173 protein-coding genes, 2 tRNA genes and 2 pseudogenes (1 of these 177 only partly in view) are annotated in these 230686 nt (G+C 58.3%); 113 read left to right on the top strand and 64 right to left on the bottom strand.

The window, feature by feature from the left end; all coding sequences use genetic code 11:
• Positions 1–114: 114 nt before the first annotated feature.
• Both TBK1r_RS18300 and TBK1r_RS18305 read left to right on the top strand, forming a co-directional pair.
• Positions 115–1650 carry a hypothetical protein gene (locus TBK1r_RS18300; RefSeq protein WP_145213651.1) on the top strand — a complete coding sequence of 512 codons (1536 nt, stop codon included), beginning with the start codon at positions 115–117 and terminating at the stop codon, positions 1648–1650.
• Between the two features lie 158 nt (positions 1651–1808).
• Entirely contained in the window at positions 1809–3356 is a 1548-nt protein-coding gene (locus TBK1r_RS18305) for a Gfo/Idh/MocA family protein (protein ID WP_145213654.1), read from the top strand.
• Between the two features lie 95 nt (positions 3357–3451).
• Here the strand turns inward: TBK1r_RS18305 and TBK1r_RS18310 are convergent, their stop codons facing one another.
• The 3 genes from TBK1r_RS18310 to TBK1r_RS18320 all read right to left on the bottom strand — a co-directional run bounded on the left by TBK1r_RS18310 (position 3452) and on the right by TBK1r_RS18320 (position 9234).
• The gene (locus TBK1r_RS18310) at positions 3452–6571 is read right to left on the bottom strand and encodes an outer membrane protein assembly factor BamB family protein (protein WP_419581492.1); all 3120 of its coding nucleotides are present in this window, start codon (positions 6569–6571) and stop codon (positions 3452–3454) included.
• A 157-nt stretch (positions 6572–6728) separates the two neighbouring features.
• Entirely contained in the window at positions 6729–7154 is a 426-nt protein-coding gene (locus TBK1r_RS18315; RefSeq protein ID WP_145213660.1) for a PDZ domain-containing protein, read from the bottom strand.
• A gap of 370 nt (positions 7155–7524) precedes the next feature.
• Complete coding sequence (locus TBK1r_RS18320) at positions 7525–9234, bottom strand: IS1182 family transposase (protein WP_419581493.1); 1710 nt, start codon at positions 9232–9234, stop codon at positions 7525–7527.
• Positions 9235–9605: 371 nt separating this feature from the next.
• Between TBK1r_RS18320 and TBK1r_RS18325 the strand changes: the two genes are divergently transcribed.
• From TBK1r_RS18325 to TBK1r_RS18350, 7 genes are all read left to right on the top strand, one after another.
• A complete protein-coding gene (locus tag TBK1r_RS18325) occupies positions 9606–10172 on the top strand; it encodes an ECF-type sigma factor (RefSeq protein ID WP_145213667.1) in 567 nt (188 codons plus the stop codon).
• 93 nt (positions 10173–10265) lie between these two features.
• Positions 10266–12605 (top strand): protein kinase domain-containing protein, encoded by a 2340-nt coding sequence (locus TBK1r_RS18330; protein ID WP_145213670.1) that lies wholly within the window; start codon positions 10266–10268, stop codon positions 12603–12605.
• A 232-nt stretch (positions 12606–12837) separates the two neighbouring features.
• Positions 12838–14091, top strand: coding sequence for a DUF1559 domain-containing protein (locus TBK1r_RS18335; protein ID WP_145213673.1), 1254 nt, complete (start codon positions 12838–12840; stop codon positions 14089–14091).
• Positions 14092–14180: 89 nt separating this feature from the next.
• Positions 14181–14375: a hypothetical protein gene (locus TBK1r_RS18340; protein ID WP_145213676.1), complete on the top strand. Its 195-nt coding sequence runs from the start codon at positions 14181–14183 to the stop codon at positions 14373–14375.
• 388 nt (positions 14376–14763) lie between these two features.
• Positions 14764–15888 carry a hypothetical protein gene (locus TBK1r_RS18345; RefSeq protein WP_145213679.1) on the top strand — a complete coding sequence of 375 codons (1125 nt, stop codon included), beginning with the start codon at positions 14764–14766 and terminating at the stop codon, positions 15886–15888.
• Between the two features lie 386 nt (positions 15889–16274).
• Positions 16275–16442: a hypothetical protein gene (locus TBK1r_RS38660; protein WP_419581494.1), complete on the top strand. Its 168-nt coding sequence runs from the start codon at positions 16275–16277 to the stop codon at positions 16440–16442.
• The gene (locus tag TBK1r_RS18350) at positions 16439–16597 is read left to right on the top strand and encodes a hypothetical protein (RefSeq protein ID WP_145213682.1); all 159 of its coding nucleotides are present in this window, start codon (positions 16439–16441) and stop codon (positions 16595–16597) included. The genes TBK1r_RS38660 and TBK1r_RS18350 overlap by 4 nt, the downstream gene beginning before the upstream one ends.
• A 189-nt stretch (positions 16598–16786) precedes the next feature.
• On the opposite strand, the gene TBK1r_RS18355 is transcribed toward TBK1r_RS18350, so the two are convergent.
• Entirely contained in the window at positions 16787–17281 is a 495-nt protein-coding gene (locus tag TBK1r_RS18355; protein ID WP_145213684.1) for a hypothetical protein, read from the bottom strand.
• A 265-nt stretch (positions 17282–17546) separates the two neighbouring features.
• Between TBK1r_RS18355 and TBK1r_RS18360 the strand changes: the two genes are divergently transcribed.
• From TBK1r_RS18360 to TBK1r_RS18370, 3 genes are all read left to right on the top strand, one after another.
• Entirely contained in the window at positions 17547–18512 is a 966-nt protein-coding gene (locus TBK1r_RS18360) for a glycerophosphodiester phosphodiesterase family protein (RefSeq protein WP_145213686.1), read from the top strand.
• Positions 18513–18768: 256 nt separating this feature from the next.
• The gene (locus TBK1r_RS18365; RefSeq protein ID WP_145213689.1) at positions 18769–19833 is read left to right on the top strand and encodes a potassium channel family protein; all 1065 of its coding nucleotides are present in this window, start codon (positions 18769–18771) and stop codon (positions 19831–19833) included.
• Between the two features lie 75 nt (positions 19834–19908).
• Entirely contained in the window at positions 19909–21090 is a 1182-nt protein-coding gene (locus tag TBK1r_RS18370; RefSeq protein WP_145213692.1) for a Gfo/Idh/MocA family protein, read from the top strand.
• 75 nt (positions 21091–21165) lie between these two features.
• Here TBK1r_RS18370 and TBK1r_RS18375 read toward each other — a convergent pair whose 3' ends face one another.
• Positions 21166–22413, bottom strand: a complete 1248-nt coding sequence (locus tag TBK1r_RS18375; RefSeq protein WP_419581495.1) for an RNase H family protein — start codon at positions 22411–22413, stop codon at positions 21166–21168.
• Between the two features lie 146 nt (positions 22414–22559).
• On the opposite strand from TBK1r_RS18375, the gene TBK1r_RS18380 reads away from it, so the two are divergent.
• The 3 genes from TBK1r_RS18380 (at position 22560) to TBK1r_RS18390 (ending at position 25430) form a co-directional block, all read left to right on the top strand.
• A complete protein-coding gene (locus TBK1r_RS18380) occupies positions 22560–23237 on the top strand; it encodes a phosphatase PAP2 family protein (RefSeq protein WP_145213695.1) in 678 nt (225 codons plus the stop codon).
• Between the two features lie 91 nt (positions 23238–23328).
• Positions 23329–24561, top strand: coding sequence for a glycosyltransferase (locus TBK1r_RS18385; protein WP_145213698.1), 1233 nt, complete (start codon positions 23329–23331; stop codon positions 24559–24561).
• Positions 24558–25430 (top strand): SDR family oxidoreductase, encoded by an 873-nt coding sequence (locus TBK1r_RS18390; RefSeq protein ID WP_145213701.1) that lies wholly within the window; start codon positions 24558–24560, stop codon positions 25428–25430. The genes TBK1r_RS18385 and TBK1r_RS18390 overlap by 4 nt, the downstream gene beginning before the upstream one ends.
• 94 nt (positions 25431–25524) lie before the next feature.
• Here the strand turns inward: TBK1r_RS18390 and TBK1r_RS18395 are convergent, their stop codons facing one another.
• The 13 genes from TBK1r_RS18395 to TBK1r_RS18455 form a co-directional block, all read right to left on the bottom strand.
• Positions 25525–26229, bottom strand: coding sequence for a BON domain-containing protein (locus TBK1r_RS18395; RefSeq protein WP_145213704.1), 705 nt, complete (start codon positions 26227–26229; stop codon positions 25525–25527).
• Between the two features lie 125 nt (positions 26230–26354).
• Positions 26355–28802, bottom strand: coding sequence for a glycosyltransferase (locus TBK1r_RS18400; protein ID WP_145213707.1), 2448 nt, complete (start codon positions 28800–28802; stop codon positions 26355–26357).
• A gap of 76 nt (positions 28803–28878) precedes the next feature.
• Positions 28879–29871 carry a metallophosphoesterase gene (locus TBK1r_RS18405; protein WP_145213710.1) on the bottom strand — a complete coding sequence of 331 codons (993 nt, stop codon included), beginning with the start codon at positions 29869–29871 and terminating at the stop codon, positions 28879–28881.
• A 115-nt stretch (positions 29872–29986) separates the two neighbouring features.
• Positions 29987–31090: a M56 family metallopeptidase gene (locus TBK1r_RS18410; RefSeq protein ID WP_145213713.1), complete on the bottom strand. Its 1104-nt coding sequence runs from the start codon at positions 31088–31090 to the stop codon at positions 29987–29989.
• Positions 31087–31470 carry a BlaI/MecI/CopY family transcriptional regulator gene (locus tag TBK1r_RS18415; protein ID WP_145213716.1) on the bottom strand — a complete coding sequence of 128 codons (384 nt, stop codon included), beginning with the start codon at positions 31468–31470 and terminating at the stop codon, positions 31087–31089. Before TBK1r_RS18415 ends, TBK1r_RS18410 begins: the two co-directional genes overlap by 4 nt.
• Positions 31471–31514: 44 nt before the next feature.
• A complete protein-coding gene (locus tag TBK1r_RS18420; RefSeq protein ID WP_145213723.1) occupies positions 31515–32429 on the bottom strand; it encodes a DUF1559 domain-containing protein in 915 nt (304 codons plus the stop codon).
• A gap of 74 nt (positions 32430–32503) precedes the next feature.
• Positions 32504–35650 carry an efflux RND transporter permease subunit gene (locus TBK1r_RS18425; RefSeq protein ID WP_145213727.1) on the bottom strand — a complete coding sequence of 1049 codons (3147 nt, stop codon included), beginning with the start codon at positions 35648–35650 and terminating at the stop codon, positions 32504–32506.
• Positions 35651–35663: 13 nt separating this feature from the next.
• Complete coding sequence (locus tag TBK1r_RS18430) at positions 35664–36959, bottom strand: efflux RND transporter periplasmic adaptor subunit (RefSeq protein ID WP_145213729.1); 1296 nt, start codon at positions 36957–36959, stop codon at positions 35664–35666.
• Positions 36960–37048: 89 nt separating this feature from the next.
• A complete protein-coding gene (locus tag TBK1r_RS18435) occupies positions 37049–38584 on the bottom strand; it encodes a TolC family protein (protein WP_145213732.1) in 1536 nt (511 codons plus the stop codon).
• A gap of 171 nt (positions 38585–38755) precedes the next feature.
• Entirely contained in the window at positions 38756–39430 is a 675-nt protein-coding gene (locus tag TBK1r_RS18440) for a tRNA (adenine(22)-N(1))-methyltransferase (protein ID WP_145213735.1), read from the bottom strand.
• Between the two features lie 18 nt (positions 39431–39448).
• Positions 39449–40231 carry a creatininase family protein gene (locus TBK1r_RS18445; RefSeq protein ID WP_419581496.1) on the bottom strand — a complete coding sequence of 261 codons (783 nt, stop codon included), beginning with the start codon at positions 40229–40231 and terminating at the stop codon, positions 39449–39451.
• A 3-nt stretch (positions 40232–40234) separates the two neighbouring features.
• On the bottom strand, positions 40235–41293 hold the full coding sequence (locus tag TBK1r_RS18450; RefSeq protein WP_419581497.1) for an alpha/beta hydrolase family protein: 1059 nt from the start codon (positions 41291–41293) through the stop codon (positions 40235–40237).
• Between the two features lie 1109 nt (positions 41294–42402).
• On the bottom strand, positions 42403–42786 hold the full coding sequence (locus tag TBK1r_RS18455; protein WP_145213744.1) for a GxxExxY protein: 384 nt from the start codon (positions 42784–42786) through the stop codon (positions 42403–42405).
• 1023 nt (positions 42787–43809) lie between these two features.
• On the opposite strand from TBK1r_RS18455, the gene TBK1r_RS18460 reads away from it, so the two are divergent.
• On the top strand, positions 43810–45816 hold the full coding sequence (locus TBK1r_RS18460) for a sulfatase-like hydrolase/transferase (RefSeq protein ID WP_419581498.1): 2007 nt from the start codon (positions 43810–43812) through the stop codon (positions 45814–45816).
• Between the two features lie 33 nt (positions 45817–45849).
• On the opposite strand, the gene TBK1r_RS18465 is transcribed toward TBK1r_RS18460, so the two are convergent.
• The 4 genes from TBK1r_RS18465 to TBK1r_RS18480 are packed head-to-tail and all read right to left on the bottom strand — an operon-like array spanning position 45850 to position 51471.
• Positions 45850–47100 (bottom strand): Glu/Leu/Phe/Val family dehydrogenase, encoded by a 1251-nt coding sequence (locus TBK1r_RS18465; protein WP_145213749.1) that lies wholly within the window; start codon positions 47098–47100, stop codon positions 45850–45852.
• Positions 47100–49049: a glucosamine-6-phosphate deaminase gene (locus TBK1r_RS18470; protein ID WP_145213752.1), complete on the bottom strand. Its 1950-nt coding sequence runs from the start codon at positions 49047–49049 to the stop codon at positions 47100–47102. The genes TBK1r_RS18465 and TBK1r_RS18470 overlap by 1 nt, the downstream gene beginning before the upstream one ends.
• A 4-nt stretch (positions 49050–49053) precedes the next feature.
• The gene (locus TBK1r_RS18475; protein WP_145213755.1) at positions 49054–50082 is read right to left on the bottom strand and encodes an ROK family protein; all 1029 of its coding nucleotides are present in this window, start codon (positions 50080–50082) and stop codon (positions 49054–49056) included.
• Between the two features lie 60 nt (positions 50083–50142).
• Positions 50143–51471, bottom strand: a complete 1329-nt coding sequence (locus TBK1r_RS18480; RefSeq protein WP_145213758.1) for a PQQ-binding-like beta-propeller repeat protein — start codon at positions 51469–51471, stop codon at positions 50143–50145.
• Between the two features lie 327 nt (positions 51472–51798).
• On the opposite strand from TBK1r_RS18480, the gene TBK1r_RS18485 reads away from it, so the two are divergent.
• The 3 genes from TBK1r_RS18485 to TBK1r_RS18495 all read left to right on the top strand — a co-directional run bounded on the left by TBK1r_RS18485 (position 51799) and on the right by TBK1r_RS18495 (position 54641).
• Positions 51799–52296 carry a Crp/Fnr family transcriptional regulator gene (locus TBK1r_RS18485; protein WP_145213763.1) on the top strand — a complete coding sequence of 166 codons (498 nt, stop codon included), beginning with the start codon at positions 51799–51801 and terminating at the stop codon, positions 52294–52296.
• A 102-nt stretch (positions 52297–52398) separates the two neighbouring features.
• Positions 52399–53013 (top strand): Uma2 family endonuclease, encoded by a 615-nt coding sequence (locus TBK1r_RS18490; protein ID WP_145213766.1) that lies wholly within the window; start codon positions 52399–52401, stop codon positions 53011–53013.
• A 155-nt stretch (positions 53014–53168) separates the two neighbouring features.
• Positions 53169–54641, top strand: a complete 1473-nt coding sequence (locus TBK1r_RS18495) for a sulfatase family protein (protein ID WP_473772516.1) — start codon at positions 53169–53171, stop codon at positions 54639–54641.
• A gap of 45 nt (positions 54642–54686) precedes the next feature.
• Here the strand turns inward: TBK1r_RS18495 and TBK1r_RS18500 are convergent, their stop codons facing one another.
• The 3 genes from TBK1r_RS18500 to TBK1r_RS18510 all read right to left on the bottom strand — a co-directional run bounded on the left by TBK1r_RS18500 (position 54687) and on the right by TBK1r_RS18510 (position 61068).
• The gene (locus tag TBK1r_RS18500) at positions 54687–56153 is read right to left on the bottom strand and encodes a DUF1501 domain-containing protein (protein WP_473772517.1); all 1467 of its coding nucleotides are present in this window, start codon (positions 56151–56153) and stop codon (positions 54687–54689) included.
• Positions 56150–57748, bottom strand: a complete 1599-nt coding sequence (locus tag TBK1r_RS18505) for a sialate O-acetylesterase family protein (RefSeq protein ID WP_145213768.1) — start codon at positions 57746–57748, stop codon at positions 56150–56152. The genes TBK1r_RS18500 and TBK1r_RS18505 overlap by 4 nt, the downstream gene beginning before the upstream one ends.
• A gap of 149 nt (positions 57749–57897) precedes the next feature.
• Entirely contained in the window at positions 57898–61068 is a 3171-nt protein-coding gene (locus TBK1r_RS18510; RefSeq protein WP_419581499.1) for a DUF1553 domain-containing protein, read from the bottom strand.
• 178 nt (positions 61069–61246) lie between these two features.
• Between TBK1r_RS18510 and TBK1r_RS18515 the strand changes: the two genes are divergently transcribed.
• Together TBK1r_RS18515 and TBK1r_RS18520 are read left to right on the top strand one after the other, a co-directional pair.
• Positions 61247–62662, top strand: coding sequence for a DUF1501 domain-containing protein (locus tag TBK1r_RS18515; RefSeq protein ID WP_145213771.1), 1416 nt, complete (start codon positions 61247–61249; stop codon positions 62660–62662).
• Complete coding sequence (locus TBK1r_RS18520; protein ID WP_145213773.1) at positions 62659–64536, top strand: DUF1549 and DUF1553 domain-containing protein; 1878 nt, start codon at positions 62659–62661, stop codon at positions 64534–64536. Before TBK1r_RS18515 ends, TBK1r_RS18520 begins: the two co-directional genes overlap by 4 nt.
• A gap of 127 nt (positions 64537–64663) precedes the next feature.
• Here TBK1r_RS18520 and TBK1r_RS18525 read toward each other — a convergent pair whose 3' ends face one another.
• Positions 64664–65332, bottom strand: a complete 669-nt coding sequence (locus tag TBK1r_RS18525; RefSeq protein WP_419581500.1) for an MIP/aquaporin family protein — start codon at positions 65330–65332, stop codon at positions 64664–64666.
• A gap of 266 nt (positions 65333–65598) precedes the next feature.
• On the opposite strand from TBK1r_RS18525, the gene TBK1r_RS18530 reads away from it, so the two are divergent.
• From TBK1r_RS18530 to TBK1r_RS18545, 4 genes are all read left to right on the top strand, one after another.
• On the top strand, positions 65599–66018 hold the full coding sequence (locus tag TBK1r_RS18530; protein WP_372896027.1) for a TadE/TadG family type IV pilus assembly protein: 420 nt from the start codon (positions 65599–65601) through the stop codon (positions 66016–66018).
• Positions 66019–66021: 3 nt separating this feature from the next.
• A complete protein-coding gene (locus tag TBK1r_RS18535; protein WP_145213779.1) occupies positions 66022–67155 on the top strand; it encodes a VWA domain-containing protein in 1134 nt (377 codons plus the stop codon).
• Between the two features lie 12 nt (positions 67156–67167).
• Positions 67168–67653, top strand: a complete 486-nt coding sequence (locus tag TBK1r_RS18540; protein WP_145213782.1) for a TadE/TadG family type IV pilus assembly protein — start codon at positions 67168–67170, stop codon at positions 67651–67653.
• Between the two features lie 237 nt (positions 67654–67890).
• Entirely contained in the window at positions 67891–68754 is an 864-nt protein-coding gene (locus tag TBK1r_RS18545) for an alpha/beta hydrolase (RefSeq protein WP_145213785.1), read from the top strand.
• A 128-nt stretch (positions 68755–68882) separates the two neighbouring features.
• On the opposite strand, the gene TBK1r_RS18550 is transcribed toward TBK1r_RS18545, so the two are convergent.
• Complete coding sequence (locus tag TBK1r_RS18550; protein ID WP_145213789.1) at positions 68883–69677, bottom strand: GxxExxY protein; 795 nt, start codon at positions 69675–69677, stop codon at positions 68883–68885.
• Positions 69678–69976: 299 nt separating this feature from the next.
• Between TBK1r_RS18550 and TBK1r_RS18555 the strand changes: the two genes are divergently transcribed.
• The 6 genes from TBK1r_RS18555 (at position 69977) to TBK1r_RS18580 (ending at position 81398) form a co-directional block, all read left to right on the top strand.
• Positions 69977–70591, top strand: a complete 615-nt coding sequence (locus tag TBK1r_RS18555; RefSeq protein WP_419581574.1) for an HD domain-containing protein — start codon at positions 69977–69979, stop codon at positions 70589–70591.
• Positions 70592–70830: 239 nt separating this feature from the next.
• Positions 70831–72120 carry a class II aldolase/adducin family protein gene (locus tag TBK1r_RS18560; protein ID WP_145213795.1) on the top strand — a complete coding sequence of 430 codons (1290 nt, stop codon included), beginning with the start codon at positions 70831–70833 and terminating at the stop codon, positions 72118–72120.
• Between the two features lie 673 nt (positions 72121–72793).
• Positions 72794–74740, top strand: a complete 1947-nt coding sequence (locus tag TBK1r_RS18565) for a PrkA family serine protein kinase (protein ID WP_095736972.1) — start codon at positions 72794–72796, stop codon at positions 74738–74740.
• A gap of 13 nt (positions 74741–74753) precedes the next feature.
• Positions 74754–76028 carry a YeaH/YhbH family protein gene (locus TBK1r_RS18570; protein WP_145213798.1) on the top strand — a complete coding sequence of 425 codons (1275 nt, stop codon included), beginning with the start codon at positions 74754–74756 and terminating at the stop codon, positions 76026–76028.
• A 6-nt stretch (positions 76029–76034) separates the two neighbouring features.
• The gene (locus TBK1r_RS18575) at positions 76035–77567 is read left to right on the top strand and encodes a SpoVR family protein (RefSeq protein ID WP_145213801.1); all 1533 of its coding nucleotides are present in this window, start codon (positions 76035–76037) and stop codon (positions 77565–77567) included.
• Positions 77568–78089: 522 nt separating this feature from the next.
• Positions 78090–81398: a DUF6797 domain-containing protein gene (locus tag TBK1r_RS18580; protein ID WP_419581501.1), complete on the top strand. Its 3309-nt coding sequence runs from the start codon at positions 78090–78092 to the stop codon at positions 81396–81398.
• A 40-nt stretch (positions 81399–81438) separates the two neighbouring features.
• Here TBK1r_RS18580 and TBK1r_RS18585 read toward each other — a convergent pair whose 3' ends face one another.
• Positions 81439–82749 carry a PQQ-like beta-propeller repeat protein gene (locus TBK1r_RS18585; RefSeq protein WP_145213807.1) on the bottom strand — a complete coding sequence of 437 codons (1311 nt, stop codon included), beginning with the start codon at positions 82747–82749 and terminating at the stop codon, positions 81439–81441.
• A gap of 205 nt (positions 82750–82954) precedes the next feature.
• Between TBK1r_RS18585 and TBK1r_RS18590 the strand changes: the two genes are divergently transcribed.
• On the top strand, positions 82955–83797 hold the full coding sequence (locus TBK1r_RS18590; RefSeq protein ID WP_145213810.1) for a hypothetical protein: 843 nt from the start codon (positions 82955–82957) through the stop codon (positions 83795–83797).
• 23 nt (positions 83798–83820) lie between these two features.
• Here the strand turns inward: TBK1r_RS18590 and TBK1r_RS18595 are convergent, their stop codons facing one another.
• Complete coding sequence (locus tag TBK1r_RS18595; RefSeq protein WP_145213813.1) at positions 83821–84381, bottom strand: hypothetical protein; 561 nt, start codon at positions 84379–84381, stop codon at positions 83821–83823.
• Between the two features lie 218 nt (positions 84382–84599).
• Here TBK1r_RS18595 and TBK1r_RS18600 point away from each other — a divergent pair, with 218 nt between their 5' ends.
• From TBK1r_RS18600 to TBK1r_RS18620, 5 genes are all read left to right on the top strand, one after another.
• Positions 84600–85967, top strand: coding sequence for a right-handed parallel beta-helix repeat-containing protein (locus tag TBK1r_RS18600; RefSeq protein WP_145213816.1), 1368 nt, complete (start codon positions 84600–84602; stop codon positions 85965–85967).
• Positions 85968–86308: 341 nt separating this feature from the next.
• Positions 86309–88054, top strand: coding sequence for an efflux RND transporter periplasmic adaptor subunit (locus TBK1r_RS18605; RefSeq protein ID WP_419581502.1), 1746 nt, complete (start codon positions 86309–86311; stop codon positions 88052–88054).
• Between the two features lie 3 nt (positions 88055–88057).
• Positions 88058–91459, top strand: coding sequence for an efflux RND transporter permease subunit (locus TBK1r_RS18610; protein WP_145213819.1), 3402 nt, complete (start codon positions 88058–88060; stop codon positions 91457–91459).
• A 3-nt stretch (positions 91460–91462) separates the two neighbouring features.
• A complete protein-coding gene (locus TBK1r_RS18615; RefSeq protein WP_145213822.1) occupies positions 91463–92101 on the top strand; it encodes a TetR/AcrR family transcriptional regulator in 639 nt (212 codons plus the stop codon).
• A 344-nt stretch (positions 92102–92445) separates the two neighbouring features.
• The gene (locus tag TBK1r_RS18620) at positions 92446–96933 is read left to right on the top strand and encodes a PA14 domain-containing protein (protein ID WP_145213825.1); all 4488 of its coding nucleotides are present in this window, start codon (positions 92446–92448) and stop codon (positions 96931–96933) included.
• A 20-nt stretch (positions 96934–96953) separates the two neighbouring features.
• On the opposite strand, the gene TBK1r_RS18625 is transcribed toward TBK1r_RS18620, so the two are convergent.
• Positions 96954–97298, bottom strand: a complete 345-nt coding sequence (locus TBK1r_RS18625; protein ID WP_145213828.1) for a VOC family protein — start codon at positions 97296–97298, stop codon at positions 96954–96956.
• Positions 97299–97396: 98 nt separating this feature from the next.
• Between TBK1r_RS18625 and TBK1r_RS18630 the strand changes: the two genes are divergently transcribed.
• A complete protein-coding gene (locus TBK1r_RS18630) occupies positions 97397–97984 on the top strand; it encodes a hypothetical protein (protein WP_145213831.1) in 588 nt (195 codons plus the stop codon).
• A 7-nt stretch (positions 97985–97991) separates the two neighbouring features.
• Here TBK1r_RS18630 and TBK1r_RS18635 read toward each other — a convergent pair whose 3' ends face one another.
• Both TBK1r_RS18635 and TBK1r_RS18640 read right to left on the bottom strand, forming a co-directional pair.
• A complete protein-coding gene (locus tag TBK1r_RS18635) occupies positions 97992–99581 on the bottom strand; it encodes a sulfatase family protein (RefSeq protein WP_145213834.1) in 1590 nt (529 codons plus the stop codon).
• 513 nt (positions 99582–100094) lie between these two features.
• Entirely contained in the window at positions 100095–102044 is a 1950-nt protein-coding gene (locus tag TBK1r_RS18640; RefSeq protein ID WP_145213837.1) for a RecQ family ATP-dependent DNA helicase, read from the bottom strand.
• Between the two features lie 84 nt (positions 102045–102128).
• Here TBK1r_RS18640 and TBK1r_RS18645 point away from each other — a divergent pair, with 84 nt between their 5' ends.
• The 4 genes from TBK1r_RS18645 (at position 102129) to TBK1r_RS38665 (ending at position 106474) form a co-directional block, all read left to right on the top strand.
• Positions 102129–103625: a sulfatase family protein gene (locus TBK1r_RS18645; RefSeq protein WP_145213840.1), complete on the top strand. Its 1497-nt coding sequence runs from the start codon at positions 102129–102131 to the stop codon at positions 103623–103625.
• Between the two features lies 1 nt (position 103626).
• Complete coding sequence (locus TBK1r_RS18650; RefSeq protein WP_145213843.1) at positions 103627–104748, top strand: exo-alpha-sialidase; 1122 nt, start codon at positions 103627–103629, stop codon at positions 104746–104748.
• A 207-nt stretch (positions 104749–104955) separates the two neighbouring features.
• Positions 104956–106128: a hypothetical protein gene (locus TBK1r_RS18655; RefSeq protein WP_145213846.1), complete on the top strand. Its 1173-nt coding sequence runs from the start codon at positions 104956–104958 to the stop codon at positions 106126–106128.
• A gap of 184 nt (positions 106129–106312) precedes the next feature.
• Positions 106313–106474, top strand: coding sequence for a hypothetical protein (locus tag TBK1r_RS38665; protein ID WP_419581503.1), 162 nt, complete (start codon positions 106313–106315; stop codon positions 106472–106474).
• Positions 106475–106600: 126 nt separating this feature from the next.
• Here the strand turns inward: TBK1r_RS38665 and TBK1r_RS18660 are convergent, their stop codons facing one another.
• Positions 106601–107452, bottom strand: a complete 852-nt coding sequence (locus TBK1r_RS18660) for a PhzF family phenazine biosynthesis protein (protein WP_419581504.1) — start codon at positions 107450–107452, stop codon at positions 106601–106603.
• A gap of 490 nt (positions 107453–107942) precedes the next feature.
• Entirely contained in the window at positions 107943–108374 is a 432-nt protein-coding gene (locus tag TBK1r_RS18665) for an SRPBCC family protein (RefSeq protein WP_419581505.1), read from the bottom strand.
• Between the two features lie 135 nt (positions 108375–108509).
• Here TBK1r_RS18665 and TBK1r_RS18670 point away from each other — a divergent pair, with 135 nt between their 5' ends.
• The 4 genes from TBK1r_RS18670 (at position 108510) to TBK1r_RS18685 (ending at position 114700) form a co-directional block, all read left to right on the top strand.
• The gene (locus TBK1r_RS18670) at positions 108510–109802 is read left to right on the top strand and encodes a Gfo/Idh/MocA family protein (RefSeq protein ID WP_419581506.1); all 1293 of its coding nucleotides are present in this window, start codon (positions 108510–108512) and stop codon (positions 109800–109802) included.
• Between the two features lie 28 nt (positions 109803–109830).
• Positions 109831–110757: a DUF6807 domain-containing protein gene (locus tag TBK1r_RS18675; RefSeq protein WP_419581507.1), complete on the top strand. Its 927-nt coding sequence runs from the start codon at positions 109831–109833 to the stop codon at positions 110755–110757.
• Positions 110758–110762: 5 nt separating this feature from the next.
• Entirely contained in the window at positions 110763–112076 is a 1314-nt protein-coding gene (locus TBK1r_RS18680) for a sulfatase family protein (protein ID WP_419581508.1), read from the top strand.
• Positions 112077–112174: 98 nt separating this feature from the next.
• A complete protein-coding gene (locus TBK1r_RS18685; RefSeq protein WP_145213861.1) occupies positions 112175–114700 on the top strand; it encodes a CehA/McbA family metallohydrolase in 2526 nt (841 codons plus the stop codon).
• A gap of 21 nt (positions 114701–114721) precedes the next feature.
• On the opposite strand, the gene TBK1r_RS18690 is transcribed toward TBK1r_RS18685, so the two are convergent.
• Positions 114722–116737, bottom strand: a complete 2016-nt coding sequence (locus tag TBK1r_RS18690; protein ID WP_145213864.1) for a hypothetical protein — start codon at positions 116735–116737, stop codon at positions 114722–114724.
• A gap of 158 nt (positions 116738–116895) precedes the next feature.
• On the opposite strand from TBK1r_RS18690, the pseudogene TBK1r_RS39455 reads away from it, so the two are divergent.
• The 6 genes and pseudogenes from TBK1r_RS39455 to TBK1r_RS18715 form a co-directional block, all read left to right on the top strand.
• Positions 116896–117504: pseudogene (locus TBK1r_RS39455) on the top strand (3-keto-disaccharide hydrolase); the annotation flags it as partial.
• A gap of 204 nt (positions 117505–117708) precedes the next feature.
• The gene (locus TBK1r_RS39460; protein ID WP_473772522.1) at positions 117709–119127 is read left to right on the top strand and encodes a sulfatase family protein; all 1419 of its coding nucleotides are present in this window, start codon (positions 117709–117711) and stop codon (positions 119125–119127) included.
• Positions 119128–119241: 114 nt separating this feature from the next.
• Positions 119242–120465 (top strand): sialidase family protein, encoded by a 1224-nt coding sequence (locus tag TBK1r_RS18700; RefSeq protein ID WP_145213867.1) that lies wholly within the window; start codon positions 119242–119244, stop codon positions 120463–120465.
• On the top strand, positions 120462–121409 hold the full coding sequence (locus tag TBK1r_RS18705) for a sugar phosphate isomerase/epimerase family protein (protein ID WP_145213870.1): 948 nt from the start codon (positions 120462–120464) through the stop codon (positions 121407–121409). Before TBK1r_RS18700 ends, TBK1r_RS18705 begins: the two co-directional genes overlap by 4 nt.
• Positions 121346–124417 carry a PVC-type heme-binding CxxCH protein gene (locus TBK1r_RS18710; protein ID WP_145213873.1) on the top strand — a complete coding sequence of 1024 codons (3072 nt, stop codon included), beginning with the start codon at positions 121346–121348 and terminating at the stop codon, positions 124415–124417. The genes TBK1r_RS18705 and TBK1r_RS18710 overlap by 64 nt, the downstream gene beginning before the upstream one ends.
• 120 nt (positions 124418–124537) lie before the next feature.
• Positions 124538–125254 carry a hypothetical protein gene (locus TBK1r_RS18715; RefSeq protein ID WP_145213876.1) on the top strand — a complete coding sequence of 239 codons (717 nt, stop codon included), beginning with the start codon at positions 124538–124540 and terminating at the stop codon, positions 125252–125254.
• Between the two features lie 179 nt (positions 125255–125433).
• Here the strand turns inward: TBK1r_RS18715 and TBK1r_RS18720 are convergent, their stop codons facing one another.
• The 4 genes from TBK1r_RS18720 to TBK1r_RS18735 form a co-directional block, all read right to left on the bottom strand.
• Positions 125434–126783: a DUF1552 domain-containing protein gene (locus tag TBK1r_RS18720; protein WP_145213879.1), complete on the bottom strand. Its 1350-nt coding sequence runs from the start codon at positions 126781–126783 to the stop codon at positions 125434–125436.
• A gap of 4 nt (positions 126784–126787) precedes the next feature.
• The gene (locus TBK1r_RS18725; RefSeq protein ID WP_145213882.1) at positions 126788–129442 is read right to left on the bottom strand and encodes a DUF1592 domain-containing protein; all 2655 of its coding nucleotides are present in this window, start codon (positions 129440–129442) and stop codon (positions 126788–126790) included.
• A 16-nt stretch (positions 129443–129458) separates the two neighbouring features.
• Positions 129459–131873: an SUMF1/EgtB/PvdO family nonheme iron enzyme gene (locus TBK1r_RS18730; RefSeq protein ID WP_145213885.1), complete on the bottom strand. Its 2415-nt coding sequence runs from the start codon at positions 131871–131873 to the stop codon at positions 129459–129461.
• Between the two features lie 106 nt (positions 131874–131979).
• On the bottom strand, positions 131980–132960 hold the full coding sequence (locus tag TBK1r_RS18735) for a DUF4886 domain-containing protein (RefSeq protein ID WP_145213888.1): 981 nt from the start codon (positions 132958–132960) through the stop codon (positions 131980–131982).
• 546 nt (positions 132961–133506) lie between these two features.
• On the opposite strand from TBK1r_RS18735, the gene TBK1r_RS18740 reads away from it, so the two are divergent.
• Positions 133507–134205, top strand: a complete 699-nt coding sequence (locus tag TBK1r_RS18740; protein WP_145222819.1) for a LamG domain-containing protein — start codon at positions 133507–133509, stop codon at positions 134203–134205.
• A gap of 250 nt (positions 134206–134455) precedes the next feature.
• Positions 134456–137140 carry a mechanosensitive ion channel domain-containing protein gene (locus TBK1r_RS18745; RefSeq protein ID WP_419581510.1) on the top strand — a complete coding sequence of 895 codons (2685 nt, stop codon included), beginning with the start codon at positions 134456–134458 and terminating at the stop codon, positions 137138–137140.
• 311 nt (positions 137141–137451) lie between these two features.
• Here the strand turns inward: TBK1r_RS18745 and TBK1r_RS18750 are convergent, their stop codons facing one another.
• The 6 genes from TBK1r_RS18750 to TBK1r_RS18775 form a co-directional block, all read right to left on the bottom strand.
• Positions 137452–138912, bottom strand: a complete 1461-nt coding sequence (locus TBK1r_RS18750; RefSeq protein ID WP_419581511.1) for a serine/threonine protein kinase — start codon at positions 138910–138912, stop codon at positions 137452–137454.
• A gap of 768 nt (positions 138913–139680) precedes the next feature.
• Complete coding sequence (locus tag TBK1r_RS18755) at positions 139681–142041, bottom strand: beta-agarase (RefSeq protein WP_145213900.1); 2361 nt, start codon at positions 142039–142041, stop codon at positions 139681–139683.
• Between the two features lie 70 nt (positions 142042–142111).
• Entirely contained in the window at positions 142112–143569 is a 1458-nt protein-coding gene (locus TBK1r_RS18760) for a sulfatase-like hydrolase/transferase (protein WP_145213903.1), read from the bottom strand.
• Positions 143566–145197 carry a DUF5060 domain-containing protein gene (locus TBK1r_RS18765; protein ID WP_145213906.1) on the bottom strand — a complete coding sequence of 544 codons (1632 nt, stop codon included), beginning with the start codon at positions 145195–145197 and terminating at the stop codon, positions 143566–143568. The genes TBK1r_RS18760 and TBK1r_RS18765 overlap by 4 nt, the downstream gene beginning before the upstream one ends.
• A gap of 726 nt (positions 145198–145923) precedes the next feature.
• The gene (locus tag TBK1r_RS18770; protein ID WP_419580132.1) at positions 145924–146208 is read right to left on the bottom strand and encodes a hypothetical protein; all 285 of its coding nucleotides are present in this window, start codon (positions 146206–146208) and stop codon (positions 145924–145926) included.
• Between the two features lie 17 nt (positions 146209–146225).
• Positions 146226–147239, bottom strand: coding sequence for a hypothetical protein (locus TBK1r_RS18775; protein WP_145213910.1), 1014 nt, complete (start codon positions 147237–147239; stop codon positions 146226–146228).
• Positions 147240–148279: 1040 nt separating this feature from the next.
• Between TBK1r_RS18775 and TBK1r_RS18780 the strand changes: the two genes are divergently transcribed.
• Positions 148280–150637, top strand: a complete 2358-nt coding sequence (locus TBK1r_RS18780) for a hypothetical protein (protein WP_145213913.1) — start codon at positions 148280–148282, stop codon at positions 150635–150637.
• A gap of 620 nt (positions 150638–151257) precedes the next feature.
• On the opposite strand, the gene TBK1r_RS18785 is transcribed toward TBK1r_RS18780, so the two are convergent.
• Positions 151258–152967: an IS1182 family transposase gene (locus TBK1r_RS18785; RefSeq protein ID WP_419580133.1), complete on the bottom strand. Its 1710-nt coding sequence runs from the start codon at positions 152965–152967 to the stop codon at positions 151258–151260.
• Between the two features lie 227 nt (positions 152968–153194).
• On the opposite strand from TBK1r_RS18785, the gene TBK1r_RS18790 reads away from it, so the two are divergent.
• Complete coding sequence (locus tag TBK1r_RS18790; protein WP_419580134.1) at positions 153195–153596, top strand: hypothetical protein; 402 nt, start codon at positions 153195–153197, stop codon at positions 153594–153596.
• 442 nt (positions 153597–154038) lie between these two features.
• Here the strand turns inward: TBK1r_RS18790 and TBK1r_RS18795 are convergent, their stop codons facing one another.
• Positions 154039–154638, bottom strand: a complete 600-nt coding sequence (locus TBK1r_RS18795; protein WP_145213916.1) for a hypothetical protein — start codon at positions 154636–154638, stop codon at positions 154039–154041.
• 540 nt (positions 154639–155178) lie between these two features.
• On the opposite strand from TBK1r_RS18795, the gene TBK1r_RS18805 reads away from it, so the two are divergent.
• The 10 genes from TBK1r_RS18805 (at position 155179) to TBK1r_RS18845 (ending at position 162689) form a co-directional block, all read left to right on the top strand.
• A complete protein-coding gene (locus TBK1r_RS18805; protein ID WP_145213922.1) occupies positions 155179–155772 on the top strand; it encodes an RNA polymerase sigma factor in 594 nt (197 codons plus the stop codon).
• 13 nt (positions 155773–155785) lie between these two features.
• Positions 155786–158986, top strand: a complete 3201-nt coding sequence (locus tag TBK1r_RS18810) for a protein kinase domain-containing protein (protein ID WP_145213924.1) — start codon at positions 155786–155788, stop codon at positions 158984–158986.
• Between the two features lie 455 nt (positions 158987–159441).
• Complete coding sequence (locus TBK1r_RS18815; protein ID WP_145213927.1) at positions 159442–159687, top strand: hypothetical protein; 246 nt, start codon at positions 159442–159444, stop codon at positions 159685–159687.
• Positions 159684–159860 carry a hypothetical protein gene (locus TBK1r_RS38670; protein ID WP_419580135.1) on the top strand — a complete coding sequence of 59 codons (177 nt, stop codon included), beginning with the start codon at positions 159684–159686 and terminating at the stop codon, positions 159858–159860. The genes TBK1r_RS18815 and TBK1r_RS38670 overlap by 4 nt, the downstream gene beginning before the upstream one ends.
• The gene (locus TBK1r_RS18820; RefSeq protein WP_145213930.1) at positions 159860–160276 is read left to right on the top strand and encodes a hypothetical protein; all 417 of its coding nucleotides are present in this window, start codon (positions 159860–159862) and stop codon (positions 160274–160276) included. The genes TBK1r_RS38670 and TBK1r_RS18820 overlap by 1 nt, the downstream gene beginning before the upstream one ends.
• A complete protein-coding gene (locus TBK1r_RS18825) occupies positions 160263–160520 on the top strand; it encodes a hypothetical protein (RefSeq protein WP_145213933.1) in 258 nt (85 codons plus the stop codon). Before TBK1r_RS18820 ends, TBK1r_RS18825 begins: the two co-directional genes overlap by 14 nt.
• On the top strand, positions 160514–160867 hold the full coding sequence (locus tag TBK1r_RS18830) for a hypothetical protein (protein ID WP_145213936.1): 354 nt from the start codon (positions 160514–160516) through the stop codon (positions 160865–160867). Before TBK1r_RS18825 ends, TBK1r_RS18830 begins: the two co-directional genes overlap by 7 nt.
• Before the next feature lie 247 nt (positions 160868–161114).
• Positions 161115–162128 carry a helix-turn-helix domain-containing protein gene (locus TBK1r_RS18835; RefSeq protein ID WP_145213939.1) on the top strand — a complete coding sequence of 338 codons (1014 nt, stop codon included), beginning with the start codon at positions 161115–161117 and terminating at the stop codon, positions 162126–162128.
• Positions 162128–162451, top strand: a complete 324-nt coding sequence (locus tag TBK1r_RS18840; protein WP_145213942.1) for a WYL domain-containing protein — start codon at positions 162128–162130, stop codon at positions 162449–162451. The genes TBK1r_RS18835 and TBK1r_RS18840 overlap by 1 nt, the downstream gene beginning before the upstream one ends.
• Before the next feature lies 1 nt (position 162452).
• Positions 162453–162689, top strand: a complete 237-nt coding sequence (locus tag TBK1r_RS18845; protein ID WP_145213945.1) for a hypothetical protein — start codon at positions 162453–162455, stop codon at positions 162687–162689.
• 29 nt (positions 162690–162718) lie between these two features.
• On the opposite strand, the gene TBK1r_RS18850 is transcribed toward TBK1r_RS18845, so the two are convergent.
• Both TBK1r_RS18850 and TBK1r_RS18855 read right to left on the bottom strand, forming a co-directional pair.
• Positions 162719–163687: a hypothetical protein gene (locus TBK1r_RS18850; protein ID WP_145213948.1), complete on the bottom strand. Its 969-nt coding sequence runs from the start codon at positions 163685–163687 to the stop codon at positions 162719–162721.
• Between the two features lie 566 nt (positions 163688–164253).
• Entirely contained in the window at positions 164254–164706 is a 453-nt protein-coding gene (locus TBK1r_RS18855; RefSeq protein WP_145213951.1) for a hypothetical protein, read from the bottom strand.
• A gap of 713 nt (positions 164707–165419) precedes the next feature.
• On the opposite strand from TBK1r_RS18855, the gene TBK1r_RS18860 reads away from it, so the two are divergent.
• The 3 genes from TBK1r_RS18860 to TBK1r_RS18870 all read left to right on the top strand — a co-directional run bounded on the left by TBK1r_RS18860 (position 165420) and on the right by TBK1r_RS18870 (position 169567).
• A complete protein-coding gene (locus TBK1r_RS18860) occupies positions 165420–166865 on the top strand; it encodes a YifB family Mg chelatase-like AAA ATPase (RefSeq protein WP_419580136.1) in 1446 nt (481 codons plus the stop codon).
• Between the two features lie 17 nt (positions 166866–166882).
• The gene (locus TBK1r_RS18865; RefSeq protein WP_419580137.1) at positions 166883–168385 is read left to right on the top strand and encodes an HIRAN domain-containing protein; all 1503 of its coding nucleotides are present in this window, start codon (positions 166883–166885) and stop codon (positions 168383–168385) included.
• Between the two features lie 324 nt (positions 168386–168709).
• A complete protein-coding gene (locus tag TBK1r_RS18870) occupies positions 168710–169567 on the top strand; it encodes a tetratricopeptide repeat protein (RefSeq protein ID WP_145213960.1) in 858 nt (285 codons plus the stop codon).
• A 19-nt stretch (positions 169568–169586) separates the two neighbouring features.
• Here TBK1r_RS18870 and istB read toward each other — a convergent pair whose 3' ends face one another.
• Positions 169587–170480 carry an IS21-like element helper ATPase IstB gene (gene istB / locus TBK1r_RS18875; RefSeq protein WP_419580138.1) on the bottom strand — a complete coding sequence of 298 codons (894 nt, stop codon included), beginning with the start codon at positions 170478–170480 and terminating at the stop codon, positions 169587–169589.
• Positions 170481–170877: 397 nt separating this feature from the next.
• A pseudogene (istA, locus tag TBK1r_RS18880) lies at positions 170878–171972 on the bottom strand (IS21 family transposase); the annotation flags it as partial.
• 169 nt (positions 171973–172141) lie between these two features.
• On the opposite strand from istA, the gene TBK1r_RS18885 reads away from it, so the two are divergent.
• On the top strand, positions 172142–174979 hold the full coding sequence (locus TBK1r_RS18885; protein WP_145213963.1) for a PIN domain-containing protein: 2838 nt from the start codon (positions 172142–172144) through the stop codon (positions 174977–174979).
• Positions 174980–175213: 234 nt separating this feature from the next.
• Here TBK1r_RS18885 and TBK1r_RS18890 read toward each other — a convergent pair whose 3' ends face one another.
• A complete protein-coding gene (locus TBK1r_RS18890; protein ID WP_145207156.1) occupies positions 175214–176749 on the bottom strand; it encodes an IS1380 family transposase in 1536 nt (511 codons plus the stop codon).
• Positions 176750–177144: 395 nt separating this feature from the next.
• On the opposite strand from TBK1r_RS18890, the gene TBK1r_RS18895 reads away from it, so the two are divergent.
• From TBK1r_RS18895 to TBK1r_RS18935, 9 genes are all read left to right on the top strand, one after another.
• Positions 177145–177786 (top strand): hypothetical protein, encoded by a 642-nt coding sequence (locus tag TBK1r_RS18895; RefSeq protein WP_145213966.1) that lies wholly within the window; start codon positions 177145–177147, stop codon positions 177784–177786.
• 2 nt (positions 177787–177788) lie between these two features.
• Positions 177789–178694: a S1 family peptidase gene (locus TBK1r_RS18900; RefSeq protein WP_145213969.1), complete on the top strand. Its 906-nt coding sequence runs from the start codon at positions 177789–177791 to the stop codon at positions 178692–178694.
• 177 nt (positions 178695–178871) lie between these two features.
• The gene (locus tag TBK1r_RS18905; protein WP_145213972.1) at positions 178872–179144 is read left to right on the top strand and encodes a hypothetical protein; all 273 of its coding nucleotides are present in this window, start codon (positions 178872–178874) and stop codon (positions 179142–179144) included.
• Positions 179145–179148: 4 nt separating this feature from the next.
• On the top strand, positions 179149–179709 hold the full coding sequence (locus tag TBK1r_RS18910; RefSeq protein WP_145213975.1) for a hypothetical protein: 561 nt from the start codon (positions 179149–179151) through the stop codon (positions 179707–179709).
• The gene (locus tag TBK1r_RS18915) at positions 179699–180793 is read left to right on the top strand and encodes a hypothetical protein (RefSeq protein ID WP_145213978.1); all 1095 of its coding nucleotides are present in this window, start codon (positions 179699–179701) and stop codon (positions 180791–180793) included. The genes TBK1r_RS18910 and TBK1r_RS18915 overlap by 11 nt, the downstream gene beginning before the upstream one ends.
• Entirely contained in the window at positions 180790–182196 is a 1407-nt protein-coding gene (locus tag TBK1r_RS18920; RefSeq protein WP_145213981.1) for a hypothetical protein, read from the top strand. The genes TBK1r_RS18915 and TBK1r_RS18920 overlap by 4 nt, the downstream gene beginning before the upstream one ends.
• Positions 182197–182216: 20 nt before the next feature.
• Entirely contained in the window at positions 182217–182747 is a 531-nt protein-coding gene (locus tag TBK1r_RS18925) for a MerR family transcriptional regulator (protein WP_145213984.1), read from the top strand.
• On the top strand, positions 182737–184731 hold the full coding sequence (locus tag TBK1r_RS18930) for a terminase gpA endonuclease subunit (protein WP_419580139.1): 1995 nt from the start codon (positions 182737–182739) through the stop codon (positions 184729–184731). The genes TBK1r_RS18925 and TBK1r_RS18930 overlap by 11 nt, the downstream gene beginning before the upstream one ends.
• A complete protein-coding gene (locus TBK1r_RS18935) occupies positions 184728–184937 on the top strand; it encodes a hypothetical protein (RefSeq protein WP_145213990.1) in 210 nt (69 codons plus the stop codon). Before TBK1r_RS18930 ends, TBK1r_RS18935 begins: the two co-directional genes overlap by 4 nt.
• A 116-nt stretch (positions 184938–185053) precedes the next feature.
• Here TBK1r_RS18935 and TBK1r_RS18940 read toward each other — a convergent pair whose 3' ends face one another.
• Both TBK1r_RS18940 and TBK1r_RS18945 read right to left on the bottom strand, forming a co-directional pair.
• A complete protein-coding gene (locus TBK1r_RS18940; protein WP_145213992.1) occupies positions 185054–186073 on the bottom strand; it encodes a hypothetical protein in 1020 nt (339 codons plus the stop codon).
• An 827-nt stretch (positions 186074–186900) separates the two neighbouring features.
• Entirely contained in the window at positions 186901–188073 is a 1173-nt protein-coding gene (locus TBK1r_RS18945) for an ISAs1 family transposase (RefSeq protein ID WP_145213995.1), read from the bottom strand.
• A gap of 252 nt (positions 188074–188325) precedes the next feature.
• Here TBK1r_RS18945 and TBK1r_RS18950 point away from each other — a divergent pair, with 252 nt between their 5' ends.
• The 20 genes from TBK1r_RS18950 to TBK1r_RS19045 all read left to right on the top strand — a co-directional run bounded on the left by TBK1r_RS18950 (position 188326) and on the right by TBK1r_RS19045 (position 208603).
• The gene (locus TBK1r_RS18950; RefSeq protein WP_145213998.1) at positions 188326–188571 is read left to right on the top strand and encodes a hypothetical protein; all 246 of its coding nucleotides are present in this window, start codon (positions 188326–188328) and stop codon (positions 188569–188571) included.
• Positions 188568–190289, top strand: a complete 1722-nt coding sequence (locus TBK1r_RS18955; protein ID WP_145214001.1) for a phage portal protein — start codon at positions 188568–188570, stop codon at positions 190287–190289. Before TBK1r_RS18950 ends, TBK1r_RS18955 begins: the two co-directional genes overlap by 4 nt.
• A 319-nt stretch (positions 190290–190608) precedes the next feature.
• Complete coding sequence (locus TBK1r_RS18960; protein WP_145214004.1) at positions 190609–191256, top strand: IS110 family transposase; 648 nt, start codon at positions 190609–190611, stop codon at positions 191254–191256.
• Between the two features lie 9 nt (positions 191257–191265).
• Complete coding sequence (locus tag TBK1r_RS18965; protein ID WP_145214007.1) at positions 191266–192174, top strand: transposase; 909 nt, start codon at positions 191266–191268, stop codon at positions 192172–192174.
• A 546-nt stretch (positions 192175–192720) separates the two neighbouring features.
• Positions 192721–193935, top strand: coding sequence for a hypothetical protein (locus TBK1r_RS18970; RefSeq protein WP_145214010.1), 1215 nt, complete (start codon positions 192721–192723; stop codon positions 193933–193935).
• Between the two features lie 136 nt (positions 193936–194071).
• Positions 194072–194488, top strand: a complete 417-nt coding sequence (locus TBK1r_RS18975) for a hypothetical protein (RefSeq protein ID WP_145214013.1) — start codon at positions 194072–194074, stop codon at positions 194486–194488.
• Between the two features lie 52 nt (positions 194489–194540).
• Entirely contained in the window at positions 194541–195488 is a 948-nt protein-coding gene (locus tag TBK1r_RS18980; protein WP_145214016.1) for a Mu-like prophage major head subunit gpT family protein, read from the top strand.
• Positions 195489–195558: 70 nt separating this feature from the next.
• A complete protein-coding gene (locus tag TBK1r_RS18985; protein WP_145214019.1) occupies positions 195559–196389 on the top strand; it encodes a hypothetical protein in 831 nt (276 codons plus the stop codon).
• A 255-nt stretch (positions 196390–196644) separates the two neighbouring features.
• Complete coding sequence (locus tag TBK1r_RS18990; protein ID WP_145214022.1) at positions 196645–197082, top strand: hypothetical protein; 438 nt, start codon at positions 196645–196647, stop codon at positions 197080–197082.
• On the top strand, positions 197082–197627 hold the full coding sequence (locus TBK1r_RS18995; protein WP_145214025.1) for a hypothetical protein: 546 nt from the start codon (positions 197082–197084) through the stop codon (positions 197625–197627). Before TBK1r_RS18990 ends, TBK1r_RS18995 begins: the two co-directional genes overlap by 1 nt.
• Positions 197627–198112 (top strand): hypothetical protein, encoded by a 486-nt coding sequence (locus tag TBK1r_RS19000; RefSeq protein WP_145214028.1) that lies wholly within the window; start codon positions 197627–197629, stop codon positions 198110–198112. The genes TBK1r_RS18995 and TBK1r_RS19000 overlap by 1 nt, the downstream gene beginning before the upstream one ends.
• Complete coding sequence (locus tag TBK1r_RS19005; protein WP_145214031.1) at positions 198109–199077, top strand: hypothetical protein; 969 nt, start codon at positions 198109–198111, stop codon at positions 199075–199077. The genes TBK1r_RS19000 and TBK1r_RS19005 overlap by 4 nt, the downstream gene beginning before the upstream one ends.
• A gap of 21 nt (positions 199078–199098) precedes the next feature.
• Positions 199099–199347 (top strand): hypothetical protein, encoded by a 249-nt coding sequence (locus TBK1r_RS19010; protein WP_145214034.1) that lies wholly within the window; start codon positions 199099–199101, stop codon positions 199345–199347.
• Positions 199348–199361: 14 nt separating this feature from the next.
• Positions 199362–200153 (top strand): hypothetical protein, encoded by a 792-nt coding sequence (locus TBK1r_RS19015; protein WP_145214037.1) that lies wholly within the window; start codon positions 199362–199364, stop codon positions 200151–200153.
• An 18-nt stretch (positions 200154–200171) separates the two neighbouring features.
• Entirely contained in the window at positions 200172–203183 is a 3012-nt protein-coding gene (locus TBK1r_RS19020; protein ID WP_145214040.1) for a coiled-coil domain-containing protein, read from the top strand.
• The gene (locus TBK1r_RS19025; protein WP_145214043.1) at positions 203180–203608 is read left to right on the top strand and encodes a hypothetical protein; all 429 of its coding nucleotides are present in this window, start codon (positions 203180–203182) and stop codon (positions 203606–203608) included. The genes TBK1r_RS19020 and TBK1r_RS19025 overlap by 4 nt, the downstream gene beginning before the upstream one ends.
• The gene (locus tag TBK1r_RS19030; RefSeq protein WP_145214046.1) at positions 203608–205761 is read left to right on the top strand and encodes a hypothetical protein; all 2154 of its coding nucleotides are present in this window, start codon (positions 203608–203610) and stop codon (positions 205759–205761) included. The genes TBK1r_RS19025 and TBK1r_RS19030 overlap by 1 nt, the downstream gene beginning before the upstream one ends.
• Positions 205758–206057, top strand: a complete 300-nt coding sequence (locus tag TBK1r_RS19035) for a hypothetical protein (protein WP_145214049.1) — start codon at positions 205758–205760, stop codon at positions 206055–206057. Before TBK1r_RS19030 ends, TBK1r_RS19035 begins: the two co-directional genes overlap by 4 nt.
• A gap of 9 nt (positions 206058–206066) precedes the next feature.
• Positions 206067–207413, top strand: a complete 1347-nt coding sequence (locus TBK1r_RS19040) for a hypothetical protein (RefSeq protein ID WP_145214052.1) — start codon at positions 206067–206069, stop codon at positions 207411–207413.
• 239 nt (positions 207414–207652) lie between these two features.
• Positions 207653–208603: a hypothetical protein gene (locus TBK1r_RS19045; RefSeq protein WP_145214055.1), complete on the top strand. Its 951-nt coding sequence runs from the start codon at positions 207653–207655 to the stop codon at positions 208601–208603.
• 906 nt (positions 208604–209509) lie between these two features.
• On the opposite strand, the gene TBK1r_RS38675 is transcribed toward TBK1r_RS19045, so the two are convergent.
• Genes TBK1r_RS38675 through TBK1r_RS19055 form a run of 3 tightly spaced genes read right to left on the bottom strand, consistent with a single transcriptional unit; the run spans position 209510 to position 211193 of the window.
• Positions 209510–209668 carry a hypothetical protein gene (locus TBK1r_RS38675; RefSeq protein WP_419580140.1) on the bottom strand — a complete coding sequence of 53 codons (159 nt, stop codon included), beginning with the start codon at positions 209666–209668 and terminating at the stop codon, positions 209510–209512.
• Positions 209665–210405 carry a GP88 family protein gene (locus tag TBK1r_RS19050; RefSeq protein WP_145214058.1) on the bottom strand — a complete coding sequence of 247 codons (741 nt, stop codon included), beginning with the start codon at positions 210403–210405 and terminating at the stop codon, positions 209665–209667. The genes TBK1r_RS38675 and TBK1r_RS19050 overlap by 4 nt, the downstream gene beginning before the upstream one ends.
• Positions 210405–211193 (bottom strand): JAB domain-containing protein, encoded by a 789-nt coding sequence (locus tag TBK1r_RS19055; RefSeq protein ID WP_419580141.1) that lies wholly within the window; start codon positions 211191–211193, stop codon positions 210405–210407. The genes TBK1r_RS19050 and TBK1r_RS19055 overlap by 1 nt, the downstream gene beginning before the upstream one ends.
• Positions 211194–213060: 1867 nt before the next feature.
• Here TBK1r_RS19055 and TBK1r_RS19070 point away from each other — a divergent pair.
• The 3 genes from TBK1r_RS19070 to TBK1r_RS19080 all read left to right on the top strand — a co-directional run bounded on the left by TBK1r_RS19070 (position 213061) and on the right by TBK1r_RS19080 (position 215891).
• The gene (locus TBK1r_RS19070; RefSeq protein ID WP_145214070.1) at positions 213061–213456 is read left to right on the top strand and encodes a hypothetical protein; all 396 of its coding nucleotides are present in this window, start codon (positions 213061–213063) and stop codon (positions 213454–213456) included.
• Between the two features lie 188 nt (positions 213457–213644).
• Positions 213645–214175: a pentapeptide repeat-containing protein gene (locus tag TBK1r_RS19075; RefSeq protein ID WP_419580142.1), complete on the top strand. Its 531-nt coding sequence runs from the start codon at positions 213645–213647 to the stop codon at positions 214173–214175.
• 915 nt (positions 214176–215090) lie between these two features.
• On the top strand, positions 215091–215891 hold the full coding sequence (locus TBK1r_RS19080; protein ID WP_145214091.1) for a hypothetical protein: 801 nt from the start codon (positions 215091–215093) through the stop codon (positions 215889–215891).
• Between the two features lie 850 nt (positions 215892–216741).
• Here the strand turns inward: TBK1r_RS19080 and TBK1r_RS19085 are convergent.
• The gene (locus tag TBK1r_RS19085) at positions 216742–217029 is read right to left on the bottom strand and encodes a hypothetical protein (protein WP_145214094.1); all 288 of its coding nucleotides are present in this window, start codon (positions 217027–217029) and stop codon (positions 216742–216744) included.
• Between the two features lie 93 nt (positions 217030–217122).
• Between TBK1r_RS19085 and TBK1r_RS19090 the strand changes: the two genes are divergently transcribed.
• The 3 genes from TBK1r_RS19090 (at position 217123) to TBK1r_RS19100 (ending at position 219115) form a co-directional block, all read left to right on the top strand.
• Positions 217123–217329, top strand: a complete 207-nt coding sequence (locus TBK1r_RS19090; protein WP_145214097.1) for a hypothetical protein — start codon at positions 217123–217125, stop codon at positions 217327–217329.
• 353 nt (positions 217330–217682) lie between these two features.
• Complete coding sequence (locus tag TBK1r_RS19095) at positions 217683–217967, top strand: hypothetical protein (RefSeq protein ID WP_145214100.1); 285 nt, start codon at positions 217683–217685, stop codon at positions 217965–217967.
• Entirely contained in the window at positions 217964–219115 is a 1152-nt protein-coding gene (locus TBK1r_RS19100; protein ID WP_145214103.1) for a site-specific integrase, read from the top strand. Before TBK1r_RS19095 ends, TBK1r_RS19100 begins: the two co-directional genes overlap by 4 nt.
• A gap of 55 nt (positions 219116–219170) precedes the next feature.
• Here the strand turns inward: TBK1r_RS19100 and TBK1r_RS19105 are convergent.
• Positions 219171–219254: transfer RNA gene (locus TBK1r_RS19105), tRNA-Leu, on the bottom strand.
• Positions 219255–219447: 193 nt separating this feature from the next.
• On the opposite strand from TBK1r_RS19105, the gene TBK1r_RS19110 reads away from it, so the two are divergent.
• Positions 219448–220068: a Uma2 family endonuclease gene (locus TBK1r_RS19110; protein ID WP_145214106.1), complete on the top strand. Its 621-nt coding sequence runs from the start codon at positions 219448–219450 to the stop codon at positions 220066–220068.
• Positions 220069–220162: 94 nt separating this feature from the next.
• The gene (locus tag TBK1r_RS19115; protein WP_145214109.1) at positions 220163–220657 is read left to right on the top strand and encodes a magnetosome magnetite crystal formation protein family; all 495 of its coding nucleotides are present in this window, start codon (positions 220163–220165) and stop codon (positions 220655–220657) included.
• 91 nt (positions 220658–220748) lie between these two features.
• Here the strand turns inward: TBK1r_RS19115 and TBK1r_RS19120 are convergent, their stop codons facing one another.
• Both TBK1r_RS19120 and TBK1r_RS19125 read right to left on the bottom strand, forming a co-directional pair.
• On the bottom strand, positions 220749–221588 hold the full coding sequence (locus TBK1r_RS19120; protein WP_145214113.1) for an MBL fold metallo-hydrolase: 840 nt from the start codon (positions 221586–221588) through the stop codon (positions 220749–220751).
• Positions 221589–221661: 73 nt separating this feature from the next.
• Positions 221662–222822 (bottom strand): hypothetical protein, encoded by a 1161-nt coding sequence (locus TBK1r_RS19125; RefSeq protein ID WP_145214115.1) that lies wholly within the window; start codon positions 222820–222822, stop codon positions 221662–221664.
• A gap of 257 nt (positions 222823–223079) precedes the next feature.
• On the opposite strand from TBK1r_RS19125, the gene TBK1r_RS19130 reads away from it, so the two are divergent.
• Complete coding sequence (locus TBK1r_RS19130) at positions 223080–223748, top strand: HEAT repeat domain-containing protein (RefSeq protein ID WP_419580143.1); 669 nt, start codon at positions 223080–223082, stop codon at positions 223746–223748.
• A 61-nt stretch (positions 223749–223809) separates the two neighbouring features.
• A complete protein-coding gene (locus TBK1r_RS19135; protein ID WP_372896607.1) occupies positions 223810–224073 on the top strand; it encodes a hypothetical protein in 264 nt (87 codons plus the stop codon).
• Between the two features lie 85 nt (positions 224074–224158).
• Here TBK1r_RS19135 and TBK1r_RS19140 read toward each other — a convergent pair whose 3' ends face one another.
• Complete coding sequence (locus TBK1r_RS19140; RefSeq protein WP_145214118.1) at positions 224159–225382, bottom strand: thioredoxin family protein; 1224 nt, start codon at positions 225380–225382, stop codon at positions 224159–224161.
• 1013 nt (positions 225383–226395) lie between these two features.
• Positions 226396–226518: a hypothetical protein gene (locus TBK1r_RS38680; protein ID WP_419580144.1), complete on the bottom strand. Its 123-nt coding sequence runs from the start codon at positions 226516–226518 to the stop codon at positions 226396–226398.
• Between the two features lie 171 nt (positions 226519–226689).
• On the opposite strand from TBK1r_RS38680, the gene rho reads away from it, so the two are divergent.
• The 3 genes from rho (at position 226690) to TBK1r_RS19155 (ending at position 229057) form a co-directional block, all read left to right on the top strand.
• Complete coding sequence (rho, locus tag TBK1r_RS19145) at positions 226690–228009, top strand: transcription termination factor Rho (RefSeq protein ID WP_145214121.1); 1320 nt, start codon at positions 226690–226692, stop codon at positions 228007–228009.
• Positions 228010–228102: 93 nt separating this feature from the next.
• Positions 228103–228185: transfer RNA gene (locus TBK1r_RS19150), tRNA-Ser, on the top strand.
• Positions 228186–228775: 590 nt separating this feature from the next.
• Positions 228776–229057 carry a hypothetical protein gene (locus TBK1r_RS19155; RefSeq protein ID WP_145214124.1) on the top strand — a complete coding sequence of 94 codons (282 nt, stop codon included), beginning with the start codon at positions 228776–228778 and terminating at the stop codon, positions 229055–229057.
• Positions 229058–229103: 46 nt separating this feature from the next.
• Here TBK1r_RS19155 and TBK1r_RS19160 read toward each other — a convergent pair whose 3' ends face one another.
• Complete coding sequence (locus tag TBK1r_RS19160) at positions 229104–230336, bottom strand: hypothetical protein (RefSeq protein WP_145214127.1); 1233 nt, start codon at positions 230334–230336, stop codon at positions 229104–229106.
• Positions 230337–230458: 122 nt separating this feature from the next.
• Between TBK1r_RS19160 and TBK1r_RS19165 the strand changes: the two genes are divergently transcribed.
• A protein-coding gene (locus tag TBK1r_RS19165) for an acetyltransferase (RefSeq protein ID WP_145214130.1) crosses the window boundary here: on the top strand, positions 230459–230686 show its 5' end (the start). Its footprint extends 729 nt past the window's final position; the window shows 228 of its 957 coding nt (coding positions 1–228); the start codon lies at positions 230459–230461; its stop codon lies beyond the right edge, outside the window.

The raw sequence follows: 230686 nt of genomic DNA on the forward strand, positions 1-230686 counted from the left end.
CCCAACAATCGTGCGTCGGGCGGGTATCCTGCAGTCTAAACAGAGACGCCCTGGCCTCGGACTCTCAGGCCTCGGTCCTGCCCCCGATTCACCATCATTTCGAGATCCACCGACATGCGATCGGCCCGATGGACCTGCATTGTTTTCCCCTTGCTGTTGATCTGCATTCCTGTCGCGGGCGACATTCCGGCCGCGGCGCATGATTACTTTGTGATCAAAGTCGTCGATCAAGCGACCGGGCGCGGAGTGCCGATGGTTGAGCTGAAAACCGTCAACCATGTCCGTTATTACACGGATTCGGCGGGCATCGTGGCGTTCGATGAACCCGGATTGATGAACCAGTCCGTCTTCTTTCACGTTTGGAGCCACGGCTACGAGTTCCCCGCAGACGGTTTCGGCTATCGCGGCAAACGATTGAAGGTCCAGCCCGGCGGCATGGCGACGCTGATGATCAAGCGGGTGAACATCGCCCAACGCCTGTATCGCATCACCGGTGCGGGCATCTACCGCGACAGTGTTCTGGTCGGGCATCCCACACCGATCAAACATCCGGTGTTGAACGGTCGCGTGTTCGGATCGGACAGCGTCGTCAATGCCATTTACAAAGGCAAACTGTATTGGTTTTGGGGAGACACCCATCGACCTTCGTATCCGTTGGGCAATTTTGATGTGCCCGGTGCCGTGTCCCGGTTGCCGTCCGACGGGGGACTAGATCCCGAAGTCGGTGTCGACTTGGATTACTTTGCCGATGACAGCGGGTTTGCAAAACCGACGGCCAAGTTGCCTGGAAAAGGGCCGACCTGGATCAACGGCTTGGTCACGCTGGGCGGCAACACGGACCGTGAGCGAATGTTCGCGGCCTACGTCAAAATCAAGCCACCGCTGACGGTCTATGAACGCGGGTTGGCCGAGTTCAACGATCAAACCTATCAATTCGAAAAACGGAAGGCATTCGCAATCGATGCGCCGTTGTTTCCCGCTGGGCACCCCTTCACACATCAAGACGATGGGGTTCGGTACGTGTACTTCGCCGACCCGTTTCCTTTGGTCCGTGTCCCGGCGACCGCCGAGGCGCTGAGTGATTTGTCGCGGTACGAAGCATACACGTGCCTGAAACAGGGCAACCGTGCGGACTCCCTCGAGGTCGTGCGGCACAACGGTGCTCCGGTTTTCAGCTGGAAGCCGGACACGATCCCCTTCACGCCGGCACTTCAAAATCGACTGATCAGGGAAGGCCAACTCCAAGCGACCGACGGATTGTTTCGCCTGATCGACGAAGCGGGAAAATTGGTAACGATGCACCGCGGATCGGTGGCCTGGAACGAACACCGGGGACGCTGGGTGATGATTGGGGTTCAGTACGCGGGCACGTCGATGCTGGGCGAGGTCTGGTATGCCGATTCGAAGAAACTGACCGGCCCGTGGATCAACGCTCGAAAGATCGTCACCCACGAGAAATACAGTTTCTACAACCCGAAACAGCACCCGATGTTTGCCAAGGACGACGGGCGGGTGATCTTTTTTGAAGGCACGTACACGACGACGTTCTCCGGCAACGACGACCCGACACCCCGCTACGACTACAACCAGATGATGTACAAGCTGGATCTAGCGGATCTCGGTTTCGGAGAACGAAACGCAAGCGAATGAATCGATGCCCAGATCGCACGGTTTCCCCTCGTTTTAGGGCTCCGCCTCGCCGCCTTTTCGCCCACGTTCCCGCGAAAAATGGGTTATGATGGCTGACCCGAACTCGCGCCGCGAGTGCCTTCCCTCCTAAATCCCACATCCGCTTGGAGTCTATTCCGATGAAACCATTTAGTCGTCGCCAGTTTAACGTCGCATCGGCCGCCTCGCTCGCCGGGCTGGCGACCGCCGTCCACACCAGTTCGGCGGCCAAGGCGGCCGACGGCCCCAACGAAAAACTGGGCGTGGTGGTGGCCGGTGTAAACGGACGTGGGCAATCGCACATCGCCGGATTCGGCAGCGATCCGCGGGCCGAAGTCCGCGCCATCGTCGAAGTCGATTCCAAAGTCGCGGACCAGCGTGCCGGTTCGATCGAAAAACGAACGGGGCTCAAGCCGAAGGTCTACCGGGACATCCGCGAAGCGCTCGAATCCGATGACTACCAAATCGTAACCTGTGCGACACCGAACCATTGGCATGCATTGATCGGCGTCTGGGCGATGCAAGCCGGCAAAGACGTCTACCTTGAGAAACCGATCAGCCATAACGTCAACGAAGGACGGGCGCTCGTCGAGGCGGCAAAAAAGTATGGCCGAATGTTTCAAACCGGAACACAGTGCCGCAGCAGCAACGGCGTGATCGATCTGGTCGATTTCATCCAGAGCGGTGGGATCGGTGAAGTCAAATTGGCTCGCGGGCTGTGTTACAAACGCCGCAAGTCGATCGGCCCGATCGGCAACTATCCGATTCCCGATTCGGTCGATTTCAATCTCTGGAGCGGCCCGGCGACCTACACCGATCCAAAGGTGACGCGGCAACGCTTCCATTACGACTGGCACTGGCAACGCCATTACGGCAACGGCGATTCGGGAAACCAAGGCCCTCACCAAACTGATGTCTCACGCTGGGGATTGGGGCTGGAACGTCATCCCAACTCGATCCTGACCTACGCCGGACGTCTCGGTTATCAAGCCGAACGGAAAGACCCTAGCTATGTCGATGCCGGCGACACCGCCAACACCCAAGTCTCGATCTACGACTACGGCGACAAAACGATCGTTTTCGAAACACGTGGCTTAAGTGTCGACGAGAGCGCCGACGACGAAATCAACGCCTTGTTCGGCAGCAACCGAGGCAACAAGATCGGCGTCGTCTTTTATGGCAGCGAAGGTTACGCGATCCAGGGTCCGAATTACGAAAACGGACGCGTCTTTGACCTCGATAAAAAGCCCGTGCGTGATTTCAAGCACAACAGCAAAGAAGCTGGCCAGCTCAACGAGTTGCACATGAGCAACTTCATTGACGCGGTCGTCTCGCGTGACGGGTCCAAGCTGAATGCCGATGCGATGTGCGGACACCTGTCCGCTTCGATCGCGCACCTGGGTAACATCTCCTACTATGTCGGCCAGGAAAACCGCGTCAGCCCCGATGAGATTGCCGGCGCCGTGGAAGCGTTCGGTTCATCCGATGATGATTCCGCGACGCTGCAACGAACGCTGCGGCACCTCCGCGACAATGGTGTGAAACCCGAAGTCGAACAGTTGTCGCTCGGTCCGGTGCTGAAATTTGATCCGGTCAGCGAACGCTTTGCCGACAACGACGCCGCCAACGCGATGTTGACCCGCCAGTACCGCGACGGATTCGTCGTCCCGGATCCGAGCAACGTCTGATCGGCAGAGATTGATCAGTCATACTGAGCACTGATACTGAGCAGCGAACGGATAGAAATGGTTCGTTCGTTGCTCAGCGAATCGTTCTCAGCGAATCATTTGGCGGCAAGGCAGACGACCGATCCATCCTTCAAGCAGACGAAAAAGCTGTTGTGGGCGATCGCGATGCCGTCCCAAACCGGTGCCGCGTCAAATCGCAGTTCTTGTAACGGGCGACCGTCTTCGGCGTCCAACAACCAGGCGATGCCGCCGTTCCGGCCGGCGTAAGAGGCATTGGTCTGTTCCGCCGAGTAGTCTTTGAGCAGCGGAACGCCAGCGGCCATCACCGTGTTATCCGAAGCCGCAATCGCGTGGCCGGCAAAAGGCGTGGGTGTCGTCCAACGCTGCTGCCAGGTCCCCATCGCGGGGATGGCCGACGCGTCTTCTTTCTCGCCCATCCCGCCGTAGCTTCCCGAATAGACGCTGTACAGTTCCAATGGGTCCAGTCCCCGCCCGCGACCGGGCAGATTGCGACCGGGCGCGTAACCGCGAACCTCGTAAAACAGCTTGCCGTCAAAGGCGATCGTGTCGCCGGCCGGACCAGCGCCGAACTTACCCATCGCGCCGCCGTAGCGGAGATCCCGATCCACGGTCCAGTAGGTGCGGTGCTGGGGTGATTCGTTCAAAAAACCGGGAGACGCCATCAAGTGCAGGGTCTTCACTTTTTGCGTCGCGACGGGTTCCAGATCGGGATTGAAGGCCTGGTTTCGCATGAACAACTGGTCGGCCGCACAGGAGAAGATGTCGCCTTTGCAACCTTCCAACTGGAACTGTCCCCGCGCCTGGACGGGGAAACTGCGGGCGTCGTCCTGGTACGGGCCCTGCATGATTCTGCCGTGCTTCATCTCGCCGGAGACCGGATCGAGTCCAAACACGGCGATACCGCCATCGAGAAAGGTGCTGCGTCCGGCGGCAAAGTAAGCCGTGTCATCAAACATCATGATGCTGCCATGGACCGGCCAAGCCGATTCCAAACGCCCCGTGTCGCAGATCAATCGACGCTCGGGCATGCCGTTGAACGTCCACACCAATTGTCCGTCGGAGGCTCGCAGACAGTAGACCGATCCGCCGCGGCTGCCGACCAGGACCAAGCCGTTGTGATACGTGGGAGGGCTGTCGATGCGTCCGTCGGCGATGAAGGACCACCCGATGGCGCCGTCTTCGCGATTGAGCGAATACAACGTGTAGCCGTCTCGATCGGCGACATACACACTGTCGCCGGCGACCACCGGCGCGGTCGGGTGCGACCCGAGATCGACATTCCATTTGGCCACCAATTCGTCCGGAGTCCGCCCCGGCGTGATCCCGCTACGTGAATTCGAATAGCGGTACGTCGGCCAGTCGTCCGCCGAGGCCGCCGGTCCATTCACGGTTCCAAACGCAGGCCCCTTCACCAGACGCGGCTCGATCGAAACGTTGAAGCGGCGGTCGGTATTGCCCGAACCGTTGTAGAATCCGTTCACGCCGGTCGCCATCGTGCCGATCGCGCACTGACAGACATAGGGGCCGTTGTAGAGCATGCCGTTGGCGGGCATCACCGCCAGCCCACAGGTCGAACGCGCCCAGGGATTCGGCGTTTCCGCCGTCCCATCGAGCTTGACAAAGTCGGCGCCGCCGGACGCGCTGTTGAGGTAATAGCGATGCGTGATGCGATTGCGATAGCAGCGGTCATGCGACATCGGACCGGTCATCTCCTGGGCCAACGTGCGGACGACCTTGCCGGTTTTAGGATCGCGGCCGTTCAAGTCGCGGCTCCACACCAATCCGTCAGCGACGAAGATCTCGGTGCTCTTCATGTAATTCTGTCCGGCCGGTGCCGACCAAAGCGTCTTGCCATCGCGAAGACGTTTCGCCGTCATGGTGTCATGGATGGCGCAAAAAACCATCTCGTCGGTCAGCACCAACGTGGGATGGACGTTGGCAGAAAACAGCGACGAATCACTGGGTTTCTTGCCACGTCGAAGCGCCCGCCCGGCCTCCTTGGTCACCGGTGGCGCAGCCTTGATCGGAACCGGCTCGGTCCACAACACGTCCCCGCTGACAGTGTCCAAACAGGTCACGCCGCCGGTGCTGTGATAGACCAAGTGGGGACCATTGACCGCAAAGGTGCCTCCGGTGTACTCGTCCATCATGGCGCGAGTCCAACGTTCATCGCCGTCTTTCAGATCCACCGCACACAGCTCCACACGTCCATCGGTCGCCGCCGCTTTGGGCAGCTTGTAGGGCGTTCCCTTGATCACGTACAGCGTTTGGCCATCGATGGCAAACTCCGTCGCCCGCTTGGTGTGCGGGTAAACCTGCCTGACCGCGCCGGTGCGGATCGCGTACGCCGTGACGGGATCACCGAAACCGGAACAAACGTAAACGGACTTGCCGACCGCCGCCAGACACCGCTGCTGCTGAGTCGGAATCGACTTGATGCTTCCCGTCTGCCACTTGATCCATTGTTCCATCGGCCGCTTCCACAGCTCGATGCCGTTGAATCCGTCACGCGCGACCAATTGGTAATCGATCGGCGCGTTGATGTCTTCGGTCGTCGCGCGATCCTCGATGGTCAACAACACACCATCGGCAGAAACCATGTTGGTCAACGAAGGCGAGAGCGACTTGGAACGTCCGTATTCCGGCGTGTCGTGCCAACGGAGTCGTTGGGGAGGCCCCACGTCATCCAACGAGACGCCGTTGTTATCCGCACCGTGCAAGAACTGATTCCACTGATCCAGTCCATCGGGGACCGGCTTGGCCCGCTTCTTCCATCCATCGGCCCCTTGCACCACGAGACGACCACCCGGAACCAACACCCGCATCAATTCGGATTTGGGAACTTCGGACGAATCCTTGCACAGCACCAGATTCACCAAGCCATCGACGTAGGGCAGGTCGCGGCCGTTGTAGAGTTCGCATGAGACCTTCCCATAAAGCCCCGCCTGCTGAATCACCTGCCGCGCCGCCGCGACACGGTCCGGTTCACGCAGCAGCGCATGAATGACGAAGGGTCCATCGGTCACCAGATCCGCGATCGATTCTCCGTCTTCAAAATCAATCGCGACGACGATTCCGCCGCTGAACTTGAATTGTTCAACGAAGCGATCTTCCGCGTGCAGCCCGGACGGCAACAGTCCGATGAGGCAGAGGATTGCGGCGATCCGTCCGACGAGAGATCGATGGTGGTTCATTCGCATGGTGACTGAATCCAGTTCCAGGGTTTCGTTGTTTCGATTCTCCAGGCCGCGTTGTCTGCCATTGAGTATCGTCCAAGCAAATCACCCTCACAAGGATGTACCGCACCGATCTGCGTGCCAATCCCTCGCCATCCCCCCGTCAGGCATTACCTTAAAAATGAACCCGAGTACGAGTCAATCGCACGTTCACGCTGACCAACTGTCCCGTCCGCCAGTCTCGGACCCACAATTGCACCCAGCCGCTGTGTGTTGCCTGCAACGCCACGTTGAGTGGGTAATACATGCTGATGCGGCGACCATTGACGGCCAAGATTCGGTCTCCGACTTCCAGCCCGACATTCCAGGCGGCGGTCCCGGGATAGACCTGGGTCAACTGCAACCCGCTGGGCGTGTAGTTTCCGTAGACGCCCAAGTACCAACCACCGAAGTGGTGATGGGGATGCTTCGGCTCGACAAAGCCACCAAAACCATTCGCTTCCACCGCCGGTTGTGCTTGCAGTCTTTCTGAAACTCCGGCGACAAACGCGGCGAACACGAACACAGAGAACGCGCTGATCGCGAATCGACGCCTTAACATTGACCTTTTCTCCTTGTTTCTTGAAAGGAGCAAAATCGGCATCGGCCGGTTTGCTCGATGTTTTCGTTGGCTGTCCCATGGGTCGCGGATCGCTCCCGATATCGATTGGCCCGACCGCATCGAAACCGTCACGACCAGATTTTAAATTCCGTGGCGTTAGCGGAAGCCATAGAATGCTCGGCAGGGAAGGAGATAGCGGAACGGCGCAAGCGGTCTGTCGATTTAGTTCCTGGGGACGGTTGATTCGATTTTGGTTCCGGACGAGGCTTTTATGGTGCTATGCGGGGCATCCAGAGTCGTTGGTAAGCGTGTTGACGGGATCGTGGCGTTCGCTTGTGGCGGATTTCGTTCGAAATGCCCCCTATCTCCCCTAGTTTGCTGTTCCGAGCGATTGTGTCGCCGCGGCGGCGCGCAGCTTCGCCAAGTAACTCATGATTTTCTTCAGATTGAATCCGGTCGCCGCCCAGCGCCATTCTTGATTCACACCTGCGATACCTCGAAGCAGGAATCGCCGCATATCAAGCGTGCTCTTGATCACGGCGAAAGGCGTTTCACCGAAATGCTGACGACGAGAGTAAGCCTCTTTGGCTGCAGGCGTTTCCATTCGCGCACGCTGCCGACGTCGCGCTCCTTCATGCTCATCATGCATCGTCTCGCGACCACGTGGCGGGCCAGGCTTGCGACCACGTCGCTTGCCCGCTCGCTTGTCCGACGAGGTCGCTTCGCTGGACTCCTGGGACGATGCCTCGCTGCTGCTTGCCTCGTCTTTTGGCTTCACGTTCTTGCGACAACGCCCAGCCAGCGTGCAGCCCTCGCATTCAAAACAGGTGTAAACCTTTCGCTGCACCGGAGAGCCGTCGCCATGCGTCGTGTTCTCGGTCGTCCGATGTGAAAGCACTTTGCCTGCCGGGCAGTAATAGCAGTCGTTCGCTTCGTCGTACACAAACGCTGCTTTGTCAAATCGTTTGGTTTGTGGATTAACCGGCAACTGATCAATCTGATCGGCGGCACCGGGCTCAGTCAAATCCGAACGCTCGGCAGGGTTGTTCTCGCGATTGGTTTCGGCAAGCGGGCCAATCAGTTCGATCTGTTTTTCCTCAGCCGCAGTGAGGTTTTTGCCCGTCGTGTAAGCCGAGTCAGCCATGACTCGCTTAATGTCAATTCCAAAGTCGTTGGCCACACAGTCGACGATGGTGGCAAATTCGTGGTGTTCGACGTTGCCGATCAAGACGTCCGCCGCAACGATCAGGCCGCTCTGCGTTTCGGTCGTCGCCATCGGAGTAAAGTTGGCTGCGTAACCACCCTCCTTATTGGGAAGAATGCGACTGTCCGTGTCAGTCTTGGGTAACTGGGCGGGGCCCTTCGTCCCATTTTTCCTGCGGACTTCGTCCATCGCATTGACCGTCTCCAGATGAGCGGCCAGTTGTGAGCGGCGTGACTTCAAGTTGGCGACGGCGGCGGGGAGGCGGTCCGCCGAAACGTCCTGGCCGATGAGATCTTCGTCGCATGCGTCGTTGACTTCGAAGGTTTCCAGGGCCTCATCAATTTGCGCGTCAAGTTCTTCGAGTGCTTTGGCTAATCGTTTGGCCGTCCAAGTCTTGTATTTGTTGGCGTCAGCCAGGATGCGTGTGCCGTCGATGCACAGTTCCGAGAGATTGGCGATCCCCAGGTTGATCGCCAGCTTGACCATTTGTTTGAAGATGCCTTTGACTGCATCACTATTGTTTCGGCGGAAGTCGCTGATCGTGCTGTGATCGATGCGGCGACCGCTGCTAAGCCAGATAAAATCGATCGAATGCTTGAGTTCGTATTCAATGTTCCGGCTGGATCGGATTCGCCGAATCATGGCAAACAGCAGGATCTTTGCCATTACGCTGGGATGGATCGGCGGCTGACCGAATCCGCCGTTGTAGGCCGCCTCCCAATCAGTCCAGTCCATCTGATCGAGAATCTCGTCGACCAAGCGAACGGGATGATCCTGAGGGATGAGTTCCTCCAGGGCGGTGGGAATGAGGACCAGTTGCCCGCGTGGTGTAGGAGCTTCCTGCCAATAGCTGGTCTTGGGTTGTCTCTGGCTCACTGGGCAAGCCTCCCTGCGTGAGAAGTGAATCGCGACGACGATCCGCCAAGAATAGCAAACATCGTGACGATGCCTACTAAGCCACCTCCCCTCGTTTTGTGGATACACTAAACCGACAGGCCGCAAGCCGTCCGGTGTCAGCGTTGAAAACGCTTGGAACGACCGGAGGGCTCGCGCCCTACCGCAAAATAATGCTTCACAGCGTTACCGTTCGGGGTCCTGCCACCTGCTTCGGGCTTCGAAAACCCGTCATCCGACGTCGCGCCGCTTCCCGCCGGCCGGCCGAAACGTGACAATGATGATCAGACCGTTGGGGCCTGAACTGCTCGGCCAAATGAGATCGATCCGGCTTCACGGCGAGGTCTGACCTGATGACCGAAGTGACGAACATCCTGTCGAAGATTCGCGAAGGGGACGGCGCGGCCGCCGACCAGTTGCTGCCGCTGGTCTACGACGAACTCCGCAAGCTGGCCGCACTGAAAATGTCGCTGGAACATCCGGGCCAGACGATCGAGGCGACGGCCCTGGTCCACGAGGCGTACCTGCGGTTGGTCGACGGCAACGAGCACCGCAATTGGGACAGCCGGGGACATTTCTTTGCCGCGGCGGCGACCGCCATGCGACGAATCCTTGTTGACAATGCACGTCGAAAGAAAAGAGTCAAACACGGTGGTGACTTTCAGCGTCTGGCATCCGATAATGTGGAGTTGGCCGCGCCGGAAATTCGCGAGGACCTCGTCGCCCTCGACTTGGCCCTCGATCGCCTGAAGTCCATCGATCCCGCCGCGGTGGAACTCGTTCAGTTACGTTACTTCGCAGGGCTATCGATCGCCGAGGCGGCTGCCGTGCTCGGCGTTTCACCTCGTTCGGCAGACAGGCTCTGGGCCTACGGACGAGCATGGTTGCGAACCGAATTATCCGAGTCGGAGGACAGATAGCAGAAAACAAGAAAAAGCTTGGCGTGAATCCCGTCACCGCGACGCATTGAATTCAGAACGTCCCCGATCCTACTGGCAATCAAGGGCTGGCCGATGAATGAACGCGAACTCTTTCTCTCTGCGTTGGAGCTTTCCGACACGATCGCCCGGCAGTCCTATCTCCGTTCGGCCTGTGGCGACGATCTGGAATTGATGCGCCGCGTCGAAACGCTGTTGGCCGCCCACGAACAAACCGGCGAATTCCTCGACGCGCCGGTTGCAGAACAACTGGCCACCGCGCAAGCCGATTCCCAGACGACTGCCCAGGCGAGTGCCCCAGCATCCGCAACCGCAGCCGGGCTGGACAGCTCTCGTCCGAGACCGCGTTCGGCGAAGACGGAGGCGACAACCGGCGAATTCCCGAAGGCTGGCGATGCCGGTCGGGACGGCTCGGAGTTCTTCGCGGCCTGCCCACCCAATTGGCTGCAACCCTCCTCCCGCGCCGATTCCATCGGTCGACTGGGACAATACGAAATCCTGGAGGTCGTCGGGCAGGGTGGCTTCGGGACGGTGCTGAAGGCATTCGATACAAAACTGCAGCGGGTGGTGGCGATCAAGGTGCTCAATCCAGAACTCGCAGCGATGTCGCCGGCGCGGAAACGCTTTCTTCGTGAGGCTCGTGCGGCGGCGGCGATTCGGCATGAGAATGTCGTCAGCATTTATGCCGTCGAAGAGAGCCCGCTGCCGCACCTGGTGATGGAGTACGTTCCCGGTGAAACGCTGCAGCATCGGCTGGACAACCAAGGCCCGCTGTCGGTCGGTGACGTACTGCGGTTGGGAAAGCAGATCGCCGACGGGCTGGCCGCAGCTCATGCCGGCCAGCTCATTCATCGTGATGTGAAACCGGCCAACATCTTGCTGGAAACCGGTGTCGATGACCACGTGAAGATCACGGATTTCGGACTGGCCCGGACCGCCAATGATGCCAGCCTGACGCAGAGCGGTACGATTGCTGGCACACCGTCGTACATGGCCCCCGAACAGGCACTCGGTTTGAAGCTGGACCAACGGGCGGACCTGTTCAGCTTGGGCAGCGTTCTGTACCAGATGCTGACCGGACGGCCGCCATTTCGCGCCGCCAACGCGTTGGCCATCTTGAGACGGGTGACCGAAGACGTCCCACGACCGATGCAGGACATCATTCCGGACATCCCCGACTGGTTGTGTCAGATCGTGGGACGACTTCATGAAAAGAAACCAGAGAATCGGTTCGCCTCGGCGCGAGAAGTCAGCGAGCTGTTGGCCCGCTGCCAATCCGAATTGCAGGCCTCCGGAAACGTGGTGGCCATTGGACCGGTCGACACGCGAGTGCAGCCGTCCAAAAAAACTTCCGCTCGGCGTGGTTTCGGCGTCATTGCCAAGCTGGCCGTTGCCACAGCAGGCGTGCTTGTCCTTGCCGCAACGCTGTGGCTGATGCCGGTGCTGCGGCTGATCTGGCATGGACAAGCCAGTGTCGACTTCCTAAATCGATCCGGCGAGACAAGGGTTGAATTCTTCGCCGACGGGCAGCTCGTCGACACGCAGGTCGGGTACGGCGAAGTGGATCTGCCGGCGGGCAATTACGAACTGCGCGTGCACCATCCAGATCCCAAACTGCGGATCTACGATGTGGCCCTGATCCGCCTCGACTGGCTGCACCGACCGCATCAGGTGAACCTGAGTTCGCCACCGCAAAATCTGCGGCTGCGAGCCGGTGACCGCGTGCAATTGATGGTGGCGTATGTCGAAAAAGAGACGACCGAGCCGCTGCCTTCGATTGACACAGGCGTGGATGATCGTTCGCTATTGGCCGTGGCCGATCCGCTGTTGACGGACCAATGGGTCGAACTGTTCAACGGCGAAGACCTGTCAGGATGGGAAACGCATCCCGAGGAGACCGGCAGCTGGCACGTCGAGAACGGTCTGATGACCGCTGCAGGAAGTCCCGGCTACCTGTTCACGACGCGCGATGATTTCACCGACTTTCATCTCCGCTGCGACGTGCGAATCAACGCCGGAGGCGACTCAGGAATCATTGCCCGGGTGCCTTTTGAGCGACCCACCAAAAACGGATTGCCGGGCTACGAAGCGCAGCTGCAGGCCGGGACCGTGCTGGCGGCCGGCTGGCAAACCGGCGCCATCGCGGTCAGCCAGCGCGACCGTGGCTGGAGAATGTTGCAGCCTTCCAGTCTGGCGATCGAGCCCGACAACTGGGTCACGTTGGAATTCATCGCGATCGGCAACCGCATGGAGACCCGGCTGTCGGGACAACTGATTGCCACGCACGTCGATCCGCAGCAGCTGTTCGCCCGCGGTCGAATCGCACTGCAGCATTCCGCCAGCGGCACACGGGTGCAGTTTCGCCGCGTCGAAGTCCGACTCCCCGCGAAACCGCACAGCGGCGAGGGAGAATGAAGTTCGCCAGGTGCCCCGCAACGATGCTTCGCTTATGATTGAGAAGAGCATGAAGGGGCCAGGCCTACGGCGTCTCAAATCGCTTTACATCCTCCCCAGGGTGTCGCAATTCGACATACAGGCGACGCAAAAGATCATTGCAGATCGGCTGAATCGCGACTAGGTTCAATAGAAGCGTTACTTCTTCTAGGGGGGCTCCCCCACCGAACTCATTTTCTCGTCGGGTATTTTTATGAGACGCTTCAAGCACAATCGTGGTTTCACGTTAGTGGAACTTCTCGTCGTCATCGCCATCATTGGCATTTTGGTCGGCCTGCTATTGCCAGCGGTGCAAGCGGCGCGCGAGGCCGCACGCCGCATGAGCTGCAGCAACAATTTCAAGCAGATCGGAATCGGCATTCACAACTATCACGCCGCGTACAAACGCATCCCCACTCAGGGTATCGGCACAGTCGCCACTCCCAGCCAGCCCAGAGCGTGGTGGCAAGAAAGCGCCGCGAGTACTGGCACGCTGCTTGTCAACAACCGACGCTTGAGCACGTTGGTCGGGATCTTGCCGTTCATCGAACAGCAGGGTCTATGGGACCAGATTTCCAATCCCAACGCGACGCGAACCGACGGCGACCCGAATGCACCGATCGGAACCCGCGCCAACCCTTGGGCTGCCATGGGGCCGACGCCGGGCACGATCCAATACCTGCCGTGGACATTCGAGATCCCGACGTACCGCTGTCCGAGTGACCCGGGCGTGGGGTTGCCGGCGCTGGGGCGAACCAATTACGCCGCATGTATGGGTGACAGTCATTACTTCACGATGTGGGGACCATGGAACAATCGGCGTGACGCACGCCCGCAAGGCCGCGCCCGCCATGCCCAAGCAGCGCACCGCGGCTTCTACAAGCCGTTTGACGAAAACGGTCGCTTCCGAGACGTTCTGGACGGCTTGTCGAACACGATTGCGATGGGCGAAATTGCGACGGACTTGGGCGACAGCTTCATTTCAACCAGTCCTCCGAGAGACGGCCGGGGCCTGGGCGGCAACCTCGCTGTGATTCGGATGGTCCGCGACAATCCCGGAACCTGCGACCAGTTCATCGACCCCGATCGTCCGCGCCACTGGCTCAACGGTGGCGACAGGCTGACCCATGCCCGTGGTTTCAAATGGGCCGATGCCAATCAGATGTTTTCGGGCTGCTTCACGATCTTGCCTCCTAACGATGTGTACTGCGGGCGACACAATTCGAACCACTTGTCAGGAACCGCCCCGGTGTCCAGCCGACACACCGGCGGTGCTCATGTTTTGATGGCCGATGGAGCGGTGATCTTCATCACCGATTCGATTGAAGCCGGCAGCCGAAATCAAGGCGATGTCTGGCTCAGCGGCACAGGCGACCGCGCGCCTGGCAACGAAAGCCCCCATGGGCTCTGGGGAGCGCTCGGGACGCGTGCCAGCAGTGAAACGATCCAGGAACAACTGAATCAATAAACCCGTGTCGATTTCGGATGCCGCGTCTCGGCGCGGCATCCACCCCTCATTTTGTAACGATCCATCCCACCTGAAGCTGGTAAATCCACATGAAGACTTTTTCTCGGTGCCTTTTGATCCTTTGTTCGGCAACCGCCATGATTGCCTCGGTCGGCTGCGGCGATAATTCAAACCCCGGGTCGATGACCGAAGGCGTCGAGCTGAGTGAAATCGAAGCCTACGAAAAGGCCGTCCTTGAGATGGAAGCCGAAGACGCGGGAAGCATGGACGACGTGGACGAATAATCCCTCGACGCCCGGAACGCCAAACGCCGGTGGTCGCGCGAACGCACCACCGGCGATCCTCTTCATCATCTGCGTTCGATCTCTGACCCGTTTGATCGGCGATTGACCAAGTCAACCGCGACGGGCAATCGAAATCCCTTGGGTCCTCTTTGCCCTACCGCTCGCTCGCCTTCACCGAGCGAGATCGGGTAAATCGCCGTGCTGCGCGATTGGGACGTTCTTCCTAACGCCGAAAATGGTTCCGCTTGACTCCTGACGCAGGCAACTTCTGCTCGTCCGACCCTGATCGATTTGGACTCGCTGGCACAGCACTTGCTGACGATACGGGACCTACACAGCCGTCGCTGTGACAGCGTCAAGCGAATCCCAATCAATCAACGAGCACAACATGAAGAAGATCACCATTGCAGCACTATCGATGCTGACGGCGTTCTCCACGAACGCCATCGACACACTTCCCGCCGAGGCCCAGACGGTCCGGGCATTGGAGCGCCGCGCCAACCGCGCGGCTCGACAACTGCAGCGTCAGGTCAATCAAGCGGAATACTATTCCCAACAAACTTGGCAACAGCTCTCGCCATGGATCGAACAAAACCGCGTCGCCCCGCTGGCACGAACTGCCGATGCGGTCCGCGATACGGTCCGCGAGACCGCTGATGCCTTGACCGCTCGGCGTGACGGCCAGTTTGGCTATCGAGACCGAGACCCCGGCAATGCCTGGTTCTATGACTACTACACCTACACGCCGACGTATTACACCTACGATGCCGACGATCGATACTCGGCCGCAATCCGTTACTTCGACAACGACGGCGATGGTGTCTATGACTCGCGGGCAAACTTCACCGACAGCGATAACGACGGGCGATACGACGAATACCAGCGGTATGACTTCTACACCCAAACCGAGGCCGCTGTCGACGCAGACGTGAAGTCGGATCGCGAGGATTTCTTCGCCGGACCTGAAGATGCTCGGCGCTACACTGCAACCGGCGAGATCGTCTCGACCAAAAAGGCGACCGTCAACGGAAGCCAGAACCTGGTCGTCCAGATCAAGCAGAATGAATCCGAGTCGCTCGTGGCCGATCTCGGCCCCTTCGAGTCGCTTCGCGGCGAGAACATCGATGTCGGATCGACGTTGAGCGTGACCGGAGCGATGGAAAGGATCGGCGACAAGAACGTCCTGATCGCCGACAGCTTTCGCGTAAGCGGTGGTACAATGGTGGAAGTCGACCGAAACATCGGCACCCCACTGAGTGGCCAAATCGTCGATGTAAAAATCTCGACGGTCGACAACAGTGATCACTACTTTGCGATCGTCGAATCGCAAGGCGAACGGCACCTCGTCGACCTGGGACCGACCACGTCGTACAAGATGGAACTGGCCCCCGCAACGGAGATCACGGTTCGAGGCATTCCGGTCCGTGTTCAGCAGAACCACGTCATGATGGCGACCCGCGTTCGCGTTGGGGGTCAGACGATTCAGATCAATCAACAAACCTCGCTGCGGTAATTCGTGATCTGACAACAGAGGCAACGTCAGCCGGGGGATTGCAGTCTCCCGGCTGATTTTTTTGGCCGCTGCCGGAAACGAACCGTTCCTCCGGCGGATCAAGACGCCTCGCCGGTGCGCGTCTTCGCAACATCTGCTGCACACGTTCTGATGGATGCCAGCTTGTCGTGGCCGACGGACAACTTGGCGTCGATTCTCTACCGAGGGGCCGAGTCGAAGGCTCCACCCGTATTGGCACTCTCGTTGCTTTCTACGCTGGGCGCCCGCGGAAATGGGGTCAGGCACCAAACTGCGAAACGCGTTGAAGGCCATTTGGCGTTGGTGCTTTCCCCCTTTTCCGCTTGGTTAAAACGAAAGAGAGTCAAACGGTTTTGGAGGGTATTGAGATGAGTCCTTCGCGCAGAATCACATCGCCTTTCTTAGATCGTACGTTGAAGGTTTTGTTGATCGGAACACTGGTGGTCGTCGGGGTCTATCACTTCCCGGCGACGGTCACACGGCTTGCCTATGCCGTTGATCGAGGGCAGAGTTTGGCGCCAGCCGAGCCGGAATGATGCCGGGCGATGTGATCGTCTCACTCGGTGACCGCGAAATCGATTCGGCAGATGCGTTTCGACAAGCGGTCAGAGAGAGCGACCTGTCGGCAGGCCTACGCATGCAGGTCTATCGGGACGGGGTCCGCCGATTAGTGTTCATCAAGAAGAAGTAGTGCTTGACGACGTCCTCGGCGGGCGTCTCCTGATCATCGGATGTGATCCGTCGATTCGGCCGATGGAAACGGAGCCCTCACCAAGGACTGGAGGTTGTTCGCGGCAAAGCTCCGGTCGAGTGTTCGACCGGAGCTTTGTCGTTTTTCGTTGCAAGGCGACGCGCCTTTGACAAACCGTGACGCCTGTGGCTACCAAACGTTGCCGGCACCGGGAGTGTACGACTCTGCGTCGATGCTCTCTGTTTTGATGCTGCCAGCTTCCAAGTGGCCATGAATTTCCACTTGAGCATCAAATTCGACGATCGGTGCACTGACGGAGATTGCATCGGCACTGATTTCGATCGCGGCGAAATTGATGGTCAAGACACCGTCAGAGAAATCAAAGACCTGTTCAAAGGCGGTGACGCGATCGGAGATCGCTTCGCTTTCGCTGATCTGCAACTCGATCGCACTGCCTTGGTTGGTCAATTGTTGTTGCAGAGAATTGATCTGCGATTGTTGCTGTGCGACGAGCGTGGCCAAGGCGGCAACTTGTTCTTCCAGCGACGGCGCCGGGGGGAGGCTGGTTGTCGTGGTGCTGAACGTCTTCGTCGGCGTCTTGAGCGAAGTCGTCGGTTCGGCGGAGATCACTGGGGTGGTGACGAATGCCAACAGCAGGAACGCAAGGGCGCGATGACGTTTCATGGGATTTGATTGAGGGTGTCGCGGAAAAGGGGTCAGGCACCAAAAATGCGAAGCACCCTTCAGGCCATTTGGTTTTTGGTGCCTGACCCCTTTTCCGCTCGGAGACGATGGCGGAAACACGCTGGTGATCTGCCAAGCGAGGCTGCCAGGCGATTGTTACCAGGAAATCGGCTAAAATTTCGGCATCCGAAGTTAGAAGCCTGTCCCGCCTGAGAATGACAGTCCAGAAACCTCTTCCACCTATTTGCCGACCAGGTCTTGCTTGATGACGTTTCAGTTGCGCGTCTTGCTCGTGCTCGCACCGATCTTACTTCCGCTGCGAAGTAGCATTTCCCAGGAATCGGCGCCGACGACTACCCCTCTGCATCGAATCGTCCCCCAGACGCCTGCAGAGCTTCGCGAGCTTTTTCGTTACACCGCAACGCGTCTGCCGATTGTCAGCGCCCATCGCGGTGGCGCCGGGCCGGGCTATCCGGAAAACTGCATCGCCACGTTTGAGCACACGCTCGCGGAAACCTTTTCGATGCTGGAGATCGATCCCCGGATGACCAGAGACGGCCACGTCGTCCTGCACCACGATGCGACACTCGATCGAACGACCACCGGAACCGGGAAACTGGCCGACAAGACGCTGGCCGAACTGAAGCAATTGCGGCTCAAGGACAGCGAAGGAAACGTGACCGACTATCAAATCCCGACGCTCGACGAGGCGTTGCGTTGGGCGAAGGGCAAGACGATCTTGGTCTTGGATCAAAAAGACGTGCCGCTGGAAACTCGCGTCGGAAAAATCAGCCAGCACAAGGCGGAAGCTTACGCGATGATGATCGTCGGAAGTTTCAAGGATGTCGTCGCTTGCCACCGGTTGAACCGCGACATCATGATGGAGGTGATGATTCCCAGTCACGCCAAAGTGCAAGCGTTCGATGCCCTCGGTGTTCCTTGGCAAAACGTGATCGCGTTTCTCGGTCACGTCCCGCCGACAGACCCTTCGCTTTACGAAGCGGTCCACCAGAAAGGCGCGTCCACCATGATCGGGACCTCGCGTAACCTGGACCGCGTGTTTCACCGACGCGTCCGAGACGCCCCCGATTCGCTCCGCCGCGACTATCAAATGATCTTGGGCCGTGGTGCGGATGTCATCGAGACCGATCTGCCACGCGAGATCGGGCGTTTGCTGTATGCACCGCTGTCGAAGTCACCGCTGGGGCATCGCTTGTTGCGAGTCGAGTAAAGCCTAGGATGTTGCGGGGCGATGGCAGAAAAAGAGGGGGCAGAAAACTGGAGTCTGGGATGGGCGACAAGAAAATGCGAGATGCGGGGGAGGGAGGCGTGAGCCGGCCAGGAGCGGTCGGAGCGGCGATTTCCCCTGGGGCGGTTTAACGTGGACTGGGCAGGCATTGACCGAAGCAATCCTTGACGCGGACGGATGAGCCGACGACGCTCGGTAGCACCACTTCGTCCCTTGACGCGAACACGCACGGCGTTTCATGAATGGGTCCACTTCGATCAACAAGATGCGTCTGGGCATGGCCGTTCTGGCCGGCACGTGTCTGATTGCGGTCACGGGCTATGTGATCGCCGGTTGGTCGCTGCTCGACTCGGTCTACATGGTGGCGATCACGATCTTTGGTGTCGGCTATGGTGAAGTGCGCCCGGTCGTTGATCCCGGGCTAAAACTGTTTACCCTGGCGGTGGTCGTCACCGGGTGCAGCAGCGGCATTTACGTCCTCGGTGGATTTGTGCAAATGATTGCCGAGGGAGAGATCCAGCGTGCTTTGGGAGCCAGACGAATGAGCCGTGGTATCGAACAAACCGAGGGTCACGCCATCATCTGCGGATACGGACGCGTCGGTCGCAGCCTGGTCGCCGAGTTACGGCAGGCCGGCATCGATCTGGTGGTCGTCGACCGGGATTCAGACCGATTGGCGGAAGCCGAACGTGACGGAATCCTCGTGGTCTCCGGCGATGCGTCCGAAGAAGAGATCCTGCACCGAGCTGGGATCGATCGTGCCTCCGTGCTGGCATCGGTTCTGCCGGGAGATGCGGAAAACGTCTTCGTCACGCTGACGGCCCGCGAGTTGAACGAGACCATCCAAATCATCGCGCGAGGCGAGTCCGAAGCGACCGAGCGGAAACTGATCCGCAGCGGAGCGAATCGGGTCGTCCTGCCGACGATGATCGGGGCTTCCAAAATCGCCCAGCTGATCGCCTGCCCCACGGTCGAGACCCTGGTCACCGATGCCAAGGCGTTTTCGCGCATGAATCAGGATCTGGAAGCGTTCGGATTGGGAATGATGGAAATCCCGATCGGGGCTCAATCGGCGTTGGTCGGTTGCACGATCAAGGACATCGAGCTGACCGGTGACGGCGGAAACGTCGTGGTCGCCATCAATCGCGCCCAGGGTGAGGTCGTTCGCAATCCGAAAATGGAAGATGTCGTCGGCGCGGGCGACCGGCTGATCGTCCTGTCCCACAAGGAAGACCTGCCCGCCGTGACGCGCCGCGCCGCGCAGAAATCCGAGCAGATGTCCTATCGCGGAACGCGTTACTAAAAAGTGGGGTAAGCTTCCAGCTTGCCGAGACGCGTGGGCTACAATCTGGGCTGTTTTAATCCTTTGGAGACAGTTATGGATCGTCGTCAGTTTGCCGCAATCTCTGCCGGGCTCGTTGCCGGGGCGCATGCATGGGGCCAGTCAGAATCGAAATCGTTTCCGGTCGCCGTGATCGGGCACACCGGCCGTGGGGATTACGGGCATGGCCTGGACACCGTTTGGAACCGCATTCCGGGAGCGTCGATCGTCGCGATCGCCGATGCGAATCCGACGGGGCGACGAAAAGAACTTCAAAAGCTCGGACTCGGTGATGCCGCCGGCTACGCCGACTATCGCGAGATGCTTGCCAAGACGACGCCATGGATCGTTGCCGTCTGCCCGCGTCATGTCGACCAACACCGCGACATGATCTTGGCGGCGATCGAATCGGGTGCGAAAGGCATCTACGTCGAAAAACCGTTTGTTCGAACGCCCCGTGAAGCCGACCAGGTCTTGGCGGCCTGCGCCGAGCACGGCGTGAAAGTGGCTGTCGCGCATCGCAACCGATACCATCCGGTCATCAACGTGATCGCGGATTTGATCGAAGAGAATCGCATCGGGCGTGTGCTTGAAATCCGTGGCCGAGGCAAGGGCGACCGTCGTGGCGGAGGCGAAGATCTGTGGGTGCTCGGATCACACGTGCTGAACATGATCACCGTTCTGGCTGGCAAACCGCAATCATGCTCGGCCATGTTGATGCAGGACGGACGCCCGGCAACCCAACAGGATGTCCGCGAAGGTGCAGAGGGCTTGGGGCCGCTGGCCGGTAACGAACTGCACGCCAGGTTCCTGTTCGACCGAGGACTGACGGTCTATTTTGATTCGGTGGCCAACGACGGAACCGCGAACCACGGATTTGGTTTGCAGATCATCGGCAGCGAAGGAACGATCGCGATCCAAGCCGATCGCAATCCGCTGGCGTATTTGATCCCAGGCAACCCGTTCAAACGTCGCGATGCGGGATCACGCTGGCTGCCGATCACCAGCGGCGGCGTCGATGTCGCCGAGCCGAACCCTGAACTGATCCATCGGGTTCAACATCATGATGTCGCCGCGACGGATCTCGTTCAAGCGATCCGGGAAAACCGCGAACCGCTGTGCAGTGCCGCCGAAGCAGCCCTGACCGTCGAGATGATTTGCGGCGTCTTCGAGTCACATCGCCAAGGTGGCGCCGCGGTCCAATTCCCCCTTTCCCAGCGAGACCATCCGTTGGCCTGATCGTTGCCCCGTCACACGGGAACGGTACACGGGAACGGTCGACGACCCGCGAAGCCGCCTCCTTCGATCATTGACTCACGACGTCTTGTGGCTTTCGGCTACATCGACCTTCGCTTCTTCGACGTGGTAAAACCGTTTGCAATTAGTGCAAAACAGATACCAGGCGAAATGGTAGGCCGCGTTCGCCTTGTGCCTTTTGGGAATCCGTTTTTCCAACGCATGGCCACAGGCACGGCAGGGGTCGCCCGCTTTTTTCGGCTTGCCGGCAGACGGCACGCGGGTGACGGGCGTCGGCGACTCGACGGGCGTCGGCGACTCGACGGGTGCAGCCGGGGCGGGTGCAGCCGGGGCTGGAGCGGCCTGGGCTGGAGCGGCCTGGGCGGCGGGCTTCGCCTTTCGCTTGGCCCGTTTGCATTGATACCCTTCATCGACAGTCAGCGGAATCGCCTGCCTTGCTTCGCCGGCCAATTGATCGCAACGGTCGTTGTCTTCGATCCCCGAATGACCCTTGATCCAAATCACCTCGACGTCGTGCTTGAGGTATTGATCGAGAAACCGTTCCCAAAGATCCACCGATCGTGACTTCTTGCCTTTCCATTGCCTGGAAGCGTGGCGAAACAACAGCCCGGTGTTGATGGAATCGACAACGTAACGTGAATCGCTGTGAAGTCGAACACGACAACGCCGTTTCAGCGCCTCCAGCCCGACAACGGCCGCCATCAATTCCATCCGCTCCACGGTCGTTTGCTGAAACCCGCAACTGAGCTCTTTGTGGTGGTCGCCGAATCGCAAGACGACGCCATAGCCGCCCTTGCCACCTTCCTTTTCGGCACCACCGTCGGTGAAAATCGATACCCGCCCGACCGCGTCGCTGTCGCAAGTCTCCGACAAACAAATCAGTTCCAGCTCCGGTGACCGCGCGAACGAGTACAGCAATTGGCGACGAATCTCGATCTCGTCCAATCCGCGTCCAACGTGAAATGGCAACAAGGCCAAGGAGTGAAACCCACGCCGCAAGGTCTCCTCCAAGATCGACTTTGACAGCCGCTTGAAATCCTCGGGGCGGAGTTCGCCTCGGGGATGAATGCGCGACGGTGCCAAGAAAATGGTCGTAGACCGGTCAGACGTCGGGGGCAGGACCAGCAGCTCGCCCGGTCGAAGGTCCCCGGCACGGAAAGACCGCTCGTACGCGCCCGCCACATCGCTGAATGCCGCCGAACATCGACGCAGCGCCGCGGTCGGCTCGCCGCCGACGCAGTCGACATCGACGACCAATGCGTCCGTCGGCAATTGCGTCAATGCAGTGCTGGAAAATCGAAGCATCGGCAGAAGCGGTCTCGGGCGGCGCTGGGGCGTTTTAGAATAGGTTATTGTTCGTCGTCGGCGGAGCGATGTCTAGGCCGTCCGACGTCTGGGCCGTCTGAAGTCTGGGGCCGGTGTCGGGGGGAAAGCAAGCGAGAGGGAAAACGATGAGCCGAGAAGGCTGGGACGGCAAAGCGAGAGGGCGACAGAATGATCGAGAGCCGTTCTGGGTCTGGCCCGATGCACGGCAACGAAGGCGACTGGGACTCGCCTTGCTCGGACTCAGCTTGCTCTTTGCGATCGTCTACGGGGGCGCCGAATTCATCACGTCGTTGCGAACCACGCGATATCCCGTGCATTTCTCGTTTGAGTTGTCGCTTCCGTTTGTCCCCGAATTGAGTCTCGTCTATTCCTCGGTCTATTTCATGTTCGGTTTCATTGCGCTGACGTTGCCGACGAAAGACCGCCTGAATCAGTTTGTCGCGCAAATGGTTCTGATGACATTGATCGCCGGCGTGTGTTTTCTGATCTATCCGGCCGAGTTGGCTTTTGAGACACCCGAAGTGGTCGGATGGGCGGCATTGCCGTTTCGATGGGCCGATCGAATCAACTTGACCTACAACTGCGCGCCCTCGCTGCACGTGGCTTACGCAAGCTTGTGCGCCGCGACGATGTGGCATCGACGGCGCGTCTGGGGAATTGCGTTTTGCATTTGGGCGGTCGCCATCGCCGTCTCGGCTTGGCTGACGTACCAGCACCATCTGGTCGATTTGATAACCGGCGGTCTGCTGGGAGTGTGGACAGCCCGCCAAACGAGTCTGCACCGCATCCTCGCGCGTCGGTAGATTCGTCGCGGTTGGTCGCCAAGCGGACGGGATCGGGGTATGCTGTAGCCCCCGGCAACCGCGGCAAATGAATCCCCCGTCTTCCCGCACCATGCATGTTTTATTTGTCCACCAAAACTTCCCCGCCCAGTTCGGCCAAATCGCGAACCACTTGGTGCAAAATCATGGTTGGCAATGCACGTTTGCATCGCGGCACGAGGGTGAAATCGAGGGCATCGGCCGCGTGCGGTATGAACCATGCGGTGGCGCCCGGGCGGAGACAAATTTTTGCAGTCGCAGCTTCGAAAACCAGATCTGGCATTCCACCGCGCTGTTCGACGCCCTGAGATCGCGTCCCGACGTCCAACCCGATTTGATTGTCGGACACAGCGGAATGGTTTCGACGCTGTACTTGCGCGAGTTGTACGATGTGCCGATCCTCAACTATTTTGAGTTCTTCTATCGCACCCACGACAGCGACATCGACTTCCGTGTCGACCTTCCTCCCTGTGACACCGCCACACTGTTGCGAGCTCGAACCCGCAACGCGTTGCTGTTGCTGGACTTGGAAAACTGCGATGCCGGATATGCACCCACCGCATTTCAGCAGTCTCAATTGCCGGCGGAGTTCCGGCCCAAGATCCGCACGATCTTTGACGGGATCGACACGGATTTCTGGAAACCGATCGAACAGCCCAACCGTCGGGTCGCCGGGATCGACATCCCATCGGACCATCGCGTCTTGACCTACGTCAGCCGCGGCATGGAATCGATGCGTGGCTTCGACATCTTCATGCAAATCGCAGATCGAGTCTGTCGGCAACGTCAGGACGTGTCCGTGCTGGTGGTCGGCGAAGACCGGATCGCTTATGGAGGCGATGCCCGATTCACCGAAGGGAAAACGTTTAAAGAGTGGTTCCTCAACAAACATGCAATCGATCTCTCGCGGATCCACTTCGTCGGACGTGTCCGGCCCTCCGAGCTGGTCAATGTGTTTTCCCTATCGGATGTTCATCTCTACCTGACCGTCCCGTTCACGTTGAGTTGGTCGTTGTTCAACGCGATGAGCTGTGGCGCGCTGGCGATCGGCAGCGATACCGCTCCGGTGAGAGAGTTGATCGAAGACGGAACGAACGGATTGTTGGTGGACTTTTTCCAGATCGACCAGTGGGTGGAGCGTGTCCTGCAAGCGCTCGATGACCCGGCCGCGTTCGATTCTCTGCGAACGTCGGCGCGGCAGACGATCTTGGATTCGTACACGCTGCCGAAGTGCCTGGACAAGATGCTGACACTCTATCGCGAATTGGGAGTCGGCGTTGACGCGGATTCGAGTGCCGACTCATGATTCTACTCCTGGGCGGCAGCGGATATGTCGCAACGACGTTTGCCAAGCGGCTCTCTGATCGGGGCCTGTACTTTCGCTTGATTTCACGGCGGGACTGCGACTACACCCGTCGCGATCGATTGATCGAACTGATCGACCAAACCAAGCCGTCGTTCCTCATCAACGCCGCCGGGTACACGGGCAAACCCAACGTGGAAGCCTGCGAACACCACAAAGCCGATTGTTTGTTGGGCAATGCCGTTCTTCCGGGCATCGTCCGCGAGGCCTGCGAACGACGAGACGTTCCCTGGGGACACATCTCGTCGGGCTGCATTTACAGCGGCTCGCGTCAGGATGGATCGGGATTTCGCGAGACCGACCCGCCGAACTTCTGCTTTCGATCACCGCCCTGCAGTTTTTATTCGGGCAGTAAAGCGCTCGGCGAAGAGTGTCTTCAAGGGGCGGACAACGTCTTTGTGTGGCGGTTGCGGATTCCCTTCAGCAATCGAGATGGCGAACGCAATTACCTGTCAAAAATGATGCGTTACGAGCGTCTGTTGGACGTGACCAATTCGCTCGCCGACGTGAATGAATTCGTCGACGCCTGTCTTCACTGCTGGCAGCATCGGGTCCCGTTTGGCGTCTACAACATCGTCAACACCGGCGCGGTCTCCACCGCCGACGTCGTCCAGTTGCTTCAGACGCACCGCCACATCAATCGCCCTTTTCGGTACTTTCGTGATGAAGCCGAGTTCATGAGCGCGACCAGCGGAGTCCCACGCTCCAGCTGCGTGCTGGACAACTCGAAACTCATTCAGACGGGGTTTCCGATCCGAGATGTCCGCGACGCAATCGCCGACGCGCTGCGGACGTGGCAACCGGAGCGTTAACTCCCTGACAGACACGTCCCAACCACCACGTGGGCACCCTGACACTTTACCGTGCCGACTGCGCCGTTGATCATCGATTCCCCGCGTCTTGCTCTCAGTAGCCCCATTCCTCTGCGGGGCCCGTCCCCCAAGGCGTGATCGTGACGCAGTTGTCTACCTCTCGGACGCCACCGGTCGACCAAGCCGTCCGTTCGACTTCGGTGAGTTCGTTCAGGGAGTGGACATCACCGGTGATGGTCACTTTCGAATCTTCGACCTCCACCGCCAACGTTTTGGAATTCAACAGCGAGCTGCGTTTGAACGCCGATTCGATCGCACTCTTGATCGCACTGATCGTTTGGGGCGAAACCACGCCAATCTCATTATGAATTCCTTGAGCGCCACGGAGATGGCGAAGCGCACGGTCAACGGCGTCTTTTTGGTAGCGGTGCTCGACCGTTCCTTCTGCTTTGATCCAGCCATCTTCGACAGCGATTTGAATGTTCCGATCCGGCACTTCCGAGTCCCACTGCAGGGCATGGACAGCGGCAGCGGCAATCTCCTCGTCGTCCAACACGTTTGCATCCGACGGTCGAACCTCGATTTCATTGGCGACCGCACGCACACCATGCACACGTTTTGCCACTTCCTCGGCTTTGTGTTTTACCGAATACACCGGGACGTGACCGGCCAGAGTCACCACTCCGCCCTTTGCCGTCACACCAATCTGTGCGGCATCGACACTCGGCTCCCACTCCAATTCGTCTAAAACGTCACGCTGTAGGTGCGCGTCGGTTTTCATTTCGATGGTCTTTTTCATGATCCCTTTCACCTCGTTCGGCCATAGAACACGCCGTTTCCATTGACCTCACAGCTTTCTCTGGACTGGAATTCCGCACTGACTCTGGCCCAACGGTGCACTTCATCGACTGTTTTGGGCGATGGTCATTTGACAGGGTGCAAGTTGTGTGCCAGCCGAGGTGACGCCGCCGTAACCTGCACGAGCCGCGCGGGGCCTCGCTCATCGATCAGCTGAATCCGCGTGCCGCGGGGCAATTGATCCCTCAGTTGGCCGATCAGCACCTGTTTCTCCATGATGATCAATGCGTGATCGTTCTCGGCGATGAATTCGCTGAGCCCCGATGCGTGGCGGTCATCAAAGTGCCGAACGTCGCTGCGTTGAAGATAAAACGGGACCTCGGAAAACTCGTGGGAAAGGGTGGCAATGGCTGAGTTCGCTTCCAAAGGGATCTTCGCCCGCAACGGAGACGCGGGGGCGAAAATCGTTTGCCGGCGGCTGTACGCCGGAACGATCTGATGCATCACCATCACCGCCAACAAAAACGCTAGAGCCGAAGAGGAACCCCACGCATACTTGCCCTGATGTCGATCGGCAATCATCAGCAAACTTCCCACCAGCAGCGACGCCCAGATCAAAATCCAGACGTAATTCGCAACCGAAACGCTCGATCCGGTCAAAGCGATGAATGCCGAAAACCCGACGCCGGCAAAACAGGTCGCAGCCGTTGCGGTTCGTGCCGACCAAAAACGCGCGAACCACTCTCGCCGATGGGTCGCCGATCGCTTGGTGGCATAAACAAGATAGTGACCGATCATCAACGACAAGGCGGGTGCGGCCGGCAACAGGTAAGTCGGTAACTTGCACTTGGCAATCGAAAAAAACACGAAACACCATCCGCTCCACAACATCAGAAATCCCAGCACCGGGGGACGGTCCTGAGACGCTGACCGCGTTCGCGACGCCAGAAACCCGACATAGGGAATCGTCAAAAACGTCCACGGGTGGCCCGCCAGCAACAGCACCGGGATAAAAAACCAAATCGGTCGAGCATGAAACTCTCCGGCGAACCTCGCCACATTGTGGCGGTAAAAGAACTCGACCAGGAAGGACGGGTCCTGCATCGTGACGGCCACCAACCAGGGTGCGGCAATCCCAGCAACCACGGCCAGCAGCATCAGGTAATGCCGAAGGGTCGGCGCGAAATACGATTCGGTGAGCCAGCTGAAAGCGATCAACGGAGGAATCAAGAGGACCAGCACAAGCGGCCCCTTGGTCAGAAACGCCAAGCCACAAAACACCCCCGCCGCTAACCACCAGCCCAGATGCAACGCCCGCTTGGCGGCCGCAGGTTTGATTGCTTCATAGACGCTGAATAACGAGAGCGTCGTCAACAGAGTCAACACCCCGTCGATCAATAGATATCGGCTGGTGAAAACGAATCCAACGGACAACATCAAGACGCCGCCGGCAAACAGACCGATTCGACTGCCAACGTTGCGATTGCCAAACCACATGGTCGCCAGCAAGGTCCCGAAAGCCGCCAGCGCCGGAACCAATCGCGCCGACCATTCACTGATCCCGAACGCTCGATAGCTGATCGCGCACAGCCAATACAGCAGCGGCGGCTTGTCATAGTACGGCTGGAAATTGAGCTGTGGCAGTACCCAATTCCCGCTGACAAGCATCTCACGCGGGATTTCCGCGTACCGCGTTTCATCACGATCGATCAACGGATAGCCGAGATTCGTGAACAGGAAAAGTGCGGCGATCACTAGCAACAGAGCGTGAACGATTGAAAACGGATCTGAAACCACGCCCTTTGTCGCCGCACCAGGAAACTGAACGGTGTTCCACCAATAGCGAATCAACCCCGTCAGCACCGTCGGTATCTCAAACACCGAAACCGTGCTGCTGCCCGCCGCCCGCGGTCGATGGGACACACCCACTTCGACCACGGAGTGATTTTGTCGTTTCGCTTCGGTCAACAACTCTGAGTTGACCAGGAACCCGCTGGTGGAAATTGTTAGCCCCTGCACCACGTCACGGCGAAACAATTTGAGCGCACAATCCACATCACGCACTTCCGTGCCGAGCAAACATCGAACGATGACGTTGTAGACGCGAGAGTAGAAACATCGCAATCGACTATCTTTGCGATCAATCCGATAACCGCACACGATGCTGTACCGCCGGGACAAAAACAGCAGTCGGTCCAATTCGGTCAAATCGAATTGGCAGTCCGCATCGGTAAACGCCACCAGGTCACACGTTGCCGCTGCGAAGCCATCGCGCAGGGCGGCGCCGTAGCCCAAGTTGCCGTTGTGCCGGATCAGCCGAATCGCGGGGTTCCCATCCGCCGCCTGCTGGACCAGCGCCGCTGTTTCGTCGCTGCTGCCATCGTCGACGACAATGATTTCGTAGCGGTCGGTCAATCCACCCAGTGCCGATTCGGCCTCGGCAAGCGCTTGGCGAATCACCTCGGCTTCATTCCAGGCAGGTAAGACCAGCGAGAGACTGGGTGACCGCTGGGGAGTCGAAGGGATCGTCGGTACGTGGCGGGGTTGGACTGTCGGCTGGGAAAACTGATGCATCCTTGCACTCCTCTGTTACTAGTTCTTTAGTATTTAAAGTTATAAAGTCGCCGATCGCGTGACACAAGTTCAATCGCTAGAGCGTCCGTCCTTGCATGGTCGCCACGTCCTTGGCGGGACGTTTATCCAAGTGATATGTAAACAGCCGGTTTTCGCAGGAGTAAAACGTGACCCAGAGTTCGCCGTCACGGATCAAGAGCCAACAGAACCCGGGCGCGGCCTTGGCGAAGGCGGTCTGCTCGGTCCAAGACGTGCTACGCAGCTTGCTTCCGCTGCCGCTGACGATCTGGCACCATCCTTGACCACTCTCATTGAGTTGCAAGTCGTGATCATGCCCTGACAAATACAGATCGACGGCGTGGTCTCGCAGCAATCCCGGCAATGATTCAGCGATCGCGGGAGAGGCGCCGTGTTTCCCACCCGAAATCGCCGGGTGATGTCCGATGACGATTTTGAACCTTGCGTCGCTTTGACTGAGTTGTTGATCCAACCAGACCAATTCCTCGTTGGCTCGCCGGTCACGATTCGCGATCAAATAGGTGTCGATCACAAAGAGGTCGATCGCGTCATCACCAATCCGGTGACGCACCGCATAGTGATTGGCCGGCATCATCCAACGGTCGCTAATCTCCGTGTAACGAACCTGAGCACTAACATCGCCGCCGTAGTCGTGGTTTCCGAGACAGACGTAAAACGGAAAGGGAAACGAATGTTCGTCAAACAGGTTTTCGAAATCCGTTTGGAATCGTGGGTCGTCGACCGAGTCGACACCGCGTTCGTAGAAGTTGTCGCCCAACAGCACGGCGGCATCGGGGACAGTCTCGCTGGTATGACGCCGCATTGCGGCCACGACCTCGGCTCGCTGCGGAGAGTCGTAGCCGGTGTCCCCGACGACCAGCAGGCTAAACTCCGAGTCCGGATCGATCACTTCTGGTGACGCGCCGATCTCGAACGCTCGTTCACCGAGCGTGACAATGAGCCATTGATTGTGTGCGGCGACTCGATAGCCGCCGTAGACCAGCAGCGCCAGAGCGACGACGACGACGGTTCGTTTTGCGATCTTGTTCATGGAGGTCTCTCGACGCTGACGTGGATGGGTAGAAACACGGCGAACCCAATAACTATCTCCTTAGTATTTCGTCTCAAGCGGATGTCGATTGTCAAATGGCTTTAGGACGGCACGATCAGTCCTCGTGGTCGCTCAGCAGATCATTCAGGTCGTGCCGGGCGTCGAATCGTTCGTAGTCACGCACCGAAACGCCAAACTCATGGAGCAGGTTGGCGGTCCAGGTCGGCCAGGGTGAGACTGGTGTTCGCGAGGAGGCCAGCACATTGACCGGCAACCACAGTTGCGACACGACCAGCACGACAAGAACGAGGCATCCGATGGCCAGCGATGCTCGACCGCGAGCATGAGAGGAATCTGGGCCATGTACCGTTTCGACCTGCAAAACCAAACGTTCGGTACGTCGAACGATGGCGCTTTTGCGGCGACCAAACGCGAGCGTGCACGTGGGAGCGGTGGCACTCTGCTCGGCAACCTTGGCCAGTGTTTTCAAGTAGCTTGCGATCGTCTTCCCCGCGTTCGCGGCGACTTCATCGCAATGAAACTCGCGCGTCAACTCGGCGTTGCGGGCGGCCCACCAGATCGCCGGATGAAACCAGAGCAGCGCGTTGCAGGTCCCTTGCAAGAAATGCTGAAGCGGATGGTTGGTCCTCAAGTGTTCCAATTCGTGAAGCAGCACATGCCGCAACACCTCTTCCTCTTCCTCTTCCCGCAACAGACAACTTGGCAATACGATCGTCGGACGCTGCAACTGCCAACAAAACGGACCGTGTTTTTCAAACGAGACGAGCCAGCGCAGATGCTTGGGCAATTCGTCCTGTTCACCCAGCGGTAGCGTCGCGATCTCCTCGTCCGTCATCACGCGACATCGCTGGGAGAAGAATTGAGACAAGACGATCATGCGACCGAGACGCCGGATTAGGACCACAGTCAATCCAATGGCCCAAACGACAACCAAGGCTTTGATGATCCAAATTTGCAATACAAACATGGTTCGCGCCGCAGACTCGCTCAGTCGACTGACGTCGTTGAACAGGCGGAGATGGGGGAGCAAGAACGCGGCCGCGATCAGTCCCAGGATCGCAACAAATCCGATCGTCCATAGCCGACAATTCGTTGCCGCGTGGTCGACAAAACGACTGAGGACGACGATGCTGAGCACGACAACCAGGACCTGCAGGGGCAGGCTGGCGGCGGTTTCGAATAGCTGAGATGCATTCATCGGTCGCGTTCCGCTTTGGCGGCTGCCTTTTTGACCGCCGCGATGTCTTCCGGGGAAACCGAGTCACTATTGAGCAAGCTGAGCACCAAGGATTGAACGGATCCGCCGAACAAGCGATCGGTCAATTCGTGAATCATTCCATGCCGCACTTCTTCACGCGTCACGGCCGCAGAATAGGTGTAGGCGCGACCCACTTTTTCACCGCGACGGACAATCCCCTTTTCTTCCAGAATGCGCAAGGTCGTCATGACGGTCGTGTAGGCCAAGTCGCGATCGATGGCATCGACGACGTCGCTGACGGTCACGCGTTCGCGCTCCCAGACGACGTCCATGACCTCCGCCTCGCACTTGGTGATCTGCGTTCGGGACAATGAATTCATTCCTGATTCGAATGGATGGTGGGATGGGAAACTGGGGCAATCAATCATCGACGCAACTTTGCCGACTCGTGGTACAGACGCAGGTCGATCTGTTCGGTGACAAAGCTGACGTGCCCGTCACCCCACAAAAAATTCGCTCCGCCAGGATGACGACTTGAAAAATCACATTCATCGGCCAAGGGACTGTTGATCCCTTCGAGCGTTGAACCGACTAACCGCGCCGCCGCGTCTTCTCCCGCCAAGTCCACACCGAACCAAGTCGACGGCACTTGAGCCATGGTCCGTTCGCCGACCACAAGGGTGACGCTTAGCCCTCGCGTGAAGTCACGAAATCGGGTGTGCCGATTCTCCAAAAAGGTCCCATCGCCGACCGGCGCCGGTATTTCATCGTCCGGTTCCAATGTTCCGAATACACCGACGTAGTTGGCCGTCGGTAACTCGATCAATTCAGCGGGCACCACACCCGAGTCGCCATCGTCGCGCGAATGCAATCCTTCAGAATCCTCCTCCTCGGCAAACAACGTGAACACCGGTTCGGCAATATCGGACGGACAGAGCAGGACCTCCAGCGAGGTGTGACGAACAGCTCCATGACGTTCATTGGCGACCGAACGTTCGATTTCAATCCGGTCGGCAAGCGCCGGCTGGCCCAAAAACGGAAGAATCGGAACGGCCCAACCGTACGCCGATTCCGATTGTGGATCGAAGGTCCAACCGGCGGGGAGGCTGCGTTGGGAGTGGTGGTGACTGTGCAGCGCCAGCCCGGTTTCGCGCAGGTGGTCGACGCACTGAACGCGCCGCGCGGATTCTCGAACGCTACCCACCGCCGGCAGCACCAGTCCCGCGAGAATGCCAATCACCGCCAGCGTCACGAGCAATTCGAGTACGGTCAGTCCACGCGACCACCCGACGGGCCTAGAGAATCGCAGGCTCACATCCGCTGGACTGATTGGCTTCATCGGCGACATCCGTGACCGAGGTTGACTGATAAAAACGCATTCTACGAAGCCATTAGTTTTTAAGCAATGCCGACTTACTTGTCGTCTGTCCCTGGCTGTCGTGGCAACACAATCAATCCGTAAAGCACCGGCAAGACCAGCAAATTGACCGTCGTCGCGCCGACCAGCCCGGTCAAGATCACCAGGGCCATGGGGTATTCGATTTCTTGCCCCGGAAGCTCGCCGGCCAGAACCAATGGCACCAAGGCCAGTCCCGTCGTCAGTGCGGTCATCAGAATCGGTGCCAGCCGTTCTTCGGCCCCACGCAGCACCAACTGCCCTGGGCTTAGATCGGGAACTTCAGCGGCCAGGTGGCGGTAATGGCTGATCAGCATGATGGCGTTGCGGGCGGCAATCCCAAGCACCGTCACAAAGCCGACCAAGGAACCGAGGGAGATGATGCCGCCTCCGGCGAACACGCCCAACAACCCCGCTGCGATCGCAACCGGAAGCGAAAACAGGATCAGTGACACGGTGCGCCAGTTGCCAAAATCGATGTACAAGATGACGGTAATGGCAAAGATCGATCCCAAGGAAAGCAGCAGCAGGCGTTCGCGCGACGCCTTGGCTTCGGCATATTCGCCTAAAAACTCGGGATGATAGCCCGACTTGAACTCGACTTGATCGAGCACCGCCGACTCGATCGCCTTCGCGACCGATCCCAGGTCGCGGCCTTCCACGTTGCACGTGACATCGAGTCGACGTGACGCGTTTTCGCGATTGATCGCGTTGGGCGCCGGGACAATCGTCACCGTGGCAACACTTGCCAGCGGCACCTGGGCGCCCGAGGGAGTATCGATCATCAGCTCACCCAGGGTCGCCAAATCGGTCCGCAATGGCTTCGCACCGCGAACCATGACGGGAAAGATGGCCTGATCTCGATACATTTCACCGACCCGCATGCCATTGACCAGCGTGGTGACGCTTTGCATCAACCGCCCGGGCGTCAGGCCGAACTCCGCTGCGGCGTCGACGCGCAAGTCGATGGCGATTTGCGGTACAAGGACTTGCGGTTCGACTTTCAACGTCGTCACACCTTCGATCGGTTTGATGACCGATTCAATCTCCGCAGCGGTGTTGCGAAGTTGATCCATGTCGGGGCCATAGACACGGACGACGATCGAGGCACTCGTGCCGGTCAGCACTTCTTTGATGCGTTCGGTCAGGTACGTCAACAAATCGCGATACAGACCCGGGTATCCGTCGACGATCGTCTGCACCTCCGCGACGGTGCTGTCATAGTCTTGATCGTCGTCGATGCTGATCCAAAGCTCCGTGAAGTTCGGACCGACCACTTCGTCGGCAACCGTCGCTCGACCGATATGGGAACCGAAATTGCGAACCCCATCGACCGCCATCAGCTCCTCGCTGGCGCGTAACGTGATGCGATCCATCGCGTCGATCCCGATGCCCGGCTTTTCAACCCAGTGCATCAGAAAGTCCGTCTCGCGGAATTTGGGCATCAGCTGCTCACCCAAACGCGGAATCGTCGACAACAACGCCACGAAGGCCACGGTCGTCAACAGCAATGTCCCCCATTTAAATCGAATCGTTGTGCCGAGGATCGTTCGATACGCTCGCTTCAACGACCGAACCAGCGGCCCGTCGATCGATCGCTTCGTAGACGATTTGGGTAGCAAAACCAACGACATCGCCGGCGTGACGGTCAGTGCGACGAACAACGAAGCGAGAATCGCCAGGATGTAGGCGGCGGCCAAGGGACGAAAGAACGCTCCCGCCAATCCCGTCAGGAAAAAGACCGGTAGAAACGCCAAGATCACGATCACGGTTGCGTAGACCACCGCACTGCGAACCTCCAAAGAGGCCTCTAAAACGACTCGGAAGGCGCTGTGGGGCCGTTCGAGTTTGTTGTTCAGACGCAACCGCCGGATGATGTTCTCGACATCGATGATCGCATCGTCGACGACTTCACCGAGTGCGATCACCAGTCCGGCCAGCACCATCGTGTTGATCGTCCCGCCGCGATAGTACAGCACCAACACGGCGGCTAACAACGAAAGTGGAATCGCGGTGGCGCTGATCAAGGCGCACCGCCAATCGAACAAAAACAACAGCAACACGATCATGACCAACACACAACCCAGCAACATCGACTTGCCGAGATTGTTGATTGCCCGTTCGATGAAGGTCGCCGGACGAAAGACGGTCGTGTCATATTCGACCGCTCCCATTGCCGGCTTCAGCTCCTCCATCGCACGCTCGACGTTTCGGGTCACGTCCAATGTGTTTGCCCAGGGTTGTTTCTCGACGATCAACAACAACCCCGGTCGGCTGTTGATGATCGCGTCTCCGATCGGTGGCTCGTAATCATAGGTCACCTCGGCGACATCCCTGATTCGCAACGGAGCGGTCGAGCGGCGACTGATCGGCGTCCCGGTTGTCGCCGCCACCGGCAGGGGCGTGGCGGGCGACGTTCCCGTGTTGAGGACGATTTCGCCCAGCTGATCGGGCGTGTAGACCGCCGGCACATGTCTCAGCGCAAGCCGCTGGTTGGCTGTATCAAGAAATCCGCCCGCTCCAACGGCCGTCGCATCGCGAACGGTTTGAATCACGGTGTCCAGCGTGACGCCGCTGGCACGCAAACGATCGGGATCGACAACGACCTGCAGTTGCGGCTCTTTCTCGCCCCAGACGGCGATGTTGGCGACGCCGGCGATCGACATCAAACGCGGACGGATCGTCCACTTGGTCAACACCGTCATGTCCATTTGCGACTGCGTGTCCGACCACAAACCGATCTTTAAACACCGGCTGAGCGACGACAGCGGCGGCAAAATCACCGGCGGTCGGGCCGTCATCGGCAACTGATTGGAGACCAATGCCAGTCGCTCTTGGACCAATTGCCGCGCGGTCAACAGGTTGGTGCCCGGCTCGAAAATCAGCCGCACACTCGACAGACCCAGCACGGATTTTGAACGCACCGTTTGCACAAACGGAATCCCATTGACCGAGTTCTCGATCGGGACCGTAATCAGACTTTCCACATCTTCGGTGGAAATCCCCGGAGCTTCGGTTTGGATTTCAACCAACGGCGGTGCGAATTCGGGAAACACATCCAGCGGAACCGAGTCGGACGTGCGAACGCCGACGACGATCAGCGCCACGGCCAGCACCAAAACCAGCAAGCGGAATTGCAACGACGTTTGAATCAGCCAGTTCATGATCGATCCGGAATCACTTCCCGGCTCCGAACTCCGTGCCGAAGAGTTCTGCGGCGCCATCGACGACGACGGGCGTTCCGATCGCTGGCCCGGACCGCAGCACCGCGTCTTCGCCATCGACGAATCGGAGTGCGACCCGACGTCGCTCGTATTGTCGATCGCCGGTTCGAGCGTACACCCAGGTGTTGCCGTAGATGTCATACAGGATCGAACCCACCGGCACGATCAAGGATTGCTCGCTCGCAGACATCGGAACTTCCACGCCGATGCGTTGTCCGGGCCGCAAGCCCAGCTCGCGATTGTCGACCTGGTAATACAGATCGGCGGACGACGACGTCGCGTCGGCTGTGGGAGGCGCCGCGACCGGAATCGCCGGCACCGCCGACAGGTCATCTCCCGAAAGAGAAACCAGCCGCGCCGGTTCGCTGGTCTGAACCGCGGAAAGAAGATCAACAAACACGGGAACCCGAATCCAGAGCGTGTCGAAATTCACGACTTCAAACAGTGTCGCGCCGGCGGCCACCGTTTGCCCCACGCTGACGTTCATCTGGTTGACCAGTCCACCGATCGGTGTGGTGATCGAAAGCGGTGTCGGTTCCTCTTCGGACGACGGAACGTCCAGCATGCCGAGAAGTTTTGTGAGCTGAGCGTTCCTTTCTTTGGCCGCGTCCAGCGTCGATTGAGCGATGTTTAATGTGGCCTCCGCATCATCGACACCGCGCCGCGCGCCGGCTCGATCGGCAAACAACTGCTTGGCGCGATCCAATGCGATTTTGGCAGCTTCGACCTCGGCCATGCCGCGTTCAACGTCACCGGCGGCAACCGTTTGCGCGGCCATCAAGTTGGCGCGTGTCCCGGCCAATTGAACCTGTTCGGCCGGCGTCGGCACATCACGCTCGACCGACAGCAGGGGCATCAACGAGAGCAATGCCTGGCCGGCTTTCACGTCGGTCCCCGGCGTGGGAATCCCCGACGCATCGGTTTGGGCAACGACACCGGCGATCGGTGTCGAGACAAGGATCGATTTGCCGGCGGGGACGGTTGCTTGTCCGCCGAAGGTACGACGACGCGACACGGCTCGCTCGACGACAGAGGCCGTCGTGATTCCCAGGCGACGCTCGGCGTCTTCGGTCAACGTGATTCGTGACAAGTCCGTCTCGACGGGAAGTTTCTCTACCTTGGCCGGTTGGATCGATTCCGCTTTGGACTTTTCAGACGTCTTGGTGCATCCCAAACCCATCAACGAAACGATCATCACACCGCCGGCGGCAAATCGAACGGTGTCACCAAGGCGTCTCGGTTGGGTCATGTGGAATCGGCTTCCAGCCTGTCATGTAGGACTCGACGAGCCTGGAAGCTCATCACTGGAGATGTTTACGAAGCGCTGTGTCGGACATTCTAGTCGCGGTCGCGCCGCCGAGACGCTCCGTTGTCAGATTCCAACAGATTCTCGTCTCTCAACAGCGACGCAAACCCGAGTGGGCTGAGATCGCCGGCAGATTCCGGTCGGTTGATCGGTGGGACGGGGGAGATCGGTTCCTCCCCCAGTCCGTCGATCTGCGTGTTCGATGTCAGTCGGTCAACGTCGACGACACCGGCGGAAAGATGGCAGCCGACGCTTCGTTCCAGTTCTGCCAACGCGCGAGCGGAGGCTGCTTTCTGATCCAGAATCCTCGCTTTGGCGTCCAGGTACTGTGTGGTGGTCTGAAGCACCAGCAGATAGTCGGTGCCGCCGTCGGCGAATCCTTTTTGAGCGATCTCCAACGCATCGACCAAGGCCGGCTGAACCTCGTTTTCTAGAATCCGCAGGTTCTGCTGAGCCTGATTCCATTGCCGCCTCGCAATGCGGACGTCGGCGATAATCTGGTCTCGAATCGCGTCACGGGTGTGCAACGCGGCATGGACTTCCCAATCGGCTCGGATGATCCCGCCTTGATTTCGATTGAAGATCGGAAGGTCAGCCCTCAATCCAGCTCCGGTTCCCGTGTATCCCGGACCGTCTCGGACATCCAGTACACCGTCGAAACGGAGAAACAGCCAGCGCGAAAGACGGCTGCGCTGGCTAGCGGCAGCGACGGACCAGCGCGCGGCTTGGTAGTCGGGGCGACACGCCAAGGCCTGCCCGATCAGCTCCGCCTCGTCCACGGAGACGATCGAGGGGGCATCGAGCGGCAACGGAATCAACGGTGCCGGCGGATCATTCACACCGATCAAACGTGTGAGCGCGGCTTCGGCGATGGAGACGTTCTGCCGCTGGACCCCGGTCGATGCCTTGGCGTTGAGTCGGTCCACACGGGCGGCGATCGTTTCCAACTCACTGATCTCGCCGTTCTCAAGTCGCTTTTCGGTCAGCTGCTCAATACCCTGGCGAAGCTCCAACGCTTCGCCCGCCAGCTCAGCCTGCTGATGCGCCAGAGCAAAATCGACATAGGCGACGCGAACATCGCGTGCCAGATCCAAACCATTTTGAACCAGTTGGTCACCGATCCGTCGGTACTCGCGGTTGGCTACCTTCACTCGTGCCGGACGCAGCAGATACGATTCGATCGGCGCAAACAGCGTGTATTGGCCTTCCTTTGCCCCGGTCGGAAAGTAGATCAACAGTTGCGGGTTGGCGATTAAATTCGCCCCGACCGCATCGCCGTGGGCCATTCCCAACTGCGTGAGCGTTGCTTGAAAGGCAGAATTGTTCGTCAAAGCTGTCGCGACCGCTTCATCTTCACTGAGGCCGTCTTGCAGATCGACACTTTCGGGAATGTGCTCCTGTCCGGGCGGCAGCGTTTCAACTCCGGCACCCGCCCGCCACGACATCTCACGCGAAACCAAGGTTGGATCACAGCAAGGCAGGGGGGACTTGCAACCAGCCGACACCATCATCACGACCAGTAAATTCATCCATTGTGATGTCTTTGGCTGTCGTTGTGGTTGCGTCATCGGTTGCTCCAGTGCGGTGTCAACGATCAGCAGTCGATCGAGCCGTGATCAATGGATCGACCGTCTCGGGCGATAGATCGAGTATTGCAGCGCAAATCGATTCAATCGTTGCAACCGGCATGACTCGACCTTTGCCGGAAAATGGTCCACCCGGGGGCCACGCTGTCGCCATCAGGGAAGACCGTTGCGGTCCAGCAGCTTTGAGAGCGCGCTGAGTCGCTGCGCAGAATCGTCCGTCCGTTGATCCAAACGCATCAAGTATTGGTATTCCTCAACCAGAATGTCTCGAAATCGGGTTTCCCAGCGTTTGATCAGCAGCGGCCCGAACAGCAACGCCGCTTCGCGATCCACCGCGTCGTAGGCCGGATCGTTGGCCGACTCGGCGGTTGACCGATCCAGCCGGAACCGCATCACCACGTACCGCTGACGCCCAACGACAAGTTGCTCTTCGACCAGATGAAACCCGCTTTGTAAGGCCCAGCGTCGGACGGCATCGGGGCGCCGATGGGGTTGCAGCACCACGTCCGCGGGAACACGGCCGGGATGGGTCTCCAGAATTCGAGTCATCAATTCCCCGCCCATTCCGCAGATGCTCAAACTGTCCGCTTCGCCCGGCGACAGCCCTTCCAACCCATCGGCGAGCCTGACGTCGGCGGCCAGTCCACTCAGCGTCGACCGCGAGTTTTCGAAGGGGCGTTGATTCACTTCGATTGCGATCCCACGTTCGATCCGTCCCGACGTCAACAACGCTTTGAGTAGATGCCCGTGGTCGGAGCCGATGTCGGCATGCACGCGACTGCGAATCTGCACCGCGACCGCTTTCAGGCGTTCATCAAGTTTCGGCATGGTGAGAACAAGCAGTTGTCAAAAAGGAAATTGCTCGTCCACGTCACTCTCGGCAAGTTCAACGAGAAACGTCGACAATCGCTCCACAAGCACATCCATCAGCTGGCGTCCTTTTTCGGCCGTGGCGGGGTGTGGATTTCCGGATCCCGATTGGCGTGTCAGCAAGTGCCAGGGACGCGTGATGGAAACCCAGCCCTGATTGACGGCGTCAAATCGTGTTTTGTTTACCGCCCCATCGTCGGCAGTGATCTTGCCTTCCGCATCAACATCGACAAACTCCGAAAAATACGCCAGCCCGAGTGAGGTTTCCATTTCACCGGCGTGGTCTCCCGCATCTTCGAAAATCTCTCGCTGCACATCGGCCGAGATCCCTCGAAACCAATCGCACAAAAACAATCGGCACGGAGTCTGGTTGTGCATCTCCCGTAGCAGCGGCTTGAAGTCGTTTCCTCCATGGCTGTTCAGAATCAAGAGTTTCCGAATGCCACAATGGGTCAGCGACTCGGCGAGATCTCGGATGATGATGCCCAACGTGCTCGGGTTCAGATTCATCGACAGAGGAAACTTTACCTGATTCGTTTCGGTGCCGTATGGAATCGGCGGCAACATCACCACGCGAGCGCCGCGATCCCAGGCCGCTTCGCAGGCGCGACTGCCGATCGCTTCGGCTTGGAACGTATCGGTCCCGTAAGGCAAGTGAAGATTATGGGGCTCGGTCGCCCCGGTCGGTAGCACGGCGACTTGATAATCACAGTCTTTGACAAAGCCGTAGTTGATTTCCGAGAGGATCCAGGGGCGCATTATTTACTTTCCGCTTTGCTCGTCATCGGGTTGAACGGTGAACGGAATCAATCGATTCGGTTTCCAGTTCACCGGCCGCCCCTTCGCTTGGGCGGCCAGCCAGTTGAGTGCCGCTTCGTGAACGATTTCGTGACCACCGTCGAAAAGGGTCAGTCGGCTCGTCCCTACGGTTCGGCGAAAAATCGGGACATGGTTGCCATACAACGAATCCGGCCTCGCTGCGTTGATCTGCTGCAACTCCTCCGGCACCCTGCGCGTTTGGTACAGCTTGTCGATCGCATCGACGTTCAACGCCGTTGACGCCCCAACGGCGGCATTAAACGCCAGCATCGAGTGCGTGAACGGGACGCTGCCCGCCCGCCCGTCGTTGATGCCATGATTGAGATCCAACGGAGGAAGCCGATCCGCCTGGGCGATCCAGTTCAGCGGGGAACGATGCCAGGCGGCGTCGCGAAGTTCCGTCGAGGCATCCGGCGCGCCCCCCAGTACCGACTCGATCATGGTGGCATAGCGATCGAATGACGTTCCCTTGCACTGGTGATGCCATGCGGCAATGTCCGAGATGCCACACCAGGCCGACACCCCGGCCCACAATTCCGGCTCACGTGCCGCCATCAACATCGATGCGTGCCCGCCACCGGAAACACCGATGCAGTAGATTCGATTCCCGTCGATGGACGTTTCGGACTTGGCAAAGTCGACGGCGCTGCGGATATCGGCAACGACCAGATCCGACCCCATCGCTTCGGGCGTCTTGTTGATTCCGCGAAAATTGGGGTGAATGAAGGCCCAGCCTGCTTGCCGACACCACTCCGCGTACTGAACCTCACCGCCGGTTTGACGATAGTCGCTCGACCACGTGTGCAACGCCACGAGCAGCGGCACCGGTTCGTCCGATTTTGGAAACCAGATCAACGTCGGTTGCATCGAACCGTCACCGTCGGATCGATAGTGAACTTCACGGACACCCTCCGGATAACCCGGCACTTGCGCAGCCGCATGCAAACTGAAGAACATCATCGCGGCAATAAACAGTCCGACGGCATGATCCCGAATCAACAACAAAATAATATTCCTCGAAGCGGTTCGTGGCGTAAACTTCCAGCTTGCGATTCCATTGCCCCCATCAATGCGGGATATGCTACACCGTTCGGCCAAGTTGATGTCACTGGCAACCGAAGCCGGCCAGACGATTTTTAACCGCATGGAGCGCCGGACGCAACGATTCACCCCGCGTTCTATCCCCTCTCTTCGCCTTGCGCCTTTGCGTGAACACTCTCGACGGGAAACTGCAGGTCTCACGCAAAGACGCCAAGCCGCAAAGGGCAGCACCCGGACCAATCGTGGATGAAACTGGCAGCGTGTCGCCCCCACTCCTTCCGGTCCTATTTCTTCATTTTCTTCTTGGCGGCTTGGCGGCTTTGCGTGAGCACTCTGGACGGAGATGCTGCAGGTCTCACGCAAAGACGCCAAGCCGCAAAGGGCAGAACCCGGCGCCAATCGTGGAGGAAACTGTCAGCGTGCTGGGCCCCACGCCTTCCGGTCCTATTTCTTCGTCTTCTTCTTGGCGACTTTGCGGCTTTGCGTGAACACTCAGGACGGGAAAACTGCAGGTCTCACGCAAAGACGCCAAGCCGCAAAGGTCAGAACCCGGCGCCAATCGTCGAGGAAACTGTCAGCGCGCTGGGCCCCACGCCTTCCGGTCCTATTTCTTCATTTTCTTCTTGGCGGCTTGGCGGCTTTGCGTGAGCTCTCTGGACGGGAAAACTGCAGGTCTCACGCAAAGACGCCAAGCCGCAAAGGGCAGAACCGGGCGCCAATCGTCGAGGAAACTGCCAGCGCGCTGGGCCCCACGCCTTCCGGTCCTATTGCTTCATCTTCTTCTTGGCGACTTTGCGGCTTTGCGTGAACACTCAGGACGGGAAAACTGCAGGTCTCACGCAAAGACGCCAAGCCGCAAAGGGCAGAACCCGGTCCCATCGTCGAGGAAACTGTCAGCGCGCTGGGCCCCATGCCTTCCGGTCCTATTTCTTCATTTTCTTCTTGGCGGCTTGGCGGCTTTGCGTGAGCGCTCTGGACGGGAAAACTGCGTGCCTCACGCAAAGACGCCAAGCCGCAAAGGGCAGAACCGAGAGCTAATAGCGATCAAATCATAGAACGATTGCATCAATTCAATCGAGAAGTCCGTTGACCACCCGTGAGATGCCGTCCTTGATAAACTTCTCCCCGAAATTGATCAGCAGTCCCAGTCGTCGATCGGAAAGTCTGACGTAAGTGAGCACTTGTTTCTTGTGAACTGGATGGATCGTTTCCACCGATTTCAGTTCAACAACGACCATTCCGTTCACAATCAGATCGGCCTCAAAGCCCTTGTCAAATTCAAGATCGTCCCAGGCGATTGGCACCGGATGTTTGGGCTGAACACTCAATCCCCGTTTTCGCAATTCGTACACCATGATCTCCTGGTAGACCGACTCAAGAAGTCCCGGGCCAAGTTTGACGTGCATGTGATAGGCCACGTCTACAATCACTTTTGCAATTTGGTTTTCGTCCATCGAGATCTCCAATGTATAAAAGTACTTGGTACGCTTAACTCAGTGTCTCACTTGATACATGAAACGAAAAGCAGGCGAGAAATAGCTCTCCGAAAGACATGGGCAAAAGAGATTGGGCTTCTACGCAATCATTCGCATCATGCCCGCCCTACTTCTTGGCGGCTTTGCGGCTTTGCGTGAGCACTCTGGACGGGAAACTGCAGGTCTCACGCAAAGACGCCAAGACGCAAAGGTCAGAACCCGGCGCCAATCGTGGATGAAACTGGCAGCATGCTGGGCCCCACGCATTCCGGTCCTATTTCTTCGTCTTCTTCTTGGCGGCTTGGCGGCTTTGCGTGAGCACTCTGGACGGAGAAACTGCAGGTCTCACGCAAAGACGCCAAGACGCAAAGGTCAGAACCCGGCGCCAATCGTGGATGAAACTGGCAGCATGCCGCGTTCCACTCCTTCCAGTCCTATTTCTTCGTCTTCTTCTTGGCGGCTTCGCGGCTTTGCGTGAACACTCAGGACGGGAAACTGCAGGTCTCACGCAAAGGCGCCAAGCCGCAAAGGGCAGAACCCGGCGCCAATCGTGGATGAAACTGGCAGCGTGCTGCGTCGCACTCCTTCCGGTCCTATTTCTTCGTCTTCTTCTTGGCGGCTTTGCGGCTTTGCGTGAGCACTCTGGACGGAGAAGCTGCAGGTCTCACGCAAAGGCGCCAAGCCGCAAAGGACGGCACCCGGACCAATCGTGGATGAAACTGGCAGCGTGCCGCGTTCCACTCCTTCCGGTCCTATTTCTTCGTCTTCTTCTTGGCGGCTTGGCGGCTTTGCGTGAGCCTTTCCCCTGTGATTTCGTACCGACCGGCACTAATTTCCGTTTCTGATTGTGGACGACACCCCGGCATCCGCTGCGCCTAGAATGGTTCCAGCGAAACCTTTCGAACTTGCCACCTTCTCGTCAATAGCATGCGATTCAGCCCCAACCCATCGGTGACGCGCGTCCTTGTTCCTCTCGTCGTGCTTTGTTCGGTTTCATCTGCGATGACCACGGATGCATCGGCTGAGGAGGCACGTCCCAACGTCGTGATGATCATCGTCGACGATTTGAACGACTTGCCGCTGGCCCCAGATGGCAAGCCGAGGATCAAGACCCCGAACATCGATCGAATCGCTCGACGCGGCGTCACGTTCACCAACGCCCATTGCAACGATCCGATTTGCGCCCCGTCGCGGGCCAGCATGCTGTTCGGGCTCTATCCGCAAACCAGCGGGCTGTACTGGTTCGAGAAATGGAAAGAAAACGGCGTGCTGAATCAATCCGTCTCACTCAATCGGCACCTGCAAAACCACGGCTACTCCGTGTTCGGCACCGGCAAGATTTACCACAGCGGTCAGTCCGATGGAGCGTTTGATCTGCGCGGTCCCAAGCCCGACGTCGGGCCTTGGCCGTGGGATGGGAAATCCAATCAAAGTCATCTTCCTCATCCGGCGATGATGTATCTGTACGACACCGATGGTGACATGGACTACAAGTGGGAACACCACTTCGGCCCACTGTCGATGGTCCCAGATTGGAAACCGGATCCCGCGGCGGGAATCCCTGGTTACAAGGGATGGCGGTTGGGCGGCAAACCGTTTCGTTACAACGGCGATGATGATCGAGACAAGTTGAGTGACGAATTGTGTGCCGAGTGGTCAACCGAAGTGATCGCGAGGCAACATGACCGACCCTTCGCGATCTTCACGGGATTGGTCCGGACACACACGCCGCTTTACGCACCACAGGAATACTTTGATCGTTTCCCGCTCGATTCGATCGAACTGCCCGAGACGATCGAAGATGACTTGGCTGACTGCGCGACCGCGTTGGCAGACAGATCACTCTATGGGTTCCGGCGTTACGACATGCTCGTACGTCATCAAGACCGGCAGCTTTACAAGCAATGGCTGCAAGCCTATTTGGCCTGCGTTTCCTTTGTCGATGATCAAGTCGGAAAAATTCTGGACGCCGTTGACGCCAGTCCCCAACGTGACAACACCATCGTGGTGTTCACCAGCGATCACGGATTTCACATGGGCGAAAAAGAATTCCTCTACAAACAAAGTCTGTGGGACGGCGCGACGCGAATTCCACTGATCATCGCCGGTGTCGACGGCATGCCCCAAGGCGTGACCTGCGACCGTCCCGTCTCATGGATCGATCTGTACCCGACGTTGAACGAACTGTGCGGACTGCCCCGAGAACCCAATGCCGCATCGGGCGGTTTCAAACTGGAAGGGCACAGCCTGGTTCCCCTGGTGATGTCGCCCGAAGGAGACTGGGACGGTCCCGATGTGGCGATCACAGCATTGCCGGGCAAAGACCACAGCCAACACGAACGACACGGGGGCACTTGGTTCCCGCATTTTTCGGTCCGCAGCAAACAGTATCGCTACTCGCTTTGCTCCAGCGGCGAAGAAGAACTCTACGATTTTGACACCGATCCCCGCGAGTGGAAAAACCTCGCCGGCGACCCGGCTTACGCTGCCATCAAAGCTTCACTGAAAGACCAGCTGATCGCGTTGCGTGATGGCCCGAATTGGAAGTCTCTCGATGACCTGCATCATTGGACCTACGGGGCGCAGAAAGGCGGCGTCGCATCCGAAGATGGGACGTTGACGTTCAGCGGTCATGCGTCGTCGTACCTGGCGACGATCGCAAAGTACAAAAACTTTGAATGGGAATTCGACGCGAAGTCGCCCGACGCGGGGCAGATGCGGGTCAGCTATCACGCCCGTGTGAGAGACAATCGTGTCGTGGGAACGGTCGCCAATGTTCCGCCCGCGGCATCCAATCTGGAAGGCATCGCCGTTCCCTTTGATCCGGGACAATGGAATCGTTATCGCATCCGCGTGGTCGATGGCCGCTGCCAGGTTTGGATCAACGGCAGGTTGCACAGCGATGTGGTTGATGATTCGAACGCCGGTGCCGGAGTGGTCGGGCTCGATTTCCCGGGATTGGCCGAACCGACGCTCAGCTTGCGCGACGTTCGGATCAGAACTTTGTGATCGCTCGCAAGCAGGAAGCTTACGCCACTTGTTTTAACGTGGCAGGTCTTTGGCTTCGGCATAGGGTCGTCGCGAAAGGGCGGCCTCGCCGACACGCTGGATCGCCAGAATGAACGCGGCGGTGCGCAGATCGACGTCACGCTTCTTGGCGACATCGGCAACGCACGCATAGGCCTTTCGCATGTGGTCGGTCAGTTCGTGTCGGATGCGTCCGAGTTCCCAGCGGAATTGTTGGATGTTCTGCGCCCACTCAAAATAGCTAACCGTCACGCCGCCGGCGTTGGCCAAAATATCGGGCACGACCAGAATGCCACGTCGCCGAAAGATCTCGTCGGCTTCGGGGGTGGTCGGCGAATTGGCGGCTTCGACGATGATGCTCGCCCGAACGTCTTCGGCATTGTCTTTGGTCAGCACGTCGCCGAGTGCGGCGGGGACCAGGACGTCGGCGTTCCAGGTCAATACTTCGGAGCTTTCGAACGCGTCGCCACCGGGAAATCTGGCGACGCTTCCATGCCGGGCGGTCCAGGCAACCAACTCGTCGATGTTGAGCCCCTCGGGGTTTGAAACGCCGCCGGCATGATCGCCGACGGCGACGATCTTGGCGCCCAGTTCCGCCATCGTCCGAGCCGCAAAACTGCCCACGTTGCCGAAGCCTTGAAAGGCAACCGTGACGTCCGTGATGGATTTTTTCTGTGAGCGCAGCACTTCTTCCAGCACGATCGTGACGCCGCGACCGGTCGCTTCTTCACGGCCTTCGGATCCGAACAGGTGCAACGGCTTGCCCGTCACGACCCCGGGAGAGAATCCGGCGTACTTGGAATACTCGTCCATGATCCAGCCCATGATTTTGGCGTTCGTGTTGACGTCCGGGGCGGGGATGTCGATGGTGGGCCCGATGACATCCTTGATTTGGCCGACGAAGGTGCGAGTGATTTCGTTCAGTTCGCGCTCGCTCAAATCACTCGGGTCACAATTGATCCCACCCTTGGCGCCGCCATAGGGAACATCAACGACCGCGGTTTTCCACGTCATCAAATTGGCCAGTGCCGTCGCTTCGTCTTCGTCGACCGAGGGGTGGTAGCGCAATCCGCCCTTCATCGGTCCGCGGACTCGACTGTGCTGCACCCGGTATCCCGTATGCTGGATCAGTTTTCCTTCGTCGCTCTCGGTGATCAGACCGACCTTGACGATCCGCAACGGGGTCAGCAGGATGTCCCGCACCCGGTCAGAAAGTCCCAGAACATTGGCGGCATGGCGAAAATAGGCCCGGCTCTCTTCTAGCATCAATTCGTCCCTCTGGAGTGATTCGCCCTGGCATAATCAAACCCTTTCCAGCGGACGAAGCCTTCGATGGCTTGGTACTGGGCCAGCCCCAGTCGGTCGTAGATCTGTGCCGTCTGGGCGTTGCGTGCTTCGGCGCGTTGCCAGAACTCTCTGGCGTCGGATCCTGGGAACAGGGCGCGGTCTTTTTGCGATTCGTGCTTGAAGATCGCGTCGCGTTTGCGATCGACTTCTTGGGGGCTCAGCGGCACCGCCATCTCAATCTCGTGGGGCGCCCACTCTTGCCAGGCACCGCGGTAAAGCCAGACGGCGGTCGACGCGAACCAGTCGTCGTGTCGGCATTCCGCACAGGCGGCAAAAATGATGTCCAGGCAGGTGCGGTGGGTTCCATGGGGATCACTCAAGTCGCCGGCGGCGTAGATCTGGTGGGGCTGCACGTGACGCAACAGATCGACGGTGATTTGAACGTCTCGTTCGCCGATCGGATTTTTGCGGACCGCACCGGTTTCGTAGAACGGCAAGTTCAAATAATGCAATCGTTCGTCGCGGACGCCGCAGACTCGCGCCCCGGCAGTCGCTTCACCGCGTCGAATCAGCCCTTTTAATCGCTGGACTTCATTGATATCGACGCTTCCAGATGCCTTGTCGCGGATGGCGTGAATCATCATCTCGGTCAGACGTTGGATGTCATCGCTATAGACCTCGAACTCGCGACAGAAATCGGCGGCGAATTCGGCAAACCTTAACGCATCGCCATCAAAGACGGCAAGGTTGCCCGAGGTCTGGTAGGCGACGTGGATTTCATGACCCTGAGTCGCCAAGCGTGTCAGCGTGCCTCCCATCGAAATAACGTCGTCGTCGGGGTGCGGCGAAAACAGAATGATCCGTTTGGGAAACACCGTATCGGGGCGGTCCGGTTTGCCGGCGGGCCAACCGGTGATCGTATTTTGCAGATGGCGGAAGACGCTGAGATTGATCTCATAGGCGGTTCCGTATTCGGCGAGCAGACCCTGCATCCCGTTGGCGTTGTAATCGGCGTCGGTCAACATCAGAATCGGCTTTTGGACCGATTGCGAAAGTGCGATCACGGCCCGTCGGACCATTACGTCATCCCAGCGGACGTCACCGACCAACCAGGGCGATCGGATTTCGATCAGATTCGCTGCGGCAGCGGAATCAAGAAAGAACTCGACGTCATCGTGTTGTTGCAGAAACGTCGCGGGGACCGCCGGAGCGATTTCGCCTTCGATCGCGCGGGCGACGATCGATGATTTGCCTTCACCGAAGGCGAGCAAGATAATCCGTCGGGCGTCCAGGATCGTGCCGACCCCCATCGTGATCGCACGCCGCGGCACATTTTCGACACCGAAAAAATTGCTGGCCGCGTCGATCCGGGTCATCGCATCAAGCGTGATCGGCCGCGTCCGTGAATCCGTCCCCGAACCGGGTTCGTTGAAACCGATGTGTCCGGTCCGACCGATGCCCAGAATCAACATGTCGATGCCGCCCAACTCGGCGATCTCGTTTTCGAACATCAGGCAGTATTCTGCCAATTCATCCTGCGGCGTGGTCCCGTCGGGAATGTGGATCTGATCGCGCGGCAGGTCGATGTGGTCGAACAGGTGTTCGTTCATGAACCGGACGTGACTCTGCAGCGACTCCGGCTCCATCGGCAAAAATTCATCGAGCACAAAGACAGCCACGTTGGAAAACGAGAGGCCTTGTTCGCGATGCATCCGCACCATGGCGGAGTACACATTGACGACGGTGGAACCAGTCGCCAACCCGAGCACGCAGGTGCGTCCCTCCGCGGCACGACTGCGAACGAGCGTCGCGATTTCGAGCGCCGCCGCTTCGCTGGCATCGCTCGCTTCGGGGAAGACTCGATACGGAATCGACGACGGCGCTGTCGCGGGTTGAAAGGGTTTGAGTCTTCGTTTGTCTTTTTTCATGGTGTCATTCGTTGCTGCAAGATGGATCGGCTTGATGTGTCAGTTGTCGTGCGTGCTGTGCCGCACCGAGCATTCCGGCGTCGTTACCGAGCGTGGCAAAATCGATTTTCAGGGTTTCTCCGGTCTGGACCAACGACAAACGCACCATTTCACTTCGGATCGTCCGCAAGAACGCTCTGCCGGTGCGAGTCTGGTTGCCGCCGAAGTTCACGGCACCGCCGAGCAACACGACGGCGGGATCGGCGATATGAGCGAGCATCGCGATCGCTCGCCCCAGATGCACGCCGGTCCTGCGAACGGTCTCCATCGCGATCGCATCGCCGCATTCGGCGGCGGCGGAAATGATTTCCGGCGTCAGTTCGTCCACCGCGCCCAGCGACGAGGGTTGGTCGGTCGCTTCGAGTTGTTCGAGTGCGGTTTTGACGATGCCCGCGGCACCGGCGTAAGCTTCCAAATGTCCCGCACGGCCGCAACCACACTGCCGGGCATCGGGACCATGCTCGATGGTGACGTGGCCGATTTCACCCCCGCAACCGTGACTGCCATTGATCGCGCGGCCGGCCACAATGATCCCACCGCCGATGCCGGTCCCCAGCGTCAAGAAAGAAAGCGAGTCGGTGCGATGCTCTCCGAAGCTGGATTCACCCAGTGCCGCGGCATTGGCATCATTGATCACGGCGACAGGCTTTTGAAAGACGCGCGCCAATTCTTGATGAAAACCGATACCGTGCCAGGCGTGCAGGTTTGCCGTTTCCATCAACGTGGCCGTCGCTTCGTCGATCACCCCGGCCATGGCCAATCCGACCGATTCCAACGCATCAAACGTAGCGCCGTGCCGGTGCAACGCCGCGACCGAAAACTCGCGGGCCCGGCGAAACACATCGGAGGGTTCGTCGCAATGCGCCGTGGAGATCTGGTCGCGGGCGACAAGCTCCTCCCCACGCAACAGTCCTAATTTGACCGAAGTGCCACCCAGGTCGATGCCCATGACGAACGACGGCGATTCGCTGGTACAGTAGTTGGTTGGTTTCATGTTCGGATAAAAACGTCGTCGCAATCAGTCGTCACGTTCAAGCTCACCCTTTCGATTCATTCAGTCTGCAATGCAAAACAGATGGTTCTCTCCGCGGATGAACAACTCATCGCCGCACGGAACCGGGGTTGCATCAACCGTTTCACCGACCGAATTGGATGAGACGATTTGTAGCGTTGCCGAATCCTTGATCACGACTGTGGTGCCACTTCGTCCGGTCAAGTAGACGTGCCCGCCGGCGGCCATCGGCGACGCATAGGTATTGCTGATTCCGGGCAACCGGACGGCATCGTAGTAGGGTTTGCCGGTCTTGGCGTCCAGGCAACTCAGGTTGCCGGATTTGCCTTTGTGGAAATACAGCCGGCCGTCGCTGAGTAAAGGGGATGCGATGTCGGGAGTGTTTCGGTTAACCGTCCACACCACACGGTCGGTGCCTTCGATGTCGCCTTGTCCGTCAGGCCGAAACGCGCCGAGGAACGATCCTTGGAAGCCGCTACCGACAAACACCAATCCGTCGTCGGCCACCGCCGATGCGACCGGTCGAGCCGTTTGGCCGCCGCAGCGCCAGAGTTCTTGACCGGTTTCAAGGTCATAACTGCGGGCAGAGTTTTGACCGTTCATGATGATCTGTTTTTTTCCGGCGACGTCGATCACCAAGGGCGTAGCCCAGCAAGACGGTTCATCGCGATCCGTCTTCCAAATCGTTTCACCGGTCAATTTGTCCAGCGCGTAGATTGCCGAATCGCCCTCATGGTCCCACGGCACAATGATCATCTTGCCATGAAGTGTCGGTGAGCTGCCTTCACCAAATCCGTTGCGTGTGATCATCTTTCCAAAGTCATCGCGTTTCCATTTCAACTGGCCTTCCATCGTGTAGCAATACAGGCCACGCGAGCCGAAGTGCGCATACACATGTTTGCCATCGGTGCAGGGCGATGCCGACGCGAATCCGTTGGTCGAATGGGTTTCCTGGTGCGGGACGGCGGTGACCGCGGTTTGTTTCCAAAGTTGCTGACCGGATTGCCGGTCGAAACAGAGCACTTGAAAGTCCAGTTTCGGCAGCGCCGGAGCCCTGCCACGTTGAAACTGATTGCGATTCTGCGGGGTTCGTGGCGGTGGCGCCGTCCCTGGACCCACGTCGACGGCGGTGACCACAAACACGCGGTCTTCCCAAATCACCGGCGACCCGGAACCGCGGCCCGGAATCGGCACCTTCCATTTCACGTTCTCCGTTTCGGACCATCGGGTCGGCGGATTGCCGCTGGCGGCCGCACCGTTGCCGGTCGGACCGCGCCAATGAGCCCAATTGTCTGCGATAACGCTCTCCGCGGACGTAACCAACGTCATCGCGGTGACCAGGACGCTGATCCGGCAAAAACTGCGAAGCATGAGACGTGATTTCTGAAGGAGGAAATGTAATGGGAGGGGGGCCGCCTTTGAGCCGGACGATTCCGACTCGGCCACATTGTAACTCGTCGGCCCGGATCGAGTATGTCGGCATGGGGGTCCCGACGGCCGAGCGTTGGCAGGAAACGCAGTTTCCAAGGGCCAGATGACCGGGGCGTCCCGCTGCACTCGCCGAACACCCCTGAACTCGCCGAATACCGCCGACGCAAAATCTTTGACACTGCGTCACGGATGCGACATCTTGGGGGGTACCGGACGCGGCCCGAGAAAGATTTCTGTCCGTTGACTTCGGCAATAAAGGGTCTTGGCATGTTAATCGATCAAACGGAACTCATCCAACAAACTCCGGTGTGCGGGGGCCTGCGTCAGGAGACGCTGCGATTGATTTTGAGTCAATCCGAAGAGCAAGAGGTGCCCGCAGGTGAGTTCTTTTTCCGCGAAGGAGACGCGGGAGACTGCTTGTACGTGATCCGATCCGGAACGGCGATCGTCCAGCGGACCTGGCAGGGCAAAGCGATTGTCTTGGCGCGGGTTCAGCCCGGCGACTGTTTCGGCGAAATGTCGTTGATCGATTTACAACGCCGCTTCGCCGGCGTCAAAGCGGAAACCGATTGCAGCGTGATTCGAGTTCCCTACACGGCACTGATGAAACTGTGTCAGGTCGATATGGAACAGTACGCGATGGTGATGATGAATTTGGGTCGCGAGGTCAGTCGTCGACTGCGGATCGCCGGCGAGCGACTGTTTCGTTACCAGCAAGAACTCGGCCAGCAATGGTTTGACGAGGAATTGGTATTCGATGCTTGATCAAAAGCGTTTTCGTTACTCTCCCTCAGGTGACTCTGAAAACTGCACGACCCGCGATGACGGAGAGTACAATACGCGCAAATCAACTCAACGGATCAGAACATGAGTCGCACCACCACGCATGGCGAACAGCGTGTCCTGCTGCGATCGATCTCGTGGCAGACCTACGAAACGTTGGCCGATAACCCAGATCGAGCCGGCAGACTGATGACCTATGACCAAGGATTGCTCGAAATCATGTCGCCATCGATGGCTCACGAATCAGACAAATCGCTGCTGGGGCGTCTGGTTGAAATGTACAGTCTGGTCAGAGGAATCGATCTCGCATCGTCGGCGTCGACCGCCTTCAAACGCCCCGATCTGAAACGAGGCTTCGAGGCAGACGAATCATATTACATCCAAAACGAGAAACTCGTGCGTGGCAAACGAGAAATCGATTTGGCGTTCGACCCTCCGCCTGATCTGGTCATCGAGATCGAGATGACTCGCTCAGCAATTAACAAGCTGGCTCTGTTAGCGAGCATCGGAGTGCCCGAGGTATGGCGATACGACGGGGAAACACTTTGGCTCGGACGACTTACCGACGACGATTACCAGCCGATTGCCGCCAGTGAAGTCTTAGACGAATTTCCTGTCGGCGACGCGGTCGCGACACTCAAATCAGTGGGGTCGGCGAGCGAAACCGAATTGATTCGCCGGTTCGTTGAGAAGCTGTAGTCGAACCTCAACGGTTTGCTCCCAGTCGCCGGACAAGTCGTGTCGCTGCTGCTCGACTCCCAGACACTCATCTGCGCGAACCGGCTGATCGTCATCCCGTTGCGCATCCCCTTCAAATCCCCCTCCACCCCCAGCCGTTCCCACGGAGAGAACTCTTGACCCGCCGCAACGCCCTCCTGTTCGTCACCTTGGCCAGTCTATTCGTCTTCGTGCGACCGGGGATCAGCGCCGAGCTCCCCGAACGGCCGAACTTCATCGTCGTCTTCTGTGACAATCTGGGCTACGGCGACATTGAACCGTTCGGTTCAACGCTGCACCGGACGCCGCACTTGAATCGCATGGCGACACAGGGGCGAAAGTTCACGCACTTCTGTGTGACCGCCGGCGTCTGCACCCCCTCGCGCGCCAGCCTGATCACCGGCTGCTACTCCCAACGCGTCGGCATGCACCGCAATCCCCGCGACGGACATGTGCTTCGCCCGATCTCGCCGTATGGACTGAACCCCGACGAAATCACGATTGCCGAAACACTGAAAGAACAGGGGTATGCGACGGCGATCATCGGCAAATGGCACCTGGGCGACCAGCCCGAATTCTTGCCGACACGTCAGGGATTCGACTTCTTTTTCGGTGTCCCCTACAGCGATGACATGACGCAAACGGTCGGCCAGCGACTGGGCGATCGGCTGGACGGAAAACATTGGCCGCCACTGCCATTGATGGAAAACGAAGTCGTCGTCGAAGCCCCCTGTGACCGAAACGGACTGACCAAGCGGTACACCGAACGGGCGATGCAGTGGATCCAGGAGCACCGGGAGGAACCGTTCTTTCTGTATTTTCCCCAAGCGATGCCGGGCAGCACCAAGACGCCGTTTTCCAGTGAAGCCTTTCGGGGAAAAAGCAAGAACGGACCCTGGGGCGACTCCATCGAAGAACTCGACTGGTCGATCGGTCAAATGATGGACCAATTGATCGAGTTGGGACTGGCCAGCAAGACGCTTGTGATCTGGACGAGCGACAATGGTGCGCCGATCAATCGAGACTTAAACGATCTCTCACGCGGATCCAATCGCCCCCTGCACGGCCGTGGTTACACGACCAGCGAAGGCGCCTTTCGAGTCCCGACGTTGATGTGGCAACCGGGCCACGTGCAGGCGGGAACCGTCTGCGACGAACTCGTCTCGACGATGGATTTGTTGCCGACGTTCACCAAGCTGGCCGGCGGCGAACTGCCGCAAGATCGCACGATCGACGGCCACAACATCGCCCCCTTGATCTACAGCCAGCCGGACGCAACGTCTCCGTACGAAGCGTTTTACTATTATCATCAGGATCAATTGCAAGCAGTTCGTTCGGGACCCTGGAAACTATTCCTGCCGATCGATCCCTCCGCCGGTCATCCCCATCTCAGAAAAAATGCCCCGCCGCAAACCCTGCTGTTCCATCTGTACGACGACGTTTCGTGTCGACACAACGTTGCCGCCGAGCATCCCGATGTCGTTGGCCGACTGATGCGACTGGCCGAAGCGGCACGTGAAGACCTGGGTGACAAGGGCCGTCCGGGCAAAGGACAGCGAACGATCGGAAAAATCGATGGCGTGCCGGAGCCACAGACCATGACCCGCTAGATATTCGGTGGGATCGGATTCAGCAACCGTCACACACCAACACCTTTAGACCAAAATCTCCTTGATCACCTGGCCGTAATCTTGCTCCAGACGCTTGTGCCCGGGCACATTCAATCGGTGAGAATGCAAGCCCAACTGATGCAACAACGTCGCATGGACATCGGTCACATAGTGCGGATGCTCCACGGCATGGAAACCGATTTCATCGGTCGCGCCGTGCACGATGCCGCCCTTGAGTCCACCACCGGCCATCAAGACACTGAAACCGTACGGATGGTGATCGCGGCCGTCGGAGTTCTGTGACCCCGGTGTGCGTCCGAATTCCGTCGCGAACACGACCAGCGTCTCGTCCAGCATGCCCCGCTGCTTGAGATCCTGGATCAAGCCCGCGACCGGGCGATCGACCTGCATCGCCAATTTGGAATGATTGGCTTTCAGTTTCGAGTGCTGGTCCCAAGCCCCCGCGGCGCCATCGCCATGCATGATTTGGATGAATCGAACACCCTGTTCGGCGAAACGACGCGCCGCGAGTAATTGCTCGCCAAACGGACGCGTTTCTTTCTGATCGAACCCGTACAGTTTCTTGGTGGCTTCGGTCTCGGTGTCAAACCGAATCACTTCCGGGACGGCCGTTTGCATGCGGTAGGCCAATTCATAGGACTTGATCCTCGCTTCCAGCTCTGGGTCGTGCGGATACTGCTCGGCCGTCAAGTGATTCAAGCGACGCACCAAGTCAAATCCGAGACGCTGCTGGCCGGCCGAAACGTTTCCTTCGGGGCTCGCATAGTCGAGAGGATTGTTCGGGTCCACTTTCAATGCGACGCTGTCGTAAGCCGGCCCCAAATAGTGTCCGTCGCGTTTGTCAAAAAAACGCGGTCCCATGCCGATGAATTGGGGCAGATTTTCGTTGAGTGTCCCCAGCCCATAGTTGACCCAGGCGCCGATCGTCGGCACACGAGGATCGAGCATATGTCGCCCCGAGTGAAACTGCACTTGGGCACCATGGTTGTCATCGGTCGTCCACATCGATCGGATCACGGCCAGGTCATCGACACAGGCTCCCAGATGCGGGAACCAGTCGCTGATTTCGATTCCGCTTTGACCATACTTTTGATAGCCGACTTGCAACGGATAGATCTTATTGCGTTGCTGGCCGTTGGCATCATTGACGACGACGACCCGAACCCGTTTCAGTTTCTCCGGATCTTGAACATCGGCAAACGGAGTCTCGTTGATCGTTTTCCCGGCGTACTTGGTGAGCGCCGGTTTGGGATCGAAACTTTCCATGTGGCTGACACCGCCACGCATGAACAGCCAGATGACGCTTTTCGCTTTGGGGGCAAAGTGCGGCAAACCGTCTGGAGGCGACCACGCCGGGCCGGCTGACGAACTACCCGGCGAGCTACCCGGCGCGGCGGCGTAACCGTCGCGGCGGAGCATCGCGTTGAGTGCCAGGCTGCCAAAACCGAGGCCACCACAGAGCATCGATCGACGATTGATGGTGCTGTTCACTTGCTCGCCTTTTGCGCTGACTGTCGCCCTGCAGAGGTGACATCGTCCCAGTCATCGCTGCGGAACACCGACGCGGGCAAGCCTTCGCTGTTGACCAGGTTCGCACCTTCGGGATTGGACGCCCAGGCGTAGCGCACGGCGACCGGTGCGGGAACGTCGGCGCTGCTGACCAGCACGCTGTCTTTGCCAACGGTCTTGGCATCGGCCCAATGCCATTGCTGATCCTTGCCGGCGATTTCAAACCGTTTCAACGCTTCGCCGTCTCGCGATTTCAGCCCCTCGCCGGCTTGATCGAAAGTCACACGAATCGCGTTGCCTTCGATTTTGCTGTCGCGATACAGCGGCCCCGAGAAGACGATGTCACGGCCGTAGTCTTTGGCCAATGCCCAGCGGGCCAATCGCTCGCCCGGATCTTTCTTGTTCTTGGGATGGATGTCGTTGGCCGCGCCGACGTCATTGATGATTGCCATCCCTGTCTTGGGCGTGGTGTCCAAGATCAACCGCATTCGATCCTGGAGCAACGCCCAAGGATCCGGGGTTCCGGGCTCGGTCGAGGGGCCTCGGAAATTTGCCAGTTGGACAAAGTAAAACGAAAAGTCATCGTTCCAGCGTTGTCGCCAATCACGGATCATCAGCGGCAGCGTTTGATCGTAAGGGACCGCGCCCGGTTTCGCGTTGGCTTCGCCCTGATACCAGATCGCTCCACGCATCGCGTAGCCGACGAAGGGATGAATCATGGCGTTGAAGAGCACGCCGGGTTTTCCTTCGGTGTTCAAAGGACGCTTGGGCGGTATCGGTTTTCGCGGCGCGCGAGCACGCTGCTCGTTGGGTCGATTGCGGCGTTCCGCCGCGTCGGCTTGCCACCGGTCCAGTCGCGCCTGGTAGGCGACCTTGGCTTTCTCGGGATCATAGGCCTTGTCAGCCTCGATCGCCGCGTCGACCAACCGCTTCGTACCGGGCAACGTCTCGAGTGCCTCGCGACTGGTAAACGTCTCGACGGGTTTGCCACCCCACGCTGATTTGATCACCCCGACCGGCACGCCGAGTTCCTGGTGCAGCTTTCTGGCGAAGAAGAACGCGACCGCCGAGTAGCTCGCCAGGGTATCGGGCGAACAAACACTCCACTGTCCGGCAATGTCGTCTTGGGGCTCGACCGCAGTCGTCGTGGCGGCATTGAACATCCGGATCGCCGGCAGGTCGGATTCGGCCAGCGCGGTGTCGTAGCTTGCCGCCCCACGCATCGTGAATGCCATGTTCGATTGCCCCGACGCAAACCAGACCTCGCCGATCAACACGTCGTCGATCTTGATCGTCTCGCTGCCACTGCGAATGGTCAGTGTCGATCCCAAACCGTCCGCGTTGCCGGTCTGGATGCCGACCCGCCATTTTCCATCCGCACTCGCTTTAGTCGTCGCGGTCTTTCCCTTGAGTTCCAACACCACTTCGGCGTCTGGAGTGGCGGTGCCCCAAATCGGTGCCGATCGCTCACGCTGAAGCACCATGTGGTCACTGAAGAAGTGGGGAACCGAGAGCTCGGCAAACGCCACAGCCGGGCAGACCAGCCCGAGCGCAAGAAACAGAAGGAAACGTTGCATGATTCAGTGGAGTGTGGGCGGAATAAAGTGGCGTACGCTTCCAGCTTGCGATCTTCACCGTAACACAAGCTGGAAGCTTACCTGTCGTTGTAACGCAAGCTGGAAGCTTCCCTGCTGTTTTAACGCAAGCTGGAAGCTTACGCCACTTTTTAGCGGATGGTGACGAAGTCGTTGTGGTTGAGGATGGCTTGGGTCAATCGGGAGCGGATGACGGCGTCACGGTCGGCGGCGTCGGGGGATTGGAGTTCGGGAAGCGTTGTCATGGCATCCCAAAACGCGGCGCATTCGGATCGCTCGGCTTCAGTCGGTTCGCGGCAAAGCAGTTGAAAAAACAGTTCATCGATGAAGTCCGACGGTGCGTCGGTTTTCAGACCGGCGGCGATTCGCGATGCGATTTGAGACGCCATTTCGATCGCAAGCTTGCTGTTGGAAAGCGCGAGTGCCTGCTGTGGGACGATACTCTCGCTGCGTCGATAACACTGCAAGATGTCCGCGTCATCGAACATCGCCAGAAACTTGTCTTGCTGGTCGCGAGAATGTTTTAAGTACACGCTGCGACGCATGGCAGTCGGGGCGGGATCAATCGACGGACCTTCCATTTTCGGATCCAGTTTCCCGCCCAGCGACAACAAGCTGTCGCGGACGAGTTGCGATTCCATGCGTTTGGAGTTAGCCCGCCAGTAGTAGCGGTTCGTCGGATCACCTGTTCGCGTTTGCTCGTCGGCGGTGAGTGTCGAGGAGGACAAACGGTACGCTTCGGACGTCACGATCATTCGATGCAGATGCTTGAAACTCCAGCCCGACTCCATGAATTCAGCAGCCAGAAAATCCAAGAGTTCCGAGTGCAGCGGTTTCTCGGCACGCAATCCGAAATCGAACACGGACTCGACCAGCGGTGTCCCAAAGTGCCGCATCCAAACGTGGTTCACCGCAACGCGGGCGGTCAACGGGTTTTGTCGCGACGTGATCCATTTCGCCAGCACGAGACGCCGCCCGGTGCTGACCGATGCATAGACCGCGGGGTAATCGGGCTCCTTGTGTTCCGGGGTCTCGAGTGCTTTTTTGGATCCACGCAGCGACGCGTAGTCCGGCCGGGCGTCAGGCTGAGCCTTCTCCAATTCTTTCAGCTTCTTTTCGGCGGCCGACTTCTGGTCCTTCGCCGATTTTAATTTTTTCGCATCGGCGGCATCGGCAATCATCCGATAGTCCGCATCGGCAATTTTCGCCTGCAGCTGTTTTCTCGCGGCGTCCCGGGCCAGGCTGTCGGTTTCAGCTGGCGACGGCGACGCGACGTAACGAGCGTTGTCGGCGGCAATGGTCGCGTGCACCGAAGCCAAGGCCGCGTTGGCCGATGCCAATTTCAACTCCGCGACGATCACCGCGTTCTCCGGGTCGACCGATGCAGCGGTTTGGTTTCCCGCTGCGGTCAGTTCGCTATCCGGCGACAGCGTTTTGAGCGTGATCTCGTCAAAGGCAACGGTCGCATCAAAACCGCTCAAGCTAAAGAAACCGTCGCGACGATCGGGAAGTTGATAGGCGACGACCAATTGATCATCCAACCAAACGTTGACCAAGGTGTCTCGGACTGCGATCCGCAGGTGGTAACGCTGGCCGACCTTGATCGGCATCGCCTTGCGACCTTCGGCCGGATACGTGCTATTGCCACCGCGTGTGTACGCCACTTGGACCTTGGGTCCGGGGGCGTGGGCGCTGGTGTAGACGTAATTCGAATCCTTGCCGTCTTCGGACTGGTCGAATCGAAACGTCACCGACTTGTAAGTCGACCCACCAGTGGTGGTGTAAACGCAATCCACTTCGAAATCACGCGGCAGCGGCGGGACCAGCCGTATCATTTCCGACTCACGTGTCGATCTTGTTTGATGCAACGCACCGTCGCGGTACTGCCACCCGTCCCCGATCAGTCGCCACCGTTCCGGTGCGGGCTGATCGAAGGTGTCCGTGACGCTCCATGATGGGTCATCAACCGGAAGCGTGTTCGGCTCCGCCCCCGGCTGATCGGCCAGACGCTTCTTGGCCACCGCCAGTTCTCGCTCGGCAGCTTCAACCTCTGATTCGGCCTTCTGGATCGCCGCTTGCTGGACGTACGATCGGGTGCCCGGGGCAAACGCGGCCGGAGGCAACGTCACCGGTTCGACCGGGGCCGCAAAGTCGGCCAGGATCGCGGGCACGCCGGGGCTGACGGGATTCTCCTTGTCCGGGTTCATCGGGTCGCCGCGGAGGTGCACGAACGTGGGTCGGTCGACTGAATCGTCAAACACCCGCGGCAGTCCATCTTTCTCGAAATCCGTCACGCCCGGGATCGGATCCAAGCGGACCTGGTGCGGTTCAAACAGCGCCCGAAAACGGTAGTAATCCAGCTGCGAAATCGGATCGTACTTGTGATCGTGGCACTTGGCACAATTCAACGTCAGACCCAGAAACGCTTTGCCGGTGTGTTCGATAGTGCTATCCAACCAAGTCGTCCGGTTGAACAGGTAGTAGTTTCTTGCCAGGTAGCCCGTCCCGGCGATCGCATCGGGATCGGTGGGCGCCAATTCGTCCCCGGCCAACATCTCCGAGACCATCCGGTCATAGCCCTTGTCATCATTGAGCGAACGGACGATCCAATCGCGCCAACGCCAGATGTGTTTTTGGCTGTACCGAATCTGCTGGCCCAAGCCGTACCAATCGCTGTACCGCCAAACGTCCATCCAGTGTCGCGCCCAACGTTCACCATGTTCAGTGCGGGCCAACAGGTCGTCGACGATTTGTTCCCAGGGACGCTCGTCTCGCAGTTGCTCGGTCGTGGGCGGCAATCCGATCAGGTCCAAATACAGCCGCCGAATGATCATCGATCGATCGCCCGGGCCGACGGGACGAACGTTGCCGGCGACCCGCTTGACGGCCAACCATGCATCGACCGGGTGATCTGCCTGACCGGGCGACTCGGGCAGCGTCGGCCGTGTGATCGGTTGAAACGCCCAATGTTCGGTCGGCGCCGGAGGCGGCGTTTCCTCGGGCGCTCGGGCCCCTTGCTGGATCCAACGGCGAAGCAATTCGATCTGGTCGGGTTGCAAGGCGGCACCGTCTTCGGCCGGCGGCATCCGTTCGTCTTCGTCGGCGGTGATTCGCGCCAACAGTTCGCTGGCATCCGGATCGCCTGGATCAAGGGCACCGCCGTCGATCATCAGGGATCGCGTTTCCAGACGCAGGCCGGACTCTTGTTTCAACACGCCGTGACAGGAGTAACACTTCTCGCTGAGCAGCGGTTTGATCTGGGTCAGATAATCGACATCGTCGGTCGCGATCGCAGCCGACATCGACGGGGCCGCGAAAACGAGGAACGCGATGACTTGGGGGAGGGAGCTTGGACGCACGGGGAGACGCATCGGTTGGAGGTGGGAAGGATTAGTTTAACCGAACCGGCGGCGGATGTGTCGATCGTTGTTGCAGACAACAAATTAGCAGTCGCCCAAAACATCGGCTAAGATACGCCACATGAACCAACATCCGTCCCATCGATCACTTCGCCGTGACTTCTTGCGTTCTGCCGGTGGCGGAGCCGGGATGATCGCGCTGGCTTCACTGCTATCCGCTGACGGCCTTGCGGGAAACCACGACGGCTCGATTCGCCAGCCCCACTTTCGACCGCGGGCCAAGCGAATCATCTGGCTGTTCATGCATGGAGGCCCCAGCCAAGTCGATCTGTTTGACCCCAAGCCGGATCTAATCAAGTACGCCGGACAGCCGCTTCCGGACAGTTTTGGTTCCGTGATGACGCGTCGCAAAGTCGCCAACAATCCACTGCTCGGCCCGGTCCGTCCGTTCCGGCCGCGTGGCCAATCGGGATTGCCGATCTCTGACTTTCTGCCGCATCTGTCCACCGTCGCCGACGATCTGTGTGTGATCCGGTCGCTGCATGGAGACAGCGTCAATCATCCACAGTCGGTGTACCAAATGAACACCGGCAGCACCTTGATGGGGCATCCGAGTTTCGGCAGTTGGCTGGCTTACGGACTGGGCAGCGAGAACGAGGACATGCCGGCCTTTGTGGTGTTGCCCGACCCGGGCGGCGGACTCAAGGGAGGACCGTCGGCCTGGGGCAACGGCTATCTGCCGGCGACCTATCAAGGAACAACGATGCGTCCGGGTAAAACGCCGATCCTCAACCTAACACCGCCGAGCGGTGTTTCGGATCTCCGTCAACGTTCGACACTGGACTTCATTCAGCAGCTCAATCAAAACCATTTGGTCGGACGTGAACAGGACGACGACCTGGCCGCCAGAATCGATGCGTACGAACTGGCGTTTCGGATGCAATCGGCCGCACCCGAAGCCGTTGATTTTTCACAGGAGTCGGCCGCAACGCTTTCGATGTACGGGATCGACGACAAGACAACACGTGACTTTGGCGAGCGCTGCTTGCTGGCCCGACGCATGATCCAGCGCGGTGTCCGGATGGTCCAAGTCTATTCGGGCGACACCAACGGTTGGGATGCGCATCAAGATGTCGACAAGAACCATAGTGAGTACTGCGCCAAAACCGACAAACCGGTCGCCGCACTGCTCAAAGACCTGAAGCGATCGGGATTGCTCGATGACACCCTGGTCGTCTGGTGCGGCGAATTCGGGCGCATGCCGATGAGCGAACAGGGCAAGGGACGCGATCACAATCCGTGGGGTTACTGTGGATGGATCGCCGGGGCCGGCATCAGCGGCGGACGTGCTTACGGCGCGACCGACGAAGTCGGGCTGCGGGCGGCCGAAGATCGAGTGCACGTCAACGAGTTCCACGCCACGTTGCTTCATTTGATGGGACTCGATCACCGCGACCTGACCTACTTCCATAACGGACTGGACGAGCGTCTGACCGGACCCAGTGAAGTCGACATCGTCGAGGGACTGCTCTCATGATGCGAATGACCCTGCTGTTGGCGTTGCTTGCCATCTTCCCGCTGCTGCCGTGGCCCCCGACCGCCGGGGCGACCGACGCGGAAGACCAACCGGTTGATGACGCAGTCGCCGAAATCGAAGAAGACGAAATCTCGGACTTCGACCGCGACCACTGGGCCTATGATCGGATCGTGCGGCCCGCCGTGCCCGTGGTGGTGCAAACCGATTGGCCGCGGACGGGGATCGACCGGTTCATCCTGGCGCGACTGGAAAAGGACTCCCTCCAACCGGCGCCGCCTGCGGATCGGTCCAGCTTGATCCGCAGGCTGTGTTGGGACTTGACCGGTTTGCCGCCCACGGTCGATCAAGTCCAAGACTTTGTGAACGACCCGCGGCCCGATGCCTACTCGCGACTGGTCGATTCGTTGCTCGCCTCACCTGAGTTCGGGAAACGCTGGGGGCAATTCTGGTTAGACCTGGCACGCTATGCGGACACCGACGGATACGAACACGACAAAATCCGTGACCAGGCCTGGAAGTATCGCGATTGGGTGATCGATGCGATCAACCGCGACATGCCCTATGACACGTTCATCCGCTGGCAACTTGCCGGCGACCAGGTGGAATCCGGCGGGGAACAAGCGACGCTGGCAACGGCATTTTGTTTGTCAGGTCCCGACATGCCCGACATCAACTCGATGGACGAACGACGCCATGTCTTGCTTAATGAGATCACGTCGACTGTCGGGGCCGTGATGCTGGGACTGCAATTCGGCTGCGCCCAGTGCCATGACCACAAGTACGACGCGATCAGCCAAGCGGATTTTTATCGGCTGCGAGCGTTCTTCGATTCGGCGATCCGCCTGGAACAGAACAAGTCGGTCAGCGTCTTGGCGTCCCATCGTGATTACCCGCAAACCCATCTGATGCTCCGCGGCGATTGGCGTCGGCCGGGCGCCCCGCTGGAACCGGCGTTTCCCCGGGTCATCAATGATGCGGGGACGGCGCCGTCGCCTGACGCCTCGCCACGCACCGAGTTGGCTGATTGGATGACCGATCGATCCAACCCACTGACGGCCCGTGTGATCGTCAATCGAATTTGGCAACAGCACTTTGGCACCGGATTGACGGCGACACCGAGTGACTTCGGCGTGATGGGGGACAGTCCCACGCACCCCGAATTGCTCGACTACCTGTCCGATGAATTGATGCGGGAAAACTGGAGCACCAAACGAATCCATCGCATGATCGTGATGTCCAGCGTCTATCGAGTGTCCGGGACGCGGCCGAAACAGGGCTTCGATCGCGAGTCTTGGGATCGTGCGCTGGCGGCCGACCCCGACAACCAGTTGCTCAGCCGTTTCCCTCGCCGCCGCTTGGATGCCGAAGCGATCCGAGACGGATTGCTTGCCGTCAGTGACTCGCTGAATCATGAGATGGGCGGCCCCGGCGTGCGGCCCGCGCTGCCGGTGGAAATGGTCAAGACGCTAAAGTCGGGACAATGGAAGGAGACACCGTCGAAGGCTGACCATGAGCGTCGCAGCATCTACATTTTCGCCAGACGGAATTTGCGATTTCCCTTCTTCGCGACCTTCGATCGTCCCACCGCCGATCAACCGTGCGCGCGACGAAACCAGTCCACCACCGCCATCCAGTCGCTGGTGCTGCTCAATTCCGCGTTTGTGATGAAGACGTCGGAGCGATTGGCAAGTGTCGTGTCCGCCGGCCAACCGGACCTGCGATCACAGATCGATTCGCTCTACATGCGACTCTATTCGCGACACCCCGATGGCGAGGAAGTGACGGGCGCGACGGAGTTCTTGGCCAGCGGTGCTACGCTGAAAGATCTGTGCCGAGCGATGGTGAACTCGAATGAGTTCTTGTATGTGGATTGATTCTGCGATTGATTCTTCGACTGATTCTGCACCGCACACCTGTCACGCAGATCCCACTTTGAACGGCTGATCATCGATTGACATCAGCCGGTTCGCGCCAGTGTCTGGGCGTCACACGCGAATTCAGTTAGCCGGTTTTGTCGGTCGCCTCTGAATCACCGGAGCGCAGGTACGCGGAGATCGGCACGGCCAGGACGGCGCCGATGACCGGAGCGGTCAGATAGATCCACAGGGATTCCAATTGGTTTCCGACCAGCGCCGGTGCGATCGAACGAGCCGGATTCATCGAGGCCCCGCTGATCGGCCCTCCGCAGAGCACTTCAAAGGAGATCACACCGCCGATAGCCAGCCCCGCGGTGATCCCTTTTTCTTTCGCACCGGTGCTGACGTTGAGCACGACGAACAGCAAAATCAACGTCAAGATGATTTCGAAAATGAATGATTGCCACCACGTTCCTGCCGGCAGCGTCGGTCCCAAGCTGGCTTGATCTGGAAATAAAACCCGCAGCAACACGCTGGCCAGCAGCGCGCCGACGCATTGGCTGATGATGTACGGGACCACGTGTTTCCCTTCGAATCGTCGCCCCACCCAGAACGCAATCGTCACGGCGGGATTGATGTGGGCGCCAGAGATATCGCCGATCGAATGGATCATCGCCGAAACGACCAGCCCCCAGGCAAGGGCGATGCCGACCAGCGTCACGCCGCCGTCGGTCACGTTGTCGACCACGACCGAACCGGTTCCGACAAACACCAACACGAACGTGCCGATCATTTCGGCGACATACTTTTTCATCTTCACCAACGCTGCATGGCCAGGGGGAATCGTCTAAGCAACGGCAGATGATACCACCCCAGGCGGACGATGCGGCTCGTCTGTCGGTCAAGCCGTTGAAAGACGCAAAAACCGGCCAACCCCTGGATGCGGAATAACCGGGATCGCGGCGTGTGCCAGTTTTGTCATTCTGTTCATCGATCAGGCGTGTCCCCCCCCACACCTGACCTAGCCTTTCATCGAATTGAAACCTGCCCCCTCTTTTGACTTCGCCGCAGAACCCTGACGTGAAACGATTGTCTCGAATCCGCTCTGCTGTCCGACGCCGCCGCAAGGGGGCGGCGATGATCGAGTTTGCGGTTTGCCTGCCCGTGTTCCTGCTGATCGCGATGGGCACGATCGAAACCTGTCGGATGATTTATCTGCGGCAATCGCTCAAAGTGGCCGCATACGAGTGTGCCCGGCTCGCGATCGTTCCCGAAGTGACGGTGGCAGACTTACAGGATCAATGCGATGTCCTGCTGATGGGCCGCAACATCTCCAACTACACGCTCCATTGCACACCGGCGGATCCGTCCACTCTCAACTACGGAGAGATTTTCATCACGACGGTCGAAGCCCCTGCATCAGAGAACGCACTGGTCGGATCCTGGATCTACGGCAGTTCGACGGTCTCGGAATCTGTATCCATCATGATGGAGTATTAGTCCATGGTTCCAACAGTCAATCCTCCACGCGAACGCATTCAGGCCCGCCATCGCAGACACCTGCGGCGTGGAGCGACAATGGCCATGTTGGCGATCTTGATGCCCGTGATGATTGCCGTTGCCGCCTTCATGATCAACATCGTCTACATGGAACTGACTCGAACGGAACTGCAGATTTCATTGGACGTCGCCACCCGTGCCGCCGGACGGACGCTGGCTGTGACCGGAGACCAGCAGCAAGCAGTCATCGCCGCCGAGCAAATGCTCAACGCAAACACGTATGCCAACCAAACGCTGGCCTTGAGTGAAACCGAGATCGTCTTCGGAGTCTCGACTCGCCACTCCGAAATGGAACGCTACAACTTTGGTCCGGGCAATCATCCCAATGCGGTCAAGGTTGAAACGAACGGAACCCATCTCGTTCCGCTCCTGTTCCCATCGATGGGCGTGCCGATCCAGCCCCGCCCGATGAAGACAGCGATTGCCACCAAGGTCGAACTGGACATCGCTTTGGTGATCGATCGCTCCGGATCAATGGCCTACTCCGCCTCAGAACAAGCCGACGGGAGCGGCCCGGATGCCGCAGATGACGACTGGGCATTCGGCGATCCGGTTCCGCCTCATTCCCGCTGGCTGGACACGGTCACCGCCGTTGACACGTTCTTGAGTGTGATGGAACAGTCCCACCATGACGAAATGGTGACATTGACGACGTATGCCTCCAAAGCAACCGTCGACGTGGACCTCACCCATGACTACAACAGCATTCGTGCTGCCCTCGACCACCATAGCAACCACTTTAGTGGGGGCGGTACGAACACTGGTGAAGGGATCACCAAGGGCAGCGCCGCAGTTCGGAAAAAAAACCTGGCCAGACCATGGGCCGCCAAAGTCATGGTCGTGATGAGCGACGGACTGTCGACCACCGGAACCGAACCCGTGTCGGCCGCACGGATGGCAGCCGAAGCTCATGTCATGGTTTACACCGTGACGTTCTCTAACGAGGCCGATACAACGACCATGCAAGAAGTCGCCGATGCCGGCGCCGGCAAACACTACCATGCAAATGACAGTGCTCAGCTCAATCAAGTATTCGAAGACATCGCCCGTGGCCTCCCCACCTTGATCACGTTTTAACGCGGCAGCACCATGAGACCTACGCAGTCGTTCTCGTACAAACGAAAACCACGCGGCGCAACGACGATCGAATTTGCGTTGGTATTTCCGCTGATCCTGTTGTTCTTCGCGTTCATGTTCGAAGTCAGCCGCGTGTTGATGCTACAGCATACCGCCGACACCGCGGCATACGAAGCGGCTCGCGCGGCGATGGTGCCGGGAGCAACGGCAGCGGAGGCGGAACAGGTAGCACAGCAACTCGTCGACGACGCCGGATTCTCTCTTGTCGATATCCAAGTCACGCCCACTGACATTACCGACGAAACCGCGTTGATTACTGTTTCGGTCAGCATCCCTGTCAATAACAACTCATGGATCGCACCGACTCAATTCGCGAACTTTGTCGTCAACAGCGAAGTGACGTTGATGTGTGAACGACCACCGCTTATCAAACTGTCCGCCTTAACGGACTTGGGCGCCAAGAAAGAAAGGATGCAGAACAACACTGCCGGCCTCTAGTTGCGAAACGTGGTTCCGGCGCTCTTGACTGGCCTCCTTCTCTACCGCAACATGCTTGCGAGTCGGTTGATCGAATGGATGCTCCAAGATCAACGCGATCTGGTCAGCCGTAGACGCCTACGCGAAGGACGTCGCGTGGCCGCTTGGCTGATACCGACGGGCTTCAATGGACAGGCTCGTGCTCCTCCCGCTGCTGACGAGACAATGTCACCCCCGCCTCCGAGTGAATTCAACACCATGACGATCTTCTCTTCCGCCTGCTCACTCCGTGGGGCCCGATGCGTCGTCTCGCTGTGTATCCTGTCATTCTGCTTCGCCGCAACGGCGGTCTCGCAGGACCAGCTCGTCAAACAAACGAGCTACCAAACCGACCAGGACATCCCCTATCGCAGCGGCGAGAATTTGACCGACTACATGCGTGAGCGTTGCCGACTGGACGTCTACGCTCCCGAATCCAAAACCGGTTTCTCCACGGTCGTCTGGTTTCACGGCGGCGGACTAAAAGGCGGCAAAAAATCCGTGCCGACGGAACTCAAGGAACAAGGCATCGCCGTCGTTGCCGTCAACTACCGACTTCATCCCAAAGTCACTTCGCCCGCGTACCTCCAGGACGCTGCGGCGGCCGTCGCTTGGACATTCAAGAACATCGAAAACTATGGCGGCTCAAACAAAATGATCTTCATCAGCGGACACTCCGCCGGCGGCTACCTGACCAGCATGCTCGGCCTGGACAAACGCTGGTTGGCCGCGCACGACATCGACGCCGATGACATCGCAGGACTGATCCCCTACAGCGGCCATACCATCACCCACTTCACCGTCCGCGCCGAACGGGGCATCGACGGCAAACAACCGGTCGTGGACGAGATGGCACCGCTGTATCACGTCCGAGACGATTGCCCACCGCTCTTGTTGATCACCGGAGACCGTGAGCTGGAAATGCTCGGTCGCTACGAAGAAAACGCCTACCTGTGGCGGATGATGCAAGTCGTCGGGCACCCCGACACCGAACTCTATGAACTCGACGGCTACGACCACGGCCAAATGGCCGGCCCCGCCCATCCGCTGCTGCTCCGCTTCGTGAAAAAACACAGCCGGTGAAATGCATCGTCGACGGATACAGGGTGGGACATAAGCCCTCGGATGGCAGCGCGAACCCACGGATGAGAGCGCGACCGTACAGATGAGAGCGTGGTAGTTGTGAATGTCGATCGCGGATCGTATCGGTCCTACCGGCGTCTCAAACCGGCAATCTCCACGAGCGATTTCCCAAAATTGACTGCAATTCCCCACCGCGCGCCCAGAGCTTTCATGTACGACCGGCAGCGGTTCATATTGTAGGTGTTGTCTTCGAACAACGCTGTTTGACACAAAACAATTTCGTCTTCGATCAGCAAGCAATGTAACGCGGACTGCCGTAGTTTCGTATCAGCGTACCGTGATTCGGCAATTGGATTCTCGGCTACTTTCATTCCATTGTGCCGAAGCCCAAACAACAAAAGCTTTCCTAGCACCTCGTCGCCATACCCGGTTCCATGTTCTTGATAGATGTCGTTCACTACGTTGCGAACCGCTCGACCGGTGGTTCGCGTTTCCCCGGTAATACTCCCTTTCCAGTATTTCCAATTCTCAACAAATCGCGACGCTGCGGGAGTGTATACCACACGTTCGATCGCGACACGGTCAAGCCCCATATTGACCAACAGGCCTAACGAATCCCTTCGACATTTTAGATAGTCAAATAGCTGAACAAATTCTGTCGGAGCGAGTCGACGCGGAACCGCCTTAAGCTCGATGGTGATATTGCCCCAAACAACGAAATCGGGGATCAATCGATAGACTTGTTCTCCGTACAGCAAGAGTGGGTGAATCGGCTTGCTGACAAAGGGAACGCCGTTGTCTCGAAAACAGACCACCAATGCTTGGTGATAGTCTTCTTCGTCGCGTCCGACTCCCACGTCGTTCTGAACGTCAAAGAAACAACGCCGAATCGCGTGCGTACGGTCCTCGTAAAGAATCGCCATGAGCCCCCCCGGATGAGAACGGTGATATTAATACCCTCGGATGGCAGCGCGAACCCACGGATCGAGACGAAACAGAATTTCCTCGGTTCACGCTGCCATCCGTGGGTTCACTCTGCTTTCCGTGGGTTCACTCTGCCATCCGTGGGTTCACTCTGCTTTCCGTGGGTTCACTCTGCTTTCCGTGGGTTCACTCTGCTTTCCGTGGGTTCGCGCTGCCATCCGTGGGTTCGCGCTGCTATCCGTGGGTTTCTCAATCTCTCACGATCCGTCCCAAACTTGCTAGCAAACACCAAAGAGAACTGAACATGAGGAACGATCTGATCCCCCACGTCGAACGGATTGTCCGCCGGCGGATGGCCGACCAGCAGGCGGGTCATGGTTTTGATCATGTCGGCCGCGTGCTTCGTTCGGCGCGAAAGATTCAGGAGGAAGTCGGCGGGGATCGGACGATTGTGGAACTTGCCGCCTTGCTGCATGACGTCGGCGATGCGAAGTTCCACGACGGGGTCGAGAAGAGCGCCGAATTCACGCGACAGATCCTCGGCGAACTCGACGTCGATGTGGCAACGATCGACCACGTCGCAGAAATCGTCGACAACCTTTCGTTCCGCAAGGGCGACGACGCGAAACCGCTCTCACTCGAAGGCCAGATCGTTCAAGATGCGGATCGCTTGGACGCGTTGGGTGCGATCGGGATCGTGCGGACGATTGAATACGGCGCGGCGTTCGGCCAACCGTTTCATGTTTCGGGCAATGCGGATGGAACGCACAAGACCGGCCTGCGCCACTTCGACGACAAACTGTTCAAACTGCGCGGGCTGCTGAACACCGAACCGGCACGGCGAATGGCCCGACAGCGCGAAGCATTCATGAGAACATTCGTCGATCAATTTCTCGCGGAATGGCAAGAGTGATCCGAGAAAACGCCTGATCCGCTGCCCGGTCGTCAGTCGCTGCCCGATCGTCAACTGCTGCTCGCCTCGCTGTGCTGCATCACCGACACGTCGGATGCCCCCACCGATGCCCCCACCGATGGCGGAACGCCCCCACGGATGTCATAGTAAGGGTTACAACTTTCGTTTCACATCCGTGAGCCCGCTTTGCCATCGGTGGTTTTTGTTTTCGGCCGCGCATCCAACGCTCAAGCATTTTTATGACAACTTCGCGAAACTTGATCCACCCGCGTGACGAGATCATGCAGACGATGGATCGCATCTATCGTTACCGGATGACGACCACGTCCGGCGGCAACCTTTCGATCCGCGACGCAGCGGGCGACATTTGGATTTCGCCGGCGAGAGTGGACAAGGGGAACCTGTCACGCCGCGATATCATTTGCGTGCGCCGCGACGGCACCGTCGAAGGTCCGCATCCGCCGTCTTCGGAATTCCCCTTTCACAAGGCGATCTACGACGCACGTCCCGACGTGGTGTCCGTCGTCCACGCGCACCCGGTCGCCCTGGTGGCATTCAGCATCTGCCGCCAAACGCCCAACACGCGACTGTTCCACCAAGCCCATTCGGTCTGTGGCAAACTGGGATTCGCGCCGTACGCCTGCCCGGGCAGCAAGCAGTTGGGCGCGAACATCGCCGCGTCGTTCGCCGAGGGTGCCGACAGCGTGATCTTGGAGAACCACGGGGTCGTCGTCGCCGGAGACTCACTCTCCGACGCGTTCAAGCGATTCGAAGCATTTGAGTTCGCCGGCAAGACGCTGATCAAGGCGGCGGCGCTGGGCAACGTCAACCTATTGGACGACCACCAACTGGACCAGGCAGCCCGCCGCAGCGTCGACTTCGACAGTCTTGATCCAGCGCCCGCCAGTGCCATCGAATTAGAACTGCGACGCCAACTCTGTGACTTCGTTCGCCGCGGTTGTCGCCAACGACTGCTGATCAGCACCGAAGGCAGTTTTTCGGCGCGGGTCGGCGACGATGCATTCCTGATCACGCCCACGCAACAGGATCGCGAGTTGCTGGGCGTCGATGACTTTGTTTTGATCGAAGGCGATCGGCGTGAAGCGGGGAAACTGGCCAGCCGCGCGGCCAAGGCGCATCAGGCGATCTACCGTCGCCACCCCCACGTCAATGCCATCGTGTTTGCACACCCGGTCAACGCGACAGCGTTCAGCGTCACTGAAAGCGAATTCGATGTCCGCACGATTCCGGAAAGCTACGTCTTTCTGCGCGACGTCCAACGCGTCCCCTACGGCGTCCAATTCGGCGACGGCGATCAGATCGCCGACTATGTCAACGAAAAAACGCCGGCAGCGATTTTGGAAAACGACGGCGTGATCGTCACCGGACGCAGTGTCCTGGATGCCTTTGATCGCCTGGAAGTGCTGGAGTCCACCGCCGAAGCGGTGATCAACGCCCGATCGATCGGCAGCGTCCAAGCGATGTCCGACGACGTGATCGATGAACTGTGTCGCGAATTTGATCTGTGACCGCTCGACAGCAGTGCGCCACCCTCGGTGACGGCGGCGGACCGGCCTGTTGAGGGGCGCCTGCGCGTGACGATCCGTCACGCTTCCCGATGGCATCGAGAGGGAAAGTGCGGATTGCGAAACAGTCGGCGCATCAGAAACGGACGATCCGTTCGTTGCTAACGCGTTTGCGACTCAAAGAAACGCGCCGATTAACGAACATCCCATCAACTGACCATGACGCGGCGGGTTCCATGCTTCGAAGTGTTTTTCGAAGAAATCAACCGTCTTCTTAGCTGTCCACCCTCCTGCATGGTCGAATCAAAAAATCTGCATGCCGAGGCGTCTTGAGCCGCTGCATCCCGTAATTTGCGAGGGAATCATCCCAGAACGGCCTGGATCGGTCCCAATCCTTTATTTCCACGGTTGAACGGGCGTAACGCGTGCCCGATCAAGGCGTTGCATGCATTAGCTATGACGGGGGGGTGAGGGAAAATCGTTCTTCCCGGCGGCTTGTTCATGTAATAATGAACACACGCCCAATCCTCTCTTTTCTCAGTGTCACCCCGTCGCCGCGGGGACGCCCAGGCGGGACCGCCAGACCTGTAGAAAACCGATCGCATGCGACTCCGATCGATCCCAGAGGGTGCATCTTGTGCGTCTATTTCGTGGCAGAGTCGGCAGACCCATTGTAATGACGAACACGCCCAATTTATTGCAGCTTTATTCCGAGACTTACGAACGCGAAAAGCAGGTTCGTTACACGCTGAAAGAGTACCTGGAGGCGGCTCGTGATGATCCGTCGTTGTACAGCAGCGTCGCTGAACGAATGATTCAAGCGATCGGCCAACCGAAGCAGATTGATACGTCCAGCGATTCCCGTCTCGGCCGGATCTTCATGAACCGGACCATCAAGGTCTATCCCGCGTTTGATCAGTTCTACGGATTGGAAGAAACCATCGAACGGATCGTGGGTTACTTCCGTCATGCCGCCCAAGGACTCGAGGAACGGAAACAGATTCTGTATCTGCTCGGTCCGGTCGGCGGTGGCAAGAGTTCCCTGTCGGACGCGCTGAAGCGTTTGATCCAACGTCAACCGGTTTATGTGTTGTGCGCCGGCGACGAGATGAGCCCGATTTTCGAAAGCCCACTGGGGCTGTTCGACCCCAATTCGATGGGCTTCTTGCTGGAGGAGGAATATGGCATTCCACGTCGACGTCTGAGCGGTTACATGTCCCCATGGGCCGTCAAACGGTTGGACGAATTCGGCGGCGACATCTCCAAGTTCTCCGTCGTACGCGTGATGCCTTCGGAACAGCGACGATGCTGTGTGACCAAGACCGAACCGGGAGACGAAAACAACCAAGACATTTCGTCGTTGGTCGGTAAAGTCGACATCCGTAAGCTGGAACATTTTTCGCAAGACGACGCCGACGCGTATGCCTACACCGGCGGACTCAATCGCACGACCCAAGGTCTGCTCGAATTCGTCGAGATGTTCAAAGCGCCGCTGAAGATGTTGCACCCGCTGTTGACGGCGACACAAGACGGCACCTACGTGGGCACCGAGAACGTCGGCGCGATGCCTTACCAAGGCATCATCGTCGCTCACAGCAACGAATCAGAATGGGAATCGTTCAAGGCCAATCGCAACAACGAAGCCTTCCTCGATCGGATCTGCGTGGTCAAAGTCCCGTACTGCCTGCGCGTCACCGAAGAACGCAAAATCTATGACAAGCTGATCCAGAGTTCCAAACTGGGCGAAGCACCGTGCGCGCCCGACACGCTGGAGATGATGGCACGCTTCTCTGTCTTGACGCGTCTGAAGGAACACGAAAATTCCAACCTGTATTCGAAGATGCGGGTCTATGACGGCGAGTCGCTCAAAGACACCGACCCGAACGCGAAGACCGTCCAGGAATACCGGGACGCGGCCGGTGTGGCCGAAGGCATGGAAGGCGTGTCGACGCGGTTCGCCTACAAGATCCTGTCAGAAACCTACAACTTTGACACCGACGAAGTCGCCGCGGATCCCGTCCACCTGCTGTACGTGCTCGAAAAAGCGATTCTGCGCGAACAGCTGCCCGAAGAAACCGAGCAGCGTTACCTCGAGTTCGTCAAAGAAGACCTGGCGTCGCGATACGCCGAATTCATCGGCAACGAAATCCGTAAGGCCTACCTGGAATCCTATCACGCCTACGGCCAAAACCTGTTTGATCGTTACATCGCCTACGCCGATGCCTGGATCGACGACCAGGACTACAAAGACCCCGATACCGGACAATTGATGGATCGCGACGTCCTGGACGAGGAATTGGAAAAGATCGAACACCCCGCCGGGATCTCCAACGCGAAAGACTTTCGATACGAGATCGTCAAATTCGCGCTCCGTTCACGGGCTAAACATGACGGCCGCAACCCCGAATGGACCTCCTACGAAAAGATTCGCGAGGTCATCGAAAAGCGAATGTTTTCACAGATCGAAGAGCTGCTGCCGGTCATCAGTTTTGGCGCCAAAAAGGATAGCGAAGCCGAGCAAAAGCACAGCGAATTCGTCGAGCGAATGACCCAACGGGGTTACACACGACGGCAGGTCCGTCGGCTGGTCGATTGGTACATGCGTGTCAGCAAGTCAGGATAGGAACACGATCCCCATGCAAGTGATTGATCGCCGGCAGAACCCGAAATCGAAAAGTCTTGGAAACCGCCAACGCTTTCTTCGTCGCATCAAGTCCCAGATCCGCAAGACGGTCAAGGACGCGATCGAAAACCGTAGCGTTACCGATCTCGATAGCGGCGAAAAAGTGTCGGTCACCGCCAACGAGATCGGCGAGCCGACCTTCGGATTCGATGCCGCCGAAGGCAGTCGCAACTACGTCATCCCGGGAAATCACGATTACCGGCGGGGCGATCGAATTCGCAAGCCCGGCGGCGGATCCGGAAGCGGTTCCGGCGGAAGCCCCGACGGCGACGGCGAAGATGCATTCGTGTTCATGCTCAGCCGCGACGAATTCCTGAACCTGTTTTTCGAGGACCTCGAACTCCCCAACCTCGCCAAACGCAAGCTGAAATCCGTGGCCAGCGAAAAATGGAGTCGCGCCGGATACGCCAACGACGGATCGCCACAGCGGCTAAACAAATACCAAACGATGCGACGAAGCCTGGCGCGACGCATCGCACTCAAACGGCCCAGGCTCGACGAACTGAACCGGTTGGAAGCGGAACTCGAAGCAGCGGAGTCGAGAGCCGACGGCGATCACGGTGAAGAAGCCAAACGTCTTGCCCGGTTGATCGAAGAAACCCGCGATCGCATGCGGGCGGTCCCGTTTTTGGACCCCGTCGATCTTCGCTACAACCGGTTCGAGCAGACACCCAAACCCGCCACGCAAGCGGTCATGTTTTGCCTGATGGACGCCTCGGCATCGATGACCGAATCGCTCAAAGATCTCGCCAAGCGTTTCTTCATCCTGCTGCACCTGTTTTTGAACCGCCACTACCGCTCGGTCGAACTGGTCTTCATCCGGCACACCTACACGGCGGCCGAAGTCGACGAAGAGACCTTTTTCCATGGCCGCGAAACGGGCGGAACCGTGGTCTCCTCGGCGCTGGAAGTCATGCTGCGAATCATTCGAGAACGCTATCCGGTGCAAGACTGGAACATCTACGCCGCCCAGGCCTCCGACGGACACAATTTCGATCACGACATGCCGCGCACGATCGAGCTGCTGCAGCGTGAGATCTTAGACCTCTGTCAGTACTATGCCTACATCGAGGTCGGCGAAGAAGAATCGTCGTATGTCAGTGCACTTTGGAGCGGGTATGCTCAGCTGGAAGCACACCCCCACTTCGCACGCGCCACCGTCTTGGATCCGACCGAGATTTACCCCGTGTTTCACAATCTGTTCGCCAGCAATCGACAGGCGTCTTGAGCGACCATGGACAACCGGACGTTACTGTACGAAGGCTCGGAGTGGGACTTTAACCACCTGCGACGTGTCCATGATGCGATCGAAGAAATCGGCGTCGGCGAGATGGGCTTGGACGTCTATCGCAACCAGATCGAGGTGATCACCAGCGACCAGATGCTCGATGCCTACGCGTCGTTCGGCATGCCGCTGATGTATTCTCATTGGTCGTTCGGAAAACGGTATTCCCGGGAAGCGCTGCTGTATCGCAAAGGGGCACAGTCATTGGCCTATGAGTTGGTGATCAATTCAGACCCGTGTGTCGCCTACGTCATCGAAGAAAACAGCATGACGATGCAGACGCTCGTGATCGCCCACGCCTGCTTCGGGCACAACCATTTCTTCAAGAACAACTATCTGTTCCGCCAGTGGACCCATGCCGAACGTGTGCTCGATGACCTGGCCTATGCCAAACGATTCATTGCCGAATGCGAAGAACGGTACGGGATGCAGGCCGTTGAACGGACCCTCGATGCCGCCCACGCGTTGATGTCACAGGGCGTCAGCCGGTACGCCCCACAACGCCCGGTTCGATCCCAAGACGCGGTGCTCAAGGCCGAATCGCGAAAATCGCATCACGAAGCAACGTACAACGATCTGTGGAGAACCCTTCCGAAACCGAAGGAGGATGCCGACGCCGACGACAACGCCGAACGTGAGTATGACGCCGCCGCGCTGCGATTGCCCGAAGAAAACCTGCTCCGGTTCCTGTCGCTCCACGCGCCCAAGTTGAAGGATTGGCAGCGCGAGGTGTTGGACATCGTCCGCAAGACCGCGCAATACTTTTACCCCCAACAGCAGACGCAATTGATGAACGAAGGCTGTGCAACCTTTGTCCATTATCAAATCATGAATCGTCTGCACCAAACCGGTCAGGTCAATGAAGCGGCGATGCTTGAATTCCTGCACATGCACACGGCGGTCGTCACGCAACCTGATTTTGACGACAAGCGATTCCGGGGATTGAATCCCTATGCATTAGGCTTCGCGATGATGAAAGACATCGAACGCATTTGCCAGAGCCCCGAACCGGAAGACGAGGAGTGGTTCCCCGAAATCGCCGGGCAGGGAGACTTCATGGGCGTCTTGCGAGATGCGTGGGCGGATTTCCGAGACGAGAGCTTTGTGCTGCAGTTTCTCAGCCCGCATCTGATTCGGAAAATGCGTTTGTTCGCCGTTCGCGATGCGTCCGACGCTCCGCACTTGTCGGTCGAAGCGATCCACGACGAATCGGGGTATCGTGAAATTCGACACCGTCTGGCCCAGCAATACGATCTCTCCAAACGCGACCCGGAGATCGAAGTGACCGAAGCTGACTTGAAGGGCAATCGACGCTTGGTGCTCACCCACCGCGTTCGCGACGGCAAAACGCTCAGCTCAAGCAATTGCAATCGAGTCCTGCGGCACGTCGCTAATCTGTGGGGCTATCGCGTGCGATTGATCGAAATCGATGCCGACAGCGGGCAGACGCTCAACGATTACGACGCGGTGGCGCTGCCGTAGTTGTGGTGTCTTTTTAAGGTGTTGAAACGTCACACTTCCCTTGGGCATTAGTATCGACACCGCTTTTGCATGTCAGATCTGTTCTGATTGGATGGCTTCGGCCAACGGCCGTTTACATCCCTAGCCTTGGGCGTCGCCCAAGGACCGCAAACGAGTACGAGAGGGATTGGCCAACGGCCATTCACAAATGCCTCGTCAAACGCGAAGGTTATGCATGGCCGTTGGCCAAGTTGAACCTCGTTGCGATGGTGTTCCTGGGGCGGCGCAACCCTCGCAAATGCTCGATTTGCTTATTCCAGGCTAGGGATATGCATGCCCTTTGGGCAAAAAGCGACTTGTGTCGATAACAATGCCTGCCAGCAGAGTGACGCTCAAAATCGACGCGACCTTCGTAAGGAGCGAGAGAGAAGCGACCGGGCTGCAGACCATCAACGCTCGTCGATGGGGCCGCATCGCCCGCGATTTCGAGTAAATTGGTGCAGCATTCGATGCCCGCCTACTTTCGCACCCGAGCCCAGTCTCTTGAGTACTCCGCCGACTTCCCCCGCCCGTATCGGGGCCATCCTGGTCCGGTTCACGTGTCTTCTCTTCGCCGTTGCCTGCCTGTCAGATGTCGTGTCGGCACAAGAGACGTTGGAGGCGGAATTGAAGCGGCGCGACGCGGATGAACTGGCCCGCCACGCCCACATCTTTGGCGATGCGTCACGCGGGGCGATTCGGTTCTACCAAACCGGACTGAGCTGCGTTCAGTGCCACGTGGCTGACGAAGGCACGAATCGGCTCGGACCGGATCTATCGCAAATGAACGAACGAGCCACGTATTTGCACGTGATCGAGTCGCTGTTGGATCCGTCCAAAGTCGTCCAGCCCGGTTTCCGCGCCGAACGTCTGTTGCTCGACGACGGTCGCGTGGTCAGCGGAATGATCGCGGCGGAAACCGATACGGCACTCACCGTGGTGGTCCCGGGCGAAGAAAAACCGCTGACGGTTGCTTTGGATAGCGTCGAAGCGCGGGCGCCTTCGGGATCCATCATGCCCAGCGGGTTGATCAACCAGCTCGATGACGAAAACGATTTTTACGACTTGGTCTGCTACCTGGTGGAACTGGGACAAGCAAGTCCCGAGAGGGCGGCACGCATGAAACCCGATGCGTCGCTGATCCAGCCGCCTCCGCTGCCGGACTATGAAAACGATCTCGATCACCGCGGCATGATCACCAGTTGGAATGAAAAATCATTTCAACGCGGCAAAGCGATCTATCAAGGACTGTGCATCAATTGTCATGGCACGCAAGACCAACCCGGTTCGCTCCCCAATGCGTTGCGTTTCGCCACCGGAAAATTTAAAAGCGGCGGCGATCCGCTGACGATGTACAAGACCCTGACACACGGCTACAAGATGATGTTGCCGCAACGTCAATTGGTGCCGCGTGAAAAGTACGATGTGATTCACTACATCCGCGAAGCCTACTTAAAACCCTTCAACGCGTCGCAGTACACCAAGGTCGACAAAGCTTATCTGGACTCGCTGCCTCCAGGCCGACTTCGTGGACCTGCACCGGTCCGCCATCGCCCCTGGAGCGAGATGGACTATGGACCGTTCCTGACGCGGACCTATGAAATCGCGAGTGAATTTTCCAAGCCGCGACCGGAAGTCACCGACGAAGACCGTCAGCGGGGTCGGCGCGAGATTCGCCCCGCCGAACGGACGTGGCCGCCGGAGACCAATTTTGCTTACAAGGGCATCGCGATACAGCTTGATGCAACACCGGGCGGCGTCGCCCGCGGTTCACACTTCCTGGCGTTTGAACATGACACGATGCGGGTCGCGGGTGCCTGGATGGGAACCGGGTTCATCGATTGGGAAGGCATCCTGCTGGACGGAAAACATTGGCGATCACCTCGCACGGTCGGTGAGTTGCATTTCCAAAACCTGCCAGGCCCGGGTTGGGCCGATCCGTTAACCGGTTCGCTTGACGACACACGCCGGCGAGCACGCGACGGGCAAGCGTACGGCCCGTTTCCGAAATCGTGGATGGATTACAAGGGCTTGTACAAGCACGGCAACCGCGTCGTGTTGTCCTACACCGTCGGTGACGCAGCGGTGCTGGAGTCGCACCGCGTTGCGGAAGAACAGGGACCGGGACCGTTCGACATTCCCGTCACTTGGGTACGCGTCTTGAACATCGAAAAGTCGTCGCGCGACCTGGCGATCCGAATCGCTCCCCAAGACACCGTCGCCGTCGCCATCCATGGTCACAAGGCGTTGAAAACGGACGACGTCGACGGGCTGACCATCCTGAAAATCCCTGCGGAAAGTACGCCGGTTGATTTGGAACTGCACGTTGCGCATCGTGGAATGAAGCCGTCCTTCAAGTTTTCGGGCGCGCCGGAAGACTTGCGGCCACTGACCCGTGGCGGCCCGGCCCAGTGGCCGCAGACGCTGACGACGGAGCCCGAGACCGGCGCGGACGCCGGTCCCTTCGCCGTCGACCAACTGACACGCCCGACGAAAAACCCCTGGAAGAGCCGACTGCGGATGTCGGGACTCGATTTCTTTCCCGATGGCAATTCAATGGTCGCCTGTTGCTGCGACGGCGATGTCTGGATCATCAACGGCATCGGCCGGCCCGGCGGATCGCTGCAGTGGCGCCGAATCGCATCGGGGCTGTTTCACCCGCTGGGCATCAAGATCGTCGACGGCAGAATTCTTGTCGGCTGCCGTGATCAAATCGTTGTCCTCCATGACCTCAACGGCGACGGGGAAACCGATTTCTATGAATGTTTCAACCAGGACCATCAAGTCACCGAGCACTTTCATGAGTTCGCGATGGGGCTGCAAGCCGACGACGAGGGCAACTTGTACTATGCCAAGAGCGCCCGCCACGCGCAAGACTCGCTGATCCCACAACACGGGACGCTGTTGAAAGTCAGCGCCGACGGGGATCAAACGACGATTCTGGCCAACGGGTTTCGAGCCGCCAACGGTGTCTGCCTCAACCCCGACGGATCGTTCTTTGTCACCGACCAAGAAGGCCACTGGACGCCGATGAACCGAATCAATCGTGTCGTCGAAGGCGGATTCTACGGCAACATGTACAGCTACGGTGCACCCGATGACACGCGGGATTCGGCGATGCAGCAACCGCTCTGTTGGCCCAACAAGTCCTTCGATCGCTCACCCGCGGAACTGCTCTGGGTCGAAAGTCAGAAATGGGGTGAACTCGATGGCCGGCTGTTGAGCCTGTCCTACGGCTACGGCAAAGTCTTCGTCGTGCCGCATGAACAGATCAACGGCCAGTGGCAGGGCGGAATGTGTCGGTTGCCGCTTCCCGAGTTTGAAACCGGCGTGATGCGCGGCCGCTTCCATCGTGACGGGCACCTGTATGTCTGCGGCATGACGGCCTGGGGCAGCAGCCAAACGGCCAGCCCCGGCGGGCTGTACCGGATTCGGGCGACCGGCAAACCGATGCACCTGCCGACCCAAATCCACGCCAACCCAAACCGTCTCACGCTGACCTTCTCCGATCCCGTCGATCGCAATACCGCCACCGATCCGAAAAACTATCTCGTCGAAACATGGGACCTGAAGCGGACGGCCAACTATGGGTCCGACCGCTTCAATGAGCAAACGCTAGACGTCACCTCGGTCGATGTCAGTGACGACGGCAAGACGGTCCAGTTGGTCATTCCCTCCATCGAGCCCACGTGGACGATCCAAATCGCGTACAAATTGCGTGGCGAATCGGGACGATCGTTCGGACGGGTGATCCAAGGCACGATTCATGAACTGACTGAATCGCGTTTGACGACGGAGAAAAAGGTAGAATGATGAGCGGCAGCGGTTCTCCGCTGCATCTTTTTGCTCCGAATCATTCTGCCATCGCGACCCGTACGAGTTGTTCCTTGCGTCCACCGCCGTCGCCGATTCCGACACGAAAGTAGAGTGATCCGTCGGCGATGGCCGGACTGGCGTAGCAATCGTCGCCGAGTCGGTTCTTGGCGATCTGCACGAACTTTTCGCCCGACGCTTCGAACACGTAACAGTTGCCCGATAGATCGGCGACGTAAACGTTTCCGTTGCACAGCACGGGTGAACCGCTGAAATTTCCGCCCAAACGTTTCTTCCACCGGATCGCTCCGTCCTCGACCGACCAGCACCGCGCGATCCCATCGTCGTCGACGGAAAAGACATGCTGTCCGTCGGTGATCAATGATGGCTCATAGACTCTCGTGCGGTCCGACCAGATTCGCTCGCCTTTGCCGGACAGGCAAACGGTTTCGTTCTCGGGGAATCCGCCGGAAGCAATGATTCGATCCTGCGTCGTCACCACGGTTCCGCACGTCGCTTCGGCGATGCACTCGGTTTCCCACAACGTCTCGCCCGTTGCCGGATCGTAGCTGGCCAATCGATCGCCGCCGGTGATCAGCACTTGGTCCACTCCGCCAACGGTCGCGACGCGGGGACTGGAATAGGAGCTTGCGTTGCCGCGTTTTTTTCGCCACGCGATTTCACCGGTCTGCACGTCCATGGCCACCAAATAGCCGCCACCAAAATTATCCGCCGCGACGATGACCAACGACTTGTATAGGACGGGCGACGGGGCGTAGCCGAACTTGGATGCGAACGCGCCGATGTCTCGCTGCCAAACCTGATTGCCTTCCAGATCCAATGCCGTGACAAAAACACGTTCGCTGTTCAGGTGCGCGGTCACCAACAAGTTGCCGTCGGTCGCAAGCGTGCCGTTGGCGTTGGTTGCCTTTTGGTGGACCTCCCCGCGGCCAGGGAACCCGCCCTTGTGGACCGTCGTTTGCCAGCGTTGGTCGCCGGTGTCGCGATCAAAGGCGACCACGACTTGTTCCGATTGGGAATCGATCGCGGAACCGACAACCACCAGGTCACCGATGACAATCGGGCTGCTGTGACCGCGCCCCGGAACCTCGCTTTTCCAGGCCACGTTCGTCGAATCGTCCCAGGTCGTCGGCAACGGTTGGTCGTCCGCCACGCCGTCCCCGCCGGGCCCACGCCACTGGGGCCACTGGCCGGCAAGGCTTGTCAGGTCACGGTCGGTGACCACGACGCCGCTTTCGCTGAGCGAAACTTCGTCGACCGCGGTCTGTTTCCGGCAGCCGACCAACGCGACCAGACAAAGAGCAAGAATTGTGGCGAGCGTTTGGTTCATGGATCTGCAACGTGGGACGAGGCGGAGTAGTTGTGGCGACCGGGCAAGCGGCACTGATCTCAGCATACCGAGTTGAACCGAGTCGAGCAGCTGGTTCTTTCAGGTTTGCCTAGCCGGTCCAACGGAGGATGGACTCGATGCACGTCGATGTTCTGATTAGGCTATTGATTCCGACTGCCGCCCGCCTCCACGGACCATCACCTCGATGAACGTTTTTCGAATCGCACTGATACTGGCCCTGCATCTCGCTTCGGGCGTAATCGCCCAGGCCGACGTAACGGACTTTGGCACTTGGTCGCTCGTGGAGGACCCCGCGCATCCCGGATTCAGCGCGACGGCCCTGGGCACCTCCGCCACGCTTTCGGCCGGCGACGTCGCGATTCCCGCCGGAACCGACATCGGCTATCAAAGTGTCAACGGATCGACACCGCAAACTTCGACGAGCGGGTTTTACTTCAGTCCCGACGCCGACTTCTCACTGGCGATCGATTACGCCTGGACCTTCTCCAACAGTCCCTCGGGATTCCTCGGCCTCGGTTTCGGGATCGGAGAAGACGGCGACGGGATGAATTCGGCGGGCGTCACGATGGGAACCGCCGATGGCGCGCCGTTTCTCTCCTTCGTCGGTGCGGCACGGGTCAACGACGTCGACCAAGCCGCCGTGGCACTCGGCGGAAATCCGCTTCTGAACCCCTCGTCTGCATCGGGCACGCTGTTCGTCGCCTATCAAGCGTCCAGCGGCGACGTGATCGTCGGAGCCGCGACAGGCCTCGGCGCGACCGCTCCAACGCTGTCCCACACCTACGCCGGAATTCAAAACCAGTGGTCCGGCGACGGCTTGATGCCAAGCTTCTTCATCCGTAGCGACGACCCGCCGACGTTGAACGCCTGGGGTGGTGGGAATGCGGATGCCATGTTCAGCAACTTTCGCGTGTTAAATGGCAACCCGATCGCGATCCCCGAACCTTCCGCCGCGGTCGCGACCCTGATGCTGACGCCCTTGTTAATCAGCCGGCGGACACGCAGGGACGCTTGCCGTCGTCGGTAAAGCATCAAGTTTGCCGTCCGGATTCAATGCTCCGGTTCCTCGTCCGTCGATCCCACAAACGGATTGGTATGCGAAACGTTTCGTCGGCGATGCTCGGGATGTTCCTCGTTCTCGAATGTAAAGGAACTGTATTCGCCCGGATGCTCCGCCAACGATCGCAACTCCGCCGCGACCGTTTCCGCTTGATAACCAAGCGACGACAGTCCGATCCAGAACACCAGCATGCAAAACGCCGTGGAAGCCAGACAGATCGCGGAGTGACAAAGGGTAATGATCGCCGCGAAGAAGCGATCACAATGGGCCGCATTGGAAATCATCAGCAGCACGACCACGAACGAAGCCGGAGCGGCGAGAAAGCCGAGCGGCCCCAGAAACGCGTAGCAGACCAATACGGTTGCGGCAACTGCGGCGACTATCTTCAACTTCACGCCGACACAGCCCCAATAGCTCGGGATCTCCTCGCCAAAGTAGGCCATGCACAACTGCAACGAAAACACCCAACAGGCAAACACGGCGCACAGAAACGACAGTCCTGTCGCGATCAACAGCCAACCGGTCGCACCAATCTGAATCACATCAATCATTTGAGTTCCGATTTCTCACCGCGTCAAAGTCACTCTTGCGCCACGTCGCGACCGCTCGGGTTTACAATCGCCGTCCGTTTCCATGCCGACCATTCGGCTCAAAAAGATAGGACGGGATTTCCTGTCGCCCAAATGCTGCCCCCCCAGGCTCTTCGCGTCGACGTTCGGATGGCCACGTCAACCTTCATAATCGCCCCAAGTGTTCCCCGGATCCTTTGATGCCCCCAACCACGACCCTGTTCGGCTCGTTCATCCTGACCCTCACGCTAACGGGTTTCGCCCTCCATGCAGCGACCCCGGCGGGTCTGGTAGGCGATGGCATTGCCGATGACACCGCGGCGATCCAAGCCGCCGTGGATGCGAAAACCGGTTCGATCGAGTTCGGGCGTGGAGTCTATCGGCTCACCAAAACGATCACGATTGATTTGGACCGCGTCGGCTGGACCAGCTTGTCCGGAGAGGGCGTCGCACAGTTCAAAATGGAAGCGGCTGGCCCCGCATTTCGGTTCGTCGGAACCCATGGCGGAACCGCCAGCCCGCCGACGGTCAAGCCGAACGTGTGGGATCGACAGCGAACGCCGATGGTCGACGGCATCGAGATCCTGGGCGGTCATCCAGACGCCTGTGGAATCGAAGCCGACGGAACCATGCAATTGACACTCACTCGTGTCGTCGTCCGTCAAGCCAAGCATGCGATCCACCTGACCGGACGCAATCGCAACGTCACGCTGTCCGAGTGCCACCTGTACGAGAACGCCGGCATCGGAGTGTTCTTGGATCGGTTGAATCTGCACCAAATCAACATCGCCAATTGCCACATCAGCTACAACGCCGGGGGTGGTGTCGTTTCCACAGGAAGCGAGATCCGAAACTTGCAAATTGGAACCTGTGACATCGAAGGCAACATGGGCGATGCGTCGTCCACGCCCACCGCAAACGTCTTGCTGGATTCCACCGACACCTCCGTCGGCGAAGTCGCCATCGTCGGCTGCACCATCCAGCACACACATGACGCCCCCGATTCGGCAAACATCCGTATCAACGGCTGGTCCAACGAGCGCCCCTTCACCGACGAACGCCGCACCGGAAACATTACCATCGCCGACAACGTGCTCTCGGATGTCCAGACGAACCTGGACATCACCGGTGTGCGAGGCATCACGATCACCGGCAACACGATGTGGAAAGGTTACACCGCCAATGTCATCGCAAAAAATTGCCGACAGGTCGTCATGACCGGAAACCTGTACGATCGTAACCCCCGCTATCACTATGGCGACGGAGGCAAGGCCAAGCTCGGCGTGATCCTGGAAGACTGCCGGGACGTAACCCTCAACGGCGAGCACTACGGTGGTGAAGTCCTTGAGCATCCCGCCGCCCTACAGCTGCGCCGCTGTGACGGAGTGAACATCCATGGTTGCAGCTTTGCACGTCTGTCCCGCGCCGGCATCCTCGTCGATTCCGTCCCGTTCGGCCAAATCTCCGGCTGCTTGTTCACCGGATTCACGGACAAGGCCATCCCAGTCGAACAACAAGGGACCAACGACGTGGACGCCCAAACCAATCGCTTCCGCAGACTGCAGTAAAGCTGCGCACCGAGTGGGGTAAGCTTCCAGCTTGCCAAAAGCATTGCCGGCCGACGGGTGGGAAGCTCGCCACACATTCCAATCCGATTGCACGCAGGTGTCCACCGCATCGCCTAGAGGTCGTGCAGGATTCTAGTCGATGATCAGAAAGGGTTTTCGCCACTCTCCCCCTGGGCATTGGCATCGGCACAAGTCGCTTTTTGCCCAAAGGGCATGCAGATCCATAGCTTCGCCGCGCCTTTTTAATGGACCGCCGGTCGACTAAATGGAACGGGGTCGCTAGGATTCCCAGCGTGCCAGCAGGCGACAGCGTGCCCCATCAACCGACTCAGGAGACGAGAGTGTTCAAGTGGCTTGCCGTGACGAGCGTTGAAAAACAGGGCGTCCGTGCTCGGACCTGGGCGTGGGGGCTGGCGTTCGCCTGGTTTGCCCTGTCGACCACCGGTTGCGGCGAACCGACGATCGCGTCTCGGGAAAAAGCTCCGTTGCCGGTGACGGTGATGACGCTTTCCAAATCGATCCCCCAATCCTCCTACTCCGCTTCGGGGAGTGTGAAATCGTGGAAGACCGAAGACCTCGGGTTCGAGGTGTCCGGTCGCGTCCAGTGGGTGCTTGAACCGGGGGAAGACATCGACGGTCGCCTGGTTGATCCCAAGGACAAAACCAAAGTCATCATGGAAGGCACGAAGCTGGCGCAGATCGAGCCGGCCCGCTATGAAATCGCGTTGCAGACCGCGGAAGCGAACTTGGACGTCGCGTTGCTGGGGAAAGAGGAGATCGAGATTCGGCTGGACGAATCGCTGCCCGCCCAGATCGAGTCGGCGGAAGCGGATTTAGAGTTGGCGAAAGCGGAATTCGATCGCATTGAAAAACTAGCCGATCGCAACGCCGCGTCGCAAAGCGAATTTGAGCAAGCCAAGAACCTGGTCGCCACACGATCCGCCGCAGTGCTTTCCTTGTCGGCCAGCAAGAAACAAGCCCAGGCGCAACTGAAGTCTGCCGACGCCCAAATCAAGCGGGCCAAACAGGCGCTACGAGACGCCCAGCGTGATCTGGACAACACCGTCTTGTACGGATCCTATCAGGGTCAGATTTCGAAGGTATCGGTCGTGCCCGGCAGCGTGGTCTCGGCCGGTTCTCCCGTGTTGACCCTGCAGATGACCAACCCGATCAAGGTCGAAGTCGAGTTGTCCGCATCGCAGTCTCGCAAGATGCGAAAGCGTCGCAGTTTGCCGGCGTCGTTCGCCCTACCGGACGGTTCGCCCCGTGAAGCAACGGCGTTCGTCTACAACATCGACCCGAGTGCGGACCCGACCACGCGAACATTCACCATGACACTGCTGATGCTCAATGAGAAGTTTGCCGACAAGGTGGACGGTCAAATCGACGCGCGGCGCGTCGCGCGTTCGGAAGACCTTTGGCCGATCCGACTGAACCAGATGATGGGGACGGAACAAGAGGTGATTCTGGTCGAAGAAAAATCGATCCGGAACGACGACGCGGGCGACTACGTTTACCTGGTGACCAACGCAAAGCATGATGAAGTCCTGCCGCCGATCCTCAAGGTGCGGCGTCAGGGCATCGTCAAGAACGATTTGCTGATTCCGTTCTTGGGCAACTGGTCGTTTCAATCAATCACGTTCGTCGATTCGCAGGGCCAGCCCGAGAGCGTCGACCCGGACTCGCTGTACGTCGGATTGCTCGAAGACGGACGACCGCCCGGACAGGAATGGGATGGAGAATCGGTCGTCCTGGACGGCGGTTCACAGTGGATGCTTCGTCCCGGTGACCTGGTCGACATCGACCTGTCCGAAGAAGGCACGGAACTCGGGTTTCACGTCCCGGTCGAAGCGATCTTTAAGACATCGGACAAGTCGTCGCTGTTTGTCGTCCGCAGCGGCCGCGTCGAGGAGATTCCCGTCACGCTGGTCCCCGGTGACAACTTGGACGAAGGGTCCATGATGCAGGTGCAATCACCCAAGCTGAGTGAAGGCATGCTGGTGGTTCGCGACGGCGTGCATTTGTTACGAGACGGCCAAACGGTCAATGTCGTCGGCCAGTCGCCTGTTGCGATGGAGTCGAACTAGGCCATGTCTGATTCATCGCCACCGTTGCCATCATGGTCACTTGCATCGCTTGCGGTCCGCTATCGCCCGATCGTCTTCTCGCTCGTCCTGCTCGGTCTGGCAATCGGTGCCGCCACGTTCGTGACGATACCGCGCCGCGAAGACCCCGAATTCACGATTCGCGTCTGTGTCGTCTCGACCGCCTGGCCCGGTGCCCCGGCCGTCACGGTGGAAGAACTGATCACCGACAAAATCGAACAAGACCTGGCCAGTATCGAGGAAGTCAAGCTGACGCGATCGACCACGGTGACGGGCCGGTCGACGATCTTCGTCGAACTGGAAGACAACATCGCACCGGACAAGATTCAAAACGTCTGGGACAAAGTCCGCGCCCGCGTCGACTTGGTTCCGATGCCTGGATCCGACGTGCGTCCGATCGTCAACGATGAATTCGGCGATACCGCGGTGTTGGTGCTGGCCGTTCACCAAACCCCTTCGGGCGGTCGAGAGACCATCCGCCCCCAGGATCGATACTCGCCACGCGAACTCGAACGATTTGCCGAAGACGTGCAGGACGCGTTGCGGTTGTTGCCCGGCGTTGCCAAAGTCGACATGTTTGGTGAACGCGAGGAAGCGATCTACATCGAGACCGAGATGGCGAATTGGGCACAGATCGGACTGACCACCGCCCAACTCGAAACGTTGGCCAAGGAACGAAACATCATCCAGGCCGGTGGCGAACTCGACACCCGAGCAGGTCACTATTCCGTCAAGACAGGCGGAGAGTTCAATGCGGTAGAAGAAATCGCGCAAATCGCCAGCACCGTCCGCACCGATGACGGGGACAACAGCGTTCCGCTGACGGAATTCGGGCTGACGATCCAGCGCGGGTACGAGGACCCGGCCAGTTACATCTGTCGCGTCGGCGATTCGTCGGGGTCCACCGGCGCCGTGATGCTGGGAATCACGATGAAATCGGGAGCAAACATCATCGACGTGTGCCGCGATTCCAAGCAACGCGTCCACGAATTGATCGAACTGCAACAGCGATTGCCGCCGGATGTTGCCGTGACGGCCATTTCCGATCAATCGGAAAGCGTGACGAAAAAGATCCGCGATGTCATCATCAATGTGGTCGAAGCGGTATTGATCGTGATCGCCATCGTCTATCTCGTGGTCGGTTTTCGAACCGCTTTTGTGATGGCCGCCAACATCCCGATCGTCGTGATCCTCTCGATCGGCTTGGTCGCGGTCTTGGGCGTCCAACTGGAACAGATCTCGCTTGCCGCCCTGGTCATTTCGCTGGGATTGCTCGTCGACAATGCCGTCCAGGTCTGTGACCAGGCCCGGACCAATCAGATCGCCGGCATGGCACCGTTTCCAGCGGCCATCGACGGCGCCAACACGCTGGCCATCCCGATGCTGGTCGGCACGCTGACGACGATGGCGGCGTTCATCCCGATGCTGTTTTCGCTCGAAGGAGGCGGTAAAGAATATGTATACAGCTTGCCGGTGACCGTCTCGACCACCCTGGCGCTCAGCTGGTTGCTGGCGATGACCTTTTGCGTGATCCTGGCCGGGCTGTTGATCCGTGCGCCTCAGCAAGATCAAACCGGATCGCCGGTCGTGTCGTGGTTGCGGCGACTTTCGATAGGGCTCCCACGTTTCCGGCGCCGGTACGCGGTCGCTGCCGGAGAACAGCAGGGTGAACCAGAACGAGGCGGCAATCACGCCTTCAACCTATACACGCTCGTCGGTCGCCGGGCCGTTGACGCCAAATGGCTGACCGCTGTGGCCACTGCGGCATTGGTCGTCGCGATCTTGATGTTGCCCGTCAGTTCCGAGTTTTTTCCCGAAGCCGCCGGAACCCAGTTTGCGGTCAAAGTCATCCTGCCGGAAACCGCGACGATCGAACAAACCGATGCGGCGGCTCGCCGAGTCGAATCGATCCTGCAAAAACTCAGCCGCGCCCCCGGCGAGAACTCCGAGCGTCTGAGAGCCTACCGGACCCTGGTCGGTGGCGGAGGCTCACGATGGCACCTGGGTTGGGATCCCGAACCCCAATCACGGTCGTTCGCCGAAATCTTGGTCCGCACCACCGACGACTCGGTGACGAAAGCGTATGCCCAGCGTGTCCGCGAGGTGGCCGAGCGCGGCGATGCAACTCTCGGAATCGCCCCCATCGTCGGCGCCAGAGTCGTCCCGGTTCAATTGGCACTCGGACCGCCGGCCGATCCGCTCGTCCTGCGCATCTCCGGAAACGGTTTTGCCGATCCCACCATCCTCCGCAACACCGCCGATCGCCTCAAGCGACTCGTCGCCGAGCAACCCGAAACCTGGGACGTGAATGATTCCTGGGGCGTCGACGGCTACCAAATCCGGGTCAACGTCCATCAGGACCAAGCCGTGCTCGCGGGCGTCACGAATTCGCAAATCGCCAAAACCCTGACGTCCTATTATTCAGGGCTCCAATTGACCACGTTTCGCGAAGGTGACCATCAAGTTCCCGTCTACTTTCATCTCCGCGCCGGCCAGCGTGAATCGATCGCCGGGCTTCAAGAGTCCTACGTCGAGGGAGACCGCGGCAAGGTTCCGTTGGCATCGATCGCCAGTTTGGAACCCACGTTTGAACTGGCCCGAATCGAACGCCGCAAGATGAATCGCACGATCGAGGTCAGTTCCAGGATGGAGCCCGGAGTGACGGGAAACGACGTCGTGTCACGCATCTTGAAGTCCGAAGAGTTGCAGCTGATTCGCAACAGTCTGCCGGCCGGTTACACCATCGAACCCGGCGGAGCCTATGAGGAAAGCGCCGAAGCCGGTGGGCAAATGATGCTGTCCTTTTTGATCTCGTTCTTGTTGATCGTTTTGTGTTTGATCTTCCAGTACAACGGTTGGTCGAAACCGTTGATCATTCTCTCCACGCTGCCGTTGGCGTTGGTGGGTGCCTGGCTGGGCTTGTTCTTGTCCGACAAGTCATTGGGGTTCATGCCCCAATTGGGAATCCTCGCGCTGTTCGGAATTGTGCTCAACACGGCCATCATCTTTGTCGAGTTCGCGGACATCTTGATCACGCAAAGGGCGACCGAGAAACAGCACGCCGGCACCGCCGACGGCCCCATCCTGGGCCTATCGGTCGATGAGTTCCGCGACTGTCTGATCGAAGCCGGCAGACAACGCATGTTGCCGATCTTCCTCACCACGGCAACGACCGTCGGCGGGTTGATCCCCCTGGCGCTCAGCGGAGGTCCACTTTGGGAAGGCCTGGCGTGGTGCATGATCGTCGGCTTGCTGCTGACGACCGTCCTGACGCTGTTTGTCGTTCCCGCCTTCTATGCGATCCTGGTGGAAACATTCGGGGTCAGCCCGGTGGTGTTGCCGGCCGCGGAAACCGGAACCCCACCATCCAACCCGGCGAGCCCTTGACGCATGAACTGGCAACGGGCCAGACGCCCTGAACAAAAAGCCGAACGGATCGCAGCGATCCTCGATGCGGCAGCCGAACTGTTTGACGACAACGAGTTCGATGCGATCTCCATGCGCGACGTGGCCGATCACGCGGGCCTCGGAAAAGCCAGCTTGTATCACTACTTTAAAACCAAAGAAGAAGTCTTTCTCACCTTGTACCGTGAAGAGCTCGGGCGGTGGCTGGAAAGTGTGACGATGGGTCTGGGACGACTGCGGAAACCGACTCCCAAACGAGTCGCCGAGGTGCTCACGTCGGCGCTAATGCGGCACGAGCGGTTCTGTCGGTTGGAGGTCCTGTTCGCATCGGTCCTGGAACGGAATCTGTCGCAGGAGTTTTTGATCGAATACAAACGTTCGCTGGTGGGTCCTGTCGAAGCATTCGCCGCTACGATCCAGTCAGTCACGCCACACTTTTCCAGCGAAGACGCGAAAGCGTTTGCGTTTCAGCATCATGCCTTGGTGGCCGGGCTTTGGCCGATCGCCCACCCGTCACCCCAGGTCGAATCGGTCCTGCAGGCGTTCGAATTCCAAGGCTTCCGCACCGAGTTTGCTCCCCTACTGATTCGAACCTTCGTGAACCTGCTCTCGCCGATCGATTGATCCGCTGGCCTTCGTCGGCTTTCGCCGACCACACCTCGTCCTGCCCCCATCGTCTTGCCCCCATCGTCTTGCCCCCATCATTCTGCCTTCCCCTCCCCTCAACCCACCGACCCACAACCCAGTCCCTGGCACCTTCCCCCAAACCGATCCACCACCCCACACGGTGCCCCCCAACTCTCCACATCGGGTGATACGGGCACCACATTCGCGACTTGCCGCTTCTGTCCCAGGCGAATTTAGGCGCCTGCGGGAATCGGATCGGATAACCTAGGGCTCGCCGTCAAGCCTTGGCGGCCCTCCTCAGCTCTTCTGTCTTCTCCTGCTTCGCTCATCGATTCGCCTCCATGATGCCCCTTCTGCACCAAGCCTCGGCGTCTCGAAATCGCCGCCGCAACGATCGTACGATTCGACGTCAACGTCTTTCATCACGGATCGAGCAACTGGAACGACGAGACTTGCTGGCCTTCGACATCAGCCTGTTCGCGGACATCAACCAACAGGGTGTTTCGTCCGCCATCGACAACGTGGTGGAATTCAAAGGCGAGGCATTCTTCGTCGCCGATGACGGACGCAGCGGAAGTGAACTCTGGACCAGTGACGGAACGATCGACGGCACCCGCCAGGTCGCTGATTTGTTGCCCGGTGTGGATGGATCCCTGCCGGACGACTTGACCGTGCTGGGGTCAGAACTGTTTTTCACCGCGCTCGACGAACTCGGCGAAACCGATCTTTGGAAAACCGACGGCACGACCGCCGGGACAAGCATGGTGTTCGATGCCGACGCCAATGGAGCCTTTTACCTTCGCGACTTGACGGCATCGGGCGGCAAACTGTTCTTCACCGCCTATCAATACGAATCGGGATACGAGTTATGGGTCCACGACCAGACCCTTGGCGGGACGATCTTGGTCAAAGACATCAATCCGGATCAAAGCATCATTGACCGGCCGAGAGAGTTAACGGACGTCGGCGGCACGCTGTTCTTCACCGCCTACGAAAACGGTTACTACAATCGCGAATTGTGGAAGAGCGACGGGAGCGAGGCGGGGACCATGATGGTCAAGGACCTGGCGATCGACACGAGTGATCCGTTGAACCCGGATCCCTCGCTCAGTTCCTACCCGACCTACTTGACCAACGTCGACGGCGTGTTGTTCTTCGTCGCGGAAGACCCCGACGACGGCGTGGAACTGTACCGCAGCGACGGCACGACCGCAGGCACCCTGCAGGTTGCCGATCTCCATCCGAACGGTTCTTCGTATCCCGATGACCTGACGGCATTCGACGGCCATGTTTTCTTCTCCGCCGATGACGGGGTGACGGGCCGACAATTGTTCAAGAGCCAGATCGCGACGGGGACGACGACGATGGTCGCCAACACGGCCGGCGATAACAATCCCTCCAACCCGACCGATCTGGAAGTCGTCGGGCAAGAACTGTTCTTTGCCGCCGAGGGAGTCGTGCCGGCGACCACCGTCAGCGCCGATGCCCCGACGCTGTTGGCCAACAATTCCATCCTCAATGGAGCAGCCTGGGCCGGCATCGTGACAGGCCTGACCACCGGCCCCGATCGCGGTAACCTGGCCAGGTTCGGAGGCAACGGTGTCTTCACCGCCAAGCCCCAGACCAGCACCAACGACGGCCCGGGCTGGGTGGCCAACGGTGCAAAAATCGGCGACGCGGGCGTGGGTCTTGAAACTCTCGCGATCAACGATTTCTATCTCGCCGACATCGACTCGGGTGACTTGGCCAACGACTCCTGGGAATGGACAGTTTCGGACGCCGCGGGCCTGACCAATCTCGCGTTCACCGGCTTTGCCTCGGGGAATCAATTCGATCAATCGCACGAAGGCTTGGTCTTTGAACTGTTCCTCAATGACTCGACGACCCGGACGTCGCTGTTGGAGGTAGCCGGCGACGACTTGGACAACTGGTTTGCCGGACGATCTGCCAACAACATTGCGCTCTCCCATCCAGGCGGCCCCACCATCACCAAGGCCACCATTCGCATGACCATCGGACGCGACGGTGCCCCGGCGTTTGCCGACGGCGGATCCGAAGCGATTGTCGTCAACGCAAAACTGACCGCCGACCTGTCGCCGATGACGACGGCGCGGGTACCGGTCGGCCGCGAATTGCACAAGACCGACGGCACCACTGCCGGCACGGAACTGATCGACGATTTCGTCACCGACGGCAGTGCCAACCCGAGCGAGTTGACCGAGTCGGGAGGCTTGCTGTACTTTTCCGCCGATGAACCGGTGGGATCCGGTCGAGAGTTATGGGTCAGCAACGGCACGCAAAGCGGCACGATGCGATTGATCGACTCGCAGCCCGGCAGTGACGAGTACGGGGCACCGCTGGATGGTGATCCGCAAAACCTCACCGACATCGGCGGAACGTTGTTCTTCACAACACTCGACGGGACGGTGGACCGCGAACTTTGGACCAGCAACGGCACCACGCTGACCACTCGCCCGATCGCCAACATCAATCCGGGCACACAGTCCGCCGATGTCCAGCAATTCACTCCGGTCGGCGACCTCGTGTACTTCGTCGCCAACGATGGGATCAACGGCGAAGCGGTTTGGAAGGCTGACCCGACCGGCCAAACGATCACCATGGTCGCCGACGTAACGCCGTCGTCTATCGACTCGGTTTCCGGGCTCGCCAAATTCGGCAGCGGTGTTGTGTTCTATAACTCCATTGCCGGCTCCGGCGGCGGGATGTATTACCACGACGGTTCCCAAACCACTCAGTTCATGGCCGGAGTTCCCGTTGCGGTCTCGTTGGATGGCACGATGTTCGTCGAAAACCAAGCGGACAATCGGGTTTACTTTGTCACCAATGATGCGACCAGCGGCGAAGAACTCTGGAGCAGTAACGGGACCATGGCGGGAACCGCGATCGTCCAGGATTTGAACAGCGGAAACACCGGCAGCGAGCCGACCGAATTGACGTCGTTCAATAGCCAGATCTACTTCGCTGCCGATGACGGTAACTTCGGACGAGAGCTCTTTGCGGCGAGCATTTTCGGTGGAATCCAATTGGTCCGAGACCTCAACCCGGGCACCACCGGCTCCGACCCGCGGGAGTTGACGGTCAGTGGCGGCACGCTCTTCTTCACCGCCGATAACGGCAGCAACGGACGCGAGCTGCACACGTCGACCGGGACCCAGCTGGACATCCACCCGACCGGATCGTCCAACCCCAACGCGCTGACCGACATCGGCGGTACGCTGTACTTTGCCGCGGACAACGGCGTCGATGGGACTGAACCCTTTCTGTCCGACGGCACGGTCGCCACACAAATCGCCAATGTCGGTCCGCTCAGCAGCAGTTCTAACCCCAGCGGGTTCACCGAGGCCGGTGGTCAAGTCTACTTTGCCGCCGAGCAGTCCAACCGCGGCGCACTGCTGGAAGTCTTCTCCGGCATCACCGGAACGCAACTGGCCAATTTGACCGCCGCGCCGAATTACCCCGATGCCCCGGACACGATTGCACTACTGGACGCCTTCGAGATCCCGACCAATGTCGCCGACAACTACGGGGTTCGCGTCCGCGCGTACTTGACCGTTCCCACGACAGGCGACTACACGTTTTGGATTGCTTCGGACGACCAAGGTTCGTTGCTGCTGAGCACGGACGACAACCCGGCCAACGCAGCTCAGATCGCTTCGGTCCCCGTCTGGACCAGCTCTCGACAATACGACAAGTACCCCACCGACCAGCAGTCGGCGCCGATCTCCTTGGTCGCCGGGCAGGTGTATTACATCGAAGCGTTGATGAAGGAAGGCGCCGGCGGCGACAATTTATCGATCGCCTGGTCCGGCCCGGGAATTCTCGGACCGACCGTGATCGGCCAGCAGTACCTCACCCGCTTCGGGGTCGCTCCCACGGACCTGGGCACCGGACGTGAACTCTGGATCACCGACGGAACGCCTGTCGGCACGGAACTGGTTGCCGACATCCAACCGGGCCTGTCAAGCAGCAACCCCGAACCCAAAGCCTCGACGGGATTGAGATTGTTGCTGAGCGTGACCGACGACGGACCCGTTGGGCGCGAGCCCTACAGCAGCGGAGGCGCCGCGGCGAACACCTCGCTGATCGAAGACTTGAACCAGGACCTGCGATTCGGCAGCCAGCCCGAAGGGTTCCATCCCTTTGGCGACGAATTCCTGTTCGTCGCCGATGACGGCCTGATCGGAAACGAACTCTTTCGATTAGCCGCCGACGCACCGGTTGCTCCCGAGGTGGAAGTCGCCGCGCCGCCGGGCGTCTATCCGCCGGTCGGCCAGCAACAGCGCTCGATCGTTGACTCGATCAGCTTGGTCTTCGACGAAGAAGTCCTGGTCTCTGAGACGCAGATCGAATTGACCAACCGGGACACGAACACGAAAGTCACGTCGCTGATCGTCAACTCCACCTTTCAAAACGGCCAGACGATCGTGGAACTCACGTTCGGTCCCGGTCCATCGGTGGTCTCCCGTGACCCGTCCGGCACAACCGGTTTGCTCCATTCGTTGGCCGACGGGAACTACCAGCTGACGGTGCCGGCGACCGCAATTGAATCGGTGCAGACGGGATTGGGTTTGGCCGGCGATTGGGTGCACGGTGAAAACGCCGCCGACCAGTTTTTCCGACTCTATGGTGACAGCGATGCCGATCGGGATGTCGACGGCCAAGACTACGGACGCTTCGGACTGACGTTCCTTCAATCAGCGCCGGGCACCTACAATTCGGATTTTGATTTCGATGGCGATGGAGACGTCGACGGACAAGACTACGGCCGATTCGGACTTCAATTCCTGCGCCGCCTCGACCACTCCTGACTGCTGCGGCGACCCCGCACTCACACCTGCCAGAGTCCGTGCTGGATGCCACCTTGGAAGAAGATCGCGCACTTCCCGTGACCGGGGAGTTCCATCGGTGCAAGCGCGACCTCGCCCCCAGCCTTTTCGGCGGATGCGACCGCAGCATCAATGTCGTCGACCAGCATGTACGGCCGAACGATGGGCGACTCGGATTCGTGCATCGGAGCACGCACACCGATCTTTCCTCCGCTAGCTAACTCAGCCGTGCGTGCATTTCCAAGCATCGGATCACCCGGGTCGAACGTCACGCCGTGGAGTTGGGAAAGCGTCTCGCACACGGCGTCGACGTCCGGCGTGACGAACTCTAGATAGTGGACTTGCATCGTTTTTCTCGCTCCATTGAAATTGGTTTGAACCTGTCGAGCATGACTCGACACCGTCCCGCCGCCACCGCTTCATCTAGGATCGCAACGAGAACAGCATGAAGGATTCTGCAACGAACGCGCTGGCGGATGTCCATCGATTCTACAACGAACTGCCGAACCGTTTCGTTGCCTGGGCCGCGGTCGGTTCGATCGGCCTGTTCGGATTGACGCTGCTCGTGACCGGGCTTTCGCGCGAGGTGCGCAACGGCCTCGCGGGGCGACAAGCCGATGTCATGTTTCTCATCGTCATCGGCGCCGTGATGGCCGGCGGGGCCGGATTGTTGGCCCGGCATCTGTTCATCGCCCGTGTAACGTTGACGCCAACGCAACTGGTGGTCAGCCGCTGGGTCGGATCGTGGCGTTTTTCGCTGAATGAAATCACGGGATTGGCTCGGTATCGAAAGACGATCAAAACCAAATCGCCTACGGGACCTGCACGGCCTGCCGCCGGCCTGCCCACGTACACGGTTGAAGTGATGATCCTCAGGCTACCGAATCGATGCGCGGCCCAATTCACGCTTCCCCAGTTTTACGGCAACGCCGAACTGCTGGAACTGCTTCGGCAACGCACCGGACTCCAATTGAACGAGTTCGGCGATGCAGAAGCCAAGGCCCAGGCATGGCGGAAGGGCGTCGACGGTTGACCCGGCGTCACCGCGAGGTTTTATCGCGATACTGCGGCGGTGCGTAGGCTTCGTAGCTCGGGGCGTCGTACATGGAGCGCAGTTGGTCGTATGTTTGGTGAAGCTGTTTCCGGACCTCGGCGTATCCCTCATCGGAGTAAACATTTCGCATCTCGGCGGGATCTTTGACCAAATCAAACAGCTGCCATTCATCGGTCCACGGCAGGTAGAACAGCTTGTGCGTGTGCGTCCGAACGCCGAAGTGTTGCGGCACGGCGTGCTCGCCGAGTTCATAGTAGGCGTAATAGACCGAATCGCGAATCTGTTGATCGCTGTCCTTGAGCACCGGCATGATCGACGTCCCTTGAACTTCGTCAGGAGTTTCCATGCCGGCCATGTCCAGGAACGTGGGGGCATAATCGATGTTTTGAATCAATGCCGTCGGTTTCGAGCCCGGCTGAACCACGCCCGGCCAGCGGATCACAAAGGGCATGGTGAACGATTCTTCGAACATCCACCGTTTGTCGAACCAACCGTGTTCGCCGAGATAAAACCCTTGGTCGGACGAATAGATCACGACGGTGTTGTCCGCCAATTGATGATCGTCCAGGTATCTCAACAATCGCCCCACGCTCTCATCGACTGCCTTGACCGTTTCCAAGTAGTTCTGCATGTAACGTTGGTACTTCCAACGCACCAGTTCTCGATGATCGATCTTTCCGGCTTTGTAGTCATCGATAAAGGCTTTGTTTTTCGGCGCGAAATGCGCGTCCCACGTTGCCTGCTGTTCCTCCGTCATGCGGTTGTATTCCGGGGTGCCGTAAGACCGAAACTCCGGCAAGGTGACGCCCTGCATCTCTTCCTTGCGCAGCTTCAAATCGTAGGCCCACGTCATGTGACGATCGATTTCCATTTCATTGTTCGGCAACGTTCGGCTGCGCGTGGCATAGTCATCGAACAAGTTGTCCGGCTCGGGAATGGTGACTCCGTCGAGCGTTCCGAGGTGGCGAAGGGCGGGGGCAAACGTTCGGTGCGGTGCCTTGTGCTGGCACATCAAAAAGAAGGGCTTGTCGGCTTCGCGATCGTCGAGCCACCGGATCGCTTTGTCGGTCGTGATGTCGGTGGCGTATCCTTCAAACCGTTGCTGCTTGCCGTCCATCGAGATGAAAACCGGATTGTAATAGCTGCCTTGCCCGGGCAAGATGTCCCAGTAGTCGAAGGCGACGGGATCCGTTTTCAAGTGCCATTTCCCGATCACCGCGGTCTGGTAGCCACCGCCGTGCAACGACTTGGCGACGGTCCATTGAGACTGGTCGAACCCCGCACCGGTGTTGCGCAAGAAACCGTTCTTGTGGCTGTGTTTGCCGGTCAGGATGCAAGCGCGTGACGGGCCACAGATGGAATTGGCGCAAAAGGAGTTCCGAAACAGGGCACCTTCGTTGGCGATGCGATCGATACTGGGCGTCGGCGCGACCTCCGCAAGTCGACCACCATAGGCCGAGATCGCGTTCAAGGCATGGTCGTCGGAAAAGATGAACAAGATGTTCGGTCGTTCGGCGGCGAAGGCGGGCGTGAGAGATGCCAGGGCCAGGATCGACAGAGAAAGGATTCGTCTCATGAAACAGCGTACTTGTCGTCGGAGGTGGTGAAGTGGCGTGAACGGATGGCAGCGGCGAACCGGCAAGGCTAGCCGCATCGATCTGTCCATTTTCGCTGCAACCAGTCTAGCAACCGGCACTCAATCGCGGTCGCAGATCCGTCGTCGAGGGATCGATGTCACCCAAGACGGCCGCGATCCTGACACGAACGAAGCGCAAGGGAGTAGATTTTCAACCACCCATTGCCCCCCGAGTGACCCTACCAGGTGACGATGTTGGGCAGGTCCGTTACTTTCCGATCCACCGGCCCACCTTTTTTGATCTTTCTTGCCCTGGTAACGTTGCGTCGATCGGCGGCCGAACCAAACTCGGCCGCATCCTGTCAGCCAAGCGGTGGCTGGAGCGATCCCCCTGTAATGAAAGAGGAAAAGAGAAAGAATGGACGCTGATAAATTCGATGGAATTGCCCGTACCGTTGTGATTTCCGGGATCGGGTTGGTCGCCTTGGTGTTGGCCGCCCAAAAATTCCTGTTTTAAAGCTCAGGCGAGATCTGTTCGACCTGGCGAAGCACATCCGCAAAGGGGATTTGTTCACAGACCCCAAAACTGGCATGCCGGGACAGCCGCGAGCGAATCATCTGCGGTGAAGACAGTCCACACAAAAACCGCGTCCTTTGACGCGCGGTCGCGAAATGGTCCGGATACTGCCGACAGACCTCGGCCAGCGCGCGTCGCACGCCGTCACCGATCTCGCGATGGCTGATCGGGGGAATCGTGTGGGGACCTTCGCCGAGGCAATGACTGCAAACACCGCACGCTTCATCCATCGCTTCGCCAAAATGTTCGGCCAGCCGACGTGACTGGCAATTCGATGCGCTCGCGATCGCGAACACGTCTTCCAGCCTCGACACCTCCGACTGCTCACGACTAACCACTTTTTCGAAATACTGATCAGCGATGACCTTGGGATGTTCCAGCCGCCGTTTCCAGCGGTACCCGTGAACCAAATCGCTGACGTTGACTTCGATCCAGTTTTGTGCCGCCATGAAGTCGATGGCTTTGACGATCCGCTGGCGATCTTGCCCAAGGGCCTTGGCCGCCGTCACGGTATTGAGCGAGAACCACTTCCGCGCCTTGGTCAGTTGACCGAGCAATCCGGCCAGAAACTCTCGTCGCTCGCCGTCAAAGTTATTCAAGATCGCGCGCGAGGTCACCAAGGGATGAATCTTATAGGAATCGTAGCGCGGCGATGTCGCTTGCAAGTAACCGTCTAATTCCAAGTACGTCAGCAACGTGCGGACGACAAGAATTCGGATGTCGGTTTCGAACGACAACTTGTAGTGGGAGACAAAAAATTCGTCGGGTTGGCCATGACAAAAATCAATCATCCGTCCCACGCTGTGACGACTCGGGGTATCGCCATAGGTGAAATTCTCCAGCACCACACGGTCTTCGGGCAGCAACAACAATTCGCAAACCGACTGCCCACCGTCACGTCCGGCGCGTCCGATCTCTTGGGCGTAGGCCTCCAACGACTTGGGCGGACTGTAGTGATAGACGTAGCGGATGTTTGCTTTGTCGATCCCCATCCCGAAGGCGATCGTCGCGACGATGATGCCGTCGTCCGATGCCAGAAAATCCTGTTGGATCGTGGCCCGCGTCTCGGCGTCCATCCCGGCGTGGTAAGCAGTCGCGGTAATGCCGTCGTCGCTGAGTTGCTCGGCGATCATCTCGGCCGTTTTCTGTTTGGAAACATACACCAACGTGGCCCCCCGCGGCCGCGACTCGATGCGATGGCGGAGTGTTTCGTAATGGTCGGCCGCGGTGACGACGGTGCTTTTCAAATGCAGATTGGAACGATGAAACGGGGTGCGGATCGCATCGTCGCGTTCGATGGCAAAGGCCTTGCGAATGTCCTCCAACACCGCCGGCGTCGCCGTCGCGGTCAGCGCCAGAATGCGATCGGCGTTGAGCGTGCCGGCCAATTCAGCGAGCTTCAAGTAATCCGGACGAAAATTGTGCCCCCACTGACTGATGCAATGCGCCTCGTCGATCGCAAACAGCGAGACGTCCAACGAGCCCACCGAGGCGAGAAATCGTTCGTTGAAAAACCGCTCCGGGGCGACGTACAGCAGGCGGATCGAACCGTCGCGGATGCCCCGCATCGCGTCACGAAATTCTTGCTCGGTCAAGGAACTGTCCAGACGGGCGGCGCGGATCCCACGTGCGGCCAAGGCGTCACACTGGTCCTTCATCAACGCGATCAGCGGCGAAACGACGACCGTCGTGCCGCTGAGCATCTGGCTGGGCAATTGGTAACACAGACTCTTCCCGCCCCCGGTCGGAAACACCGCCGCGACATTCTTTCCCGCCAACAGACGCTCGATCACCGCCGCCTGACCGCTGCGGAACTCCTCCAGTCCGAATCGGTCTCGCAAAATCTGACGTGCTTCCGCGGCCAACTCCGATTCAGCCAATGTCATGGTCGTTCCTTGTATACTATGCCTTCGGCTCAATCATCAACGCAGCATGCTTCCCATCCGACGCTAAGGTTTACCAACCCCGCCATGAAATCAATCCCGCTACGTTCATTTTTCTGCTCGCTGGCCGTGATGGTGCTGGCCTGTTGCTGGCACGTAGAAACCTCAGGCCAAGAGACACCGCCCAACGTCGTGATCATCTTCATCGACGACATGGGCTATGCCGACATCGGCCCGTTCGGCGACACGGGCTATCCGACGCCGAATCTGGACCGCATGGCGGCCGAAGGTCGCAAGTTCACCGATTTCTGCGTCTCATCGGCCGTTTGCAGCGCATCACGCTCGGCCCTGATGACGGGGTGCTACCACAAACGCATCGGTATTTCCGGGGCACTGGGTCCGAAGTCAAATATCGGGCTCAACTCCAACGAAACCACGATCGCGGAATTGTGCCGCAGCAAAGGGTATCGCACCGCGATTTATGGAAAGTGGCATCTGGGACACCACCCCAAGTTCCTGCCCACCAACCACGGCTTCGACGAGTATTACGGGATTCCGTACAGCAATGATATGTGGCCATTGCATCCGGCCACCGTCGCCAAACGACGCATCGATCCCGACGCACCGAGCAATTGGGCCGAATTGCCGATGATCAAGGACACCCAAATCGTCATCGACAGCATCCAACCGGCCGACCAAGAGCAGATGACGAAGCAGTTTACCGAGCGGGCCGTCGAATTTATCCGGCGCGATTCCGAAAAACCGTTTTTTCTCTATCTGCCACACCCGATGGTGCACGTCCCGTTGTTTGTCTCCGACGACTTCCGCGGCAAGAGTGGTCGCGGTTTGTTCGGCGACGTGGTCATGGAAGTGGATTGGTCGGTGGGCCAGATCTTGAACGCGATCGAAGACATCGGTGTCGAACGCAACACCCTGGTCGTGTTCACCAGCGACAACGGCCCCTGGCTTTCATACGGGACACACGCCGGAAAAGCGACGCCGCTGCGCGAGGGCAAGGGCACGATGTTTGAAGGCGGCTATCGCGAGCCGACGTTGATGTGGTGGAAGGGAAAGATCCCGGCGGGAACCACTTGCGACACCTTCGCCAGCACGATCGATTTGCTGCCCACCATCGCCGCACTGGCCGACGCCGAATTGCCCGATCACAAGATCGACGGCCACGACATCCGCCCCCTGATGTTCGGCCACAGCGATGCAAAGACGCCCCACGATTCGTTCGCATGTTTCTACAAGGGCGAATTGGAAGCGGTGCGAAATGAACGCTTCAAGTTGGTATTTCCACACAAGTACCGCACTCTCAACGGACACCCCGGTGGCACCGGCGGACTACCGATCGCCTATCAAAACAAGATGGCCAAGCGGGCGCTGTACGATCTGGACAACGACATCGGCGAAACGACCGATGTGTCGGCCGAGTTCCCCGACGTCGTCGCCGAACTGGAAGCCGCAGCGGCCAAGTATCGCAACGAGATGGGGGACAAGTTGACCCAAACCAAAGGGACCGAGATCCGGCCGGCCGGAAAGCTGGAACCGGGTGACGAGACTCTGCCGTTGGTTTGGTGACATGCTGGACCATCGACTTCAATCCAAACTCGTCGATCTCTGCCAGCTGTTAATCGACCAAGGTCGCGCCAGCGTCATTGTTCCGCCGTATGACGCGAGTTCGGGCTACTGGTTCGGCGGCGGTAACATGGCCGTCGGTCCCGATGGTGATCTCTACCTGGTCGGCCGATACCGCAATCACGGCGATTCACGAACCGGGTTGGCTGCGGGCAGCCGCGGGCTGGAATTGGCGATCTTTCGATCAAGCGATCAAGGGCGATCGTTTGAGAAAGTTGTCAGTCTGAGCAAACAGGATCTATCGCGCGACGAAACACCAGTGCTGTCAATCGAAGGCAGTGCGATCCGCTTTGGTGACGGTACTGTCGAGCTGTATGTTTCAACCGAAAAAGACCGCGTCGGTTATCCACCAGAATTTCAACGGTTTCTGAAACCCGGCACCGGGGTTTGGTCGATCGATCGGATTCAAGCCGACACGATGGCAGGCTTGAAGGACGCGGAGATTGTTCCGTGGCTGGTGTCGAAGGAACCGGAGACGATTCACGTCAAAGACCCGTTTCTGTACGAATCACCGACGGGCCCGTTGCTGCTGTTTTGCTCGCACCCGTTCAGCTGGACCTGCTCCAACACGGGGTTCGTACCAGCGGGAGAGGGCGAGACGACCGGCACAGATGCCACGACGCGCTGCGGATCGGCGACGTTTGATTTTTTCCCTCGCGGCAATGTCTGGGATGTCGCGATGTCACGCGGTACGGCGGTCATCGATGTGCCTGCAGTCGGTGCGTTTCGCGGGCAGAACGTGCAATTGATGTTTTACGACGGCGGTGAATGCGTGCGTGATCACACGCAACACGCCGAGTCCGTTGATCGGCCGCGCGGCCATTCGTGCGAGGAACTCGGTGGAGCCGCGTACATGGTCGACCGGCGGTGGCAGCAGCCGCAGCGACTGTCGCGGTATGAGCCCTTGTTTGTCAGCCCGTTCGGCACGGGGTGCAGTCGCTATGTCGACGTCTTGGCTCGGCCCGACGGGATGTACGCCAGCTGGCAGCAATCACAACCAGACGGCTCCCAACCGCTGGTATTGCACTTCGTGCCCCGCAGCGAAATCGAGTCCGTGTTGGCGTAAACGGCCGGGCCGAATGCAATGCCCGAGGCCTTCCACCGGGCTAACGATCGAGAATGATACCCACGGAGTCCCAGCGAGAGCATGAAGCTGGTCAAACCTTGCCGATCGTGACGATTGGCTTCAACGGGACAAATTCCTGACGGGCATCCGTCGATAAATCCACGACGCTTCCATCCGCTCGCCCTCTCAACAGTCACGGGATCGTCCATGCCATTCCTTCGCGGTAGCCTCGCGTTTCAAAGATTCAGTGTCACCGGTTTCGAAGCGGAACGCTTCGGCGACGAGCACATCGAGATCCTCTCCAAGCACGCTGCCGGCAAGTTCCAAACCGCCTCGGAAGAAAACGTCTCGGTCGGTTTTTTGGGCGGCGAGCATCTATTCGACCAGGACTTTGATCACAGCAAAAACTTGATCAACGAAGCCATCCACTTCTCCGCCCGATTTGACACCAACCAGATCCCCTCTGCCTACCGAGCCGCCTGGCTGCAAATGGAACTGGCGGGCATCGCCAAGGACAGCGAAACGGGCGTGATCACCAAAGCCCAACGCAAAGAGGCCAAGGAGGCGGTGGAACAACGCTGTGAAACTGAAGCGGCGACCGGCAAGTATCGCAAGATGCAATCCTTTCCGATGCTTTGGGATTACGCCAACGAACTACTGTACTTCGGCGGTTCGGTGGGCACGGCCGGCCGACACTGTTTGGATCTGGTCGAGCGGGCCTTCGGCGTGGAACTTCGGCACTGGAGCGCGGGATCGCTAGCCGAACAATGGGGAATCGACAACGAGCTATACGGCGAAGTCGACGATCTGCAGCCGGTCAGCTTCGTCAGCGGACAAACGATGGGCAGCCACAAATGGTCCAACGAGCATTCACAGTCGCCGGATTTCCTGGGCAATGAGTTCTTGATGTGGCTGTGGTGGACACTGGAAAACCAATCCGACACGATCACGCTGTCCGACGATTCGAAAGTCACCGTGATGCTGGCCAAGACGCTCAGTCTGGAATGCCCGCTCGGTGAATCGGGCAAAGAGAGCATCTCGGCGGAGAGTCCGGTCAAGCTGCCCGAGGCCATGCAAGCGATCCGCAGCGGCAAGTTGCCTCGTAAAGCCGGCATGACGATTGTTCGCGACGATCGCCAATTTGACCTCACGCTCCAAGCAGAATCGTTCGGAATCAGCGGCGCGAAGATTCATCTCGAAGAGGACGAAGAATTTGATGACGATGACCGCATCGATGCCATCCGTCAATTGAGCGAAACGATGGACTTGATGTTCGAAACCTTCCTGGGACGCCGCACGGGCAAGGACTGGAAAAAGGACCTCAAAGCGATCAGCGGCTGGCTGGGCGACACCAAGCAAGGGCAAAGAAAAGCGGCGTAGTAGGGCCCCGCTGGTATTTCCCGATCATCCGTTTCGACCGGAGCTGGGCGCACGCGCAGGCGGGAAATGCGGTCATTCTGGTGGGTTCGGGCTTCGATGACGCCAACGGCCACTGGGTGAGGTACGGTTCAGCGTCCACCCTGCAACTGTTGCCCCCGCGCCGCCCGAACCACGGTCCCCCTCCATGGATGCATTCATTCAAGATAACCCGCTTTTTGTCTGCGTGGTACTGATTCTCGTCGTCGGTGTATTCTTCGCCTGCTACCTGCTCGGCGGTTTCGATGGCAGAAACGACGGTTGGGACAGCGGCGACAGTTGGGACAGTGATTGCGGCGACATGGACTAGTACTCCTTGTCACCATGCGTTTCGCGTAGGCGGTAGTGGACGAGGCGACGAGTCCTCTGCCAATATTCCGACTGCAGAGGACTCGTCGCCTCGTCCACTACCCGAAAATTCAGCTGAGACGGACGACTAGTGCTTGGTCACCGGCAAGGAATCGATCAGGAATCGCGATTCCATCACTGTCACCGCTTGCCCAGACAGCTGCACTCGGTCACCGACAACTTGGGTGTGCACGAAACCGCCGCGTGGTGAAGCTTGATAGCCGGTCAGCGATGTTCGGCCCAGACGTTCGGACCAATAGGGTGCCAGGCAACAGTGGGCCGACCCGGTCACGGGGTCTTCGTTGATTCCGCACCGCGGAGCAAAGAAACGGGACACGAAGTCGACTCCCGGGGCGGACGAGGTTGCGGTGAGGATGACGCCGCGGGTTTCGATCTCTGCGAGTCTGCTGTAATCCGGGGACACCCTGCGCAGCGTCTGCTCTGAATCGACGACGGCAAACACGTCCTCTTTCGATTTCGCGACGGCATCGACGGCAATTCCCAACGCGGCTTCAAGGTTGGCAACCGTCGCTGGATCAACCGATCCGGAGGGTGGCGTTGCGGGGAAATCCATTCTGATCGACGCCCCGTCATGCTGACAACTCAGACAACCACTTCGCGTTTGGAATAGAATCGGACGCGAGGGATCCACTCGTTTTTGCTCGATCAGCGTGTGCGCCGCACCGAGTGTCGCGTGCCCACACAAATCAACCTCGACCGCCGGCGTGAACCAGCGCAAGCGGAATTCATTGGGCGGACCGGCGGGGACAACAAATGCCGTTTCGGAAAGATTCATTTCGGCCGCGACCTGCTGCATCCACTCCGCGTCGCGGGGGGATTCCAACAAACAGATCGCCGCCGGGTTCCCGGAGAACGGACGGGCCGCAAAGGCGTCGACTTGCCAAATGGGAATGCCATTGGGGTTCATGAGACGATGCATCCTCACACGGAGTCGTGAAACATCAGGAACGAGAACGTCAAGAAAGATTCAGTGCCGTTGTTGTAAATCATCTCAAAAGGAGGCCAAGATGGGTGATCCGAGATCGAATGGGACAACCAAGACTGCTGCGGAATGTGTTCGCGTCGCTACAGCAAGAGACATCCGGGGGGCGTAAGGGTGATCCAATCTTTGCGTGTCAGACTACTTTTTCCTTTGATTTTTTTCCAAGAGCGTGAGAGCGATGTCACTGATCCAGACACAACATCCGATCGGGCCGCGGGCGCGACATGCCATGGTAGCCAGTCTGCTTCTGGCAGGCCTATCTGCGCGACGATGCGGAAGCCAAACAATGGCTCCAAAGCGACACCGCCCATTCCGACGGCACGCTCGCGGCGGAGGACGTCTGGCAATGGAAGTAAGGTGAAACGGGTTTCCTGGTTCGACAGACCAAGACACTTGACAGGCTGACAGCCTATCAAGCGTTCCAACTTCACGCCCTGGCAAAGTGATCCCGCAGGGCTTCGAGTAGCGCCGCGTAGATCGGGTTGCAGAAATCGGCGACCATCTGCGGTTCGTCGGATTCGTATTGCGACGTCCATTCGGCAAAGGTGCTGCCATCGGCGGTGACCGGCAACAAACGAATCCTGCCGCGATAGCCCGAGACCGTTTCTTGCGACACCGGCTCGGGCCCATCGTCGATCGAGTACACGACCTGGTAGTGGTCGTCATCCAACTCCAGCAGCGTTTCTTCGAAGGATCCGTTGAGCACTCGCTTGGCTCCCACTTGATCACCGGGTATTTCGCCGACCGCTGTCACATTGGTGATGAAGGGTCGTCCCCAATCCAGACGGTGAAAGTTTCGAATCTCCTTCCAAACTTCATCGATCGCCGCGGGAACGATCACGGAATTGTAGCAGGACATCGTTGATCCTTGTTGGATGACATGTTTCTCGCGTTTGCGCGACATGAAGACCGTTTCAATCATATAGAATCCACGGCAGCCGATGTGCCTGGCCGCCAACCGACTTCGTGACAAACGGTATTCTCTATGCACTCGATGACGCGTCGCCAATCGATCGCCAGTGGAGCCGCGATCAGTTTATCCGCCCTGTCCTACACCAATCTCGCGCGGGCGGCCTCGGGGGCGGCCCGACCCAGAATTGGATTCATCGGATGCGGCGGACGCTCGAAAGGCCTGCTGAAAGGATTTGCCGAGAACGCTTCGGTGACTTGGGCTTGCGATCCGGATCAGCAGCACGCCGCGGCATTTCAAAAACAATCCGGTGCAACGCGCGTCACTCATGACCTTCGACGCGTTCTCGATGACCGCTCCATCGATGCGGTCGTCGTCGCCACCCCGGATCACTGGCACGCCCCGGCTGCGATCATGGCTTGCGATGCCGGAAAACACGTGTACGTCGAAAAACCCTGCAGCCATAACTTCCGGGAAGGCCAGTTGCTGGTTCAAGCCGCACGGCGAAACAACGTGATCGTTCAACACGGAACACAAAGCCGTACGAATCCGTTGGTGATCAACGCAATCAACCTGCTTCACGACGGGGTGATCGGTGAGGTGCTGGTTTGCAAGGCATGGAATATCCAGCGGCGAAGAAACATCGGACACGCCAAACCCTCCGCGCCGCCCAATCACGTCGACTACGACACCTGGGTTGGCCCCGCGGAATATGTCCCGTTTCAATCCAATCGATTTCATTACGACTGGCATTGGTGGCACAACTTTGGAACCGGTGACATCGGAAACGATGGCACCCACGAAATCGATATCGCAAGATGGGGCTTGGGCGTCCAAGGGTTGCCTACCACTGCATCAGCGATCGGCGGAAAATTTTACTTTGACGATGACCAACAATTTCCCGACACCGCCACTTGCGTGTTCCAGTGGTCTGGCGATGGAAAGCCGAACGCCAACAAGCAACTGATTTTCGAGATGCGGATCTGGTCCAAGAACCTGCCCCACAACTGCGACACGGGGGTCGAGTTCTATGGAACCAAGGGAATGCTCTTCGTCAGCAAACGGGGCAAGCTCGCGATCTGGGATGAATCGAATCAGCCGGTCGCGGTCCCCACACCGAAAGAAAGTTCGACGCAACCGAAGAATCATCAACTCGATTTTCTTCAGGCCATCACCGAGAACCGCGAGCCGGCTGCCGACATCGCGATCGGCCATGATTCTTGCAGCTTGGTTCATCTGGCCAACATCAGCGTCACCACCGGACGCTCGCTACGGATCGCCCCGAGCGGCCAAAGTATCCAAGACGACTCCGAGGCCGATGCGATGCTGACACGTAAATATCGTTCAGGCGGTCACTGGGCCGTCCCGAATGCCTGATGCATTTTTCCCTTTCTGCAATAGTCCCATGAATTCACTTCTCAAGCTCACAATCGCAGCCTTGCTTTGCCTCTCTGGATCAGCCGAGGCGCAGCGACCGGAACTGACGTTCGACGAAGACGACGGCCGTGTCATCATTCAAGTAGACGGCGAAGCGATCGCACATTATGTCTATCGCGATGATTTCCTTCCGCGCCCCTACTTTGCCCACGTCAAAGCTCCCGGTGGAATTCAGGTCACGCGTCAACATCCGCCCCAAGCCGGCGATCGCGACGACCACCCCACGATGCACCCTGGGATCTGGTTGGCATTCGGCGATCTCGGCGGCGAGGATTTCTGGCGCAACAAGGCGTCGGTTCGACACGGGGACTTCATCCAGAAACCCGCCTCCGAACGCAATGTGGGTTCCTTCATCGAACAGAAACAATACATCGGTTCCGACGGCAGAATCGTCTGCGAAGAAGAGTTCCGCTTTGCCGTACTCGCAAAACCAGACGCATCGCTGTTTGTGTTTGAATCCATTTTCAGTGGCACCAAGCCGTTCTCGTTCGGTGACCAGGAGGAGATGGGGCTGGGCGTTCGCGTCGCGACGCCGATCAGTGAACTTGCCGGAGGGACATTGACGGACGCCGAAGACCGTTCCGGTGCGAATGCGATTTGGGGCAATCCCGCCGCCTGGTGTGATTACAGTAATGTCATTGATGGCCAGCGCGTGGGGATCACGGTCATGAGCCATCCGACGAACTTTCGCCCGAGCTGGTGGCACGCCCGAGATTACGGATTGATCACCGCCAACCCCTTTGGCCGCGCGGCGATGAAACAAGGAGCGGCCAGCCGGATCGTGGTTCAGCCTGGGGAAACGCTTCGGCTGCGGTTCGCCGTCTACCTCCACTCCGGGGCGGGGGACGACGCGATCGGCAAAGCTTATGATGACTACGCAAAACTGGGACAATGATCACGATGAAATCACTGCTTGCGACCGTTTTGGTGCTGCTCATACCGTTGATGTCGCCCTCCAACGCGACGGCATCGAAACCAAACATTCTGTTGATCATGGCCGACGACGTCGGCTGCGACGCGATCGGTTGCTATGGCGGCCAAAGCCATCCGACACCGCACATCGATGCGCTGGCTCGCGGTGGGATGCAGTTCAGCCACGCCTACTCGATGCCGGTCTGCCACCCCTCGCGGGTCTGCCTGATGACCGGACGTTACCCGTTTCGCTTCGGAGCCGAAGGGATGAAGTGGGGTGATTTCCCCGAAGCCGCCGAAGGGATCTCGATCGGTGACCGCATGAAACAGGCCGGCTACGCGACCGCCGTTGCCGGCAAGTGGCAGCTGTGCATGATGAAAAACGATCTGCAACATCCGCGGCGTGTCGGTTTCGATTCCTGGTGTCTGTTCGGCTGGCACGAAGGCGGTCGCTATCACGATCCGCTGATCTATCAGAACGGTCAACGCCGCGAGGACACGCTCAGCAAATATGGACCCGATCTGTATGTCGAGTTCCTGATCGACTTCATGCGACAGAGCCGACGAGATGGCAAACCGTTTTTCGCCTACTATCCGATGGCGCTGTGCCACGATGTCACCGATGACTTAAAAGGTCGGCACGTCGCGCCGTACAAAGATGGCCGCTGGATGACGTACGCGGAAATGATTTCGTCGATGGATGACATGGTCGGACGGTTGGTCGCGGCGCTGGAACAGATGGAAATTCGCGACGAAACGCTGATCCTGTTCACCACCGACAACGGGACGCCTGCGGCAAGTTATCTGTCGGTCGACGCCGACGGCAAAATGGCCCGCCCCAAAGTGTTTTCGATTCGAAACGGTGAGGTGGTTCCCGGAGGCAAGGGAAAACATGACGACACGGGAACACGAGTTCCGTTGATCGCCAACTGGCCGGGCCACGTCCGTGCCGGCACCCAAACGGACCAGATGGTCGACCTGACCGACTACCTGCCCACGGTCGCCGACGTGGCAGGTTTGGAAGACGAGGACGTGTTTCGCGACGGAATCAGCTTCGCGCCGCCGCTGTTCGGTGACGCCAGGAAACGCCAGCGCGACTGGATTTACAGCGAACACCGCGGAAAACGCTCCATCCGGTCGCCGCAGTTCCGCCTCCACGACGACGGACGCTTCTTCGACCTAATCACGGACCCCAATGAACGGCAGCCACTTTCAATCGACGATCTGCCCCACGAAGCCAACCAAGCACACGCCCGATTGCAGCGTCGATTGAACGAACTGAAAACTCCTGCTGATCGTTAGACGTTTCAATTTTCAATTTTCAATTTTCAGATTTCAGATTTCAGATTTCAGATCCTTCCCCCCTCCTCCCCACGCTCCTCCCTCCCTCCCAACCCGCCATGCAATCTCTACGCTTGCGTCGATTCATCCCTTGTGTCTGTGCGTTCCTCTGGCTTTCCGCCGCGTTTGCCACCTCCGCCGAAATCCGGGTCATCTACCCGGAGTTCGAACCGGACATCGATGGCAAAGAGGTGGACTGGATCTATGGCGACTATCTGATGAAAAACGATCAGATCTCCGTCACGATCGCTGCCCCGATCGCGACGCGGGACGCCAACTTGACGATTCGCGGGATCGGCGCTTCGATTCTCGACCTGACCCTGAATCACCCTTCCAACGATCAGTTCAGCGCCTTCATCCCCACGGCAGCCAGGTATCAATTCCATGATCCGAGCCAAGTGCAAATCGGTCGCGACGGCGACGCGGTATTCTGGCAATGCCGTTCGTCGAAATCGCTCGCCGGTGATGGCACCACCGCAACCGTTCGTTATCGTCTGGTCGACGGCAACGCGTTCGTCGAGACAACGGTATGGATCGAAGGCGATGCGGCAGAAACGGTCCAAGCGTTTGACGGGGTCCGCGCCGATCGCAGTTTTGCGATGGAGCAATCCGGCAGCGCCGCATACTGCAGTGACGCTTTCTTTCGACAAACGATCGGATTCAAAAGCCCGATCGGCACCGAACCGCCCCAGTGGAAAAACGGCCGTCCGGCGGAGTTGCACTACAGCGACCAGCATGTGCAGCGTGGCGACGGGATGACGACCTGGACCGTCCTGCTGTATCCCGCGACCAGCCCGATCGACTTGCTGGCCGTCGCGGAAGGGTCACATCGCTCACCGGCAATGCACACCTTTGAAGTCCCATTGCAGATCCCCGGGGGCGACCACCATGCCGCCGTCAGGCGTGCCAAAATCTCGTTACTTTCAAAGACGGATTCCGAAAATGCAGATTCAACGCGGTTTACGCTGCAAACCGACGACCAGGGAATCGCCCACGCCAGGTTGGTTCCCGGTGAATACGTCGTCAGCCACACGGCGATCGGAAACACGCCTTTCGTTTTGATCGTGAAATCAAGTGACCAGCCCCAAACGATTCGGCTGGGAACGTCCTCACCGAGCGGATTCACTGCAACCGTCACCGACGGCGACGGAAATCCCATTCCGGCCAAAGCGACTGTCTACGCGGCCGACGGAGACCATCCGGACTTCGGACCAGACAGCGCCCGAACCTTCGTCAAGAATTGCGTCTACGCCGTGCATGGGCAACTGCATTGCCCGCTCGATCCAGGCACCTACGAAATCCATTTTAGCCGCGGGCCGGAATACAACAGCGTGACTCGTCAAATCCAGGTCGGCAAAGAAACGATGACCGAGCTTTCGGTCCAACTCGATCGCGTCGTCGACACCCGCGGTTGGGTCAGCACGGAGCTGCACAGTCACAGCAGCCCTTCGGGTGACAACACCTCCGATCAATACGGACGCGTCGAAAACCTGCTCTGCGAACAACTGGAATTCGCCCCGTGCACCGAACACAATCGCATCAGCAGCTACGCGCCGCATCTGCAACAGATGCAGCTGTCGCACTTGATGGCGACGTGCACGGGAATGGAACTGACCGGTAATCCGTTGCCGGCGAACCATCAAAACGCGTTCCCGCTGCACCACCATCCACACACCCAAAACGGAGGCGGCCCGCGCGTCGATCCGAACCCGGTCGTCCAAATCGAACGGTTGGCGATGTGGGACGGCGGATCGGACAAGCTGGTCCAGATGAACCATCCCAATCTGCATCAAATCTATGGAGACTTGGATGTCGACGGAACGCCCGACAAGGGTTTCCGGGGAATGATCAAGTGGATGGATGTGATCGAAGTCCATCCGCTGGAAACGATTTTCCAAGACATCGCCAGCAAGCCACCGAACGTCCGTGAAATGCGCATCCCGCTGTTCCAATGGATGCAACTGCTCAATCAAGGCTATCGCATTCCGGGTGTCGTCAACACCGACGCGCACTACAACCACCATGGCAGCGGTTGGCTGCGAAATTGGTTCGCCAGCAGCACCGATGATCCGGCAGCGATCTCCACCGACGAAATGATTCGTCAAGCCGAAGCGGGGCACATCGTCATGTCGACCGGACCGTTCCTGTCGGTGGTCGGCACGTCGAAGACCGGCGAGACACAGGCGATTCCCGGTGATGACCTTGCGACCGACGATGGCCAGGTGAACGTCCAGGTGACTGTCCAATGCCCGAACTGGTTGGACGTCAATCGTGTCGCCCTTTTCATCAACGGACGCCGTAGCGAAGAACACGACTACACGCGAAAGAACTCACCCGAGTTGTTCGCCGATTCCGACAGCGTTGTCAAGTTCGATGCGACAATTACGGTCCAACTGGACGCAGACGCGCACTTGATCGTGGCAACGATCGGCGAAGGGATGACGATGGAAAAGGTCATGGGCGAGCAATATGGCAAGCGTCCACCGATCGCCGTCAGCAATCCGATCTTCGTCGACGTCGACGGAAACGGCTTCCAGACGAACGGAGACGAACTCGGCTTGCCGCTGCCGAAGTCACCGCACTGAATCGAGCGGAAGCCTGTTCCGCTAATTCATTCCGCCGAACCCGACGCCCCCACTCGGTTTCGTCGGTCGGATCAGCGTGTCGAGATCAAAGTCATAGCCGTCTTGATAGAGTGCGGTGATGTCGCCAAACGCGCCGCCATCATCCGTCCGATTCGGGCCGGTGCTGTAGACGACATAACCGCTGTCCGTCTGCCGATAGATCAGCGAGTTCCCGCTGAACGGATCGAGCGGAACGGCGGGCAAGAATTCGGGCACAAGTTCCTCAATGCTGGTGGGCAACCGCCGCTGTTTTGCGTCAAACAATCGGGCGGCAAATTCCACCATCAGCAGTCGCAATCCTGCATCGCGTCGACGGATCGCATCCCCAGTCGACTCAATCGCCGGCGAAACTAACGTCATCGTGTCGGCCTGACTTTGTGCCGACAGGTGTGCCGGCGCGTGCATCGCCAGTCGGTATTGCCATGTCATTTCCCGATCCATCACCAAATCGCTCCGCCGGTGCAGCGATTCGAGTGATTCTCGCTGGCCATCGATCATGATCAACGCGGGCAACAGTTCGGCGAGTTTTTCCGCCGGCAGATCGTTGCGTATCCGCACCAAGCCTTCCTGACCGACGCCTTCGGTTGCAATGCCGGCCAGCGCGTAGGAAACATGACTTCCGCGTCCGAGACCGTGTCCGACATGGATGCAATCGCGCCATGCTTCACTGGCCTCGGAGAATTCGCCGGCCTTGACCTTGACCATCGCTTCTTTGTCCATGCACCGTGCCCAAGACCGAAAAACGTTCAGCTTCTGTCCGAGCCCCGTGAAATCGGCATCGACGGCCAGCGGATCGGGGGCGCGAAACACGTGACGCGTTGAACGCCGAATCGATGCGTATGCCTCGGCGACCTTGTTTGCGTTTGTAAACCGTCCGGCTTTGGCGAGTGCTTCGACCGTCTGCTCTTTTGGGTTTAACGTCATCAATTCAACCATCTTCGTCTCCAACCGCCCATAGTCCGTTGCGTCACCGGCGATCGGAACGGGCTGAGCCAGTGGCCGAGCCATTTGGACCGCGATCGGAATCAGACAGACGGCGTACAACGTCAACAAAGTCCACGATGCGATGGTCGCCAGTCGCCGTGTCGAGCACTCCGCCGGCGAGTCAAGCGGTCGATATCGCAACCAGCCGGCCGTCGCCACGCACAACGTCGTCATCAGAAGTGTGGCCGAGTAGCTCCAGATCATGAAATGATAGGGCGACCCCGGCAAAAAACTCAGGGCGCTGGCTTGCATCAACCACTTTCCGCCGACCGCTCCGAACTGAAATGCGAGCCCCAGAACGATCGAAAAGACAACAATCGCAACAAATCGCCAGCGTAAGCGATTGGCCAAAAACAAAGATGCAATCGACGCGGTGGCCAGGGTCATTATGCCGGCGGCAGAAAGCATCGATGACCACTGTGAAACGGGATCGCGTTGCTGAGCCAGCATGTTGATCATGAACAGAATGGCGAGCAAGACAATCGCAGACATCGCGTCAGAAAGGCAAAACGATTGACCGACAGAATCGCGCCGGGTCACGACGATTGCTCCCAGCCGGAACGAATCGCCAAACAACATCGCTACAATTTGAATCGTGAAGTAGACCGGCAAAAAGACCAGCAAGGTCTCCATCCAGCCCATGTTCCAAGAGACGCGGACCGCCCATCCGACGCAGGCCGAAGCGACAGCCAATCCGGCCAGCGCCCCGGACCAAAATGTGAGCCGCCGCCAAGTCGGAGGCGCGGTGCGTGATCGTCGTCGCACTTGATCCCGCCGGGAAAAGAAACGAAGCAGACTCAACAAGACAACGGAACTGACTCCGGAGAGACTAAAGAACACGATCGGCTGGTAGGCGTGCAAAGGCAGCAATAGCCCCAACGCAGCGACACCGATGGCGGACCGAATCCACCAGCGACCACGCCCCAACGCAATCCACATCGCCAGCAGGCTGAACAGAATCCCCACCAGCCCCATCGCCTCTGCCGGACAGCGGAAATCGGGAAACGTGTGCATGGACCGGCGGAGTCTTGATGAGCGGGGATGTCAGCAGAACAGTTCTGTCAGGATAACAAATGCGAGATTTCAATAGGCGAGCATCCCGCCTCACCAAGAAACGATTAGAATCTTACCTCCCCATGTCCCCCACCGCGCCCGGTTTTCGGAGCCTCGCTATGACGCGACATTTCCACGTGCTGTTTTCTCTCGTTCTCTTGCCGCTGCTGGGCGTCACCACACCCGCGGTGGCCCAGGAAAAATCCTTCCAAACACTGTTCGACGGCAGCAACCTGGACGGCTGGAAGCACAGCGGGAACTGGGTGGTCGTAGACGGTGTGATCACCCGTTCGGGCAAAGGCGGATCGCTGGTCTACAACGCCGCCAAAGTTCCCGACGATTTTGAACTGCGATTCGAATGGAAAGTGGCCGCGGGCAGCAACAGCGGCGTCTACTACCGCCCCGGTCAGTACGAATACCAGATTCTCGACAATTCAAAACACAAAGACGGCCAGAACCCTCGCACCAGCGCCGCCTCGCTGTACTTCTGCATGCAACCGTCGGCCGACGAGACACGCCCGGTCGGTCAGTGGAACGAAGCCCGCATCGTCTGCAAGGGTTCCGTCATCCAGCACTGGCTCAACGGCAACAAGGTCATTGACTTTGATTACCAGGATCCCAAGTGGGCCTTCAACGTCGACATGCTGAAACAGCGCGGCGGTGACCTGTCTCAACGCGGCGGGTACCTGAGTCTGCAAGACCACGGCGACCCGGTTTGGTATCGCAACATCCGTATCCGCAGCATTGCCGCGGACGAAGACATCGATCATCACACCGTCACGCCCGCCACGATCGCGCCGGAAGTGCTCAAAGCCGAAGCGGAAAAGTTGGCCGGCATCGTCGCGCGGCGAACCGCAGCGCAGCAGAAAGCAGCACAGCAGAAAGCAGCCCCAAAGAAAGCGGCCCAGAAGAACAGCAAGAAACGCCCCAACATTCTGTTCATCTTGGCCGACGATCAATCGCCCTTTGATTTACAGCTCTACAACACGGGATCCAAACTCGAAACACCCCACTTGGATCGACTGGCCGCCGAAGGCATCGTGTTGGATGCGGCGCACCACATGGGGTCCTGGTCCGGTGCGGTGTGCACGCCGTCGCGTCACATGATCATGAGCGGACGCAGCGTCTGGCATCTGCCCAATCGCGGACGAAACAAACAGAATCCGAACGCCGACAATCCGTCGCTGGTGCCGAAGGATCTGCCCAACCAGACGATGGCCGCCGTGTTCAATCGCGCCGGTTACGACACGATGCGAACCTGCAAGAGAGGGAACAGCTACGACGCGGCCAACCAACTGTTTACGATCGTTCACGAAGCGACCAAACGCGGCGGCACTCATGAAACCGGCAGCGCCTGGCACGCCGATCGCGTCCTGGATTACCTGGGCCAACGCGAAGCGTCCAAGGACTCCGATCCGTTCTTGATCTACTTCGGTTTTTCACACCCCCACGACACGCGTGACGGAACCTCGGAACTGAACACGAAATACGGCGCGGTGAACCACACCGACAAGAATTCATTGCCGCCGGCCAACCCCAAACAACCACAACTGCCGGTCAATTACTTGCCCGAGCACCCGTTCCATCACGGTCATCCCGGCTTGCGTGACGAAGAGAAAGTCAGCGGCGTCTGGACACGGCGCGACGAACGAACGATTCGAAACGAGCTGGGACGCGAATTCGCCTGCAGCGAGAACATCGATGATCAGATCGGTCGCGTACTCGACAAACTCGAAAAACTCGGCGAGCTCGACAACACCTATATCTTTTATACGGCTGATCACGGCATGGCGATCGGTCGCCACGGATTGCAGGGCAAGCAAAATCTTTACGAACACACCTGGCGTGTCCCGTTCATTGCCAAGGGACCGGGGATTCCGAAGGGCGTTCGAGCACCCGGGAACATCTACTTGATGGATGTCCTGGCCACGATTTGCGACCTGACCGGCATCGATGCCCCCGAAACCAACGAAGGGATCAGTTTTGCTCCCGTCTTGTTCGGCAAACAACAAGTCGTCCGCGACACGCTGTTCGGCGTCTATTGTGGCGGGACGAAACCGGGCATGCGATGCGTCAAACAGGGCGATTGGAAGCTGATCAAGTATGACGTCTTGGACGGAAAAGTCCGCCAGACACAACTGTTCAATCTGGCCGAGAATCCGCATGAATTCCTGACGCAACACCACGACCCATCGCTCAATACCCTGGTCGGCCAGACGCCCACGCCCGGCCAAGTCAACTTGGCCGACGACCCGAAGCACAAGGACCAGCTGATCAAGATGGAAAAGCTATTGCTCGACGAGATGCGTCGCCTGGACGATCCCTACCGTCTTTGGGATCAGCCCGAATAGGCTGCACGGCCGCAAGATCCACGCGCGCCTTCCCACGATGGAGGTCGTGTAGTTTTGAAGTCGTTGATGACAAATGGATTCCATCGCTCGCCCACTGGGCATAGAACCTCAAACATGAACAACCGCATCGATCCCCAACCCTACTTCATCCCCCTGCTTCTGATTGCAGGCAGTTTCCTCGCGAAACCCTCGGCCGCCGAGCAGCCTGCGTTGACCGACACCGGTTTTCCCGTCGCCAGTGTGTTTGTCAGCGGTCAAGACGGATACCGGATCTTCCGCATCCCGGCAATCATTCGCGCCGCCAACGAGGACTTGCTGGCGTTTTGCGAAGCGCGGCAGGGCGGCGACGCCAGCGAGATCGATCTGGTCATGAAACGTTCGACCGATGGCGGCAAGACATGGGGCGCGCTGCAGGTGGTACAGAAAAACAGTGACTTTCGCGATGTGGTCGCCGACGGCGTGACCGACATCACGATCGGCAATCCCGCTCCCGTCGTCGACCTGCTCGATCCCAACCATCCGGGACGAATCTGGATGCCGTTTACACTTGAAAACGATCGCGTGTTCGTGATTTTCAGTGATGACCACGGCGCAAGTTGGTCGCCGCGGCGCGAGATCACCCCAGACGTCAAGAAAGAAGCCTGGGGCTGGTACGCGACCGGTCCGGTCCATTCAATTCAAATCCAGCGTGGCCATCATCGCGGACGATTGGTGATTCCGACGGACCATCGGCTCGGGGAAGACGGCAGGGACGGCGGCGACCTGGGCGCCCACGTGGTGCTCAGCGACGACCACGGGCAAACGTGGCGTCTGGGCGCGGTCGACGAAACCTACAAAGACGGGATCGGTGCCAACGAAACCACCGTGGTCGAACTGGCCGACGGGACGCTCTACTTCAACACCCGCAACCAACTCGGCGGCGCAGCGGGCACCCGTGGCGAAGCCTGGAGCAGCGACGGTGGCGAATCGTTCGACTCCCGTGACCGGCAATGGAACGCGTTTCGCCCCGCGCCCGCGGTGCTCGATCCGCCCGTCGTGCAGTGTTCGCTGCTGGCCGTCGCGGAGGATCTGATCGTGTTTTCCGGGCCCGATCAAAACGGCCCCAGTGGCCCAGGGCGCAGCGACTTGCGATTGCGGGTCTCCACCGATCAAACCAAGTCCTGGCAGGACGGCCCGCTGATTCATACTGGACCGGCCGCCTACAGCGATCTGGTGTTGATCAACGACGACTTGGTGGGGGTCTTGTTTGAAAACGGTGATGCCTCGGGAAAGAATTCCAGCGAGCGGATCAGTTTCGCACGCGTCAGCGTTTCGGAACTCAAGGCGATCGCTGAATGATTCCTCTCAACCGACGATGCTTTCTGACCGCCGCGGCGATCCAGCTCACCGCCGCCACCGATAGCTCGCGTGCTAACGATGCCGACACGCCCGCCACGATCGGATTCGGTTTCGGCACCTACGGGATGAAATCTTTGAAGACGGCCGACGCGATCAAGGTCTGCGCCGAGATCGGGTACGACGGCATCGAATTTGCGATGCTCAGCGGATGGCCCACCGAACCGACGGCGCTAGGTCGACGAGACCGTGCGGAGATTCGGAGGCAGCTCCGTGATCTGAATTTGGCGGTCCCGTCGCTGCTGGACAGTCTGCCTTGTCTGCGTTCGGATCAGCAGCATGCCGCAAACCTCCAGCGGTTGAAGCGGGCGACCGAGTTGGCGCATGACCTCGCCCCGGAAACCCCGCCGGTCGTTCAGTCGATCGTCGCCGGCAAGACGGATCAGTGGGACGAAACGAAGAGTCGACTGGTGGATCAGTTATCCGACTGGGCAGAAGTCGGACGCGAAAGCCAAACCGTCATCTGTTTCAAACCCCATGCCGCACACGCAGTCCACACACCCGAGCGGGCACTGTGGGTCCACCGACAAATCAACAGCCCGTGGCTGAAGGTCGTGTACGACTACAGCCATTTTCACCTGGAAGGACTCTCGCTAGCTGCAAGCTTGAAACAACTGCTGCCGATCACCGCCTACGTCCAAGTCAAAGACAGTCGAGGCACACCTGAAAGGCACGAGTACCTGCTGCCCGGCGATGGCGAGACCGACTACAGGGAGTTATTGAAGGTACTGAAAGACGCCGGCTACTGCGGTTTCGTCAACGTCGAAGTCAGCTCGCACGTCCATCGAAAGCCGGACTACCAACCGACCCCGACGGCACGCCAATGCTACCAACGCCTCGCACCACTCTTCGAGTCCCTCGCAATACGCCGCCCCAACGAAGCGTAAGCTTTCAGCTTGCGTTTGCGTCTGGATTCACTTGCCGGATTTTCAGGCTGGAAGTCTACACCGCTTGGCTACTCCTGTGCTTGGCCTGTGTCCAGGTCGACGCTCAGGAATTCACACCTCGCAACACACAGGCGGCCGGCCAGCATCCGCTTCCTCCCGCCGAAGCGGTTGCGCGGCTGCGCGTGCCCGCTGGTTTCCAGATCACCTTGGCGGCGGCCGAACCCAAAGTCCGTCAACCCATCGCCATCACCTTTGATGATCGCGGGCGACTCTGGGTCGCCGAAAGTTATTCCTACGACGGCAGCACCTTCACCGACCAAACGCAAGACCGGATCCTGATCTTCGAAGACACCAACGGCGATGGCGTGTTGGACCGGCGCAAGGTGTTTTGTGAAGGGTTGAGCCATTTGACCGGACTGGAAATCGGGTTCGGTGGTGTTTGGATCACCGCGCCGCCACACTTAGCGTTTCTGCCCGACGCGGACCACGACGACGTGCCTGATGGTGAAGCGGTCGTGCATCTCGACGGCTGGTCACTCAAAGCGGAACACAATAGCGTCAACGGACTGACCTGGGGGCCGGATGGCTGGCTGTACGGCCGTCACGGGATCAAACAACCTTCACGCGTCGGTCGCCCCGGTCAGACGCCAGCGGATCGCGTCGAATTGAGTTGCTCGATCTGGCGATATCATCCCACCGGTCACCAGTTCGAAGTCGTCGCCGACGGAACAATCAACCCGTGGGGGCTAGATTTTGATGACCACGGTCAAGGTTTCTTGACGACCAGTGTCGTGGAACACCTTTGGCATCTTGTCCCGGGAGCCCACTATCAACGCTGGAAAGATCGCGGCGTCCATTCCAATCCCCACGTCTATGAACCAATGTCGGCGACAAGTGATCATCTTCACTGGGCATCCGGGAAACCCGCCGACCACGCCGCATCCCCGACCTTGGATTTCGGCGGCGGGCATTCACACTGCGATGCGATGATCTATCTGGGCGACCGTTGGCCGCGATCCTACCGCGGTTCATTGTTGACCAGCAACATTCATGGCAGGCGAATCAACCGCGACCGACTCGACCGACTCGACGGATCCTATCGCGGGGTACACGCCGATGATTTCCTGGTCGCCGAGGACCCGTGGTTTCGAGCCGTGTCGATGGAGTATGGCCCCGACGGAGACGTTTACGTGACCGACTGGTCGGACAACGGCGAATGCCATGATCGAGACGGCGTCCACCGTACCAGTGGTCGGATCTACAAAGTCACTTGGGGAAATCCCCGTCGCGTCGATGTCGACCTTGGACAAGCCACCGACATGCAGCTTGTCGATTTCCAATTGCATGCCAACGACTGGTTCGTCCGTCACGCACGTCGCCTCTTGCAAGAGCGCGCTGCCGACGGAAACGACTTGTCCGAAGCACATGCCGGACTGCGAGAGAGTTTCGACAGTCATCCCGACATCCCCCGCAAACTCCGCGTTCTCTGGGCGTTACACTGCAGCGGTGGTGCGAGTGATCACTGGTTGTCTGAATTGCTTTCGCACGAAAACGAACACGTCCGTGGCTGGGCGGTACGGTTGCTGGTCGATGACGCGACGTCATCACGTGCAGCGTTCTTACCACGGTTTGCGGCCATGGCGGAAACCGAAACGTCGTGGATCGTCCGCATGGCGTTGGCATCGGCGCTGCAGCGGATCGATGTGGGACAACGCTGGACGACCGCCGTTGCCCTGGCGATCAAGAACGGCAACTCACTGGACCCGAACTTGGAACGCATGATTTGGTACGCGATCGAACCCGAGGTCGCCGCGAACCCCGCACGTACCCTTCAGGCCATCGATGCGTTGTCGCCAAAACTGCGTCGCTGGACGGCGCGGCGGATTTGCAGCGATGCAACTCCCTCCGCCACGTTGCTTTTGGATCATCTGACTCACACCACGCGAGCGGACGTCATCGCCGATCTCCTCGAAGGATTCAACGACAGTGTCTCGATGCAAACACGAATCCAATTATCTGACAGCACCGCAGGCGTGATAGAAACCTTGATCGAACACGACGATCGGCGAGTACGTGTAGCGGCAGTGCGCGCGGCGGCGGTCACAGCAGAAGAATCGGGTTTGCAACGCGTTCGGCAACGACTGCATGCAGTCGAAACCGATCATGCGACACGCCGTGCCGCCCTCGACGGGTTGGCCCAACGCAATCCAGCCGGGTTTGCCCGTGACCTCGAACGACTGATTCAATCCTCGCGGTTGACCACCGAGGCACTCCGAGCCGCGACCAGAACGGATGATCAGAAACTGGCTGAGACCGTTCTCAAACGCTTTGGCGAACTGGATCAGGAGGAACGGGTTGCCGCGATGGACTATCTCGTCGCGCGACGCCGGAGCGCCTCGCTGCTGCTCCGCGCGATCGAAAGCAAGGCGATCGCGGCGGCGGAACTATCAGCCGGTCAATCCCGGCAAATCGATGCATTGGGCGATCAAGCGTTGCAACTGCGACTGCACCGCGTTTGGGGTACGCTGCGGCGTTCACCGGCCGAACGGGTGCGTCAAATCAAAGACCTGGAGAAACGCTTGGATCCGTCGCGCATTGCGACGGCCAATCTGTCCCGCGGCCGCGAGGTTTACCAGAGAAACTGTGCATCGTGCCACAAGCTGTTCGGCGAAGGCAAATCGGTCGGCCCCGAATTGACCGGTTCAAACCGACGTGACCTGCACTATCTGGTCTCCAACATCATCGACCCCAGCGCCGCCGTCCCGGCCGATTTCCGTTTGTCCAACCTGTTGACCACCGACGGACGCGTGATCAGCGGAACCATCACGCGTCAAACCGAATCATCCGTCACCATCCAAACTGCGACCGAGACAGTCGAAGTCCTCTCGGAAGACATCGAGACCATCAAGTTGACCGCCAACTCGCTCATGCCAGACGGACTGCTGGACCACCTGAGCCAACAACAAACCCAAGACCTCTTTGCCTGGCTGATGAGCAACGGACCCTAACTCTCAGCTTGCAAGAACTGGCAAGCGATGAACAATACTTTCCTCAAATAGCGGCAAGCATGATGCCTACCACACTTTTCGGTATCGGACGCGGAACGAATTTCGGTTGGAGGGGGCAGCATGCCAGAGATGGTTTTTCGTCGGCGTCGTCTACCGCATCAAGACGTCGAAGGGCATCCGGTCTTCATCACGTCCTGTCTCGAAGGGAGTCTCTCCGCCAGCGGCCTTTCGCAAATTGACGCGTATCGGCGTGAACTTGACCATCGCCGCAAACCTCACGCGATGAGTCTGGCAGACTGGGAACAACTGAAGCGGAGATTACTCTTCGGATTTGTCGACAATTTGCTCGACGGGCACTCTCCTGTTGCGTCTCTCCAAGACGATGCCCAGGCAAAGATCGTCCGCGACGCATTCTTGAATTTTGCAGACGAGCGGTACACGTTGCTTGCGTTCGTGGTGATGCCCAGTCACCATCACTGGCTGTTCCTACCCAACGTGACGTGGTCGGCATTGGCGGTGAAACGCGAAACGGGACAGTCCGGCAGACGCCGAACGCCACGCGAAATCATCTCAAACAGCATTCAAAGTTACACGGCGACGATGTGTAACCGCGTGCGGGGGTCGAAGGGTGTGTATTGGCAGCATGAAACATTCGATCATTGGGCGCGTGATGAAGCGGAATCGATGCGAATCATCCGTTACATCGAAATGAATCCGGTCAAAGCCGGCTTGGCTCGATCCCCCGAGACGTACGCTTGGTCGTCAGCGAGCATCCGAGCCCAACTTCGCCTGCAACCCGGACAAGCCATCCCCAAAGTGGCCTATCATTCCAGCTAGCAAAGTGGCGTAAGCTTCCAGCTTGCAAAGTGGCGTAAGCTTCCAGCTTGCGTCCCGGCAAGCGACAGCTTGCCCCCCTTGCACACGCCGAGCTAAAGCTCGCGAAGCGGCAAGCTGGAAGCTTACCCCACCCCACACGGCAAGCTGGAAGCTTACCCCACTTTTTGCAAGACCGTTGCTTACCCCGCTTTCACCAACTCTTCGATCACTCCGGTGGAGTCTTGGAAGGAATCGCCGGGGTCGACGCCGGCCCGGTCCAGCATGGTGTGCCAGACACGTGACAGCGGAGTCTGTTCAGGTAGCCGAAGGTGGCCTTGGTGTGCAACGCCGGCGGCCTTGCCGCCGAACAGGCAGGTCGGCAAGCGGTCTTTGGAATGCCCGATCCCCATCCCGCTGGAAAATCCCAACAGCGTGTGATCCAACAAGTTCGAACCGTCGGGTTGCCCGAACGACTTCAGCCGATCGATGAAGTAATTCCAATGCGAAAGGTAGATCCGATCCACCTTCGCCAACTCCGCCAGGTTTTTGGGATCGTTACCATGGTGCGTCAATTCGTGGAACCCTTTCGACACACCGAATTCGGGAAACGTCCCGCCCGAACTTTCTTGACGGACGACGTAACTGATCACGCGTGAAGAATCGGTCTCGTAGGCCAGCGCGATCAAGTCGTACATCATCCGCGCGTACTTTTCGTACACAAACTGGCCGGCGGGCATGTTGACGGTAAAGCTTTCCGAAAAATCGCTCAGACTGCTGGTGTCGACGTTCGGTTTGGGTTTCACGTTCCAATCGATGTCACGTTCGAGTTGTTTTTCCACTTCACGGACGCTGCTGAAGTATTCGTCCAGCTTGACGCGATCGCGTTTGCCGACGGTGCGTTCGATCTGTTTCGCATCTTCCATGACCAGGTCCAGGATGCTACGCCGTTGACGGAATCCTTTTTTCCGCAGCTCGGTTTCTTCGGGACCGTCGACCTTGAACAGTCGATTGAACAACACGTGAGGGTCATTTTCTGACGCCAGCGGGACGCCGTCACGGTTCCAGGAAAGCGTGCGCAGGTTGCCGCCGAATCCGGTGCCGCGTTGGACACAAAGCTGCAGCGAGGGGAACCGGGTCTGGCGTCCGAGTTGCTCCGCCGCGATTTGATCCATCGAGACGGAATTGTTGATCGAGCTTCCGTCTTTGGCTTTCACCCCGGTCGAAAACGTGTAATCACCTTGGTGACCGCCGCCGTGTTCCAAATAGGTTCCCGAGAGGACGGTGAAGTCGTCTTTGTGTTTAGCCAGCACCTTCAGCGTCGGCGACAACGTGTAGTCGCGTCCTTCATCCATCGGCTCCAACTGGCGCATGTTCATGCCCGTGCCGAAGTAAAAAATACCGATCCGTTTGGGCAAAGCAGGTTCGAGGCTTTCGCCGCCGGCGGTCGCCCGTCTGGGCAGCATCGCCTCCAACAGCGGCAACGCCATCGCGCCGCCGGTGCCCCGCAGTAACGTGCGTCGACCGAGTTGGGGTGCGTGGATTTTGCTCATGGTTCTACTTCTTCAAAAAGGCATCCGAAAGGACGATTCCTTCGACCAAACTCTGCAAACTGTGTCCGTTGGATTTCATGCGATCGACCAAGCCATCGATTGTAACGTGATCGCTCGGTTCGATGATGCGGCCGAGTGCGTAGGTCAACATCTTCTCAGCAAACCCGCGCAAAAACCGATCGCTTTGGCGGCGCAGCGCCGTCCGGTACTCATGAATCGTCGTAAACCGAGTTCCATCGGGCAGCGTACCGCTGGCATCGATCACCGCGTGGTCAGGCCACCAGGGACGTTCGCCATCTTGCTTGGTCCGCCACGCGCCGGTGACACTGAAGTTTTCAAGTCCCAAGCCGTAGGGGTCGATCGTGCGATGGCAATGGGCACAGGCGGCGATCGTGCGGTGTTTGTCCAATCGCTGTCGCACCGTTAACAGTTCACCACTGACGTTCGGTTCGACTTCTCCGACGTTGGGCGGCGGCGGCTTGGGCGGATCGTTGAACAAGACATCCAAAATGTACTTGCCGCGTTCGACGGGTTTCGTCCGATTGCCATCGCTGCCCCATTTATGTAGCGCGGCCATGGTGGAAAGCCCGCCGCGAACCGACGGCTGCGGGAACACGACGCGAACCATGGCGTTGCCCGTCACACCGGGAATCCCGTAGTAGCGGGCCAGCGTCTCGTTGGCCATCGTCCAATCGCTGTCCAGGAAATCGAGCAAACTGCCGCCGCTGCGCATGACTTCGCGAAAGAATTCGATCGGTTCCGCGTTGATCGCTTCGTTCAAACCCGCGTTCTCGGCGCGGTAGAAATCACGGTACAGGTTTTGGTCGATCACGAAACGGTCAAACTCATCCGCCTTCAGCCATTGCCGCGCAAACCCCTTGACCAGCGCGTCAGCTTTTTCGTGTGCCAACATCCGGCGCACCTGTCGTACCAGCTCGTCTGTGTCGGTCAAACGCCGCGACGCCGCGGCCTGACGGAGCGTTTCGTCCGGAATCGTACTCCATAAAAATCGGCTCAAACGAAACGCAAGCTCATCGTCGTTGAGTGCGTCGCCACCGGCAGGTCCGTCGTTACTCGCAGGGTCACTGTTACTCGTAAGGCCACTGCTGCTCGCTGGGCCACTGCTGCTCGCTGGGCCACTGCTGCTCGCTGGGCCACTGCTGCTCGCCGCGGCGTCGCCCGCGATCGCCCCCTCCGCTTCGCGGATCAACAGAAACGAAGGGCTACACAGCATCGCGACGATTCCGGATTCAATTGCATCGGGGAATGATTCCCCATACTCCAATTCACTGCGGACCACGCCAACGATTCGATCGATTTCCGCCGCGCTGACACTGCTCCGAAACGCCCGTGGCAGCAGTCGGGCAAAGATCTCGCGGGCGTAGGATTCGCCGAACTCCGACGCGTCCAAACCGCGATGAAAGATCAGCTCCGTGCTTTGGGGTGGCCACTGTTCATACAGCGGACCTTCCAGCTCGATCCAGTCAAACAGGATCCGGGGCAAATGGTCGGTCGTTCGGGTGTCCGGTTCGATCCGTCCCTGATTGGGAAACCCCTGTGCGCCCAGCTGTGCCTGCAACCGCCCCGCCAGGGTCGCGTTTCCGTTCTTGGTCGCTTCTTCCGCTGATCGCCGCAGGTCCGAGAAGTGATAATTGACGCGTCCAAAACTCGGCGCGTCGACAAATTCGATGCCGATTTCATTTCCGCCCGGGACGTCGAAGGCACGCTCGATTTCGATCACTTCGGGACGGTCCAGCGTTCCGGACACCTTGCCGAAATACAAATCACCATCCCCACTGCGTTTGATCCGAATGTAAAGTGCCTCGCGATCGCGCGGGTCGGCTCCCACGCGGACCCGCAAGCGGTATCTGCCGCGGATCGGAATCAATTGATCGTTCCAAGGGTGCCGCAAGGCTTCGTCGCTGCGCATCCCCTGATTCATCGTGATGATGCCGTCTTCGGTGAGGATCGTCTCGCGTGAATGCTTGATGTACTCGATGCCGCCGGTGCTGTCCTCGTATTGCATCCGATTGCGACGTGTCGGAACCGGCGGCGGCCCGGTGATCACCGCCTTGTTTGCGACCATGGCAGCGACGTCAAAATACTTTTCCATCAGCGACGGGTCCAACAACAATGCCTTGCTGACCGTGTCAAACCCGTTCATCGTTCCGTCGGGCGGCAACAAGTCTTGCGGTCCTTCGCCGGGCAGGAATTCGACCGCCAGCAAGTCGCCGACAATGTTGGCGTACTCCCTGCGATTGAGTCGTCGCATCAACTCACGGCCGCCGGTGCTTTTGGAAAGCGTCGCCGCGTGCTTCAATTCGTTTCCGATCCAGTCGACGACTCGTGCAACCAACGCGCCGGGCGGTTGGCGTTCGTCCTGCGGAGGCATTTCTCCCAGGTTCAGGTTGTCCATCACCTCGATCCATTTCGCCGCCGTCTGCGAATCGGTGAAGTCCGGCGTCAGCGTGTCCAGCCGCAACTCGCCCTCTTGAGTGTCTGGGCCGTGGCAATCCACACAGAATGACTGCACCAGCTTCGTCACGGCATCGTCGTCCGTCGCCACGTCAAGTGGTTCGGCAGCCTTCGCGACGCTGCACGAAAGCAGGACAAGGCTGCAAAGCAGGATGGCAAATCGACGGGGCCGAGGTTGGTTCATGGACACTTACGCCACTTTAGTCTAGCGAGACGGTGAAGGGGATGACGTTGGTTTTGGGCATCAGCTCGTCAAGCTCGTTGATCGTCTGTTCGGTGAGTCCGGTGTCATTGCGAGGCAACCACAGTTCTTTCAGCCATGTGGCGGCCTGCATCTTCATCATGCCGTCGTTGGTCAACGCCGACGGAGGCCGAACGCCACGATGGGCAAGGCGTAACTTTTCAACGCTTTTTGCACTCGCCAGGTACTCAAACGCCACGTCCTCCAGCCCCGGAGTCCGAAGCGAAAGATCGCGCAAGTCGGGCAATTGGGACAACGGCCCCAACCCCGATCCGGTGACTTGATCCGACGTGATCGTCAATCGCGTCAATCGATTGATGCGTCCGAGAGACTTGAGCCCTTGATCGGTCAACGCGTTTGACGTCAGGTCCAATTCCCGGATCGAAAACGCTTTGGACAACTCGGCGACTCCGGCGTCGGTCAGCCCATCGCGTTCGCCAGAATCCTCGTTGCCCAGACGCACGGATTCCAGACGCGGAATCGTCCCCAGGGCTTTGGCGGCGACATCACCGGCCGGGCTGCCCGTCATGTTGACCTCACGCAGTTGCTGCAGTTTCGCCAGCGGCAACATTTTGGAGTCGGTGATGCCGGGGCAACGTTGCAGACTCAACTGCCGAAGCTCGTCCAGGACTGCGATCCGCTCGATCGACGCGCCGCTAAGCTGTGACTGGCCATCGAGCGTGAGCGAGCGAAGGTGTGGAAACCCTGTCAAGTTGGCGGCGTGCTCATCCGTCATCGCGCCGGCACTGCGAAACGGTGCGGTACTGGCCAGCGTCGTCAGCGGACAGCCCTGAAAATGTATCAAGTACGCCCCGGTCGCTTCGTTCTCCCAGGCCAGCAAGGTTTCCAAATTGCGGTTCCGACCCAGCCGGCTGAGCCCCTCGTCGGTCAACCCACCGGCGGTGCCAAAGCATTGAAACTCCCGAAGCGATGTGAAGCCGGCGAGCGCCGCCAGGTGCTGATCGTTCAATGACGCGTCGCGGGGAAAACGCAGCACCTGCAACGCCTTCATCCGCGTCAACACGGACAGATCAAGGGTTTCGATTCCCAGACCGCTTTTGAACTCCAGAACCTGCAAGTGTTTTAAATTCGCGATCGCATCGAGTCCATCCTGAGAGAGTTTGGCGTCGCGGTCCCGCCATCCGATGCGAAGCCGCTGCAGATCGGGCAGCTTCGCCAAGCTGTGAAATACGGATTCGTCAACGTTTGTCCCTTCAAGCCGAACTTCGATATCCAGCCCCCGCGACGCAAAACGTTTTCCACCGGCCGCTTCGATCGCAGCGATCGCCGCCTGTTCCGCCTCGTAGGCTTCCCGGGCCGCCGTCGACTGCTGCGGGCCGGCATCACGGACGATGCGAAATCCCACGTAACAAGCCGCGTCGTCGGCATCCCAAGGAATTCGCGCGGACGATCGACACGACAGATCACCGTTGTACCAGCAGCCTCCGCGCAGGACGTGGAAATCATTGGTGGTCGTTTGCGGTCGATCTCGATTGACGGGGTCCACCGCAACGCCATTGGGCTGATCAAATTTCGGGCGATCGTAATCTTTGTAAATCGTGTCAAGCCAAAGGTCTTCACACCACTCCCAGACGTTGCCGTGCATGTCGGCAATGCCCCAGGGATTGCGAGCGTAGCTGCCCACCGGCGCCGTAAAGACATAGCCGTCCGTCGGATCCTTGTCCCAGTCGAGCAACCATTGTCGCTCCGCGGCGTGCTTGCGGTGTTGTTCCAATTCGACGTGACCGAGATTGGCGTGCCGGTGCGAGACCCCTTGGGCGGAATCCCCGAACGAGAACCAAGTCGATGTGCCGGCGCGGCAGGCGAATTCCCATTCCGCTTCGGTCGGCAATCGATAGCGAACGCCGTCCCGTTGACTGAGCCACTGACAATACGCCTTGGCGTCGGTCAGACTGACCCCGACGACCGGATGCTCATCAGTCTGCTCGAATCCCGGATCCTCCCAGCTGAACTTTGCGTCTCGCACAAAATCATGGGACTGATACAGCGGCTTGTCTTCCGGCGTCGGTTGCCATCCGACCATTTCGGCCAGCCCGCGTTGGGCCGTGGTCTGATAGCCGGTGGCCTCGACGAATCGCCGGAATTGCCCGACCGTGACCTCCGTCTCGGCGATCCAATAGGGCTTGGTCACCCACGTCACATGTGCAGGGCTTTCGGCGTTTCCGTAGCCTTGCCCGGTCGTCGACAGCGGGAACGCCTGCTGCAACGTGCGTTCGCCACCATCCATGCCTTGAACGAAACGCCCGCCGTCGATCAAGCGAAACGTCATGCCGTCCGCGCCGGCGGGTTCCTGGCCGACAACCCACGGCGACACAAACCAACAGCAACAAAGCCAAACCAGCAAGACCCGCATGGATCGAACTCAAGGTGGGGAAGTGAAACAATAAACAGCCAGATCCATCGTCAAGCGTGAAACCACCGTCGTCGGTACGCATCGGCGCCCCGACGTCGCAGCGGTTTCATCGAGACGCCTTCTCTGCAGCGTTCTCTGCAGCGTTCTCTGCAGTGCGACCGACGACCGCTTGGTGAGCCACACGACGCAGGAACACGGCGTCGTCTTCCGACACACCCTTCGGCCGATACGACGTTTCGGACGCATCGTTTCCGGTCAGCACCTCGTACCAAACCAAACCGGCCAAGAAACACCCCTTGGTATTGCCGTGCTTGAAATCCAGTCGAAGCTCCTGCTTGTCGCCGCTGGTCCGCCAATGCCAACCGGTGACCAAGGAATGCGTCTGTTTCGGCAAATTCGGATACACCGGGTGGTCATAATTGTAATCAGGATCGCGCACCAAGACGTCGCGGCCCGCAGTGTTTCTCGCTAATTGGAACGCGGCACCGACGGGAAGGATTCGGCTGTCGAACTGGTCGGCGACATCGTCATAGGTCGACGCCAAACGTTCGTACATTTGCTGCTGCGTCAATCCGTCGGATTTCAGCAACGGCGAATCGGGGCGATACGCCCACGTCTGGTGGATCAAAATCTCTGCCTTGGGCGCGTGCTCCCTGACGACCGCCACCAATTGTTCGATGTAGGGATGGTACGTCTCGGGCTTGTAGCTGAGCGCGCTCATCTGCTGCAGTGTCACGAAATCCCACTGATCGGCTGCCAGGTAGTCTTGCAAGCTGTATCGTTTCCCGCCTTCGCCCCTGTAAGGCTTCTCGCTCGGATCCGTTGCCGATTTGGCTGCCAGATCCGCATGTTTCTGCAACGTGCAGCCGCCGATGTTTGCCGTTCCGATCACGATCCGGCACCTGCTGTCCGCTTCGGCGATCGCTTCGAGATACCGGCAAGCGTTCTGAGCAAAACTGTTTCCGATCGTTAGCACGCGGACAGTCCGAACGTCCGCTTCCTGGGCACTGGCGCGGGTGCCAACGTCGAACACTCCGTGGGCGATGCAACACACCACGACGAAACACACTTTAAAACCTTTCATCATCCGATTCGGAGCTCCTGCAACCAACTGAGATTTCCTGACGTGAATCTTTTCGATGCGAAACGTTTTCGATTGTCTGAACGATCAGATAATCGCCGCTGCGATCGGCGAACGGTTCTGCACGGCATCCGACGCAGTGTAACACGGCTGGCGGGCGTTTGGCCGCGGATCGGAGCCGGAAACGAGCGAGGACAACGCTGTGAAGCGTATTTTTAGCGGTAGGGCGCGAGCCCTCCGGTATTTCGACAAGGTATTGACCAGCGCAGGGCCCGTAGGCTTGCGCCAAACGGCTGATCATCAATTGACATCAGGCGGTTCGCGCCAGCGCGAGCGGCGCCCATCAATGTCGATTTGGCGGTATTGGGCTTGCGCCCTGCCGCGAACACCTCGTAAACGCTTGAAATAAATGCTTCACCGCGTTCGATCGCGAGGGTGTTTTCCCTTGGACGGACAAGGCGTTCGGCTTACCATGGCAGACGCCTTGGCCAACCCACTCGACGTGAAAACAACAGAGACTCCGTAATGAAGACACCATCGATCGCCGCTTGCATGCTCCTGCTATCAGCTTGCTTGGCCGTACCGAACCTGCTCGCCGACGATCGGGGCACCCTGATCTTTGCCGACGACTTTGAGCGCAACGAGTCCCAAGAAGCGAAAGACGAAGTCGGCAACGGCTGGGGGACCAACAGCGAGCGACGCGCCGGCGGAAACAAGCAAGTCGATCTCCGAGACGGCGCGATGTACATCTACCTGCACAAGGATGCCGACCACGGCGTCTCCGTCACCCATCCGGCCGAATTCCGCAACGGTTCGGTCGAAGTGAAGTTTATGTTGGAGCACGAAAAAGACACCCTCGGCCTAAACTTTGCCGACTTGCAGTGCAAAGAGGTCTGGGCGGGGCATCTGTTCAAAGTGGTCATCGGCATCAAACAAACCGAGCTGGCTGATTTGAAGACCGGTGTCATGGACCTGAAAACGCGTGAGGCCCGCCAAGCCGACACGCTCACCGCTGCCCAGAAAGCCGAGCTGAAGACAAAATCAAAAAAGTTCGTCCACCCGCTGGAAACAGGAACCTGGTACACCGCCGTCGCGACCATCAACGGCGACACCTTGAGCGTGTCGATCGATGGCAAGGAAGTCGGCTCGTTCTCCTCACCAGGCATCGCCCACCCCACCAAGCGAATGCTGCGACTGGCCGTCCACCGAAACGTCGTCGTGGACGATCTGAAGATTTATGCGCGCCATTGACGTGAAACATGAATCTTGACTCGCGATCGGCTCGGCCCGTATCTACAGACTTGGCAAACTTCGCAATCCCCTTGGATTCACAATGTCCGGTCTGTGTCTCCCCCGTCGTCCGCTTTACTGTTCCACGTGCCTGGTCGCGTTGACAATCTGGGCGACGTGCGCCGCAGCCCAAAACAACGCCCGGTGGCCGCCGTCACCCCGGCCATTGCTGCAGGTCCCGGTTAATGCTGGCAAAACGAGTTCCGGCAGCATGGCGACCGAGAAGGGGTCCGCCGAAGATCACCAAGGCGAAGGTTTTTCGCCCGAAGTCGCCTTGCAAATCGCACAGTGGAATCGCGACCTGTCCGAGCGCTCCACACCGGTCCTGGCCAAGATTGCCAGCCAAAATGCCGACCTTGCCGAGCAGCTTTCTAAGCTCGGATTTTCGGTTCGCACTCTGCAGCAGCGACTCGACGCGGCCGAGCAAAAACTCGAGGACATCCAATCCGACTACCAATCCGTCAGCGGAAAATTGGCCGAGTATGGATTGACGCCCACCATCGGGCTGTTGCTGCGACACCGCAAGGAACAGTTGGATTCCTGGCAAACGCAAGACAACGAGAACCACTTCGCGCGAGCCGAACTGCAGCGTACCCAGCAGGAAGCCTTGGAGCTGGAATTGATCCTCGGCGGCGAAGGACAATTACAACAGCAAGCCGATCAGATGCTGGCTGAAACCAGCGATGCCAGCGGCCAGTCGCCGACACCGCTGTTGCGGCAGCAAGTGCTCGACTTGTTGACCCATCGATCGCAATTGGTCGACCAGCTGAAGCAATCGTATCGCAAGTATCATCGCAACCTGGATCGGCTTGATTCGACCGCGTCGGCCACCAGTGCCACGACCGCAGAGTTTCGCAAGCTGATCAATCGCCACGCGACATGGATTCGCAGCGGCGATCCGATCGGGATTCAAGACTTCGCCGACGCCAAGGCCGGGATTGCCGCGTTGCTCGAATTTCGCCATACCCGACAACTGGGACGCGACCTAAAACGCAAACTTTCCGACGACCAGATTTCGGGAATCCTGTTGTCGGCGTTCATCGGGCTGATGTTTGCCCTACGGTGGCGGCTAAAAAGCTGGTTGGTGGCGATCGGTCTGAAATCCAAACTGCGAACGGCCGGAAAGACCCGCGTGGTCGCAGCCGGCGCATTGACACTCGGCGTCGCCGTGGTGGTACCGCTGCAAGGATACGCGACCGCCTGGTGGCTGAATCAGGGAATCGTTTCTGAATTGATCATCCAGGTCGCCAGTGGTTTGTTTGCCGCCAGCCTGATCGGGCTGTTGGTCGAACTGCCGCGTCAGTTGCTACGGCCGTTCGGTCTGGTCGACAAACACCTGTCGAAAACGTTTTCCACCCGCGCCGAAGCGTTCAAGGATTGGTCGATCGCGGGGTTGATGTTGGTCCCCGGTACCTTTGCAATCACGATGCTTGTACAAATCGACCATGGCATCTGGCGTGATTCACTGGGGCGATTCGGCTTTCTGACGATGATGCTGGTCGTGGCCGGTTTGGCGCACTTCGCGTTGCGACCCGGAAAAGGGTTCCTTTGTCCGGCGATCGAAGCTTTTGGAGGCCGATTGGCGACCGGTTTCGGACACCTCTGGTACGCGCTCGCCTTGGGGTTTCCGATCCTAATGGGAATCCTGTCCTCGCTCGGCTACGGCTACACCGCCAGCGAGTTGATCAAGCGTGCGACGTGGTCGGCGATCTTGGTAATGACCGCGGCCGTGGTCTGGAAGATCGGCCAACTCGGGTTCCAACAGATTTGGCGCAACCTGACTCAACCCAAAGTCGAACCCAGGTACGACGAGTACGGATTGATCGAAGAGCCCGAAGTCGCGGAGGAGGTCAATGAAACACACGTCGTGTTGAAGCACCAAATCGGTTTCTTGGGTCAATGTGTCGCCGGCGTTGCGTTGGTCTCGTGCTTCGTCGCCTTGTGGGTGGACGTGATTCCGAACATGAGTCTGGCGAATCCCGTTTTGTGGACCGTCCAAGATACCGTGACCCATTACGCCGATGACGGCCAGGGTCAAACGGTGGCAAGCTCCGTGCTGCAAGCCACTCCCGTCACGCTGTTGAACGTGGTTTGGGCCGCCGCGATCTTATTTGTCGCGATTCACATTTCGCGTTTGTTGCCGAATTTGTTCGACGCCCTGGTGCTACAACGCGTGGACTATGACGAAGGCATGGAGCATCTGATTTTGGTGCTAGGACGGTGCATCCTGTTCGCGATCGGCTGCTTCGTCGCCTGCCGATTGATCGGCATCCGCTGGATGACGATCCAATGGTTGATGGTCGGGATCACGATCGGCATCGGTTTCGGGTTGCAAGACATCGTGCGAAATATCTTGGGCGGCTTGGTCGTTCTGTTCGCGCGACCGGTCAACGTGGGTGATCGTGTTACGGTCGGACGACTGACCGGACGGATCGCCAGCCAAACCCTGCGCACCACCATCCTCGCCGACGATGAAGGCCGCGAGTTGCAGATCCCCAACCGAAAATTCCTCAGCGACGAAGTCACCAATTGGCGTGGTGCCGGGAAATTGACCACAGTCGCGATCGAAGTCACCGTGCGACGCGAAGAACGCCCGATCGACATCGGACGCATGATCGGCGAATGGGCATCCGCTGAACGAGAGGTGTTGCAGTCTCCCGGTCCCCAAGTCACGTTGGTCTGCATCGCCAAGAAAACGCAACGTTATGAGTTGCACGTTTGGACGGAAGCCCAGCACGACGCCAAGCAAGTGCAACGGGCATTGCTGGAAACGGTCCGCAGCAACCTCCGCGAACGCAACCTGCTGGCAAAAACGCAGCCGACCCAACCGGCCATCCGCCACGCCGACCCCGATTCCCAAATCGATGCGACGCGTCCCAAACGTCGCTCCGCGTGACCGCCGTCTTTTCCCATCGACGAACGGTCTGCCGTCTCAGAACGCTAGCCCCGCATCATCTGGTAACACAGTGCCGCTAAGATCGCTCGCAGGTTGGCAGGGTAATGGCTGGTTGCAACCATCACTTCGCAAAACAAGAACTTGCCAGGCGTGACGATGTGGCCGATGACTTCGCCGTCGAAATTTCGTTTTTTGAATACCGGTCAGCCAATGCTGCGCGATAGTGATCGATGATCGGCGTCTTAGACAGGCAACCGCACCCCGGCTGAATCAAACCCGTCAAACCGCTGACGCATCGCCTTTTCTGAGACTCACTGATACGCGTTGTATTGCACGCCTTGAGATCGCACGGGAGGCCGCGGTGGCACGTGACCGGATGGCTGGTGTGGATGTGCAGGAGGCTGCAAGTGGGGCGGCCGGTGCATGGGCGGCGCGGCATCGCCGGTTAACGGCTGTCCTTGTGACGGGGACTGTGTTTGCGTGAATGGCGAATGCTTCACCAACGAGGGTTCGGCCGTTTCGCTCTCAAAAAAAGAACCGGGAAGGTTTTCGGCGGGAATAATTTCGATCCCGGTGAACCAGATGGCACAAGCTAGAACCCCCAATGCCATGAGGGATTTCAGCCAGCGGAAACTAAAGTGGTAGCTCGGTTGCTGCCCGACACGTCGTGACGCGCGTTCAAGAAACCCCAGACCGATGAGTACCAATCGCAGCAGTGCCACGACCGTTGCGGTGATCCCGCCAACGACTTGGTTCACCCATTTCAAACCGCTTTCCGCTGCACGACGCCCGGTGAGGTTTATGTGATCACCCGATTTGGTCAAGAGTCTCGCAAGACTGTCATGCTGCGCGTAGGGCGAAAGCGCGTTGCAGACGGAGTCGAACGAACTAGGCCGCAGGTCGGGTGATTTGTTGAGCATTTGAGTGACCAAAGTGGTCACTGCCCGAGGCACATCGCGCCGAAACTGCTTGATCGGCGGCGGATCCGCCTCCAGATGAGCCAGAATCTTTGACGCCAGCGTAGAGTTTTCTGTCGTCGAGAAAGGGGCTTGGCCGGTCAATAGAAAATAAAAGGTACACCCGAGGCTATACAGGTCGGCGCGAAAATCCACGTGACGAGAATCGACCGCCTGTTCGGGCGCAATGTAGTCGAGCGTCCCCATGATTTGACCGGTTTCAGTTAGCGATTCTCCGGTGACCGAACAACGTGCCAGTCCCAGGTCCAAGACGCGCACGTTTCCATTGCTGTCCAGCATGATATTGGCCGGCTTGATGTCGCGATGGATGGTGTGATTGTCGACAATGAATTGAAGCGCATTTGCCGTCTGGTAGATGATCTCGCTGGCCTCCGCAACCGACAGCGGGCCACGCCGCCGAACGAGTGCCCTCAAGTCTTCGCCGTCAACGAAATCGGTCACCAGAAACATCTTCCCTCCGACAATGCCGCCGTCGGTGCATCGCACGAGATTGGAATGTCGAAGACGCGCGGCGATTTTGGCCTCACGCTGAAATCGGTCCAGCGACTGCCGGTCATTCGTGTCGATGTGCTGCAAAACCTTGATCGCAACCGGCAACTCCAACCATCGATGCACGGCGTAGTAGACTTGACCGTACGCTCCTTGACCGATCAGACGTTGGATATCGTATTGGCCAATCAACTGACCGCTCCAATTGTCTGATTTTGCTCCGGACCCCGACAACCCAGAGTCTTGAAAGGAATCAACGCTGCTCGACGGATGATGGATTGGATACTGAATTGTTGGATCACTCACTTCACTGAACCCGGCCTTGCCCTCGACGCTTGCCACAACCATCTGTCACCCGGCGAACCATCCGAGCCAACTTCCGATGCGCTCCGACGCACCGGTGGTGTTGCAAACATGGGACAGTCAATCTGCTGGCGGACCGTTAGGATGCAATCAGGAGGGTGGTCACGACCGTTGCCGTTCCGATTGCTCCGGATATGACGTCTTCATGCTCACGCCCTCAACAGGCCATGCAGCAAAGATACCCCTTCTGCGTTGTTGTCCGATACCAACAGGGGTTCATGGGAATTGAAACCGAAACCATTCAGTGGCTTTTCACGAGAACGATCAAGGCTTGAATCACGCCGAGGCCGATGAGGAGTCCCAAGACCCACATCACTGGTTTCATCAAACGGGGTCCGGACGCCTTCCGATGTCGCCGATTCCGCTTGTCCGGCCGCTTTCGATTCTTCTTAGCTAGTTTACTGGTCGAGGTGTGGAGAGTCATGACGCGTCACCCTGCGAATAGTGCCACGAAGTAGACGGAAAAGATGGCGATCGTCAGCGCCATCCCCGCCCAGGCGATCGGAGATTGATCCGGCGAAGGAGGATCTCGATGCTCGGTTTCGGTTGGAGGTGTGTAGGGGTTCATGGGACTCGCCAGTTTACCATAACCCTGCCCCCCTACGCTGTGAAACATTTTTTCACCGGCAGGTCACGACCCCTCGGCAATCACCTCGTCAATTGCAGAAAACAGATGCTTCACAGCGTTCCCTGCCTCCATGCCCAGCACCTTCACTTCGCGACAAAGGTGACGAGCTGCACGGAAGTGATCGTCGTGCCGGGCTGCGCGGTGATTTGCACCCGATTTTCGCCGCGAATCATCGATGGGTCCACCTGCACATCCAAGGGCGCGAAGAACTCGCTGAACTCGGCAGCGTCCCCGACGTCGATCGCGACCGGCGTTCCATTGATTCCGACGGAGAGTGGTTGAGTGAGGCCGCCGCCACGATGAACGCCGATGACAACCCTCGCCGATGCAAGCTCGTTCGCTTCACCGATCTTCACATCGAACGTCACCGGATCTCCCTGACTCTTCACGGCAGTTGCCGTCGCATAGTGACGCTGCATCACCAGCTGCTTTGCCGGAGTGAGTTCCTGATCCAGCTTCAGACGGACAACCGTGGTCTCATTCACGTCGACCGGAATCGCCGCCGCGTCGACATCGTGCTCCGGCTCAAACACGACTTCGCCCTGGTGGTAATTCAGCCGCGTTTGAGTCGCCCCAACCGCGCCCATTCGTTCTGCGGCACCCGATAGATCGACGGCAATCTGTCGGCCACCCATGTTGGTCACAGCGATCGAAATGCGGTTGCCATCATGCACCGCAACCACATCCAACCATCGGCGATTGAATTCCACCGGCAGACGTCGACCGTCGAAGTCCCGCCACAGTTCAAAGTAATTGGCAATCGTCGTGGGCTCGAAGTCGTCGATGGTCTTGTGCCGGGTTCGATCTTCCTTCGGCGTAAACGCCGCGTCGCCGCTGTACGGATTCCACGACATATGCAAAAAGATGAACGGCACAAACAGATCAATCTGGTCCGGCCGCTGCATCGACTTGGTCAGATACGCATTCCACGCGAGCAATCGCAGCCAATTGTCGGACGGCTGCCGCCCATTCTGCAGTGAGCCACACTCGGTAATCAGGATGGGCAGCACGTTGTCGGCCTTGTGCATGTGGGCCCGCAGCATGTCCAGGATCGCTTCATATCGGCCCAGCAGATAGTTGGAATAGCCGGTTCCGCGACGCTCGTATGCGCCCAGCATCAGCGCGTTTTCGTAAAAGTGGTGCGAGAAGAAATCGAGGTGGCCGCGTGTCTCTTCGATAAACCGAGCCTGATTTCGATACAGTTCAAAGTCTTTGACTTGTAGTTGCATGTAAGCCGACGACGGGCCTCCGACCTTCACGTCCCCGGCGCGCCGATGGACCGCGTCGGCAACGCGATTGTGAAAGTCCGCGAGCAGCCCCCAGCCGTCGATACCTTGCTTTTCCTGCCAGTGATGAGCCCACTCGGACTGGACGCTGCTTTCGTTCTTGACTTCCCACCACTCCGCCGTGAATCCGCCGTCTTTGATTTGGTCTTCGACGTAAGCGGCTGCAAGTTCCGCCGCATCATCGAAATGCTCGACCTTGGGCGTCCCTCGCCCGACCAGTGGCACGGACATGAAATCAGGCCAATCGTTGAAACAATACGCAAAGGGAATCGTTTTGAACTCGGCAATTGTATTTCGGTGTCTCTGACCGGCGTCGTATTGATCGAAGAACGACAAATCGGCGGCACCCGGTTGATCCGCTCTCTCTTTGAGCGGCTCCCAGTTTCCCCAGGCACGCGTGATTCCGGGGTTGAACTTGAACGCACCACGTCCCGGCAAGAAATTTCGCTCCGCAGCCCAACGCTCAAATGACTGATCCACGACACCTGGCGTTTCATGCATGCGGAACCAACGCCCGCGCTGCAATTCGCTCGTTCCGCCGATCGACAGTTCATGGTCGGTGTCGATGTCAATCTCCACTCGCTGGCGAGGCAACTCTGATCCGAGGTCGCGATAAGGAATCGTGTCGAACTCAGGCGGAATTTGCCGCTGGGCGATAAACACCAGATCATCGATTCGGCAACTGGCCTCCTTGTCCTTCATCAAAAACCGAATCTTCATTCTGCCCGGCGGCTCGTCTAACAATGGGATCGACGGCATCTGGACTCGATAAAAGTCCTTGACCTGCTGACTGCGAGGCGGAGCTTTGTCGGGCGAAAAAGGAAACACATAAACCTCTTTGACTCGATCGAGATGGTCCCCGTGAAACGAAAAGTGGCGGAACAGCCCCGCGACCCGCTCGGCACCCTCTGGCAGCAAGACCTCGTCGCCATGTCGGATCTCTTTCGTCTCCGTCATGACCGTGACTTCTTTCAAGCCGCGATCCCGCCCCGATCCGACGAACTTGGTTTCACGCCCTTCAAGAAACGTGTCAAACAAATAGTCGTGCGTCGCCTTCTGGTCCCGGCCTTCGCTGCTGAGCGTTTGAGCGTGAGAGGTCGCCGCGGTGACAATGGCCACAGATCCAATCAGGAGGAACAGTCGACAAGAGTACGGCATCGCATTGATCGTGTAAGTGACAAGTGAATGGAAATCGCTGGCCGTTCGGCCTCGGGCAAGGGCTCACGCCCTATTTGAAGTTGCCCTTGACCGTCGGTTCGTAACCGGATTCCGTGGCTGCCTTTGGAATCGCCTCCAAGAAAAACCGGTCACGTTGCTTGTGATAGTCGATGTAGCCCAGCATGCGGCATGGGACGTTCGCTTCGTCCCAACGCTCCCAGCTTTCTCGCAACGCCTTCGAGCGATCTGGCTGGGACGCGATCAAATCGTTCGTTTCCGAGACATCGTCCGGCAAGAAGAACAGTTGCGGAGTGTCGCTTTCGTTGTCTTGGACCTGCTTGGTTCCGTCCGCGGCAAGTACCGACCACTTCGTTCCGCTGCGCCAGTAGAGAGCCTCGTGAGGAACACCTCCTTGATCGCCGCTGACAAACGGCAGCAAGTCGACGCCTTCCATCGCCTGCTTGCCCCCGGGACTTCCGCCTGCCGCAGCGACGGCCGTACGGGAGATGTCGATCGAGATCACTGGCGAGTCGAAGCTGGTTCCAGCTGGGATTTTGGCTGGCCACGATGCAATGAACGGAACGTGGACGCCACCGTCGTAGAGGTCTCCTTTGCCGCCGCGAAAGGGTTGGTTGGAAGAACCGTTCCACTTCCCAGGCTTTTGTTTGGATGCTTGCGGCCCGCCGTTGTCACTGAGGAAAAAGACCAGCGTGTTGTCGCGCAAGCCATTCTTCTCGACCGCCGTGATCACTTCACCGATGCCGCGGTCCATCACGTCGACCATGGCGGCATAAGTCCGCCGCTTCTTGTCCGGAATGTGCTTGTATCTCTCGATGTCTTCGGCAGGTGCCTGCAACGGGGCGTGCGGCGCATTGTAAGCCACGTACAAAAAGAACGGCTTGTCCTTGTGGTCATTGACAAATCGGGCGGCGTCTCGGCTGAGTGCAGTGGTCAGATAGCCGTCGAATGTTGCGGGTTTGTCGTTACGCGTCAGTCCTTGCAGATAGCCCTCCTTGACCGGTTTGGTTAAATCAATTTGAAAGTAATCATGCCCGCCACCGAGAAACCCGTAGAAGTAATCGAATCCACGGTTGTTGGGATGAAACGGCTCGGCTGCCCCAAGGTGCCATTTGCCGACACACCCCGTGACGTAGCCCGCGTTCTGCAATCGCTTGGGAAACAGCGTCACGTCCGGATCGATGCCCATGATCGGATTGGACGGATCGAAAGCAGGGTTCGTTTCGAATCCGATACGATGTTGGTATCGACCGGAAAGCAGAGCGGCACGCGTCGGCCCGCAAAACGGATGGTTGGCGTAACCCTGCCGGAACACAACACCTGACGCGGCAAGGGCGTCCAAGTTGGGCGTCAAGATCTCTTTGGACCCTGTAAATCCGGCGTCTGCGTAGCCCATGTCATCGGCCATGATGACGATGATGTTGGGCTTTTCGGCCGCAAACGATCGGGCGACGGCAAACAGCAACAGAGCAATCGAAAACGAAGTTCGATGACGGATCAAAAAGCTCATTCTTCGTCCTTAAGGTCACAGATCAGGATGCGAAACCCATTTCCAGCCGGAACGTCTACCGACGGCCATTGGGTCATTTTCATTTCAAACGGTTCACCATACTCTCCGCTGAACGGATCGAACCAAACAAGCTTCATCGTGTCGCCACGGTCTTTGGGCGGGCGCAAACCCAGATAATCACACTCTTTCGGCACGTAATACAAGAATCGATCTTTGCCGTTGTGCAGACAGAATCCCGCATTGCTCTTCTTTTCCCCGGCGATCAACTGATCGATCTGGTAGCGATCGACAAAGCCTCGCAGATGCCGGTAATAATCCAGCCGTGGACGGTCGCCAGGATCGAGCGATTCGATGTCGGCGATGACGACGTTCCAGGCAGCCCCCTGCCAATAATGTGTCGGAAAGGTGCCGGCAAACACGCATTGATACGCGCGTTCCAGGCACACTTCCGGTGACGTGTAATTCCCCGTGAACACAACATAGGGACTTCGTTCGTACCCACCGTGCTCGATATTCAGAATCGGCTTGCCCGGAATCGCCTCGCAGACATTCCGCATCACGCCGTAAAGTTCTGAACTCCACAATTGAACCGAAACGAAGTCGACTTGCTCGGGGAACTTGCGGCAGTAACCGTAGTCGTGAACCGTGACCAGCCGATCATAAGCGTCGTTGTCGCGTAGCCGCTGAATTCGGTCGGTGATATAGCTCACATCGTTGTGACCGTAGCCAAGAGCTTCCTTCGAGATATCCCAAACCAGATTAGGGTAACCCTGGTAGCGGCGAACGACATAGTCGAAATAACGATTGTCGGCCTCAGACTTCGCCTCCGGCCACGCCACTCGCTTGTTCCAGACGTAAATCATCAGGTGGGCAACGATCCCTTTCTGATCGAGATAGTCAAGGACGCGGTCGAGCCGCTGGAAGTATTCGATGTTCAGACCACTGTGATCGGGTTCCTGGTTTGTGCCTTTGAACGGAAACACACGCGGGCTTCCGAAGTCGTATTGCGGATCGAGTGAAGCGTCTTTCGCCCAGTTGACGTCGTAGGCGAAGACGTTCATCACGATTTGATTGAATCCATTGTCCGCCAGGGTATCGACCAGCATTCGCGTTTTCGGGATATCGTTCGCATTCTCGGCATCGAGCGCGAACAACCAATCCGCTTCGAAGGCGATCGGATAGTTGCTGTCGCCATTCTGATGAACGAATCTCCGTTTCGACTCGGAATCCACAAGGACAGCCCCTCGACGTCCTTCGCCCGCTGACCGCACCGACAGCGATCCGTCTTTGCCGTCCAATCCGGACAACGAGGAAGACGTTTCGTAGCTCCACTCGCCGTTCGAGGGCGGTGTAAAACGAATCACGTACTCATTGCCGCCGTCGTAGAAGCCGGCAACCGCCATCGACTTGCCGGACCGATCGGAAAACGTCGCCGAGAAATCGACGTCGACCGGCTGTTCGGGTACCGACGCGACCGTAAACCGAATGTCAACGATGTCCCACTGCTCCGCGGCGATCGTTTGTTGCGGTTCGTAGCGGACAGCTTCACGTGCGGTCGCAGCGGGGACACCACCAAGCACGGCGAAAGGAACAGCGACAACCAAAGCAACAAGTTTGAACGGCGACATGGTGGCGTAGCGAACAGCACTGAAGTGAAGGGAGACGTTTCCAATGGCAAGGACGATCCGGCTTGCCGTCTCATTGTATTTCCCCGGTTCATTCTGAGATCAGGGATTTTGCACTCCATAGCCAAACACGCACCCTGCATGTCTTTTCTTAACCTGACCTGACGGCCGTCGATCCCACCGCTGCCTCCCGACAAACGCACGATGTAAGTGCTCCGTCAACTTTTAGATGTAGGGTGCCGCGGAAAAGGGGTCAGTCCCCGTCTTTTGCCGTGCGGGTACCTTGGCAGAACGAACACCGATTTCGAAGGACGCCAATCACGTAGGGACGTCGATTGTATTACTGAGCGACTTTTGGGCAGGCACCGCTCTGCGGTGCACACCGCAGAGCGGTGCCACAATAAAGCCCGGAGTCGCGAAGCGCACTCCGGGTGGAGGCGCAGAGGACAGGGGAACCCCAGCGGGGTTCAACAAACGGCGCGGCACAATCCGGGGTGCGCAAACGGCGGCGTGAACCAGGCGAACCGTGTTGCTCTGCTCAACCCCGTTGGGGTTGGCGGCCTGTTGGCGACAGGAACTTGGGGTGCGCGGGCGCGACCCCAAGCTTTGATGTGGCACGCCGCTGGCGTGCGGGCCGCAGGAGCGGTTGTCGCTCGCGAGTCGTTCGCACAACGCGGTACGGCGAGAAATTCGTCAGTAATACAATCGACGTCCCAACGTGATGCTGGCTTACTCGGATCCGGTGCGGAACCGATACCAAAAAGCACCATCGTTCAGCCCGACGGCTGGCAAGTCTTTCGATTCGGCGGAGTCAGACTGCAGGTCATTAAGCTCGAGCGTCGGAACCTTGCCGCCCAAGTTTTGTGGATCCATCTCCGACAAAATCTGATACTGCTTTGGAAACTGGTCTTTCAGTCGAATCGTCTCGGCGTAGGTTCGATTCCCCCAGACCTTGAATTGGCGACTATCGGCATTCTCGGCCCTGCCTCTACCATGATGGCGAGACTGAACCATCCGAGACAACTGATCGGTTATTTCTTCTTTGAGCGTTCCTTCGACAGATCCTTGATTTCGTCAGTCAAGTCTTTGAACCCTGCTTTGAGTTCGTCACGCATGAAAAACAGGCCGATTCCGGCTGCCAAGCCTCCGGTCAGAATGCGTGCCTTGGTCGTCGCACGAATCAGCGTTCCTTGAGCCACCTTCTTCTCAGCTTGCTGGGTGGCAACTTTCAGTGAACTTCGGGCAACGTTTTTTGCTTGGCGATTCGTCAACGTGCCGCCGGCGTTTTGCTTCATGTAATTGCCGACTCGGCTCGCGTGTCTCGTTTCCACTTCCGCCGTCTTCTTGATGGAGTTGTTCAACAGGTCCGTTGCCTTTTTCGTCATCTTTTCTGCGGCTTTACTCTGTGACTTGTTTACCAAGTACGAAACGCCGCCGTTGGTCAATGCTGATGATGTCCATGCGAGGACCTGCGACTTGCTGACCTCTCCCAGCGCAGAAGCGAACGCGCAACTCAATCCATAAGACGAACCTGCAACGGTCAGCACCAGCACTGGAGCCGCGACGAACGAAAGTCCGACGCAAAAACTTGCATTGGCGGCAACCTTGACGACGTTGGCCCGGCGTCGGCTGCGTTCGAGAACGTCTTTGACCATCTCGTTGGTTTCAGCGACCGACTTTGCTTTAAATTGCACATTGGAACGTGCGCCGGCGGTTTGTCGCTCAAGTTCCTTCATGTACTTGGCCAACACCGCCGGACCGCTCAGTGCCGCCCGCAAAAAACCCGTCGTCTTGATCTTGTAGTACTGACGTGTGGTGGAGGCCACCTGGCTATCAAGAAACACCAATTCGCGATGCCCCAACGGCTCCTTTTGCAGTACCCAGCCGATACCATTGACCAGCTTTTCGGCAATCGTGTCGTCGTCCTTGACCCACTTACTGCTGGTGTGACGATCAATCGCTAACGCGCTGGCACAGTTCAAGAGCAACGAGTCGGCTTGGTCGAGGTCAATCAACGCAACTTTCGGCAGCTTACTCTGGGGCATAGCAACATCACCTGCACTGCTGAGAGGACAGAATCGCATGAGTTGAACAGACCGATCCCCGCGCAAAGGCCTTCCCATACGACCGTTCTCGTTGCAGCGGGCCAAATGTTACGTCAAAATGCCGAACTATCTCAGAATACTTTTTGCCTCGACGTTTCTGGGGATGCCCTGAACATCATTCTGCCAAGACGTGTTCGCAGCGAGGCGACGATTCCTGTCCGATGAAGCGTGATGCGAGCGGGGCAGAACAGCGGCCTTAGCGAGGCGGCGTCGCGAGCTATCTCGGCGCGTGGATGACGCCGATGAACTGCGTGCAAGAGACTTCGGAAGCAGACGGTTTGGAGAAGGAGAGCGGACGCAGTGAGCGCGGGGGCTGGACCTCGCTGCGATCCCGTCCGGCAACGCTGTGAAGCATTTTTAGCGGTAGGGCGCGAGCCCTCCGGTGCTTCGGGAACGAGGAGCGACCGGAGGGCTTGCGCCCTGCCGGTAACACCTCGTCAAACGCAGGGAATAAATGCTTCACAGCGTTGCCCGTCCGGGGTCGTGGAGTGGGGACGGGACGTGGGCCGGAGGTGGCGCTGACCTCCGGCTACTCGCCGTGATCGCTCCGGAATGAAGACATTGCCTCGACGCGAGAAATTGATGTCGTGTTGAACGACTGACGGAGATCGATCCCCGTTCCTCCGCACGCGCGGATCGATCGCAATTCGTTCGCGCTGCTGACCGACGCCAGTTCTGCCGCAGCACATTCATTCGTGTTATTCGTGCCATTCGTGGACAACTCTTCTCCGCTGGTTCCGTAAATGCCCAACGCCTGATATTCGTTTGACATCAGCCGGTTCGAATTGAACGACGATTCGGTCCGGCGATGCCAGAACCACACCGATCCAACGCTCACGCGAGCTTTGCTTCAGCCAGTCATTGGAAAAACTCGTGATTCGGGCCATTTTTCGCTTGCAGGGCTAGTCGAAAACACGTCCTTGGGGGTACCCACTATACTCAGGGTGCACCACCCCCCCCACCCTCCAGAGGATCGAGCTATGAGACTGCAGCGTCAACGTGTCCGAAACCGTGCCCTCCGACCTGAGAACCTGGAGCCACGGATGGTGCTCAGTGCCAACCCGTTGATTGCGGGAGCGGCCGAATCCGGATTGCATGTGGTTCCCTTCGAAGTCAACGGGGGCGGTCCGGCGCCTGGCGGCATTCCGCTGTTCCCCGGAGTGTCGGCCGAACACTTTGCCACCGGACAGGCCACGCGGTTGGGCGAGTATTCCGGATCCGCGTCATTCGAAATCGTGGAATACGTCCCGCTTGCACCGACTGGCACGTTCAAAAGCGATGCCCCCTTCGAGTTCACCGCTTCCAACGGTGACAAGATCGTTTTCGACTACGGCGCCGAAGCCCCCGGCGTCTTCTCGATCACGCCGCAAGCCGACGGCAACATCGTCGTGGAGTTTGTCGCTGAGTTCACGCTCGTTCCCGGAGAGAGCACCGGGCGGTTCGCGAAATACACCGACGGCAGCTTCACCATGATCGCGGTGACCGAGCCGTTCTCGGGTGTGCCGCTGCCGACCGGGTTTACGGTTCCGTTCGACTACAGTTGGACCGGTGAAGGCAGCATCTCGTATCCCGTCGGTAGCGTATTTGAGGTGACGACACTCGCCGATGACGGGCCCGGATCGTTACGCGAAGCGATCGAAGAGGCGAACGACACCCCCGGGATCGACACCATCGAATTCGCCGAGGATGTCAGCGGCAAGATCGCCTTGGAAAGCCAGCTGGTCATCCAGGACGACCTCACGATCCTGGGTCCGGGCGCCCGTGAGCTGAAGGTCAGCGGCGAACACGACTCCCGAGTCTTTTCGATCGATCCCTACCCACTCGACGTTCCGTTCGGTGCACTACCCGATGTGCGGCCCGCGGTCGAGATCCATGACCTGACGATCGCAAACGGACTGGCCGGCGATGCACCCGGCATTCCGACCGCACTCGGATTCCCCGCATTCGCCTTCGGCGGAGGCATCTACAATCGTGGCGGCGATCTGGTCTTGGAATCGGTCAGCATGACGCACAACCAGGCCGGAATCGAATCCTCCCCGTTGGCCGCCGGCGGAGCCATCGCCAACGAGTTCGGCGGAACGATTTCCGTCAATGAAAGTTCCTTCGTCGGAAACCGTGCCGTCGCCATCAACGTCGCCGCCGGTGGCGCGATCACTCAAGACGTCGGTCCGACGCCCGACGGCACCGGCACCCGTTCGGCCGCGGCGGTGGTCACCGACAGCAAGTTCACCCGCAACGTCGCCGAAGCGATACAGAATGATCCCGAAGCCGCCGTGCCCTTCGAAGTCTTTGCGGGCTTCGGCATGGGAGGCGGGATCTTTAACTTGGCGAGCGACTTGTTCGTCCTTGACAGCAGTTTCAAACGGAACCAGGCGATCGGTGGCGAGGGAGTCGGTAACAACGCCGGCGGTCCGGGCGTCGGCGGTGCGATCTTCTCGGACGACTTCAGCCCCTTCGTCGTTCCCGAAGTCGCCGTGCCCGGTCAAGACGCGCGGGTGTTCGTCGAAGGCAGCGACTTTTCGAACAACCGTGCCCGCGGTGGTGCGGGAAGCGGTGAAGGTGACGGCGGAAACGGCTACGGTGGTGCCGTCGCGGCAAGCATCTCGTTCTTCCCCGATGCCGGTGAACTGACCGACAACGACTTCCGCCGCAACACCGCTCAAGGCGGACAAGGCGGCAGGCGCGGCGGTGACGGCGGAAGTGGGGTCGGCGGAGGCGTCGCGGCGCTCGCCGGCGCCAGCTTGCAGATCGACGCAGGCGTGTTCGTCGGCAACGCTGCCAAAGGTGGCAACGGTGGTCGCGGAGGTGATGGCGGCAACGGACTCGGCGGCGGCATCGGGCTGTCGCTGTTGGACACCTCCGTTGCGTCACCCTTCGAAGGGTTCCCATTCATCCCTGCGGCAAGCGTCAATGACACGTTGCTGTTGCGAAACCGTGCCGTCGGCGGCAACGGAGGACGCGGCGGCGACGGCGGCAACGGACTCGGCGGTGCGATCGGAAGTGAAGGCGGTGCGACGGCGCTCGTCGATGAAGCGATCGTGTTGTTCAACGCGGCCGTCGGCGGCAGGGGCCACGGCCGCTCTGGCGACGGAGGCGACGGGCTCGGCGGCGGCATTTACAACGGCGACGCCACGACGGTGCTGACCGGAAGCCAGATCCGACTCAACGCGGCTTGGGGAGGCCGTGGCGGACGCTTCTTCGGGCGTGGCGACGGACTCGGTGGCGGCATCTACAACGCCGAAGCCGGTTCGTTCAGCATCGACACCGAATCCCTCCGCAACACCCGCTGGAACATCCTCGACGACATCTTCGGAGACCTGGATCTACTGGAGGAATAACGACCGCGTCCAGCACCCGTTGACACGCAAACAAGGGCGTCCGCCGCGACGCCCTCGAACCGTCGGGCACGACTGCCGAACTATGCGCTAGCCGCACGGCGCTAGCCGCGGTTCCAAACGCCAAGTCTTGCATTAGCATCAGCCGCACGGCGCTAGCCGCGGTTCCAGCGCCAAGTCTTGCATTAGCATTAGCCGCACGGCGCTAGCCGCGGTTCCCAGCGCCAAGTCTTGCATTAGCATTAGCCGCACGGCGCTAGCCGCGGTTCCCAGCGCCAAGTCTTGCATTAGTATCAGCCGCACGGCGCTAGCCGCGGTTCCAGCGCCAAGTCTTGCATTAGCATCAGCCGCACGGCGCTAGCCGCGGTTCCCAGCGCCAAGTCTTGCATTAGCATTAGCCGCACGGCGCTAGCCGCGGTTCCCAGCGCCAAGTCTTGCATTAGTATTAGCCGCACGGCGCTAGCGGCCTGTCGATTTAGTTCCTGGGGACGGTTGATTCGATTTTGGTTCCGGACGAGGCTTTTATGGTGCTATGCGGGGCATCCAGAGTCGTTGGTAAGCGTGTTGACGGGATCGTGGCGTTCGCTTGTGGCGGATTTCGTTCGAAATGCCCCCTATCTCCCCTAGTTTGCTGTTCCGAGCGATTGTGTCGCCGCGGCGGCGCGCAGCTTCGCCAAGTAACTCATGATTTTCTTCAGATTGAATCCGGTCGCCGCCCAGCGCCATTCTTGATTCACACCTGCGATACCTCGAAGCAGGAATCGCCGCATATCAAGCGTGCTCTTGATCACGGCGAAAGGCGTTTCACCGAAATGCTGACGACGAGAGTAAGCCTCTTTGGCTGCAGGCGTTTCCATTCGCGCACGCTGCCGACGTCGCGCTCCTTCATGCTCATCATGCATCGTCTCGCGACCACGTGGCGGGCCAGGCTTGCGACCACGTCGCTTGCCCGCTCGCTTGTCCGACGAGGTCGCTTCGCTGGACTCCTGGGACGATGCCTCGCTGCTGCTTGCCTCGTCTTTTGGCTTCACGTTCTTGCGACAACGCCCAGCCAGCGTGCAGCCCTCGCATTCAAAACAGGTGTAAACCTTTCGCTGCACCGGAGAGCCGTCGCCATGCGTCGTGTTCTCGGTCGTCCGATGTGAAAGCACTTTGCCTGCCGGGCAGTAATAGCAGTCGTTCGCTTCGTCGTACACAAACGCTGCTTTGTCAAATCGTTTGGTTTGTGGATTAACCGGCAACTGATCAATCTGATCGGCGGCAACGGGCTCAGTCAAATCCGAACGCTCGGCAGGGTTGTTCTCGCGATTGGTTTCGGCAAGCGGGCCAATCAGTTCGATCTGTTTTTCCTCAGCCGCAGTGAGGTTTTTGCCCGTCGTGTAAGCCGAGTCAGCCATGACTCGCTTAATGTCAATTCCAAAGTCGTTGGCCACACAGTCGACGATGGTGGCAAATTCGTGGTGTTCGACGTTGCCGATCAAGACGTCCGCCGCAACGATCAGGCCGCTCTGCGTTTCGGTCGTCGCCATCGGAGTAAAGTTGGCTGCGTAACCACCCTCCTTATTGGGAAGAATGCGACTGTCCGTGTCAGTCTTGGGTAACTGGGCGGGGCCCTTCGTCCCATTTTTCCTGCGGACTTCGTCCATCGCATTGACCGTCTCCAGATGAGCGGCCAGTTGTGAGCGGCGTGACTTCAAGTTGGCGACGGCGGCGGGGAGGCGGTCCGCCGAAACGTCCTGGCCGATGAGATCTTCGTCGCATGCGTCGTTGACTTCGAAGGTTTCCAGGGCCTCATCAATTTGCGCGTCAAGTTCTTCGAGTGCTTTGGCTAATCGTTTGGCCGTCCAAGTCTTGTATTTGTTGGCGTCAGCCAGGATGCGTGTGCCGTCGATGCACAGTTCCGAGAGATTGGCGATCCCCAGGTTGATCGCCAGCTTGACCATTTGTTTGAAGATGCCTTTGACTGCATCACTATTGTTTCGGCGGAAGTCGCTGATCGTGCTGTGATCGATGCGGCGACCGCTGCTAAGCCAGATAAAATCGATCGAATGCTTGAGTTCGTATTCAATGTTCCGGCTGGATCGGATTCGCCGAATCATGGCAAACAGCAGGATCTTTGCCATTACGCTGGGATGGATCGGCGGCTGACCGAATCCGCCGTTGTAGGCCGCCTCCCAATCAGTCCAGTCCATCTGATCGAGAATCTCGTCGACCAAGCGAACGGGATGATCCTGAGGGATGAGTTCCTCCAGGGCGGTGGGAATGAGGACCAGTTGCCCGCGTGGTGTAGGAGCTTCCTGCCAATAGCTGGTCTTGGGTTGTCTCTGGCTCACTGGGCAAGCCTCCCTGCGTGAGAAGTGAATCGCGACGACGATCCGCCAAGAATAGCAAACATCGTGACGATGCCTACTAAGCCACCTCCCCTCGTTTTGTGGATACACTAAACCGACAGGCCGCTAGCCGCGGTTCCCACGAGTTACTGCAAGAACCGCGGCTAGCGCCGTGCGGCTGATGAAGGTGGCGTTCGGCGGAAGAGCTCTGTTCAAGCGAGACGAGATCCATGTCAACAGACGAACCGATTTCATTTTTCATCACCTGGACGGTTTATGGAACGTTCCTTCAAGGTGATTCGCGATGGTGGAATAAACGAACTCGTGGAGAACAAAAGCCGCAGCCCTTGCTCGAACAGTGGCATCGCGACCGCTTGAACCACAGCGTGATTCTGTTGACCGGGGCACATCGCGAAGCCGTTGAATTGGCGATTCAAGAGCATTGCGACCATCGTGTCTGGAGAAACTGGAGTTGTAATGCACGTTCCAATCACGTTCATGTTGTCGTCACGGCGGACGGATACTCGGGCCGAACCGTGCGTGATCAACTCAAGGCGAATGCCACACGAAAACTCCGGCAGTTGTCAGCGGAGTTCAGGGATCGGCCGGTCTGGTCTGTCGGAGGCGATTAAAAGTGCATCAACACCGAAGCAGGTTTGGAACAAGCCATCCGCTACGTCCAAGAAGCCCAAGACCAAAAACATCGCGACAAGCCCTAACCTCCGCAAACTAACTGCCAGCCGCCCGCACCAGTTCCGCAACACAATCAGCCGAAAGGGCGCTAGCCCCGGTTCTGCGAGTCCACACAACGTTACCAAGACAAAGCCCGACTTGGCGGTGTTACACGTTAGCCGGATGAATTATCGTCACTCGCGGCGGATCGATCACCTGGGCGCGAAAGCAAAGCGAAATAAAACGCCTCGGTACTCCACTGCGATTCAGATCCCTTCTCATCCATCCCGCCAACAAAACAAGCCGCAGGTCGCTACCACCCAATGTGATCATCAAGGCTACTCATTAGAGGCACAACGCCTATCACTTGACGGCCCGCTCCTTCCCCAACCATTGTGATTCTCAATCACGGCGACGGCGATTTCTGGCCAGCCCAAGGAATGCGGCGCATCCCCAAAGCATGAAAGACGAGGGTTCAGGAACTACTCCAGGAGGACTGCCAGAAGTCGATTGAACAACGAAGTCGATGCGATAGTCACCTCCGCCAGATTTTCCGTCGTTGTCCCACTCGTAGGACCCGGCCGGAAGCGGTGTGGGATCAATGAGCGGAAAGGGACTGGCTAGCGATCTCGCTGTGTCAGATAGATTAAAACTGACCGTTCCTGTAGCGGCACCGCGATTTAAGTTGAGATAGAATCCTCCATCGGGTACTTGAAAACGCATGAATGAGAGAGAATCTTCAAGGAAAGTAAATGTTCCGGATGCAAGCTGCGTACCCGAAGCAATTTCAAATTTGAAATCGTCAAAATCACTTCCGCTGTTATTTCCAAGAATCGTGTTCGTACCAACACTGAGGACCCCCAGGTCAAAAAAGCTACCGGTTGGCAAATCCCCGTCCACTGCCTCGTCATAGATGACACCCGCATCCAAGCGATCCACATTGAACGCCGTGGCAAAAAGAAGGGCAAGAGCTGAGTATCTTAGAATGGATCTGTTGAACATCGGTTTGAGTGTCCTCTTGTGGATTGCTTCGCGTACATAGAAAGGACTCAGGCCTGCTCGATGTTTCAACCTGCCGTGCAGATTTCATCTAGGCCACTACCTTCCATTCGTCTAAACGAAAACACACCCTCACCCACAACCACCTTTTCAGAAATCATCCGGCGAAGCATCGAAGCAATTGATCTCTCGCGCAGTGCGTGACACAGGACTCCGCGCTATTTCCCTCTTTCGCTCGAATTTTCCTGCCTCCATCTTCCTGCCCAAAACTTCCTCCCGCGAAGCGCCGGCGAAAGTTCTGCGCACCAACGCAGCAGGGAAAAGTAAAGTCATCAGCACGAATTTCTCGCTAACGAAAAAACACCCGCGAACCACAACTGCTTTTTTCGGTTTTCTCTCGATTAATCCATTCCGCCTCGCAGAAACCGCGAATGTGGTCGGTTTCCTGCGCGGAAGCTTGAATCCACCTGATCGGGGTGATATCGTCTGTTCAGTGAGGGGGCGTTCACTTCTTTGACGATTCAATTCGGGTGGCGCGAAATCATGAGTGGCACGGTTTCCTTTGAACGGCTGGCGGCGGAGGCTCGCGACGGGTGCGATGATGCACTCGGTGAATTGCTGCAGCGGCTGCGGCCTTACATGCTCAGCGTCGCCAACGACCTGGTCGACAGCCGCATTCGCCCCAAATGCAGCGGGTCGGATCTGGTTCAGGATGCGACCCTCCGCGCGACCACCCACCTTCGTCACTTCCAGGGGAAGAGCGAACGAGAATTGCTGCGGTGGATCGTGGCGATCCTGAAACACCGGATGGTCGACGTGCAGCGCGCCTACGTCACCTCGGCGAAACGAAACGTCGTCGCCGAACAACCGCTCGACGCTGCACCGACGCAGATGCTGGTCGCCGCGACCTCTGCGCCGCGCGAACGGCGGATGAGTCGGTTGATCGTTCACGTCAACCGGCTCGAAGAGTCCTCGCGCCGCATCGTTCTGCTGCACTATCGCGAGGGCCTTTCGTTTGCCGAGATCGGTCGACGACTCGGCGTTTCGCACGAAACGGTTCGCAAGCGATGGTATGTGGCGCTGCGAGAACTCGAGGCAATCCTGGCGGACGAGCTCGAGTATTGTGACGTAGACTAATCGGCGGTTCGGAATGACCCTTGATGATTCGACACAAGCGATACCGGAAGTGGGATTCGATTCCGAATCCTCGGTCCGCCGAGCTTTCGAGCGGCTCAGTGAAGCTTTTTCCGACGACGGTGATCGATCGTTCCCCTCGAGTTTCCGGGCCGTGCTGACCGGTTTCCAGGCCGACGGTGACGCCATCCGGCTCGGACGATTCACACTGGTCGAGTTGCTCGGCGAGGGAACCTTTGCGTCTGTTTATCGGGCGCGAGACGACTTACTCCAGCGCGACGTCGCGCTGAAGATCCCCAAGCCCGAAGTGCTGCTGTCCGAGCCGCGACTGAATCGCTTTCTTAATGAAGCCCGGATCCTGTCGCGGTTGCACCATCCCAACATCGTCCCCGTGCTGGATGCCAAGGCGGACAACTTCGAATTCTTCATCGCTCGGGAATACTGCGAGGGGCCGAATCTGGCCGAGTGGCTCGCCGGCCGGGACGAACCGATGGAGCCGCGGACGGCCGCCGAAATCGTGACCCGCCTGGCCAAGGCCGCCCAGCACGCCAACGATCAAGGCGTCTTGCACCGCGACATCAAACCGTCCAACGTCCTGTTGCAGCCACGCGAAGACGGTCACGGAGGGTTTCCCTACACGGTGCTGTTATCCGACTTCGGGCTCGCCAAAGTCTTCGATCAACAAGACGGAAACGGGACCGCGACGGGGACGATGGTCGGAACGCCGTGCTACATGGCTCCGGAACAAGCTCGCGGAAACGCCGAAGTCGATTCGTCGGCCGAAGTCTATTCGCTGGGCGTGACGCTGTATGAGCTGCTCACCAAGTCGGTGCCGCTGCGGTCAGACGACCACGTCGAATTCATGACGATGATCAGCCAGTCGGTTCCCGATTCGGTTCGAAAACGCAACCGGGAGGTACCGCGTGATCTGGAAGCGATCACGATGAAGTGTTTGGAAAAGACACCGGCGAAGCGATATGCGACCCCGTCGGATCTCGCGCTGGACCTCGAGAGATTCCTGCGGCACGAAGCGGTCACCGCGCGTCGTTCGGGGCCGGGGCGGACGCTCTGGCGATGGATCCGCTGTCATCCGACGCTTGCAACGCTTGCCGCGACGGTGCTGATTGCCGCTTCGATCGTTTACGCCACGCTGCTCAATCGTGATGCGCGGGTGACAGCGGTCAACGCCACGTTGAAAGAATCGTTGGTAAGGGCCGAAGCGAGTCGACGGTACGCCGAGCAGTTGGCGTACGCGTCGGACATGCGATTGGCCGGACGTGCGTTGGCCGACGGAGATGTCCGTCAACTCCGTCGCCTCGTCGAACGACATCGACCAGATCCCCATTCGGGCGAAACTCCGGGGTTTGAGTGGCAGGTGCTCAAGCGCGCCGCCGAGTTGGAGTGCCGGCAGATCAACGACAGCTTCGCTCCCGTGAATTGCGTTCGCTTTTCCAGCGACGGTCGATGGCTGGCGACCTGCGGCAATGATGGCTTCTTGCGGCTCTATGATGCGAAGACCCTCGACAACCATTCGACGCGGTTTGTCGGGTTCGGCGAGGTGGCGAGTCTTGCGTTCTCGCCCGACAGCGGGACGATCGCGACGGCGCATGCCGACGGTAGCGTTGTCATTCGTGCTTGCGACTCGGGTGAGCAGCTTAGGTTGATCGAAGCTCATCAGGGACAGACCAATACGATCTTGTTTTCACCCGACGGCGCGTCTTTATTTACCGGAGGAGCCGATGGGGTGATCCGGGTTTGGGATTCTGAAACGGGAGCGTGCCTGGGGGAACTCTTGGGACACCTCAAATCCGTCGACGAAATCGCGATCGGGGGAGACGGGCGATTGTTGGCATCGGTCAGCCGTGATCGCACGCTCCGTCTTTGGGAAGTGGGCGAGCGTGAAGCGATGGAGCAGCTTCAGGTCCTCGAATCGCCGTATCGCTTCACCAGTGTCGGCCTCTCGCCGGACGCAAGGTGGTTGAGCGTTGGAACGCTGCACGAAGGGACGCTCGTCTTCCCACCGACCGATCGCTCGGCGACGAGCGTGTCACCACATTTGGATCCGGTGGAGTCGGTGGCTTTCGATCCGACGGGACGCTGGGCGGCCGATGGCGATCGCGCCGGCGTGATCCGTTTTTGGCCGATCAATGGCTCGGCAACTCCGCCTTGGGCCGGTCACCCGATCACGCCGATCAGTTGGTGCGGTCATGGCGACAAAATCCGATCGATTTCGTTTTCATCCGATGGCGAGTTTCTCGCGACCGCGTCCAAAGACGGCGTCGTGAAGGTCTGGGCGATCAACGATGTGATCGAATCCAACGTCGCACCACTCGGTCGGGGATTCCGCATCGAAAAAATCTCACACCTCGATGACGCGACATTCGTGACCGCGGACGCCTCTGTGCCGGCGATCCTTCGCAAGTGGGATTATGCGACCAACAGCGAGTTGATGCATGTGACGGCGGCCGAGCGAGTCTTCTCGATGGGTGCCACGCGTGACGGCGGCAGTCTGTTCCTGGGGTACCTGTCGGGAAAGATCGATCAGCTCGATGCGAAGCGTCTGAAGACGCAACGGCGGATCGAATCGATCGACTCTCCGATCCTGGGACTCGTCGTTTCGGGAGGCGACGAGCTTCTCTGCGCGTGGACCGATCGGGGCTTGCACTGGTTCGATCTTCCGTCGCTCGAGCGGGTCGAAGGCTTGCCGGATCGGCGCTGCAACGCGGTCGCCATGTCGGACGACGGACGTTGGTTTGCTTTGGGAGCCAAGCCGGAAGACACGATCGAGATTTGGGATTTACGTCAGCGCGTGTTGGCACGCGTCTTGCCCTCGTCCGGAGGCTCTGTGAATGCGCTCTGTTTCGCGCCCGACCACAAGACACTCGCCGCCGCCGACGACTTGAGGGGCATCAAGTTATGGAATGTTGCGACGGGAAAGCGAGTGATGACACTTGAAGGCGAAACGGGGCGGCTCAATGATCTGGCTTTCTTCCCGGATCAGAAGCGACTGGTGAGTGTCGCCGTCAATCGCGCCATTCGCATTTGGCATCTGCCTACGGCAAGACAGTTGCTTGAGCTGCGTCCGCCGACGAATCACGCGATGGTTCCCGGAAACGTGGTGCTCGTTTCGCCGGATGGCAGGAAGGTGATCGTCTGTCTGACATCGCTTCGCGCCCATGTTTATGGAGCAGGCACTGGCAAGACAAAGTCACCTTGACCGGCGCCGTCGAAGCAAACAGAACCCGACGAGACGATGGAGTACCGAAGGAGGGACTCGAACCCTCACTCCCTTGCGGGAACTGGATTTTGAATCACTCTTGCCTCGGTAAGCCGTCAATCAGCCTCGGTGACCCTTCTAAAACCATTGGTTTTTGAGGTTTTGCTTCGGCGCTTTTGACCAAAAATCGAGTTTTGGTGACCAAAGTGGTGACCAAATAGGTGACCAAACTGGTGACCAAATTTGTGCCCTCGCATGAGCGATCGTGCGAGGGCTTTTTCGTGCGCTGGATTAACGATCGGCCAACGAAAAATCCAAATCATTTTCCTCGGCCAGCCACCGCCAGCCTGCCCCTAGCCTCGGTCAACCTGCTTCGTTTCATTCGAGCCGGTCACCGCTCTGGAACCTCGTTTTTTCCGCTCTAGAGTTCTGCCATGCGACGTGATTGATGTTCGATGTCAATCACAGATTTTGGCAACACGATAGGAGCGGTGGACATGGAAGCGTTTTCGATTTTGGATTTGGCGAAGCGGATGGGGCTGGTGCCGGCGCAGGTGATTCATTTGGCGCGGCGCGGGTATGTCGACATCGATCAGATGTGGGCCGTCAAACGCTTTGGGATCCATGCCATCGTTTCTCGCGATGCCGCGGTCGTGCTCTGCATCACGCTCGGATTCAACCCGATGAAGGTGATGGCATGATCGGTCTCGCACTGCTGCTCGGACTTGCCAGCGTTTGGATGGGATCCCTGATCGTGGTGCTGTTCGTGATCGGCCATGCACCGCGAATCAACGGCGATGAACAAGACACGACGGAGCGATCGCAGGATGCGCCGGGCACGGATGCCTTTTTCGAGCATTGGGGTGATTGGTGATGCGACGCGATCAGAAGTTTCGTGACCAGCCGTCGCTGTTTGGCGATCCGATTGCCGATGCGAATGGATCGTCGAACGGTCCGTGCCAATCGCCGGCGGCGGATGCGCGGGCTGTGGCATCGAACTTGGCTCGTGCGTCGCATCCGGCGACCAGCAAGCTGGCGGCCGACACGTTGATCTCCGCCGGCAAGTTTGCGACCGACGAAGCGGCGGCGATGGAGTTGGTGGAGGCGTATCCGGGACGGACGGGATACGAACTGGACAAGATCGACGGAACGAATGATCGCCGGATCAGCAAGCGATTGGGCGGACTGGCAAACAAGGGTTTACTCCGCCGCGGGAAGCGGCGGTTGTGTGGCGCGAAGGGATCGCAATGTGTGACCTGGTATGTGGTGGAAAACAATGATGGTGAATGAACTTCCCGATGCGATCACGAATCCGCAAACGCCGCGCGACCAACGCGGCGACCGGATCGATGACGGCAACTGGTACCGGCTGACGCAGCATCGAACCAAGCCGGTGAAGGTGCTGGTGCGGTTGGATCCCGATCAAGACATCTTGCTCTGCCAGCCGCTCGGCGGCGGATTGTGGCAGCGCATCGACCAAATGGATCCCCAAATCCGCTGGGAACGGCTGGAAGGAGACGAAGCACCATGTTAGAGCTCGCCGACCCACCGAAGACGCAACCCAAGAGCGAACCCAAGCCGTCATCCGACCAGCGAAGCGATGGCGACAACCGACGACTCGTGTTCGGCATCCACGCCGGCCTGGAAGAATCGGCCGGAGGATACATCGCGTTGATCGTCGTCACCGCATCGTCCAAGGAAGAAGCCCTGCACCGCGTCTCGATGAAAGAGCGCCGGGCCAACTTCCTGATCGCCGAGTACTTGGGGCTGGAAGGCACCGACGAACTCGCCCGCGCCGAAGACGAATGGGCCAGCGCCATGCTCGAACAACACCTCTTCCGCCACGGCGGCAGCATCGCTCTCGGTAACGTCGAGAAGTAACCCTCCTCCCAGGAGGGTCGAGCGAAGCGAGGGGAGAACTATGGAAGTTTGAAGTCAGAAGTGTGAAGAGTGAAACCAACCGATTGACATCAGCCGCGACACGTAAGGGTCCGGGCCATCCCAACTCAATCCCACTCAGGCAACTCAGTACTCATCAACCCCAAATTCAGACTAACTCAGGCAAAAAAACAGGCCAACTCATACCAACTCATACCAACTCAGGCAAATCACCACCACCACCAAACCCGTGCCACCTCCACCCCATCAACCCGAATTCGACTTCGACCGAGGCGACCGCCTGGCGTTGTTGGACGCGTTGCCGCTTGCATCGGGCAGCGTCCACGACGGCCGGGCATCGGTCCGCGTCAGCGGCGCGACGGCCAAGAGCGTCTTGCGCGCGATCGAAGCCCACGGTCGAACGACGGGCCAATGCTGGGCATCGGCAACCACGATCGGCGCGGAGATCAACCGATCCGAGCGCACGGTCCGCCGCGCGATCGGCTACCTCGAGTCGATCGAGATGTTGATCATCGACCGCGCCGCCGGCAAATCCCCACGCTGCCGAATCAACTGGGGCGAAATCAGTCTCAAGACAAGTTCCAAGTCTCAAGTTCCAACTTCCAAGTCAAACAACTCCGACACGCATCACCCCACAAACCAACAACTTGAAACTCGGAACCTGAAACCTGAAACTCCTTCCCCGAACCCCGGACTTTCGTCCGCGGACCCCGGACAGTTTGACAACGACCCCGGACACTCTGACAGGAACCCCGGACACAATGTCCGACGAAGCGTAAGGAAGCGTAAAAGAAACCTTCCCCCTCCTTCCCCCAAATCGTCCGACGGGCCTCGTCGGAGCGAAGACGTCGCGGCACCCCAGGCGTCGTGGGGGGAGGTGGAGGCGGTTTTGTGTGGATTGTTGGGAGACTGGACCCGCGCCCTGCGGGACGCCCAGCGAAACGGAGTCGGACCTCGACACGTTCTCGATCTGGTCGGCCATTTTCACTGCCTCGGCTCCCGTGTGACCGCTGGAGCCCTCTACTGGCGACTGCGCCGCGCCCATCCGTCGCTACCGCCATCAGACGGCTGGCCGGTCGAGACACCCAAAGCCCCGCCGCCGCGGGCGCAGACAGCCAACGACGTCTTCATGCGGGTCGTCCGTCCCCGCCGGCGAGCCGGCCTAAGCGACGACCAAATCCGTCCCGAGCTCGAGCGAGCCCTCGTCGCCGCCGGTTTCGCCCCCGACGCGGAGAGAATCTGATGGGCAAAGTTGCAAGTAGCGAGCGACGAGATGCGAGCAAAACCAAACGACCTCTGACGACCAGACAGAAGTTGTCGCTGGCGATGCAAGACCCCGATCGCTGGGCGTGCCGCATCATCTACCAAGATCGCGACGGCAAACGGACCAAGCGCCTCATCAGCCCCATCCGCTGGATCGCAAAAAAACAAAACCTGCTGGCCCTCTGCATCAACCGCGAAGAGCCGCGGCACTTCACGATCACCGGCATCCAGTCCGTCGAACTCGTTGACGCATCCGATGTCCTGATGGGTGGTTCTACCGTCGCCGAAGCAGAGCCGATCTAACATGCTTGAAACCCACCGCATCGATCTGCAAATCGTGGAAGCAATCGAGTCACTTCGCGGCGGCGGAACGGTCGCCGAGATTCACCGGCGCATCAACGAACAATCTCAAGAAACGCTCTCGATCGATGCTGTAAAGCGGCATCTGCCAGGCTTGGTTCGGCTTGGCAGAGTTCGCGGAATTAAAGCGTTCTCCGATGAACGACTGGTGACCATTTGGGACACCAATGATAGATCGTAGGCATCTACGATTGGCCGTACAGGACCAGGCTATCTCCGTTGAAGGTATCGTTGCTGTAGCTCGATTCCCCTGGGGCTGAGAACATTTGTGTTGGCTGGTGCGAGTGGTGGTAGAGATAATCCAGACTTCATACCCATTGGGAGCTGGTAGGTGTTCATGATCTCACCAGTTTCGGTAACGACTCGACTTTGGGGGACAACTTCGGTTCTAACCTCATGAGCAGTCTCCTTTGTTGATGGTTGCCCGTCTGCCGAAAAGTACTTTGTAACATTGACCGTTGATTCGGGAGGATCGCTGGGAGTTGGAGGGGCAGCCGCCGCATCATTGAAAGCAAAATCGAGAACGACGAGTGTCAGCTTGGTAAGCTCCCTTTGCCCGCCGGGTAGTAGCCATACGTACGTACCGCAATGACTTCCCACTTTGCAGCACATGCTGTTTTTACGTTTCGGCGGTTTGGAGCCACAGCCAAACCATTTACATTGCTGGAAACATGCAGGAGTTGTCCTTCCAGTTCGTTGCGTGAATTCACCAATGGACTCACCCGCTACCGTTCCTGTGTAAAACTGCCGGAGAAGCAGGTCATTGTCGGGGCAGCCATCTTCTATTGTTGCACATCCAGCGTTCAGGAGTACCTGCTGGTATGCCGCACGCATAAGTTCAAGCCTACGTGCATCATAAACCGGCGTGAGTGTCCATGACTCCGACATTCCTCGTCCGCCCGCACTTGCAAGGCCAGCTCCTGTAAACGTATTCGACGAAAAACTGAGACTGCCATCCGCGCCAAGGCTATCGGAAACATCGGTTCCGCCCTGGTTGGGAAATGCGAAGAATGGAAGCGCACCGGGATCACTGGCAAACATTGCCAGATTATCCAGTACCTGTTGTTCATAGATGTCAGTCAACGTCTCTGATTGGCGTATCGTGTTCTTGCGAAGTTGAACGTGAGTGCAGCCACACATAAGAAACAACGTTAGGACAGCAACAAAGCGAACCGGCATTTCATACTCCCTAAGAGAGGCCTATTGGTTTCCTGATTTCATGGGTTGTATCGGCAAGAAACGCCGCCCGTCCTACTGGAGCACTGCCCCCTCGCGAGGGGCTGCTTAATCGACAAGGTCCCCCTAAGCTCTGCCGCCGCTGCAAACAGATGCTTCGGCGGTAACAAGTGATCGCTACCAAACTCAGCGTTTCAGGTTCTATCAACGCAACTCGATCATTGACCTGTTTCGCAAGCCCACTTCGATGACGACGAAATGTGAAGTCAACGCGTTTCTCGCCAATTGCCGTGGAGCTAGATTGCCACCAGCCTTTCGCGTATCAGGAACCAAAACTGCTTGCTGGCCTTCGAGTTCAAATTTCTCTCGTATCAGCGGTGCCGATAGCCTGGAGCAAGTCAGCAGCGACGGGTACCGATAGTTTGCGAATCCACACCAACTTCTTGAATCATTCGGCCGTACTGGGCTTCAATGATGCCCCCAGCGAAGTTGTCCTGCTCTCGGACGTCATAAGGCTTAGCAAATGCAAGCCACTCGGCACTGCGACGGTGTCGGTAGCGAGCAAGTCGTCAACTCCACTTCCACGGATTTGGGCGTCGACACGCAAGGATGATCCATCCAGCGAGGATTGAGAGATGGCACTTAAGGTCGACCACTATTTCTTCTGTTGGTGACGGGTTCCACAAAGTCTGCTTAGAGACTGCTGGAAAGACGATTGTGAGGAAGATGAATAATATCGCTGTAAAAAGATGAAACCCAATTACGCCGCCTGGGTTCGCTGCTCTTGGATCCATGATTATCTGCTTCTGCTGGTCCAAGGCGGATTCTGTGGACTTTGGATTGTTCGCTGGCGCTGGTTTGAAATCGATGCTCTCCGCGCGAGCCGTTTGAGCTTTATCAGCCAGTTCTTGAAACCGAAGGACGTCCTTCTGACTTAGTCCGGACCGATGAACGCCATTTACCGCGATGAGTTGTCCGTCGTCGTCGAGATGAAGAAGATGGCCGTTTACTTTGACTTTCATGTTTCGTCGTCTGAATCAAGAGAAATCTCAACATGTACTGCAGGAAATCAGTGCGCGTCAAAAATCTATTGAGAACCTCATCCAAGATCAACGAGGGTATGTTCCTAGTCCTGATTGTCCCTGGTCTTGACAGCACGACGATCGCACCAAAATTAGGCTGGAGCATCTGAATTGTGCCACCCATGAATCAAGCGATCGCTGCTGAGTTGCTAGCCTGCCGCTTGAGCATCGCGGCCGGCGCTCTTTGTGGGTAGCACCAAACCGTGCGTCCATGATGAGACAGTCGGTCTTTACGGCGAGGCCGTTCGATACGGGGCACGATTCCTGTGGTCGCGACGATTTTCTCCTCAGCAGATTGAACGACCAGCGGTTTTGGCTGGAGGGTTGTTCATGTTTCGTTCGCTGCCCGTCAAGGCAACATCGTTATGTTTCGTGACGTACCAATCCAACGACCTACTTACTCTGGTGGGTCCAGGAAGGCAACAAGGACCACCCTGATTTATTCGCCTAATTCCCCATGCTAGAATTCGGGGCTCTTTGTTTTTCGATGGGGTTAGGCATTGAACCGATTCAACTTTCACGATCATCTTCTTCGGCGGGATCACACGCTACACGGCGGAATCTTATTTGGCATCGAAGGCCATCGTATTGAGCTGCAGGGCCGAGCGACGAAGGTCTTACGATCACCTCGGCCGGTTGCAGAATGTGTCCAGGTGACCGGGATGACTCGCGGCCCCGTCATCGAGGCCGTGACGCGGATTAGTGGTGCATTTAGCAAGTTGGGAATTCCGAACTCGCCGGTCGAAATTCTGGTGAACCTGGCACCTGCCGCGCTGGAAAAGGGCGGTGCCTGGCTTGATTTGCCCTTGGCCGTGTTGATGCTTCAGGTCGCCGGCCTGCTGCCCGATTTACCGGAGGAGCAAGAGGATAAATTTGTCTTGTTCGGAGAGATCGGGATTCACGGCGGGCTCCGTCGCGTCCCCGGCGCGCTCTCACTTGCATTCAAAGCCCAAACCGGCCAGTCGTTGATCGTCCCCGGCGGCAATGAAAAGGAGTGTGCTCTGATTCTTGCGAAGCCTGGACATGAGGGCTGTGGAGTCTATCCAGCGGACACGCTGGAAGAAGTCCTCGAATTCTTCCGTGGCAAGAGCAAGTTGCGAAATGCATTGCGAGAGCCGATTCGATTTCAGCCCGTGATTGATAAGCCCGTCGACTTTGGGAAGATCCGTGGCCAAGAGGAAGCCAAGCGGGCAGCTGTCATCTCAGCAGCCGGCGGGCACAATTTGCTCCTGATCGGGCCGCCGGGCGAAGGGAAATCGCTACTCGCGTCAGCGATCCCCGGTATCTTGCCCCGATTGCGGGAATCCGAAATGGTTGAACTGACACGGATCTATTCAGCGGTCGGCTTGCTGGGTGACGACGGCAATGCGGTGACGCGACGACCGATTCGAAACGTGCATCACAGCGTCTCCATGCCTGCACTGGTCGGTGGAGGTTCTGGCGTCCCTCGTCCTGGCGAAATCACGCTCGCTCATCATGGCGTTCTATTCTTGGACGAGCTTCCGGAATTCTCTCGCCGCACCCTGGAAGCACTGCGGCAACCACTTGAGTCGGGAGTCGTTCAGATCACTCGTGTTCAAGCAAGCCTCGAGTTTCCCGCGCAATTCACACTTGTTGCCGCAATGAACCCTTGCCCGTGCGGATACGCCGGCAGCGAACGATGCACCTGTGCAGCCAAAGAAGTCGACAAGTACCAACAAAAGATCAGTGGACCGCTACTCGACCGAATTGATTTGCAAGTCGCGATGCGGCCGCTGACAACTGACGAACGCTTTGCCAAAACGAATGATGGTGAATCCAAGCGACTGCGGGCAGTCGTGCAAACAGCTCGCGACAAACAAACCAAACGATTCGCAAACACTTCGATCAGCTGCAACGCGGCGATCCCAGGTGGTGCAGTCGCGGATTACTGTGAGTTCTCAGAAGACGGATTCTCCGAATACAAGAGGGTGCTGGAAGAAAGTTCCGTGACCACCAGGACATCAGACCGACTCGCACGGGTCTCAAGGACGATTGCCGACCTTGAGGATCACAACCAGATTGAATCGTCGGATGTCTTGGAGGCAGAAAAGCTAATGATCAAGCTTGGTCAGGAATAACGAGGATGGATCCGTCGATGACAGAGGAAATGCTGGTCTTTATCTGCTCGTATTGCGAAAAGCCGATTCGGTATCAGGCGGCCCAACAAGGGCGTCGCGGCAAGTGCCCGAAGTGCGAAAAGCCTGTTGTGCTGGTCGACAACAAAAGCAAAGTCGCTGATGACGCTTTGTCGAGTTCCTGGTTCTATCAAAGAATGCGGCTTCTCCGCGGTCGCGAGGATGTCGGGCCGATCTCGGACCTTGAGTTTCTCGAGATGGTGAAAAAGGGGCACATTGCTGCGGGCGATGAAGTGAAGAGCCCCGAGTTGACCAAGGGGAAATGGGTCGAAGTCTCCAAATTGAAGCTCGCCGTCGTAAGCGAAAGGATCAACCAGCGTGACGCCGAAAGGAAGCGACGGACGAATGCGCAAATCCGTCAGCAAAAGGCTGATCAAGAAAACCGTGCGAAGCTGAAACGCGGGATTCGGTCCGCGATTGAATCCGGCCGCATTTCATCGCAACATCGACAGGCGATCGAAAACTTTGCTTTGGCAGCGGGGATTCCCGAAGACGAAGTGCAGGAGACGATCGCGTCTCAAAGCAAACAGCTCATCAGGGAGGTGTTTGAAGAAGCCTTGGAAGACGGAATTCTGGAACCAAGGGAAGAGCAACAGCTAAGCCAATTGGCGATATCGTTAGGCGTTGAACTGGAGTTTGCGAAGGAGGACGAACTTCGAATCTCGGTGTGTCGCTTGGCCTATGAATTGGATTCTGGGAACTTTGTCCCGCAAGATTCCGGTTCAGCTCCGTTCAAGATGGGAGCGAAGGAGGAGCTCTTGGCCCAATCCAAGGTCCACTGGCACGAGGTTGTGACGCTGAAGCGGCCAGCTGGCATTCCGCTGGGAGGTGACAACTACCTCAAGGAAATCGGATCTGGTGTTGCCTACCTGACCACAAAGCAAGTCTCGATGGTCGGTGCGCTTCAGTCAAAGAAGTTCACGTTGTCATCGGTGCAGCGCGTGACCCGGTACACCGACGGCGTCTTGTTTAATCGTTCCTCCGGGAAGAGCGTCTTTGTCAAAATGCCGATGGATTCTGAGGCACCGGCGAGATTCGCGTTGATTGCCGAACACGCATGCAGCGGTGAACCGGTGCTTGGCGTGATGCCATCAGCGGCATTCATTCCCAAGACCGCCACTGTCGATGCCGGCGCGACCGCTCCCAATCAGTCACAAAGGATCCAGCAATCGGGAACAGATCCCAGATACACGTTCCGAGTCGTAGGCGATTTCGTGGGAAATCGCGAGTCCTACATCCGCAAGCTCCGCCCAGGGGACCCAATTGTGCTCGTTCGGGAGCCAACAAACGAGCACGATCCGCATGCCGTCGCAGTCTACGATTCAACACAACACCAACTCGGCTACCTAAAACGCGATGTCGCCTATTGGTTCTCACCACTCCTGGGACGAAAGCCAGAAACAACGGCTCAGGTCCACTGCTTTTCGTCCGAAGGGTCATTGATCGTGGGCGTTTATCTATGACCAAACGCGGTTACTCGATCACCAACAGTCCACGTCGATACACAATGTACTGTCGCAGGCACAACCTGGCGGAAAAAAACGCTGTCGTTGAAACTGGAACAAAGCAATCAACCGAAGTCGGCCTCCGGAGCGTGCTAGACGCAAATTTACCGTTGCCGGTTGACGGAAGATGCTCAGGTGCAAGAACATTCCAGTCCCGTTCCCGTCAGCATCCTCAAAGCGGATACTGATCTTCAGTACGGGGCACGGAGCACGACGAGCACGACTGATTTAGGCCAGATGTGACCATTGGATTCCCGTTGACTATCACCTCCTACCATCCTCATGAGATACCCGCAACCAGATAACGAAGATGAGTTTGAGGACTTTTGCCTGCGTTTCTACCGGAAACATTTAGATCGTCAAAACCTGAAACGCTACGGGAAACGCGGTGAATCGCAGGATGGTGTGGACATTTTTGATCCGCTGTGTCTCAAACCAGCATCTGCCGTTCAATGTAAACATCACGAACCGTACAAAACGCTGCCTCCCCAGAAGATCAAAGATGAAGTTGCCAAAGCAGAAAACTTTCCGCATCCACTCAGCCACTACATAATTGCGACTACGGCCAAAAAAACCAAAAACGCACAGAATTGTATTGCAACACTGAACCGCCGAAAAACCAAGAAGTTCACGGTTGAGATTCACTTCTGGGAAGACATCTGCGAACTACTCTCCCAGTTTCACCGAGTTCAAGCGGAGATCATTGTCTATGGTCAAAGCATCCTTGCCGGTGCCATGGAGCAAATTCCGAGAGCACATCAAATAGCTCCACTCGTAGAGAAACTTTTGAAGGATCGCAGGCTCGATGCCGCGAAGTACGAGCTTGAAAAACTGGATGCACTCAATTCAACCGGAAACCTTTCTCTTGAGGACCAGTACCGCTACCTACGATTAAAAGGCAAGGTGGCGGTTGAAAACGGGCAGTACTCTGAAGCGGGCAAGTGTTTTCTTTCAGCGTTTGACAAGTCTCCAGACTCAGACGAAGCGAAGCAAAATCACGTATACGGTGTGTTCCTGCAAGGCAAGCCGAATGAGGCACACGAACTAGCGAGACAATATTTTGACGACGGTCTACGCAATGCCGTAATGGCAAGTCATCTTGTACATACTTGTTCGGCGACAATTGGTTCTCCGCTTTAGCGACAACTAGAATTCCCGATCACGAAGTCGATTTTTGTTTCGAACCCTTTCGTGATTGTCCAGCTGATTTGGTTTGCCTGGCGGTCTCCACGCGATAGCTCGGCACGTTCAACTCGATGATCACGCTGTGGTGAACCAATCGGTCGATCGCCGCGGCCGTCGTCATCGCATCTTTGAAAATTTGGTCCCACTTGCTGAACGCCAGGTTGCTCGTCAACAACACGCTGCCCCGTTCGTAGCGTTCCGCCAACAGCGTGAACAGCACCTCCATCTCCTCTCGATCCTGTTGCACGTAACCCAAGTCGTCGATCAGTAGACCTTCGTAGCGTGACAGCTTCTTGATGAACTTCTGCAACCGAAGATCCCGTTTGGCGATCAGCAACTGTTGCACCAGCAGGCTGCAAGTCGTCAGCAACATGCTTCGGCCTTGCTGCACGAGTTGATTCGCAAGTGCACAAAGCGCATGACTTTTCCCGGCACCGGGCCGCCCAAAAATCAGGACGTTCTCCCGACGGTCCAAGAACGATCCTTCCCGAAGACTTTCCAGTTGCCGCGTCACCGACAACGGCAAACGATCGAACTTGAATGTCTCCCAGGTCTTGCCCAACGGAAGTCGGGAATTCGTCATTAGACGCTTGATCCGACTCTCGTGGCGGGCCTGGCATTCCAGGTCCGTCAGTTCCGCCAGGTACTCGACATGGCTCAGGTCCTCCGCTGCCGCGCGGTCGGCCGACGATTGAAACTGGTCGCGAAACATCGGCAGTCGCAAGCTGCGGAACTGCTCGGTCAGGCGTTCCTCCATCGGGCCGCTGTCGACTTGCGCCGTCTCTGGCGGGGTCGTCTTGCAGGTCCGCTTTGATGGGGATTGGGTCGCCTTTGTTTGACGCTTGCTGGTGGTAGTAGGGCGGTTCATCGTTTGGACTCTCCTTGTCGAACGTGTGAAGTAATACATCAAAGTCGTTCAAGTCGGGCGGATCGACGTCGATGTCGGTCGCCGGCTTGATTTCGATCGCTTCGCGCACCATCTGCCGAATAAGCTCGACATCAATGGATTGCCCCGATTGGATTTGGTGACGCAGCGCATCCTGCACTGCGTCTTGGCTCTCGCGAGCCGCGATTTGCAGGAGCTGCAGGTAGTTTCGCACCGCAACCTTCCCGCTGTGAGCATCACACAACATGTCATACGCGATCCGAAAGTGACTCGTCGGGAACATGTCTTGCCGATACTTGTAGTTCTCAAATGCCCCCGGTTTGCGGACCAGTGAATCGATCACGTGGCGATAATTAATCGCCGAACCGCCGACACCGATCAGTCGAGGCATCCGCTGCACTTCAATGCCGTGGTGCGTTACATCGATCCATTCGGCACTGATCCTCACGTCGACCTTGTGCTTGATCAGACGACTGGGGACGGAGTAGACATTCTTCTTCACCTTGATCGTACTGCTACTGTCAACGGTGAGCCCCCGCTGGATGTCATCGGTATCGAGCCTGTGATCGGGAAGTCGGCTCAAATGCGACTGTTCGATTTCGAAACGGTCCTTGCGAGCGAGGTTGCTTCGCGTGATCAGAGCTCGCACGAAGTCCATGTAGGCTTTGCGGCTGGCGAAGTCGCGGCTGCCGCGTAGCAGCAGTGCTTGGTCGATTCGGTTCTTGAGATGACCGTGAGACGATTCGACATCACCGTTCTCGTTGGCGCAACGAACGTTGATCCGCTCCGGTTCGACTCTGTAATGATCCATCAATGCCGAATACCGCGCCGTGAGTTCCTTGCGTGATGAATGGTTGTTGACCGCGGCGCTGAGGCTGTCGGTGCGATGACGCTCGGGGACGCCACCGAATTCCCAGAACGCATTCTGGATGCCTTCGCTGAGTGCCTCGAATGATTCGGAGAAGCAGAGCGTGACGGACTCGACGTTGGAGTAGGTCAACACGCAGTGGTACAGCATGTGCTCAAAAGACACTCCCGCAATCGTGACATGAAGTTCGTTCATGACGGTGAAGTCACTCGCGGCAAGGCGAGCAGGGTGATGCTCTTGTGGAAACATGACCGGTTTTCCGGGGCCATGCATGCTGCGCCACTTCCTCACACGCCGTTCGAAAGTTCTGCGAGTCGAGTCCGGATAGAGGCCGGGATAGCAATCTTGCAGCCACTGGAAAAGGGTCTTCGCTTGGAGTCGAGGTTCGGCCTCGAGTTTGCGTTGCACCTCGTCCCAGACTCCGGCGAACGGGTCGATTCGAGTTCGGTACGTCCGCGGCTTCTTGCACTCCGAAGGGAGCCGGTCGTCGTCTCGATAATGCCTTGCTGTTTTCTCATCCATTTCAGTCATCCTTGACGAGGCGGCCAGCGACTTGCCTGATGCTAGCAACCGCCGCAGTTCTTTAACTTGTCCGTCCGTGACCATCGCAATCTCCGTGGAAACAAGGAGTTACGATGATGACCCGAATCCCAAAATCCGGGAATTCTAATTGTCGCTGGCCGAAAACAAGCCAACATGAGATCGCCTCAACCCGGGAAAGCTAATTGTCGGTAACCGGGAAAACCAATTGTCGCTAGACAATACTGCAGATTCATTGGAAGACGTCGACGCCTACCTTGCTGAAATTGAAACACTGGCTAAATCGGATGACAATTTATGTGTTGCACTTGCCTACAAATTTTCAGCGGGCAAACAATACGAGAAAGCGCGCGAGTTCACGGACCGTGCGTTGGAGATAGACTCCGAGTCTCCATACGCCTACCTCGCTGATGCCTGCATCGCTCACGAAGAGGCAATTCATGGTGCATGGCAGGCACGTCGCTCGAACCTCGAACTAGCGTTAAAACAGTATACAACGGCAATCGACCTTGCTACGGAACGCGACTGTCCGAATTTGCTCCCTGAGTCCTTCGCACACCGAGGGGCAGTGAATTTCCTTCTCGATAATCTGGATGCTGCAGCTTCCGACCATCAAAAAGCTGCTGCCTGTGAAACTCAATCATCCGGCTATGTTGCAAGGGCAGCATCGTTCTTTCTTCATACGAGAATGTACGAGGAAGCATGGAAGCTTCGTGACAAACTGGATCTCGACACTTTGGAAGGTGAGTTTCTTGCGGTTGGCATTGAGTACCACAATTCCGATGGCGAGACGAAGCGAGAGTGCATAAAGCAGATGCTTGAGCTCGCAAATCAGGAGTGGGAACGAAGTCTTGAGTGCCGATTCCATGCGATTCAATGGGCGATCGGGATCCAAGACTACGAACTTGGGAAGACATGCGTTACGGATGAATTTCTGAAGTCACATCCTTTGCAAGCACATACGTTACTGGGTTGGATTTACCAGGTAACCAACGAAATTGACAAGGCTAAACAAGAGACCTCTTTTGCGTTGGAGCAGAGCACGGAGTCAGTTCATCGCCAAGAGCTAGAGTTGCTCGCATCGCTCCTGTTCGAGTTGGAGCAGTTCCCGGAAGCAGCGATGATCTTCGAGCAGGTTGTGACGCCAGGAGTCTTTGATGACTCAATGAAGCAGTACCTGACTTGTGCTCAGCATCTGGAGCGACATGATTGGCTTTTGCGGATTTGTGGGGAGCTTCGTGAATCCGAAGCACAAGATGACAAAGTGCGAAAGCTTGAGTTGCAGGTGCTATCCCAGTATCTACCGCAAGATGCTTTTGAGTTAGCCGGTAGGCATATTAAAACGGCCGATGACCCTCGCTTCTTTGTCGCGTTTCGGAACCTCTTGGCAGTTCGGCTCGACCGTTTAGAACAGCTTGATCTTGACCCCGACAATCTTCCAAAACCCTCCGAAATCGAACCAATCGAGGCAGCGATTGTCACGATGCCATACATCGCTGGGGACAAGTTTGATCTCGCACTCGAATTCTTGTACGAACAACTCCGTCTGAATTTTGACAGCGAACATGCTCACGCGCAATACATCTTCTTCGTGCTCCAGCATGGTCAATACACAGGACTGGGGGTTGCCCCGGCTCGCATAGCAAAAGATACAGCCGTGCTCCTGAAAAAGGCAGGCAAGTCCGACCAGTGGATTACTTTTGAAAACGACCGGCCCAAGGCGAGCAGAGGTGAATTTGCTTCCGATAGCCCAATTGGTAAGACCTTGCTGGGCCGCGCTGTCGGTGATCACATCGAACTCCCTGGGTGTTTTCAAGAAGAAACTGCCGAAGTAGCCGAATTGCAGACAAAGCAGTTGCGGGCGTTTCAGGATTCAATCGGCAATTTCCGCAAGAGATTCCCCGACACGTCTTTGTTGCAGGAATTTTCAGGATTCAAAGACGATGGTCAGCTCAATTTTGAGCCACTCGTAAGCAATTTAGAGAAACGTCGTGATCACATCGACCACTGTATTCGAGCATACCGCGACGAGAGCTTAACGATCCACTTCCTGGCAGCTCAACTTGGTTTCAACTTACCGCAAGCCTTACAGACTTTGGCTGGTCATCCCGATGGGTGCGTCAAGTGTTCGCGGACTACTCCACACGAGTTTCACCAACTTTCCGAGAAGGGATTACAGCATTCCGCAATTGTGTTTGAGCTCACGGCGATCGCGACATGTTGGCATGCTGATGTGTGGGAAGACATGCCAATCGTTGATCGAATGATTGTTGCTCAGTCAACAGTCGAAGAGGTGGATCAATGGATAGATCGCGCAAAGGGAGATAAGGCGTCGAGCTACATGAATCTCAGTGAGGATGGCAAGCTTGTCATGACCGAGATTTCTGATGAAGAAAAACAATCACGAGTCGATGGTCTGCAAAAGATGCGCGATTGGATTGCTTCAAATTGCCATGTTCAGTCCTCTAGTTCTAGCGCGGCAATCGACCCAGGACGACGCAAGCTGTACCGTGTAGCAATTGGCTTTCATGGCTTGGACTCAATTTGCATCGCTAGCGATCTAGGAATTCCCATTTGGACCGACGACGCCGTGCTGGGGTTGATTGGCAAAGCCGACTTTGGTGTCGATTCGGTATGGACTCAACTCGTACTTAGTCAACAAGTGTTCGCTGGGAACTGCGATCAACAAACCTTCGATCGGCACACAGCAAAACTCGCATCGTGGGACTACACCCAACTCATCTGGCACGCTTCCACAGTTGTTGCAGCGGCAAAAGAATCTAAGTGGGATCCAAATCGCTGGCCATTAAAGCAGTGTTTGTCTTTGATCACCAACACAAATCACCCTCCAGTCCAAAGAGCACGTATTGTTGCCGATGCTCTCAAATTGCTGCGGCGATCAGATTGCCCTGACCTACTACAAAGCCGAGTAATTCAGGCGTTGCTGGATGCTTTGAACGATCCGGCGGGTGCAAGATATATCCTGCGCCAACTTGATTCTATATTTCGGGTTGATCCCTTTTCTGCCGACGCAATAGAAACTGAGATTCGCTATTGGCTAAGGCTGCGATAACATGAAACTCCGCATGAAAACGGACGAGGATAAGACTCTAGTCCTCAATCAAGCGAACGCTAGCGTGGATTTTGCGTGACGCTTTCGGATTTTTGAGGCGCAGCAGCACGCTTGGGAGCACTGCTCCTTATTGGAAATTCGCATGGTATCGTGCTCATAAATTCGCTTCTCTCGGGTTAGGCGTTAGCGGCGGTACCGAAGCATCCGGACTTCGGCTTCGTTGGTTTCGACGTGTCACGTTCGAAGCGGCATCGCAATATGGTCACTGAGTGTGAACAAGTTTTCGACGCCGAGACGGTATGTCAAAATCCGCAGCTTCAGTTGACGCGATGAGCGGATGACTTGGGCCGGAATCTGGATCAACGAAGTCAAGAACGTCGAGAACTCCATTTTGATCACACGATCACGAAGGCGTTTTCGCGTCTTTCTCTGCCCGGGATTCCCTTTGACGCGGACCATCATTCCACTCCAAAGCTTCAGCGTCCAGGCAAGAGAAGCAATCAACATGTACGCCCAGTTGCTTTCCAGCGAATCCAGCGGCGCGGTCAATGCGTGACTCGCCTTGAGCTGGCTAATCGTGTTTTCCTGATCACAGCGATTGTTGCCGTCTCCGATCAGTTCACGCGACTGTTTTTCTTCCTTTGGTTCGTTGCTGATGTAGAAGAAGTACTTTTCGGTGCTGAACAAGAATTGCTGCCCACTCGTGACGTCGATGTCTTTGCGAACGGCAACCATCCGGTAGGGACGCTTGCAATTGCCAGGCTGATACGGGAACTCGGCATAGCTTTCAGCACGCAGCTTCTTGTTCTCGTAGCCGTTTTCTACGACGATTTCCTCTTTGTAGTTGGGTCGTTTTGCACGCGGATTCTCAGAAGTCTTTTTCTGCCGCCGAAGCGGTTTCCATGCTGATTCGTCGAGGGAGTCGGCAATTGCGGTCAGTGTTTTGTTGGCGTCATAGCCAAACACGAAACGGACATCCTGCGCGTCCCATCGATCGAGATGTTGGGTTGACGAAAAGTCCGTGTCGCCACGCAACAGGATCTTTCGAAACCCAGCATTGCGACATAGTTCGATCGCCCTGTCAAAGTAGAACGATGAGCCTTCACCGCTCGGGCGATTGCCGCTGCGGTTGGCCAGGTACAGTAACTCGTTGGTTTCCGCGAGCGTAACGACCAGTGGATGGTAGCCCCATTGTCCTTTGTAGTTGATTCCGATGCCCTCTTTCTTTTCACCGCAAGTCTCGACCATCGTGCCATCGGCTTCAATGGTGGCCTGCTCGAAGAACGCATCGGATTGTTGTTTCCAAACCTTCTTGCGTGCCACGTTGATTCCCTGCATCAATAGCAGTAGCTTGAAGCCATCAAAACGACGGCAAAAGTCACCAGCAGTTGTCGGATCGGGAATCCGTTCAGCGCCCAGTGCGTCCAGATACGCCTCGTCGGTGCGGCGATGCTCCAAATGTTCGAGGCAGGTCCCACCGGCCAATAGATTCAGGGCAATGTTGAGCACGTGATCGGCTTCGTCGTACGGCGCGTGAAGCTTGAACACCGGTGCGGACTGGTTGATGTGCTTTCGCAATCCGAGTTGCTCGACAAGCTGCATGACCATGCCGATACCGCCACAGGAAACCGCCTCAACTTTCTCGGCCAGTTCGTACTTTGCCCGCAAGGGGCGAATCATGGGCGTATGTGTCTTACCCTTCTTCTTGTCGATACGTTGTAGAAGAACTCGCTTGCGGCGCAGCAACCGACGGCGTAAGTTGTCGTTCACTCGAAATCCTCCGTTGAGTGAGTGCGTTGAAGTTGTCGTTATCTCCAATACACCCGCAAAACGCCGAGGGTTTCGAGTTTTTTCAATTTTTCACCATCAAGCGTTCGCTTGATTGAGGTCTAGTAGCACTCCGCGCATTGACAATCGCCTACTCGGAGCGGGTGGGCAAAGTAGCGGATACGCTCCGGTGGCCGACACCGGTGCACTACTAGGTTTCCGTGCTTTTCTGGAATTTGATCCGAACGACTGCTGTTCAACAGATGTAATTGCGCGGCCGTTATTTCCAACAAAATCCCTCTCCGCTTGCTGACGCGGAGGGGGCGGGGTGGGGTTTGTAGGATTCGGGAGATGTGGACTTTGGTAAGCCTCTCTCTTTGAATCTTCAGGCCAATCTTATGCGTCGGGCTCTCTGCGGTGTCCTGCTTGTCGTTGTTGTTCTCTCTGCCGTCGGGTTTTCCGATGGGCCGATCCGGCGGCTGCTGTTTCGTAACGCGTCTGTTCCTCGGCAGGTGGAACGGAACGTCTGTACCGGACCGAATTGCTCAAGCGATTCGGTTGCGGAATCCGCGGAGGTGTCGCCGTGGGGTGTGGGTGAGTCGGTGCCGGCGGGCGCGGTGGTGATTGGCCCGTCATCGCCGCCGGCGATTTCGCGGACACAGACGGCGAGGTTTGCAACACCAGCGGGTTCAATGCCGTTTGATGCGGCGGAGAACTTGATTGAGACAGAGGCGTCGGATGGGTTTCGGCGGGCGGTGATCAACGCGTCTCGTGAGGCCAGACGGAGCGGGATGATCACGGTGCGTGACGCCGCGCTGCTTCGCGTCGCCTTGATCTCGCCCTCGTTCCGGCAAGCCGCCGAAGACCTTGCGGTGACGCAGATGGCCTTCTCCGGGGATCCCGCGGTGGATGATCTGCCGCGAAAGACGAGCGGGGAGATCGATCGCACTGCGATCGACTGGGAAGGCTTTGGGGCGTTCATGAAGGTGTTTATCCCATTGCTGATCGAATTGTTGATCGCCGTTGGTGTCGGGGCCTGAGCATGACCGAAACACTCGCTCTACCCGCGGACGTCGATCAGGCGTCGTATTCGAATGAACCGCTTGGACCGTCCAGCCGGGGCTGTTGCAAAGTCAGCAACGGAAACGTTTGCGGTTCGGGTTCCCTGGTCGGTGTTCGCAACGGCCGATCACTGATCCTGACCAATGCCCACGTCGCCGGCACGAAGCTGGGCAAGTCGATGCGGTGCACGTTCCCGCACGCCAACAACAAGACCGTGACCGCCACCGTGATCATGGCGGCCTACTCCGACCGGATCATGATGGACTGGGCCGTGCTGGAAGCGGATCGCAAGCTGGATCTGCCGCACGTGAAGCTGAGGAACCAAGTTCCCGAGGGTGAACACTATACCGGCGGGTATCCGCGCTGCCGCGGGCCGTATTACCAGCGGCTCGAAACGACTCGGATCACCCACAACGGGACCGTCTGGCGCTGGCAACCGATCAGCATCGGCGGACAGTCGGGCAGCGGTGTTCACAGCATCCGCGACAACCTGCAGTACGGATTGCTGACCTGGTCCTGGGGCGGCGACGGTGCCGGACAGACGATGCGTTCGGTCTGGCTGCAGTATGCCAACCGCGCGGCTGTTGGCTTTCCACGGCCGCATGATTTGGTCGAGCTGAGTGATCGTGCGGAGGATCTGGAAGAAGGGTTCTTTCAGCAGACGAATATCACGACGCTGCCGATCTGGGATCACCTGGATGACGGCGGTGATGATGAGCCGGATGACCCTGAGCCGAATCCGGAATTAGCCGAGTTTATGGTCAAGCAACTCGCCGAATGGCAATCGGAAGTTGCGAATGCGATGGAGCGGGTTCGGAAGTTTTTGCCAGAGGGGGGTGCAGACGACGGTGATGGGAACGATACCGGTCCGTTGTTTGGGTTGTGATTGCCAGCGGGAAGCGTAAGCGAGCGGCGCGTGGGATAGGCTTCCAGCCTGTCGGTGTTGGGATGACAGGCTGGAAGCCTATCCCACTGTTTGCAGACACGCGCCACTGGCTAACGCCATGTGCTGGGATGCATGCGGGATGTTTTTTGGGGATGCTAATTCAGGACGGAGCTTCAATTGATTAGCGAAAATGAACCACCCTCTGGCTGGCATTGGGTCGCGGTTACGCTGGCCGGGGCGGTCGCGGTGCTGTGGCGCGTTCTGGTTTCGTTCGTGAAATCCGACATGCAGAAGACTCAGCAAGAGCACACCAGCGCGATCGCGGAACTGAAGACCAGCAACGCTGACCTGAAGTCTCGATCCGACAAGTGCGAAGAGGATCGCGCCAACATTCGCGTCGAACTTGCCTCGGTCAAAACCGAACTTGAACTCATCAAGTCCAAGGAGTGATGCGATGAGCGAAACGCTGCAAACTGCAATCCGATCCGTTCCGGATTGGCGCACGATGACGCCGGCCGAACTGCAGGCGGCGTTGACTGCCGTGACGCACGAAAAGAAACCCGAGAGCGAACGACGGTGGTCGATCGCGGGGATTTCGCGTGTGTTTGGTGCTGCAGTCGGCGAAGCGGTCTATCAGGCAATCCTCGCCGCGGGACTGACCGGCAATGCGGCTCGGTTTGCTGCGCTGGGTCTGGATGCGACCGATCCCCAGTGGTTGGCGATGGCTGACCAGTTGATCGTCTCGCCGGAACTGGCCGCCATCCCCGAATCGACGAAACAGCAACTGAAATGGATCGGCCACCAAGAAACCCGACTCTGGTCCGATCCGGTCACGCTGGATGAAATTAGAACCGCGAAAGTCGAGCTGATCGCCTCCGAGGATCGCTATGCGGCGTTTGCATCCATCGTCGCGCGGGCGAATGCCGCGGTTGGGGTGGCCGAGCTTGCGCTGAAAGCGAAAGCGTCACCGGCCAAGATTCTGTCCGACGCGGGAGACGCGTGGAATGACGTTTGAGGCACGCATCAACTTCCGCGAAACCGCCGGTCACGTCGCTGATCACGCCGGGGAAACCTACTGCCTGGGTTCCGACTATTTATCGACCGATGCCTATCCCGTTTCGCGAGATGGGTTGACCTTTGGCCACGAGGACAGCGGCGGAGTCTACACAACGGCTCGGCAAGGGTCTGACCTGGGAAGCCCGTACAACGCCGATCCGAACACGGCCGGCAGCGTGCGCTATAACTCTGGGAATTTCTTTGATTCGTTTCGGCTGGATCTTCCCCACACGGGAGTGTTTGCGATTCGCATCATCGCTGCCCGCCCTGACCTCGGATTCACCGACGGCTATTTCCGGCTGTACGACGGCGAGACGCTCGTGTACTCGGTGCCGACGACATTGGCCAACCACACGGTCGGCAACGTCACCGACATCATGGGCCGGCAAGTACATCACGCGACCGCGTCGGCGGCCGGCGGATTCAACGGATCGGTCTTTGTTCACGACTTTGCCTCGACCACGCTGCGATTGATCGCCACCACCGACGACTACCTTTCCTATCTGGAGGTGATCGAACAGGCCTTCCGCCCAGCCATCAAGGTGGGGCCTCCCGATGCCAACCGTAATGACTTTGGCGGCGACGTCGGCTATCGGTTCACTCCGGTGCGTGACATTAGCGTGACACATCTGGGACGGCCGACCGACGCTTCGGCGGGCATGGCACAAGATCATGAAATCATGGTCTGGCGTGACAGTGATGCGGCACAGGTGACATCGTGCACGGTGACGCCGGCCAGTACGCTGCTGAACGGGCATTACATTGAGCCCTGCACGCCAGTCACGCTGACCGCCGGCACCGCGTACAGGGTGTCGAGCTCGGAATTCGTGGGTGGCGACAGCTGGATCAACGATTACGCCGTTGCCGATTTCGACGCGTCGATGATGTCCATCGCCGGACGCTGTTACTCGGTCACGCCAGGCAGTTTCCCGAGTGCGGCCGGAGGCGCGGCGGGCAGCGGGTACGTCCACCAGAACTTGTACGAAACGATCGGCGGCGCGGCCCCCTCGTCGTTGCTGAAGATGATGGTGCACCACGGATGAGGCAAGTCACCCACGGCAGCGCCGATCAGTCGGTCTATCTGCAATTTCTTGACACGAACGGGCTGGCGTTGAGTCCAGCACCCACGTCTGCATCGGCCGGCATTGAAATCTGGTATCGGCGTCAGGGCGGCTTGAAAATCACGCTAAGCCTGGCCGACCTGTCAGCGGTCGATGATGCTCACAGCGACGGTGGGATGCTGCACATCTCCGATGGTGTTGTCCGTGTCGACATGCCCGACGCCGCTTTCGCCGCGGGTGCCTCCGAAGTCTTGTTCGGCGGCTCGATCGACGGCGGGGTGGTCGTGAAGGAGACGATCGGGCTGATCGGTCACGACAACCAATCCGTTTACATTCCGTCACTGGCGTCGAACATGCGCGGAACCGACGGAGCGGCGCTGGCGTCCGCTTGGACGGCGACTCGTGCCGGATACATCGACTACCTGTCGGCCGGCCCGATCGCGACTCAGGCCAGTGTGGACAGCATTCAAAACTCCGTCCGGTCTTCGTTGGTCCTCCCGAAAGAATATCCACTCCCTGAGAGCGGAGCCCAGCGATTTCGCATCGATCTGTGGATCTACTCGCCCGACGACGTGGGGATGGAGGATCCCGACGGGAATCTTGTCACGATCACGGTCAAGAACGCGGCCGGAGTCGATCGCTCGGGAAACCTGTACACGGTCGCATCGGGCGGCTTTCCCACGTCGTTCATGGCCCGCGACGGTGTTGGACAATTCCACGCGTATTTCGAGATCGATAGCGGCGATCCGCTTGAGCAGCTGAATTTCAAGGTCACCTACAGCGAAGATGGAAATTCGATGGTCGACGGAAACTCCACCGTCGTTGTCGCCGCCCCCAGTAACGACGGCGCGACGGTCAGCGGATTCGACATCGCGGCGCTGAAGCAGTTGTTCAACGTCAACGTCGATGAAACGGCGGTATCGGGATCGGTCGTCCAAGCCTCGCAGGGGGCTGCCGGCGGGGATGTCAGCGTCGATTCCTTCACCGCCAACGCGCTGCAGCAGCTGTCGGCGATCAAAGTTGTGTTGATGTCGTTGCTAGATCCGAAATCCAAGACATTGGTTCTGGTGCAGAACAAGGACTACACGTCGACCTCCGCAATCGGGCCGGTGCGGATCCAGATCGACCAGCCGGGTATTGCCGCCGGCGATGCCGTGCGATTGGGGATGACCTTGCCCGGCGGCGTGACGCGTGATGTAACCGGCACAGTGGTCGATGACGCCGGAACGCTGTACGGCCAGATCGAGCTGAACAAAGTCGAACATACGAACCTGCCGGCGGACAATTACGGCAAATACGAATTCGAACACATCAACGGGTCGGGTGAAGTGTCACCACTGCTGGCTGATCAGCGACTGGTCGTCTTGGCATCCCACCCGAATTGATCCCAGGCAGCGAATGATGGATGTCAGACCACGATCCAACCCACGTCCTTGCGGAGACGATTTCGGATGCTGCGAAGGCGATCGGTGTTCATGAACGGACGCTCAAGAGTTGGCTGGCCGAGGGCGCACCGGCGAAGACCGACGCCGGCTACGACATCGAAGCGATCAAGACATGGAGAAAACTGAACCGCAAGTCATCGGAACTTGAACTCGCGGATCCCGACGAATTCAAGTTTCGCATGGCGATGGCGAAGCTGAAGGAACAAGAGGGCAAGGCCGACAAGGTCAGCTCCGAAGCGGTCATCACGGAATTCAAACGGCAGTTGCTTTCCGAAGGTTTGGTGCACAAATCTGCCGTAAACAACTATTTGGCGAGGGTGTTGTCGACGTGTCGAAATCAGATCCAAAAAATCCCCGCTCAATTGGCCGCCGGCTATGCCCCTGAGATTCAACGGGAACTGGAACGTGACTGTGCTCAACGCATTGATATTGTCCTGCGTGCTCTGCGCACCCAGCTCGCCGATCTTCGCGAGATCGAACATGACGATTGAAGTGGAACCGTTTGTGCCCGACGACCGGACACTCGATTGCATCCTTCCCGTCGAGGCGATCAACACGTGGGAGTGGATGAAGGAGAACAGCTACACCAAGAAGGGCATCCCGTTCAACTACTTTGACTATCCCTGGGTGAAAGGGATCGCGGAGGCCTGGGACAATCCCAACGTCAAACGGATCTTCTTCATGGCCGGCAGCCGGCTGGGGAAGACCGAAGACGGGTTGTCGTTCATGCACGCGGCACAAGACCACAATCCTGACGTCGGGATGATCATCGGCCCGGACCAGAAGATCGTCGAAGAAACGATCGGGGACCGGTTTTGGCCGATGCTGGAGAAGTCGCCAAAAACCCGTGGGTTGTGCCCGCACGTGGCTCGGCGTGCCAAACAGAAGGTCAAAACGTCAACCTTCACGATCTACGGGGCGTGGTCGGGATCCGCGTCGACCCTCGGCGACAAGGACCCGCGCTACATCGCGATGTTCGAAGTCGACAAGTACACCAAGGACAAGTCAGAAGAGGCGGATCCGTTCCTGTTGGCGATGGCGCGTGGCGAAGAGATCCCGGACCGAAAATTGTACGCCGAATCGACGCCGACGATCGAGGGCCAATCGCGGATCGGCAAGCACGTTGCGATGGCGACCAATCGTCGCTTTCACGTCCCCTGTCCGCACTGCGGCCATCACCAGGAATTGGTCTGGAATGAGGGCACGGACCGCTCGGCCGGCGGGTTGTGGTGGGACCGCGACGAGAACGGGGATTCCAACCCGAACATCGCCGCGAGAACGGCTGTGTACGTCTGCGAAGAATGCGGCGAAGACATCCGCGAGGAGCAGCGCCGCGAAATGATTCGCAAGGGCGTCTGGTGCGCCGAAGGCCAGTACGTCGATGCATCAGGTCAGTTGATCGGAACGCCGACCAACGACGGGCCCGACGAGTCGTTTCAGCTGTCCCGGCTGTACGGCCCGACGTTTTCGTTTTCCGACAACGCTCGGGCGTACGTCGAATCGAGGGGCGATTCGGAGGCCGAGCGGTCGTTCGAGAACAACTCGCGGGGAATGCCCTGGGTTCCGCTGGTGGTTCAGATGAAGTCCGAAGAGCTGGCCCAGCGGCTGTGTGTCGGCAACTGGGACGTGGGAACGGTACCGAAGCCGGTGGTTTTCGTCACGACGGCGGTCGACGTCCAGCTGGACCATTTTGTCGTGGGCACCTTTGGCTGGGACCGGGACAAGATCGGGTATCTGATTCAACACGGAACGGTGCCGAGCTGGAGCGACGTCGCGACCTGGCTGCAGACGCCGTGGCCACACGAAGACGGCCATCCGATCCACAGCCTGATGAACCTGATCGACTCCAAGGACGGGAACCGTCAAGAAGAAGTGTTTTCGTTCTGCATGTCGGTGAACCAGCCGCGCAGTCCTTGGGTTTGGCCGTTGGAGGGAGCCCGATACGGCAACATGGGGATCAAGATGTTCGGCAAGCGGGAGCTTGAGAACCGTTTCGGCGGAAGCAATTCAAAGAACCCCAATGAAATCTCCGGGCTGCAGTGCATCCAGGTCAATACGATGGTGACGCAAAACTGGTTGGACAACGCGATGGTCCGCCGGCTGCCGGGCGACCCGATGTCGATCATGCTGCCACGTCAGGTGGTCGGTGACCTCGATCTGTTCGATCAGCTTCTCAACGAGCGCTACAACCCACTCGAAGGCAAGCACGTCCGGATCGACGAATCAACGATCCCGGTCGACTTCCGCGACGTGTTCCGCTATGCGCGGACCGCGGCCGAAGTGTTCACCAACAGCAAGTGGGAGCGTCAACCCAAAGAGCGCCGCTTCCCGACCGAGAACCTGGACCAGCGGCTGCAGCGCCAAACCAAGCTCGCGTCATCCCCGAAACAGCAACCCGCCACGAAGCCATCCTCACCCGGTTTCGTCCGCAAGTCAAACACTCAAGGCCGTTTCATCCGGAGGCGAAGATCATGAGCGACGACCTATGCCCAGTCTGTCAAAAAGGAACCCTGCGAGTCGAAACGACCCGCGTCAACCGCAAGTTCAACACACGGACTCGGTACTACCGATGTGGCAATTGCGGGTACCGCCCGGAGCGGAAGAGTGTGGTGTCGCTTGACGTCGCTCCGGTGCGGATCGCGATGAGGAAATCGTGGTTGGGGCGGAAGGGGCGTGGGTAGAAGTGACTTTGCTGGGTGGAAAACTCAGTCGCGATTCGCAACTGCCCCCTTCTTTGCTCGAAAAGAGTCCTGACACCTTAGTTTTGACCTGACACCTTAGTTTTGACACCTTAGTTTCATCCACCGGCCTCGTCGAAAGAACGCACTGACGAGGCCTTTTCAATAAATTTTCCGAATTCGTCAAATAGTTTTCCGCTGTCAGAGGTTACATGTTCTTTTGAAAATACATGCGCTGGAACATCATCCCCATACCACCATGCAGCTTTCCAGCTGTACGAGATGGCTCGCGGTGCACTTGCCTTGGTGCCACCACCATACTGCGTATTTTTTCCCGCATCCGCGATCCAGCGAGTTAGCTTACCTTTCTCGGCATCCTTCTCCTGTGTCCAGCGGATTTCGTTGATGACAATTGCGTTTGTATCACCATCCAGCAAATCTGCATCCTCTTTTGTGACTGCAATTTTACTCGGGCGGAACTCGTACCGTTTATCTAAAGTGCAGTGGAACCGATTCTTTCCAGGACCTTGAACGACCGCAATTATATTGCCTTCTTGCGTTCGTTCTGCGGAAACAAGGTTTGAACTCAAGAAGTAGTGTTCTTCACAGAGTCCCCTGGCTTTTCCTGAACTAATCCCGTACGCAAATTGGATCATCGCAAGTCGAGAGTCCAGGCATAAGCCTCTGAACCGATACTCTCCCTTCTCCTCATGTGGATCAACATCCTTCACAGGGCTGCCGCATTTGGTATACGACCACTTGTTCTTCGTGAAGAGCCGGTCGTTCGTGTAGAAAAAAGGCAGAAACTGTCCGTTCACAGTCGCATCGTTCGCAGACCAAACGCGGACCTGCCTTTCCCCCGACTTATTGTGCCCTCTGGCATAGAAACCGACGAACTCAAAGACACCATTCGCGTTGGGCTTCGCACGACCATCGTTCATATATGAACCCGCGTAGCAAGTTGCGAATCGCGTCGCGGATTGAACCTCCATGTGCATCTCATCGATTATGGTTCCTGCAATATCTTCAGGTTTCTTGGCGGCCTCTCCAAGAATCCCCAGCTGCTGAGGATAACAGGCGGAAGGTATCATCAAGCTGACACCTAGAGCAACGATAAAAACTGTGTTGGCTTGATACATGACATCTCCCGCCTAGAAAAGAGAATCGATTTGTGAAGGTTATGTGCAGGGTAATTCTTCGCTAAATACGGCTATGACGTCCATCGTAAAATCTGCGATGTCGCCGACGCAATCCCATTGACCTGGACTGGTTTCTTCGCAACGCGGATCGCACTCATAGTGGATTGTGCCTGCGTGCGGACGCTCGAAAAACGATTCGTGCCGCCGCTAGTCACTTTGTTCCATGCGGCTATGTCGCTCGTGGAGTTTTGCCACTCGCTGTAGTCAGGACCGCATGTTCCGCTTGAGCTTTGGGGGAAACAAGTGAAACATCTGACGGAAGGACCCGTCGTGGGTGTGTACCGAGCGTTACATGTGGTGTCTCCCGCGTACACGCAGCAATCTTGAGCATTTGCTACCGAAACGGCAAACAAAGTCAACACGACGATAGCAATAGGCAATCGCATCTTCTCACCTCGAGTTTTCTGCGTGGTAAGATGCAGAGTGAAATGTGCTCGACTCGGTGTAGTTCTACTTTGCATGTCCGCGCAGAAGGCATAACAATCGACCGAACAGTGATTGCCCTGTCGCGTTTAAAGCTTGTCGTACTGGTGGGCGGGTGAGTGACCAATCGTATAACCAGTCGTAGAGTGCAGAGTGGCTTGACTGGAAGTCAGTGTGCCCAGTTTTCTCGTTTATGTCGCCGACTGTGACTTTGCAAATCATCGCATGAGGGGGAAAAATCGCGTTGCCGCAGCTCATACATCGGCGGTTGAAGCAGTGAGAAGGTGGCACATATTCTCGCTGATAGGGAACTCCGATGCAAATCCACGACGATCGCACCAAAATTAGGCTGCAAACAGGAGTTTTTCGAGAAAGTCAGTGTTCCAGCCAGCGATTTTGCGTTTCCGCTTGAGACTCTTCTTCCGAGTGTCCCGCTTGAGGAGCGTTGTGACAAACCGGCGAGCAGAGCTCATGTTCGACGTCGCGTTTTTGGTTCGGAGCCGACTGGAGTCTTCATGAAACACCACATCGAGAACCCAGTGCATGCTCTCAATCCCCCAATGCTTACGCGCGCAATTTGAAAATTCACGCACCCTTGCCGGTCGGCTTGATATGTAATACCGGACATCGCTTGATTGCTTGTCGCCACGAGTGGTGCATGTATTCGCTTGGCAAATACTTTTGGCTCCCTTCCATTGGTCGGTCAGTTCGCGGAGCGCTTCGGGAATCGGGCAAGTCGCATAGAAGCGTTCTTCGTCTCGCCCGGCCTGCTTTCCAAGCGTGGTGATGGTTCGAACACCGTGGTCTTTGAGCCCTTCGTTGTGGGCCATCTCAAAGTAGTCAGCGATGGCGGCGCAAAGCTTGGGATGGTTGTCCTTGACGGCGAACACATAGTCGCCACCTTCTTCGATGATCTTTTCAGCAATCGACTTTTGGCATCCCATGGCATCGAGCGTCACGATCGAATTGCGCACGTCGATCAGATCGAGCAATTCGGGAATCGCCGTGATTTCGTTGGACTTGGAATCGACCTCGGTTTGTCCGAGCGTGACACTATGCTCGGTGGCCCAGGCACTGACGATGTGAATCGCGTTGGATTTTTCCGCATCGGTATAGGACCCTCGCACCGTCTTGCCATCGATCGCCACGTGGATGGGACCTGTGTGATTTTTGGAATCGCAATCGGAAGATGCATGGGCAAGTTCACAAAGGTGCGAGTGCCACTGCAGAAGCGCCTTTTGAAACTCCGCGGGCTTTATCAACGACAGCACTCGCGTGATGGTGTCGTGAGAAGGGATTCCAGCTTCAAAGTCAGCGAACTTGGAGAGCCAGTCGAGTTTCTCTCCACCGAAGCTTTCGATCTCATCGGGACCATCCGCGCCTGCGATGACCGCCGCGACAACCAAGAATAGAATCGAGTTGAGCGGATGGATCGTCCGTCCGGCAACTCGCGGGTCGCTGACCTGATCAAAACACTCGTGAAACACGTCAATTTGGGAAGCCATTGCCATCTCCATACCAGGGCAGTGAAAAACCAGTCCGGCTGAATTTATTGGCAGAGGGGTTCACCAAGGCAAGACATCAACGAATACTGAAACCAGATTTTGGTGCGATCGTCGTGGATGCAAATCGAGGAACCGGGCTATCCCAGGCGGGGCGTTGTTTGTGTTCCACGGAGTCCCCAATGACCTTACTGAGCAGCGGAGGGAAGATCCTATCAATAGGATCTGAATCGTTGAGCTGATGCGCATCGCCGCCATGCTTAAATCATGACAGACCACCTCTTCCTCCTCGAGCTGCAACAACTTCGCCGTGACGTCGTTGCCGCGATGCGGGCGACGTTTTCCGGTGGGAAACGTGGTACGGCGGAGTTTTCGATCCGCAATCGTAGCCATCGGATGGAGTCGCTGGAGGATTGCCGGAAGTTTCTACAGTGGATCAATGAGGAGATCGGGCGGTTGGAATCGGTCTCCAATAGGGTCCCCACTCGTCACCGGGCTCGATTGACCAAATGATCGCTCTGAACGGTTCAAAACGACATCGTAGGCCAGGGGACCGGAAGGCGGGTTCGCGGCTTGAGCGGGTTGCTTATGCGATCGACGAGGCGATCTTCACCGTTGCGCCGACTTGGGGTGAGCGGCGGATTGCTTCTCGGTTGAAACGCCGGCTGCTGGCCGAGCAGGCCACTCGAATGAAGGGGTTCGGGCGGCGGTCGCGTCATGCACATCCGTCGGTTCGGTCCGCTCCGCATCGTGACGGACGTTGGTTCAATGATCACAGTGGGATCAATGATCAGTTGGAAGAAAGCCAGCAGGAGATGCAGTTCCGAGCTCGGGAGCTGTATCAGTCGAATCCTCATGCTCACGGCGCAATCGAGGGGCGTGTTTCGCACGAGATCGGAGTCGGACTCGGCTGTCGGCCGCAGATCACCGAAAGCAAGATCCTGGACAAGGAACAAGCGGATCTTGCCAATAAGACTCTTAAGAGGATCTGCAAACGCTGGAGCAATCGTGGCGTCGACCGCGCCCGTCGGCAATCGCTGGATGAAGCGCAGCGGCTGATCTGCCGAACCTACGCGATGTTCGGCGAAGCGTTCGTATTGTTCCGTGACGCTCCGTTCCAAGGCCCAATCGGATTGACGGTGGAAGTCATCGATCCAATGCGGGTCGAAACGCCCCCGGACTATCGCGACGACGAGAACGTGCGGATGGGGATTCGCTACCACGCGAAGACCGATCAGATCGTCGGGTACTACATCCGCAAACAGGTCCAAAACGGTAAACGCTACGACGTCGAGTACGAATTCGTCCGACGTTACAACTCCGCCGGCCAAGAGCAAGTCGTCCACTTGTTCGAGTCGATGTTTCCTGGACAAAAGCGGGGCATCCCGTGGCTGTGCGCGGCGTTCGCGTTCCTGAAGGATCTGGACGACTTCCACGAAGCCGAATTGATCGGCAAGCAGATCGAAGCCTGCTTCGGGATCGTGATCAAAACCGGCAAACGCGGCGGCACGCCGGCGGAAATCTCTGCGGGGATGGCGTCGGGCGAGTTCGACGAACAGGGCAACCCGTTCGAAGAGATCTTTCCGGGGATGGTCGAACGGATCAACAGTGACGATGACCTGGTCAAGGTCGATCCCTCGCGGCCTGGATCGACGTTCGCGCCGTTTGTGGAAGCTTCACTGCGGGCGATCGCGGCGGCGTTGAATTATCCGTACGAGCTGCTGGCCAAGAATTTCTTTCGGACGACGTATTCGAGCGGCCGGCTGGCGATGCTGGACGGTCGAATCGGGTTTCGGATGCGCGCCCAGGCGATGATCCACCAAGTGCTGAAGCCGCTGTGGCGTCGGATCGTTGACGATGCGTTCTTTTATGGGCACATGGACGACGTGACGGATGTGTTGACTTACACGCGGCATCCGGAAGAGTTCCACGATCATTCGTGGGGCGGGACGTCGTTTGGTGCCGTGGATCCCGAAAAGGAGGTTTCGGCACACGAGGTCGCGATCAACAGCGATCAGGAAACGCTGTCGGAAGTTTATGCCGACAAGGATCAGGATTGGCTGGAGGGGATGCAGCAGCGGGATGTCGAGTTGCGCGAGAAGATCCGGCTGGAGATCGCTCGGGAGAAGTGGGAGGTTGAGGAGCGGGAACGGGCTGGGTTGCCAATCAAGCAGCGAGATGGGAGTGGGGAGGTGGGAGAGGGGGAGAAGACCGGTGGAGTAGCTGCGTGAAAAGAAGGCTCTATGATTGATTGACCATCGAGTTCAAGACCACGTTCGAGATGATAGCGCCAACCAGCGTGATCACCACCACCAAGAATACGATTGTAATCCACTCGCCAACTGTATGCCGACCAAGTCGCTTTGGCACTGTGCCGTCAGAGTCGTGTGGTGGTATGTAGGGATTCATGGCGACTGCCATTCTATCACAATGCTGGCCCCCTCATCCCCAGCCCTGGTATGCCCCTAGATCGTGAAAAATCTAGACAAAGACCATTCGAGTGCTCAATTGGAAGAACTTTTCAACACTTCCAATTTGTAGAGAACTCAAATGGCCGTTACGAAAAAATCTAGTCGAAAATCCGCCTGCAAGGCTACCAAGCGACGCTACATCGGAAAGCCATCCGGTGTCATCCAGGAACGAGTCCAACAGGCAGGCCCTCAGAAATTCGGTATCGTTTCGGTGGACTGTGCCAAGCGACGGTCGATCTGGATGCTCTGTGACTTCTTTGGTCGTGTCATTGTCGAACCAACTTCGGTCGAGCACAGTGCTGGCGCTCTCGCAGCAATGGTCCAACTCGTTGATGCAGCTTGTCAAGCCGAAGGGATCCTCGACTCCATTGTCGCCGTCGAGATGACCGGTGTCTACCACAAACCCGTGCAGCAAGCGTTTCGCAAAGCGGGGTACGACACAAGGACGGTTCACCCCTTCGCGTCTTCGCACTATCGAGAGACGCTTCACCCCAACAATAAGACTGACCCTAACGATCTCGAAGCGATTTTTCACGCCGCCATCAACGGATACGGATTGGCGATCTTGCCCGTTGATGAAACCCACCTGTCACTGCAACGTCTTTGTCGGCAGCGTCGCAATTTGGTCAAGCAACGCGCACGGGTGCAAGTACAGTTGCGAGCGTTATTGCATCAATCCATGCCTGGCTACGCGGATCTTTGGGATGATGACAAACTCTTCAACTGATCGATTGCGATGATCATCGCGAAACAATTCCCGTCTGACGAGGCGATCAAAAAAGCGAAGCAAACCGGCATGGCAAAGTACCTTCGCAAGAACAAGACTCGAGTTCAAAAAACAACACTCGACAAGATCTTTGCGTGGAGTGCTCAGGCAGTTCAACCCGATCCGTTGTACCCGTTGTTGACCAAGCAATGGAAACAGCTAAATGAGATACGCGAATTGCTCAACGAACAGATCAGCCAGATTGAACAAGAAACGGCGCATTTTCTCGTGAAAACGCCATATATATTGCTTCTCTCTGTCACTGGGATCAACGTTGTTTCCGCAGGTGAGTATGCGGGCGAAGCTGCACCGATCGAGCACTATGCAACTGCCATTGCGATCAACGGACGCGCCGGGCTTTACCCTGCTCGCTACCAAAGTGATGAAATTGACCGAAGCGGTTCCGTCGCCAAAAACTGCAATCGTCGACTGCGTTCCGCTTGCATTCTCGTTGCAAAGAACTTGATCAAATGCCATCCGTACTACCGTGGCTTGGCTGCTTTGTGGAAGAGCAAAGATATCTGCACGCTCGATCGCCAGTGTCGAATGGCTAACCGAGCTAACCGAATGGTTTTCCAGATCGTCAGCGGACGCCAAGTGTGGCGAGGTAAGCACGTCGACCGGGAGTGCCTGCTGAAAAAGCTATGGAAGTTTTATATCGAACACGGCACGCCGCTTGATCAAACGGTTGCTGATATGAATGAAGCTCTCAAGTGGCTTCCCAAGTCGGTCTATAGCGAAGAAGCAAAACCCTTCGCCAAGCTGGCAAATAAAAAACGCCGCGGAGCCGTATCGATCGGCGATCTGCTCATTCCTCTTCTGGTTCGACTTGGAGTTCGTCAGGCATCTAAGGTAGAATCAAACTCGTCCGAAGCTTAGGGCCCGCGTTGACTTGTCGTGCTTTCACTTGCACACTGATAACATCGTCTACAGCCCGAGGGCAGACGCGGCTTCTCGAAGCTGCAGTCAACAAGCCCGTGGAAGAAGTGTGATGCTCTGTCAGCGGTTCAAACGCCGGATAAGACAGTGTGAGGCTCCTAAGCTTCGGATATCTACCAGGGTGGCGAGACTGAACCATTCATGCTGACTGAGACGTGCTCAGCAAGCCGACAAGCCATTGGACTTTAAGACTAAAAAAAGTTACCGTAAGGTAATGCCGCTAGGCGTTCGCGCGCACCTCGCCAATGCGAGCTAAATCAAGTTCGGCCATGACAGTGCTTCTCCCCCGCAAAGCCGGGGGAGAAGGGTGCCAGGGTAGGTGCGTGAGGGTGTGCGATGCCAGCGGGACGCGTGAGCGACCGGCGCGTGATGGGGAATGCTGGCGCGGGTAGGCTCGAGCCACTGGCTGACGCGGCGTGCTGGGGTGGCTCCTACTAATAGGACTCGGGTTGTTGTATTGGGGTTTGGGTGCGGGATGATTGGGGCATGGAACTTGCCAAGGTCACTGCTGAGCCCACAAAACTGCGTGCGACGAAGGTTGCTTCGGATGATCGGATCGGTGTGGATCGTGCCAACCGACGGATCAATGGCTATGTGGTCTGCGAACAGGGACCTTGTAAGAGCAAGGGCCGCGGCGAGTTTGATGTCGAGGCGCTGCAGACGATCGTTCAGCTGGGTAATGAACAAACCAAGGGAGTGAAGGTTCACTTCCAACATGAATCCTACAGCGACGATGGTTTGGGGAAGCATGTTGCTCGGGCGAAGAATTTTCGCATGGATGAGCGGGACGGACGAAAGATCGTTCGCGCGGATGCTCTTCTGACCGAAACCGCGATGAAACACAACGCGACCGGCGGAAAAACTCCGCTGGGCGTCTTCCTGTTGGATGCCGCGGACGAAGACCCCGGATCGTTTCAGTCCAGCGTCGTGATCAGCACCGACAAGCTGGAACGCGAAGACGACGAACAGGGAAACCGCCGGCCGCCATTGTTTCGGCCGACCAAGCTGTGGGCATCGGACTTCGTCGATGAAGGCGATGCCGTGCACGGTGATCTGTTTGGCGTCGAATCGCTGAGCAACTTCATGGAAGGCAGCGACCGCCGCGTTTCATCGAAGCTTGCCGTCGTGCTGGATCAGTACGTTGACAAACTCTTTCCCGACGCGCCGGCCAATGTGCTGTCCGCACGGATCGACGGGCTACGCGACCGAATTCTTGAAAGCCGTTTCGGCCCAAAAAAACCAAACCCCAAACCGGAGACTGATTCCGTGACCACGACGACGACCGAAACCGCTTCGAACCAGCCGGACACGTCCGCTGTCGATGCCTTGTCCGGCAAGATCGACCAACTGACCGAGCAACTGGCCGCCAAGGATGCGTCAGAGAAGGCGGAAAAGTCGCGCACGAACACGATCGCGGCGCTGGGGAAACTGGCGGGATTGGATGTGACCGAAGAGCTGGCCGGCGACCTGTCGGTTGATGATGCGATCCAAAGCCTGGCGAAGCGGAAGCAGGAAAGCCACGTGTCGCTGGGGCACGATGACGGTGCCGGCGGAAAGAAGCTGACCGCGAAAGAGACGCTCGGCAAGGAGTTTGAAGAGCGGAAGGAATTGCTGCAGGCGGCGGGTTGGTCCAAGGCGGATTGGATCAGTTTTACAGCCGGTGAGCGGGGGATCGATCTTGGGGGTGACTCGGACGAGTAGGTCGGCAGGGGAAACGCTTCTGATGAGTGATCGGAAGGCGTCCTCCCCTCGCTTCGCTCGACCCTCCTGCCAGGAGGGTGACTTTCTAAGCGAGTTTGAAACGGTGACACGGAACTTACTTCAACAGAACTGAATCATGGCTACGACTCTGAATCAACGCATCCGAATGACTGGCGGGACGGGCGGTCTTTCGTCGGGACCGGTCGCCGCGGGAATCCGGCTGCCGCATGGCACGTTGTGTTTCATCGACTCGACCGGGCATCGCACCAACGTGATCGCCGCGGGGGCGAACCGCTTTGCCGGGATCGTTCACAGCGAAGCGGACAACGCGGCGGGGGCGGACGGCGACCTGGATGTGGAGCACTACATCAAACACCGATTCGTGCTGCCGTTTCCCGGCGGGATCACGCAGGCCGATGAGGGCAAGAAGGTCTATGCCAGCGACAACTGGACGCTGACGCTGAGTCCGACCAACAACTCCTACGTCGGCACGTTGGAAAAGTTTGTGGATGCGAACACTGGTCAGGTCGCGATCGATTTTCAGGCGGTGTGAGCGTTGATTGACAGGCTGGAAGCCTCTCCCACTTTTTTAGGACATTTTGCGGATGACGATTCACAACAACGCTCTGTACGCCGAGGTCGGCAACCGGGTCCGGCACCAGGTTCAAGTCGGACTTGAACGGGCAGAACGGTTCTACCCGCGGCTCTGCACGGTCATCGACTCGACGCAGGACTCGGAAAACTACGATTGGCTGGGCGCGTTCCCCGAGGTCTACGAATGGCTCGGGGACATGGTGTTCGATCAACTCGCCAGCGCCGAGTTCCAGATCCGCAACAAGGATTGGGCGAACGGTATCCGGCTGCCGAAGAAGAAGATTGATGACGGCAACTCGGGGTATTTCACCCGGATGGGTGAGGGCCTTGTGGAGATGTTCGCACGGCACCCGGACAAGGTGTTGTTCCAATTGATGGCCGCGGCCGAAACGATTGAGTGTTTCGATGGCCAGTTCTTTTTCGACACCGACCACGTCTGGGGCGACAGCGGCGTGCAGTCGAACCTGTTGACGATCGACGTGTCGGATCCGACCAAACCGACCACGGAAGAGTTGCTCGACGCGGTCACGCAGGTCCTGCTGAACATGCTGACGTACAAGAACGACCGCGGCGAACCGTTCGTGTTTCCCACGGCACATGACTTCAGTGACCTGGTCATCACCTGTTCGCCGAATCTGTGGCCGATATTCGACAAGGCGTTCCAAGCCAAGCTGGTTCTGGAAACCAACGCGGCCGGCACCGCCGGTGCGGCGGTCGACAAGTTCACGCTCACCCGTCCCGAAATCATCCCGTTGGTGCAGTACACCGGGAACCAGTTCGATGTCTATCGAACGGGACAATCGATCAAGCCGTTCGTGTTCCAAGATCGTCAAGCGATCACGATGTTCACCAAGAACTATGACGACCCGGAAGAGAAGGATGTCAAGGTCGGTGGTAACGGGCGCTACAACTTGGGCGTGTTGGCCTGGTGGTTGGCCAACCGCGTCAAGTTGGTTTGATCCTGAAACGCTGAAACAAAACCCGAATCCAACGCAAACTGATCCGTTCACCAACCTGAGTCGTCGCCTGATGTCGAAACCCGTTCTGACTGTCGCACGCCATCCCGGTAAGAAACAGCCCTTTCACCGTGCCGTGCGTGACAAGCGCGGCAACGTCAAGAAGGTCATCACGTTTGATCCGGACCAGCCGGTCGGGCTTTCGAGCGAAGAGGCCGAGTTGGTCAAACGTGACATAGGTCGGGCGCTGGTGATCATCAAGGCGGACGAAAAACGGCCCGGCCGATTCATCGTCGACTGGGAAACGACTCGCGGTGTGTTTCACACAATCCACAAGCAGGAGTTGGAGGTCAGTCCGCGAGCGCGGCGGGCGATCGGGACCAGTGACACTCCGCCGCCGAGTGTGATCGATCTTCGTCGGGACGGGGCAGGTGCGAAGGACGTCGATGGATCCGGGGAGGATGCTGATTCTGTTTCGATCGAACTGCCGGATGAATTGGTCGACTTGCTCGAGCGAAACGGTGATTCGCTTCCCAGTCCGCTTTCGGTGGACTCGTTGACTCAGTGGATCAGTGACGGTGGCGAGTTGGTGTTGCTGGACGGGTTCACTGTTGATTCGGCGAGTGCGGTTCACGAGGCGCTGGGCTTGGACGCTCCGGTGGAGACGACTGACGGTGACGAAGACGTTGATCCCGGTGATAAGTCGAAGCTGCTTGCCGCGGGGTTGTCGGCGGAACTTGCGGAGGCTTTGGCGAAGAACGCGGATAAGCATGCTTGGGTGATGGATCCGGAGCAGATCAACTCGAAGGTCGCTGAGGGGTTTGACCTGACGAAGTTGACCGACATCGCCGGCGGTCGGGCGAAGCAGATTCGGACGGCGCTGGGGATTGTGGCGGCGAAGTGAGACTACGGGACTCCATGCGTCACCCTCCTTTCCAAGGAGGGTCGAGCGCTAGCGAGGGGAGGATTCTCCCAGGCAGCCCTCTCCTCGCTGGCGCTCGACTCTCCCAGGGGGAGAGTGACTTGAGATTCGCCTGACGGCGGTAGACAGACCAATAGAAAACCTGCGGCTAAAGCCTGGACACCAACGGTCGATCGAAAGCGGCTAAAGCCTGGACACCAACGTTGACTCGAATGCGACTGAAGCCTGGACACCAACTTGAATTTGCGTGATGTGATTGCCGAGGCGAATGATGTGTTCTTCGATACCGATGGGTTTGCGGAGACGGTGGTGTATTGGCCGCTGGGTGTAGCGGCCAATGCGTTTGAGGTGGATGCGATCGTGGATTGGTCGGACGAAGAGGGATCGAATCAGGTCCGCGGCGATGGCCGGGGGAGTCTGAATGCGGAGAAAGGACGCATAGTGCGTTCGTCGGCGGTGATCGAGTTTCCGACTCACCGGATCGATGAAACCGGGAATTGTGTCCCCATGGTGATCAGTTCCTCCGGCAAGGACCGTGTCCTCGTCAGCGAACATGACCGGACGATCAAGTTGAACGTCAAACGGATCATCGGACACGACGCGGCGGTTCAATCGGTGCTGTGCACCCGTCAAACGGAGCATCAGGCTTCGCACGCGGTCGGACGGAGGGGCTGATGTACACGCCGAACGGCATCTTTTCGACCAAGCATCAAATGCGGTTGCTGTTGGCTGAGTGCGCGACGGTGCGATCGGTGCTGGGCGTCGCGAACGCGACTGAGGCGCTGGCCAAGATCAAGACTTACGCCCCGATGTATTTCCCGGACGACGGCACGACGATTCTGGTGCCCCCGTTTCAATACCCGCGGATTCTGATCGACAGCGAGGGCGTGGAATTTGAATCGACGCCCGACGGGAACCTGAGCGACGTCCAAAGCCGGACGATGATGATCGCGATCGGGATCTATGTGCCTGAGGACGAAGACATTGTAGATGAGAGCGACCAGGAAGCCTGGATCGATGACCAATTTGGCAGCATCCTGATGGAGTGCATGGCGATCCAGGGCACCGGGGAATCGATCTCCGGACAGTCGCACCTGTGCCTGATGAATCCGTCCTACGGCGGTGCGACTCCGCAACCGGACGACGAACGCGACGAAGTGCAGGATTCACAGCCCGACCGGCCGCGTTGGCTGGGCATGCTGCGGTTTGAGGTGCGCTGATGGTCACTCCACCGAATGCTGTGAAAATTCACGGGAATGGCGTCGGCCGATCACTCCGCCAAGCCTACGTCGCTGCGTCGGTGCCGGCGTGGCAGGACACCGGGCGTCATTTCCATCTGCAGTATCGACCGAAACGGTTCACGCATAAACACGCGACCGAAGCGGATTACGGGAAACGGAAACCCAAGTACGTCCGCGAAAAGTTCCGTCGGTTCGGTCACACGTATCCGTTGGTGAAAACGGGTGAAGTCCGCCGGCTGGCGGCGACGGCCCGGATCACGGCGCGGGCGGGAACTGGTCAGGTGCAAAATCGCGGCGGTGTGAAGGTTGCGTATCCCCAGCTGCGGAAGCTGAATTTCCGACACCCCAACTCTGACATCGACATGGCGGATGAGTTCCGCCGCGTCCCGGACCGGGAATCCGTCTTGCTCGGTCACTACTTCATTGCTCGATTCTCGCCCCGATTCGAAGGGAACTTCCGATGACCCGCAACACGTCCTACGCCATCGAGCTTCGCGCCGGCGATCCGCTGCCCACCGAATCGGTCTGGATCGGTGGGATCTCGCAGCAGAGCATTCGTCCCGGCGTTCAGGTCAACACCGAAGTCACCGCGGGTAGCGAAAACGCTTCCTACGGTGAAGTGGGGAATGTTCAGCCCGATGCGACGTTCACGACGATGGACATCAAGACGTTGTTGAACGTGATCGGTACCAAGGGAGAGTGTCTGATCGGAGGGAGCGACCTGGGATTCAAGATGTGGGCGATCAAACGATTGCCTTGCGGTGGGATCGATTTGACAGGCGTTTCGCCGGCGGGAAAGCACACGAGTTGGACCATTCCCAACGGGCTGATCATCCCGCAAACGCTTTCGGTGTCCCACGGCAGCCGTGCATCCTTGTCCGCCCAAGTGTTCTCGCTGTGGGATGAGACGAACGATTCGTTGATCGTCACCCCGGACATCGAGTATCCGGGCGCATGGGGTACTCCTCCGGCGATCACCGATGTCAACGGCTACCACCTGGGACCGGTGGATATCTGTGGCGAAACGTTCACGGACAAGACATCGATCTCGATTGGGTTCGGGATTTCGGTTCAACCTCAATCGGCCGACGGCGACATCAACGCGAAATCATTATTCATCGCGGAACGCAAGCCGGTGGTGCAAATCACTTGCTACGACATCGAAAAGTTTCGGGCTTCTAAGATCCCGCTGGTCGGCAAACACGCGACGCACGGCGACACCTCGTTTGTGCTGCGCAAGAAAGTGCACGGAAGCGGTGCGTTTGAAACCGGCGCGAATCACGCCGAGTTCACGATCGACGGCGTGGCGACGATCCAGGAGATCAGTGCCAGCGGGCATGCGCCGCACGCGATGCAGGTGACGGTCAACGGGCTGGACGATGCGACCAACGACATGATCGTGATGGACTTGGCCCACACGCTGGCGTGATGCAACTTTGAGGAACCCTTCATGAGTAAGAAGAAACCTGATTTGCCGTTCGTGATTCGTGCGATGACGGGATGTGGTGTTCCGACTTCGGAACGCCAGGCGTCGGCGATCTCGAAAGAAGATGCCGCAGCGATTCTCGCGGCGTACAAGAACAAGAGCGGCCGCGGGGCACTGTTGCATGCGCTGGCGAAGATTCAGGCATCGGCACCTGCAGCGGTTGTCAGGAACGCAGGAACTGAAACCGAACCGACCGCGGACGACCCATCCTAATCACGCTCTGACACATGCCCTTCCTGTATTTCATCCCCAGTGACGCGAACCAAATCACGCCGACGGACATTGATCGGCTGGGTCTGGGTTACGCGATCGACCATCCGACGCCGAAAGGTTGTATCGGACCGGATGGGCGACGTGGATTCATCATGGGGCGCAATCCCAAAACGTTGCACGCCATGCATGCGGAAACGCAATCCTGGATCCCTGCGCCGAAACTCGGCCAAGAATCGCCGCCGTATTGGGTCGGATTCGACTCGAAACCGACCGCCGAAGATTTGGCCCGCGGTGAACAGGTCACCAGCGTGACGGTCGAGACGACCGGCGGGTACAAGTGGAACGTCCCAAAGCTGGTGATGTGGCAGGAGGGAGATGACACGCCCGCGGTCTGGAACACGCCGCTGCCGGTTTGCATCGATCTGGACGACAACGGGAACCCGATCGATGGTGCGGTCGTCCCGCAGTACCGAGAGATGTTCGACATCGGGCTCCGGGTTCTGACGCGGTTGGCCGGTGGGAACGATGGCGGACTCTCCAGCAGTCAACTGATCCGGTTTGCCGCCAATTGCATCGGCGTCAACTACCGGGTGTCGCTGCTGGAACTGTCCAGCCGAGTGCTTGGATGCCTTTCGACCGAAGATGCGTTGCGGGTGATTCACGCCGCGATCGACTGGCAGGGTTACCGGGACGCGGTGGGAAACTGGGATGGCCGGCAGGGCCGGCCGACTACCGCTACGGGATCTGGATCCGCAGAACCAACGCCGGCCAGTTCAGCGAGTACCGACCCACCGTTGGCCAATTAGCAGCCTGGGTAGAGCATCATGGCGGGTAAGGCTCAGCTGATCGTCGAACTCACCTCGGACGAGGAGAGGTTGCTGAACGGGTTTCGCAAAGCCCAAGCGGCCGACGAGGAGTTGCGCGCGGGTCTGAAGAAGACCGGTGTCGAAGTCGATGCGATGGGCAAGGAGATGGTCGACGCGATGCTGAAGGCCGGCAACGCGACCGCGGCGACGACCGACAAGATCCTCAAGCAGCTGCGGGGCATCGGTCCGCAAGGAAAGAAGCTATTCGGTGAACTGAGCCAACACGGTAAACAGTCCGTCGATGACATCCTCAAGAAACTAGACGCCGTCGATCAGAAACTTGCCGCTCAGGCGCGCGAAATTCTCGCTGAATGGGCGAAGACCGATAAGGCCGACAAGTTCGAAAAGACGCGTGCGCAGCTCGAGTCACTCGGTGGCGATTTCAAGATCCTGGGCGCTGAGATCAAAAAGGCAACCGAAATCCCCGAAGACCGGATCGGCGAAGCCAAAAGGCTTGTCGCGGAGCTGAATCGGATTGATCCGAATGCCGCCAAGGCGATCGCTCGGGCGATGGAGCAGGCAAAGAAACACGTCGAGAAATCCCGTTTGGATCAGTTTGTGTCTCAGTTGGCAGGGGGCACGAAGCAGGCGAGAGAGCTGGCGAAGGTCCTGGGCGTCGACATGAAGGAGTCTTCGCTGGCGGCCGAGGGAGGCATCGAGGGAATCGCCCAAAAGATCATCGCGTTGCGGCCGGAGTTGAAACGATCGGTCAATCGCTGGAAGCGGGACATGGCGGAGGCGGCGAAGTTCGGCGAAGGGAAATACGAGCAAGCGTTAAATGCGCTTCGTGCCGGCGATCCGGTCAGCAAGCAGGTGGCGGACAAGATCAAAACGCACCTGGTCAGTTCGGGCAAGATCGTCGAAAGAACGTTCAAGGACATGATCAAGCCGCTGGAGCAGATCGATCCGAGGCTGGCGGCAGAAGCCAGAAAGTGGCACAAACATCTGCAAGATCACGAGAAGAAAAGCAACAGCGCGTTCAGACAGGCTTCTTCGTTCGCCGTGACCGAGATCGCATCGATCGCGGCGGCCTATGTCGGCGTGCAGGAGGCGGTTCAATTCGTCACGCAGGCGATGCAGGAACAGCAAGATGTGCTCAAGAAGTCCGCGGACGAACAACGCACGCTGGCGGCCGCACAGCAAGAAGCCCTCAAGAACCTGGCGACGGTCAACCAGTCGGATCGAACGGACTTGCTGCAGAACCTGGTTCCCGACACGGCGATCGCGGCGGCGTTTCCCGACCTGGTTAACCTGACCAAAGCGATCGGTGACACTCGATCGGCCGGGGCATCGGTGGACCAAATCAAACAGATCTTGCCTGTCGCGGCCAAATTGACCGCGCTGACACCTGAGTTCGTCGACGAAACATCGACCGCGCTGGCGGACTCAATCCGTGCGACCGGAAATCAGAACGTGAAGGAGGTCGCTTCGCAGTTGCTTCTTGCTGGGTCGGATGCCCGCATCGTGGATCCGTCGAAGTTGTTTCGGAATCTCCCACCGGTCCAGGTCGCGGCGGCCAATTCGGTTTCCGACGCGTTGCGGGCTGAGTCGGCATTGCAAGCGACGGCGGCGTTCACGGCGGTCACCCGTGCCGGTGCGGATTCACAGGGCGATGCTTCACAAACGGCGCAGATTCAGATCCAGGCTCGATTGCGATCGTTCTTTCAAGACCTGGGAAAGGATGCGACCGAGGCGACGGCGGAACTGGCGAAGCTGAAGAAAGCGGACCCGTTGACGGCGGTGCAGCGGCACACGTTCAACAAGCTGAGTCAAAACGAAGCCGACAAGGCGAAGAACGATCGCGAAATCGCACGCTTGCAGTCGGAAATCGACAGCATCGAATCAAAATTGGACGCCGGTGATTTGGATGCCGAGACGCGGCGCGTGCTGGGGATCCAGAAGCGGGACTTGGGGCGTGAATTGAGTCGCGTCCGACGGGTCGAGTTTTCCGATGACGATGCGGCCCAACTGCAGGGGCTACGGGATCGGATCGGTGACAAGGACCGGGCGTACCAGGAAAAGATCGCGGAACTGGAGGGCACGATCGCGGCGGCCAGCATCAAGGGCTACCGGGGCGGGCGGCCGGAGTTGTTCTTTGATCAGTTGAAGGTGCTGCAGCAGAATCCCGTTCTTCGCGAAGCATTCCTGAAAGACAAATTCGGGGAGCAGCGGTTCCGCAGTGCGACCGAGCAGTTCGTCACGGGCGGACAAGCCTACGACGACGCGATCGCGGCCTACGAAAACCTGCGCCGACACCGTGGCTCGACCGCCTTGTTGGACGACAAGCTGCGGGAACTTCGTTTCGGAACGCCACAGTTGGAACAAGCGTACTTGCAACGCCAAGCCGAGACGGGACAAGCGTTGCAGTTTTCGTACGATGCGATCGGGGCGCAGCAAGGTGCGTTTCGTGAACAGCTGGCCGATACGCTCAAAGAGACCCGCAGTTCCGGATTGCTGAAAAGTCTGCAGCAGTCGTTCGAGGAGATCGGGATCCGCAACGGCGTGTTGCTGAGCGGCAGCGAAGGATCGGAGGAAGTTTTCTCGGGGATCTTCCGGTTGGCGGAGCGATCGCGAGATCTGCGGGCCGGCGGGATCACACCGGCGGAAGCACCGCGGGTCCGGCGTGTTTCGAATTTGCTGGAAACGGCGTTCGCGACCTTGCAGTCGTCGGCGACGCTGGCGGAATCGCCGGATGTGATTTCGGCACTATCGGACCGGGCCAGCCGAGTCGCCGGCGCGATCCGATCCGATGACTATTCGTTCCTGCAGGGTGATGCTGCGTCGGTGGTTTCGGCGAACAAGGATGTGTTTCTGCGGCTGGCGTCGGTGTTGGAGCGGATCGAAGCGTTGCAGACCGAGCAACTCGGTGAAGCACGAAAGACCGCCGAGAACACGAAACCGAATCAACGCCGGCCCACCGATGCCACTCGACGAGCCGCCGGCGCGGCGGACCGGAGGCGGGCACCGTGATCAAAATTGACTCGATCGAATTCGATTTCAAACGCGGCGATATCCTGCTTCCGGAACCGGACGCGATCCCGTTCAGGTCACAGTCGATGGAAGGCATCGGAATTCAAAAGACACAGGAGCGGTCTCCCGGATTCACGCTGACATTGGTTCGGTTTGCCGCGGCAACGGCGCTAGTGGTCGAGAAGAGCACGATCGTGACCAAAGTAGGCGCGACCGTTTCGATCATCGAACGGGTCAACGGCGCGGACATCAACTGGTCGGCACCGGGCGGGCACAAGTTTGTCGTCACCCAAGCCCGGATGGTCGATTGGAAGGTGATTCCGGCGTTCTATGGATACCGCGGGACGATCTACGGTTCCTTTTCGCCTGCCCTGCGGATGGTCAGTCAGTGGACGATGTACGCGATTGAGAACCCGGTCGTCTGATGCCAACCATCAACCTGAACGGACTCGGCAACCCCGAGAACGCCGCCCTGCTGGTTTTCACGAAGTCGGTTTGGTCGGATCCGTTCGTCTATCAGCCGAACGCCATCGTCGAAGAAGTGGTCTGGACGATCGCGCCGGAGGTGAGCGCGGCGTCGCTGCAGTGGCGTTACGGGAACACGGTCTACGTGCCGGGAGCGCCGGCGGCAGCGTCGGTGCCGAAAGTCACAACGCGCGGCTACTACGTACTGATTCTGCAGCCGATTGGGCCGAGTGAATGGCTGTCGTGGCTCGGGTATGCGGACTCCCCGGTTACCTTGGACGAAGATGATGTCAGCGGAATCCAACGGATCCCGTGTTTCGGATTCGACCGTGCCCTGCAATATGCGACGATCACATCGACGGTGCACGTTGACCCGGCGGATTCGCAAAAGTGGATTCGGAATGACACGGGCGCGATGTTCAACCGGGGCACCAAGGGGGATCGCGGCTCGGCGATGGTGAAGGTGTTGGATGCGGATCCGACGCCGACCGTTTACGCGTTCGAGAATCCTGGTGTGGAGGCTCGCGAGTGGTGGTCCAGTCAAGACATCGCCCAACACCTGATGTCGTTCCACCTGCCGACGTCGAACTTCATCCCTGGATCGATTCCCTGGACGATCGTCGGTCTAGACCGGTTGCCGGATTGGGACCATCCGAGACTGGAGACCGACGGCCGATCGGTTCACGATTGCCTGACCGAGTTGACTCCGTCGGATCGAATGTTGGGCTGGAGGGTGATGCCCGAAGTAGCGTTTCCCGGTGCGAATCCGATCACCAACGTCCCAACGATCAGTGCGATCAACATCGAGTTTTTCACTCGGGCTGCGTCGGCGATCACGTTGCCCGGTGTGACCAATCTGCCGGCGAATCATGACATCCAGACTTGGATACTGGACGAAGACCGTTTGTCAGACGCGGCGATCGACGAAGACGATTCTGACATGGTTGACCAGGTGGTTGTCCGCGGTCCGCGGGAGGTTGCGGTGGGGACGTTCTATTGGTCGGACGACTGGGTGGCCGGTTGGACGCCGACAGAATTGTCGGAGTATGTGGCCGGATACTCTGGGGAAGCTTTTTGGGCGGCGGGTACGCTCGCACAACAACGCGAGTGGAACCAATTCTTTCGGGATCAGACCAAGTACCAGGACGTCTACCGGACGTTTCCGATTCGCGATGACTGGGATGGCCAGGTCAACGGCGAACCGTTGTTTTGGAAATCGGATCCGGGCGATGACGATTACATCCCGTATCTTGGCAACGTCCAGTTCATGGATCGGTTGCCGCTGTTCAAGGGCATCGATTATTCGGGTGACATCGCGACCGTCGACGAGCAACGTGGACGGCGGACAATGCCGATCCTGGTGTTTATCGAGGAACCAGGGCAAGCGAACAAATACCGCCGGCTGCAGACGGTGTTTACGGAGTTCGGTTTGAGTCCGGTCAAGCATCCGAATGCGTTGGAGTACGATTTGCGAGTGGTTTCGTACTTCGATCGCGGGCCAGGCTTTCGCATTGAAGTCGACGGTGCGCCGCAGCACGCCCATCGGCCTTCGTTCACGGGCAATGATGCGGACCCTGAAAAGACGAACCCAAAGATCTGGGGCGAGCTGGATAGCGAGACGATGATCATCACCGCGGCGATGGTGGGTGATCGGCGGCCGGAAGTCCGCTTCCCCGCCACGGTGTCGGCCGATTTCGTTCGCAAACGGTACATCGTGCTGGACCATCCCGGTCTGCAGCATGTCGAGATCGCTGCCGGCACGGTCGTCGGCTATGACTACCAGGGATCGCTGGAAACGAGCGACGGCGGGACGCTGCGGGATCCGTTTGACATGTTGACGGCACTCGGGACGCTGGCGGCGGAGCGATTCTTGACGCCTCGCACGACGGCCAGGATCCGCACCGGTCGGGCGCTGAACATCGAAACCGGATCCCTGATCGCATCGATCAACGGCACAGCGGTCAACGCGGTGATCAGTGAAGTGCGGATCGCGACACCGGTCGTGGAGTCCGACTCGCCGCCTCCATATGTGATGGACATCACCGCGATCGACAATGACTTGGACATCACGAGTCTGATCGCACGTGTTCCCGTTCCGGAGGTCGATGCATGAGCGGACCACGGCCTGGGTTCCCGTTCGAAGCAATCGCGACGAGCGGGGCGTCGAAGTTCGAGGAAGCGGTGGGACCAGCCGGTGAGGACAAGTTCCATTTCTTCAATGCAGTCCCGATCGAATTCACCGAATCGAATGTCAGCGCTGGTGTCGTCCAGTGGCAGTATGGAAAGCAGAGCACCGGTGACGCGATCCGAACGCGAAACGCGATCAACGTGGACATCCAGCCCACCGATCGGATCGTGATGATGCTTGATGCGAACGGTCTGGGCGTCGTACTGGTCTTACTGTGCTGAGGATGAACCATGGTTGACCGAACGAGCGGCAATTGTTGCTTGGAAACAGACTGTGCGGCGAATTTCTATGACACGATCGGCAAATGGTCGGCCGCTGCTGATGGCACGATCACGGATGCCGGCATGGTGTGGGTCACGCCGAACGAGCAGATCCGCACGTTTGACGTGGATGGAGAGGTGAACCCGGCGTTTTTTCTCACGGGGAAAGAGGCGTGGGAGATTCGGTTCTACATGCGTGGCCAAGCGACGTTCACGATCGATTCCGTTGACTATGCGATCGATACCGATGCCCAGACGATCACGGTTGACGGCCACACGGATTCAATCGGGCAGTTTGAGCGGCACTTGCCTTCTGACGACCTGTTCTTGTTTCGGTTGCGAGTCACTCCCACGCATGCGTATCTACTCGGATACGGAAACTATCAGCTTGGGACCGTGTTCGGAGCTGAGGCGAATGCGTACTCCATCCTGACCGCTGACCGTGCGACCAACGCGCCAGATTCATTTTCGGTTGTCTGGACCGACGCGACGATCGGCGGGTTTACAATCAGCGAATCGACGGTAACGGTCACGGACACATACGTGCCGACGTACGAGCGGCTTTGCTGGACGGAACCGTCCCTCGAATGCCCGTACTTCATGGTCAAGCAGATGACACAGAATCATCTGTACCAAGACGACCCAGGGTACAACCGCGACTACTACGTCGCAGACATCACGTCGACCGGATGGGATCCGTGGGCGTGGATCTTTCCTGATTGCATGGTGCCAAGCCCGATCGCATGGGCATCAGGGACGGTGCTGACGGGGCCGCCTTCATCGCCGTTCCCTGACCCGCCCGACCCGACTGAGACCTTGCAGACCCATCAGTTTTCAAACCCGTGCGGACAGGGCGGCAGCTTCGTCAGATGGGTCGACGAGGGCGGCGGGTCGTATTCCTACAAGACCATCGAAATTGCTCTCCACGATGCGGGGTTCACTTATGCGGCACAGGTCGCTCTGAAGTGGCCGACCCCGACGTATTCCCAGCCGTACCCAAAGCCGCATTACACCGCGACCTTTTCCACGCAGTTCACCCACATCAATCAATTCTCGTGTGGGCCCGGCAACAACTGTGATCTCAACATCGTGTCCGGTGGCTCGACGTCGGCTGACATCGCGTGCAATGACTTGCAAAACGGGTTCACGCTCAGTGTTTCTGGGACGCTGTCGTACGATGCAGACGATGACGGCGTGCCAGTCGACCCTCCTGATGAAATGGATTTCCAAATACGCACCTCTTGTACGATCGAGACCAAGACACCGGACGAGATTCTTGGCTACTACGGGACGGTTGGAGGAACTTGGACGGTATGACTTCGCGAAAGTGTGTCGGTTGCGGTCGGACATTCGCCGCGGACGTGGCAACAAAATTCTCTTGTTGCGGACAACCCATCCGCGTAGACGGCAACTCCAGGAACCAGGTCGCCGCAAAAGCGTCACCGCGGATCAGTCGTGTCACGAGAGCGATAGCCGCATGCGTGAAGTGCGAGCACTACAGGACATCTGACGGCAGGAGCGGTTGCGGACTCTACAAAGGAACGCTGTGCAAGTCGATGTCGCTGATCGCCGATGGGGAGGGCTGCCACGATCACGCCAATCCGCGGTTTGATCCGGACTGGGTGACCGATCATCACTTCTACGGTCCCTGGATCACGTACGAAGAACTGCGGCGAGACATCGCGGACTTTGCGTCGCGTCTTTCGGTGATGCAACTCGACGCGATCGCCGGTGTGCCGCGGTCGGGGATGATGGTCGCCAGCGAACTTGCCGTGCGGCTCGGTCTGCCGCTGTACAGTCTCGAAGAGTCAGGGCTGCATCGACTGGCGACCGGGTTGCGACTGCGGAATGTCGAGTTGAAGGCCGGCAAGCTGTTGGTGATGGAAGATTCCACCGCGAGTGGGACGTCGATCAACGAAGCGAAACAGTGGCTGGGCGATCGGCCCAATACGTTGTTCGGGGCGATCTATTCCACGACGCAGGCACTCGCCGGGATTGATCTGCATCACCGCACGCTGGAACTGGCCCATTGGTTCGAATGGAATCTGCTTGGCAATCCGAACTTGATGAACACGATTCCGATCGGCACCGATTTCGACGGCGTGCTCTGCCCCGACTTCACGCCCGAAGAAGACGACGATGGATTGCGGTATCGCATGCGTATTATCGAGATGCCGTGTATCCGGCATCCCGGTGTCGCCGAGTTGCCGTACATCATCACGGCGCGGCTGGAGAAGTATCGCGAGCTGACCGAGCAGTGGCTCGCCGAACGGCGGATCAAGTATCGTCGCCTGGTGATGGGCCCGTGGCGGACTCAACAGGAACGTTCGATGGTGGACGTGGGTGAGTGGAAGGCGAATCGCTGTCGCGAGTTCGGACTCGACATCTTCATTGAGTCCTGCAGCGTCCAAGCCAAACGAATCGCGAACGTTGCGAGAGGCGTCGCGGTGGTCTGTCCGGAAGCGAAGACCACGTTCATTCGCGACCGGGTGAGTGTTGGTGTTTAGCCTTTAGGCGATCCGTCTCGCTGCGATGCAGCGAGAGTGGGCGGCTGAAGCCTGGACACCAACACGTATGCCCGTACCAATCGCGATACCCCTCTTTCCAAGACGATGCTTTCGGGCGTTCGCTCGCGCCGATTCGATTTCGTGGCCAGGTGAGTGTTGGTGTTTAGCCTTTAGGCGATTCGTCTCGCTGCTACGCAGCGAGAGTGGGCGGCTGAAGCCTGGACACCAACACGTATGCCCGATCCATTCGCGATGCCCCTCTTTCCAATATGATGCTTTCGGGCTTTCGCTCGCGGCGATTCTGTTTTGCCGCGGGGCAAAAAAATATGGAATCTTGATGCGATGAAGCCCTGTGCGTTCACGTGCCTGCAACACGTACCAACAACCACGCGAAAACGCGTGGTCTGAAACTCTGCTACACCGCACCCCTGATAGGGGGCGGATTTTCGGCCCGATTGCGCCCGGATCTCCCCCGCAAAATTCGCGGGAAAGTTTTTCAAGAATCCCGCAAATAGTGGGCGAAGCCCGCGAATTGTCCACGTCGATGCGCAGCGGTATCGCGTGACACGCGGCGGGGGCGATCGGTGCGTGTCGTGGTGGTGATCGGCCGCGGCGCGTTGGCGGTCCGCGCGTTGCTGCAGCTGCAGGCGGGGCGCGTACCGGTGGCGGTCCGCGCAGTGGGGGCAAAGCTCGCGCAGAATCGCGAGAATCGGCCGCTAACGCCCGCGGCGATTGTGTGGGCAGATGCATTGAACGCGCATAGAAAAACGGGGGAGCGTAGCCGATACGCTCCCCCGTGAACGAAACGAGGGAGCGCATCGGCTATCGGTCACAATGGACCGATGGAACCAATACGCTCCCCAGCTGGGGTTCCCTCGTTGTTTCGTGGCTAGCCGCGGCTAGCCGTTATTCCTCTTCGTCGTCACCCTCCCGATAGTTTTCGTTGATGGCGTCGACGATATCGCGCTCGAGCTCTTCAGCGGCCTCCCGCGTTTCCGGTGCGGTATCCGGCGAATCGATCACATGCATTAGAAAAACCGCAACCCTCTGCAATAGCTCTTTCATCGCTTTCCCTTGAATGCGAACCCGTTGTATCTGGCGCGCGACTTTGCCGCGTTTGTTCCCTTCAGGCGCAAACCAACCACCACGCCGCGGCCGTCAACCGATGGCAAGCGGATGTCGTGTCTGTCCCCGTCAATCACTGGCCATTGCCGGCCATGAATGCGGACCGATTCGGGTAATTCACCGATTCGGCCGCACTGGGGATTGTATTCGACATCGAACACTTGAGCGACATTCCCGCCGCGGCGCAAGAAGCTTGCGATCGTGGCGGGGTGGTGCTTTTCATGCCGGCTAAACGTCAATGCGTAGTTCGCGGGGAGCTCCCCCGCCAAGTAATCGCGAAACCGGGAGCGAATCTTCGTGTAATCGTAGAATTGAACGTCCGGCCATCGCTGGATGACATCAAACCATTCTAAGTCGCTCGCGACATTCAACCGAATCGCGGCGCGTAGCTGTCGGCGTTCCGCTTTCCGCACGAGATTGACGATATCGCGGTTCAATTGGTCGATGAAAGATCGACGATGGCCGAACAACCATTGCGTGTCGCGCAGCGCCGCGTGGCGTGACGTCGACGAAACACGCAACCCGGCAAACCAGAGGACACACGACGCGGCGCAACCATTCGATGCGCCCGCGCAAACGTTGTGCCCGGACAGATTGTGCGGCGCGAGTGTCAATCCGGCTGACAAGTAGGGCAAACCGTTTAGCTTTTCAAGCTTGGCGTTGGTGCGTAATAACATTAGGCGGCCTCCCGAATGCTGGTTGCGCTGTCGGCACCGATCACGAGGTGATCTAGGACGTTGATACCCAACGTTTTGCCGCATTCGGTCAATCGGTCCGTCACCGCGTGATCTTCGCGGCTAGGCGTGGTGTCGCCGGACGGGTGATTGTGAATCAGGATGATGGCCGAAGCGCTCGCAGCGATGGCCGCGCGGAACACTTCCCGCGGGTGCACGAGCGACGCGTCCAACGTCCCGCGGGTGATGCGAACCACGCCGGTCGGTCGGTGTTTCGTGTCTAACGTGACAATCGCGAATTCTTCGCAATCGCAACGGTCCGCGAAATAGTCGCGCAGCAATGCCGGCAGGGTATCGCATGCGATGCGGGTTGATGTGATCGGCGTTTCATAGCGGCCCGACCCCTCTTGAATCTTGGCCAGACGCGTTTCGAACACGGGGAGCGCGTTGGTTGTCTTGTTGCGCTGTCGACGTAGTTCGACGTTCAATAGCACGCTGCGCCGATCCCACGCGGCATAGCCGCGAATGCGGGACGCGTTGTTGGCCGGGGGCGCTTCGGTGATGGCGGGGCGTTTGCCGCATGCGGCCGTGTAGGCTGCGATGAACGCGGCCGCGTCGCAATCCTCTTCCAGGTAGGCGACCGAATCGCGGACGTAGCTGCAATGGCTGATATCGTTTTCCAATCGCAGCGCCACGATATCGGCCATCGGGACGCGTAGCCACGCGTGGGATGGGTCGGACAAAAAACGGTAGCGGCGCTTCAAAAGACGCTTTCGGGTATCATCGTTCACGGTTTGCAACCTCATGCGTTGCGAGCAAGTCACCCGGCTAGCGTTGGCGCGCTACCGGGTGGCGTTCTTTACACGCCGCGCGGCGTGTTTCCGCGGGCATCATCGGCCGAATCCGGCCCCCGTCAACAACGCCCCACGCCGTGTCAAACGCGGCGAATCGCGAGCAATGCCGGCCATTCCCACCAAGCACCGGACGGGTCCTTCCGAGGGGGCGGGGGTGGCCATCGCGGGTTCCGCCTCGAACACCTCTCGTTGGCATGTGCAAAAAAGATCATCACCACCACCACCACCTTTTGAAATCCCTGACGGCCTGCCCACCTCATGCGATCAGGCACGTCCCCTGTGACGCGTCGGTGTACGCCACTCCAGCGACCAGGCGGACAGAGAAACTCGCCGCGGTTGCTCCAACCTCCGCAGTTTGTAGCTGATAGAGAAGAGCTTCTTTGCGTCGGCGTCCGTTCCCTTGTTTTGCCCCCATCCAGCGAAAACTGAGTCGCCGAGCCGTGCGTCGCCCGCGGGATGACTGGGCATGTATCTCGCTTCGGTTTGTCCTCCTGGACAGCACGACGCAGGACCACCTCCGAATCGTGCCAGTTCCGAGCTGAATTCACGATGCTATTCAACGGCAGATCGGCCTGGCTGAGAGAATTCGTGATGACATGGGCAAAAATCTCAGGGGCGTTCCGGTGCCTCACGAATAGGAACGCAAATGCCCATCCGCATCACATGGTTTTCGGTGGATGCGGGTGTTCCAGGGCGAGCCACTCAGTCGCGCACCCTCCAAAAAAGGGGGGCGACGCGATGCCGCCGCGACGACGGCCATCTGCGCCGGATATTTCGAGTCGCAGCCAGGCCAACCGGTGCCACACGTCGAATCCCGCCGCACGAAATTCCGGGCGCAGCGGTCACGCACCTGTACCCGACTCGCATGCCACTCAAACGCCTGCAGGACATTCCTGGGCACAACTCGCTTGAGTTGACACAACTCAACATTTTGGAGGACGAAACCGCAATCAACCGATCTCACAGCCCATTGGTCCCGCTCATGGGCTAGACTTAATATCCGGCGCTCGCGCCGGAGAATTATTAGTTCTGTGACAATTACGACATGATTTCATAGTGGAAGCGAAAGACTTAGTTGTTGGTAAAACGTACTACTCATTCGGATTCGCTGAAGGGGGAGTGCCGGTTGTTTCGTCTTTCATCTACGAAGGTGAGTTCCCACGCGATTGCCAAACTGGCTCGTGCGTCTCTTCAAGAACGATCTATCGCTTCGTAGAACGTCAATCTTGGCTCAGGCGTGATCAGACGGGTGAGTGCAACGTCACCACTCAACGGTATCCGTCACTGCAGCATGCACTGAAGGCGTTGATGACCTGGGAAGAGTTTCTCGATACAGTTGAACTCAACGTAATCGCACCTCGAGTCCCGCCACGTAGATGCTCGTTCTGCAACCGTGGCGAATATGACGTGCCTAACATCATGCTGGGTGATGGCCCAAACCATGGGATTTGCACTGACTGTTGCGATCGCGCCAGCTTCTACTTTGAGCGCTTACGATCGCCGCATAGTGACGCACAATCGGAATGCGTGTTCTGCGTTGACGACGCCATCCGGGACGTGTACACACAAGGATCTGGATCAATTTGCCGCAAATGCAAGGACTACGCACTCAAGCTGTTTTACGCACGCGACATCGATTAAACTACCAAAAAAACACAGAACCAACGGATGTGGCGGACCGGCGTAGTCAGGTTGGTTTGGCCATCGCAATATCAACCGTCGCCGGCCGCCAATCCTTAACGTTACCCGCACAAGAGATTGCCCTTCCTTTTTCCTCTGGCATGTCCGACACACATTGGCGAAATTGAACTCTGAGACGAACCCCTACGAAGCTCCGCACTCAGGTGATGCCGATGTTGTTCCTGATGTTCGCTCAGATGCACGGACAGCATCTCTGGTCGTATGGATCGTCACACTGCCAACACATGCTCTTGCGTTTCGAGCCGGACTGTTTTTCGGACAATTCCCGCAGGGACGCAAATCGCAATGGGAACTCTACCCAATCTTCGGTGAGTCAGAATTTGGTTTCCTATTCGCCTCTGCGATCTACGGTGGACTGCTTGCGGAGCTGTACCGATTTCTCACGGCAAAGGCGTTTCGGGATTTCCCGGACAAAGAACGTGTCATCGCCACGGTGTTAGGGATGTCCTTGTTCACAACATTTATGATTTCGATTGCCGCCGTGCAATGCATTGCTTAAATTGGGAAATCGGGTAACCATCGCGTGCACCCGAGTACGCGAGTCGGCGTTCTTGAAATTGAGAATCTTTCGCGCGTACCGGGTGACGCGTGAAGTTAGCCACCAAAATGCGTACCGTCTCTTTTGCAATCGCGGCCGCTGTTCTCGTAGGTTGCAGTAATTCGGCACCCTCCACAGGTAAGAACGCAATGGCACAGGCACGGGCCAGCTACGAAAACTCCGTTCGCCGCCTTCAGAAGGACTATCTTGAGCCTGGTGACATACCACCTTTGCCCGAGCGCATGCCCCGCTACGACGATGAACAGCTCGGCGTATCTTTCTTCCGAACATTTGTTGGAGAACACGACGACCTGAGCAATCTCACGCTTCCGCGCACGTACTTCGGACGTTCGGAGATCAACGACGCCTTGTTTTGTAATACTGACCTAACAGAATCATGTTTGTGTTGGAACGACTTCATCGACGTTGACTTTAGTGATGCGGTGCTGGCCAGCTGCGATCTACGGGCGTCGAACTTCACTCGCGTTAAGTTCAATCGGGCTGACTTGCGAGATGCCGATCTCCGACGTTCGTCGTTCGACGGTTGTAGTTTTGAAAATGCGCTTCTTGATCGAGCCATCATGACACCTGCTCAGCTCAAGCTGATGAAGTTGACCGATGCGCAACATCAAGTGATCGCGCTTACAAACGAAGACGGACCCGAGCCCGATGGTGGCTAACAAACCGTATCGGGATTGGGGCCCGGATCGCTTCGGAACCCCTCCCACACCACCAGACATGCGGGTCCGCATCCGGCGGTTGAGCACGAGTTTCAAATCTTCGCGTTGCCGCGAAGACTCAAGCCATTGAATCACGACCAGCGCCGCAACTGGTTGACCGCCATACGGAGATTTGTCTCCGAAGAGACAACAGCACGAGCTACCCACGATACGTACTTGCTCGTTCCCTTCGGGCCTTCGCGGGCCACAAGGGTCCGCTACTATGCCCTCTGCTGACTTCCAGTCGGCACCGAGTAACTTTCGAATGCACGGCCCTGGCTTTCGGGCAAGCCCTACTCCCAGGTACGCCAACTGGATCTCCCCAGATAAGAACGCGATCTGTCCCTGCCCAAGCTCCCCATTTACCTACGCCCAGAGTTTTTTCAAGGCATCTGCCGGGCTTCCGGTTCGGCTTCGCGGTCAGCAGCCCGCTGGAACGCATTGGGCCGCTCTGCGACGGGCCTGGAGTCGTCGACCTCGTATGAGGTTTCTGTTCGTAACAACCGCAGGTCTTGGCGAGAATGTGGCTGAAACGTTGTGTCGAGGACCTTTGCGCGATTCAGTTTTCGTCGAAACGCGCGATCCAAGATCAATAGCCAGCTTTACGAGCACATTCGCAGGCTTCCTCTCCACGGTCTGTTGCCTCGCCGCAGTTGCCCTCGCCTCGTACTGTCTTTCGTTAGAATTTCATTTGGTATACTGACTCCAATAAAGAAACCGGAACTAAGTACAGGGGACTTTCACCCCACATGATCACGCCCACGTTGGGCGTACTGCACGACGAGTCGCCGAGTCGTGGTTTTGAAGTGGAGGATCGCTCGCGGCGACCGCGTGATCCGTGCCGTTCTGCCGCTCACCGAATCCTGAGTCACCGCGTTGACCAAAGCCGCTCTAAAAACGTTGTTCAGTACCTATTGGTGCAGCGCTGGCTGGGTTCCCCAATCTGAGCGGCATATCGAGCCTGACGCTTTTGCCCACGCGAAGGCCGCTGGCGTCATGTTTGACCCATTGTTCGTCAGCCACGACGAGCTCGTCGAGCGGGGCCGCAAACTGTCGGTCTCGATCGCGAAATCGCGAGTTGTTGACGCGTTTCTGGCCAGCCTATCGACGAGATGCCTTGAACTGCGGTCTGCACTAAGCAGTTGGGCGTACCTAAGACATTTCCCTGCTCATTCTCACACTGGCGCGGGCATGTGCGATGTATGTGGTTCTTACAACATGCCTGAGAAGGGGCAGGACCTAAACGTACTCAATTTCGAAAGATTCAAATGGGGCGGCTGTCGCCATGACGATCTAATGTTCGCGGTATTCAATCTAGAACGGTTCACGGATATTGAAAGGCTGACACCGACAGCCGAAGACCACGAACTGTTCGAGCAATGCATCGCCGCAATCAGATCTGTGCCCGCCGAAACGACCGCCGCGAACCTGCACAAGGCGATTCCCAAGGCGGTTCGGTCCAACAAAGACGAACGCGACGTATTGTTGGACATCCTGGGGATCGCAGGTGTTTTGCAGACAGAATCGCACAATGGATATCTAAATCGGTTCGTCGAATATCGAGATCGTCAGCTTCCAGCTCAACGCTTCGTTGACCGCCGCTATCCGTTTTGTTGGTGGCGTGGGTCCGATGGTGTAAACTCAGCAACGCTACTCGAATTGTTTGACATGACTTGATCGCGACGCAACGCGGCAGAACAATGGATTGGATGCGGAGGCCTCGAAAGCGTCGTTCGAGAATGGTTGATCTTTTGCCCAGCCCCAGTCAACCCTGTCGTTATCCGAATTCAAAGATGGCAAATCCATTCCGCACTGTGCAATCGACCGAAGTTGGAGAGTGTGAGTTGCTTCACCCACATAAATGCCCCGTCTGCTTGTCGCTTGTAGACACCTGGAAGGTGAACCTTACTTCGGTTCATTGCAAGACCTGTCGGACCCGCGTGATTCGAAAGCTGCCACCTTCAATAGCCTTAAAATTGCTCCCCATCTTGATTGTGCCACCTGCGATTGCGCTCTCCGCACCATACTTGATGCATCAAAAACAGTCCTTTCCGACGTTAGCGCAAGCATTGACACCGATACTCGCCACATCTTGCATTACGGCAGTCATTTTGTTCGTCATCGTGCGACGAAGCTCCGTAATCTATCCTGTCGCTGGTTGGCTGCATCTGTCCACACCGGACCTGATCAACTTCATTGAGCGCCGTCGAAGTGAATTCTACAAACCCGGATAACCATGCGAATCGGGATAGGGGTCCGGATCGCTCCGGACGCCCTCCCCACACCACCGTAGGTGCGGATCCGCATGCGGCGGCAGAGCGAAGGTGAGCAAGCTCGGCCCACAGACTGTTTCAACTCAACACGCCTTGCGCGGCGAGCCATGCGTTGGTCAGACCAACGCCGCTGGCGATGGTCTTGGACATGTGCCAAGGACCTTGCCGGCTGCGGGCATGGCAAATCGCTTGACGACGTGGGTCGCCCTCGCTTCACGCTGAACAAGGGGAAAAAGGCCGATTCCGCAGCTAGCTTATGCGGACGTTGCGTTACTCAAGCGCTCTACGTGGTTCTTTCGGACTCGAATTCGCCAATTCTGAAACTCGAACAGGTAGCTGCCCCGTTCGATGCTCAGTGGTTCGTTTAGCCGTAAGTCTCGCTGCGTTTGGTAGCTGAACCAGTCGGTTGGCTTGGCGTTGGGGCGGCGGACGGTCACTCGCGTCCCTTTCTTGATGAAGTAGCTCATGCAAGCCAGTTTGCTGGCATTGCCGACACGTTTGGTCACCTGACTGAAGAAGCAGATGGCCAGCGGCAGGGTCAAGGTTTGCCTCGCAATTTGACGTGGTTTTTCGCTAGGCGTTTGCTTCCAAGCACTTCGGATTCGTCGCTGACGGGTTTTCCACACACCCTCAAAGTGGGCCTGACCATCCGTGTCATTTTCGCCGGGATGATCCTAGCAAAAGAAAAAGACAGCTTGATCGCCACGGTTGGCGGTACCAACGAATGGGCACCTGAAGGGCGAGCCGCCACGTTACCCGACGGCTCGATGCATCATGAGAGACAACTGTGGACACGACCTGCGTTTGCGTTACCGGTCTCGGACGGTATCCTGGAACGCTGAAAAAACGACGAAGGGGGTGGGGGCCGCGCCAACGGCTTCCCACCCACCATCAAAGCCCATCCGAAGACACCGGACGGAATCAATGACAGCTGCTCCTTCGTGCGCGTGTTGCTGCGCGCACTTGCTCTGGCCCCGTGCCCGAGGCCCTCCAGCAATGCGCCCATCCAGCGCGACGGCTTGCCGTCCGTGCTGTCTTTACACCACCGCGTTTTTTAACGCTGGCTCGCAAGGAGGCCACTCTGGGCTCAAGCGATCCGGCACCAACTCCACGACTCTGGCGATCAGAGCGGACGCTGGGGGGCGTGTACGAAGCAAGTACGGCCAACCGGCGGCGCGTTCAAACGGTATTGGTCATGTCAAAGGATTCTCATATCGAAGCGATTGATCCGAACCTTCTCTACAACGCCGAAAAGCTTCGTCGAATCGAAGGCATTTCGTTGGCTGAGATGAAAAAGTTCATTCGTGAAAACTGTGTTTACTCGGAGGCCTGGCAAGGCCGCCTAAACGTCCTTGGATCTGACTACATCGATGCGATGAGCCGGAGGGGACTGGTTGATTCAGAAGAAAAGAAACGGGAACGCCAACGAAAGTCGGGGGCGTCAACTCGAGCGAAAAACAAGGAGACCACAGAGCAATGAAAAGAATTCCCACGGTGCGTGTGGGTGTGTTTTGGAAAGCATCCAAGGGCCGCTACTTCCTGCGGTGGACGGATCCGTTCACGGGCAAACGGCGGTCGGAGCAAACCGAAATCACCACCCGCAACAAACGCGGTCGATCGCGAGCCGATCGACTTGCCGTTACCAAAGAGCAGGAGTTGAAGGAGTCGCTGCGGCGAGACGACTTCAGCTGGGACGCGTTCGAAGAGAAGTACAAGCAGGAGCACCTGAAGTTCACTTCGACGGACAACCAGCAGAAATGGAACGCGGTCGTCAAGTTCCTTCACGCGGCGGCCGCGGAGAGCCAGCAAGTTTACGGTGAGTTGATGCTTTCGGACGTCAAGCCGCTGTTCTTGTCGGAGGTCGAGACGCTGATTCGATCGAAGCTGTCCGGCGGCAGCGTGTCGTCCTACGTCGCGACGCTGCGAAGCGGACTCTCCTGGGCGGCTTCGATGGAAATGATGGATCCGTTGCCACGTCGTCGCAGTCGCGGGCGGGTTGAACACGTCTTGCCGGCGATGCGATTGAACCCCATCACACGGGACGACTTGAAGAAGATGAAGGATGTCACCGACTCGGTTGTTGGCAAACGCTACGGCCAGTCGGTCAAAGATTACCTGGAGGCGCTGTGGCTGTCCGGGTGTCGCATGTGCGAGCCGCTTCAGATTCACGCGACGCGGCGCAACTGCCACCGGCCGTTGAATCTGGCGGGGGAGCACCCGAAGTTTTGCTGGGTCAACACTCAAAAGAACCGACGGGATGTGATCGCCAGGGTGACAAAGGACTTTGCGGCGGACGTGGAGCGACGGGTGGCCGATGGTGGTTTTCTTTATCAGCCTCGTTGCGAGACGGGCTTGCTTGAGAGTCGCACATCGCTTTCCAAGGTCGTTGCCGATATTGGCAGGAAGGCCGATGTTTGGGCCGAAGAGGGCAAGGCGGCGACCGCCAAGCATTTCCGGTCGTCGTTTGTCACGCGATGGTCGATTCGGGGCATGCCGATCGCCCTGATTCAGGAGATGGTTCGGCACCGCAGCCGGTCGACGACGGAGAGGTATTACGTCGGTGACCTGAGTGGGAAAATCGATTTCGATGAATCGAGATTTGGTGACCAAAGTGGTGACCAAGCCTGAGGCTGACAAAGAAAAATGAAGCAGCAAATTCGCTTTCGATGCGTAATTTACGGTATACCGAAGGAGGGACTCGAACCCTCACTCCCTTGCGGGAACTGGATTTTGAATCCAGCGCGTCTGCCAATTCCGCCACTTCGGCTTCGGTGGTCGTCCGGGCGATGGGAAAACGCTGCCCGGCCAACTAGGGAGATTATTCAACACGAATCGGGTTCGTGCAACCGGCGGTGTTTGGAGGAATTTTGGAGACCTTTGGCCGTTTCCCTTGCGGCGGGGGGGAAAGCCGGGAAAATGGATCTCAATCTCCCAACTTGTTCCCGTCACCACGTGTTGCGATGTCCGGCGTTCCCAAACCAGTGCTTTCCGAAGCCGATTACTTGGCTCAAGAACGCCAGGCAGACTTTAAGAGCGAGTTTTATCGCGGTGAAGTGTTTGCCATGGCCGGTGCCAGCCGACGACATAACTTGATCGTCGGAAATGCCGTCACCGCGTTCAATCTCGGCCTCCGCGATTCCGATTGCCAGGTCTATCCGTCGGACATGCGTGTCAAGGTTTCAGCCACCGGCCTGGTGACTTACCCTGACGTCTCGGTGGCCTGCGGCAACCCCGTGTTTGATGACGACCAGAATGACACGCTGCTTAGTCCCGTCGTCCTGATTGAAGTGCTCTCCAAATCGACCGAGTCCTACGATCGAGGGGCAAAATTTGAGCAGTATCGACACCTGAAATCGCTTCGCCACTACCTGCTGATCGCTCAGGATCGCATTCACGTGGAGCACTTTTCACTACAAGACGACGGAAACTGGTTGCTTCGCGAATGCAACGAAATCAACGGCACTGTCGAGCTGAAGCCATTGAATTGTGAACTGGCGGTCGGCGACTTCTATCGGAAGGTCGACTTGTCGGGAACCGAAGAACTCCGCGGCGGTGCCGAAACACGTTCGGCGGAACCGTGATTGGTTTTGGCGCCCTACCGGCTACCATTCATGGCCTCAATGGAGACTCATTCGTTTCCCCCCCCTTCCTCGTTCTTGTTTGGAGTGCCTCCTGATGACGATTGCAGATGAGCTGGCTCGGTTACAGGCACTGCGCGATGCCGGATCGCTGACCGAAATTGAGTTCGAAGAGGCCAAGCGAAAGGTGCTGCACGAACAGCCGCAGCCGGCGATGTCGGGTTTCGGGGGCTCGTCCGCACCCGGCCAGATCATGGGCGTCAACGAAGAAACCTATTGCACGCTGATGCACCTGTCCCAGCTGCTCGTTGTTTCAGGGCTGGGCATCGTCGCACCGATCGTGATGTGGGTGATCAGCAAAGACGAATCCGACCTGGCCCGCCGCCACGGCAACCGCATGATGAACTGGCTGATCAGCAGCCTGATCTACGCGTTCGTCTCCGGGCTGTTGTCCATGGTGCTGATCGGAATTCCCTTACTCATCTTGATTCTGATCCTGGATTTCGTGTTCCCGATCATGGCCGCGGTCAAGGCGAACAACGGCGAGATCTGGTCCTACCCGGGAGCGATTCGGTTCTTTGAAGAGGACTGAATAAAGGGGCTGGGGTCGACACGCGCCACTGGCTGACGCCGCGTGCTGGAAGGACAGGCTGGAGGAAACGGCCGGAAGCCTCTCGCACGGTTTAGATCCAGAGTTTCATGCGGTCGTTGAGCATGCCGGGCAGCGCGCGGCGGACCATCGTCTTGACTTGCTTGTCGTGGTAACGCGTGCTCAGGTGCCCGGCGATCACCAGTTCATTTTCGAACCGATCGGCGCGCTGGCGATAGTCATCGACGTGCATGTGACCGTGCTTGTGGATTTTGTCCTTGCGGTGCTCGGGCGCGACAAACGTCAGTTCGCTGACCAAGACCTTTGCCTTGTAGAAATCTGGATTGTTGTCCAATCCCGGCGGCGAGGTGTCACCGGTGTAGGCGAAGACGGGAACCCGATGTTCGGTCGTGATCTCGGTGCCGGCGAGTTTCAAGTCGCGGATTTCAGGTCCGGACAGTTCAGCGAATTCGGATTTCAATTTGTGCCGCCGGTGATAGACCACAAAGCCGAGCGAGGTGATCGTGTGCCGCGTCGGCACCGCCGTCACCAAGTACTCGCGGCCGTGTTCGATTTCGTCTCCGGCGTTGAGCCCGACCAATTCGCAAGGCATCGCGCCACGGTCCAGCCGGCGAAAGGTTTGCAGCATGTTCCAGGCTTCGTCGACCGCCGAATCGGGCAAGTAAATCACCGGCGGATCCATCTTCATCATCCGGCGACGAGACACATAAGAAGGCAGCGATGCGATGTGATCCAAGTGGGCATGGGAGATGAACAGCGTGGGCGTGCCCATGAAATCCCAGGGTTGCGCGCCGACATCGAACAACAGTTTCAGCTCGTTGATTCTCCAGCACGTCTGCACGGCCGCGCGAGAAAAACCCTCGATCGTGAGACCATCGTGGTGGTGCGAGATCAGGGGAATGTTTTCGACCATAACGTCTGTGTTTCCAATGTGGCTCGTCGGTTCCAAACGAGTGCCCGGCTCAAACCGCCGAACTGCGATGCGTCTAGTTCTTTGCCGAAATGCGAAGCTTGTCGCCGGCTGCATCGATCTTCAAGGATGCTTGGTCGGTGATCAACCGTACAAGCTGCCAAAGGGTCTGGTCGACGACCGAGAGCGAGACCCGTTTCTCGAGCTGAGGGTTCGCCGCGGGATCCAATTGGCACTGCAAGCCGAGCTGTCCCACCAACGCTTGAATCAATGGCCCGGCCGGTTTGTCGACAACCTCCAGAGAAAAGGTGCGTTGGTTCGCTTTCAACCGATCCAACGCGGTTCCTGCCGCCGGGTTCGCCGGGCCCGGAACCTGTTCTTGATCCGGAATTGACAGCATTTGCCGGCAAAACGCCTGGTGAGCTGCCGGGATGGCGAGCAATCGAATCTGGCCGCCGCTGACTTTGGTTTGCAAATTCGGATCGATTTCTCGCAGCCCCTCGATGACGCTGGAGGCTCTGGCGAACTGATAGGCACGCGCGAAGGGGACATCGATTCGATCGTCCGGAAGCTCTCCTAAAAACTGTCCGGCGATCAAGTGCAACGCCAGCTGCGGTGAAATGTCACGCAGCGTCGTTTCCGGCCACAGGTCATGCGGAAGCGCGGTCGGCGCGTGGTCGCCAGATTGTCTTCCGGCAGAGTGTCCTCGAACGAGTTGCAAGGCTTCGTCGGGAGTCGTCAGGTCGGGCCATTGCAGGTCCATGGACTCGGCGCCACCGCGACGCGATCGACGGCCCGGGGCGTCATCATCGACGTCGGAATAAAGGCGGTGCGAGAGCTCGGCGACCCAGGAGGCGCGACCGATCAGAACGCAGTTGTCCACGGGGTAGCAAACGCAACCGGCCGATGACGCAACCTTGCAAAGCGATGCATACCGCGTCGGCCCGAGGCCTCCAGGAGAAACTAGGCGATCTGGGTTGACCTTGCGGTCGAGCCAGGTGTTGATGTGGCGATTGGGCTGAGTTTGTTGCTGGGAAGCGATGGCGATGGCGAGGCGCAATGACTGTCCATCAACGAAGCCGGTGTGCGGTTCTCGGAGCCGCTGCGCGAAATCGTCGGTTTGGCTCAGTGGATCTGCGGCCGCGATTGGTTTAGACAGTCCGGCAAGATGCAGAACGGAGATCGCCGTCACGACGACGGTGCAAACCAGCGGCTGAAAACGGAGGGGATGGTACATCGTTTTCCTGGGAGTGGTCGGCGTGGAGCGCGCGGCACTTTTTTGTGTTTTTGACAAGACAGGGGCTTGATCGAGTGATCGCCGCTGATCTGCCCGTTGGCCGGTTGCGTTGGCGAGTTGTGGAGGCCCTGATCGGCAACTAGACTCGTGGACCACCGGGGCTGGAAATCTGGCATGGATCGGTTGCCTGAGACACCTTCGTGCCTAGTATACACGCGACTTGCACCACGACTCTCCCAACTTCGACGGATGGCAAAGTGACTTCACCTCTCGTGCGGACCACCCGACTGGCCACAGCCTATCGCCGACTTCTCTCCAGTGCGGACGCCCCGCGGTATGCGGCCGAGGTTGATGAGCACTACTCTCCGATGACCTTGGCGACCTTGCTCCGCCGTGGTGATGTCGAACTGCGTCGTGCCGCGGCGATGGCCTTGGGGCTGCTTGGCAACAGTCGATCGATCGACCCGCTCGGCCGCGCGCTCAGTGATGTCGATCGCGGTGTTCGTCTGGTTGCCGATGATTCGTTTCGCGGGCTGTTGTTGCGTGATGCGGCACCGACCCATCACCAGCAGCTGCTCAAGGTCATGCACTTGACCGACGGCGGCGAGTTTGCCGCGGCGCTGGCACCGGCGATGATCCTGGTCGAACAGGCGCCGATGTATGCCGAGGCGCATTTCCAATTGGCCAGTTGCTGGCATGGGCTGGAGGATTATCCCAAAGCATCACAAGCGTACGTCGCTTGCTTGTGGCGTTGCCGGTTTCACTATACGGCCTGGCAGGGACTGGCACGCTGTCAGATCATGTGTGGCGAATACCTTGCCGCATCGAAGTCGCTGGAACGTTGTATCGATATCGTGCCGGATTTAGAAAGTGCCCGCGTGCAGCTGCGGATGCTGCGGCGGCGGATGCGTCGCAGCGACGTCTGATGACAGAGCATCGTCTGAGACAGCGACGACGGATGAAGCCGGGTGTGATTGGGATGACCGGATGACCAGCTACAACGACCTCTTCGTGGCGATGGTCGCGTTCATCGGCGGCGTGTTAGCGCTAGCCGTCGCGATCGGCCCTTGGCAGAAACCGTATCACCTGCGATCGATCGCCCGCGTCGTGGATCGTTACGGCATGTCTGCGGCGCGATCAGTTTGGGTCTTGGTGGCGATCGTTTCGTTGATCGCCGGCATGGCCATCGCCAATGGCATTCGCCCGGGATACGCCACGCCAGATCGAACGCTCAGCGGCAGCACCAAGTAAACCGCGACATGTAAACGTGCGACGCGTCGGCGTGAGACGCCGCGTGGCCCCTTGCTAACGCGTGCGGGCTTAGATCGACAGTCCGTTACACACCCGGGTTGGATTCTTCGATCGCTTGATCCATGACTTCGATGGCCGCATCGAGGTAGCGGTCGAACGATTTCTCGAAGTGCAACATGGCGGCTTCGTCGGCGAAGAAGAACATCCGGTTGTGAATCGGATCGATCACGCCCCACTCACGTTTGCCGGGCACGATCTTCTTTTCTTCAAAGAACCGGACGACGTCGATTTCGTTCAACATCGGAGTGAACGGAATCGGATCGGACAGGAACAATTCCATCGAGTCCTTGTCGGCGAACAGGTACAGTTTGCCGAGATGGATGACGCCCAGTTCCGGTTTGCCTTCGACCCATTCGCCACGATTGACAACGGAAACGGCACAGTAGCCTTGGATCGCGAGTTCGGGTTTGCTCGGCGAGTCGGTCGTCTTGGACGCGGTCGTGTTGGCGGTGGGTTGGGTCGCGGCCGCGTCACCGGGAAGTGTCATGCCACTGGTTCGTGCACTTGCCAGCGATGCCTGGACCGAACCGGACTTGGTCACACTGGCCGAACGCACGCGACCGGTTGAATCGCCGGGAAGCATGAATTGATTTTGCCGCGACGTGCCGGTCACTGCGGACGGGGTCACTGCGGTCGGGGCCGTTGCGGGGGCAACCGCGCCGGGGGCCGGGATTTGGACCGGCAGCGAATCGGGCGCCATGGTGGTCGGCGGTGTTGCGGCGGGCGGCGTCGAGGTCATCGCCACGTTGGCAGCCGGAGCCGTCGCAGTGTGCGTTGCCGATGTATTGTGCGTTGCCGGTGCGGTTTGTTCGGCGCTGGCCAGTGTCGAACGCGCCTTGGCGTAGCTGACTTGAGCTTCGGCCAGCATTGCGATGTAACGATCGGGCTGCTGGGGGCTGACCGAGTGCGAGAGTGCCTTGCCGTCGGTGGTCACGATCACGTCGGTGGGATACTTCGTGACCTTGAACATTTCAGCCAACTTGGGGTTCTTGGTCCCGTGGACTTTGACCGGTACGAAGTTTTGGTTGATCGATTGCGACACCGATGCACTGCGAAACGCGCCTGCTTCCAAGCGATCACAATAAATGCAATTGTCGGTGTAGAAGTGCAACAGCATCAGCTTGCCCTGCTGCTTGGCTTTGGAGTGGGCATCGCGAAGCTTGCCCTCCCAAGCGATTTGGGCTTGAGACGATTGCGCGCCGAGACTGGTGAGCGTGAAGACAACGAGATAGATCGCGGCGTTTCGCATCCTGCGTTCCTGTGTCGATCCGGGAGGAAAAACTGTTGGGGGTGAAGCGTCCGAACGAAGCACCCGGACATTGCGCCTGGTGAGTTGATCGGCAGGCGGGAACCTGTCGCTTAAGCGGAAAGTACAGAATAGGTCGACTTTAACGCCAGTTCAGCCGGCGGGGTGCGATGAAAAAAACGGCGGGCTCGGCTTGGCGGCTTCTGCTACGGCTTTAACTCTAAGATTCAATCCTGACGAAGCGCTCCAGCCATTTCACCGGGCTAACGATCGAAAACGATACCCACGGGTAGTGGACGAGGCGACGAGTCCCGCGAAACCGGTAGTGGACGAGGCGACGAGTCCTCTGCCAATTTGCCCACTGCAGAGGACTCGTCGCCTCGTCCACTACCGCCTTCCCGACACGCAAGGTGACAAGGGGCACTTTTGCCCACTGCAGAGGACTCGTCGCCTCGTCCACTACCGCCTACCCGAAATGCAAGGTGACAAGGAGCACTAGCTGAGCGTCGTTCCGCGCACGCCGTCTGCCAAGCCCGCCACACCCCTCGAAAGCGGGGCAAGGGACAGGCTTCGCTTGACACAGGCTGTTGCTCGGCTATATTTCCGATAGCTTTAGTCGGCGGTGTTGTTGGAATTTACGCTTCACCGCTCCACAGTTCATTGCGTCGCTCCACGACGATTCTGCGATTCGGCTTTTGAAGGGCCGGAAGGTTGATTTGCCTCTCTTCCCGATGACTGGCCACCGGTCGGTTCGAGTGTGGGAGTTGAGACGGGAATTTCCCAGCATCGACGTATCCAGGTGTCGGGCGACGAAAACGGAAAGGAATTGGTAGTGTCCGTGGGATGATTGGTCCCGGGACACCGGACAACCCTACGATCGACACAAGCCAGAGGAAACGGCATTTTGCTTGGCGGCCGGCGCCGCTCCCCCGCCAGTTCGGTCCAGCCCGTGAATCGGGATGCTGATTGGTCGCAACCCCATCGGCGCGGTTGGGCAGCGATTCGGTCGTGTTCGTTCAAGTGAGGAAGGTCAGTTGCAGCGTCGTGTCCACCGGACAGGCCCTGGAGTGATCGGTCGCGTGTTGAATTGTCAGTGCGAAACGCGTGCTGGCCAGTGAAAACAGTTTCGCCAACGCCATGACGTTGGCTCACGAAAACTATTTGGTTTGACCCTGCGCGGGACGGTTTCCGCAGCTTCGCGCTTGGGTCCTTTATCGTTCCATCCTGCGGATTCTTTACATGATTGCCGGCCGACTTCCGCTTCCCGGCGGAAGACGCTCGATGGCGCGTCGGCGCTCTCTGGATTACACATGGCGAAAAAGAAACGGTCTCCTCGTCGCGGCCCAAGCTCCAATGGACAAGCCGGAGGCGGGGGTGGTAACAAACCGCGTTCGCGAAGACGGCGACGTGGCGGTGGCGGTGGCAGTGGTAACAACGGTGCCGGCGCGAGAGATCAGAACATGGATCGCGAGCCCGCGGACATCCCCAGTGACGCGCCGCTGGAAGAGTGCGAGGGGATCCTGGAATTGCACCCCAACGGTTACGGGTTTCTCCGTAGCCGTGACAATAACTATTCCCGCGAACGCAGCGATCCGTTTGTCCCCGGAACGATGATCGAGCGATTCGGCTTGCGACAAGGTGTCTTCATCAAGGCGATGATGCAGCAAGCCAAACGCCAGCAGGGCCCCCGGATCCGCGAGATCCTGGACGTCGACGGGATGCCGCCGGAGTCCTATCCGGACGTCAAGAGTTTTGAAACCCTGACCCCGATCAACCCCGAAGAGTGGCTGGTTCTGGAGCGCGGGCAGCGGCCGATCACCAACCGTGTGATCGATTTGCTTGCACCGCTCGGCAAGGGACAGCGGGCATTGATCGTTGCACCGCCTCGAAGCGGGAAAACGGTCATGCTGCAGGACATCGCCAGCGGGATTGCGGCCAATCACCCCGATTTGAAATTGATCGTGTTGCTGATCGACGAGCGGCCCGAAGAAGTGACCGACATGCGTCGCAACGTCGTCGGTGGCGAAGTCGTCGCGAGCAGCCTGGACATGGACGTCGAAAGCCATGTCCGACTGAGCCAATTGGTGATCGATCGCGCGCGGCGACTGGCCGAAATGGGCCAAGACGTCTTCCTGATGCTCGATTCGATCACGCGACTCGCCCGTGCGTTCAACAAATGGGTCGGACGCAGCGGCCGAGGCGGGGCGACGATGAGCGGCGGCTTGGACATCAAGGCGATGGACATCCCGAAGAAACTGTTCGCCACCGCCCGGGCCTTCCAAGAAGGCGGCTCGTTGACGATCGTCGGCACCTGCCTGGTGGACACCAACAGTCGGATGGACGAGGCGATTTTCCAAGAGTTCAAGGGAACCGGAAACATGGAATTGGTGCTCGATCGCCGCTTGGCAGACCGCCGCGTCTGGCCATCGATCGACATCAGCCAGTCGGGAACACGCCGCGAAGAATTGCTGCACGACGAAGAAACGTACGAAGCCGTGACGATGTTGCGCCGAACGCTTTCCAGCATGCATCCCTGTGACGCAATGGAACAACTGACCAAACAACTCGGTCGATTCGAAAGCAACGACGAGTTCATCAAGCTGATCAGCGGCGCCAAGACGTCGCTGTAGAGTGATTGGATTCAGGTTTCAGGTTTCAGGTTTCAAGTTCGGACTACCCCAACTTGGAACAGGGAACTTGAAACGCTAGACTGGATCTGTGCCGGAGGATAAGCGAATTGGTGAGCGGCCTCACTGGAACTGAGGTACCCCGTAAGGGGCTGCGGGTTCGAGTCCCGTGTCCTCCGCTCGTTTGGGCCCGTCATGGACGGGCTTTCTGAATCATCGACCGTTCGTGTCGAGACAAACGAATCCAGCCTGTCACCCCAAGTGGCACCCTGGATTCGCCACGATGTGTCGCCAGTGCGGTCAGCATTAAGACCGTCGCAGGCCTTGTGAATGCCGAGCGCCGTAATGCCGTGCGCCGTGACGCATTGCAAGGCGGTCTCAGATTGCCGCCCTTTCTTCCCCCGTCTGATCGATGATGATCGGCGGACGCTTTTCACGCTCGATTCTGGGCGCAGGGCATTCCTTTTGGGAGCGCCGATAAAGCGAAGATGCAATCGTGCTCAGGTTGTAGAATGTTCCACTGACGCTGAGGTGGGAACCATTGATGCGCCACTGTGGATGCAATGCGCCAGTCGCTGCTGAATTCAGGGCGGTCACAAGACGTCCTGCCGATCGCCGAGTCAACACTTGCCCCTGACGCGACATGACCGAGAGTCCATCTGAAGACGGGATCCCAACACGGAACCCCTTTCATCCGCCGACTGCGACGGAAGCGCGCCCGCAGCGACGATCGATGGTGTACCTGTTCGCGTGTTTGCTGTGGTGCGGCTTGGCGATCAAGATCATGGTTCTGCGTCCGGCCATGCGTTCGATCTTCGAGGACTTTGAAGTTCAATTGCCGGTACTGACCCGTTGGCTGCTGCATCCAGGCTTCAGCGCACTGCTCCTGTTGATCGCCATCGGGCTCGTCAGCGTTCCGCTGTTCTTGGGAGCGAGTGAGACGCGTCGCCGGATCGGCTGGTACGCGATCGCCCTGGCGCTGGTCGTGTTCGCCCTGCTGGTGATCGGTTTCGGGCTGCCGCTGTTCAGTCTGATGCAGGCCCTGTCTTGACGTCGTCCGTGCGCCGCCCAGATTTGAATGAACGGTTGCGGTTGCTCTACTCAAAATCTGGCTCGTCCCATGCATCGTGCAACAGCACATGGATTGACTTGAGGATCGATCGCAGCAGTTCGTGCAGACCCGCCGACTGATCGTCCGAGATTTTTCCTTCGTTGCGAAGGCCAAGCACGGCGCCTTGGGCGAAGGCGTGTCCGGAGAGCGCGCGTTTGAGTTGGCTGATCGCGAGCGCTCGATCGATTCGACCCTCCAATCTTCCATGAGTCGCTTGCGCCAGACCGCCGAGCAAATCCATTGCGCCGCGACAGGCGATCGAGGGGAATGAGCCGGGCGAAGCATTGTCCGCCGGCAAATCCATGAACTGCATCAGCAGCGTTTCCGCCTTGATCACCGCTGGGTGCTTCTGGTCACCAGCAGCGACTTCGTCGTTATCTGGTTCGATTGCATCAAAGAGATCATCAATTGGATCGACAATCGGATCGCCCTCGCAACGGGCTGCCAGCCCTTCTTTCTGCATCGCCAGATCGAACGCATCGGCGTCGGACATCCCCGAAGCCATCGCTTCCTCGATCCAACGGGCCATCCGCTCGCTGCGCAGGTCGTTCTTCCTCCTCAGCCGATCCATTTCGTCGACTTCGTCTTCCAGACTCTGCTCCATCCATTCGGGGACCTCCGTTGGAGGATCCGGTTTCAGCCCGCCGACCATTTTCTGATGAACCAGGGTTGCGATCCGCTGCACGCGTGACGCGACTATGTTCGGGTCTTCTGCCGCCTCTTTGCTGAGCCCCGAGGGACGCAGTTGGTCAGCGAGCATGCCGATCGCCTGGCCCGAGGACCGCATCTTGCCGGCCAGCTCGTCCGCATTTCGATGGTCGTAAAACCCACTTTCGTCCTCGATGTTCAGCCGACTGCAGTAGCGTGCCTTGATCGCGCCCAATAAATGAGCAACGGCAACGTGCCCCTCGACTCCGCCGAACTGGGTTTTGACAAAACAATCGGGTGGTTCGGGCAAGGGTCCTTTTTCGGCGGCGCTGATCTGGTGCAACGGGATGAAATGTCCTTCGGGGGAAATCAGCAAGCTCAGGGTATCCTGCCCTGGTGCCATCTCAACGATCAATCCCCGCACCAGACGTGAGCGATCGTGCTCGGAAAACGAACGCCAAATGGTGGCATGTCCGCCGAGCGAAAACGCAATGTCAGTCACACGGTCCTCTAATTCCTCGACGTCTTCCAGGCGGTCGAGCGTGCCGCGGTACTGGATCGTGATTCCCATCTTTGCTTCCAACGGTTTGTTGATGTCCTATTCCGGAAGGATATCAGAAAACCCGACCTCGGTTTTCGGATCATCACCGTCACGCTACATTCCACGTTTCCCTTTCGATTCAGGAGTTTGACGTGGCCCACTTTGACGTGTTTAACGGTGATGCAGACGGCATTTGTGCGTTGCACCAACTTCGCTTGGCCCGGCCGCGAGAGAGCACGCTGGTGACGGGTGTCAAACGCGACATCAATCTGCTCGAACGCGTCCAGGCTCGATCCGGCGACAGCGTCACGGTGCTCGACATTTCACTCGACAAGAATCGTGAGGAACTGGTGCAGCTGCTTGAGCAAGACGTCGCGGTC

It is taken from the genome of Stieleria magnilauensis (assembly GCA_007753675.1).
Lineage (GTDB): Bacteria > Planctomycetota > Planctomycetia > Pirellulales > Pirellulaceae > Stieleria > Stieleria magnilauensis.

Coding starts and splice junctions, on each gene's coding strand:
- TBK1r_RS18300 (WP_145213651.1), top strand. CDS start 115: ATGCGATCGGCCCGATGGACCTGCATTGTTTTCCCCTTGCTGTTGATC.
- TBK1r_RS18305 (WP_145213654.1), top strand. CDS start 1,809: ATGAAACCATTTAGTCGTCGCCAGTTTAACGTCGCATCGGCCGCCTCG.
- TBK1r_RS18310 (WP_419581492.1), bottom strand. CDS start 6,571: ATGAACCACCATCGATCTCTCGTCGGACGGATCGCCGCAATCCTCTGC.
- TBK1r_RS18315 (WP_145213660.1), bottom strand. CDS start 7,154: ATGTTAAGGCGTCGATTCGCGATCAGCGCGTTCTCTGTGTTCGTGTTC.
- TBK1r_RS18325 (WP_145213667.1), top strand. CDS start 9,606: ATGACCGAAGTGACGAACATCCTGTCGAAGATTCGCGAAGGGGACGGC.
- TBK1r_RS18330 (WP_145213670.1), top strand. CDS start 10,266: ATGAATGAACGCGAACTCTTTCTCTCTGCGTTGGAGCTTTCCGACACG.
- TBK1r_RS18335 (WP_145213673.1), top strand. CDS start 12,838: ATGAGACGCTTCAAGCACAATCGTGGTTTCACGTTAGTGGAACTTCTC.
- TBK1r_RS18340 (WP_145213676.1), top strand. CDS start 14,181: ATGAAGACTTTTTCTCGGTGCCTTTTGATCCTTTGTTCGGCAACCGCC.
- TBK1r_RS18345 (WP_145213679.1), top strand. CDS start 14,764: ATGAAGAAGATCACCATTGCAGCACTATCGATGCTGACGGCGTTCTCC.
- TBK1r_RS38660 (WP_419581494.1), top strand. CDS start 16,275: ATGAGTCCTTCGCGCAGAATCACATCGCCTTTCTTAGATCGTACGTTG.
- TBK1r_RS18350 (WP_145213682.1), top strand. CDS start 16,439: ATGATGCCGGGCGATGTGATCGTCTCACTCGGTGACCGCGAAATCGAT.
- TBK1r_RS18355 (WP_145213684.1), bottom strand. CDS start 17,281: ATGAAACGTCATCGCGCCCTTGCGTTCCTGCTGTTGGCATTCGTCACC.
- TBK1r_RS18360 (WP_145213686.1), top strand. CDS start 17,547: ATGACGTTTCAGTTGCGCGTCTTGCTCGTGCTCGCACCGATCTTACTT.
- TBK1r_RS18365 (WP_145213689.1), top strand. CDS start 18,769: ATGAATGGGTCCACTTCGATCAACAAGATGCGTCTGGGCATGGCCGTT.
- TBK1r_RS18370 (WP_145213692.1), top strand. CDS start 19,909: ATGGATCGTCGTCAGTTTGCCGCAATCTCTGCCGGGCTCGTTGCCGGG.
- TBK1r_RS18375 (WP_419581495.1), bottom strand. CDS start 22,413: ATGCTTCGATTTTCCAGCACTGCATTGACGCAATTGCCGACGGACGCA.
- TBK1r_RS18380 (WP_145213695.1), top strand. CDS start 22,560: ATGAGCCGAGAAGGCTGGGACGGCAAAGCGAGAGGGCGACAGAATGAT.
- TBK1r_RS18385 (WP_145213698.1), top strand. CDS start 23,329: ATGCATGTTTTATTTGTCCACCAAAACTTCCCCGCCCAGTTCGGCCAA.
- TBK1r_RS18390 (WP_145213701.1), top strand. CDS start 24,558: ATGATTCTACTCCTGGGCGGCAGCGGATATGTCGCAACGACGTTTGCC.
- TBK1r_RS18395 (WP_145213704.1), bottom strand. CDS start 26,229: ATGAAAAAGACCATCGAAATGAAAACCGACGCGCACCTACAGCGTGAC.
- TBK1r_RS18400 (WP_145213707.1), bottom strand. CDS start 28,802: ATGCATCAGTTTTCCCAGCCGACAGTCCAACCCCGCCACGTACCGACG.
- TBK1r_RS18405 (WP_145213710.1), bottom strand. CDS start 29,871: ATGAACAAGATCGCAAAACGAACCGTCGTCGTCGTCGCTCTGGCGCTG.
- TBK1r_RS18410 (WP_145213713.1), bottom strand. CDS start 31,090: ATGAATGCATCTCAGCTATTCGAAACCGCCGCCAGCCTGCCCCTGCAG.
- TBK1r_RS18415 (WP_145213716.1), bottom strand. CDS start 31,470: ATGAATTCATTGTCCCGAACGCAGATCACCAAGTGCGAGGCGGAGGTC.
- TBK1r_RS18420 (WP_145213723.1), bottom strand. CDS start 32,429: ATGAAGCCAATCAGTCCAGCGGATGTGAGCCTGCGATTCTCTAGGCCC.
- TBK1r_RS18425 (WP_145213727.1), bottom strand. CDS start 35,650: ATGAACTGGCTGATTCAAACGTCGTTGCAATTCCGCTTGCTGGTTTTG.
- TBK1r_RS18430 (WP_145213729.1), bottom strand. CDS start 36,959: ATGACCCAACCGAGACGCCTTGGTGACACCGTTCGATTTGCCGCCGGC.
- TBK1r_RS18435 (WP_145213732.1), bottom strand. CDS start 38,584: ATGACGCAACCACAACGACAGCCAAAGACATCACAATGGATGAATTTA.
- TBK1r_RS18440 (WP_145213735.1), bottom strand. CDS start 39,430: ATGCCGAAACTTGATGAACGCCTGAAAGCGGTCGCGGTGCAGATTCGC.
- TBK1r_RS18445 (WP_419581496.1), bottom strand. CDS start 40,231: ATGCGCCCCTGGATCCTCTCGGAAATCAACTACGGCTTTGTCAAAGAC.
- TBK1r_RS18455 (WP_145213744.1), bottom strand. CDS start 42,786: ATGGACGAAAACCAAATTGCAAAAGTGATTGTAGACGTGGCCTATCAC.
- TBK1r_RS18460 (WP_419581498.1), top strand. CDS start 43,810: ATGACCACGGATGCATCGGCTGAGGAGGCACGTCCCAACGTCGTGATG.
- TBK1r_RS18465 (WP_145213749.1), bottom strand. CDS start 47,100: ATGCTAGAAGAGAGCCGGGCCTATTTTCGCCATGCCGCCAATGTTCTG.
- TBK1r_RS18470 (WP_145213752.1), bottom strand. CDS start 49,049: ATGAAAAAAGACAAACGAAGACTCAAACCCTTTCAACCCGCGACAGCG.
- TBK1r_RS18475 (WP_145213755.1), bottom strand. CDS start 50,082: ATGAAACCAACCAACTACTGTACCAGCGAATCGCCGTCGTTCGTCATG.
- TBK1r_RS18480 (WP_145213758.1), bottom strand. CDS start 51,471: ATGCTTCGCAGTTTTTGCCGGATCAGCGTCCTGGTCACCGCGATGACG.
- TBK1r_RS18485 (WP_145213763.1), top strand. CDS start 51,799: ATGTTAATCGATCAAACGGAACTCATCCAACAAACTCCGGTGTGCGGG.
- TBK1r_RS18490 (WP_145213766.1), top strand. CDS start 52,399: ATGAGTCGCACCACCACGCATGGCGAACAGCGTGTCCTGCTGCGATCG.
- TBK1r_RS18505 (WP_145213768.1), bottom strand. CDS start 57,748: ATGCAACGTTTCCTTCTGTTTCTTGCGCTCGGGCTGGTCTGCCCGGCT.
- TBK1r_RS18510 (WP_419581499.1), bottom strand. CDS start 61,068: ATGTCGGCTGCGATCGCGACCGACGATGTCGATTATCTGACCCAGATC.
- TBK1r_RS18515 (WP_145213771.1), top strand. CDS start 61,247: ATGAACCAACATCCGTCCCATCGATCACTTCGCCGTGACTTCTTGCGT.
- TBK1r_RS18520 (WP_145213773.1), top strand. CDS start 62,659: ATGATGCGAATGACCCTGCTGTTGGCGTTGCTTGCCATCTTCCCGCTG.
- TBK1r_RS18525 (WP_419581500.1), bottom strand. CDS start 65,332: ATGAAAAAGTATGTCGCCGAAATGATCGGCACGTTCGTGTTGGTGTTT.
- TBK1r_RS18535 (WP_145213779.1), top strand. CDS start 66,022: ATGGTTCCAACAGTCAATCCTCCACGCGAACGCATTCAGGCCCGCCAT.
- TBK1r_RS18540 (WP_145213782.1), top strand. CDS start 67,168: ATGAGACCTACGCAGTCGTTCTCGTACAAACGAAAACCACGCGGCGCA.
- TBK1r_RS18545 (WP_145213785.1), top strand. CDS start 67,891: ATGACGATCTTCTCTTCCGCCTGCTCACTCCGTGGGGCCCGATGCGTC.
- TBK1r_RS18550 (WP_145213789.1), bottom strand. CDS start 69,677: ATGGCGATTCTTTACGAGGACCGTACGCACGCGATTCGGCGTTGTTTC.
- TBK1r_RS18560 (WP_145213795.1), top strand. CDS start 70,831: ATGACAACTTCGCGAAACTTGATCCACCCGCGTGACGAGATCATGCAG.
- TBK1r_RS18565 (WP_095736972.1), top strand. CDS start 72,794: ATGACGAACACGCCCAATTTATTGCAGCTTTATTCCGAGACTTACGAA.
- TBK1r_RS18570 (WP_145213798.1), top strand. CDS start 74,754: ATGCAAGTGATTGATCGCCGGCAGAACCCGAAATCGAAAAGTCTTGGA.
- TBK1r_RS18575 (WP_145213801.1), top strand. CDS start 76,035: ATGGACAACCGGACGTTACTGTACGAAGGCTCGGAGTGGGACTTTAAC.
- TBK1r_RS18585 (WP_145213807.1), bottom strand. CDS start 82,749: ATGAACCAAACGCTCGCCACAATTCTTGCTCTTTGTCTGGTCGCGTTG.
- TBK1r_RS18590 (WP_145213810.1), top strand. CDS start 82,955: ATGAACGTTTTTCGAATCGCACTGATACTGGCCCTGCATCTCGCTTCG.
- TBK1r_RS18595 (WP_145213813.1), bottom strand. CDS start 84,381: ATGATTGATGTGATTCAGATTGGTGCGACCGGTTGGCTGTTGATCGCG.
- TBK1r_RS18600 (WP_145213816.1), top strand. CDS start 84,600: ATGCCCCCAACCACGACCCTGTTCGGCTCGTTCATCCTGACCCTCACG.
- TBK1r_RS18610 (WP_145213819.1), top strand. CDS start 88,058: ATGTCTGATTCATCGCCACCGTTGCCATCATGGTCACTTGCATCGCTT.
- TBK1r_RS18615 (WP_145213822.1), top strand. CDS start 91,463: ATGAACTGGCAACGGGCCAGACGCCCTGAACAAAAAGCCGAACGGATC.
- TBK1r_RS18620 (WP_145213825.1), top strand. CDS start 92,446: ATGATGCCCCTTCTGCACCAAGCCTCGGCGTCTCGAAATCGCCGCCGC.
- TBK1r_RS18625 (WP_145213828.1), bottom strand. CDS start 97,298: ATGCAAGTCCACTATCTAGAGTTCGTCACGCCGGACGTCGACGCCGTG.
- TBK1r_RS18630 (WP_145213831.1), top strand. CDS start 97,397: ATGAAGGATTCTGCAACGAACGCGCTGGCGGATGTCCATCGATTCTAC.
- TBK1r_RS18635 (WP_145213834.1), bottom strand. CDS start 99,581: ATGAGACGAATCCTTTCTCTGTCGATCCTGGCCCTGGCATCTCTCACG.
- TBK1r_RS18640 (WP_145213837.1), bottom strand. CDS start 102,044: ATGACATTGGCTGAATCGGAGTTGGCCGCGGAAGCACGTCAGATTTTG.
- TBK1r_RS18645 (WP_145213840.1), top strand. CDS start 102,129: ATGAAATCAATCCCGCTACGTTCATTTTTCTGCTCGCTGGCCGTGATG.
- TBK1r_RS18650 (WP_145213843.1), top strand. CDS start 103,627: ATGCTGGACCATCGACTTCAATCCAAACTCGTCGATCTCTGCCAGCTG.
- TBK1r_RS18655 (WP_145213846.1), top strand. CDS start 104,956: ATGCCATTCCTTCGCGGTAGCCTCGCGTTTCAAAGATTCAGTGTCACC.
- TBK1r_RS38665 (WP_419581503.1), top strand. CDS start 106,313: ATGGATGCATTCATTCAAGATAACCCGCTTTTTGTCTGCGTGGTACTG.
- TBK1r_RS18660 (WP_419581504.1), bottom strand. CDS start 107,452: ATGCATCGTCTCATGAACCCCAATGGCATTCCCATTTGGCAAGTCGAC.
- TBK1r_RS18665 (WP_419581505.1), bottom strand. CDS start 108,374: ATGTCCTGCTACAATTCCGTGATCGTTCCCGCGGCGATCGATGAAGTT.
- TBK1r_RS18670 (WP_419581506.1), top strand. CDS start 108,510: ATGACGCGTCGCCAATCGATCGCCAGTGGAGCCGCGATCAGTTTATCC.
- TBK1r_RS18675 (WP_419581507.1), top strand. CDS start 109,831: ATGAATTCACTTCTCAAGCTCACAATCGCAGCCTTGCTTTGCCTCTCT.
- TBK1r_RS18680 (WP_419581508.1), top strand. CDS start 110,763: ATGAAATCACTGCTTGCGACCGTTTTGGTGCTGCTCATACCGTTGATG.
- TBK1r_RS18685 (WP_145213861.1), top strand. CDS start 112,175: ATGCAATCTCTACGCTTGCGTCGATTCATCCCTTGTGTCTGTGCGTTC.
- TBK1r_RS18690 (WP_145213864.1), bottom strand. CDS start 116,737: ATGCACACGTTTCCCGATTTCCGCTGTCCGGCAGAGGCGATGGGGCTG.
- TBK1r_RS18700 (WP_145213867.1), top strand. CDS start 119,242: ATGAACAACCGCATCGATCCCCAACCCTACTTCATCCCCCTGCTTCTG.
- TBK1r_RS18705 (WP_145213870.1), top strand. CDS start 120,462: ATGATTCCTCTCAACCGACGATGCTTTCTGACCGCCGCGGCGATCCAG.
- TBK1r_RS18710 (WP_145213873.1), top strand. CDS start 121,346: ATGCTACCAACGCCTCGCACCACTCTTCGAGTCCCTCGCAATACGCCG.
- TBK1r_RS18715 (WP_145213876.1), top strand. CDS start 124,538: ATGCCAGAGATGGTTTTTCGTCGGCGTCGTCTACCGCATCAAGACGTC.
- TBK1r_RS18720 (WP_145213879.1), bottom strand. CDS start 126,783: ATGAGCAAAATCCACGCACCCCAACTCGGTCGACGCACGTTACTGCGG.
- TBK1r_RS18725 (WP_145213882.1), bottom strand. CDS start 129,442: ATGAACCAACCTCGGCCCCGTCGATTTGCCATCCTGCTTTGCAGCCTT.
- TBK1r_RS18730 (WP_145213885.1), bottom strand. CDS start 131,873: ATGCGGGTCTTGCTGGTTTGGCTTTGTTGCTGTTGGTTTGTGTCGCCG.
- TBK1r_RS18735 (WP_145213888.1), bottom strand. CDS start 132,960: ATGATGAAAGGTTTTAAAGTGTGTTTCGTCGTGGTGTGTTGCATCGCC.
- TBK1r_RS18740 (WP_145222819.1), top strand. CDS start 133,507: ATGCTCCTGCTATCAGCTTGCTTGGCCGTACCGAACCTGCTCGCCGAC.
- TBK1r_RS18745 (WP_419581510.1), top strand. CDS start 134,456: ATGGCGACCGAGAAGGGGTCCGCCGAAGATCACCAAGGCGAAGGTTTT.
- TBK1r_RS18755 (WP_145213900.1), bottom strand. CDS start 142,041: ATGCCGTACTCTTGTCGACTGTTCCTCCTGATTGGATCTGTGGCCATT.
- TBK1r_RS18760 (WP_145213903.1), bottom strand. CDS start 143,569: ATGAGCTTTTTGATCCGTCATCGAACTTCGTTTTCGATTGCTCTGTTG.
- TBK1r_RS18765 (WP_145213906.1), bottom strand. CDS start 145,197: ATGTCGCCGTTCAAACTTGTTGCTTTGGTTGTCGCTGTTCCTTTCGCC.
- TBK1r_RS18770 (WP_419580132.1), bottom strand. CDS start 146,208: ATGGTTCAGTCTCGCCATCATGGTAGAGGCAGGGCCGAGAATGCCGAT.
- TBK1r_RS18775 (WP_145213910.1), bottom strand. CDS start 147,239: ATGCCCCAGAGTAAGCTGCCGAAAGTTGCGTTGATTGACCTCGACCAA.
- TBK1r_RS18780 (WP_145213913.1), top strand. CDS start 148,280: ATGAGACTGCAGCGTCAACGTGTCCGAAACCGTGCCCTCCGACCTGAG.
- TBK1r_RS18790 (WP_419580134.1), top strand. CDS start 153,195: ATGTCAACAGACGAACCGATTTCATTTTTCATCACCTGGACGGTTTAT.
- TBK1r_RS18795 (WP_145213916.1), bottom strand. CDS start 154,638: ATGTTCAACAGATCCATTCTAAGATACTCAGCTCTTGCCCTTCTTTTT.
- TBK1r_RS18805 (WP_145213922.1), top strand. CDS start 155,179: ATGAGTGGCACGGTTTCCTTTGAACGGCTGGCGGCGGAGGCTCGCGAC.
- TBK1r_RS18810 (WP_145213924.1), top strand. CDS start 155,786: ATGACCCTTGATGATTCGACACAAGCGATACCGGAAGTGGGATTCGAT.
- TBK1r_RS18815 (WP_145213927.1), top strand. CDS start 159,442: ATGTCAATCACAGATTTTGGCAACACGATAGGAGCGGTGGACATGGAA.
- TBK1r_RS38670 (WP_419580135.1), top strand. CDS start 159,684: ATGATCGGTCTCGCACTGCTGCTCGGACTTGCCAGCGTTTGGATGGGA.
- TBK1r_RS18820 (WP_145213930.1), top strand. CDS start 159,860: ATGCGACGCGATCAGAAGTTTCGTGACCAGCCGTCGCTGTTTGGCGAT.
- TBK1r_RS18825 (WP_145213933.1), top strand. CDS start 160,263: ATGATGGTGAATGAACTTCCCGATGCGATCACGAATCCGCAAACGCCG.
- TBK1r_RS18830 (WP_145213936.1), top strand. CDS start 160,514: ATGTTAGAGCTCGCCGACCCACCGAAGACGCAACCCAAGAGCGAACCC.
- TBK1r_RS18840 (WP_145213942.1), top strand. CDS start 162,128: ATGGGCAAAGTTGCAAGTAGCGAGCGACGAGATGCGAGCAAAACCAAA.
- TBK1r_RS18845 (WP_145213945.1), top strand. CDS start 162,453: ATGCTTGAAACCCACCGCATCGATCTGCAAATCGTGGAAGCAATCGAG.
- TBK1r_RS18850 (WP_145213948.1), bottom strand. CDS start 163,687: ATGCCGGTTCGCTTTGTTGCTGTCCTAACGTTGTTTCTTATGTGTGGC.
- TBK1r_RS18855 (WP_145213951.1), bottom strand. CDS start 164,706: ATGAAAGTCAAAGTAAACGGCCATCTTCTTCATCTCGACGACGACGGA.
- TBK1r_RS18865 (WP_419580137.1), top strand. CDS start 166,883: ATGACAGAGGAAATGCTGGTCTTTATCTGCTCGTATTGCGAAAAGCCG.
- TBK1r_RS18870 (WP_145213960.1), top strand. CDS start 168,710: ATGAGATACCCGCAACCAGATAACGAAGATGAGTTTGAGGACTTTTGC.
- istB (WP_419580138.1), bottom strand. CDS start 170,480: ATGAACCGCCCTACTACCACCAGCAAGCGTCAAACAAAGGCGACCCAA.
- TBK1r_RS18895 (WP_145213966.1), top strand. CDS start 177,145: ATGCGTCGGGCTCTCTGCGGTGTCCTGCTTGTCGTTGTTGTTCTCTCT.
- TBK1r_RS18900 (WP_145213969.1), top strand. CDS start 177,789: ATGACCGAAACACTCGCTCTACCCGCGGACGTCGATCAGGCGTCGTAT.
- TBK1r_RS18910 (WP_145213975.1), top strand. CDS start 179,149: ATGAGCGAAACGCTGCAAACTGCAATCCGATCCGTTCCGGATTGGCGC.
- TBK1r_RS18915 (WP_145213978.1), top strand. CDS start 179,699: ATGACGTTTGAGGCACGCATCAACTTCCGCGAAACCGCCGGTCACGTC.
- TBK1r_RS18920 (WP_145213981.1), top strand. CDS start 180,790: ATGAGGCAAGTCACCCACGGCAGCGCCGATCAGTCGGTCTATCTGCAA.
- TBK1r_RS18925 (WP_145213984.1), top strand. CDS start 182,217: ATGTCAGACCACGATCCAACCCACGTCCTTGCGGAGACGATTTCGGAT.
- TBK1r_RS18930 (WP_419580139.1), top strand. CDS start 182,737: ATGACGATTGAAGTGGAACCGTTTGTGCCCGACGACCGGACACTCGAT.
- TBK1r_RS18935 (WP_145213990.1), top strand. CDS start 184,728: ATGAGCGACGACCTATGCCCAGTCTGTCAAAAAGGAACCCTGCGAGTC.
- TBK1r_RS18940 (WP_145213992.1), bottom strand. CDS start 186,073: ATGTATCAAGCCAACACAGTTTTTATCGTTGCTCTAGGTGTCAGCTTG.
- TBK1r_RS18945 (WP_145213995.1), bottom strand. CDS start 188,073: ATGGAGATGGCAATGGCTTCCCAAATTGACGTGTTTCACGAGTGTTTT.
- TBK1r_RS18950 (WP_145213998.1), top strand. CDS start 188,326: ATGACAGACCACCTCTTCCTCCTCGAGCTGCAACAACTTCGCCGTGAC.
- TBK1r_RS18955 (WP_145214001.1), top strand. CDS start 188,568: ATGATCGCTCTGAACGGTTCAAAACGACATCGTAGGCCAGGGGACCGG.
- TBK1r_RS18960 (WP_145214004.1), top strand. CDS start 190,609: ATGGCCGTTACGAAAAAATCTAGTCGAAAATCCGCCTGCAAGGCTACC.
- TBK1r_RS18965 (WP_145214007.1), top strand. CDS start 191,266: ATGATCATCGCGAAACAATTCCCGTCTGACGAGGCGATCAAAAAAGCG.
- TBK1r_RS18970 (WP_145214010.1), top strand. CDS start 192,721: ATGGAACTTGCCAAGGTCACTGCTGAGCCCACAAAACTGCGTGCGACG.
- TBK1r_RS18975 (WP_145214013.1), top strand. CDS start 194,072: ATGGCTACGACTCTGAATCAACGCATCCGAATGACTGGCGGGACGGGC.
- TBK1r_RS18980 (WP_145214016.1), top strand. CDS start 194,541: ATGACGATTCACAACAACGCTCTGTACGCCGAGGTCGGCAACCGGGTC.
- TBK1r_RS18985 (WP_145214019.1), top strand. CDS start 195,559: ATGTCGAAACCCGTTCTGACTGTCGCACGCCATCCCGGTAAGAAACAG.
- TBK1r_RS18995 (WP_145214025.1), top strand. CDS start 197,082: ATGTACACGCCGAACGGCATCTTTTCGACCAAGCATCAAATGCGGTTG.
- TBK1r_RS19000 (WP_145214028.1), top strand. CDS start 197,627: ATGGTCACTCCACCGAATGCTGTGAAAATTCACGGGAATGGCGTCGGC.
- TBK1r_RS19005 (WP_145214031.1), top strand. CDS start 198,109: ATGACCCGCAACACGTCCTACGCCATCGAGCTTCGCGCCGGCGATCCG.
- TBK1r_RS19010 (WP_145214034.1), top strand. CDS start 199,099: ATGAGTAAGAAGAAACCTGATTTGCCGTTCGTGATTCGTGCGATGACG.
- TBK1r_RS19015 (WP_145214037.1), top strand. CDS start 199,362: ATGCCCTTCCTGTATTTCATCCCCAGTGACGCGAACCAAATCACGCCG.
- TBK1r_RS19020 (WP_145214040.1), top strand. CDS start 200,172: ATGGCGGGTAAGGCTCAGCTGATCGTCGAACTCACCTCGGACGAGGAG.
- TBK1r_RS19030 (WP_145214046.1), top strand. CDS start 203,608: ATGCCAACCATCAACCTGAACGGACTCGGCAACCCCGAGAACGCCGCC.
- TBK1r_RS19035 (WP_145214049.1), top strand. CDS start 205,758: ATGAGCGGACCACGGCCTGGGTTCCCGTTCGAAGCAATCGCGACGAGC.
- TBK1r_RS19040 (WP_145214052.1), top strand. CDS start 206,067: ATGGTTGACCGAACGAGCGGCAATTGTTGCTTGGAAACAGACTGTGCG.
- TBK1r_RS19045 (WP_145214055.1), top strand. CDS start 207,653: ATGTCGCTGATCGCCGATGGGGAGGGCTGCCACGATCACGCCAATCCG.
- TBK1r_RS38675 (WP_419580140.1), bottom strand. CDS start 209,668: ATGAAAGAGCTATTGCAGAGGGTTGCGGTTTTTCTAATGCATGTGATC.
- TBK1r_RS19050 (WP_145214058.1), bottom strand. CDS start 210,405: ATGTTATTACGCACCAACGCCAAGCTTGAAAAGCTAAACGGTTTGCCC.
- TBK1r_RS19075 (WP_419580142.1), top strand. CDS start 213,645: ATGGCACAGGCACGGGCCAGCTACGAAAACTCCGTTCGCCGCCTTCAG.
- TBK1r_RS19095 (WP_145214100.1), top strand. CDS start 217,683: ATGTCAAAGGATTCTCATATCGAAGCGATTGATCCGAACCTTCTCTAC.
- TBK1r_RS19100 (WP_145214103.1), top strand. CDS start 217,964: ATGAAAAGAATTCCCACGGTGCGTGTGGGTGTGTTTTGGAAAGCATCC.
- TBK1r_RS19110 (WP_145214106.1), top strand. CDS start 219,448: ATGTCCGGCGTTCCCAAACCAGTGCTTTCCGAAGCCGATTACTTGGCT.
- TBK1r_RS19115 (WP_145214109.1), top strand. CDS start 220,163: ATGACGATTGCAGATGAGCTGGCTCGGTTACAGGCACTGCGCGATGCC.
- TBK1r_RS19120 (WP_145214113.1), bottom strand. CDS start 221,588: ATGGTCGAAAACATTCCCCTGATCTCGCACCACCACGATGGTCTCACG.
- TBK1r_RS19125 (WP_145214115.1), bottom strand. CDS start 222,822: ATGTACCATCCCCTCCGTTTTCAGCCGCTGGTTTGCACCGTCGTCGTG.
- TBK1r_RS19135 (WP_372896607.1), top strand. CDS start 223,810: ATGACCAGCTACAACGACCTCTTCGTGGCGATGGTCGCGTTCATCGGC.
- TBK1r_RS19140 (WP_145214118.1), bottom strand. CDS start 225,382: ATGCGAAACGCCGCGATCTATCTCGTTGTCTTCACGCTCACCAGTCTC.
- TBK1r_RS38680 (WP_419580144.1), bottom strand. CDS start 226,518: ATGGCGTTGGCGAAACTGTTTTCACTGGCCAGCACGCGTTTCGCACTG.
- rho (WP_145214121.1), top strand. CDS start 226,690: ATGGCGAAAAAGAAACGGTCTCCTCGTCGCGGCCCAAGCTCCAATGGA.
- TBK1r_RS19160 (WP_145214127.1), bottom strand. CDS start 230,336: ATGGGAATCACGATCCAGTACCGCGGCACGCTCGACCGCCTGGAAGAC.